Genomic DNA, 228,787 nt, shown 5'->3' with positions numbered 1-228,787 from the left:
GACCGCCGCCGCCGTCCTGTCGCTCTGCGCCGTCCTCGCCACCACCGCCGCCACGGCCCCCGGCGCCGCCCCCGCCCCCGCGGCGGCCCCCGCCAAGGCGGCCCCGGCCTGCCCCCAGTTCGACGACAAGACCAAGGCCGCCGCCGACCGCGGCGTCGACGTCGACCGCATCACCCCCGAGCCGGTCTGGCGCACCACCTGCGGCACCCTCTACCGCAGCGACAGCCGCGGCCCCCAGGTCGTCTTCGAAGAGGGCTTCCACGCCAGGGACGTCGAGAACGGCCAGTACGACGTCGAGAAGTACGTCCTGGTCAACCAGCCCTCGCCGTTCGTCTCGACGACCTACGACCACGACCTCTACAAGACCTGGTACAAGTCCGGCTACAACTACTACATCGACGCCCCCGGCGGCATCGACGTCAACAAGACCATCGGCGACACCCACAAGTGGGCCGACCAGGTCGAGGTCGCCTTCCCCGGCGGCATCCAGCGGAAGTACATCATCGGCGTCTGCCCCGTCGACCGGCAGACCAAGACCGAGATCATGAGCGACTGCGAGAGCAACCCGCACTACCAGCCCTGGCACTGACACCGGTCGCCCCGGCTCAGGGGCGCAGGAACAGCGCCTCCGACCCCACGGGCCGGTAACCCGCCGCCTGGAACGCCCGCAGACTGCGGGCGTTCCCCGCCGACACCTGCGCCCACACCGGCTCACCCCCGGCCAGCTGCCGCGCCGCCGTCACCAGCAGCCGCCCCAGCCCCCGGTGCCGGGCGCCCTCCGCCACCTCCACGGCGACCTCCAGCCGCCCGCCGACCCCGCGGCCCAGCACCAGCACCCCGCCGTCCGCCGCCCACACCCGCACCCCGTCGCGCCGCCGCCGGGCCGCGATCACCCGGGGATGCCCGGGATCGGCCACCTCCTCCAACGCCACCTCCGGACGCCCGGGCAGCGGCGCACCGGTCAGCAGCACGTCGATGGTGTCCGTCACCCGCCCGGTGCGCTCCCCGAAGGCCGTCAGAAACCGGGCGTTCATCGTCGCGGCCAGCGGATCGCACCCCAGCGACCCCAGCGTCTTGTGCACCCACCCCTCGTCCACCTCGTCGGTGAAGACGACCGAGTGCGCCGTGAAGGCGACGACCCCCGCGTCCCGCCCGCCGTGCTGCGGCACGACGCTCGTCCCGCCGTCCGCCGGCGGGAACACACCCCGCGCCGCCGCGTCCAGAATGTCCCGCAGGCTCTCCGCCACACCGCGCTCCTTGAGTCTCCAGCCACTGGAAGGCACAGACTCCCAGACATGACCGACGACGGCACCGGCCTCATGACCATCGGCGAACTGGCGCGCACCACCGGACTCCCGGTACGCACCATCCGCTACTGGTCCGACGAGGGCGCCCTGCCCCCGCACGCCCGCTCCGCGAGCGGCTACCGGCTCTACGACGCCGCGTCCGCCGCCCGGCTGGAGCTGATCCGCACCCTGCGCGAACTGGGCCTCGGGCTGGACGACGTACGCCGCGTGCTGGCCGGCGAGACGACGGTCGCGCAGGTCGCGGCGGCGCACGTGAGCGCCCTGGACGCACAGATCGGCGCACTGCGGGTGACCCGGGCGGTGCTGTCGACCGTGGCGCGACGCGGCTCGACCGCCGAGGAGATGACACTGATGAACAAGCTGGCACGCCTGTCCACCACCGAACGCCGCCGGATCATCGAGGACTTCATGGCCGAGGTCTTCGCCGGCATCGACCCCGGCGACCCCGACATCCGCACCCGCCTGCGCTTCGCCGCGGCCGACCTGCCCGACCACCCCACCTCGGAGCAGGTGGACGCCTGGGTGGAGCTGGCCGAACTGATCCAGGACCCGGAGTTCCGGGTCACGATGCGCCGGATGATCGAGTTCAACGCCGCGGACCGGGGAGCGGACGTGCCCACGAGCTCCTCGCTCTGGTTCGTGAGCCGCCTGGTCCGGCTCGCCGGTGAGGCGCTGCGCGACGGCGTGGCACCGGACTCGCCGCGGGCCGACGACATCGTGCGCGAGCTGATCGGCGACGCCGACCCGGCCGTCGTACTCGAACGCCTCACCGCGGTGACCAATGTCGGGCTCGCCCGCTACCGGGAGTTGTCGGCGATCGTGAACGGCCTCGAGCCGCCGTCGGACCACCAGGAGCGGTTCGGCTGGGTGGTCGCCGCGCTGGGCGCTCGGACGGCCGGATAATCTGACCTGCGTCAGATGGACCCAATGCACGGAACGAGGGGCGGACCGGTGGCCGACATCGAGGAAGCACGCAAGCAGTTCGAGCGGATCGACACGGACGGTGACGGCCTCATCACCGCGGCCGAGTTCAAGACCGCGCTCGCCCAGGGCGGCGACTGGAACGTCACCGAGTCGGTGGCCGAGGCGATCATCGCCGGCCGCGACCTCGACGGCGACAAGCAGCTGTCGTTCGACGAGTTCTGGGCCCACCTGAACAAGTGACGACACGGTGAGGGGCGCCCGTCGGTCACCCGGCGGGCGCCCCTTCGCCGTCCGGGCACGTTGCTGCGGGGGAGTGAAGGCCGGACGGCGGCGGAATAGCCCGCCCGGCTCGGAGGTTGCTGGTGCTCACGAGCAGGACACGACCTCCGAAGGGCCAGGCGAGTCAGCATCATGAAGATCGGCATCATCGGCGCGGGCAACATCGGCGGCAACCTCACCCGGCGGCTCACCGCCCTCGGACACGACGTCTCGGTCGCCAACTCGCGCGGTCCGCAGACGCTGACCGCGCTGGCCGAGGAGACCGGCGCCACCCCGGTACCGGTGGAGCAGGCGGCGCGGGGCGCCGAGATCGTGGTCGTCACCATCCCGCTGAAGCGGGTCCCGGACCTGCCGTCCGGCGTCCTGGACGGCGCGGCCGAGGGCGTCGCGGTCATCGACACCGGCAACTACTACCCGCAGCAGCGGGACGGCAGGATCGCGGGCATCGAGGACGAGGGCCTCACCGAGAGCCGCTGGACCGAAGGACACCTCGGCCACCCGGTGATCAAGGCTTTCAACGGCACCTACGCCCAGGACATCCTCGACCGCCCCCGTCCGGCCGGCGCACCCGACCGCATGGCGCTCCCGGTGGCCGGCGACGACGCGGCGGCCAAGGCGAAGGTCCGCGCCCTGATCGACGAGCTGGGCTTCGACACCGTCGACGCCGGCGGCATCGACGACTCCTGGCGCCAGCAGCCGGACACCCCGGTCTACGGCCTGCGTGAGGGCGTCGACGGCGTCACCAAGGCGCTGGCGGAGGCGTCCCCGGAGCGGCCCGCGGCCTTCCGGGGCTGACCCCGCCCTCAGGCGCTCCGGGCCCACTCCTTCAGCGCGGCCTTGCTGGCGAAGTCCGCCACGTTGGTGTCGACCGGGTCGTCGGTGTACTGGTGGAAGCGCCACTTCGCCTGGATGCGCGGCTTGCCCGCCGAGACGTAGTCGGCGATCCAGAGCCCGTCACCGGCGTACGAGGTGGTGTCGACGTTCAGCCAGAAATTCCGGTTCGCGTAGAGGACGACCCGGTTGTCCGGCCGCAGCGCCTTCACCTTCTTGATGAAGCTGTCCTTCTCGGCGTTGCTCGCACGGGTGCCCTCTCCTGTGGTCTCCCAGTCGACGGCGAGGATGTCGCCCTTGCGGTCCGGGGCCTTGGAGACGAAGTACTCGGCCTGGGCGGTGAGGTTGCCCGGCCACAGGAAGTGGTAGAAGCCGACGACCAGTCCGGCGTCGCGGGCCCGCTCGGTCTGGGCCGCGAGTTTCGGGTTGACGTACGAACGGCCTTCCGTCGCCTTGACGAAGACGAAGGACAGGCCGTCCGTGTCGTAGCTGGAGGACTGGTAGGCGCTGACATCGATGCCACGCAGCATGGGGCCTCCCTGAGAGGCTGTGGGGGGACGGGAGTTGGTTATTCCCCACGATGACACGGGCGATCCCCACGCGAAGCGGAAATGTCGACTTCCCTTCTTCCGGGCGCCATTGACGCGCGTAGCGCGGTGCCCCACGCTGGGCTCCGGTTCACGGACGACTCGACGGTCGGGAGGCCGGGATGTTCAGACGCGTGTCACGACTCCTTCTCTCATTTGTCATGCTCATGGCTGGTGCGGTGGTCGGTCTCGGTGCCACCGCCGGCACCGCGCACGCCGACTCCTGCTACAGCTGGAACCGCACCCTCTCCCAGGGCTCCTCCGGCAGCGACGTGACGCAGCTCCAGATCCGCGTCGCCGGCTGGGTCACCTCGGGCGAACGGCTCTCCTACGACGGCCAGTACGGCGCCCGCACCGCCGCCGCCGTCAAGAAGTTCCAGTCCGCCTACGGACTGGCCGCGGACGGCGTCGCGGGCCCCGCGACCTTCAGCAAGATCTACGCCCTCCAGGACGCGGACTGCACGCCGGTCCACTTCACCTACGCGGAGCTCAACAAGTGCAACTCCGACTGGTCGGGCGGCGCGGTCTCCGCCGCCACCGCCAAGTCGAACGCGCTGAAGACCATGTGGAAGCTGGAGGCGATGCGGCACGCCCTCGGCGACGTGCCGATCACCATCTCCAGCGGCTTCCGCTCCCGCGCCTGCAACAGCGCCGTCGGCGGCTCGTCCACCAGCCGCCACCTCTACGGCGACGCCGCCGACCTGACCGGCTCGCCCAGCTTCTGCCGGCTCGCCCAGCAGGCCAGGACCCACGGCTTCTCGGAGATCCTCGGCCCGGGCTACCCCGGCCACAACGACCACACCCACGTGGCCTTCGACCCGTCGCCGTACTGGTCGGCCCCCAACTGCGGCATCTGATCCACCGGCGACCCTCGAAACTTCCAGGTTCCGCTCCGTTCGCCTCCCGTTGACAATCGCTCGTGCCGCCGGCGCTCCGGCCGGCGGCACGCACCGGGCCACGGCGCCCTGCCGGGGTCCGGCAACGGGAGGAGTGCGATGAGTTCGAGGAGCAAGGCGGCGGCCGGCCTCGCCGCGGGGGCGGCGATGGCGGCCGTCGCGGTCCTGGGAGGCGCGGCACCCGCGCAGGCCTACAGCCCCGATCCGTCGGCGACGATCATCCACCGGGACACGGACGGCTGCCCGTGCAGCGGGGGCAGCCTCGGCGACCCGTTCGACGGCACCTACTTCAAGCACGACGCGGGCGGCAAGGCCGTGAAGATCGAGCTCTCCGACGACGGCTGGTTCATCGGCAAGGTGGAGTTCCACCCCTACGGCAACAAGATCTGGGTGTACGACACCAAGAACGACGGCGACGGCATCTACGTCCACGTGGCCGTCGACAACCACGACGGCCACGGGCTCACCGGCTGGAACCTCTACCACCCGCCGGGCACCGACAAGGTGGTGGACTACTCCGTCAACAGCCTCGGCAGCAACGTGCGGGAGGGCGCCGACATCCGCATCCGCGTCTTCGACGACTCCCGCACGACCGACCTGATCACCACCGCCTGGGGCGTGGCCTGACCGACGCGGGGCGGACCCGGAGGCCCGCCCCGCCCGGCCGCGCGGGTCACACGGCCCTCCGGGTCACTCGGTCAGCACTCGATGATGTTGACCGCCAGCCCGCCCCGGGCCGTCTCCTTGTACTTGACCGACATGTCGGCGCCGGTCTCCTTCATGGTCTTGATGACCTTGTCGAGGGAGACCTTGTGGGAGCCGTCGCCGCGCATCGCCATCCGGGCCGCCGTGACGGCCTTGACCGCGGCCATGCCGTTGCGCTCGATGCAGGGGATCTGGACGAGGCCGCCGACCGGGTCGCAGGTGAGGCCGAGGTTGTGCTCCATGCCGATCTCGGCGGCGTTCTCCACCTGCTCCGGGGAGCCGCCCAGGACCTCGGCGAGAGCGCCGGCCGCCATCGAGCAGGCGGAGCCGACCTCGCCCTGGCAGCCGACCTCGGCGCCGGAGATGGAGGCGTTCTCCTTGAAGAGCATGCCGATGGCGCCGGCGGCGAGGAGGAAGCGGACCACGCCGTCCTCGTCGGCGCCGGGGACGAAGTTCACGTAGTAGTGCAGGACCGCGGGGATGATGCCGGCCGCGCCGTTGGTCGGGGCGGTGACGACCCGGCCGCCGGCGGCGTTCTCCTCGTTCACGGCCATCGCGTAGAGCGTGATCCACTCCATGGCCAGGGCCTGCGGGTCGCCCTCGGAGCGCAGCTTGCGCGCGGTGTTGGCGGCGCGGCGGCGGACCTTCAGGCCGCCCGGCAGGATTCCCTCGCGGGTCATGCCGCGCTCGACGCAGGCCTGCATCACCCGCCAGATCTCCAGCAGGCCCTCGCGGATCTCGTCCTCGTCGCGCCAGGCACGCTCGTTCTCCAGCATCAGGGCGGAGATGGACAGGCCCGTCTCGCGGGTCAGGCGCAGCAGCTCGTCGCCGGTGCGGAAGGGGTACTTCAGGACGGTGTCGTCGAGGACTATGCGGTCGGCGCCGACCGCGTCCTCGTCGACGACGAAGCCGCCGCCGACCGAGTAGTACGTCTTGGTCAGCACCTCGGCGCCCTCGGCGTCGTACGCCCACAGCGTCATGCCGTTGGCGTGGTAGGGGAGGGCCTTGCGGCGGTGCAGGACCATGTCGTCGTCGTAGGAGAAGGCGATCTCGTGGTCGCCGAGGAGGCTGATGCGGCCGGAGGATTTGATCTTCTCGACGCGGTCGTCGGCCGTCTCCACGTCCACCGTGCGGGGCGAGTCGCCCTCCAGGCCGAGCAGCACCGCCTTGGGGGTGCCGTGGCCGTGGCCGGTGGCGCCGAGGGAGCCGTACAGCTCGGCGCGGACCGAGGCGACGGAGTCCAGCAGCTCCTCGTTGCGCAGGCGGCGGGCGAACATGCGGGCCGCGCGCATCGGGCCGACCGTGTGCGAGCTCGACGGGCCGATGCCGATCGAGAACAGGTCGAAGACCGAGATGGCCACGGGGACTCCTCAGAACGGGGGTGGTGCGGAGGGGGTGCCGAGGGGCGGGGCGCCCGGCCGCTTGTGGCGGATGCGGCGCCCCACCCCCCGGGAGCGGTGTCTACTTGTTCAGACCCGGGTACAGCGGGTGCTTGTCGGCCAGGGTCTTCACCCGGGCCTTGAGGGCCTCCGCGTCGTAGGACGGCTTCAGCGCCTCGGCGATCACGTCCGCGACCTCGGCGAAGTCCTCGGCGGTGAAGCCGCGGGTCGCCAGGGCCGGCGTACCGATGCGCAGACCGGAGGTCACCATCGGCGGACGCGGGTCGTTCGGGACGGCGTTGCGGTTGACCGTGATGCCGACCTCGTGGAGACGGTCCTCGGCCTGCTGCCCGTCCAGCTCGGAGTCGCGCAGGTCCACCAGGACCAGGTGGACGTCCGTGCCGCCGGTCAGGACGGAGACGCCCGCCGCCTTCGCGTCGTCCCGCACCAGGCGCTCGGCCAGGATGCGGGCACCCTCCAGCGTACGGCCCTGGCGCTCCTTGAAGTCCTCGCTCGCGGCGACCTTGAAGGCGACGGCCTTGGCGGCCACCACGTGCTCCAGCGGGCCACCCTGCTGACCGGGGAAGACGGCGGAGTTGATCTTCTTGGCCAGCTCGGCCGTGGAGAGGATCACACCGCCGCGCGGACCGCCCAGCGTCTTGTGGGTGGTCGTGGTGACGACGTGGGCGTGCGGGACCGGGTTCGGGTGCAGGCCCGCCGCGACCAGACCGGCGAAGTGCGCCATGTCGACCATCAGGTACGCGCCGACCTCGTCCGCGACCTTGCGGAACGCGGCGAAGTCCAGCTGCCGCGGGTAGGCGGACCAGCCCGCCACGATCAGCTTCGGCTTGGTCTCCTTGGCCAGGCGCTCCACCTCGGCCATGTCGACCTGGCCGTCGTCGCCGACGTGGTAGGGGACGACGTTGTAGAGCTTGCCGGAGAAGTTGATCTTCATGCCGTGGGTCAGGTGCCCGCCGTGGGCGAGGTTCAGACCCATGATCGTGTCGCCGGGCTTGAGCAGCGCGAACATCGCGGCCGCGTTGGCCTGGGCGCCCGAGTGCGGCTGCACGTTGGCGTGCTCGGCGCCGAAGAGCGCCTTGACCCGGTCGATGGCGATCTGCTCGACCACGTCGACGTGCTCGCAGCCGCCGTAGTAGCGGCGGCCGGGGTAGCCCTCGGCGTACTTGTTGGTGAGGACCGAGCCCTGGGCCTCCATGACCGCGACCGGGGCGAAGTTCTCGGAGGCGATCATCTCGAGGGTGGACTGCTGGCGGTCCAGCTCGGCGTCGACGGCGGCGGCGACGTCCGGGTCCAGCTCGTGCAGGGGTGTGTTCAGAAGCGACATGCGATCGTGACTCCTCAGGCGCCGGCGAAGGCGGTGTACTCGTCGGCGGAGAGCAGGTCGGCGGGCTCGTCCGTGACCTTCACCTTGAACAGCCAGCCGCCCTCGAAGGGGGCGCTGTTCACCAGCGACGGGTCGTTGACGACGTCCTCGTTGACCTCGGCGATCTCGCCGGAGACGGGGGAGTACAGGTCGGAGACCGACTTGGTCGACTCCAGTTCGCCGCAGGTCTCGCCCGCGGTCACCGTGTCGCCGACCTCGGGAAGCTGCACGAAGACGACGTCACCGAGCGCGTTGGCCGCGTGCTCCGTGATGCCGACCGTCGAGACGCCGTCCTCGGCGCCCGACAGCCACTCGTGCTCCTTGCTGTAGCGCAGCTGCTGGGGGTTGCTCATGGCCTGAATTCTCCTGTACGCGAGGAAGTGGCTGGTGAAGGGGGTGGTGGGGCGGTACGTCACACGGGCCGACGCCGCCGGGGACACAGGCGGCCGGTGCCGCCGGGGGCACCGGGGGCCGACACCGCCGGGGACACCGGGGGCCGGTGCCGCCCAGTGTCTACTTCTGGCGCTTGTAGAACGGCAGCGCCACGACCTCGTACGGTTCGTGACTGCCCCGGATGTCCACGCCGACGCCCTCGGTGCCGGGGGCCGCGTGCGCCGGGTCGACGTACGCCATGGCGATCGGCTTGCCCAGCGTCGGGGACGGAGCGCCCGAGGTGACCTCGCCGATCACCTCGCCGCCCGCGACGACCGGGTACCCGGCGCGCGGGACCCGGCGGCCCCCGGCGACCAGGCCGACCAGGACGCGGGGAGGCTCCGAAGCGGCGCGCTCGGCGGCCTCGGTCAGCGCGGCGCGCCCGACGAAGTCGCCCTCCTTCTCGAACTTCACCACCCGGCCCAGACCGGCGTCGAACGGCGTCAGCGCGGTCGACAGCTCGTTGCCGTACAGCGGCATGCCCGCCTCCAGGCGGAGCGTGTCCCGGCAGGACAGGCCGCACGGGACCAGTCCCGCGCCCTCGCCCGCCTTGGTGAGCGCCTGCCACAGCTCGACGGCGTGCTCCGGCTTCACGAACAGCTCGAAGCCGTCCTCGCCGGTGTAGCCGGTACGCGCGATCAGCGCCGGGACGCCGGCGACCGTGCCGGGCAGACCGGCGTAGTACTTCAGGCCGTCCAGGTCGGCGTCGGTGAGCGACGCGAGGATGCCCGGGGACTCCGGGCCCTGCACGGCGAGCAGCGCGTAGGCGTCGCGGTCGTCGCGCACCTCGGCGTCGAAGCCGCCCGCCCGCCCGGTCAGCGCGTCCAGCACGACCTGGGCGTTGGAGGCGTTGGCGACCACCATGTAGTGAGCAGACACGGCCGCGGTGTCGTCGAGCCGGTAGACGATCAGGTCGTCCAGGATGCCGCCGTCCTCGCGGCAGATCATGGTGTAGCGGGCCCGGCCCGGCTTCACGGTGCCGATGTTGCCGACCAGCGCGAAGTTCAGCAGCTCGGCCGCCTGCGGGCCGGTGACGGTGATCTCGCCCATGTGCGAGAGGTCGAAGAGACCGGCGCGGGTGCGCACCGCGACGTGCTCCTCGCGCTCGGAGCCGTAGCGCAGGGGCATGTCCCAGCCGGCGAAGTCGGTCATCGTCGCGCCCAGGGCGCGATGCGTGGCGTCGAGCGCGGTACGGCGCGGTTCGGTACTGCTCATCGGTCGGTCGTCTCCCATGACAGGACGTGGCGAGGTCGGTCCTCCCCATCTGTCATCGGAACCTGAGAGGTTCGCCACGGCCACCGGAGTACGGCGATCAGGGCTTGCACCTTGGGTGGGACCGCCGTCGGGGGCGGTCCGCTTTTCAGATGTGCCTCGCCCGCGCGGTAACGGGGCCTGAGAGATTCAAGGGAGGGACTTGCTCCTTCGGCGCCCCGGCGCGGCCGGGGACTCTCCCGCGCGGATTCAAACGGCCGGTATGCAGTTGGCGCCGCCATCATTGCACGCCGGGTCGATCCATGGCAGACCGTGATCTGTAACCGGCTTGTGGCAGTAAGCGAACGAAAACGCGAGACCTGCGCATTACCTTCTCTTTACACTCGACGGGGAGGTACTCGTGTACCGCCCCAGGGGAGGACGATCACGGTGAACAGGACCACGGCGTACGCCACGACCTCGGGACTCGCGCTGCCCAAGCAGCCCGCCGCCCCGGCCCCGGAGGCCTGCGCCCCACTGACCGCACCCGTCGTCCGCGACCTCAGGGACCGCGACGGCCACAGCCCGCACGCCCTGCTCTTCGGACCCCGGGACCTGGTGGTGATCACCGGCCTGCCCGGCAGCGGCAAGTCCACGCTGATGCGGCGCACCGTGCGCGGCGCGCGCCTCGACTCCCAGGACACCCGCGACCGCTGGGACCGCCGCATGCCGCGCCTCCTGCCGTACGCGCTCTACCGCCCCCTGGTCCGCCTCGCCCACTACGCCGGACTGCGCCGCGCGGTGCGCTCCGGCGAGGGCGTCGTCGTGCACGACTGCGGCACCCAGGCCTGGGTGCGCGGCTGGCTGGCCCGCGAGGCCCGCCGCCGGGGCGGCACCCTGCACCTGCTGCTCCTCGACGTCGCTCCCGACGAGGCCCTGGCCGGCCAGCGCGAGCGCGGCCGGGGCGTGTCGCGGTACGCGTTCCTGCGGCACCGCGCGGCCAACTCCCGCCTGCTGCGCGCGGTGACCGGGGGCACCCTGCCCGCCGGCTGCGCCTCGGCGGTGGTCCTCGACCGGGCGGCGGCCGACACCCTCCGCCGGATCGCCTTCACCGGGTGACGCACGGTAGGGCACCGGGGTCGAACGGGTTAGCCTTTCAGCCACGAAGCGGCGGCCACGAAACGGCCGTGAACAGCGGTACCAGGCAGGCGGTAGGTAGGCAGATGGACTTCCCGGCACAGGCGCACCCCCATCCGCACGGCGGGTGGCCCGGCAACGAGCTGGAGGAGGTGCTGTCCGCCTCCCTCGGCGTCCCGGCGGCCGGCGGCCGGATCGTGGAGGTCCTCGGCCGCAGCTTCCTGTGGATACCCCTGCCCAACGGCGGCGGCCCGCACAGCGGCCCCCTCGACCTGCCGTCGCTGGAGATCGAGGGCCAGGCCTACGTACCGGTGTTCAGCTCCGAGGAGCAGCTCCGCCAGGTCGCGGGCGCGCACATGGCGTACACCGTCGCCCCCGCCGCGGAGTTCGCCCGCGGTCTGCCCCCGCAGGTCGGCCTCGCGGTGAACCCGGAGGGCGTGGTCGGCATCCCGCTGCCGCCGCCCGCCGTGGCCGAACTGTGCCGGGCCGGACGCACCCCGCTGGACGGCCCCGCGTCCGGCGGCCGGGTCCGCCTCTTCGAGCCGGACTGGCAGGACGACCCGGTGGACTTCCTGGCCGCCGCCTCCGCCGAGTTCGCCGCCACCGGCGTGGTCCGCAGCGCGCGCCGCTGCCTGGCCGCCGTCGAGACCGCCGACCCGGTCCTGTACATCGGCGTCGAGCTGACCCACTGGGAGGGCGACGCCCAAGCCCTCCCCCTGGAAGCCCTCGGCCGCGCCCTGACCAAGGCCCCCCTGCACCACCCGGTCAACCTGGTCCTCCTGGAGGCGGCCCAGGACCCCGTCTGCGACTGGATGCGGGAGAAGGTCAGGCCCTTCTACGACCGGGACTTGTAAGCGCCGGGCAGGCTGAGCGCCCCTTCAGGGGCGCGGGGCTGCGACATCTGCGGCTCCGCCGCGCGGGCGCGACCAGCCACAGCGGCGCCGCAGACGCACGGCAACAGCACACCCCGAGCTCATAGCCCCCCGCACCCGGCGGAGCCTTAAGCTGGACCCAACACCGGGGGAACTTCTCGAAGGGGCGATACGCGTGAGCGTCAGCGGCACCACGACCGGACAGGTCGAGCACATGCTGCGCCAGGTGACGCCCGGGCGCTACGACGCCTACGAGGCCCTGCTGCGCGCCCTCGCCACCCCCACTTCCGGCCAGGTCTGGATGCTGCTGTGGCACGGACAGGCCGGCTCCCCGGACGCCCAGTACGGAAACATGGAGGTCGAGGGCTACGGCTACGCGCCCTGCGTGACCTCCGCCCAGGAGCTGTCCGCCAGCGGCTGGAACCGGTCGTACGAGGTGGTCGACGGCCTGGAGGTGGCCCGCGCGCTCTACCCGGACCACTACGGCCTGTGGCTCAACCCGCACGCCCCCGGCGGCGGCGTCGGCATTCCCTGGCTCGACCTGCGCCGCATCGCCTCCGGCCTGGACCGCCAGCCCGCCGGGCCCCTGCGCCTGTCCGAACCGGCCATCGAGATCCCCCAGTTCTACGCCCTGCTCGCGCAGAACGCCCACCGCACCCCGGCGGTCCGCGCGCTGCGCCGCGCCTGGGTGCAGCCGGCGCTGGGGGCGCCGTATCTCGCCATCGGCCTGGACGTGTACGACACCTCCCCGCCGGCCGTCGACGCGGTGCGCGCGATGATGCAGCAGTCCATCGGCGCGGTGCCCGACGGGCTGCCGGTGTCGACCGTGGCGATGACCGACACGCACGACCCGGTCGCCCTGTGGCTGCGCGCCGGCGCCCGCCCGTTCTACGACCGAGAGGCCCACGCGGCCGCCCCCGCCCAGGCGCCGGCGGGCGGGTACGGATACCCTCCGGCCGGTAGCCGGTACTGACGGCCGGGCCGCCCGACGGGGCCGACAGAGAGCATCTTCGCGCGTAGATGACGGCGCAAAGCGCCCCCATGTCCCGGATGTCCCAACTCGCCCCTGTCCGGCCCCCGTTACCCACTGTCCGGATAACGGAACACCTCAAACAGCATCACGGTTGCGCATCCATTCCCCGTCAGCTCTGGCTACAGATCGCCAAAGCGTTGAAGACTCCCGCAACAAGGGGTGGATGCTCGCCCCTGTGTACGACGGACTGATCACGCCGCTACAGCGGCAAGTGCGGGCCGGCTACCGCCGGTTGAGAGGGGTCCCTGCCAGATGACGGCACCATTGCACGAGCCGACCGCGGAAGCGGCCCCGAGTGCGGCAGAGGAAGCGGCGGTCGCCGGCGCCGAGGCCAAGTCGGTACAAGGGCGCTCCCTGGGCCGGATCGCCTGGGAGCGCCTGAAGAGGGACAGGCTGGCCCTCGCGGGCGGCATCGTGGTGCTGGTCCTCATCGTGATCGCCGTGCTGGCTCCGCTGATCACCTCGCTGTACGGGCAGGAGCCCAACGCGTACAACGAGGACATGATCGACCCGCTGTTCGGCACCCCCACGGGTTCCCTGGGCGGTGTCAGCGGCGACCACTGGCTCGGTGTGGAGCCGGTCAACGGCCGCGACATCTTCGCCCGCATCGTCCACGGCGCACGGATCTCCCTCCTGGTGGGCTTCCTGTCCGCCATGGTCGCCGTGATCCTCGGCACCGTCCTCGGTGTCCTCGCGGGTTTCTTCGGCGGCTGGGTCGACTCCCTCATCTGCCGGATCATGGACGGCCTGCTGGCCTTCCCGCAGCTGCTCTTCATCATCGCCCTGGTCTCGGTCATGCCGGACAACATGCTCGGACTGAGCGGCACGGGCGTGCGCCTGCTCATGATGATCGTGGTCATCGGCTTCTTCGGCTGGCCCTACATCGGCCGCGTGGTCCGCGGCCAGACCCTCTCGATGCGTGAACGGGAGTACGTCGAGGCGGCCAGGTCGCTGGGGGCCGGACGGTTCTACATCCTGTTCAAGGAGCTGCTGCCCAACCTGGTGGCGCCGATCATCGTCTACACGACGATGATGATCCCCACCAACATCCTCACCGAGGCGGCGCTCAGCTTCCTGGGCGTGGGCGTCAAGCCGCCCACGTCGTCCTGGGGGCAGATGCTCTCGAGCGCGATCGACTACTACAAGTCGGACCCCATGTACATGGTGGTCCCCGGTGTGGCGATCTTCATCACCGTTCTTGCCTTCAACCTCTTCGGTGACGGCGTGCGCGACGCGTTGGACCCGAAGGGCTCCCGCTGACCTGCCGTACCGCAAGGCGACCCGTGGCACCTGCACGGGGTCTCTCATCTAATCCGGAGGATCCGAGATCGTGACTACCCAACGCACCTCAGGGCGGCGCAAGCAGGCTTTGGCCGCTGCCGCAGTGGTCGCCGCGCTGCTGACCACGGCGGCGTGCGGCGGCGGCGGCGACGACGACGGCGGCAGCGGTTCGAAGAACGGCGCGGCCGGCTTCAACGCCGCCAACAACAAGGTCGCCCAGGCCTCCGAGGCCAAGAAGGGCGGGACGCTGAAGTTCGCCAGCACGCAGGACGCCGACTCGTGGGACACCACGCGTGGCTACTACGGCTTCATGTGGAACTTCTCCCGCTACTACAGCCGCCAGCTCGTCACGAACAAGACGGAGCCGGGCAAGACGGGCGCCGAGGTCACCCCCGACCTCGCGACCGACGTCGCCAAGGTCTCGGAAGACGGCAAGACCTACACGTACACCCTGCGTGACGGCATCACCTGGGAGGACGGCAAGCCGATCACCTCCAAGGACGTCAAGTACGGCATCGAGCGCGTCTGGGCGCAGGACGTGCTGTCCGGCGGTCCGACGTACCTCAAGGAGGTGCTCGACCCCAAGGACGAGTACAAGGGCCCGTACAAGGACAAGTCCGCGGACAAGCTGGGTCTGAAGGCGATCGAGACGCCGGACGACAAGACGATCGTCTTCCACCTGCCGCAGGCCAACTCGGACTTCGAGGAGATGCTCGCGCTGACCTCGGCGTCCCCGGTCCGCCAGGACAAGGACACCAAGTCCAAGTACGGCCTGCACCCGTTCTCCTCCGGCCCGTACAAGTTCGAGTCGTACAACCCGGGCAAGGACCTGACCCTGGTCCGCAACACCGAGTGGAAGCAGAGCTCGGACCCGGTCCGCAAGGCGTACCCGGACAAGATCACGATCAAGTTCTTCACCAACGCCAACGACCTGGACGCCCGCCTCATCGCCGGCGACTACGACATCGACCTGGCCCAGACCGGTCTGTCCCCGCAGGGTCGTACCACGGCGCTGAAGGAGCACAAGGAGAACCTGGACAACCCGGTCTCGGGTTACATCCGGTACGCCGCGTTCCCGCAGAACGTGGCGCCGTTCAACGACATCCACTGCCGCAAGGCCGTGCTCTACGGGGCCGACCACGTCTCCCTGCAGACCGCGCGCGGCGGCCCGGTCGCCGGCGGTGACATCGGCACCAACATGCTGCCGCCCGCCGTCCCGGGCTCCGAGGGCCAGAAGTACGACCCGTACGAGATGGCCGGTGCCAACAAGAACGGCAACGTCGAGAAGGCCAAGGAAGAGCTGAAGGCCTGCGGCAAGCCGAACGGCTTCAAGACCACCATCGCGGTCCGCAACAACAAGCCGGTCGAGGTCGCCACCGCCGAGTCCCTCCAGGCCTCGCTGAAGAAGGTCGGCATCAACGTCGAGATCGACCAGTACGACGGCTCGCAGTACGCCAGCGTCATCGGTAGCCCCACGAACGTGAAGAAGAAGGGCTACGGCATCATCATCATGGGCTGGGGCCCGGACTTCCCGTCCGTGCAGGGCTACGGTCTGCCGCTGTGGCACAGCGACTACATCCTCGACAGCGCGAACAACAACTTCGCGATGATCGACGACCCGAAGATCGACGGTCTCTTCGCCGACTACCTGACCGCGAAGGACGACGCGGGCAAGGAGAAGATCGCCACGGAGATCAACCACAAGGTGATGGAGGGCGGCTACTACCTGCCCTTCGTCTTCGAGAAGTTCATCAACTGGCGCTCCAGCAACATCGCGAACCTGTACACCACCGACGCCTACAGCGGTATGTACGACTTCGTGAACATCGGCCTGAAGAACCCCAAGAAGTAACCGGTACACCCGCCGTACGGCACGAAAGGCAGGTGAAGGCCGGCGCGGCGTGACCGCGGGCCGCCGGACAATCTCCGGCGGCCCGCGGGACGCAGCGGGCCGCAACCCGTGCTCGCTTACCTCATCAGGCGGCTGTTCGCCGCCGCAGTGATGCTCGTGGTCATCATCCTGGTGGTCTTCTGCATCTTCTTCCTCGTCCCCAAGTGGGCCGGGGTCGACATCGCCCTGAACTTCGTCGGCAAGCAGGCGGACCCCGCCGCCGTCGAGGGTGTGCGGGAGAAGCTGGGTCTGGGCGACCCGGTGCTCGTGCAGGCCTGGGAGTTCTTCAAGGGAATCTTCGCGGGCCGTACCTACGCGGCCGGCGGCGACGTGACCCACTGCACCGCGCCCTGCTTCGGTTACTCCTTCAAGACCGAGCAGTCCGTGTGGCCGGTGCTGACCGAGCGTTTCCCGGTGACCCTGGCTCTCGCGCTCGGCGCCGCCGTGCTGTGGCTGATCTTCGGCGTGGCCGCCGGTGTGCTCTCCGCCCTCAAGCGCGGCACGCTGTGGGACCGCGGCGCGATGGTCGTCGCCCTGGCGGGTGTCTCCCTCCCCATCTACTTCACCGGTCTGCTCAGCCTGGCGATCTTCTCCTACGGCCTCGGCTGGATCGACGGTGAGTTCGTACCGCTCGAGGACAGCCTCAGCGGCTGGTTCGGCGGCATGATCCTGCCGTGGATCACGCTGGCCTTCCTGTACGCCGCGATGTACGCCCGGATCACCCGCGCCACCATGCTGGAGATCCTCGGCGAGGACTACATCCGCACCGCGCGGGCCAAGGGCCTCAAGGAACAGGTCGTCATCAGCAAGCACGCGATGCGGTCGACCCTGACCCCCCTGCTCACCATGCTCGGCATGGACCTCGGCGCCCTGATGGGCGGCGCCATCCTGACCGAGACCACGTTCAGTCTCCCCGGCCTCGGCCAGAAGGTGCTGGACGCGATCAAGAACCACGACCTGCCCTTCATCCTGGGCGTCGTCCTGATCACTTCTCTCGCGGTGCTGATCGCCAACCTCGTGGTGGACATCCTGTACGCCGTGATCGACCCCCGAGTGAGGCTCGCATGACCGAACTGAGCAAGAGCGGGGCAGCGGTGGGCGAGCCCACCGGCACCTCGCCCGCGCCGACCGCCTTCCTGGAAGTACGCGACCTCAAGGTCCACTTCCCGACCGACGACGGTCTCGTCAAGTCCGTCGACGGGCTCTCCTTCCAGCTGGAGAAGGGCAAGACCCTCGGCATCGTGGGCGAGTCCGGCTCCGGCAAGTCGGTGACCTCGCTCGGCATCATGGGCCTGCACACCGCCGGCCAGTACGGCAAGCGCAAGGCGCGGATCTCCGGCGAGATCTGGCTGGACGGCACCGAGCTGCTGTCCGCCGACCCCGACCACGTGCGCAAGCTGCGCGGCCGGGAGATGGCGATGATCTTCCAGGACCCGCTGTCCGCGCTGCACCCGTACTACACGATCGGCCAGCAGATCGTGGAGGCGTACCGCATCCACCACAAGGTGGACAAGAAGACCGCCAAGCGCCGCGCGGTGGAGATGCTCGACCGCGTCGGCATCCCGCAGCCGGACAAGCGGGTGGACAGCTACCCGCACGAGTTCTCCGGCGGTATGCGCCAGCGCGCGATGATCGCGATGTCGCTGGTCAACAACCCCGAGCTGCTCATCGCGGACGAGCCGACCACCGCCCTGGACGTCACCGTCCAGGCGCAGATCCTCGACCTCATCCGGGACCTCCAGAAGGAGTTCGGCTCCGCGGTCATCGTCATCACCCACGACCTGGGCGTCGTCGCCGAGCTGGCCGACGACCTCCTGGTGATGTACGGCGGCCGGTGCGTGGAGCGCGGTCCGGCGGAGAAGGTGTTCTACGAGCCGCGGCACCCCTACACCTGGGGTCTGCTCGGCTCGATGCCGCGGCTCGACCGCGACCAGCAGGAACGCCTCATCCCGGTCAAGGGCTCGCCGCCCTCCCTCATCAACCTCCCGTCCGGCTGCGCCTTCAACCCGCGCTGCCCGTACGCCGACGTGCCCAAGGACGACGTCACCCGCACGGTCCGCCCCGAGCTGACCGAGGTCGGCAGCAAGCACTGGGCCGCCTGCCACATGTCGCAGGAGCAGCGGGAGCGTATCTGGACCGAAGAGATTGCGCCGAAGCTGTGAGCGACGAAGCCAAGGACGAAACCAAGGGCAAGGCCAAGGACGAAGCCGTGGCCATCCCCGCGCAGAGCGACGGCACCGAGGGCAAGTCCGCCGGGACCGCCACCCTCACCAAGGGTGCGGCCCCCGGCGAGACCCTGCTCAAGGTGACCGGGCTGCAGAAGCACTTCCCGATCAAGAAGGGCCTGCTGCAGCGCCAGGTCGGCGCGGTCCGCGCCGTCGACGGCATCGACTTCGAGGTCCGCTCCGGTGAGACGCTGGGCGTCGTGGGCGAGTCCGGCTGCGGCAAGTCGACCATGGGCCGGCTCATCACCCGGCTCCTGGAGCCGACCGCGGGCAAGGTCGAGTTCCAGGGCAAGGACATCACCCACCTCGGGGTCGGCGGCATGCGTCCGCTGCGCCGCGACGTGCAGATGATCTTCCAGGACCCGTACTCCTCGCTGAACCCGCGCCACACCATCGGCACGATCGTCAGCGCCCCCTTCAAGCTCCAGGGCGTCCAGCCCGAGGGCGGGGTCAAGAAGGAGGTCCAGCGGCTGCTGTCGGTGGTCGGTCTCAACCCCGAGCACTACAACCGCTACCCGCACGAGTTCTCCGGCGGCCAGCGCCAGCGCATCGGCATCGCCCGCGCGCTCGCGCTCAACCCGCGGCTGGTCGTGGCCGACGAGCCGGTCTCCGCGCTCGACGTGTCCATCCAGGCACAGGTCGTCAACCTGCTCGACGACCTCCAGGACGAGCTGGGCCTGACGTACGTGATCATCGCGCACGACCTGTCCGTCGTGCGGCACGTGTCGGACCGCATCGCGGTGATGTACCTCGGCAAGATCATGGAGCTGGCCGACCGCGACCTGCTCTACAAGTCGCCGATGCACCCGTACACCAAGGCGCTGATGTCGGCCGTCCCGATCCCGGACCCGGCACGGCGCGGTGCCAAGAGCGAGCGCATCCTGCTCAAGGGCGACGTACCCTCGCCGATCTCCCCGCCGAGCGGCTGCCGCTTCCACACCCGGTGCTGGAAGGCGACGCAGATCTGCACCACCACCGAGCCGCCGCTGAAGGAGCTGCGGCCGGGCCAGCAGGTCGCCTGCCACCACCCGGAGAACTTCGAGGACCAGGCCCCGCAGGACGTCGTCCTGCTCACCGCCGCCAAGGAGGCGGCGGAGCTGGTGTCGGAGGACGCCCTGGCGGAGTCGGCGGCGACCTCGGCGGCGGTGGCCGCGGAGGTCGAGGCCGAGTCCTCGGCGGACACCGCGTCGGACGGCGGCGACGAGCCCGCCGCCGAGGGTGCCGACGACGGCGAGAACGCCGGCGACGGCGCCGGGAGCGATTCCGGGAGCGCCGACGGGAGCGACTCCGGGAGCGCCGACGAGGAGCCTCCCGCCAAGGGGAAGTGACCTCACTCACCCGCACTGTCAACGAGCCCCTGCCTTCATTTGTAAGGCGGGGGCTCGCTGGCAGGTAAGAATGGAAGGGTGTACGAGCAACTCTTCAGCCCCACCGTCCAGCACACGCTCGACCTGGTCGGGATCTTCGTCTTCGCCATCTCCGGCGCGCTGCTGGCCGTACGCAAGAACTTCGACGTCTTCGGCATCGCCGTCCTCGCCGAGGTCACCGCGCTGGGCGGCGGGCTGTTCCGGGACCTGGTGATCGGCGCGGTGCCGCCCGCCGCCTTCACCGACCTCGGGTACTTCCTCACGCCGCTGCTCGCGACGCTGCTGGTCTTCTTCCTCCACCCCCACGTGGAGCGTCTCCAGACCGGCGTGAACATCTTCGACGCGGCGGGCCTCGGCCTGTTCTGCGTCGCCGGCACCACCAAGGCGTACGACTACGGCCTCGGCCTCACCGCCTCGGCCTGCCTGGGCCTGACCACGGCGGTCGGCGGCGGCGTCCTGCGCGACGTGCTCGCCAACGAGGTGCCGTCACTGCTGCGCTGGGACCGCGACCTGTACGCCGTCCCCGCCATCGTCGGTTCCACGATGGTCGCCCTGTGCATCCGCTACGAGGCGCTCACCCCCTTCACCAGCGGACTGGCGGTCGTCACGGCCTTCGTCCTGCGGCTGCTCGCCCTGCGCTACCACTGGCGGGCACCGCGCGCCTGGAACCGCCGGTCGACGGTGGTGGAGGGGGACTGAGACGGAGCGCTCAGGGGCGCGGCATGTCCTTGACGAAGACGAGGCCGTCGACCGTGTCCAGGTGGCCGGGGTCGAGCGGGGCGTAACCGAACCAGGCCGAGACGCGGGGTGCGGGCCGCGGGTCGCCCAGGGCGCCGGCCAGCAGCGCGGGGTCGAGGACGCGGGGGCCGTCCGGGAGGTCGTACAGCAGCCCCTCGACGGTGTCCGGCGGCGGGGTGTCCACCCCCTCGTGCCGGATCGTGCCGAGCGCCGTGGCCACGAAGGCGTACTCCCCGCCGAGCCGGGCGCCGACCAGGGCGCCCGCGCTCCACCACTCCAGCCGGCCCTGCCACATCCGCATCGAGCTCTTCTCGCGCTGGAGGTGGGAGTTGTGGGCGTGCACGAAGGCCGGCCCCCGCTCGGCGAGCGCGAGCAGGTTGGCGGCCATCATCCGGTCGCGCACGCCCAGCATCCGGGTCATGCGGGCCGGGGAGGCTTCGGCCATCCAGTAGTGGTAGGTCAGCAGTCCGGTGGCGGTCCGTCCGTACAGCCGCGCCCGCTCCCAGTCGTCCCGTGCGGCGGAGGCGAGCAGGTGCGGCGTCTGCTCGTCCAGCAGCGACACCAGGTCGGCGGCGACCGTCCGCAGCTCCCCGGCCTCGGCCGACCGCCCCACGGACCGCGCGGCGTCCGTCATCGCCCCGGGCTCGGTCCACCGGTCGTCGGCGCCGAGCAGCCGGTCCAGGGTGTCCGCGTCGCAGGGAAGGAGGGCCGGGTCCACCAGGGCCGAGAGGAAGCCGTGGAGCGCGGTGAGCGCCTGCCGCGGGCTCGCGGCCCCGGTGATCTCCAGGGGGCCGTCGAAACCGGCGAAGCGGATCCGCTCGTGTGCGGGCCGGCCCTCGTTGTACGCGCGCATCCAGCGCACCAGCTCCCGGTTGGGCGCGCTCGGGCCCCAGGGGTGGCTGAACCCGCGCTCCATGACCTCGTCGAGGGTGCCGGTGCCCCGGGTGACGTAGTCGTCCACGACCAGGCCCCTCAGGCAGTCGCTCTCGATCGTGATCGTCCGGTAGCCGTGCTGTTCGACGAGTTGCCGGAAGACGTCGTTGCGCACGTCGAGGAGAGCGTCCTCGCCGTGGGTGGGCTCGCCCAGGGCGAGCAGCCGGGGCGGGGCCGGCAGCAGCCGCATGAGGGCGGTCGCGTCGAGGGGATGGGCGATGTCCTGGATGCGTTCGGCCATGGCTTCAACGGTATCGTTGAACCCTCGGTTGAAACTCTGGCGTGAGAGAGTGGGACCTTTGGTCGTCAACCCTCAAAGCGGGGGTCGGCTCAGGCCGGTCGACCTGGCCCGCGCGCACGGTCTGTCGGCGCAGGCGGTCAGGAACTACGAGGCGGCCGGCATCCTCCCGGCCGCCGGGCGCACCGCTCACGGCTACCGCGTCTACACCACGCTGCACGCCCGCGCCCTGGACGCGTTCCTCGCCCTGGCGGCGGGTCACGGCCACGGGACGGCGGCCTCGGTGCTGCGGGGCGTGAACGAGGACGCCGTGGACGCGGCGCTCCGGCTGATCGACGAGAGCCACGCCCGGCTGCTCGACGACCGGCGGACGCTGGAGGCCGTGGAGGCGGCACTGCGCGACCTGGTGCCCGAGGCCGCCGGGGACGCTCCCGCGGCGGCCGGCGGGTTCATCGGCGCGCTCGCGGCGGAGCTGGGCATCCGGCCCGCGACCCTGCGCAAGTGGGAGCGCGCCGGACTGGTGCGCCCCCGGCGCGACCCGGTGACCGGGTACCGCCGCTACGACGAGGCGGACGTGCGGGACGTCCGCCTCGCCCACCAGCTCAGGCGGGGCGGGTATCCGCTGGAGCGGATCGCGTCCGTCCTCGACCGGGTGCGGTCGGCCGGGGGAGTGGAGCCGCTGGAGGCCGCCCTGTGCGAGTGGCGCGACCGCGTCTCCGCCCGCGGCCGGGCGATGGTGACCGGGGCGGCGGAACTGGAGGCGTATCTGCGCGCACGGGAACGGGAGAGGGGGCGGTAGGGGAAAGGGGAGCGGGGTCGGCGGCGGCGCGGGGCGGGCCGGGAACGAAGCAGAAAGCTACCGCTTAGTAGTTTCCTGTTGTACCGTGCAGTCATGCCAGAAGCAGCCTCCGCAGCGGCCGTACGGGCCACCATCGGCGACAGCGAGTTCGACCGGGACACCGCCGTCACCCGACGCGCCCCCGGCGTCTACGACATCGACCTGTCGGCCGGCTGGACGATCATCAACGCCGTCAACGGCGGCTACCTGCTGGCCGTCCTGGGCCGGGCCCTCGGCGACGCGCTCCCGCACCCCGACCCCTTCACCATCTCGGCGCACTACCTCACCGCCTCGCAGCCGGGCCCGGCGGTCGTGCGCACGGAGACCGTCCGCACGGGGCGCTCCCTCTCGACCGGCCAGGCCTCCCTGCTCCAGTACGACGACGAGGGCAACGAGGTCGAGCGCATCCGCGTCCTCGCCTCCTGCGGCGACCTCGACGCGCTGCCCGACGACGTCCGCACCTCGGCGAAGCCGCCCGCGATCCCGCCGGCCGACCAGTGCTTCGGCCCGCAGGACGGCCCCGCCCCCGTCGACGGCAGCTCGGCCATCGCCGACCGGCTGATGCTCAAGCTGGACCCCGCCACGCTGGGCTGGGCGCTGGGGCAGCCCTCCGGCCGGGGCGAGATGCGGGCCTGGTTCGGCCTCGCCGACGGCCGCGACGCCGACCCGCTCTCGCTGCTCCTCGCGGTGGACGCGCTGCCGCCGACCGCCTTCGAACTGGGGCTCAAGGGCTGGGTGCCGACGGTCGAGCTGACCGCGCACGTGCGCTGTCGCCCCGCGCCGGGCCCGCTGCGGGTCTCCATCACCACCCGCAACCTCGCCGGCGGCTTCCTGGAGGAGGACGCCGAGGTCTGGGACAGCGCCGACCGCCTGGTCGCCCAGTCCCGCCAGCTGGCCCGGGTCCGGCTCGGCTGACCCGGGGGCACTGCTGGTGCACCTCGGTCCGGTCAGGGCTCGGACCGGCCGGTGCTCAGTCCGGCCGGACTCGGTCCAGCCGGACTCAGTCCAGCCAGTGCGTGCGGCCGACGCTGATCAGCCGCAGTTGCCGCCGTGCCGTCTCGACGGCGCGGCGGCGCTCGTCGTCCGGGGCGTCCAGCGTCTCCAGGAAGAGGGACGCCGTGATCAGCATCTGGTCGACGTAGAGGCCCGCCAGCATGCGCAGGTCGGTCTCGCTCCAGCCCGCCGCCGACGCGTCCGTGGCCAGCTCGGCCCTCACCTCCTCGGCGAACCGCGCCAGTTGCTCCCGTATCGCCCGGCGCACCGGCTGTACCCCGCCGTGCCGCTCCCGCGCGATGAAGCGGACGTGGGCCGGGTGTGCGGCCACGTGACCGGCGATCAGCTCGACCGCGCGGTCGATGCGTTCGTCGTCGTCCTCGGCCGGTGACATCGTGGTCCGGATCATCGGGTGGAGGCTGCCCAGCGCCTCCTCGACCAGCGCCACCCCGAGATCCGCCGTGGAGTGGAAGTGCCGGTAGAAGGCGGTCGGGGCGACGCCCACGGCGCGCGTGACCTCACGCAGCCCCAGGCTGCTCAGGCTCTGCTCCTCCAGCAGGCCGAGCGCCGCGTCCAGGAGCGCCTGCCGGGTCTTCTGCTTCTGCGCCTGCCGAACGCCGGGGGTGTGACTCATGCCATGCAGTTAACAACTGTTCTCCGGAATTGAAAAGCCGTGCGGCGCGCTAGACTGAGGAGTCAGTGAACAACTGTAACCACAAATGTTCACCGAAGCGTCTACGCAAGGTTGGGGGATCCGCGCCATGCTGTTTCTCGTCGTCGCACTCCTGCTCCTCGGGGTGGTCATGGGCACCGTCGCCCACGCACCGCTCACCTTCTCGGTCGCGGCCGGACTGGTCATCGCCGTCTGGCTCGGCGTCTTCGCCCTCCGCGAGCGGCACGGCCGCCGGCGGAGCACCTCCGCCCACTGACCCGCCTCCACCGACGCACGGCAGGGAGAACGTCATGCAGCTCACCGCACCGGCCCGCCGCACCACCGACGCCAAGGGCACCACCCGTACCGCCCGCCGCACCGGCATCCACGACACCGACGGCATGGCCGTCGCCGCCTTCGTCCTCGGCCTGCTCGGCCTGCTCGTCCTCAACGTCTTCCTGGGCCCGATCGCCATCGCCCTCGCGAGCGTCGCCCTGTGGCGCGGCACCGCCCGCCGCGGCCGGGCCCTCCTCGGTCTCGGCCTGGGCGTCGCCGACCTGCTGGTCCTGGCGGTGTTCATGTCCGCGGACAACACGATGTCCTGGAGTCTCTGACCGAAAGAGGGCGTCAGGGGACCGACGAGGGCGGCCTCGGTCCAGGCCCGGCGGAGCCCGCCCGTAGAATCGGCCCCACCATGGCTTACCTCGACCACGCCGCGACCACCCCGATGCTCCCCGAGGCAGTCGAGGCACTCACCGCGCACCTGAGCGTCACCGGCAACGCCTCCTCCCTCCACGCGTCCGGCCGCCGCGCGCGGCGCACCGTCGAGGAGGCCCGCGAGACCCTCGCCGAGGCGCTCGGCGCCCGCCCCAGCGAGGTGGTCCTCACCTCCGGCGGCACCGAGGCCGACAACCTCGCCGTCAAGGGCCTGTACTGGGCCCGACGCGACGCCGACCCGGCCCGCACCCGGGTCCTGGCCAGCCCCGTCGAGCACCACGCCGTCCTCGACGCCGTCCACTGGCTCGGCGAGCACGAGGGCGCCACCGTCGAGTACCTCCCGGTCGACGCCCACGGGCGCGTCCTCCCCGAGGCGCTGCGCGAGGCCGTCGCCCGCGACCCCGGCGACGTCGCCCTCGCCACCGTGATGTGGGCCAACAACGAGATCGGCACCATCATGCCGGTGCGGGAACTCGCCGACGTGGCCGCCGAGTTCGACGTGCCGCTGCACGCCGACGCGGTCCAGGCCTTCGGCCAGCTCCCGGTGGACTTCGCCGACTCCGGGCTCGCCGCCATGACCGTCTCCGGCCACAAGATCGGCGGCCCCTACGGCATCGGCGCACTCCTGCTCGGCCGGGAGTACACCCCGGTGCCCGTCCTGCACGGCGGCGGCCAGGAACGCCACGTGCGCTCCGGCACCCTCGACGTCCCCGCCGTCGCCTCCTTCGCGGTCGCCGGGCGCCTCGCCGCCGAGCGGCGCGAGTGGTTCGCCCGCGAGATCGGCACCCTGCGCGACGACCTGGTCGACGCCGTCCGTACGGCCGTCCCGGACGCGATCCTCGGCGGCGACCCGGCACCCGAGGGGCGTCTTCCGGCCAACGCCCACTTCACCTTCCCGGGCTGCGAGGGCGACTCGCTCCTCCTCCTGCTCGACGCCCAGGGCATCGAGTGCTCCACCGGCTCCGCCTGCACCGCGGGCGTCGCCCAGCCCAGCCACGTCCTGCTGGCCACCGGGACCGACCCCGACCTGGCCCGCGGCACCCTGCGCTTCTCACTCGGCCACACCTCGACCGAGGCCGACGTGGAGGCGCTCGCCAAGGCGATCGGCCCCGCGGTGGAACGCGCCCGGGCGGCCGGGCTGTCGTAGGGACTGGGCCGGGGTGCCCGGGCGCCGTCCGCACGGGCCCGCGTCACGGACGGCCGCCACATCGAGGACGGGCACCCCGGGCAGGGCCCCGCCCCCGGCGTCTCCGGTCCCCGGTCTCCGGCTCCGGGCCCCGTCGGGTGTTCGCCCCCTCGGCCCCGGCACCCTTACTGGCTCTAACAAAAGCTGCTGATCATGAGTCAGTCGGCCTCTCTGCTCGTATGTCTGGGCATGGGAAACCGTCAGCCGCGGCCGTGGATCGTGTCGGACGAACTGTGGTCGCTGATCGAACCGTTGCTGCCGGAGCCGGGTCCGAAGAAGGTCGAGGGCAGACCGCGGGTGCCGGACCGCCAGGCCCTGTGCGGAGTCCTCTTCGTCCTGCACACCGGCATCCAGCGGGAGTACCTGCCCCAGGAACTCGGCTTCGGCTCGGGCATGACCTGCTGGCGGCGCCTGGCGGCCTGGAACGAGGCCGGCGTCTGGGACCAGCTGCACGTACTGCTGCTGGAGAAGCTTCGGTCGAACAACCAGCTGGACTGGGAACGGGCGGTGATCGACTCCTCGCACGTGCGGGCCACCCGGCGGGGCCCAAAAGCGGGCCCAGCCCGGTCGACCGTGCACGCCCGGGCAGCAAGCACCACCTCATCGTCGACGGACAGGGCATCCCACTCGCGGTGTCGCTGACCGGCGGAAACCGCAACGATGTCACCCAACTCGAGCCGCTTCTCGACGAGATTCCCGCCGTTGCGGGCCGGGTCGGCAGACCCCGTCGACGCCCCGACGCGCTGCTGGCCGACCGCGGCTACGACCACGACAAGTACCGTCGCCTGCTCTGGCAGCGAGGCATCCGCCCCATGATCGCGAAGAGAGGCCAACCACACGGCACCGGCCTGGGCGTGTTCCGCTACGTCGTCGAGCGCACGATCGCATGGCTCCACGGCTCCCGCCGCCTACGCATCCGCTGGGAACGACGCGACGACATTCACGAAGCATTCCTCGGCCTCGCCGTCTGCCTGATCACCCACCGCCACGCCCAACGTCTCTGTTGCAGCGGCTAACACAATGAGGTGGATCGCCCCTGGTTGCCGTGTCCGGGGCGGGAGTTGAGCGTTCGGTGCGGTGTGGGGACTTCGCCATGGATCGTGTCGGATGAGCTGTGGGATCGCCTGGAGCCGCTGCTGCCGCAGCGCGAGCGGCGCTTCCGGTACCCGGGCCGCAGGCCGTTGCCGGACCGGGAGGTGCTGTGCGGGATCCTGTACGTGTTGCACACCGGGATCCAGTGGGAGTACCTCCCGAAGGAGCTGGGCTTCGGCTCGGGCATGACCTGTTGGCGCCGCCTGCGGGACTGGAACGAGGCCGGCGTCTGGCAGCGGTTGCGCAATAGTGCGGTCTCCGGCGCCCAGCACCCCGGTGTCTCCGGCACCCCGGACTTAGCCCCCGGTCGGCATCACTCGTCGTCGGGGCGTGCGGGGGCCGCCCACCGGGTCGTCCGCGCGTACGGCTCGGGACTCCGCGGAGCCGCCGCGTGGTGCGTCGCCAGTGCCCGGTACCGGCCCGGCGGGACACCGGCCGCGGCGCGGAAGACCCGGTTGAAGTCGGAGGCGCGCGGAAAGCCCCAACGGGCCCCGATCGCATGGACCGGAACGTTCCCGAGGGCCGGGTTCGCGAGATCGCGCCGGCAGCGGGCGAGGCGCTGCTCCCGGACGAACCGCGTGGGCGTCGTGCCCTCGATCTGGAAGACACGGTGCAGGTAGCGCAGGGAGACCCCGTGCGCGGAGGCGATGGCGCACGGCGAGAGGCCGGGATCGGCCAGGTTCCGGTCGATGAACGCCACCATGTGCAGGAACAGCACGTGCTGCCGTGACTCCGGCGGCAACACCGGCGCACGGTCGGCGTGCCGGCCCAGCAGGACCGCTGTGAGATCGATGGCCGTCTGACCGAGCTGGACCAGATCGCGCGGCGAACACGATTCGAACTGCTCCTCGATGCCGGCCAGTAGCTGGAACAGCAGCCGGCCGACCCCCGTCCGCGCCTGCAGCGGTACCGCCACCAGGCTCCGCACCCGCTGGGGCGAGAGCCGCATGGACTGCTTCGGGAACTGGAGCACGTAGGAGCCCGACGTGCCCGGTGACAGCCCGGACCGTGCCGTGAACGGCACCGAGCTGTCGTACAGGACCATCTCCCCGGCCCCCAGCAGTGCCTGGTTGCGGGCCTGTTCGATGCCCTGCTCCCCGAGGATCGTGCAGCCGAGCTGGTAGTACTCCGGGTCCTGGCGCCTGATGTCCTTCGGCGTGCGCTCCGTGACCAGCGGGCCGTACGTCATGTGCAGCAGCTCCGCCACGCCCAGCGGCATTCCGGTCATCCGCGCGTGGAACTCCTGCGGCGCGGGGAAACGGAAGCGCTGGGGCACCAGGGCGTTCGACGCGGCCTCGGCCCACGCCGACGTCCGTTCCCTCACAGGTAAGCCGTCGACGTCGAAAACGGTCAACACGTCCCCCCGTCCTCCTCCGGATCGCCCCCGCCCCGACGGTCCAAAGTGTCCCGACCACGATCCGCGGGTGCCAGTGCGCTCTCGGACAACCGCTGTGCGCCCGCAGCGCATGACGCACAGGGACACCCGGGACAGGCTGGTCCCGCGTTCCGGCTCACCCGTCCTGACGGGCGGAGGCCGGACCTCCGTCCGTTCCACAGGGAGAGGGAAGACGAATGCGTGCACGCAAAAGGGTGACGGCCGTCGCCGGCCTGGCCGCCATGGCCGCGTCGGCGGGCCTGCTGCTGGGCGCGAGCCCGGCGTCGGCCGGCGACAACTGTGCGTCCGGCTACCACTGTGTGTTCTACCTGGGCATCGGCAACTCGGCCCGGCACTCCTACTACAACACCGACAGCGACTTCCGCAACGACACCTTCAACCAGCTCACCAGCCGGTCCGGCGGTGGCCAGACCGTGCACAACAACGTGGTCTCCGCCAGCAACTCCAGCACCGGCGGCTACGAGAGCCACTACTACGCCGGAGTCGGCACGGACTGGGGCGGCTTCATCTTCTGCGTGAACCCCGGCTCCCAGGTCGACTACCTCCCCGGCAGCCTGCAGAACCGGGCCAGCTCACTGCGCCTGCGGGGCACGACCAGCATCAACTGCTACTGAGTCCCGCCCGGCGGCCACCCACCGGGACGGTCCGCCACCCGTTCGTCCGGCCCGGTGCGCGCGAGGCGCGCGCACCGGGCCCGCGCGCCCCGCAGGACGGGCAGAAGCCGCACGGTCACGCACCCTGGAGGAAAGCCCCGTCATGCTCCCAAGAAGACCACGCCGGAAGGCCCGTGCCGTCCTGCTCGTCCTGGTGCCGCTCGTCCTGGTCGCGACGGCCGCCTGGGTGCTGACGGGCCGCTCCCCGGCCGCCGCGCCCCCGACCGCCGAACCGGCGGCGCACCGGCTCGACGTGCTGCGGTCCCGGCTGCCCTTCCACGGCCTGCTTCGTACACCGACCGACGCCACGCGGCGGGCCCACGAGGCGGAACAACGGCTGGTGGCCGCCTGCATGGCCGACCGCGGATTCACCTACACGCCCGCCCCCGCCGCGAGCGACGACTCCGGTGCGGACTCCGCGCCGTTCGGCTTCGAGCCCCACGACGCACCCGCCGACGGCGGACAGCCGGTGCCGCAGCCCTCCGAGCAGCCCCGCGGCGAGGACTTCACACGCGCCCTGTACGGCGATCCCGACCGCAGGATCTCGGCCCACAACGAGGTGATCCGGGTGACCAGGCCGGCGACGGGGTGTCTCGCCGAGGCACAGGAGCACCTGCTCGGCGAGGACGGACGGGTCCGGGACCTGACCCTGCGGCTCGTGCTCGACCAGGGGGAGCGGGACGCCGTGCGGGCCCTTCGGAAGGACGCGGCCCAACGGGCCGTCACCGCGCGCTGGCGCGCCTGCATGGCCGAGGCCGGAATCACCGCCGACGATCCCGCGCGGCTCGCCGCCGACCTGCCGACCGGAGCCGACGCCACGCATCCGTCGGCGCGGGCCGACCTGGCCTGCAAAGCAGGCACCGGTTACCTGGAGCGGGCCTACACCCGGCTGGCCGCGGCGCAGCGGCACTGGCTGGACACCCATCCGGGGCCGGTAGCCGAGTGGCGCACCCTGCACCGGAGGGAGGACGCGGCGGCCCGCCGGGTCCTGGCATCCACCGCCCCGACACCCTCCTGACCACGGCGGCGCCGGCCCGTCCGGCCCCGGTCTCCCATCGGTACGGCGTTGATCCCGACCCGGCCGACCGGTTCCGGCCCTCAGCCGGACGCTCTGTCGGCCGGGCGGCTCGTGGCCGCCCGCCGCACCAGCTTCAGATACCGGTCCCAGTCCCAGTGCGGCCCCGGGTCGGTGTGGTCGGTGCCCGGCACCTCCACGTGGCCGAGGATGTGCTTCCGGTCCACGGGTATGTCGTACCGCGCGCAGATTCCCGCCGTCAGCCGCGCGGAGGCGGCGTACATCGCGTCGGTGAAGTCCTGCGGGCGGTCCACGAAGCCCTCGTGCTCGATGCCGACACTGCGTTCGTTGTAGTCGCGGTTGCCCGCGTGGTACGCCACGTCCAGCTCGCGGATCATCTGGGTGACCCGCCCGTCCTGCCCGACGATGTAGTGCGCGGCCGCCTTGTGGCCCGGGTCCTGGAAGGCTCGCACGGCGCTGTCGAAGCTGCCCTGGGTGACATGGACGATCACCATGTCGATGCCGAAGTCGTCCGGCCGGTCCGCCCGCCGCCAGTTCGCGTCCGACGCCGCCACCCAGCGCGCGCCCGCGTAGTCGACCACGCCGTCCTCGCGGGGCCGCTCGACGCCCGGCATCCGCCACCACAGCCGGGACAGCTCGTCGCGGGCCAGCACACCGGTGCCCACGGCCGCCGCCGCACCGCCGACGATCAGCGCCCGCCGCCCGATGCGCCGGTCGCCGTCCCCGGACCCGCCGCTCGCGGACCCACCCGCGGATCCCTGGTTCGCCCCCATACGATCTTCAACGCATACTCGCGCGCCCCGGTTCCCGCTTCCCCCGTACTCTGGAGGAGTTATGACTGAGACCCCGCAGCGCACCCGTCCCCTCCGCGTCCTCGCCGCCATGTCGGGCGGAGTCGACTCCGCCGTCGCCGCCGCCCGCGCGGCCGAGGCGGGGCACGACGTGACCGGCGTCCACCTGGCGCTCTCCGCGAACCCGCAGTCCTTCCGCACGGGCGCCCGGGGCTGTTGCACCATCGAGGACTCGCGGGACGCCCGCCGCGCCGCCGACGTCATCGGCATCCCGTTCTACGTGTGGGACCTCGCCGACCGCTTCCGGGAGGACGTGGTCGAGGACTTCGTCGCCGAGTACGAGGCGGGGCGCACCCCCAACCCGTGCCTGCGCTGCAACGAGAAGATCAAGTTCGCGGCCCTCCTCGACAAGGCCCTCGCGCTCGGCTTCGACGCCGTCTGCACCGGCCACTACGCCCAGGTGATCCTCCGCCAGGACGGCGTCCGCGAGCTGCACCGCGCCTCCGACATGGCCAAGGACCAGAGCTACGTCCTCGGCGTCCTCGACGACCGCCAGCTCGCCCACGCCATGTTCCCGCTCGGCGACACGGTCACCACCAAGGACGAGATCCGCGCGGAGGCCGAGCGCCGGGGCCTCGCGGTGGCCAAGAAGCCCGACTCGCACGACATCTGCTTCATCGCCGACGGCGACACCCAGGGCTTCCTCGCGGGCCGGCTGGGCAAGGCCGAGGGCGACATCGTCGACGAGGCGGGCAACCGGCTCGGCACCCACGAGGGCGCCTACGGCTACACCATCGGCCAGCGCAAGGGCCTGCGGATCGGCACCCCGGCCCCCGACGGCAAGCCGCGCTACGTCCTGGACGTCTCCCCGGTGAACAACACCGTGACGGTCGGTCCGGCCGAGGCCCTCGACGTCGACGCCCTCACCGCCATCAAGCCCCGCTGGTGCGGCGCCGCCCCCACCGGCCCCGGCACCTACACCGCCCAGCTCCGCGCCCACGGCGGCGAGACCGAGGTCCGCGCCGAACTCGTCGACGGCACCCTGGAGGTGACCTTCACCGAGCCGGTACGGGGCGTCGCCCCCGGCCAGGCGATCGTGCTGTACGACGGCACGCGCGTGGTGGGCTCGGCGACGATCGCGTCGACGACGCGGGCCACGGCGGGCGCGGCCTGAGCCCTCCGGGCAGCGCGCCGGCGCTCGCACGGGAGCCGGCTCATCCGGCGAGGAACTCCGCCAGCACCGGCGCCAGTACGCCCGGCTCCACCATGTGGGTCTGCCGGTCCACGGTGCCGTACCTGCCGTCGGGAGCCGCCTCCGCGACCGCACGGGCCGCCTCGTGCCACCACGCGTCGCTCGCGCCGCCCGCGAGCACCAGCAGGGGGACGGTGATCCCGGCGATCTCGGAACGGGGCACCCGGCCGTCGCCCAGCACGGCGTCGTCGTACGCCAGGCTCGGCGCCACCGACTCCATCCCCGCCCACATGGGGGACTGCCGGGCACCCCGGATCATGTCCTCGCCCAGCCCGCTGTGGCGCAGGAACAGCTCCACGGCGTCCCCGCGCCTGCCCTGCCCCAGTGCCTCGGTCAGCCGCTCCGTGTACTCGGCAGCGGCCCGCGCGGCCGCGTCGTCCACGGCGTACGGCACCTCGTACACGGCGGCCCGGCGCAGCGGCAGACCGCTCGCCGCCGCCCGGAGCACCAGCGCACCGCCCGACGACATGCCGTACAGCGACGCCTCGCCGTCCACCGCCTCGACCAGCGCCGCCAGGTCGTCGATCTCGCGTTCCACCGCGTAGGGCGCCGTGTCGCCGCTCTCGCCGCGCCCCCGGCGGTCGTACACGACGACATCGAAACGGTCCGACAACTCGGCGGCCAGCGGCGCCGTCGTGGCACCGGTCGACATCGCGCCGCTGACGAGCACGACCACCGGGCCCCGCCCGGAGCGTTCGTAGGCGATGCGGGTGCCGTCACGCGAAACAGTCGTCATCTCCATGCCTGTGCAGACTGCCCTACGGCAGGTGTTTCATGGCTCAGGACACCTCGACTTCGTAGAAACAGAGGTGGTCCTTGATCTCCGCCACCTCCGGCTTCGGGTCCGGGTAGGCCCACACCAGGTCCGCCGCGTCCGGGCGCGACCAGTAGGACGCGTCGCCCTTGAAGGGGCAGTGGGTGGTCGTGCCGGACGGCGTCAGCAGGTCGAGGCGCACGTCCTGCGGCGGGATGTAGTACCGGTCGGGACAGCCCGTCTCGTGCAGGACGAGTGCCGCGTCGCTCTCCGCCAGCACCTGCCCGCCGTGCACCACGCGCACGTGCCGGTCGCTCGGCTCGACGGTGATGACGTGTCCCTTGAGTCCCCTGGTCACGGTCGTCCTCCTGGTGGCAGTGGTCTGCGTCACGTACTACAGCGTCCCCGTAGCTCGGGTTCTTCCCCTCCGGACCGGGCCGTACGGTGGAGGCCATGAACATCTGCGTCTTCCTCTCCGCCGCCGACCTCGACGAGCGCTACACGCGCCCCGCCAAGGAGTTCGCCGAACTGCTCGGCAAGGGCGGCCACACCCTGGTCTGGGGCGGCTCGGACGTCGGCCTGATGAAGGTCGTGGCCGACGGAGTGCAGGAGTCCGGAGGTCGGCTGCTCGGGGTCTCGGTGGACTTCCTGGCGGCCAAGGCGCGTGAGGGCGCCGACGAGATGGTGGTCGCGAAGGACCTCGCCGAGCGCAAGCGGCTGCTGCTGGAGCAGGCCGACGCCGTGGTCATCATGGTGGGCGGCACCGGCACCCTCGACGAGGCCACCGAGATCCTGGAGCTGAAGAAGCACGGGCACACCGACAAGCCGGTGGTCCTGCTCAACACCGCGGGCTTCTACGACGGCCTCAAGGAGCAGTTCCGCCGCATGGAGGACGAGGGCTTCCTGCCCCGCCCCCTCACCGAGCTGGTCTTCTTCGCCGAGGAGCCGGTGGGCGCGCTCGCCTACCTGGAGGAGAGCCAGGGCATCGAGTAGGACGCCGGTGGTGCGAGCATGGCGGGCATGGCTACACATGTGATCACCGGAGCGGGCTCCGGCATCGGCGCGGCCGTCGCCCGCCGCCTGCACGCACGCGGCGACGAGGTCGTGCTGCACGCGCGCGACGCGGGCCGCGCGAAGGAACTCGCCGCCGCCCTCCCCGGTGCGAAGACGCTGGTCGGCGATCTGTCCGACCCCGGCAAGCTGTCCTGGGCCCTCTCCCACCAGACGCTGCCCGACCGGGTGGACTCGCTGCTGCACATCGCCGGGGTCGTCGACCTCGGACCGGTCGGTGACCTCACCCCGAAGACCTGGACCAACCAGCTCAACGTCAACCTGGTCGCCCCCGCCGAGCTGACCCGCCTCCTGCTGCCCCAGCTTCGCGTCGCGCAGGGCCAGGTGATCTTCGTCAACTCGGGCTCCGGGCTCAACGCCCACGCCGGCTGGGCCGCGTACGGCGCCTCCAAGCACGGCCTGAAGGCGCTCGCCGACGCCCTGCGCCAGGAGGAGCACGCGAACGGCGTCCGCGTCACCTCGGTCTACCCCGGCCGCACCGCCAGCCCCATGCAGGCCAAGGTCCACCAGCAGGAGGGGAAGGAGTACGACCCGGCGAAGTGGATGGACCCCGAGTCCGTCGCCACGACCATCCTGATGGCCCTGGACCTCCCGAGGGACGCCGAGGTCAACGACCTGACGGTGCGCCCGGGGCGGTAAGGGTTCCTTCGAGACGCCGGCGCGGATGCTTCAGCCCGTCCGGCGTTCGAGGACGAGGCCGTTCAGGCCGAAGCGGGGGTCCGGGGGCGGCAGCCCCCGGGGACGGGGACGGGAAGGGGCGGCGGGGGCGAAAACAAGCCCCGCACCCCTGCGTACGCTTGCCCCGTGAACGACACCTTCGCCCCCGCCACCGGCATCGGCAGCCTCCCGGGCCACGACGCCCGCGAGGCCGCCAAGACCGCCACCGGCAGCTTCGAGGACTTCCCCTTCCTCGCCGAACTGCCCGCCCGCGGCCCCGGCGCCGACATGATCGGCCGCACCGCCGGGATGCTCGTCGAGCTCTACGCGCGCGTGGAGCCCAGCGGCTGGCGGCTCGGCGACCGGCCGGGCCGGGACACCAAACGCGCCCGCGCCTGGCTGGGCGAGGACCTCGACGCCCTGGAGGAGTTCACCCAGGGATACGAGGGCCCGCTGAAGGTCCAGGCCGTCGGCCCGTGGACCCTCGCCGCCGCCCTGGAACTGCGGGGCGGCGAGGCGGTCCTCTCCGACCCCGGCGCCTGCCGCGACCTGGCCGCCTCGCTCGCCGAGGGCCTGCGCCTGCACCTGGCGGAGATCCGGCGCCGCGTCCCCGGCGCCCGCCCGGTCCTCCAGCTCGACGAACCCTCCCTCACCGCCGTCCTGCGGGGGCAGATCCGCACCGCCAGCGGCTACCGCACCCACCGCGCCGTCGACCGCCAGGTGGTGGAGGCGACGCTGCGCGAGGTCGCCGGGGTGCACGACGGCGGCCCCGTCGTGGTCCACTCCTGCGCACCGGACGTGCCGTTCGCCCTGCTGCGCCGGGCGGGCGTCGCGGGCGTCTCCTTCGACTTCTCGCTCCTCACCGAGCGTGACGACGACGCGATCGGCGAGGCCGTCGAGGGTGGCACCCGGCTGTTCGCCGGTGTCGTGCCGGGCACGGACACCGCATTGTCAGACCCTGCCGGTAGCGTCATGGGTGTCAGAACGCTGTGGCGCAGGCTGGGGCTGCGTCCGGAGCTGCTCGCGGAGGCGGTCACCGTCACTCCGGCGTGCGGACTCGCGGGTGCCTCCCCGGAGTACGCCCGGCGCGCGCTCGCCCACTGCGTCCGGGCGGCGAGTTCCCTCGCGGACAACCCAGAGTAACGGGAGGACATACGGTGGCCGGCGACAAGCAGGGCGACGAGCAGGCGGAGACGACCAGCGTGCCCGCCGAGGCGCGGGAGCGGCACATGCGGCTCGCCGAGCAGATCGAGGAGCACCGCTTCCGGTACTACGTGAACGACGCGCCCGTCGTCAGCGACGCGGAGTTCGACCGGCTGCTGCGCACCCTGGAGGAGCTGGAGGAGCGGCACCCGGAGCTGCGCACCCCCGAGTCCCCGACCCAGAAGGTCGCCGGTGCCTACGCGACCGAGTTCACGGCCGTCCAGCACCCCACGCGGATGCTCTCCCTGGACAACACGTTCAACGACGACGAGCTGGCCGCCTGGTTCGACCGCATCGCGAAGGAGCTGGGCGAGCAGGAGTACCACTTCCTGTGCGAGCTGAAGGTCGACGGACTCGCCGTCAACCTCACCTACGAGGACGGGCGCCTGGTCCGCGCCGCCACCCGCGGCGACGGCCGCACCGGCGAGGACATCACCCCCAACGTCCGCACCATCGCCGAGATCCCCGAGCGCCTGGCGGGCGACAGGGTCCCCGACCGCGTGGAGATCCGCGGCGAGGTGTACTTCCCGATGGAGAAGTTCCAGGAACTCAACGCCCGGTTGAACGAGGCGGGGGACAAGCCCTTCGCCAACGCGCGCAACGCGGCGGCCGGTTCGCTGCGCCAGAAGGACCCGCGCGTCACCGCCTCCCGCCCGCTGCACATGGTCGTCCACGGCATCGGCACCCTGGAGGGCTACTCGGGTCTGACCCGCCTCTCCCAGGCGTACGACCTGCTGAAGACCTGGGGACTGCCGACGTCCCCGCACAACCGGGTGGTCGACGGCCTGGACGGCGTACGGGAGTTCATCGCGTACTACGGCGAGAACCGGCACTCCGTCGCGCACGAGATCGACGGCGTCGTCGTCAAGCTCGACGAGATCCGCCTCCAGGGCCGGCTCGGCTCCACCGCCCGCGCGCCCCGCTGGGCCATCGCCTACAAGTACGCGCCGGAGGAGGTCAACACCAAGCTGGTCGACATCAAGGTGGGCGTCGGCCGCACCGGCCGCGTCACGCCGTACGCGCAGGTCGAGCCGGTCACCGTGGCCGGCAGCGAGGTGGAGTTCGCCACGCTGCACAACCAGGAGGTCGTCAAGGCCAAGGGCGTGCTCATCGGCGACACCGTGGTGCTCCGCAAGGCCGGTGACGTGATCCCCGAGATCCTCGGGCCGGTCGCCGACCTGAGGGACGGCAGCGAGCGGGAGTTCGTGATGCCGGCCGAGTGCCCCGAGTGCGGGACGCCGCTGAAGGCCATGAAGGAGGGCGACATCGACCTCCGCTGCCCCAACGCCCGCGCCTGCCCGGCCCAGTTGCGCGAGCGGGTCGCCTACCTCGCCGGCCGGGAGTGCCTGGACATCGAGCACTTCGGCGGGGTCGTGGCGGCCGCGCTGACCGGGCCGCTGGAGCCGTCCGAGCCGCCGCTCGTGGACGAGGGCGACCTCTTCGACCTCACCGTCGAGAAGCTGCTGCCCATCAAGGCGTACGTCCTCGACCCGGACAGCGGGCTGCCCAAGCGCGACCCGGAGACCGGCGAGGAGAAGACCGCCATGGTCTTCGCCAACAAGGCGGGCGAGCCGAAGAAGAACACCCTCGCGCTGCTGAAGCACATCGAGGACGCCAAGGCCCGCCCGCTGGCCCGGTTCATCAACGGCCTCTCCATCAGGTACGTCGGACCGGTCGCCGCCCAGGCGCTGGCGCGGGAGTTCCGCTCCGTCGACCGCATCGAACAGGCCACCGAGGAGGAGCTGGCGAGCACGGACGGCGTGGGCGGCACCATCGCCACCGCCGTCAAGGAGTGGTTCGCCGTGGACTGGCACCGCGAGATCGTCCGCAAGTGGAAAGCGGCCGGGGTTCCGCTGGAGGACCACTCGACGGGGGAGGACGAGGGGCCGCGCCCGCTCGAGGGACTCACCGTCGTCGTCACCGGCACCCTGGAGAACTTCACCCGGGACGGCGCCAAGGAGGCACTCCAGAGCAGGGGCGCCAAGGTGACCGGTTCGGTGTCCAAAAAGACCTCGTTCGTCGTGGTCGGTGACAACCCCGGGTCGAAGTACGACAAGGCGATGCAGCTGAAAGTGCCGGTTCTGAACGAGGAGGGTTTCGCCGTTCTGCTCGAACAAGGAGCCGAAGCGGCGGAGGCTGTCGCGCTTTCGGCTGAGGAATAGCGGTTGAAGGCCACCCGATCGGCGCATATCAGATGCATACGGGTGGCCGGGTGGCATTCGGGCAACCGTCGACGACCAGTGCCCCTGAAAGCCTTCCGCGGCCTACTGTTGAGGTTGTGCGCCCGCCGTGGCCAGCCGCGGTCGGGGCACCCCCCTGCCCCGAGTGACAGGGGAAGGGGTCTCCCACGCGGAGCCGTTGAAGGTGGTCGAGGCGGGGGCCGCGTGGCGTGGGCACCGCCGGCTGTGAGAGGGACGGGAATGGAACCGACCGAGAGCGCCGCCGCGGGCTCACGGCTGCGCCTGCGTCGCATGGTGGGCGCGTGGCACGTGAGCCGGCGGCACGGGCAACGCGAGGGTGGCGTCCCGCGTCCCGTGGCGGGCACCCGCGTGCCGCAGGCCACCGGCCACACGACCGGGCACCTCCACGGCCCCGCCGACCCGGACGCCGAACGGCACCTGTCCTGGCCCGCGTTGCCCGCGGCGATCGTCACGACCGCCGCCTTCGTCCTGGGCGCCGGCTTCTACCGGGCCTTCAGCGACGGCCACGCCCTCTTCCCGTCCGGCACCGTCGGCTGGGCCCTGGCCGTGCTGGCCGGCATCGTGGTCGGCCACCTGGTCATGCTCGGCCGCTCCCGCTGGTGGGGCGGCACCGGCTCGGGCGCCGCCCTCACCCTCGCCGTCCTGCTGCTGTACGGCTGGATCCCGGCCGGCATGGTCAGCCTCACCGTCGTCGTCCTGGTCGGCATAGCCCGCCGGGGCCGCTGGCGGCAGGGCGTCCTGCACGGCGCGGTGGACATCCTCGGCATCGCCGCGGGTGCCCTGCTCCTCGGCGCCTGCGGCTCCGTACCGTCCGTCGAGCACCCCTGGGACCCCGACACCTGGGGCATGTACGCGGCGCCCAAGGTGGCGCTCGTCGCCGTCGCCTACCTCGCCGTCACCCGCGCCCTGCTGTGGTACCTCCAGACCCCGCGTCCCGGGCTTCCCACCGTCGCCCGCACCGCCCTGGTCAGACAGGGCCTGGTCGCCGTCGCCCTGCTCGGCATCGCCCCGCTGGTGTGCGTCGTCGCCGTCGCCAAGCCGATGCTGCTGCCGCTGTTCGCCATCCCGCTCATCGCCCTCGACTCCACGCTGTGGATCGCCCGCGCCCGCGCCGAGGAGCAGTTGCGCGACCCGCTCACCGGCCTGCCCAACCGGCAGTGGCTCCTGGAGCGCACCTGGAGCGCGCTGGACGACGCCGAGCGCATCGGCGCCCGTGCCGCCCTGATGCTGATCGACCTCGACCGTTTCCGGTCGGTCAACGACACGCTCGGCCACCTCGCCGGGGACCGGCTGCTCCTGCAGACCGCCGACCGGCTGCGGCAGGCCCTGCCGCGCGGGGCGGAGGCCGCGCGGCTCGGCGGTGACGAGTTCGCCGTCTTACTGCCCGTCGCCGACTCCACCACGTCGGCGACCCGGATCGCCCGCGGCCTGGTGTCCGCGCTCAGTTCGCCCATGGACCTGGACGGGCTCACGCTGGTCCTGGAGGCCAGCGCCGGGGTGGCCGTCTTCCCCGACCACGCGCTGGACGCCGAGGGACTGCTGCGCCGCGCGGACGTGGCGATGTACCAGGCGAAGCGGGACCGCACCGGGGTGGAGGTCTACGAGTCCAAGCGGGACTCCAACACCCCGGACCGGCTCGGCCTCCTCGGCGACCTGCGCCGGGCCCTGGACGCCCACGAGGTCGAGCTGCACTACCAGCCCAAGGTCCGCTTCGACGGTCAGGTGGCGGGCCTGGAGGCCCTGGTGCGCTGGGTGCACCCCGAGCGCGGCAAGGTGCCGCCGGACGAGTTCATAGCCATCGCCGAGTCCTCCGGGCTGATGCCCCACCTCACCGAGTACGTCCTGGAGACGGCGCTCGCTCAGGTCGCCCACTGGCGCGCGCAGGGCCTGTTCGTGCCGGTCGCGGTCAACGTCTCCCCGCGCGACGTCCACACCCCCGGGTTCGCGGGCTCGGTGGCCGCCCGGCTCGCCCGGCACGGCGTTCCCGCGGGAGCGCTCCAACTCGAGATCACCGAGCACGTGCTGCTCGAGGATCCGCAGCGCGCCGCCGACACCCTCAACGCGCTGACCGGGCACGGCGTCAAGATGTCCCTCGACGACTTCGGCACCGGCTACTCCTCCCTCGTCCACCTGCGCAGGCTCCCCGTCAGCGAGCTGAAGATCGACCGCTCCTTCGTGGCCCGGCTGGCCATCGACAACGAGGACGCCGAGATCGTGCGCTGCACCGTCGACCTCGCCCACTCCCTCGGCCTGCTCGTCGTCGCCGAGGGCGTGGAGGACGACGAGACCTGGGAGCGCCTGCGGGACCTCGGCTGCGACGCCGTCCAGGGCTGGCTGGTCGCGGCCGCGATGCCGCCGGAGGAAACCACGGCCTGGCTGCTGGCCCGGGGTTCGAGGGGCTGGGTGCGGGCCGCCGCCGCACTGCCCGCGGCGGCGTCCGACGAGTGACCTGAGCCCCGCCGCCCGTGGCGCGCGACCGCCGGCCCGCGGCGGCGCGCCGCGCTGCCGACCGGGTACCGCTTCCTGTTCCCGCCCGGTCCGGCCACCACCGGTTACGGCGCGCCCGGCGTGGTGGGGCCGGCGCTCACTTCGCCACCGCGGTCGTTGTCCCGAGCGGACCCGGGGGAAACCGTTTAACGGCCACGGTGCCCGGACCCATAGGATTGGGCCAAACCGACTGGGCCGAATCGACCGGAGCAAGCGCCTTGCCCCGGCCGAAGTGCCCCGACCACACACTCACCCAGAGGAACGCTGCATGCCTGGCATCACGCGCGAGGAGGTCGCCCACCTCGCCCGGCTGGCGCGTCTGGAGCTGAAGCCCGAAGAGCTCGAGCACTTCGCGGGACAGCTGGACGACATCATCGGCGCGGTCGCCCGCGTCAGCGAGGTCGCCGACCAAGACGTACCGCCGACCTCGCACCCGCTCCCGCTGACGAACGTCATGCGGCCGGACGAGGTCCGTCCGTCGCTCACGCCCGAGCAGGCGCTGTCCGGCGCCCCGGCCCAGGAGCAGCAGCGTTTCAAGGTGCCGCAGATCCTGGGGGAGGAATAAGCCATGAGCGACATCATCAAGCTCACCGCGGCCGAGATCGCCGCGAAGATCGCCTCCGGCGAGCTGACCGCCGTCCAGGTCACCGAGGCCCACCTGGCCCGCATCGAGGCCGTCGACGAGAAGGTGCACGCCTTCCTGCACGTCGACCGCGAGGGCGCGCTGGCCCAGGCCCGCGCCGTCGACGAGAAGCGCGAGCGCGGGGAGAAGCTCGGCCCGCTGGCCGGCGTCCCCCTCGCCCTCAAGGACATCTTCACCACCGAGGGCGTCCCCACCACCGTCGGCTCCAAGATCCTCGAGGGCTGGATCCCGCCGTACGACGCGACCGTCACCAAGCGCCTCAAGGCCGCCGACGTCGTCATCCTCGGCAAGACCAACATGGACGAGTTCGCCATGGGCTCCTCCACCGAGAACAGCGCCTACGGCCCGACCGGCAACCCCTGGGACCTCACCAAGATCCCCGGCGGCTCCGGCGGCGGTTCCTCCGCGGCCCTCGCGGCCTTCCAGGCCCCGCTCGCCATCGGCACCGACACCGGCGGCTCCATCCGCCAGCCCGCGTCCGTCACCGGCACGGTCGGCGTCAAGCCGACGTACGGCGGCGTGTCCCGCTACGGCATGGTGGCCTTCTCCTCCTCCCTCGACCAGGGCGGCCCCTGCGCCCGCACGGTCCTGGACGCGGCCCTGCTGCACGAGGCGATCGCCGGGCACGACCCGATGGACTCCACCTCCATCGACGCCCCGGTCCCCGCGGTCGTCGAGGCCGCCCGCAACGGCAGCGTCGACGGCATGCGCGTCGGCGTCGTCAAGCAGTTCCGCGGCGAGGGCTACCAGGCCGGTGTCGTCCAGCGCTTCGACGAGTCCGTCGAGCTGCTGAAGTCGCTGGGCGCCGAGATCGTCGAGCTGGACTGCCCGTCCTTCGACCTCGCGCTCTCCGCGTACTACCTGATCGCGCCCTCCGAGTGCTCCTCCAACCTCGCCCGCTTCGACGGCCTGCGCTACGGCGCGCGCGTCGGCGACGACGGCACGCACTCCGCCGAGGAGGTCACCTCCCTGACCCGCGAGGCCGGCTTCGGCCCCGAGGTCAAGCGCCGCATCATGCTCGGCACGTACGCCCTGTCGAGCGGGTACTACGACGCGTACTACGGCAGCGCCCAGAAGGTCCGCACCCTCATCAAGCAGGAGTTCGAGCGGGCCTTCGAGCAGGTCGACGTGATCGTCTCGCCGACGACCCCGACCACCGCCTTCGCGATCGGCGAGCGCGCCGACGACCCGATGGCGATGTACCTGGCCGACCTGTGCACCATCCCCACCAACCTGGCGGGCAACGCGGCCATGTCGCTGCCCTGCGGCCTCGCGCCCGAGGACAACCTGCCGGTGGGTCTGCAGATCATCGCCCCCGCCATGAAGGACGACCGGCTCTACAAGGTCGGCGCCGCCGTCGAGGCCGCCTTCGTGGAAAAGTGGGGCCACCCGCTGATCGAGGAGGCTCCGTCGCTGTGAGTGCACTGACCAAGGCCAAGGGCTTCAAGAAGTCCAAGTCCGGTCTGTACGTCTCGATGGCCACGTCGGCGTTCGGCGCCGTCGGGGTCTACAAGCAGATCAAGAAGGCCCGTGGCGAGAGCGACACGCTGCGACTGCTCGACGCCGTCGTCACCGGAGCCGCCGTCGTCACCAACCTCGCCATCCTGTACCGCGAGCTGAAGCGTCTCGGCGACGACGACGTCCTGCTGGGCTGAGAGGGAAGTTTCACCGTGACCACCACGACCGACCTGGTGTCGTACGAGGACGCACTCGCGTCGTACGACCCCGTCATGGGCCTCGAGGTCCATGTCGAACTCGGCACCCACACCAAGATGTTCTGCGGCTGTTCGACCGCGCTCGGTGCCGACCCCAACACCCAGACCTGCCCCGTCTGCCTCGGCATGCCCGGCGCGCTCCCGGCCGTCAACGCGACCGGCGTCGAGTCGGCGATCAAGATCGGTCTCGCGCTGAACTGCGAGATCGCCGAGTGGTGCCGCTTCGCCCGGAAGAACTACTTCTATCCGGACATGCCGAAGAACTTCCAGACCTCCCAGTACGACGAGCCGATCGCCTTCGACGGCTACCTCGACGTGCAGCTGGAGGACGGGGAGACCTTCCGCGTCCAGATCGAGCGCGCCCACATGGAGGAGGACACCGGCAAGTCGCTGCACGTCGGTGGCGCGACGGGCCGCATCCACGGCGCCTCGCACTCCCTGCTCGACTACAACCGCGCCGGCATCCCGCTCATCGAGATCGTCACCAAGCCGATCGAGGGAGCGGGCGAGCGTGCCCCCGAGGTGGCCCGCGCCTACGTGCGTGAGCTGCGCGAGCTCATCCGTGCCCTCGGCGTGTCCGAGGCCCGCATGGAGATGGGCCAGATGCGCTGCGACGTGAACCTGTCGCTGCGCCCGCACGGCCGGGAGAAGTTCGGCACGCGCAGCGAGACCAAGAACGTCAACTCGCTGCGCTCCGTCGAGCGCGCCGCCCGCTTCGAGATCCAGCGGCACGCCGCCGTGCTGAACGACGGCGGCACGATCATCCAGGAGACCCGCCACTTCCACGAGGACACGGGGTCCACCACCTCGGGCCGCGTGAAGGAGGAGGCCGAGGACTACCGGTACTTCCCGGAGCCCGACCTGGTGCCCGTCGCCCCGTCCCGCGAGTGGGTCGAGGAGCTGCGGTCGGGGCTGCCCGAGCTGCCGCTGGTGCGCCGCAGCAGGCTCCGCGAGGAGTGGGGCATCTCCGGCAACGACATGCAGTCCATCCTCAACGCCGGAGCGCTGGACCCGATCGTCGCCACGATCGACGCCGGTGCCGACGCGGCCTCCGCCCGCAAGTGGTGGATGGGCGAGCTGGCCCGCAGTGCCAACGAGTCGGGCAAGGCGCTCGACGAGCTGGCCATCACGCCGGTCCAGGTCGCCCGCGTCGCCGAGCTGGTGACCAAGGGCGAGCTGAACGACAAGCTGGCCCGCCAGGTCATCCTCGGCGTCCTCGCCGGTGAGGGCACGCCGGACGAGGTCGTCGACCAGCGCGGCCTGAAGGTCGTCTCCGACGAGGGCGCGCTGACCACCGCCGTCGACGAGGCCATCGCCGGCAACCCGGGCATCGCGGACAAGATCCGCGGCGGCAAGGTGGCCGCGGCCGGAGCCCTGGTCGGCGCGGTCATGAAGGCGACCCGGGGCCAGGCGGACGCGGCCCGCGTCAAGGAGCTGATCCTGGAGAAGCTGGGCGTCACCGAGGGCTGACACCCGGTACGACGCCATGAGCCCTGGGGGGACGCGCCGAGCACGGCGCGTCCCCCCAGGGCTGTTGTTGTGAATAAGGCCACTAAGTCCGCAAAGGATCACTTCTGGCTGCAAGAGTGATTCCGCATTGCTCATGCGTTCTTTGCGGGCGGTTCACTCCATGGATGCCCGTTCCCGGTGTTCCCGGCTTTCCGGGTGTTCCCGGTCAAAGATCGACAATCAGACACCCCTGGGAGCACGTTCGTGGCAGCCCTCGCACGCTGGTGTGTTCAACGTCGCCTCGTCACCGTTCTGCTCTGGCTGTTCGCCCTCGGCGGCGTCGCCACGGCCGCCACGGTCGCCGGCTCCGCGTACTCCAACGACTACGGCATCCCCGACACCGGCTCCGACCGCGCCTTCCGGCTGCTGGAGTCCCGCTTTCCCGACCTCGGCGGCGACAGCGACACGATCGTCTGGCACACCGCGTCCGGCACCGTCCGCGCCGCCGACGTCGAACAGGCCATGACCCGCACGCTGGACCGCATCGCGGAGCTGCCCGGGGTGGCCGCGGTGACCAACCCGTACCACGACGCCGACTCGCCCCTGATCAGCGAGAACGCCGACACCGCGTACGCCACCGTCACCTTCGGGGCCGCCTCCCAGGACATCGACCCGGGCCAGGCACGGGCCGTCGTCGACACCGCGGAGGCAGCCGAGACCGACGGACTCCGGATCGAACTGGGCGGCGGTGCCATAGCGCTCACCGAGTCCGGCGGCAGCCACCTCGCCGAGGCCGTCGGCGTGGCCGTGGCCGCGGCCGTCCTCTTCGTCGCCTTCGGCTCCGTCGCCGCGGCCCTGCTGCCCATCGCCACCGCGCTGGTCTCCGTCGGCACCGCCTACGCGGGCATCACCCTCCTCGGCCACGCCATGACCGTCGCCGACTTCGCGCCCATGCTGGGCACCCTCGTCGGACTCGGCGTCGGCATCGACTACGCCCTGTTCATCGTCACCAGACACCGGCGCGGGCTGAAGCGGGGCCTGTCCGTGGCGGACGCCGCCGCCGACGCCGTGGCGACCACCGGACGAGCCGTCGTGTTCGCGGGTGCCACCGTTTGCATCGCCCTGCTGGGCATGCTGATCCTCCGGCTGAGCTTCCTCAACGGCGTCGCCGTCGCCGCCTCGCTGACCGTGCTCCTCACCGTCGCCGCCTCCGTGACGCTGCTGCCCGCCCTGCTGTCGTACATCGGACCGCGCGCGCTCAGCCGGCGCGAGCGGCGCCGGCTCGCCGAGCACGGTCCCGAGCCCGAGGTGCCGACCGGGTTCGCCGCCCGCTGGTCGGCCTTCGTCGAGCGCCACCCGAAACTGCTCGGCGCGCTCGCCCTCGTCGTCATCACCGTCGTCGCCCTGCCCACCCTCGGCCTGCGCCTCGGCACCTCCGACCAGGGCAACGACCCCAAGGGCACCACCACCCGCCAGGCCTACGACCTCCTCGCCGACGGCTTCGGCCCCGGCGTCAACGGCCCGCTCACCCTGGTCACCGAGGTCCGCGGCGCCGAGGACCGCCTCGCCCTGGACAACCTGGACGCCACCCTGCGGACCACCGAGGGCGTCTCCTCGGTGACGCCGGTGATGTACAACTCCGGCGGCGACGCCGCGTACCTCACCGTCGTACCCGAGTCGGCGCCGCAGTCCGAGGACACCAGCGACCTGGTCGAGCGGCTGCGCTCCGAGGTGCTGCCGCGCGCCGAGGCCGGCACCGCGCTCGACGTGCACGTGGGCGGGGTGACGGCCGGCTACGACGACTTCGCCGACGTCATCGTCGGCAAGCTGCCCCTGTTCGTCGGCGTCGTCATCGGCCTGGGCTGTCTGCTGCTCCTGCTGGCCTTCCGGTCCGTCGGCATCCCGCTCAAGGCCGCCGCCATGAACGTCGCCGCCGTGGCCGCCGCCTTCGGCGTGGTCGTCGCGATCTTCCAGTGGGGCTGGGGGAGCGAACTGCTCAGCCTCGGCAGCGCGGGGCCGATCGAACCCTTCCTGCCCGTGATCATGGTCTCGGTGCTCTTCGGGCTCTCCATGGACTACCAGGTCTTCCTGGTCAGCCGGATGTACGAGGAGTGGCTGGAGACCGGCGACAACCGCCGGGCCGTCCGGGTCGGGCTCGCCGAGACCGGCCGCGTGATCAACTCCGCCGCCGTCATCATGATCTCGGTCTTCCTCGCCTTCGTCCTCAGCGGCGACCGGGTGATCGCCATGTTCGGCATCGCGCTGGCCGCAGCCGTCGCCCTGGACGCCTTCGTCCTGCGCACCCTCCTGGTGCCCGCCCTGATGCACCTGCTCGGCCGCGCCAACTGGTGGCTGCCGCGCCGCCTGGACGCCCTCCTGCCGCGCATCAGCATCGAGCCGCCCGAGTGCCGGGCCGCCCATGAGAGGCTGGCCGCGGTGACGGACGCCGACGTGGCGGACGTCCTCGCGGAGGAGGAACGGCAGCAGGATGTACGCGATACCACTGGGTGACGACGGAGCCGAACTGCGCCCCCTGGAGACCTGGCACGCCGAGGAGTTCCTCGCCCACCTCGACCGGGGGCGGGAGTTCATCACCGAGCACATCCCCTTCGGCGCCAAGGCCACCGACGTCGAGTCCGCGCGCGCGGTGCTCCAGGCATATGCCGACCGGCACGCCGCCGACAGCGGCTTCCTGCACGGGCTGTGGCTGGACGGCACGCTCGTCGGCGGCCTGCTCTACCGGGTCTTCGACGCCGCCACCGGCGTCTGCGAGATCGGCTGCTGGCTGGAGCCCGCCGGGACGGGCCGCGGCCTGGTCGCGCGCGGCGCACGCGTGCTGATCGACTGGGCCTTCGACGAGCGCGGCATGCACCGCGTGGAGTGGCACGCCTCGTCGGCGAACACCCCGAGTGTCAACGCCGCGCGTCGACTCGGCATGATGCGTGAGGGAGTGCTGCGCGAGAGCGCCCCCTACCGGGGCGTGCGCCAGGACATCGAGGTGTGGGCGGTGCTCGCGCCCGAGTGGCGTGCGGCACGTGAGGCACGCGCGCGTGCCGCGCAGAAGGATCATTAAGGGACCTCTCAGACAGCGTCCGTACGGTGCGAGGCATGGGAACGAAGACAGTGGACGAGACCGGCGTGAAGACCGACGAGCACAAGACGGACGAGGCGGCCGGGACGGCCGGGTCCACCGAGGCCGCCGAAGCCACTGAGGCGGCCGGGACCGCCGACGAGACCGGCACCGCCACCCCCGACACCCTCGACGGCACCGGCACGCCGGAGGACGTCGACGTCACGGGCAAGACCGACGGCGTCGACGGGGCCGAGGCCGGCGCCACCGGCGTCGGCCAGGGCGCGGGCGCCGTCGTCTCCGCCGGTCTCGGCATCGTCTCCCTGACCGGCAGCTGGGTCGGCACCGTGGCCTCCGCGCGCGAGTCGCTGATGGGCCAGTTGCAGACCTCCTCGTCGTCGAACGTCGGCACACTGATCGAGAAGGGCTACGGCAACGCCTGGCAGGCCACCGCGATGTGGGGCGGCGTCTTCGCCCTGGTCGCGCTGATCGTCGGCGTCGTCGTGCTGGCCCGCCCCGCGTTCGGTGCCCCCGGCCGCCCGCAGGCCCCGTGGATCAAGTCGGTCGCCTGGGCGGGCGTCGCCCTCGGCGTCATCGGCCTGCTCCTGGCCGTACTGAAGTACACGGACGTCCTGCTGGGACTGCCCTCCACGGGCTGACCAGGCATTTCCGCGCAACTCTGAGGGGTCTTAGGGCAACCGCACGCCAGTGGCGCGCGCCCTAAGACCCCTCACGCGCGTCTAAGGCCCCGGGGCGGCGCCGAAGATGCGGAACTTGCCCGATGTGGCCCACCCCCCTGGGAGACGAAGGTTGAGGCATCGCGAACGAGCGAAGCCGGAACCGGCTCTCACCGAGGGGACACACCATGTACGAGTACGAGATCCAGCAGTACCGCTCCGCCGAACTGATCCGCCGCGCCGACGAGGCCCGGCTGGCCCGCGAGGTGGTCCGGGCCCGCCGCGCCGCCCGCCGGGAGGCCCGGCACGGCGCCGCCGAGGCGGAGAGCCATACGCCGCGACGACAGCGCCGGCCCCGGTTCGCCCGGGTCGCGTGAACGGGGGAGCCGGGGAGGGAGGCCGCGCGGCCTCCCTCCCCGCCGTCGTTCCCGTCGCCGTCCACCTGCCGAAAACCGGTGCCCCGCTGTCGGACCCGCGTGCGATGCTCGGGTCCGTGGAGACCAGGTCCGTCAGTCCCGTGTTCGTCGGCCGCACCGGCGAACTGGACACGTTGAACGATGCGCTCGCCCGTGCCACGGGCAGCGACGCCAGCGGGGCGTCCGCCTCCGGGGCGTCCGCATCCGGGGGAGAGCCGCAGGCCCTGCTGCTCGGCGGCGAGGCGGGCGTCGGCAAGACCCGCCTCGTCGAGGAGTTCGCCGCCGCGGCGGACCGGCGGGGCGCCGTCGTCGCACTGGGCGGCTGCGTCGAGATCGGCGCCGACGGGCTGCCCTTCGCCCCCTTCTCCACCGCGCTGCGCGCCCTGCGCCGCCACCTGCCCGAGGAGCTGGCCGCCGCGGCCGCCGGGCAGGAGGAGGAGCTGGCCCGGCTGCTGCCCGAGCTGGCCGAGGGCGCCCCGGCCGGCCCGGGCAGCAGCCGGCACGACGAGGAGGGCATGGCGCGGCTCTTCGAGCTCACCGCCCGCCTGCTGGAGCGCGTCGCCGCCCGGCGCACCGTCGTCCTCGTCCTGGAGGACCTGCACTGGGCCGACGCCTCCACCCGCCACCTGATCGCCTACCTCTTCCGCACCCTGCGCACCGGCCGCCTCGTCGTCCTCGCCACCTACCGCTCCGACGACATCCACCGCCGCCACCCGCTGCGCCCCCTGCTCGCCGAGCTGGACCGGCTGCGCACCGTCCGCCGCCTCGAACTCGGCCGCTTCACCCGCGACGAGGTGGGCCGCCAGATCGCCGGGATCCTCGCCCACGAACCCGACCCGCTCCAGGTCGACGCCATCTTCGAACGCTCCGACGGCAACGCGTTCTTCGTCGAGGAACTCGCCGTGGCCGCCCACGAGGGCAGCCGCACCGGACTCACCGACTCCCTGCGCGACCTGCTCCTGGTCCGCGTCGAAGCCCTGCCCGAGAGCGCCCAGCGGGTCGCCCGGATCGTCGCCGAGGGCGGCTCCACCGTCGAGTACCGGCTGCTGGCCGCCGTCGCCCGGCTCGCCGAGGACGACCTCATCGAGGCGCTGCGCTCCGCGGTCAACGCCAACATCCTGCTCCCCGCGCCCGACGGCGACGGCTACCGCTTCCGGCACTCCCTGGTCCGCGAGGCCGTCGGCGACGACCTGCTCCCCGGCGAACGCTCCCGCCTCAACCGCCGCTACGCCGAAGCCCTGGACGCCGACCCCACGCTGGTGCCGGCCGCCGAGCGCGTGATGCGTCTGGCCAGCTACTGGTACCACGCCCACGCGCCCGCCCAGGCCCTGCCCGCCGTCCTGGACGCCTCCGTCGAGGCCCGCCGCCGGCACGCCTACTCCGAGCAACTGCGGCTCCTCGAGCGCGCGATGGAGCTGTGGGACGCCGCCCCCGACGAGGTACGCGCCACCCTGCGCCCCGTCGACTGCGCCGAGGTCTACCCTCCCTGCGGCCGCGACCCCGCCACCACCCCCCTGCGCTACCTGGACCTGATGGCCGAGGCGGCCGTCGCCGGGCGGCTGTGCGGGGAGCGCGAGCGCGCCATGAAGATCACCAAGCGGGCGCTGCGCCTGCTGGAGGACGAACAGGACTCGGGCACCGGGACGGGCGCGAACGGCCGGGACCCGCAGCGCGCCGCCTGGTTCTGGACCCAGCGCTCGCTCCTCGTCCAGGCGCAGGGCCGCGGCGACGGCTGGCGCGAACTGGGCATCGCCCAGGAACTGGTCCGCGGCCTGCCGCCCTCCCAGGTGCACGCCGAGGTGCTGGCCATGGCCGCCAACTGGTCGATGCTCCACTCACCCGGCCCCGACGCGATGACGGCCGCCGAACGGGCCGTCGAGTACGCGCGCATGGTGGGCGCCGACGAGATCGAGCTCAACGCCCGGCTCACCCTCGGCGGCCTGATGGTGGACGCGGGGCAGATCGACGCGGGACTCGCCGAGATGTTCCAGGTCAGGGACCTGGTGGTGACCCAGGACCGGTCCACCGTGGTCGCCCGCAGCCACGTCAACCTGCCCTCGTCCCTGGAGAGCGTCGGCCGTTCCCGGGACGCGCTCGGCATCCTGCGCGAGGGCGTCGACCTCACCCGGCGGATGGGCCTGCTGGAGTCCGAGGCCTGGGTCTGGGGCAACCTCGCCGAGTCGCTCATCTCCCTGGGCCGCTGGGACGAGGCCCTCGAAGCGGCGGACCGGGCCGGAGCACCGGGCCGCAGCCCCGCACCCCGCGGTGGCGCCGCGCTCAAACGCGCCGCCGTCGCCCTCGCCCGCGGCGAGCGGCCCGAGGCCGCCCGGCTGCTCGCCGGGGCCCGCGAGGCCTACGGCACCCACGACCCCATGCCCCAGTACCGGCTGCCGCTGGCCGCGCTCACGGTCGGCATCGCCGCGGCCGAGGGCCGCCTCGCGGACGCCCGCGCCGAACTCCTCCGCGCCCTGGACGACGGCTTCCCGCCCGGCACCCAGCGCTACGGCTGGCCCCTGCTGCTGTCCGCCGCCGCGGCGGAGGCCGACGCGCGCGCCCTGCCGGCCGCCGAGGAGGGCCGCGCCGCCGTCCTCGACCGCCTCGCCGGGGCCGCGAAGCACCTCACGACGGGCGCCCCGGTCTGGGACGCCCACGCCTGCTGGGTCCGCGCCGAACTCCACCGCGCGCGGGACCGCGACACCCCGCGGCTCTGGTCGGAGGCCGTCACCGCCTTCGAACGCCTGGAGCGCCCCTACGACCTCGCCCGCGTCCGGCACCGGCTGGCCGCCGCCCTCCTGGCGACCGGCGGTGAGGACGAGCGCGCCCGGGCCACGGAGCTGCTGCGGCTGGCCCGCACCGTCGCCGACCACCTCGGCGCCCGCCCGCTGTCCGACGAGGTCGCCCTGCTCGGCCGCCGAGCCCGCCTCACGCTGGGCCACGCCACCGAACCGGCCACCGCGTCCGGGCCCACGGATCCGGCCGGCGCCCTGGGCCTCACCGGCCGGGAGCGCGACGTGCTGCGGCTGGTCTCCGACGGCCGCACCAACCGCCAGATAGCCGAGGAACTCTTCATCTCGCCCAAGACGGCCAGCGTCCACGTGTCGAACATCCTGGCCAAGCTGGGCGTCTCCGGCCGCGGCGAGGCGGCGGCCGTGGCCCACCGGCTGGCGCTGTTCCCCGCCGAACGGCTCACCTCCGGTTCGACGGAGTGAGGCTTACGCTGTAAGGGACGCCGAGCGACGGAGGCACGATGTTCAACGCATTCGAGGAGCTGTTCTCCCCCGGCCGCAAGCACACCCAGGACGAGCAGAACCGCCTCGAACTGACCCGCGAGGACGTGGGCGACGGCGATCCCGGTCACGGCCCCATAGACCTCACCTCGGGCAAGGTCGTCGTCCACCGGCCGCGCTCCGGCGAGGACGCGGAGGACCCGTCCGCACCGGCGCCGTCCCCGTCGCCGGAAGGCGAGTAGCGGGCGCCTACCTCACCTCCAGCTCCAGGATCCGGTCGTCGTCGCCCTTCGCGTCGCCGCGCCCGTCCGTGTTGCTGGTGACCAGCCACAGCTTGTCGCCGCCCGCCGGTGCCACCGTGCGCAGCCGGCCGTACTCGCCCTCCAGGAAGGCCTGCGGTTCGGCCGCCGCCTCCGTGCCCTTCAGCGGGATCCGCCACAGCCGCTCACCGCGCAGCCCCGCCATCCACACGGAACCCTCGGCGTAGGCGATGCCGCTGGGCGAGGCCTCGTCGGTGCTCCACTGCGCGACCGGGTCGTGGAAGCCGGAGCCGCCGCCCTTGCCCTCCGCCTCGGGCCAGCCGTAGTTGTCACCCGGCTTGATCGCGTTCAGCTCGTCCCAGGTGTCCTGGCCGAACTCCGAGGCGAACAGCCGCTGCCTGTCGTCCCAGGCCAGCCCCTGCACGTTCCGGTGGCCGTACGAGTACACGGGGGAGTCGGGGAAGGGGTTGCCGGGCGCCGGTTCGCCGTCCGGGGTCATCCGCAGGATCTTGCCGCCGAGGGACTTCTTGTCCTGCGACAGGCCGGTGTCGCCGCTCTCGCCGGTGCCCGCGTAGAGCATCTTGTCGGGGCCGAAGGCGATCCGCCCGCCGTTGTGGATCACGCCCTTGGGGATGCCCCGGAAGACCGTGTCCGGCGCGCCCAGCTGCTGGCCCGACGGCTTCTTGTCGTCGTACAGCATGCGCACGACGCGGTTGTCCGAGGCGGAGGTGAAGTACGCGTAGACCATGTGGTCCGAGGCGTAGTCGGGGGAGAGCGCGATGCCGAGGAGGCCGCCCTCGCCGGACGGGGAGACCCCGGGTACCTCGCCCAGCTCCGTCTTCTCGCCCGTCTTCGCGTCGACGCGGGTGATCGTGGCCTCGTCGCGCGAGGAGACCAGCAGGTCACCGCCCGGCAGCGGGGCCAGACCCCAAGGGCTGTCCAGTCCCGTGGCGACCGTGCGGAGCACCTTCACCGAGCCCTTCGCGGGCGCCGCCTCCTCGGTGGGCGATCCGCTGGGCGATCCGGCGGGCGAGGACCGCGCCGCCGTACCGGTCGGGGAGGAGGGGCCGCCGTCCGCTCCGGACGGGTCCCCGCCGTCGGAGGAGCAGCCGGCCGTCAGCAGGAGAGCGGCGGCCAGCACGGCCGGCACGGCTCGACGTCGCACGATCGTGGTCCCTTCGACGCGGCGGGTTCTCCCTGTCATACACCGCAGGAGCTCCCCAGGTTCCCGAACGGCGAATCCCGAATCCGGCGCCGGCCGGCCCGCGCCGGATTCGGGATTCGCCGCACGCGTCACTCCCACGGACCCCGCGCCGGCGGCAGCACCCGCAGCTCCGCCAGATCCCGCTCGGTCAGCCGCAGCCCCACCGCACCCGCGTTCTGCGTCACCCAGCGCTCCTGCTTGGTGCCCGGCACCGGCACCACGTGCCGTCCCTGCGCCAGCACCCAGGCCAGCGCCACCTGCGCCGCGGTGACCTCGTCGCCGTGCCGGGCCGCGACCCGGCGCAGCGTGGCCACGATCGGCTGGTTGGCGGCCATCATCTCGGCGGTGAAACGGGGGTGCCGGGCCCGCAGGTCCTGCGGTTCGAAGCCCTGGCCCGGCGTCAGCGTGCCGGTCAGATAGCCGTTGCCCAGCGGCATCGCGGCCAGGAATCCGACGCCGCGCGAGACGCACCACGGCAGCAGCGTCCGCAGCGCCTCCGGCGACCACACCGACAGCTCGGCCTCGACCGCGCTCACCGGGAAGACCTGCTGGACCCGCTCCAGCTGGCGGACCGTCGCGTCGTGCAGCCGCGCCCCCGGCCGCCGGGCCGAGCGTGCCCCGACCGCGCAGAGCCCGAGCGCCCGCACCTTCCCGGCCCGCACCAGCTCCGCCATCGCGCCCCAGGTCTCCTCGACGGGTATCTCGGGGTCGGCGCGGTGCAGTTGGTAGAGGTCGATGACGTCCGTCTGGAGCCGGCGCAGGGACGCGTCGCAGGCACGTTTCACATAGCCGGGGCGGCCGTTGGCCACGATGTGCTGCTCACCCACCAGCAGACCGACCTTGGTCGACACGAAGGCCTCGGACCGCCGCTCCCGCAACACCCGCCCCAGCAGCAGCTCGTTGGTGAACGGGCCGTACATGTCGGCCGTGTCCAGCAGGGAGACGCCGAGGTCGAGGGCCCGGTGCACGGTCCTGAGCGACTCGTCGCCCCGTTGCCGGGAGGCGCTGTACGCCCAGTTCATCGGCATGCACCCGAGTCCGACGGCCCCCACCGCGAGTGCCGTCGCGCCGATCGTCCTGCGCTCCACCGGTCGTGACCCTCCCTCGTCAGGCCACCCAACCTAACCTCTGCCTCCTCGGCCCCTGACATAGCCTCCTGACCATGACTGCTGACGTGTGGCTGCCCATCCCCCCGGACGAGATCGAGGGCCTTCCCGAGGGCCCCGCCTACCGCCACTGGGACGGCGAGGACACCTATCCCGCCGACCCGGCCGACTGCGCGTACTACGTCGTCCCCTACATGAGGCCCAGCGGGGTCGGGGTGCGTCCGCTGCCCGAGATGCGCTCCGTCCAGGTCGTCCAGACCCTCTCCGCGGGCATCGACCACGTCGAGGCCGGACTGAAGCACCTGCCCGCGGGCGTACGGCTGTGCAACGCGCGCGGCGTGCACGAGGCCAGCACCGCGGAGCTGACCCTGGCCCTGATCCTGGCGTCGCTGCGCGGGATCCCGGACTTCGTGCGGGCGCAGGACCGCGGCGAGTGGCTCGGCGGAGGGTTCCGGCCCGCGCTCGCGGACCGGACGGTGCTCATCGTCGGGTACGGGTCGATCGGCGCCGCGATCGAGGACCGGCTCGTGCCGTTCGAGGTTGCGCCGGTCGTGCGCGTCGCGCGCTCCGCCCGTGCCTCGGAGCGCGGCCCCGTGCACCCGCTCACCGAACTCCCCGCCCTGCTCCCGCAGGCCGATGTCGTCGTCCTGTCCACACCGCTCACCGAAGCCACCCGGGGCCTGGTCGACGCCGAGTTCCTGGCGCGCATGAAGGACGGTGCCCTGCTCGTCAACGTGGCGCGCGGACCCGTCGTGGACACGAAGGCGTTGCTCGCCGAACTGGAGAGCGGACGCCTCACCGCGGCCCTCGACGTGACCGACCCCGAACCGCTGCCGCAGGGCCATCCGCTGTGGCATGCTCCCGGCATAGTCGTCAGCCCGCACGCAGGGGGTCCGACCTCAGCCTTCCTGCCGCGCGCCAAGCGGCTGCTGGTGGACCAGTTGAACCGTTTCGTGAACCGGGAGCCGCTGCGCAACGTGATCCTGACGACGGGCGCGTAACCCGTTCCGGGCACCCTCCGCAACCCCCCGGATGCGGTGGGTACGCGCATATCCGCTGGTCGTCACGGAGCGTAGAGAACCTATGTCCCTGAGTGACGATACTGGTGTATCGTCCGACAGGGGACGCGCCGCGCACCGTTCGGCGCCGGGGATGGACATCTCAGACCGTGAGGGGGGCGACGGGCGATGCACGGCCTATGGACCAACGATCCGACGCGGCGGGGCCGCCGTCGGCGACCCTGGCGCACGACCGCCACGACCGCGCGCGAACGGGGCCGGCACAGCCGCTCCGTCCGGCGCCGCCCCCACCCGCGCCGTCCGGGCGCGCACGCAAGGCAGGAGTGGCCGGCCCACCGGTGCCGGTGCGCACGGGACGCGGGAGCGGTGCGGACCGGGAGGCCGCGGTGAGTCCGCCCCCCGTGCCCACGCTGGACGGAGCGCTGCGCGGTGGCCAGGCTCCGCCCGGACCGCTGCTGCCCCGGTCGTCGGCCGCCGCCGGCCCGACGCCCCTCGTCCGCCAGCTCGTGCTGGCCCTGGTCTGCGCGGCCTACGCCGTCGGTGCCGCGCTCGGCTGGGGCTCGGCGTACGTCGCCAAGATCATGGGCGACTTCGGGCTGAGCGCCGCCGCGGCGACCGCCGCCGTCTCCTGCTTCCTCTACGCCCGCGAACGCCGCGTCCGCTTTCGACCGGCCTGGCTGCTCTTCGCCCTCTCCTCGGCGATGGCCTCCCTCGGCAACGCGGTCTGGGGGTGGTACGAGGTCGTACTCCGGGTGCCGGTGCCCAGCCCCAGCTACGCGGACCTGTTCTTCCTGTGCTTCGCCCCGCCGGCCATCGTGGGACTCCTCGTGCTGGCCAAGCGGCCGGTGACCAAGGCCGGCTGGATCTGCCTCGGCCTGGACGCCTGGCTGATCGGCGGTTCGCTGCTGACCCTGGCCTGGAGTCTGGCGCTCGCCCAGGCGGCGAAGGCCGAGGGCGGGTCCAGCGTGGCGCACTCCGCGCTCTCGGTGGCCTACCCGCTGCTCGACATCGCCCTGGTCAGCATGGTGCTCGCGCTGCACTTCAGGCGGTCGCCCGTGTGCAGGTCCGCCGTCAACACGGCCATCGGCGCGCTCGCCCTGACGGTGATGTGCGACGCCCTGTTCACCTCACCGCTGCTGCACAACAGCTACCGCTCCGGGCAGTTGCTCGACGCGGGCTGGTTCGCCGGCTCCCTGCTGCTCGCCTACGCCCCCTGGGCCGCCTCCCGGCACGGACGGCGGGCGCCGGACGAGCAGGGCTCCGGCGGGCACACCCGCGTGGTGCGCGAACACGTGCCCGGACAGCGCGGCACCGGCCACCAGCCCACGCCGCCCTCCGTACCGCCCGCCACGTCCCCTTCCCTGCCCGGACCGGGACAGGGCGGCGAGCGGGGCCGCTACCCGGCCGCCCGGCCCATCGCCGGGTCCCTGGCCGCGCTCACGCCGTACCTCGCGGCCGCCGTCTGCACCCTCGGCATCCTCTACAACGTGCTCAACGGCCGCAGCGTCGACCGCGTCGTGCTGCTGACCGGCGGCACCGTGGTGCTCGCGCTCGTCGTCCGGCAGGGCATCATGCTGCTCGACAACATCGTCCTCACCCAGGAACTGGCCCAGAAGGAGAACCACTTCCGCTCCCTGGTCCAGGGCTCGAGCGACGTCATCATGATCGCCGCGCCCAACGGCATCCTCCGCTACGTCTCCCCGGCCGCCGCCGGTGTCTACGGACGCCCGGCGGAGGAGCTGGTGGGCAGCGAACTGGCCGGGCTCATCCACCCCGAGGACCTCGGCTGCGTGGTGCACGAGGTACGCCGGTTCCTGGCCGCCAGCCCGGTCGAGGAACCCACCACGCGCATCGAGTGCCGCTTCCGTTCCGGTGAGGGGGGCTGGCTCAACGTCGAGTCGACCGTCAACCGGCACCACGGCGGCCTCATCTTCAACAGCCGGGACGTCACCGAAAGAGTGCGCCTCCAGGCGCAGCTCCAGCACAACGCCGAACACGACCCGCTCACCGACCTGCCCAACCGCGCCCTGTTCACCCGGCGCGTCCAGCAGGCCCTCTCCGGCCGCCGCGCCTCCGACCGGGGCGCCGCCCTGCGCGGCACGGCGGTGCTCTTCATCGACCTCGACGGCTTCAAGGGCGTCAACGACACCATCGGGCACCAGGCCGGGGACGAGCTGCTCGTCCAGGCCGCCCGCAGACTCCACGAGGCCGTCCGCAAGGGGGACACCGCCTCCAGACTGGGCGGCGACGAGTTCGCGGCCCTGATCGTCGGGGACGGCGCCCGGGACCGGGCCGCCCGCGAGGGCCACATCCGCGAGTTGGCCGACCGGCTCAGGCTGACCCTCTCCCAGCCCTACCTCATCGACGGCAACGAGGTCCGGGTCAACGCCTCCATCGGCGTCGCCTTCGCCGAACCGGGCCTCGGTGCCGGTGAGTTGCTGCGCAACGCCGACCTCGCCATGTACCGGGCCAAGGCGGGCGGCAAGGGACGCGTGGAACTGTACCGGCCGCAGATGCAGCAGGACGTCGTACGCAAGGCCGAGCTGGCCACGCGTCTGCGGGCCGCGTTGCACGACGGGGAGTTCGCGCTGCTGCACCAGCCGGTGGTCTCCCTGACGGACGGCCGGATCACGTCGGTCTGCGCCCAGGCGCGGTGGCGCTCCTCGCAGGGCGTGCTGTTCACCCCCGCCGAGTTCCTGCGGGTGTCCGAGGACGGCGACAGAACCGCCGAACTGGATCGCTGGGTACTCCGCGAGGCCGTCGAGCAGGCCGCCGAACGCGCGGCGGCCGGGCTCTCCGTGACCGTGGCCATACGCATCGGCGCCCGCCGCCTGCTGGACCGCTCCATGCCGCTGGGCTCCGTCGAGGCCCTGCTGACCCGGCACGGGCTGCCCCCGGGTTCTCTTGTGATCGAGCTGTCGGACATCGACCCACGGGTCGGCCTCGACGAGCTGGACCGCCGGCTGAACGCCCTGCGCAGGGTCGGCGTCCGGATCGCGCTGGACGGCTTCGGCAGCGGCTACGCGGCGATCACCGCGCTGCGGCGGCTGCCCGTGGACGTCCTCAAGCTGGACCGCGGTCTGATCGAGGGCGTCGTGGAGTCCGCGCGGCTGCACAAGATCACCAGTGGTCTGCTGCGCATCGCCACCGACCTCGGGCTGAAGTCCGTCGCCGACGGCGTCGACCTGCCCGAGCAGATCGTCGCCCTGCGCGCGATGGGCTGCACGCACGGACAGGGCATGGCGTTCTCCGGGGCGCTGGACGAGTACCGGCTGCGCAGAGCGCTCGGAACCGGCCACTACCCGGTGCCGCACGGCCCGGCCGAACCGGCCTTCGCGGGCGGCGGCGCCGGGGTGTTCACCAAGAGCGTCGGCGGTCCCGGCGCGGGCCAGGTGGCCGGAGGTGTGGCCTCCGGGCTGCCCGCCGTCCTCAGTGGTGGCACGGCGCTGCGCTCACATAATGAGACTCCCGTCCCACCCACTTGACAGTGAGTGCGCGCCGGAGGGAAGGTCAGTGCCATGCGCACCCGAATTCTCGTACTTGGAAAGCGCGTCGGCTGAAGCTGGTGACGTCCGGGCCGACCCGGACTCCCCGCGACCCACACCGACGCGCTCCCCTCGCTTGCCTTATGGCACGAGGGGTTTTTTGTTGCACAGGCACCTGCCGAGCAGCAGCACAGTTCGCCCAAACCTCGCAAAAACCCTCAGCATCGAGAAGAGAACGCCGATGACCGAGCAGGCCACCGGGGCTCACCCGCAGCCCCGGCCCCGATCCGGAGGACAGTCCGCCCCCGAGCACGTCACGGGTGCGCAGTCCCTCATTCGCTCTCTCGAGGAGGTCGGCGCCGACACCGTATTCGGCATCCCCGGTGGCACGATCCTTCCGGCCTACGACCCGCTGATGGACTCCACCAGGGTGCGCCACGTCCTGGTCCGCCACGAGCAGGGCGCCGGCCACGCGGCCACGGGCTACGCGCAGGCCACCGGCAAGGTCGGCGTCTGCATGGCGACCTCGGGCCCCGGGGCCACCAACCTGGTCACCCCGATCGCCGACGCCAACCTGGACTCCGTGCCGCTGGTCGCGATCACCGGGCAGGTGGTCTCCTCCGCGATCGGCACGGACGCCTTCCAGGAGGCGGACATCGTCGGCATCACCATGCCGATCACCAAGCACAGCTTCCTGGTCACCAAGGCGGAGGACATCCCCCGGGTGATCGCGCAGGCGTTCCACATCGCCTCGACCGGCCGCCCCGGTCCCGTCCTGGTCGACATCCCCAAGGACATCCTCCAGAAGAAGACCACCTTCTCCTGGCCGCCGGTCATGGACCTGCCCGGCTACCGCCCGGTCACCAAGCCGCACGCCAAGCAGATCCGCGAGGCGGCCAAGCTCATCACCGCCGCCAAGCGCCCCGTGCTCTACGTCGGCGGCGGCGTCCTCAAGGCGAAGGCCACCGCCGAGCTGAAGGTCCTCGCCGAACTCACCGGAGCGCCCGTCACCACCACCCTGATGGCGCTCGGCGCGTTCCCCGACAGCCACCCGCTGCACGTGGGAATGCCGGGCATGCACGGTGCGGTCACCGCCGTCACCGCGTTGCAGAAGGCCGACCTGATCGTCGCCCTCGGAGCCCGCTTCGACGACCGCGTCACCGGCAAGCTGGACAGCTTCGCCCCGCACGCCAAGATCGTCCACGCCGACATCGACCCGGCCGAGATCGGCAAGAACCGCGCCGCCGACGTGCCGATCGTCGGCGACGCCCGCGAGGTCATCGCCGACCTCGTGCAGGCCGTCCAGAAGGAGCACGACGAGGGCAACAAGGGCGACTACGGCTCCTGGTGGAAGGACCTGAGCCGCTGGCGCGACACCTACCCCCTGGGCTACGACCAGCCCGAGGACGGCTCGCTCTCCCCGCAGCAGGTCATCGAGCGCGTCGGACAGCTGGCGCCCGAGGGCACCATCTTCGCGGCCGGCGTCGGCCAGCACCAGATGTGGGCCGCGCACTTCGTGCAGTACGACCAGCCCGCCACCTGGCTGAACTCCGGCGGCGCGGGGACCATGGGCTACGCCGTCCCGGCCGCCATGGGCGCCCAGGCCGGCAGGCCCGACCGCACCGTCTGGGCGATCGACGGCGACGGCTGCTTCCAGATGACCAACCAGGAACTGACCACCTGCGCCCTGAACAACATCCCGATCAAGGTCGCCGTCATCAACAACGGCGCCCTCGGGATGGTCCGCCAGTGGCAGACCCTGTTCTACAACCAGCGGTACTCCAACACGGTGCTGCACTCCGGCCCGGACGACGTCAACCCTCAGGCCCGCGGCACCCGCGTCCCCGACTTCGTGAAGCTGTCGGAGGCCATGGGCTGCTACGCCATCCGCTGCGAGGACCCCGCCGACCTCGACAAGGTGATCGAGGAGGCCAACTCCGTCAACGACCGCCCCGTCGTCGTCGACTTCATCGTCCACGAGGACGCGATGGTGTGGCCGATGGTCGCCGCCGGCACCTCCAACGACGAGATCATGGCCGCCCGGGACGTCCGCCCCGACTTCGGCGACAACGAAGACGACTGAGCGAGAGAGACCGAAGAGACCATGTCCAAGCACACGCTCTCCGTCCTGGTGGAGAACACCCCCGGCGTCCTGGCGCGGATCACCGCCCTCTTCTCGCGCCGCGGCTTCAACATCGACTCGCTCGCCGTCGGCGTCACCGAGCACCCCGACATCTCCCGCATCACCATCGTGGTGAGCGTCGAGGACTTCCCGCTCGAGCAGGTCACCAAGCAGCTCAACAAGCTGGTCAACGTGCTCAAGATCGTCGAGCTGGAGCCCACCCAGGCCGTCCAGCGCGAACTCGTTCTGGTGAAGGTGCGCTCCGACAACGAGACGCGCTCCCAGATCGTCGAGATCGTCCAGCTGTTCCGCGCCAAGACCGTCGACGTCTCCCCGGAGGCCGTCACCATCGAGGCCACCGGGAGCAGCGACAAGCTGACCGCCATGCTCCGGATGCTGGAACCGTACGGCATCAAGGAGCTCGTCCAGTCCGGCACGATCGCCATCGGCCGCGGCGCCCGTTCGATCACGGACCGCTCGCTGCGCGCACTCGACCGGTCCGCGTAACAACGGAAACAGTCCGCACCACGACGGAAACGGGCGGCCGGGGACACCGTCGGCCGCCCGCATTCCGAGACCCCGAAACTTCGCCTCCCCCCACCGGCATACGGTGGGACGCAACACCTGCACACAAGGAGATAACCCAGTGGCCGAGCTGTTCTACGACGCCGACGCCGACCTGTCCATCATCCAGGGCCGCAAGGTCGCGGTCATCGGGTACGGCAGCCAGGGCCACGCCCACGCCCTGTCGCTGCGCGACTCCGGTGTCGACGTGCGCGTCGGTCTGCACGAGGGCTCCAAGTCCAAGGCCAAGGCCGAGGAGCAGGGCCTGCGCGTGGTGAGTCCGTCCGAGGCCGCCGCCGAGGCCGACGTCATCATGATCCTGGTCCCGGACCCGATCCAGGCCGAGGTCTACGAGAAGGACATCAAGGACAATCTGAAGGACGGCGACGCGCTGTTCTTCGGCCACGGCCTGAACATCCGCTACGGCTTCATCAAGCCCCCGGCCGGCGTGGACGTCTGCATGGTCGCCCCCAAGGGCCCGGGCCACCTGGTGCGCCGTCAGTACGAGGAGGGCCGCGGCGTTCCCTGCATCGCCGCCGTCGAGCAGGACGCCACGGGCAACGGCTTCGCGCTGGCCCTGTCGTACGCGAAGGGCATCGGCGGCACCCGCGCCGGCGTCATCAAGACGACCTTCACCGAGGAGACCGAGACCGACCTCTTCGGCGAGCAGGCCGTCCTGTGCGGTGGCACGGCCGCGCTGGTCAAGGCGGGCTTCGAGACCCTGACCGAGGCCGGCTACCAGCCGGAGATCGCCTACTTCGAGTGCCTGCACGAGCTGAAGCTGATCGTGGACCTCATGTACGAGGGCGGCCTGGAGAAGATGCGCTGGTCGATCTCCGAGACCGCCGAGTGGGGCGACTACGTCACCGGCCCGCGGATCATCACCGACGCCACCAAGGCCGAGATGAAGAAGGTCCTCGCCGAGATCCAGGACGGCACCTTCGCCAAGAACTGGATGGACGAGTACCACGGCGGTCTGAAGAAGTACAACGAGTACAAGAAGCAGGACTCCGAGCACCTCCTGGAGACCACCGGCAAGGAGCTGCGCAAGCTCATGAGCTGGGTCGACGAAGAGGCGTAGGTCTTTGCCCCGCGGGGGTGCCCGGTGCGCCGGGCACCCCCGCGGGATCCACTTCCGGGTGATGCTTCCGCAGAGGCGCAGGACACTGCCCGCCACGCCACTAGACTGCTGAACACATACGCGTCAGGCCCACAGCGTCGTGCGTCTTCCACGCGGCTAGCAACCCTCCGCATGCGGCCGTCGGGACGGCCGTCCGCATTGGACTTGTGAGGACTCACGTGAGCTCGAAACCCGTCGTACTCATCGCCGAAGAGCTGTCGCCCGCGACCGTGGACGCGCTCGGCCCCGACTTCGAGATCCGCCAGTGCAACGGCGCGGACCGGGCCGAACTGCTCCCCGCCATTGCCGACGTGGACGCGATCCTGGTCCGCTCCGCCACCAAGGTCGACGCCGAGGCCGTGGCCGCCGCCAAGAAGCTCAAGGTCGTCGCCCGCGCCGGAGTCGGTCTGGACAACGTGGACGTCTCCGCCGCCACCAAGGCCGGCGTGATGGTGGTCAACGCCCCGACCTCCAACATCGTCACCGCCGCCGAGCTGGCCTGCGGCCTGATCGTCGCCACCGCCCGCAACATCCCGCAGGCCAACGCCGCGCTCAAGAACGGCGAGTGGAAGCGCAGCAAGTACACCGGCGTCGAGCTGGCCGAGAAGACCCTCGGCGTCGTCGGCCTCGGCCGCATCGGCGCGCTGGTCGCGCAGCGCATGTCGGCCTTCGGCATGAAGGTCGTCGCCTACGACCCCTACGTGCAGCCCGCGCGGGCCGCGCAGATGGGCGTCAAGGTGCTGTCCCTGGACGAGCTGCTCGAGGTCTCCGACTTCATCACCGTCCACCTGCCCAAGACCCCCGAGACCCTCGGCCTGATCGGCGACGAGGCGCTGCGCAAGGTCAAGCCGAGCGTCCGCATCGTCAACGCCGCGCGCGGCGGCATCGTCGACGAGGAGGCGCTGTACTCGGCGCTCAAGGAGGGCCGCGTCGCCGGCGCCGGCCTCGACGTGTACGCCAAGGAGCCGTGCACCGACTCGCCGCTGTTCGAGTTCGACCAGGTGGTCTGCACCCCGCACCTCGGCGCCTCCACCGACGAGGCCCAGGAGAAGGCCGGCATCGCCGTCGCCAAGTCGGTCCGCCTCGCCCTCGCCGGCGAGCTGGTCCCCGACGCGGTCAACGTCCAGGGCGGCGTCATCGCCGAGGACGTCAAGCCGGGCCTGCCGCTCGCCGAGCGCCTCGGCCGCATCTTCACCGCGCTCGCCGGGGAGGTCGCCGTCCGCCTCGACGTCGAGGTCTACGGCGAGATCACCCAGCACGACGTGAAGGTGCTGGAGCTGTCCGCGCTCAAGGGCGTCTTCGAGGACGTCGTCGACGAGACGGTGTCGTACGTCAACGCCCCGCTGTTCGCCCAGGAGCGCGGCGTCGAGGTCCGCCTGACCACCAGCTCGGAGTCCCCCGAGCACCGCAACGTCGTCATCGTGCGCGGCACCCTCTCGGACGGCGAGGAGGTGTCGGTCTCCGGCACGCTGGCCGGACCGAAGCACCTCCAGAAGATCGTCGCCATCGGCGAGTACGACGTGGATCTCGCCCTCGCCGACCACATGGTCGTCCTGCGCTACGAGGACCGTCCCGGCGTCGTCGGCACCGTCGGCCGGATCATCGGCGAGGCGGGTCTCAACATCGCCGGCATGCAGGTCGCCCGCGCGACGGTGGGCGGCGAGGCGCTGGCCGTGCTGACCGTCGACGACACGGTGCCCGCCGGGGTGCTGGCGGAGGTCTCGGCGGAGATCGGGGCGACGTCCGCCCGGTCCGTCAACCTCGTCTGAGGCGGCCGTACCCGGGGGCTGCCGCCCCCGGGACCCCCGCTCACGGCCCTGAACGGGCCTCGTGCTCAAACGCCGGACGGGCTGAGTCGGTCAGCCTCTCCGGCGTTTGCCGTTTCCGCCTCCGGCCGCACCCGGATGTTCCGCAGCCCCAGCGCGGCCAGCGCCGCCGCCCCGAGCAGCAGCAGCGCCCCCGCGATCGCGGCGCCCCGCATTCCGTCGGTGAACGCCTCGCGTGCCGCCGTGGCCAGGGCGTCTCCCGCGCGCCCGGGAAGTCCGGCGGCGACGGACAGCGCGCCGCCCAGGGTCTCCTGCGCCGGTTCGGGCGCGTCCGAGGGAACACCGTGGCGGTAGAGCGCCGTACCGATGGAACCGAGGGTGGCCATGCCCAGGGCGCCGCCGAACTCGGTGCCGGTCTCCAGCAGTGAGGAGGCCGCGCCCGCCTTCTCGACCGGGGTCGAGCCGAGGGCCAGGTCGGTGAGCTGGGACATCACCACGACGATGCCGGCGGCGAGGACGCCGCACGCGGCCAGCACCAGCCACAGGGAGTCCGTACCGGCCAGGGCGAGGAGCCCGTAGCCGCCCGCCGCGACGACGAATCCGGCCGTCACGAGGTACGCGCGCTCGACACCGCGCTGGGCCAGTTGGGCGGCGACCGGTGCGGCGGCGCCGATGAGCACCGACGGCAGCAGGCTCCACAGCGCGGCCTCCAGCGCGCTCTTGCCCAGGACCGACTGGAGGTACTGGGTGGTGAAGTACGCCGAGCCCAGCATCCCGAAGGCCGACAGGGTGTTGAGGACCAGCGCCGGGGTGAAACCGTGCCCGCGGAAGAGGGCGGGCGAGATCATCGGCGAGGCCGAGGTGCGCTGGCGGTGCACGAACAGCGCCGCGAAGAGCAGACCCACGGTGATCGAGACGACGTAGCGGACGTTCCAGCCCTCGGAGGGCAGCTCCTTGAGGCCGTAGACCACGGGGAGGACCGCCGCCATCGACAGCGGGACGCTCAGCCAGTCGAAGCGGCCGGGGGACGGGCTCTTCGACTCGGGGAGCAGCACCGGGCCGAGGACCAGCAGCAGGGCCATCGCGGGCAGGTTGACCAGGAAGACCGAGCCCCACCAGAAGTGCTCGACGAGGATGCCGCTCATCACCGAGCCGAGCGCGATCCCGGCCGTCATCACCCCGGACCACAGTCCGATCGCCTTCGCCCGCTGGGCGGGGTCGGTGAACATCGTGCGGACCAGCGCCATCGTCGACGGCATCAGGGTGGCGCCGCCGATGCCGAGGACCGCGCGGGCCGCGATCAGCGTCTCTGCGGTGTGCGCGTAGGCGGCGAGCACGGAGGCGGCGCCGAAGGCCACCGCGCCGACGAGGAGGAGCCTGCGCCGGCCGATGCGGTCACCCAGCGCCCCCATCGTCATCAGCAGCCCGGCCAGGACGAAGCCGTAGATGTCGAAGATCCACAGCTGCTGGGTGCCGCTCGGGTCGAGGTCGGCGCTGATCTGGGGGATCGCGAAGTAGAGGACGGAGACGTCCATCGAGACCAGCAGCAGCGGAAGCATCAGTACGCCCAGCGCGGTCCACTCACGGCGGCCGGCCCGGGACGGGATCGTTGTCATGGCGGGGACTGTACGCACGTCATAAACGCTTGTCTAGAACGAGCGTTTAATACATGCGTATGGGCGACTGGGTAAGGTGTCGGCATGGGACACCGTGAGGATCTGCTCGAGGGCGCCAAGCGCTGCCTGCTGGACAAGGGGTTCGCGCGCACGACCGCGCGGGACATCGTCAAGGAGTCGGGCACCAACCTGGCGTCCATCGGCTACCACTACGGGTCGAAGGACGTCCTGCTCGCCCAGGCGTACATCGAGCTGATCGAGGCGATGGGGGGCGCCTTCGAGGGGGAGCGCCCCGCGCTGGACGACACGGAACCGGGCTCGGTCGAGCGGTTCCAGCAGGTGTGGTCCAACATCATCGGCACCATGCGGGAGCCCGGCTCCATCTGGCGCCTCAGCATGGAAGTGCTGGTCATGGGCGACCGGATGCCCGAGCTGCGCGACCACCTCGGCCGCGCCCAGCGCGAGGCCGGGCGCGGCATCATCCCCCTGCTCATGGGCGGCAGGGAGGAGGACATCACGGACGAGACGACGGACACCCTGGGCGCGTTCTACGTCACCCTGATGACCGGCCTCATCGCCCAGTGGACCTTCGACCCGAAGAGCGCACCCGACGCCGACACGCTGACCGAGGGCCTGCGCCGGGTGATCGGGGCCGCTACAGGCGACGCGCCTTGAGCGCCATGTGCAGCAGCAGCCGGTCCTCGCCGTCGTCCAGGTCCAGGCCCGTGAGTTGTTCGACGCGCGACAGCCGGTAGTACAGCGTCTGGCGGTGGACGCCCAGCTCGGCGGCGGTGCGGCCGGCCTGGCCCGCGCAGTCCAGGTACACCTCCGCGGTGCGGGCGAGTTCGCGGTGGGCGGGGGAGAGCAGGGCGCGTACGGCGGGATCGTCGGCGGAGCGCGGGGGCAGCGAGGTCAGCAGGCGGAACGCCCCGATCGACGTCCACTGCGCCACCGGCCCGAACCGTGTCTCCGCCCGCGCCGCCCGGGCCGCCGCCGACGCCTCCGACCAGGCCGCCCCCAGGTCGGCGAGGCCCGTGCGCGGCGCGGAGACACCGGCCGCGGCGCCACCCGCCGGGCCGCCCCGGCCCATGGCCGTCCCCGCCCGCTCCAGCAGCCGCCCCGCCGCCGACGTCGCCGGGGTCTGCACCTCCGCCGAGCGCAGCCGGACCAGCAGCGCGAGCGACACGGCCGAGACCCCCCACGGCACCGTGCACAGTGCCGTGGCCCCCGGCACCGTACGGACCGAGGGCGCGTCGTCGGGATCGGCCGAGGGCCAGGGCGCCACGCACACCACCGCGTGCGGGGTCTCGGCCCGGGCGCCCAGCGCGCTGCGCAGCTCCGCCACCGCCATGCCCCGCTGCCAGTCCCGCTCCGCCGTCAGCACCGCCCGCAGCTCCCGGCTCAGGTCCGCGCCGTGCTGCGCCTCGTCGGCGAGCAGCGCGCCGATCCGTGCCGTGACCTCCATGGCCGCCGCCAGCTGCCGCTCGGTCGGCCCCGGGTCGGTGTCCAGCAGCCAGACGTAGCCGAGGACCACACCCCGATGGCGTACCGGCAGACAGGTGCGCCCCCGGTACACGCCCGCCTCGGGCGTCGGCGGGATGCGGACCGGGCCGGTCGCGCGGGTGATGCCGAAGCTCTCGAACCAGGCCCGGACCGCCGCGGTGGAGCGCCGGGTGAGGATCGAGCGGGTGCGCACCGGGTCCAGGACGGAGGGGTCCAGGTCGCCCTCGCTGTCGTACGCGCCGAAGGCGATCAGCTCGAAGTCGCGGTTCTCCAGCGTGGCGGGCGCGCCCAGCAGCTCGGAGAGCTCGTCGACCAGCTCCTGGTAGTCACCACGGGTCCCACCGGAGCCTGTGGAACCTCTGGAATCGGACGTCACCCGGGCATTCTGCCGCATTTGCGCGCGGCCTTCATACATCTGTCTGAGATCCGCGGCACGGATGCGTGACAGCTGTCGATGGCCGACGATCGGGGTCATCCTTAGATTTCACGGTGGTTCTCCGTGCCGTTCCCCTTACGTCGGGCAGCGGCCCCTGTGTTGGTTGGTAAGTGGAGGTGCCCCGTGCTGGGTCCCGTGATTCTCGCCGCGTCGCGCAGCGACCGGATGCGTCGTCTCGTCTCGGCCGCGCCCGTGACCAAGCCGGTCGTCGACCGGTTCATCCCCGGCGAGACGGTCGACCAGATCGTGCCGATCGTCCGGGAGCTCACCGATCAGGGCCTGGAACTGACGATGGACGTCGTCGGCGAGGACATCACCACCCCCGCGCAGGCCGAGGCCGCCCGCGACGCGTACCTGGAGCTGATCGACCGGCTCAAGCCGCTCGAGCTCGGTACCCGCGCCGAGATGTCCGTCAAGCTCTCGATGTTCGGCCAGGCGCTGGACGGCGGCCACGAGCTGGCCCTGGGCAACGTCCGCCCGGTCGTCGAGGCCGCCGCCGAGATCGGCACCACGGTCACGCTCGACGCCGAGGACCACACGACCCTCGACTCGATGTTCGCCATCCACGAGGAGCTGCGGAAGGACTTCCCGCAGACCGGCTGCGTCATCCAGGCCTACCTCTTCCGCACCGAGGCCGACGCGCGCCGCCTCGCCGACAGCGGCTCTCGCGTACGGTTGGTGAAGGGCGCCTACAAGGAGCCCGCAGAGGTCGCGTACCAGCAGCGCCACGAGATCGACAAGGCGTACGTCCGCATCCTGCGCACGCTGATGGAGGGCGAGGGCTACCCGATGATCGGGTCGCACGACCCGCGCCTGATCTCCATCGGCCAGGAGCTGGCCCGCACGGCCGGACGCAAGCTCGACGAGTACGAGTTCCAGATGCTGTACGGCATCCGCGGCGACGAGCACCTGCGGCTGGCCGCCGAGGGCCACCGGATGCGCGTCTACACCGCCTACGGCACCGACTGGTACGGCTACTTCATGCGCCGTCTGGCGGAGAAGCCGGCCAACCTCCGGTTCTTCGCCCGCTCGATGGTCAGCAAGGGCTGAGCCCACCCGCTCGCAAGACCGCTCAGTTAAAGGAGTTACGGAACCCATGGACGCTGTGACCCAGGTCCCCACCCCCGTCAACGAGCCGGTGCACGGCTACGCGCCCGGTTCGCCCGAGCGTGCCCGTCTGGAGGCCAGGCTCAAGGAGCTGGCCGACAACCCGGTCGACCTTCCCTGCACCATCGGCGGCGAGAAGCGGATGGGCGGCGGTGAGCGCTTCGACGTCGTGCAGCCGCACAACCACAAGTCCCGCCTGGGCACCTACGCCAACGCCACGCAAGCGGACGCCCAGGACGCGATCGACGCCGCCCTGGCCGCCGCCCCCGCGTGGCGCGCGATGTCCTTCGACGACCGCGCGGCGATCATCCTGCGCGCCGCCGAGCTGCTGTCCGGCCCGTGGCGCGAGACCATCGCCGCCTCCACCATGCTCGGCCAGTCCAAGACCGCCCAGCAGGCCGAGATCGACAGCCCCTGCGAGCTGATCGACTTCTGGCGCTTCAACGTCCACTACGCCCGCAACATCCTGGCCGAGCAGCCCCCGGCCAACTCCCAGGGCGTGTGGAACCGCATGGACCACCGCCCGCTGGAGGGCTTCGTCTACGCGATCACGCCGTTCAACTTCAGCGCGATCGCGGCCAACCTGCCCACCGCCCCGGCCCTGATGGGCAACGTGGTGGTCTGGAAGCCGTCCCCGACGCAGACCCACGCCGCCGTGCTGCTCATGCAGCTCCTGGAGGAGGCCGGGCTGCCCAAGGGCGTCATCAACCTGGTCACCGGCGACGGCATCGCGGTCTCCGAGGTCGCCCTGGAGCACCGGGACCTCGCGGGCATCCACTTCACCGGCTCGACCAAGACCTTCCAGCACCTGTGGAAGACGGTCGGCAACAACATCGAGAAGTACCGCACCTACCCGCGCCTGGTCGGCGAGACCGGCGGCAAGGACTTCCTCGTCGCCCACCCGAGCGCGGACCGCGCGGTGCTCAAGACCGCGCTGACCCGCGGTGCCTTCGAGTACCAGGGCCAGAAGTGCAGCGCCACCTCCCGCGCGTACATCCCGGCGTCCATCTGGAACGACGGGTTCAAGGAGGAGTTCGCCGCCGAGGTCGACTACCTCACCATGGGTGACGTCACCGACCTGTCGAACTTCCTCGGCGCCGTCATCGACGAGCGGTCCTTCGCCAAGAACAAGGCCGCCATCGACCGCGCCAAGGAGGACGAGACCTGCACGATCGTCGCGGGCGGCTCCTACGACGACTCGGTCGGCTACTTCGTCCGTCCGACCGTCGTCGAGTGCACCGACCCGGAGAACGAGGTCTTCCGCACCGAGTACTTCGGCCCCTTCCTCGCCGTGCACGTGTACGACGACAGCGCCGACGGCGCGTACGACGCGATGCTGACCCAGATGGAGTCGGTCTCGGACTACGCGCTCACCGGCTCGGTCGTCTCCAACGACCGTGCGGCGGCGGCGTACACGATGGAGAAGCTGCGCTACGCGGCCGGCAACTTCTACATCAACGACAAGTCGACCGGTGCCGTCGTCGGCCAGCAGCCCTTCGGCGGCGGCCGCGCCTCCGGCACCAACGACAAGGCCGGCGCCCCGCAGAACCTGATGCGCTGGACGCTGACCCGCGCCATCAAGGAGACGCTGGTCGCGCCGACCGACTACTCGTACCCGCACATGGGCTGACACCCGCGCGCGAACCGCCCGGCGGGCCAGGTCGACGGACCTGGCCCGCCGGGCGTTTTGGCAGGTCGGGGCGGTGTGAGCGAAGGCACCGTCTCAGATAGTAGGAAGTCCGAGTAATTGTGCAGACAGACGCGGCGGGCTCCCTTAACTTTGTAGGAGCCGAACGTCCCGCTCGATCGAGCGAAGGGCGGCTGCGAGACCGTGCCCGAGCAGGCAACCCCTGCGGCACCGCGCTCCCCGCCCCTTCCGGCCTCATGCAATCCCCTTTCTCCGCACCTCCGTGTGCTGTGCCGAAGGAGTCGATTCCCATGGCCGAGACCACCGTCCGCCGCCGTGTCCGCCACCTCTCCCGTACCAGCGACTCCGACCGCAAGAACGCCGCGGCCGCCCTCCAGCGCGCCCTCGACCGCCGGGACAACGGCGGCGCCACCGGCCACTGAGCGGCGCGGACGACCGTGGCGTCCGCATGGCGGACGCCGCATGTCATCCCGTGGGACGAGCGATAGGGTGCCGTCATGTCTCGCAGCCTCAATCTCGCAGTGATTCCCGGTGACGGCATCGGCCAGGAGGTCGTGGCCGAGGGTCTCAAGGTCCTCTCCGCCGTCCTTCCGCAGGATGTGAAGCTGGAGACCAAGAAGTTCGACTTCGGCGCCCGGCGCTACCACGCCACCGGTGAGACCCTCACCGACGCCGACCTCGACGCCCTCAAGGGCCACGACGCCATCCTGCTCGGCGCGATCGGCGACCCCTCGGTACCGTCCGGCGTCCTGGAGCGCGGCTTCCTGCTCAAGCTCCGCTTCGCCTTCGACCACCACGTCAACCTGCGCCCGAGCAAGCTCCTGCCCGGCGTCGCCACCCCGCTCGCCGGCCAGCCCGAGATCGACTTCGTCGTCGTCCGTGAGGGCACCGAGGGTCCGTACACGGGCAACGGCGGCACCATCCGCAAGGGCACCGAGCACGAGGTCGCCACCGAGGTCTCCGTCAACACGGCCTACGGCGTCGAGCGCGTCGTCCGCGACGCCTTCGCCCGCGCCCAGGCCCGCCCCCGCAAGAAGCTCACGCTGGTCCACAAGAACAACGTGCTGACCTTCGCGGGCCACCTGTGGACCAACATCTTCAACAAGGTGGCGGAGGAGTTCCCCGAGGTCACCACCGACTACATCCACGTCGACGCCGCGACCATCTACCTGGTCACCGACCCGGCCCGCTTCGACGTGATCGTCACCGACAACCTGTTCGGCGACATCATCACCGACCTCGCCGCGGCCGTCTCCGGCGGCATCGGCGTCGCCGCCAGCGGGAACATCAATCCCTCCGGCGCCTTCCCCTCGATGTTCGAGCCGGTGCACGGCTCCGCGCCCGACATCGCCGGCCAGGGCAAGGCCGACCCGACCGCCACGGTCCTGTCCGTCGCCCTGCTGCTGCGCCACCGCGGGTACGAGGCCGAGGCGGCCCGCATCGAGGAGGCGGTCTCGGCCGACCTCGGCGAGCGCGGCGACCTGCCCGCCCGTTCCACCTCGGAGATCGGCGACGCGCTCGCCGTACGAGTAGCCGGCTGACGCCCGCCGCGCCACTCGATCGAATCCGTTTCGAAGCCGCCGGGTCCCAATACAAGGCACCCGGCGGCTTTCTCCTGCGTCCGCCAGGTGCGACCATCGAACCCTGGGCCGCATTCACCCCGTTTCATCCACCGTGGGTCGCGCGCGATAATCGAACGCGAAGCCGCGACTTGAGGGAATGCTCGGACGTCCTAGCACCGGCCACCGGCCGTACGGGCGTGACCGCGGCCCGTCACAACCCATACCGGTGAAGGACAGCCACCCATGACGACGCCCACGATCGAGCTCAAGCCCTCCGCCAACCCGCTCTCGGACTCCGAGCGCTCGGCGATTCTGGCCAACCCCGGGTTCGGCCGCCACTTCACCGACCACATGGTGACGATCAAGTGGACCGAGGGCCGCGGCTGGCACGACGGCCAGCTCGTGCCGTACGCCCCGCTCTCCCTCGACCCGGCCACCATGGTCCTGCACTACGCGCAGGAGATCTTCGAGGGCCTGAAGGCCTACCGCCGGCCCGACGGCTCCGTCGCCACCTTCCGCCCGGAGAAGAACGGCGCCCGCTTCCAGGCCTCCTCGCGCCGCCTGGGCATGCCCGAGCTTCCGGTCGACACCTTCATCGAGGCCTGCGACGCGCTGGTGAAGCAGGACGAGAAGTGGGTCCCGGCGCACGGCGGCGAGGAGTCCCTCTACCTGCGCCCCTTCATGATCGCCACCGAGGTCGGCCTGGGCGTCAAGCCGGCCAACGAGTACCTCTTCCTCGTCATCGCCTCCCCGGCCGGCGCCTACTTCCCCGGCGGCGTCAAGCCGGTCTCCATCTGGGTCTCCGAGGACCGCGTCCGCGCCGTCCCCGGCGGCATGGGCGACGCCAAGACCGGCGGCAACTACGCGGCGTCGCTGCTCGCGCAGGCGGAAGCGGCGACCAAGGGCTGCGACCAGGTCTGCTACCTCGACGCCATCGAGCGCAAGTGGGTCGAGGAACTGGGCGGCATGAACCTGTACTTCGTGTACGGAAACAAGATCATCACGCCCACCCTCACCGGCTCCATCCTGGAGGGCGTCACCCGCGACTCCCTGCTCACCGTCGCCCGTGACCTGGGCTACGAGGCGGAGGAGGGCCGCGTCTCCGTCGACCAGTGGCAGCGCGACTCGGAGAACGGCACCCTCACCGAGGTCTTCGCCTGCGGTACGGCGGCCGTGATCACCCCCGTCGGCACGGTCAAGCGGTCCGGCGCCGAGTGGCAGCAGAGCGGCGGCGAGACGGGCGAGGTGACGCAGCGGCTGCGGGACGCGCTGCTGGACATCCAGCGGGGGACCGTCGCGGACGTGCACGGGTGGATGCACACGCTCGTCTGAGGCACCCGGCGTGGGGGCGGGCCCGCTGGGGGCTGCCGCCCCCAGACCCCCGCTTCGGCCTGAACGGCCTCGTCCTCAAACTCCCCCAGAGGGGGCACCCCCAAGCGGGCTGAGTGTGTCGACCCCGGGCTCCTCCGACGAGCCGGCCCGGGGCTGCGGCAACGCCACGTACACCGCCCCGCCCACCAGCCCCGACAGCAGGAAGCTGCAGTCCACCCCGCCGGTGAGGGACAGCAGCGGGCCCTCGTACGACGGCAGGGACACGGCGAGGACGCCGACCACCGCGCCCACCGCCCAGGCGAACGTCGCGGGGACGTTCCAGCCGGAGCGGTACCAGTAGATCCCGCCCCGCGCCCGGCGGTTGAAGACCTGGAGGGCGTCCGCGTCGTACACCCCCCGGCAGCGGACCGAGCCGATCATCGTGATGACCGCCCACGGGGTGCCGATCGCGGTCAGCAGCAGCACGAAGGACGTCATCGCCGACTGCGCCTCCCAGGCGTAGTGCCCGGCGAACACGCAGGCCGTGGCGACGACGGCGACCGCGCAGGTGGCACGGGCGCGGGAGGCGCGCGGCAGGATCGCGTCCAGGTCCAGGCCCATCGAGTACAGCATCAGGCCCGCGTTGCCGACCGAGCCGGCCGAGGCGGCCAGCAGCAGCGGGAGCAGGTACCAGGTGGGGGCGGCGTCGACCAGCGGACCCGCGTAGTCCAGTGCGGCGCGGGCGGCGTACGCCGTGAAAGTGCCGAAGAGCTGCGGGACCAGCAGTCCCAGCGTCAGCCCCAGCCAGGTCGCGTGCAGCACCCGGCGGGAGGAGAAGCGGGCCGGGGAGATGTAGCGGGTGTAGTCGCCGAGCAGCGTGATGAAGGCGATCGGCCCGGACAGTCCCGCGGCGACGGCGGCCAGCAGCCACGTCGGCCAGAACCCGCCCAGCAGGTATCCGCCCGCCTCCGGCAGCGCGGCGGTGGTGAAGTCGGGTGCGTAGGCGATCACGCCGATGACCAGCAGAGCCGTCATGCCGTAGGCCAGCACCTTGGACATCGCGAGCAGCACCCGGTAGCCGTAGACGGCGCCCGCGACGGTCGCGGCGGCGAGCAGGCCGTAGACGACGGCGTAGGTCGCACCGCCCTGCGGCAGGTCGAAGAGCCGCCCCAGCACGCCCGCCATCACGTCCCCGCCGATCCACACGGTCAGCGCGGTGTAGCCGAGGGCGAGGAGCAGGCCGACCACCGAGCCGACCAGCCGTCCGCGCACCCCGAACTGGGCGCCGGAGGACGTGGACAGGTTGGTCCCGGTGCGCAGGGAGATCAGGGCCAGCGGGGCCGTGAAGACCGTGCCGACGACCGTCCCCGCCACCACCGAACCCACCGACGCCCACCAGCCGAGGCCGAAGGACGGCGGCAGCCAGCCGAAGACGATCACGCCCAGGCAGAGGTTGGACCCAGCAGGATCGAGACCAGGTCCCGGGGCCCGCTGGTGCGTTCCGCTTCGGGGATGGTGTCGACTCCGCGCTGTTCTATCGGCATGGCTGGTCTCCTTCGACGGCCGTCCGAGGCTGCTCCGAGGTTTAGAGCGACGTTCAATGTGACGGTTGCCGCGGCTGCTCGTCAACGGTTCCGTTGCATGTATTCCGCGTTTAGAGTGATGTTTACGTTTAGAGTGATGCTCTAATCTCGGGAAGGCAAGGAGGTGTCGCGTCGTGAGACTGACTCCCACGGAACGTGACCGGCTGCTGCTCTTCGGGGCGGCCGAGCTGGCCCGCGCCCGCCGGGCCCGCGGGCTCAGGCTGAACGTGCCGGAGGCGACCGCGCTGATCGCGGACACCGTGTGCGAGGCGGCCCGCGACGGCGCGCGGCTCGCCGAGGCCGTCGAGCGTGCCCGGTCCGTACTCGGACCGGACGACGTCCTGCCGGGCGTCGCGGACGTGGTCACCGAGGTGCACGTCGAGGCCGTCTTCGACGACGGCTCCCGCCTCGCGGTCGTCTCCGACCCGGTCGGGGGCGGCGGGCTCGGCGCCGAGGCCCCCGGCGCCCTGCTGCCGGGGCCCGGACACGCCGAACCCGAGGCCGCGCTGCGTCTCCCGGTCGTCAACACCGCGACCGTGCCGGTCTCCGTGACCTCCCACTTCCACTTCTTCGAGGCCAACCCGCGCCTGGACTTCGACCGCGAGCGGGCCTACGGCATGCGCCTGGCCGTCCCCGCCGGGTCCTCGGTCCGCTTCGGCCCCGGCGAACGCGTCGACGTCGGACTCGTGCCGATCGGCGGCGCGCGCGTGGCCATCGGCTTCGCCGGTCTCGTCGACGGCCCGCTGGACGCGCCGGGAGCCAGGGAAGAGGCCCTGCGCCGGGCCGCCGCCTGCGGATATCTGGGAGCAGACCGATGAGCACCGACATCGACCCGTACGCCTACGCCGCCACCCACGGCCCCCGCGCCGGGGACCGGCTGCGCCTCGGCGACTCGGGGCTGGTGATCCGCGTCGAGTCCGACGCGCAGCGCCACGGCGACGAGTTCCTCGCCGGCTTCGGCAAGACCGCCCGTGACGGACTGCACCTCAGGGCCGCCGCCGTCCGCGACACCTGCGACGTCGTGATCAGCAACGTGGTGGTGATCGACGCGGTGCAGGGCATCCGCAAGGTGTCCATCGGCATCCGCGAGGGGCGCATCCACGCCATCGGCCGGGCCGGGAACCCCGACACCCTCGACGGCGTCGACGTCGTGGTCGGCACCGGCACCTCGATCGTGTCCGGCGAGGGGCTCGTCGCCACCGCGGGAGCTGTGGACACCCACGTCCACCTGCTCTCCCCGCGCATCATGGAGGCGTCGCTCGCGTCCGGCGTGACGACGGTCATCGGGCAGGAGTTCGGCCCGGTCTGGGGCGTCGGGGTCAACTCGCCCTGGGCGCTGAAGCACGCGTTCGGCGCCTTCGACGCCTGGCCGGTCAACATCGGTTTCCTGGGCCGGGGTTCGTCCTCCCACGACGCGCCGCTGATCGAGGCGCTGGCCGAGGGCGGGGCGAGCGGCTTCAAGGTGCACGAGGACATGGGCGCCCACACCCGCGCCCTCGACACCGCGCTGCGTGTCGCCGAGGAGCACGACGTCCAGGTCGCCCTGCACAGCGACGGCCTCAACGAATGCCTCTCCGTGGAGGACACCCTCCGGGTCCTGGAGGGCCGCACCATCCACGCCTTCCACATCGAGGGCTGCGGCGGGGGACACGTCCCCAACGTGCTGAAGATGGCCGGTGTCCCCAACGTCATCGGCTCCTCCACCAACCCCACCCTGCCCTTCGGCCGGGACGCGGTCGCCGAGCACTACGGCATGATCGTCTCCGTCCACGACCTGAAGACCGACCTGCCGGGCGACGCCGCCATGGCCCGCGACCGCATCCGCGCCGGGACCATGGGCGCCGAGGACGTGCTGCACGACCTGGGCGCCATCGGCATCACCTCCTCCGACGCGCAGGGCATGGGCCGGGCCGGCGAGACCGTCCGCCGCACCTTCGCCATGGCCGGGAAGATGAAGGCCCAGTTCGGCGCCGACGGGGACGACGACAACGAGCGCGTCCTGCGCTACATCGCCAAGCTGACCGTCAACCCCGCCATCGCCCACGGCCTGTCCCACGAGGTCGGCTCGATCGAGGTGGGCAAGCTGGCCGACATCGTGCTCTGGCGACCGGACCACTTCGGCGCCAAGCCGCAGCTGGTCCTCAAGTCGGGCTTCCCGGCGTACGGCGTGGTCGGCGACCCGAACGCGGCCACCGACACCTGCGAACCCCTGGTCCTCGGGCCCCAGTTCGGCGCGCACGGTGCCACGCCCGCCGAGATATCGGTGGCGTTCGTCGCGCAGGCCGCACTCGACCAGGGCGGCGACACCCTGCCGACCCGCCGCCGCCGGGTCGCGGTGCGCGGCACCCGCGGCATCGGACCGGCCGACCTGCGGCTGAACTCCCGTACCGGCGCTGTCGACGTCGACCAGCGCACCGGCCTGGTCACCCTCGACGGCGACCCGCTGCGCTCCGGACCCGCCGAGTCGGTCTCCCTCAACCGCCTCTACTTCCTCTGACCACTCTCCGACCTGGGACACCTCCATGACCTTCCGCATGCCGCCCGAGTGGGCCCCGCACGAACGCACCTGGATGGCCTGGCCCGGCCCCAACCCGACGTTCACCGACCCCGCGGAACTGGCCGCGGCCCGTGCGGCCTGGGCGTCGGTGGCCCGCGCGGTGCGCCGCTTCGAGCCGGTGACGATGGTGCACGGACCCGGTCAGGGCGACACCGCGCGCGAGCTGCTGGGTCCGGACGTCGACCTGGTGGAGCGGGAGCTGGACGACGCCTGGATGCGGGACATCGGCCCGACCTTCGTGACGGACGGGCAGGGCGGGCTCGCCGCCGTGGACTGGGTGTTCAACGGCTGGGGCGGCCAGGAGTGGGCCCGCTGGGAGCACGACGCCAAGATCGCCCGCCACGTCGCGGACCTCGCCGGTGTCCCCGCCCTGAGCAGCCCGCTGGTCAACGAGGGCGGCGCGATCCACGTCGACGGCGAGGGCACCGTCCTGCTGACCGACACCGTCCAGCTCGGCCCCGGCCGCAACCCCGGCTGGACCCGTGCGCAGGTCGAGGCGGAGATCCACGCCAGGCTCGGCACCAGCAAGGCGATCTGGCTCCCGCACGGCCTGGCCGGCGACTACGGCAGGTACGGCACCCAGGGCCACGTCGACATCGTCGCCGCCTTCGCGCGGCCGGGGACCGTCGTCGTGCACAGCCAGCGCGACCCCCGGCACCCCGACCACGAGCGCTCACAGCTCTACCTGGACATCCTGCGCGGCCAAACCGACGCCAAGGGCCGCCGCCTGGAGGTCGTCGAGGTTCCCGCCCCGGCGGTGCTGAGGAACGAGGAGGGCGACTGGGTCGACTACTCGTACATCAACCACTACGTGTGCAACGGCGGCGTCGTCCTGTGCGCCTTCGGCGACCCCCACGACGAGATCGCGGCCGGCATCTTCCGCCGCCTCCACCCGGGCCGCACGGTGACCCTGGTGGACGCGCGTACGATCTTCGCGGGTGGCGGGGGCATCCACTGCATCACGCAGCAGCAGCCGAAGATCTAGAGGACCCGGGAGTGCACATGGCCGGTGGTGGGCGCAGGCAGGCCCCGCCCCGCGAGGACGTCCTCGCCGCCGCCATGGAGATGATCGCCGAGCGCGGCCTGGAGAAGCTCACCATGGCGGCGCTCGGCCGCGAGGTCGGCATGAGCAGCGGCCACCTCCTGTACTACTTCGGCTCCAAGGACGAACTGCTGCTGCGCACCCTGGAGTGGAGCGAGGGCCGCCTGGGCGCCGAGCGCGCCCGGCTGCTCACCCGGCCCGGCACCGCCCGCGAACGCCTCGGCGCCTACGTCGACCTGTACGTCCCCGACGGCCACCGCGACCCGCACTGGACGCTGTGGCTGGAGGTGTGGAACCGCTCGCAGAGCGCCCCCGAGGAGGCCCGCGACCGGCAGGCCGCCATCGAGGGCGCCTGGCACCGCGACCTGGTCGCGCTGCTCGCCGAGGGCATCTCCCGCGGTGAGTTCCGCCCCGTCGACCCCGACCGCTTCGCCTCCCGGCTGCGGGCCCTCCTGGACGGCTTCGCCATCCACGTGGCGATCGGCCTGCGGGGCACGGACCGGGAGCAGGTGCTCGACCACGCCCGGGAGTTCCTCGCCGACGGACTCCTCGCGCGGTCCTGATCCGGACGCCCGTCGCTCGCATTCTGAGACGGGCGGTGGACGGGGGGACGGAATGTGCCAGACTGCCCCCGTGCTCTCGTTCGCCATGATTATTGGCAGCAGGCGCGCCGGTCCGCAGTGACCACCACGTACGACCAGGTACGGGTGGACACCGTCGTCCTCGACCCGCGCGCAGACCTCTCGCACCCGCGAGAGGTTTTTCGCTTTCCTGGCCCCACCCGAGCCGGGAAGAGAGCGCGAGGGATCATAGACGGACGGTGGAACCGGTCATTCCGGTAGACCGAGATCCCCAACAGGAGCCTTCAGATCATGACCGCAACCAGCGAACTCGACGATTCGTTCCACGTCTTCGACACCACCCTGCGCGACGGCGCGCAGCGCGAGGGCATCAACCTCACGGTCGCGGACAAGCTGGCCATCGCACGGCACCTGGACGACTTCGGTGTGGGCTTCATCGAGGGCGGCTGGCCGGGCGCCAACCCGCGGGACACCGAGTTCTTCGCCCGCGCCCGGCAGGAGATCGACTTCAAGCACGCCCAGCTGGTCGCCTTCGGCTCCACCCGCCGCGCGGGCGCCACCGCCGCCGAGGACCACCAGGTCAGGGCGTTGCTGGAGTCGGGCGCCGAGGTGATCACCCTGGTCGCCAAGTCGCACGACCGGCACGTCGAACTGGCTCTGCGCACCACGCTGGACGAGAACCTGGCGATGGTCGCCGACACGGTCTCCCACCTCAAGGCGCAGGGCCGCCGGGTCTTCGTCGACTGCGAGCACTTCTTCGACGGCTACCGCGCCAACCCCGAGTACGCGAAGTCCGTCGTACGCACCGCCTCCGAGGCCGGTGCCGACGTCGTCGTCCTGTGCGACACCAACGGCGGCATGCTCCCCGCGCAGATCCAGGCCGTCGTCGCCACGGTGCTCGCCGACACCGGCGCCCGGCTCGGCATCCACGCCCAGGACGACACCGGCTGCGCCGTCGCCAACACCCTCGCCGCCGTCGACGCGGGCGCGACCCACGTCCAGTGCACGGCCAACGGCTACGGCGAGCGGGTCGGCAACGCCAACCTGTTCCCGGTCGTGGCCGCCCTGGAGCTGAAGTACGGCAAGAAGGTGCTGCCCGAGGGCCGGCTGCGCGAGACGACCCGCATCTCCCACGCCATCGCGGAGGTCGTCAACCTCACGCCCTCCACCCACCAGCCCTACGTGGGCGTCTCCGCCTTCGCCCACAAGGCCGGCCTGCACGCCTCCGCGATCAAGGTCGACCCGGACCTCTACCAGCACATCGATCCCGAGCTGGTCGGCAACACCATGCGGATGCTGGTCTCCGACATGGCCGGCCGCGCCTCCATCGAGCTGAAGGGCAAGGAGCTCGGCATCGACCTCGGCGGCGACCGCGAGCTGGTCGGCCGGGTCGTGGAGCGGGTCAAGGAGCGCGAGCTGGCGGGCTACACCTACGAGGCCGCCGACGCGAGCTTCGAGCTGCTGCTGCGCGCCGAGGTCGAGCGCAGGCCGCTGAAGTACTTCGAGGTCGAGTCCTGGCGCGCGATCACCGAGGACCGGCCCGACGGCAGCCACGCCAACGAGGCCACGGTCAAGCTCTGGGCCAAGGGCGAGCGCATCGTCGCCACCGCCGAGGGCAACGGCCCGGTCAACGCCCTGGACCGGTCCCTGCGCGTCGCCCTGGAGAAGATCTACCCCGAGCTGGCCAAGCTCGACCTGGTCGACTACAAGGTCCGCATCCTGGAGGGCGTGCACGGCACCCAGTCCACCACCAGGGTCCTCATCTCCACGTCCGACGGCACGGGGGAGTGGGCCACGGTGGGCGTCGCGGAGAACGTCATCGCCGCCTCGTGGCAGGCCCTGGAGGACGCGTACACGTACGGGCTGCTGCGGGCGGGGGTCGCGCCCGCAGAGTGAGGAACATCCGCTATGTCTGATTGAGGGGCATTCGGGTACGCCGAACGTATGAGTGGCGTCCGTGTGCAACTCCTCATACGCCTCCTGGTCGCGCCGGTCGTGGCCGCGCTGGTGGTGCTGTTGGCCGGTGCGTCCTCCGCGCCCGGCGCCCAGGCGCAGACCGACGTATCCGAGATCGGCGCGGCCCTGCGCGAGAGCCCCGTGTACGTGGACCCGGCCGCCTCCGACCTGCTGTCCACGTCGGACGCGGACGCGCTCGCCGACAAGATCGAGGACGCGGGCGAGCCCGTCTTCGTCGCGGTGCTCCCGGCCGGCTACCCGACCGGGAACCTCTTCCAGAACCTGCGCACCGAGACCGGCATCACCGGTCTGTACGGCGTCCGGCTCGGCGACCGCTTCGACGCCCGCGCCGACAGCAGCGTGCTGAGCCGCCAGGGCGTGCACAACCTGGTCACCGCCGTCCAGGGCGCGGGCGATCCCAAGGCCCAGCTGAACGACTTCGTCGACGACGCGCTGCGCAGCGTGCGGGGCTCCGCCCCCTCCTCCTGGGACTCCGGCGGCGGCTCCGCCCCCACGGGTGCCCTGATCACCGCGGGCGCGGTGGTGGTGATCGGCGGCGCGGGCGTCTACGCGCTGTCCCGGCGCAACCGCCACCGCCGCGAGGCGGAGCAGCGGGAGTCGCTGGAGCGGCTGCGGGTGGTGGTCGACGAGGACATCACGGCGTTCGGCGAGGAACTGGACCGGCTGGACTTCCACCCGGCCGAACCGGGCGCCGACGACGCCATGAGGGCGGACTACGAACGCGCGCTCGACGCCTACGAGCAGGCGAAGGCGTACATGGCGGACGCCCGCAAACCGGAGGACGTGCGGGCCGTCACCCAGGCGGTGGAGGACGGCCGCTTCTCGCTCGCGCAGCTCGCCGCCCGCCGCGAGGGCAGGCCGCTGCCCGAACGCCGTCCGCCCTGCTTCTTCGACCCGCGCCACGGCCCGTCCGTCGCCGAGGCCACCTGGACCCCGCCGGGCGGCTCGACCCGCCAGGTTCCGGTCTGTGCCGCCGACCAGGCCCGGCTGTCCGACGGACGCGACCCGATGATCCGCGAGGTGGACACCGAGTACGGCCGCCGCCCCTACTGGGACGCGGGCCCGGCCTACGGCCCCTGGGCGGGCGGCTACTTCGGCGGCGGCATCCTGCCCGGCCTGCTGGTCGGCACCATGCTGGGCGGCATGATGGCCGGCCCCGCCTACGGAGCCGGCTACGGCACCGGATACGGAGACTTCGGCGGCTACGAGGGCGGCGACGTCTCGGGCGGTGACTTCGATCCCGGCGACTTCGGGGGCGGCTTCGGCGGCGGCGACTTCGGCGGGGGCGGCGGCTTCGGGGGCGGAGGGGACTTCGGCGGCGGCTTCTGAGGCGCGCACGGCGGGTGTCAGCGCCCGGTTGCCGTCTGCCTGTCGGTCGCCTGCCTGTCCGCCGTCCACCTGTCAGCCGTCCGCCCGTCCGCCGGCCTCCCGGCCGCCGGACCGTCCGCGCCGGACCGCACGGGCCCCCGACTGCGCCGTGCGCCGCCCCCGCGCCGGACGACGACCACGGCCGCGAGGCCGATCGCCAGGCCGAGAGCGGTCTGGACGCCGAAGGGCTCACCGAACATGAGGGCACCCCACACGGCCGTGACCGGGGCCATGAGGAACATGAGGGTGTTGACCTCCGTGATGCCGGACCGTCGCAGGATCAGCCAGTACAGGCCGTAGCCGCCGAAGGTCGGCAGGACCACGAGCCAGGCGGTCGCCAGCCAGAACGGGGCTCCGGCCGGCGGTGCCGCCGTCCCGAGGGCCAGCGCCAGTCCGGAGAAGAGGACGGCGCTGGTCGCACAGTGGATCGTCAGGGCGACGCGGGGCGCGACCGGCACCCGTGTGCGGCCCTCCAGGAACGTCGCCGCCACCAGCGACAGCATGCCGAGGAACGGGACGAGGTACGCCCACCAGGCCACCTCCGCGCCCGCCGCCGCGGCGTCGGCGACCGTCACGGTGGCCACGCCCGACAGCCCGAGCCACAGTCCGAGCCACTGCCCGCGCGAGACGTACTGGCGCAGCAGGGGACCGGCGAGCGCGCCGGCGACGAGTGGCTGGACGCCGTCGATCAGGGCGGTGGTGCCGCTGGAGACACCGAGTTCGATGGCGTAGTAGACGCTGAGCAGGTAGCCGCTCTGCGACAGCGCGCCGATGGCGATCTGCCGGCCGGCGCTCCGGAGCGTCAGGCCCCGCCAGGCAGCTCGGGAAACCGCGGCCGCGACGGCCAGGGCCACGGCGAGCGGCAGGAAACGCCACATCAGGAGGGTGGGTACGGCCGCGGTCCCGGCACCGAGCTTGGCGCCGATGAAGCCTGAGCTCCAGCACAGGACGAAGGCGGCCGAGAGCAGGACGTTCACGTCGACCCCATCAGAGTAGACAGATCGGTTTACTCGTCATGGGTGCCCACTATACAGACCGGTATACTTGCCGTCATGGGTGCAGAGGTCATGGGTCCGGATGAGCAACCGCGCCGCGTACGGATGACGCCCGGCGCGCGACGGGTGCTGGAGGCCGCCGAGCGGCTGTTCTACGAGCACGGCATCCACGCCGTCGGGGTGGACACCATCGCCGCCGAGGCCGGGGTGACCAAGAAGACGCTGTACGACCGCTTCGGTTCGAAGGAGCAGATCGTCGTCGAGTACCTGGCCGGACGGGACGAGCGCTGGCGGGAGCTGCTCTCGGGGCGGCTGGAGGCGGCGGGGGAGGGGGCCGCCGCCCGGGTGGTGGCCGTCTTCGAGGCGTCGCGCGCGTGGTCGGCGCGGTACGGGGCCAAGGGGTGCAGCATGATCAACGCACACGCCGAGATCAGCGACCCGGACCATCCGGCGTACCCGGTCATCACCGGGCAGAAGCGGTGGATGCTCGACCTGTTCACCGGCCTGGCCCGCGACGTCGACGCGGCCGGTGCCGACCGGCTGGCGCGGACGCTCATGCTGCTGCACGAGGGGGCGCTGGTCTCCCACGGGGTCGGCGTCCTCCCCGACCCCTTCGGTGCCGCCCTCGACCGGGTGCGGGAGCTGCTGGACACGTGAAACGGGCGGCGCCCGGGCGAGGCACCGCGCTACGGTGAGCCCATGCCGCCCACCGCCGCGCTCCTCGTGATCGACATGCAGAACACCACGGTCGCCCTGGCTCACCGGGCCGCCGAGACGGTCGCCGCGATCGCCGGCCTGAGCGAGCGGGCCCGGGCGGCCGGGGTGCCCGTGGTGACCGTGCGGCAGCAGGACGCGGGCATGGTGCCCGGGACCGAGGGCTGGCGGGTCGTGCCCGAGCTGGCCCCGCGGGAAGGCGAACCGGTCGTCGACAAGACGACCCCGGACAGCTTCCTGGGTACCGGCCTCGACGAGACCCTGAGGGCGCTGGGCGCCACCGAGGTGATCGTGACCGGGTTCGCCACGGAGGTCTGCGTGGACACCACGGCACGGCAGGCGCTGAGCCGGGGCTACGACCTGGTCGTCGTCGCCGACGGGCACACCACGTCGGTGCGGACCGGGGCGGAGACCGACGGCCTCGTGCCGGCGGACCACTCGATCGCCCACTGCAACACGGTCTACCGGATCATGGGCTGGCCCGGCCGCCGTATCCGGGTCCGGGCCGCCGCCGACGTGGACTTCGCCGCCCCCTGAGGGGCACGGGGCGTCAGGCCTGCCGGATCGCCGAGATGTCGAAGTTCAGCTTGATCTTGTCGGACACCAGCACGCCGCCCGTCTCCAGGGCCGCGTTCCAGGTGAGGCCCCACTCCGAGCGCTTGATCTCCGCCTTGCCCTCGAAGCCGACGCGCTCGTTGCCGAACGGGTCCTTGGCGGCGCCGTTGAACTCCAGGTCGATGCTGATCGGCCTGGTCGTGCCGAGGATCGACAGGTCACCGGTGATGCGGTAGTCGTCGCCGCCCAGGGACTCCGCCTTGGTGGAGCGGAACGTCATCGTCGGGTGCTCGCCCGTGTTGAAGAAGTCCGAGCTCTTCAGGTGGCCGTCACGGTCGGGGGAGCCCGTGTCGATGCTGTCCATGGTGATGTCGAGGGACGCCGTGGAGCGGGACGGCTCGGCACCGTCCAGGTGCAGCGTGCCGGTGAAGTCCAGGAACTTGCCCTTGACGTTGGTGACCATGGCGTGGCGCGCCGTGAAGCCGATCGTCGTGTGGGCGGGGTCGACGGTGTAGTCGCCGGTCAGCGTGGAGAGGTCGGGCGTCGTGGTCATGGGATCCTCCAGGGAAGCCTTGATGTTGAATGTTCAACCAGTCCAACGAGTTCGACTCTAGACCTATTCCATGGCGTCATCAACCGCTTCGCCATACGTGTCGCGGCGCCGTTCCCCTCCCGGCGCCCCGCGTGGTAGACGGCATGAGCATGACCCCACAGCGCCCCACCGCTCCCACCCGCCGCGCGGTCCTGCTCGCCGCGGCCGCTGCCGCCGCCCTCACGGCCGTCCCCCGCCCCGCGTCGGCGGCGGCCGACCCCTACGACGCCCTCCGCCGGCGCTGGCTCGACATCGCCCTCGGCACCGGCTACGACCCCGCCGCCGAGCCGTACGCCTCCCGTCTCGCCGAGACCGGCCGGCGTGCCCGCGACCACCGCGCCACCATGGCCCCCACCCCCACCTCCCTGTGGCCCGGCCACCCCTTCGACCCGCCCGCCGGCATCACCTTCGCCTACGGCCGCCTGTGGACGATGACCGAGGCGTACGTCCAGGAGGGCACCGGCTCCACCGGCGACCCCGCCCTCCTCGCCGGCATCCTGCGCGGCCTCGACCACCTCACGGCCACCGTCTACCACCCCGGCACCACTCGCTACGGCAACTGGTGGGAATGGCAGATCGGCAGCCCCCGTCTCCTGATGGACATCACGGCCGCCCTCCACGACCACCTCGGCACCGACCGCGTCGCCGCCGCGTGTGCCGCCGTCGACCACTTCGTCCCCGACGCGATGCTCGGCGACTACTCCGGCACCTCCACCGGCGCCAACCGCGTCGACCTGTGCCGCTCCGTCGCCCTGCGCGGCATCCTGGGCCGGACCCCCGACAAGATCGCCCTGGCCCGCGACGCCCTCTCGCCGGTCTTCCCGTACGTCGCCGAGGGCGACGGGCTCTACGCCGACGGCTCCTTCGTCCAGCACACCTGGGTCGCCTACTCGGGGACGTACGGCCAGGTCATGCTGGACGGACTGGGCCGGCTGTTCACCCTGCTCGCCGGCTCCGAGTGGGCGGTGACGGACCCGGCCCGGCAGATCGTCCTCGACAGCGTCGAGCACGCCTACGCACCCCTGATCCACGACGGCCTGGTGATGGACATCGTCAACGGCCGGGCCATCAGCCGGGGTTACCTCAAGAGCGACGACCTGCACGTCATGCGCGGCGACCACTTCCACGGCCGGCAACTCGTCGCCGCCATGGCGGTCCTCGCGGGCGGCGCGAGCGACGCCGAGCGGGAGCGTTGGTACGCCCGGATCAAGGGCTGGATCGAACGGGACACCGTCACCCCGGTCCTCACGGCGCCGGAGTTCCCCGTCGCCGACCTGGCCCGGCTGCACGCGATCGCCGACGCCCCGGGCGAGACCGCCCCCGAACCCACCGGCCACCACCTCTTCGCCGCGATGGACCGCGCCGTCCACCGCCGCCCCGCCTTCACCGCGGGCCTCGCCATGGCCAGTGACCGCATCGCCCACTACGAGTGCGGCAACGGCGAGAACCCGCGCGGCTGGCACACCGGCGCGGGAATGCTCACCTGGTGGGGGAAGGGCACCAGGTCCGGTCGGTCCGGTCGGTCCGATCAGTACACAGACTGGTTCTGGCCCACCGTCGACTGGTACCGGCTGCCCGGCACCACCGTCTCCACCCGCCGCCTGCCCGACCGGGCGGGCGGCGAATGGGGCGAACCCAAACCCGACGCGCGGTGGGTCGGCGGCACGACCGACGGCGCGTACGCGGCCGTGGGGCAGCACCTCAAGGGGCTCGGCTCGACCCTCGAGGCCCGCAAGTCCTGGTTCTTCCTCGACGACGCCGTGGTCTGCCTGGGGGCCGGCATCACATGCGCCGACGGCGTCCCCGTCGAGACGGTCGTCGACAACCGCAACCTGGGCGAGGGCGGCACCCAGGCCCTCGTACGCGGCCGGGACTGGGCCCATCTGGAGGGCCACGGCGGCTGGATCGTGCCCGGGGGCAGCCTGCGGACCCTGCGCGAGGACCGCACCGGCGCCTGGTCCGACATCAACACCACCAGCACGACCGAGCGCCGCACCCGGCGCTGGCAGACCCTCTGGCTCGACCACGGCACGGACCCGGCCGACGCCGACTACGTCTACGCCGTCCTGCCGGGCGCCTCGCGGGACACCGTGGCCCGCCGGGCCGCCGACCGCCGCTGGCTGGAGATCCTCGCCAACGACGGCCGGCGCCAGGCACTGGCCGTCCCCTCCCTCGGCGTCACGGCCGCCAACTTCTGGCAGGCCGGCACGGCGGGCCCGCTCACCGCGACATCCGGGGCGAGTGTGCTGGTCCGCCGCAGGGGGCGCTCGGCTACGCTCTGCGTGAGCGAACCGCCGCGCACCGGACAGCCCCTGGAGATCGTCTGGGACCACCCGGTGAGCGCGGTGCCGCGGGCCGACGAGACGGTCGAGATCCTCGCGACGGGCCGCCGACTGCACCTCCGCGTCACTCCAGGGGTGGTATGTACCACCCATGAATGTGAGGTGACTCTCAGCTGACGGCTTTGTGTGACCCCTACAAGCCTGAGGCCCCCTGAGCAGTCGAAAGGGCTGCACGGGGTGGGGGTTCTGTTCAGTGCTACCAGGAAAACGGGCCGGAGACTGTACGGAGTCGACGGCTCGCATTCCTTGGTCTGCTTCGTAGAGTCGCTACATGACCGTTTTGGATGAGGCGCCGGGTGAGCCGACGGACGCGCGCGGGCGAGTGGCCGAGTTGCACGGGATTCGTGCGCAGGCGCTGGCCGGGCCGAGCGAGAAGGCGACGGCGGCGCAGCACGCCAAGGGCAAGCTGACGGCACGTGAGCGCATCGAGCTGCTTCTGGACCCCGACTCCTTCCGTGAGGTCGAGCAGTTGCGGCGGCACCGGGCGACCGGGTTCGGTCTGGAGGCGAAGAAGCCGTACACCGACGGTGTGATCACCGGCTGGGGCACCGTCGAGGGCCGTACGGTCTTCGTCTACGCGCACGACTTCCGGATCTTCGGCGGTGCGCTGGGCGAGGCGCACGCGACGAAGATCCACAAGATCATGGACATGGCCATCGCGGCCGGTGCCCCGCTGGTCTCGCTGAACGACGGCGCCGGCGCCCGCATCCAGGAGGGCGTCAGCGCGCTCGCCGGGTACGGCGGCATCTTCCAGCGCAACACGAGGGCGTCCGGGGTCATCCCGCAGATCAGCGTGATGCTCGGCCCGTGCGCGGGCGGCGCGGCCTACAGCCCCGCCCTGACCGACTTCGTCTTCATGGTCCGCGACACCTCGCAGATGTTCATCACCGGACCGGACGTCGTCAAGGCCGTCACCGGCGAGGAGATCACCCAGAACGGCCTGGGCGGCGCCGACGTCCACGCCGAGACCTCCGGCGTCAGCCACTTCGCCTACGACGACGAGGAGACCTGCCTCGCCGAGGTCCGTTACCTCCTCTCCCTCCTCCCGCAGAACAACCGGGAGAACCCGCCCCGCGCCGAGTCCTCGGACCCCGCGGACCGCCGTTCGGACATGCTGCTCGATCTCGTCCCGGCGGACGGCAACCGGCCGTACGACATGACCAAGGTCATCGAGGAGCTCGTCGACGACGGCGAGTACCTCGAGGTCCACGAGCGCTGGGCCCGCAACATCATCTGCGCCCTGGCCCGCCTCGACGGCCAGGTCGTCGGCATCGTCGCCAACCAGCCGCAGGCCCTGGCCGGCGTCCTGGACATCGAAGCGTCGGAGAAGGCCGCACGCTTCGTGCAGATGTGCGACGCCTTCAACATCCCGATCATCACCCTTCTGGACGTACCCGGCTTCCTGCCCGGCGTCGACCAGGAGCACGGCGGCATCATCCGCCACGGCGCCAAGCTCCTCTACGCGTACTGCAACGCGACCGTGCCCCGGATCTCGCTCATCCTGCGCAAGGCGTACGGGGGTGCTTACATCGTCATGGACAGCCAGTCCATCGGCGCCGACCTCACCTACGCCTGGCCGACCAACGAGATCGCGGTGATGGGCGCCGAGGGTGCCGCCAACGTCATCTTCCGCCGGCAGATCGCGGAGGCCGAGGACCCCGAGGCCATGCGGGCGCGCATGGTCAAGGAGTACAAGTCCGAGCTGATGCACCCGTACTACGCGGCCGAACGCGGCCTGGTCGACGACGTCATCGACCCCGCGGAGACCCGCGAGGTGCTGATCAAGTCCCTGGCGATGCTCCACTCCAAGCACGCCGACCTGCCCTCCCGCAAGCACGGCAACCCGCCGCAGTGACCCGAGGAGCCACGTCCATGTCCACTCCTGACATCCGCGTCGAGAAGGGCCACGCCGAGCCCGAGGAGGTCGCCGCCATCACGGCGCTCCTCCTCGCCCGTGCCGCCGCCCGCCCCGCCGAGATCGCCCCGGCCCACGGCGGCGGCCGAGCCCGCGCGGGCTGGCGCCGCCTGGAACGCGAGCCGGGCTTCAGGGCGCCGCACAGCTGGCGCTGACCCGAGAAACGAGCGAGGCCCCTCCGCCAGGAGGGGCCTCGCTCGTTTAGGGGCGCGGGGAACTGCGCGACCAGCCACGTACTGCCCGCACTCGGCAACGAAACCGCCCCCGGCAGCCCAGTGGCCGCAGGGGGCGTCGCGCAACCCGGCGCTGACGGGGTGCCGCCTGCGCCCACCCGTGCCACCCCAGCGGCACGACTGCCCGCAGGCTGGCGGGGGCGCGGCACGACTGCCCGCAGGCTCGGCGCGTCAGCGCAACCGCGCCATCAGTGCGTGCTCCACGAGAGTGATGAGTGCCGACTTCGCGTCGGCCCGATGCCGCGCGTCCGTCGTGATGATCGGCGTGTCCGGGCCGATCTGGAGGGCCTCGCGGACCTCGTCCGGCTGGTACGGCTGCTGACCGTCGAAGCCGTTGAGCGCGATCACGAACGGCAGACCGCTGTTCTCGAAGTAGTCGACCGCCGGGAAGCAGTCGGCCAGACGCCTCGTGTCGACCAGGACGATCGCGCCGATGGCGCCGCGCACCAGGTCGTCCCACATGAACCAGAACCGGTCCTGGCCCGGCGTGCCGAACAGGTACAGGATCAGATCCTGGTCGAGCGTGATGCGGCCGAAGTCCATGGCGACCGTCGTGGTCGTCTTGTCCCCCGTGTGGGTGAGGTCGTCGATGCCCGCCGAAGCGGATGTCATCACGGCCTCGGTGCGCAGCGGATTGATCTCCGAGACAGCGCCGACGAACGTGGTCTTGCCCACGCCGAAGCCGCCCGCCACCACGATCTTCGCGGAAGTGGTGGAGCGGGAAGGACCGCCGCTAGAGCTTGCGAAGTCCACTGAGCACCCTTTCGAGCAGTGTCACGTCTGGCTGGCCGCCGGCGCTCTCGTCGCCGCCGGGCTGATGGATGGCGACCAGTCCCGCCTCCGCCAAGTCGGCGACGAGGATCCTGGCCACGCCGAGAGGGATCGTCAGGAGGGCCGAGACCTCGGCCACCGACTTGATCTCCCGGCAGAGGTTGCAGATCCGCTGATGCTCGGGCAGCTGGCCCTGCATCTGGTGCGGCTGCGCGGTGGTGTGCACCAGCGCCTCGATGGCGAGCTGGTACCGGGGCCTGGTGCGGCCGCCCGTCATGGCGTACGGGCGCACCAGGGGGTTGTTCGACGCCCCGGCGGGCGCCGGCTCAGGGGTGCGGCGCTGCGGCTGCACGGGCTGGATGCGCGGAGCCTGCGGCTGGTCGTACGGCGAAGGGCCGGGGCCCTGCGGCGCGTACGGCTGCCGGTGGTTCGGCACGGAGGGGTAGCCGTACCCGTTCGCCGAGCCGTCGTTCTGGCCCTGACCAGGGCCGTACGACCAGTTGCCCGATGACGGACCGCCTGGGGGTGTTGCCACTTTTTCCTCCTCCGACTGTGCCTGGCACCCATCGCTGTGGAGCCGCGTCCCGAAACTTTACGGCCACGGGACGCCAAAACGCACCGTCTGTCCTTTAGTTGAGAAGGCTCCCTTGGAGCTCCGCCCGCAGATCGGGGGTCAGAACCGTGCCCGCACGGTCCACCAGAAGGGCCATCTCGTACCCAATGAGACCGATGTCCGCCTCGGGGTGTGCAAGAACGGCGAGGGACGAGCCGTCGGAGATGGACATGAGGAAGAGGAATCCCCGCTCCATCTCCACAACCGTCTGGTTCACGCTGCCGCCCTCGAAGATGCGCGAGGCGCCCGCGGTCAGCGAGGTCAGGCCGGAGGCGACGGCCGCGAGCTGATCGGCTCGGTCGCGGGGGAACCCTTCGGACATCGCCAGAAGGAGTCCGTCGGCGGAGACCACCACCGTGTGGGACACCCCCGGGGTGTTGTCCACGAAGTTGGTGATCAACCAGTTCAGGTTCTGCGCCGCCTGGCTCATCGGGCTCACACTAACGCTCCTGGTTGTAGGTGCTGTCAGGACCACGGTGTTCGTTCCTTGTGTCCTGGCCGTTCGTTTCACTGCCTGCGCTGCGGCCTCGCTCGACGCCGCGCCGCAGGTTGCTCAGCCTGCCCCGGACATCCTCCGGGGCGCGGGAGACCTGGGGGCCTCCCTGGGGGGTGGTCTCGGCCGCGCCCTCGACCAGGTTGGCCTTGGGCACCCGGCGCGGCAGCCCCGAGGAGGTCACCCCGCCCGCCTTGGGTTTGCGCAGCGCCGAAGCCTGCTGCCAGCGGTCGTCGTTGGCCGACCGCCAGGTGTCCTCGCCGCCCGCCCCCGGCGCGGCGGCCGGCGTCTCCCGGCCCACGTGCCCCGCATCGCCCGCGCCGCTCGCGGTGGATCCGCGGCGGGGAAGACCGGCGTCGGTGAGCTCGTGGGCGGCGGAGGGGGCCGGCCCCGGACGGTCGAAGCCTACGCGGTCCGCCTCGTTCACGTCAGCGGCCTGGGCGGATTGCGCCTGGGGGGCACTCGCGGGGTACTGGTCCGGATATCCGTTCTGGTATCCGTCCTGCTGCGGCCAGTCGTCCTGGTGGCGCCGCTGTTCGAAGGGGGAGTAGTTCCCGTTCTCCGGCAGGCCGCCGTTGGGCGCGTAGTACTGCTCGTCGTACGACGCCTGCTGCGGTTCCTGGTAGGCCTGCTGCTGGCCGGTGTACGCCGACTGCTGGTCGTACCCGCCGTTCGCCGGCTCCTGGTAGGTGCCGTTCGGCGACTCCTGGTACGTGCCGTCCGGCTGCTGCTGGTACCCGTCGAGAGGCTGGTCGTAGCCCGGCTGCTGCCCGGTGAACCGGTCCTGGAAGCCGGTGGCCCCGTCGTTCGCCTCGCCGGTCTCGTCCGCCGGACCCGGCAGTTCCGGGTGCGACTGCGACTCCAGCGCCGCGCGGCGCTCCTCGCGCATCAGCGAGCGGCCGACAGGGTCGAGCTCGCGGATGTCGTCGGGGACCTCGGCGTACCGGCTGTCGTCGAAGCCCAGCTCGGCGGCGGTACGCATGGGCTGGCCGACCTGGCCCACCTGGCCGAAGTTCTCGCCCTGGAAGTTCTGCTCCGGGATGATCTGCGACACGGTGAACTCGTCGCGCTGCTGCTGCTGCTGCTCGCCGCCGCCACCGTGGGTGATGGCGTCCGGGAGCATGACCAGCGAGGTGGTGCCCGCCTGCTCGCCGGAAGGGCGCAGCTGGACGCGGATGCCGTGCCGGTCGGACAGCCGGCCGACCACGAACAGGCCCATGCGCTGCGAGATCGCGGCGTCCACGGTCGGCGGGTTGGCCAGCTTGTGGTTGATGTCCGCGAAGTCCTCGGCGGTCAGGCCGATGCCCTTGTCGTGGATCTCGACCATCACACGGCCGTCGGGCAGCCGGGTCGCGGTGACGCGGACCTTGGTCTGCGGCGAGGAGAACGTGGTGGCGTTCTCGAGCAGCTCGGCGAGCAGGTGCACGAGGTCGGTCACGGCACGGCCGTGGATCTCGGCCTCCGGCACGCCGGACAGCTCGATGCGCTCGTACTGCTCCACCTCGGAGGAGGCGGCGCGCAGCACGTCGACCAGCGGCACCGGCTGGTCCCAGCGGCGGCCGGGCTCCTCGCCGGCGAGGACCAGGAGGTTCTCGCCGTTGCGGCGCATACGGGTGGCCAGGTGGTCCAGGCGGAAGAGGTTCTCCAGCTGGTCCGGGTCGGCCTCGTTGTTCTCCAGGTCGGTGATCAGGCTCAGCTGGCCCTCGATCAGCGACTGGTTGCGGCGCGACAGGTTGGTGAAGATCGCGTTGATGTTGCCCCGCAGCAGCGCCTGCTCGGCGGCGAGCCGGACCGCCTCGCGGTGCACCTGGTCGAAGGCGCGGGCGACCTCGCCGATCTCGTCGGTCGAGGTGATCGGGATCGGCTGGACCCGGGTGTCGACCCGGCCGGGGTCGGTGCGGGAGAGCTGGTCGACCAGCATCGGCAGGCGCTGCTCGGCGATGCCGAAGGCGGCGTTGCGCAGCTGGCGCATGGAGCGGCTCATGCCGCGGGCCACCATGCCGGCCAGGACGAACGCGGCGAGCAGCGCGATCACGACCGCGGCACCCGTGATGTAGGCGTCGCGCTCGGCGTCGTCGGCGATCGTGGACGCCTCGGACACCGCCTTGTCCGCGAGGTCGGACTCGATCTTCTGGTACGCGTCGAACTTGAGGGTGTTGACCGCCCACCAGTTTTCCGGCGTGATGCCCTGCTGGGCCAGGTCGGCCCGCGCGCTGGTGTCGGTGGACTCCAGCCCGGCCAGTTCCGAGATCATCGTCGTCGGGTTGGACGGCGGCGGTACGTAGTCCGGGTCCTTGGCCTTGGCCTCCTTGGCCATGGCCGCGCCGTCCTCCTTGAGCTTGGCCTCGGCGTCCTCGAGCTTCTGCGCGTCCGCCTCGGTGCCGCCGCCGATGTACTCCTCGATCGCGATGCGCTCGAGGTAGGCGTACGAGGAGAGCGCGACGCGCTGGCTGGCGAGGTGGCCGGGCTCCGGACCGGGCTTGACCAGCATGTGCATGCCGATGGAGCGCTCCAGGGAGAGCGCCGCCTTGGTCAGCGAGATCGCGTAGACGGTACGACCGTAGGAGGTGATGTTGCCGGTGCCCAGACCGAGTTCGTTGGCGAACTCCATCAGGGGGTGGGCGACACCGGTGTAGCCCTCCTCGGTCTCCACGCCCTTGAGCTTGGAGGTGTACGCGGCCGCACGCAGCGTCTGGAGCTTGGGCTCCTGCTCGCGGAACACCTTCAGCCGGCGCTCGAGCCCCGCCTTGGAGGGCATGTCCTGGGCCGCCGCGTCGAAGGCGTCGGCCGCTTCGTCGGTGGCCTCGCGGGCCTTGACGACGGTGGCGTCCTTCTCACCCTTTCCCTGGAGCAGCGGGGCGGCGGTGAGGTCGCGCTCGTTGTAGAGGGCGTTGGCGTAGCCGAGGGAGGCGCGCACCAGACGCGCGGTGCTCTCGGCGTCCTCCGCGTCCTGCCACGTGTCGATCGAGCTCTTCACCTGGAAGCCGCCCATGACGAGGCCGACCAGCACGGGTATGAGCAGGATCGCGTTCAGCCGGGTGGTCACCCGCCAGTTCCGCGGTGTGAAACGGCCACCGCTCGGCGCGGGCTCGGCCTTGGGTTCCGCAGCGGGGGCGGGGGCGGGCGCCGCTGTGCGCGGCGGCGGGGTGAAGTTGCCCCGGGCCGATGGCTCGGGACTGCTCTTGCTTCGCCTCACTCGACCAACAACCTCTCGGCGGTCGGCACCTGTGTCGTGCCGCTGTGTCTCAGAACCCGTCCGTCATCGAGTACGCGCTACTGCTGAGTACGTCTTTGACCATTGGGCAGTTCTGGCATTCCAGCACGGCGACCAGCGCTCTTCCAAACAGTGGAACGCGGGGGTTACACGTGATGTAAGCCCCACGTAAAACGGTCATAAAGAGCGAGGCCCGTCAAAAGACGGGGCGTTCGTGCGCGCAGCGAGACCACCTGACCGCGTCGCGTGTCGGTACCACCCGATTCCTCTGCCGAAACGTTATGAACAGCGGAGCCGACCGTGTCAAAGGACACAGCCGGCTCCGAACCGTCTACGACAAGTGCCGTAGACCCCTGCCGACTTGGCTGCGGCGATCGGCGGATCTACCGCAGGCGGGCCATCAGCGCGTGCTCGACCAGCGTGATCAGTGCCGACTTCGCGTCGGCGCGGTGCCGGGCGTCGGTCGTGATGATCGGGGTGTCCGGTCCGATCTGAAGCGCCTCGCGCACCTCGTCCGGGGAGTAGGGCTGCTGACCGTCGAAGCCGTTGAGCGCGACGACGAACGGCAGACCGCTGTTCTCGAAGTAGTCGACGGCCGGGAAGCAGTCGGCCAGCCGGCGGGTGTCGCACAGCACGACCGCGCCGATGGCGCCGCGCACCAGGTCGTCCCACATGAACCAGAACCGGTCCTGGCCCGGCGTGCCGAACAGGTAAAGGATCAGGTCCTGGTCCAGCGTGATGCGGCCGAAGTCCATGGCGACCGTCGTGGTCGTCTTGTCCCCGGCGTGCGTGAGGTCGTCGATCCCGGCGCTGGCCGAGGTCATCACGGCCTCGGTGCGCAGGGGGTTGATCTCGGAGACGGCGCCCACGAACGTGGTCTTGCCGACGCCGAAGCCGCCGGCCACCACGATCTTCGCGGAGGTGGTCGCCCGCCCTCCGTCAGAGCTTTCGAAGTCCACTGAGCACCCTTTCGAGCAGTGTCACGTCCGGCGCACCGCCGTTGTTCTCGTCTCCGCCAGGCTGGTGGATCGCGACCATCCCGGCCTCCGCGAGGTCCGCGACCAGGATCCGCGCCACACCGAGCGGCATCGCCAGCAGGGCCGACACCTCGGCCACCGATTTCACCTCGCGGCACAAGTGGCAGATGCGCTGGTGCTCGGGGAGCAGCCCCATGAGCGCTGCCGGGTCGGCCGTCGTACTGATCAGCGCCTCGATGGCGAGCTGGTAGCGCGGCCTGGTCCGGCCACCGGTCATCGCGTAGGGACGGACCAGCGGCTGGTCGCCCTCGTCCTCGTACGGCTCCGCGTACGGATCATGAGAGGCGGTGGGCGGGGTCATGAATCCTCCGGGCGGGACAGCAAGTCGGTCAGTCAAGCCGTCTGACGAGGCCGGTGGGGGGATTGTGGCGGCCGGACGGTGATTTGGTAACACGGGTGGTGCCGGGGCCGATCAGTGGAGCAGACTTCCTTGTAGTTCGGCGCGCAGGTCGGGTGTGAGGACCGCGCCCGCACGGTCGACCAGGAGCGCCATCTCGTAGCCGACGAGGCCGATGTCGCACTCCGGGTGCGCGAGGACGGCCAGGGACGAGCCGTCCGAGACGGACATGAGGAAGAGGAATCCCCGCTCCATCTCCACGACCGTCTGCGCCACATTGCCGCCCTCGAAGATCCGGGACGCCCCGGCGGTCAGCGAGGTCAGTCCCGAGGCGACGGCCGCGAGCTGGTCGGCGCGGTCGCGAGGGAAGCCCTCCGACATCGCCAGGAGAAGTCCGTCGGCGGACACGACGACGGTGTGGGACACCCCTGGGGTGTTGTCCACGAAATTCGTGATCAACCAGTTGAGGTTCTGTGCCGCCTGGCTCATCGGGCTCAACTAACGCTCCTGCTGGTGAGTGGGCCGCGGGTAGCTGCCGGTCTGGTTGGTACCGGCCTGACGGCCCTGTGCGATTCCCCGACGGAGATTGGTCAGCCGGCCGCGCACGTCGTCGGGCGCACGCGACACCGCAGGACCGCTCTGGTGCGACTGCTGCTGAGCCGTGCCCGGGACGAGGTTGGCCCGGGGGACCCGGCGCGGAAGGCCGGAGGTGGTGACTCCGCCCGCGGCCGGCTGCCGCACGCGCTCCGCCTGCCGGACGAGGTCGTCGTTCGGCGAGCTGCGCCAGGCCGAGGTGGCGGGCCGCTGGGGGGCCGCCGGGGTCTGGGGTTGGGCGGCCTGCGGCTCCGGGGACGCGGCCGGGGCGGCCTGCGGCGCCCTCGCCTCGCGGTCCCCGTGGAACCAGTTGGTCTCCAGCGTGTCGTACAGCGGCGTACGTCCGTCACCGGGACCGGAGGCCGGGGGCAGGGCCCAGCCGTCTCCGGGCCGCTGCGGGGGAGTCCCGTTGCCGTTCTGGCTCGTGGGCTCCGGCTGCGCCGGTCGCTGCGGGGCCGGCGGACGCGGGGCGCCGAAGTCGTTCCCGCGCTGCGTGCCGCCCACCTGGGGCCGCTCGAACTGCCCGGTGGCCGCCGGGTTCTGACGGCCCGGCAGGTCGTGCTGTCCGGTCGAGCCGTTGTCGTAGCCCTGGGCGCCGGCGAACGGCTCCGCCGGGGCCTGGTTGCCCGGGGCGGGCTGCCCGCCGAAGACGTCCGAGCGGACGAAGGCTCCGCCGCCCTGCTGCGGGGCGGCCGGCTCGGGCCGCGCGAACTGGTCGTTGTGCGGGGCGTCCTGGCCGTACTGACCCTGGCCGTACTGGCCCTGCCCGAACTGGTCCTGCCCGAACTGGTCCTGGTACGCGTCGCGACCGTCGTACTGGTTCCGGCCGGGCTGGGCGAACTGGCCCGTGTCCTGCGGCTCGTCCCGTCGCGGCGCCGGGGCGTCGAAGTCGGGGCGGGCGAACTCGGCCGTGGCGGCGGGCGACTGGGGCTCGCCGAAGGGGGGCACTGCCGGCATCTCCGCGGTCGCGCCGGGACCCTGCCGCTCGTCGAGGCGCGGCGTCCGGTCGGTACGGGAGCTGTCCGGCTCGTCGTGGCCGCGCGGGGCGTCCAGCGAGGCGCGCGGCACGGGCGGCTGCGCGTTCTCGTCGCTCCAGCTGGGCACGCGGGGCTGCGGGTTGCCGCCGGGCAGCTCGGCCCGCGGACCGCCGCGCGGCGGCAGCTGCGGACGGCGGCCCTGCTCGGCGTCGCCGTTGCCGCCGCGCTTGCCCCGCTGCGGGGGCGCGGTGGGAGTGCGGGTGCCGCCGAACATGTCCTGGCCCGGCGCGGCGTTGTTCGCCGGCGCGTTGCCCTGCGGCGCGTTCATGCCCGCGGCCTGGAGGCCCTGCGGAGCACCGGGCGCCTGACCGGCACCGGCGCCCGCACCGGCCGGGGCCGGGCGGTTCTGCTGGCCCGGACCCGCCGGGGACTGGGGCCCGCGCGGTCCACCCGGAGCACCCGGGCGGCCGCCCGCGTCGCGTCCGGGCAGTGCGGCCCGCGGTCCCTGACCGGCACCGAGCCGGCCGCCCGGCGCACCTGCGCCGAGGGCACCGCCACCGCCGCCGAAGGCACCGCCGCCCCCGAGGGCACCGCCGCCCTGGCCGCCACGGCGGGCCGCGGCGACACCGGCGGACGCCTGCGCGGCGACCGGACCGCCGTTGCCCGCGCCGGGCTGGCCGGGCTTGGGCTGCGGCTTGCGGCCGCCCTGGGCGACGTCGACGGGCAGCATGACCAGCGCGGTCGTACCGCCGGAGTCGGACGGACGCAGCTGGATCCGGATGCCGTGGCGCTGCGAGAGGCGGCCGACCACGAACAGACCCATGCGGCGGGAGACGGAGACGTCCACGGTGGGCGGCGAGGCGAGCCGCTCGTTGATCGCGGCCAGGTCCTCCGGCGAGAGTCCGATGCCGGTGTCGTGGATCTCGATCAGCACGCGGCCGTCGGGCAGCGCGTGACCGGTGACCTTGACCTTGGTCTGCGGCGAGGAGAACGAGGTCGCGTTCTCCAGCAGCTCGGCGAGCAGGTGCACGAGGTCGTTGACCACGCGGCCGGCGACCTCGGTGGTCGGCACGGAGGCCAGCTCGATGCGCTCGTACTGCTCCACCTCGGAGGCGGCGGCACGGAGCACGTCGACCAGCGGGACCGGGCGGGTCCACCGGCGGCCGGGCTCCTCACCGGCGAGGACGAGGAGGTTCTCACCGTTACGGCGCATGCGCGTGGCGAGGTGGTCGAGCTTGAACAGCGAGGACAGCTGGTCCGGGTCGGCCTCGCGGGACTCCAGTTCGGAGATGAGCGAGAGCTGGCGCTGGATGAGGCCCTGGGAGCGGCGCGAGAGGTTGGTGAACATCGCGTTGACGTTGCCCCGCAGCAGGGCCTGCTCGGCGGCGAGGCGGACCGCCTCGCGGTGCACGTCGTCGAAGGCCGCGGCCACGCGGCCGATCTCGTCCCGGGAGTGCACGCCGACCGACTCCACCGAGGTGTCGACGTCCTGCGGGTCGGTCTCGGAGAGCTGCTTGACCAGCTCGGGCAGCCGGTCCTGGGCGACCTTGGTCGCGGTGTCCTCCAGGCGGCGCAGCGACCGGATCATGGAGCGGGCCACCACGAAGGCGCCGACCAGCGAGACGCCGAGCACGAGCAGGATGAGGACACCGGAGATGATGGCCTCTTGCTCGGACTCGTTGCGCAGCTCACGGGCCTGCTGCTCCATGTCCTCCAGCAGCTTCAGCTCGATGTTCTTCATCTGCTGGATCTTGGTGGAGCTGTCGTCCAGCCAGTCCTGGTAGGACCGGGACTTCAGGCTCTCCAGGCCGTGTTCCTTGCCGAGGGCGCGGCCCGCGTACTGGTCGGACGCCTCGATGACCGGGTTGCCCTCGGTGATCGGCTTGAGGAGGTCCTCGGCGCCGTCGCCGTAGATGCTGGTGAAGCTGCGGATCTCGGAGGTCTGACTCTGGAGCGCGGACTGGGCGTAGAGCCGGTCGTTCTCGGCGAGCTTGCCCTTGGCCGTGTTGTTCGCGGGAAGTGCCGCGGCGAGGACGGCGCGCTGGATGGACGCGTACTCCTTGGCCGAGGAGAACGCCGACAGGGCGCGCGTGCGCTGGATCATGTCGGGGTTGCTGGTCGCCTCCGCCATGTCCTGCGAGAGGTCGAGCAGGTGGGTGATCAGGCGGTGGTAGGACTCGACCGTCTGGGTCGAGTTGTCCTTCGCCGTGTACGCCGTGCTGCGGATCTTGGTCAGGTCGTTCAGGTCGCTGGCGATGCCGACGAGGCTGTCGCGGACGCCGACCAGCTTGCCGTCCTTGCTCGCCGCGTCGATCTGCTCCGACTTGTCGAGGAAGTTCTTCAGCGCCCGGTCGGTCTGCTCGCGGTCGCCCTTGACGGCGATCGCGCTCGACTTCGAGCCGTGGGCCAGGGGACCGGCGGACTGGTCCCGCTCCTCCTGGAGCGCGGCGGCCAGCTCGGTGGCCTGCTTGGTCATCTCGGTCAGCAGCTTCATGTTCTCGAGCTGCTGGATGTCGTCCATCGACTGGTTGATGCGCAACGCGCCCAGCGAGGTCGCCGCGACCACCGGAAGCGCCAGCAGCGAGACCAGGCGGGTGGAGATCCGCCAGTTGCGCAGGGCTATTCGCGGGCCGGGGCCGGTCGAGCCCTTGGCCGGCTTCGCGGGCGGCTGCTTGCCGGGCGCGGCGGAGTCCCCGGCCTGACCGGCGCGCTCCCCGTTGTCGCCGGACTGGGTCTGGCCCGGGTTCTGGGCGTGCTGGGGCGAGGAGCTGACGGCCTTGGGGCCAGTCCCGCCCTGCGGCTCCGGCTCCGCCGAAGCGCTGCCATCCCTCTTGAAACGTCCCTGCACTAGCGTCGCAACCTCTGGACCAGGCGTCCCTCCGCGTGAACGGACGGACACGGTGTCGGCGTCATCGGGGCGCCCTGAATACGCCCCTGTGTTGGTCGTGAGTGACCGGCGCTGGTTCCCCCTTCTCGCCGCCGCTCGGCGCTGGTGTGCGCCCCCTGTGCGCCGGCTCGATCCCGCAGCGGTCCGTGGAATTCCAGCACAGTGCAGGATCTCCAACAAGGCCCGTGGGGCAGGCCGTGAGATACGTGACAGCACGTGAGGGTCGAGTCACCGGACGTAGAAGATGATCACCCGCAAACCGGACGTATGTGCGCGAGTCGTCGAGGTGGGGAGGGTGTCCCAGTCGCCATGATCAGCAGCGGAATGAGGGCTTCAGGCGTGCAATGTCGCTTTAGTCGCAGTGACCTCGGCGTCGCAATTGACCGGTTTGACCCTTGATAAGTGAGGAAACTCACACCCGGATCCCGGACTCCCCCGCGGTTGGTGGGGAATCGCATGTTTAGCCTGACGCTTTACAGAGAAGGCAAAACCGACAACCCGCGCCCTCGCAGGGGCTATCCACGCCTCTCGGGCGCCCGAACACGACAGGGCCGCGTACAACCGTGAAGACGACGACGATGTTCCACAAGATCGCCAACCCGCGACGCACGACGCTGGCGCACCTCAAGGACGCCGACGACCTGCAGACGCCGGAGCAGCCGGAGCACGCCGTCGAGCTCCCCGCCCAGACCGCCAACCCCCGTCGCACCATCCTCATGGTGGCCCCGGTCGCGGCGACGCTCGCAGAGTAGTACGACGCCGAGCCGCACCCTGTTCAGGGACCGTCCCGGCACCTGAGGGCCTGCCCGGCGGACCATGCCGGAGACGCAGGGTGTGGCACGCCCTCCCCCACTGCCTAAAGGGCGTGGGAGGTGTCCCCAGCGGCGTTGTCGTCGGTTGCCAGGGCTCCGCCCTGTCGCCCTCCTCCGCCTTGCAGATGCACGCACCACACCCCGCTCACCTGCGCTGGTGAGGCACCGCGTCTTTCCTCCGGCCTGATCCGCCGGGCAGGCCCGCCGCGTTAGCCTGGAGCGTCAGACTCCAGCCAGCTCAGTCAAGGGGCCAAGCAACCCGTGCGCATCGCCAGGTTCTCCATCGACGGGAACGTCGCCTTCGGCGCGGTCGAGGGCGACCAGCCGGACCAGCTCGTCCTCGACATCATCAAGGGCATCCCGTTCGCGGACTACGAGCTCTCCGGCACCAAGGTGCCCCTGAGCAAGGTGCGGCTCCTGCCGCCGGTACTCCCCAACAAGGTCGTCGCCTTCGGCCGCAACTACGCCGAGCACGCCCGTGAACTCGGCAACGAGGTGCCCGACGCCCCGTTCGCCTTCTTCAAGCCGTCCACCTCCGTGATCGGCCCCGGCGACGCCATCCAGTACCCCTCGTTCACCGAGGAACTGCACCACGAGGCCGAACTGGCCGTCGTCATCGGCCGCATGTGCCGCGAGGTCCCGCGCGACCGCGTCCAGGACGTGATCTTCGGCTACACCTGCGCCAACGACGTCACCGCCCGCGACGTCCAGCGCCGCGAGAAGCAGTGGGCCAGGGCCAAGGGCTTCGACTCCTCCTGCCCGCTCGGCCCCTGGGTGGAGACGGGCCTCGACCTCGCGGCCGCGAGCGACCTGACCGTCCAGCTCACGGTCAACGGCGGCCAGCGCCAGCTCGGCCGCACCAGCGAGATGATCCACTCCATCGAGGATCTGATCGTCAACATCTCCGAGGCGATGACGCTGCTCCCCGGTGACGTGATCCTCACGGGCACCCCGGCCGGCGTCGGCCCCCTCAACGTCGGCGACGAGGTCGCCGTCACCATCGAAGGCATCGGCACTCTCACCAACAAGGTTGTCAAGCGTGGCTAGCGCATCCGGCTCCCCCGTACGCGTCCGTTTCTGTCCGTCCCCCACCGGCAACCCCCACGTGGGCCTGGTCCGCACCGCCCTGTTCAACTGGGCCTTCGCGCGCCACCACCAGGGCACGCTGGTCTTCCGCATCGAGGACACCGACGCGGCCCGCGACTCCGAGGAGTCGTACAACCAGCTCCTGGACTCGATGCGCTGGCTGGGCTTCGACTGGGACGAGGGCCCCGAGGTCGGCGGCCCGCACGCGCCGTACCGCCAGTCGCAGCGCATGGACCTCTACAAGGACGTCGCCCACAAGCTCCTGGACGCCGGCCACGCCTACCGCTGCTACTGCTCCCAGGAGGAGCTGGACACCCGCCGCGAGGCCGCCCGCGCCGCCGGCAAGCCCTCCGGCTACGACGGCCACTGCCGCGACCTGAGCGCCGCCCAGGTCGAGGAGTACGTGGCGCAGGGCCGCGAGCCCATCGTCCGCTTCCGGATGCCCGACGAGACGCTCACGTTCACGGACCTGGTCCGCGGCGAGATCACCTACCTCCCGGAGAACGTCCCGGACTACGGCATCGTCCGCGCCAACGGCGCCCCGCTCTACACGCTGGTCAACCCGGTCGACGACGCCCTGATGGAGATCACCCACGTCCTGCGCGGCGAGGACCTGCTCTCCTCCACCCCGCGCCAGATCGCCCTGTACAAGGCGCTGATCGAGCTGGGCGTCGCCAAGGAGATCCCCGCCTTCGGCCACCTGCCCTACGTCATGGGCGAGGGCAACAAGAAGCTCTCCAAGCGCGACCCGCAGTCGAGCCTCAACCTCTACCGCGAGCGCGGCTTCCTCCCCGAGGGCCTGCTCAACTACCTCTCCCTGCTCGGCTGGTCGCTCTCCGCCGACCAGGACATCTTCACCATCGAGGAGATGGTCGCGGCCTTCGACGTCTCCGACGTCCAGCCCAACCCGGCGCGCTTCGACCTCAAGAAGTGCGAGGCGATCAACGCCGACCACATCCGCCTGCTGGAGACCAAGGACTTCACCGAGCGCTGCCGCCCCTGGCTGAAGGCCCCCGTCGCCCCCTGGGCGCCGGAGGACTTCGACGAGGCCAAGTGGCAGGCGATCGCGCCGCACGCGCAGACCCGTCTGAAGGTGCTCTCCGAGATCACCGACAACGTCGACTTCCTGTTCCTGCCGGAGCCGGTCTCCGACGAGGCGAGCTGGACCAAGGCGATGAAGGAGGGCTCGGACGCCCTCCTGACCACGGCCCGCGAGAAGCTCGACGCCGCCGACTGGACGTCCCCGGAGGCCCTCAAGGAGGCCGTCCTGGCCGCCGGCGAGGCCCACGGCCTCAAGCTCGGCAAGGCGCAGGCCCCCGTCCGCGTCGCCGTCACCGGCCGCACCGTCGGCCTGCCCCTCTTCGAGTCCCTGGAGGTCCTGGGCAAGGAGAAGGCACTGGCCAGGATCGACGCGGCGCTGGCGCGGCTCACCGCGTAACCGGCAGCACGTGTGAGGGGCGGCGTCCGCAGGGGGCGCCGCCCTTCTCCGTTGCCCCGCCCGGGTCCCTCCGACCGGCGCCGTCGCCTCGGCACCCGCAGACTGACGGCATGCGCCGCGAGGACATCGACCCACGCTTCTTCGGAGACCGGCTCGCCTACAACCGGGCCGTACTCGTCGAACAGCCCCGGCGCTGGCTCGTGGTCGCCGGTCACGAGGCCCGCGACGACGAGGGCGGCATCGCCGCCGTGGGCGACGTCCGCGGCCAGCTCCGGCTGACCTTCCGGCGCCTGGCCGAGACCCTGGACAAGGCCGGGTTCGCCCTCAGGGACCTCGTCCAGATCCGGATCTTCACCGTCGACATCGAGGCGGTCACGGCCCACTACGACGCCGTACTGGACGAACTGGCCGCCGCCGACTGCCGCCCCGCCAGCCTGCTGGCCGAGGTCCGGGCCCTGTCCGACCCGCGGATGCTGGTCGAGATCGAGGGGCTGGCCGCGCAGTAGGCGGAGCCACGGCCGCCCCGTGCGCCTACTCTGGGTGCCATGCCGATCAAAGCCGTGGTCTGGGACGTCGACGACACGCTCTTCGACTACACCACCGCCGACCGTGAGGGCATGCACGCCCACCTGGTCGCCGAGGGGCTCCTCGCCGGGTACGGATCGGCCGAGGAGGCCCTCGTGCGCTGGCGGGAGATCACCGACCAGCAGTGGGCGCGCTTCTCCGCGGGCGAGGTGGACTTCGTCACACAGCGGCGCGACCGCACCCGGGTCTTCCTGGGCCGGCCCGAGCTGACGGACGCCGAGGCCGACGTCTGGTTCCAGCGCTACGTCACGCACTACGAGGCCGCCTGGTCCCTCTTCCCGGACGTGATGCCCGTCCTGGACGCCCTCGCCGACAGCCACCGGCACGCCGTGCTCTCCAACTCCAGCCTCACCGTCCAGGACCGCAAGCTGCGCGTCCTCGGCGTGCACGACCGCTTCGAGGCCATCCTGTGCGCCGCCGAGCTGGGCGTCTCCAAACCGCAGGCCGGTGCCTTCCTCGCGGCCTGCGACGCCCTCGGCCTCGCCCCCGCCGAGGTCGCCTACGTCGGCGACCACCCGGAGATCGACGGACGCGGCGCCGCCGACGCCGGGCTGCTCTCCGTGTGGATCGACCGGGGCGGCGTCTACGCGACCGTCGACCCGCCGGCCGGACCGCGCCGTATCGCCTCGCTCTCCGAACTTCCCGCGCTCCTCGGCGCCGATACCCGTTTTGGAGCCCCGTCCACCTTCAGGTAATGTTCTTCCTGCGCCGCCGGAGAGCGGGCCGAAGGGCCGGAAACCGGAAGCGCAACGCTAGAACGAGAACCCTCCGGGGCTTGCGTTCCAGTGGCCTATGGTGTAATTGGCAGCACGACTGATTCTGGTTCAGTTAGTCTAGGTTCGAGTCCTGGTAGGCCAGCTCGCAGAGCTTATCTGCGCCGCGGAGCACATCCGCAAGGCCCCCGTTGTGTAGCGGCCTAGCACGCCGCCCTCTCAAGGCGGTAGCGCCGGTTCGAATCCGGTCGGGGGTACAGATCCTTCCCGCGAGGACAGCTCGGGTCGCTCCCACTGTTGTCGATGCAGGATCGCTAGGGCCCCCGTTGTGTAGCGGCCTAGCACGCCGCCCTCTCAAGGCGGTAGCGCCGGTTCGAATCCGGTCGGGGGTACGAACTGGTCTAAACCACATTGGTCTATGGTGTAATTGGCAGCACGACTGATTCTGGTTCAGTTAGTCTAGGTTCGAGTCCTGGTAGACCAGCTCGGATCTGCGGCGATGCAGTATGAAACGCCCGCAAGATCCACGCCCCCGTTGTGTAGCGGCCTAGCACGCCGCCCTCTCAAGGCGGTAGCGCCGGTTCGAATCCGGTCGGGGGTACTCGAAGTCCGAAGGGGGCTTCCGCTACGGCGGGAGCCCCCTTCGGCGCTCACTCGATGCCGTACCGCCGCGCCGACTCCTCCTCCTGCGCCAGCCGGTGCAGGGCCCGCAGTACCGGCTGGAAGAGCACCACCGCCGCGACCGCCATCTCGACCTGCTCCGCCTCCGAGGCGTGGGTCTCCATGAAGTCCAGGTCCCGCCGGGCGACCTGCATCATCAACTCGCCGTAGGGTGCCATCAGTTCCGCGTCCCACGGATAGTCGAGGCGGCGCAGCGCGGCCACCGCCACCACCAGGGAGCGGTGCACGGGGGAGAGCGGGGCCAACTCCCGGGAGGTCTCCCAGCCCAGCAGTTCGAGCAGCCGGTCCACCTCGGTCCGCGCGGCGGACACCGCCGGATCCGCCTCGTCCGGCTCGGCGTCCTGCGGCAGCGACCACAGGGCCGCCCCCAGCCGGATGGTGCGGCCCAGCGACTCGTCGTCGACGTGACCCAGTACCTCCCGGGCCGTCGCCACCGGCACCTTGCCCACCTGGATCAGCGCCCGCACCAGCCGCAGCCGCCGCAGATGACCGTCGTCGTACTCGGCGGTGGTCGCGTTGATCTGCCGGCCCGGGGGCAACAGCCCTTCCCGCAGGTAGTACTTGATCGTCGCGGTGGACACCCCGCTGCGCTTGCTCAGGTCGGCCAGTCGCATCCCTTGCGCCCTTCCTCGGATAGCGTCACTATCTAAGCAGCATCACTTGGACAGTGCAGCTCGCCAACAGGGGGAGGCGTCATGCCGGGCAGGAACGCGACCGCGACCCGCACCACCGCCGCCGCCGAGGGGGACGTGACCGTCCTGCTCATCGGCATGCGGATCAACCACTTCTGGGCCGTGCACCACTGGCTGCCGGTCTTCCTCGCCATGCCGCGCATGCTCCGCGAGCTGGCGAAGGACCCGGAGCGCGGGCTCCTGAACCACGTCCTGCTGACGGCCTCGCCGCGGACGTACTACGTCGTCCAGTACTGGGAGTCCAAGGAGAAGCTCTACAAGTACGCCCACGCGCCCGAGACGTTCCACCACCGGGCCTGGGCGATCATCAACCGCAAGGAGCGCAAGGGGCAGGTGCGCGGGCACGTGGGCCTGTGGCACGAGGCGTACGTCGTGCCCGAGGGGTCGTACGAGTCGATCTACGCCGACATGCCCGCGTTCGGGCTCGCGGCGGCGCACGGACAGGTGCCGCTCGAGCGGCGCGGCAAGCGCGCACGGGACCGCTTCGCGTACCGGTCGGAGAAGACCGCCGAGAAAGCCGCCGGGAAGACCGCCGGCAAACGGGCGGAGAAGCGGGTCGTCGCCCCGGAGAAGGCCGCGGACGGGGTCTGAGAACGGCGCCGGGCCCGCCGCGGCGTTGAGGCGGGCCCGTGACCGGTCGGAAGCGTCCGGGGGATGGTCAGCCGTTGCGGCGCAGTGCCTCGGAGAGGCGGCCGGCGGCGTCGATGATGGCCTGCGCGTGCATGCGGCCGGGGTGACGGCTGAGGCGCTCGATGGGGCCGGAGACGGACACGGCGGCCACCACGCGGTTGGAGGGGCCGCGCACCGGCGCGGAGACGGACGCGACGCCGGGCTCGCGCTCGCCGATGGACTGGGCCCAGCCGCGGCGCCGCACGCCGGACAGCGCCGTCGCCGTGAAGCGGGCGCCCTGGAGGCCGCGGTGGAGGCGCTCGGGCTCCTCCCAGGCCATGAGGATCTGCGCCGAGGAGCCGGCCTTCATGGTGAGCGTGGAGCCGACCGGGACCGTGTCCCTGAGGCCCGACAGACGCTCGGCCGCGGCCACGCAGATGCGCATGTCGCCCTGGCGGCGGTAGAGCTGGGCGCTCTCGCCCGTGACGTCGCGCAGGTGGGTGAGGACCGGGCCCGCCGTGGCGAGCAGGCGGTCCTCGCCGGCCGCCGCGGCCAGTTCGGCCAGGCGCGGGCCGAGGATGAAACGGCCCTGCATGTCGCGCGCCACCATACGGTGGTGTTCCAGCGCCACGGCCAGGCGGTGGGCCGTGGGTCGTGCCAGTCCGGTCGCACCGACCAACCCCGCGAGGGTGGCCGGGCCGGACTCCAGAGCGCTCAGGACGAGGGCCGCCTTGTCCAGAACGCCGACGCCGCTACTGTTGTCCATGACACGATACTCCCGTCTCACTCTGTGAAACGCAAGTTCAATTTTCCATGGAACGCGCCACCCTGGACGGCAGGAAGTCACAACGGCCCGTGACGAAAGGGCCTGGTGGCGGTTGCCCGGAAACACAGGGGTGCGGGCACCGCTTCCCCAAGATCTCTAGTTGGGTCGGCGCTCCGTCGCCGACCGAAGGGAAAGCGATGGGTAGGACACTCGCGGAGAAGGTCTGGGACGACCACGTCGTCCGGCGCGCCGAGGGCGAGCCCGACCTCCTCTTCATCGATCTGCACCTGCTGCACGAGGTGACCAGCCCGCAGGCCTTCGACGGCCTCCGCAAGAGCGGCCGCCCGGTGCGGCGGCTCGACCTGACCATCGCCACCGAGGACCACAACACCCCGACGCTCGACATCGACAAGCCCATCGCGGACCCGGTCTCCCGGGCCCAGCTGGAGACGCTGCGCAAGAACTGCGCGGAGTTCGGCGTCCGGCTGCACCCGCTGGGCGACGTGGAGCAGGGCGTCGTGCACGTCGTCGGCCCGCAGCTGGGCCTGACCCAGCCCGGCACCACCGTGGTCTGCGGCGACTCGCACACCTCGACGCACGGCGCCTTCGGCGCGCTGGCGTTCGGCATCGGCACCTCCCAGGTCGAGCACGTGCTGGCCACCCAGACGCTGCCGATGGCCCGCCCGAAGACCATGGCGATCACCGTCAACGGCGAGCTGCCCGACGGCGTCACGGCCAAGGACCTGATCCTGGCGATCATCGCGAAGATCGGCACCGGCGGCGGCCAGGGCTACATCCTGGAGTACCGCGGCGAGGCCATCGAGAAGCTCTCGATGGAGGCCCGCATGACCATCTGCAACATGTCCATCGAGGCCGGCGCCCGCGCGGGCATGATCGCCCCCGACGAGACCACCTTCAACTACCTCCAGGGCCGCCCGCACGCCCCCGAGGGCGCCGACTGGGACGCCGCGGTCGCGTACTGGAAGACGCTGCGCACGGACGACGACGCCGAGTTCGACGCCGAGGTGGTCGTCGAGGCGGCCGAGCTGGCGCCGTTCGTCACCTGGGGCACCAACCCCGGCCAGGGCGCACCGCTTTCCGCGGCCGTCCCCGACCCGGCTTCGTACGAGGACGCCTCGGAGCGCTTCGCCGCCGAAAAGGCCCTGGAGTACATGGGCTTGGAGGCCGGTCAGCCGCTGCGCTCCATCACGGTGGACACCGTCTTCGTGGGCTCCTGCACCAACGGCCGCATCGAGGACCTGCGCGCCGCCGCGGAGATCGTCCGGGACCGCAAAGTCGCCGACGGCGTACGCATGCTGGTCGTCCCGGGCTCCGCGCGGGTCGGTCTCCAGGCCGTCTCCGAGGGCCTGGACGTGGTCTTCAAGGAGGCCGGCGCCGAATGGCGGCACGCGGGGTGCTCGATGTGCCTGGGCATGAACCCGGACCAGCTCGCCCCCGGTGAGCGCTCCGCCTCCACGTCCAACCGCAACTTCGAGGGGCGCCAGGGCAAGGGCGGTCGCACCCACCTGGTGTCGCCGCAGGTGGCGGCCGCGACGGCGGTCCTGGGCCACCTCGCCTCCCCGGCCGACCTGTCCGCCGCCGACGTCCCCACGCCCGCTGGAGTCTGAGAGTCATGGAAGCGTTCACCAAGCACACCGGCCGGGCCGTCCCGCTGCGCCGCAGCAACGTCGACACCGACCAGATCATCCCCGCCCACTGGCTCAAGAAGGTGACCCGGGACGGGTTCGAGGACGGGCTCTTCGAGGCCTGGCGCAAGGACCCCGAGTTCGTGCTCAACCGGCCCGAGCGCGAGGGCGCCACCGTCCTGGTCGCGGGCCCCGACTTCGGCACCGGCTCCTCCCGCGAGCACGCCGTCTGGGCCCTCCAGAACTACGGCTTCAAGACCGTGATCTCCTCCCGCTTCGCCGACATCTTCCGGGGCAACTCGCTGAAGAACGGCCTGCTCACCGTCGTCCTCGACCAGAAGATCGTGGACGCGCTGTGGGAGCTGGTGGAGAAGGACCCGCAGGCCGAGATCACCGTCGACCTGGAGGCCCGCGAGGTCCGCGCCGAGGGCGTCACCGCCTCCTTCGAGCTGGACGAGAACTCCCGCTGGCGGCTGCTGAACGGGCTGGACGACATCTCGATCACGCTCCGCAACGAGGAGGACATCGCCGCGTACGAGGCGAAGCGCCCGTCGTTCAAGCCGCAGACCGTCCAGGTCTGATCCCCCGGAGCTCCCACGGACCCGCCACGGTCCTCCCCGGCGCTCCGCAAGGTCGAGTTTCGGCCACCCAACACCCCCGCCGTACCCCCGATCAGCCCGATCGGGGGTACGGCTGTTTTCGGCTCCGCCCGGGGCCGCCTGTCCTCGGCGTGACGCACAACGTCCCACGTTAGAGGCGTTGTTGCCGGGGTACTCGCGACGTCGAGGACCGGTTTCCGCCAGTGCCAGGAAGGCCGTTCGAGGCGGCAGTTGCCCCCTGCGCAGGCGACAACTCGCCCCAGATGGCACAATCTGTGCATGGAACACGACGGCCAACTCGAGCTCTATACGGCGGTCGCGGTCCGGCTCAAGGAAGCGCACACAAGAGTGCGCGCACTGCAAGTCCCGGAGGGCGTACGGATGGCGCTGACCCGGAAGCTGCTGGTCATTACGGCCGCGGCCAAACACGATCTCACCGGTGCGGCAGGGCGCCTGGACCGGTTCATCGCCGACCTCGACGCGGGTCGATTCCCCGAAGAGGAAGGCTGAACCGGCCGCACAGCCCGAGTCCGTTGCGGCACAAGGGTGATTAGCCCGTTTCGTGTTTGATTTGCGGTATATATCTGCCTAACGTGCGAAAAAGCTTGAACACTTTCGTTCTGGCGAGGTCTCCGAAGGGGAAGACGTGAACAAGGCGCAGCTCGTAGAAGCGATTGCCGACAAGCTGGGAGGCCGGCAGCAGGCCGCCGACGCCGTCGACGCGGTCCTGGACGCCCTCGTCCGTGCCGTCGTCGCGGGTGACCGGGTCTCGGTCACCGGCTTCGGCTCCTTCGAGAAGGTCGACCGCCCCGCCCGCTACGCCCGCAACCCCCAGACGGGCGAGCGGGTTCGGGTCAAGAAGACCTCCGTGCCGCGCTTCCGCGCGGGCCAGGGCTTCAAGGACCTGGTGAGCGGCTCGAAGAAGCTCCCGAAGAACGACATCGCGGTCAAGAAGGCCCCCAAGGGCAGCCTGTCCGGCCCGCCGCCCACCATCTCCAAGGCCGCGGGCAAGAAGGCCGCCGCCAAGAAGGCCACGGGTGCGGCGAAGAAGACCACGGGTGCCGCCAAGAAGACGTCCGCGGCGGCGAAGAAGACGACCGCGAAGAAGACCACCGGGGCCGCGAAGACGACGGCGAAGAAGACCACCGCCAAGAAGTCCGCCGCCAAGAGCACCACGGCGGCCGCGAAGAAGTCCGCCGCCAAGAAGGCCCCCGCGAAGAAGGCGACCGCCAAGAAGGCCCCGGCCAAGAAGTCGACGGCCCGCAAGACCACCGCCAAGAAGGCCACCGCCCGCAAGAAGTAGCAGGCGGTAACGAGCAGCAGCAGGCGAACGGGCACAGGGCACTCACGCGCCGGGCCGGACTCCCTCTCGGAGTCCGGCCCGCGGCGTGTCAGGGGTGGGGCGTGTCAGGGGTGGGGCGACGGCCCGGCGGATCAGAACGTCTGCAACGTCACCAGGGTGATCCGGGGTCCCGTGCCCTCGGTCCCGCCTTCGGCCTCCGTCTCGATCCGCACCCGCTGTCCGGGGCGCAGCAGCCTGAGGCCCCCCGCGTCGAACGCCGCCGCGTCGAAGGGCACGGGCGTGCCGTCGTCGAGCAGCACCTGCCCGCTGCGGCTCTCGGGGTCGTACGTGTACGCGGTCGCCTGCATGCGCGCAGCCTACTGCCCGGCGATCAGCAACCGCGCCGCCACCGCGGCCGTTCGGGGCCCCACGCCGAGCGCCAGCGCGGAGCGGAGATCACCGCCGGTGTCGACGTCCTGCCGTACGGAATCCACGCCGCCGGGGCACAGTTCCACCGCGCCGGACGCCCGGTGGCGGGCCCGGGAATCCGTACCGAATGCGGGGGCCAATTCCCGGCCCGGGGCCACGGCCAGCAAGGTGGTGCCGATTCCGGCCGCGTCCGGGAGAAAAGAGCGCGGGAATTGCGCGGCCGCCGCCAGCACCCGCGCCAATTCCGCCGGCCGCAGCGCGGGAAGGTCGGCGTTGAGCGCGGCCACCGGGATTTCCGGCCGGCCCGCCCGTACCACGGCCGCCCCGTGCGCCAGCGCGGCGTTCAGGCCGCCGCCGGGTTCGTCCGCGACGACGCCCGCGCCGAGCGCCGCCAGCTCCCGTCCGGCCCGCGCGTCGTCCGTGACGACTGCCACATCGCCGACCGCCGGGCAGGCCAGCGCGGCTGCCACGGTGTCCTGTGCGAACGCCAGCGCGAGCCCCGGCCGCACCCCGTCGCCGGCGGTGTCCGACAGCCTGCTCTTGGCCCGGGCGAGGGTCTTCACGGGTACGACCAAGGTCCACTGCACGAGCGTTCCGTCCTTCTCTCGTCGCCGTCATTGTCACCTGCGAGACCTGGCGGTTCACTCTTCGGGGCGTACGGTGTTCTCGACAGACGGGCGGCCCGGGGCGACACTTGTCCGGCCCCAGGCCCTGGAGGAAAGGTGTCAGCGTGCCCCGCCGCAGAATCGGCTTCTGGTACCGCTTGGCCGCGGTGATCTGCAAACCGCCGCTGGTGGTTCTGATCAAGCGGGACTGGCGGGGAATGGAGAACATTCCGGCCGAGGGTGGATTTATCACCGCCGTGAACCACAATTCGCACGTCGACCCCTTCGCGTACGCGCACTACCAGTACAACACCGGACGGGTCCCGCGATTCCTGGCGAAGAGCGGTCTTTTCAAGAAGGGCTTCGTCGGCGCCGCGATGCGCGGGACCGGGCAGATCCCCGTCTACCGCGAGAGCACGGACGCGCTGAGCGCCTTCCGCGCCGCGATCGACGCCGTGCAGCGCGGCGAGTGCGTGGCGTTCTACCCCGAGGGCACTCTCACCCGCGACCCGGACGGCTGGCCCATGACCGCCAAGACCGGTGCCGCGCGCGTCGCCCTCCAGACCAAGTGCCCGGTGATCCCGGTCGCCCAGTGGGGCTGCAACGAACTGCTGCCGCCGTACACGAAGAAGCCGAACCTCCTGCCGCGCAAGACCCATCAGGTGCTCGCCGGCCCGCCGGTCGACCTGTCGCGGTTCTACGACCAGGAGATGACCACGGAGGTGCTGAAGGAGGCCACCGAGGTCATCATGGCCGCCGTCACCCGCCAGCTGGAGGAGATCCGCGGCGAGAAGGCACCCGAAACCCCCTACGACCCGCGCCGCGAGCGGATCGAACAGCGACGCCGGACGCGGCAGGCGAAGTCGCAGCCGACGCCGCCGAGGACGCAAGGACCGCAGGCAGAAGGGCAGAGCACGTGAGCAAGCCGGTCAAGGCGGCCGTCTTCGGCACCGGATCCTGGGGCACCGCCTTCGGCACGGTCCTCGCCGACGCGGGCTGCGACGTCACTCTGTGGGGACGCCGCGCCGCACTCGCCGACGCCGTCAACTCCACCCGCACCAACCCGGACTACCTGCCCGGCGTGGAGCTCCCCGAGAACCTGCGGGCCACCACCGACGCCGCCGAGGCCGCGCGGGACGCCGACTTCACCGTCCTCGCCGTCCCCTCCCAGACGCTGCGCGCCGGACTCGCCGACTGGACGCCCCTGCTGGCGCCCGGCACCGTCCTGGTCTCGCTCATGAAGGGCGTCGAACTCGGCTCCGCGATGCGGATGAGCGAGGTCATCGGGGACGTCGCCGAGGTCGGCCCCGAGCGCATCGCCGTGGTCACCGGCCCCAACCTGGCCCGCGAGATCGCCGCCCGCATGCCGGCCGCCGCCGTGGTCGCCTGCCCCGACGAGTCCGTCGCTCAGCGCCTCCAGACCGCCTGCCACACGCCGTACTTCCGCCCTTACACCAACACCGACGTCGTCGGCTGCGAACTGGGCGGCGCCGTGAAGAACGTGATCGGGCTCGCCGTCGGCATCGCGGACGGCATGGGCCTGGGCGACAACGCCAAGGGCTCCCTCATCACCCGGGGCCTCGCCGAGACCACCCGCCTCGGAGTCGCCCTCGGTGCCGACCCGCTGACCTTCTCCGGACTGGCCGGACTCGGCGACCTGGTGGCGACCTGCTCCTCCCCGCTGTCCCGCAACCACACCTTCGGCACCAACCTCGGCAAGGGCATGACCCTGGAGGAGACCATCGCGGTCACCAAGCAGACCGCCGAGGGCGTCAAGTCCTGCGAGTCGGTGCTGGACCTGGCCCGCCGGCACGGCGTCGACATGCCGATCACCGAGACGGTCGTCGCCATCGTGCACGAGGGCAAGTCCCCGATGGTCGCCGTGAAGGAACTGATGTCGCGCAGCGCGAAGCCCGAACGACGCTGAGCGACACCGCCCGGCGCCCGGTGGAAACCGGGCGCCACGCGGCCCCGCAGACGCTGACTCACGGCACCGCGGGCGGGTACTCTCGACGCGATATGAGCACCGAGAACCTCCCCCAGAACCCTGAGCAGAGCCCTCAGCAGCCGCCCCGCAAGCCGCGGGTGGCCGTCGTGTTCGGCGGGCGCAGCTCCGAACACGGGATCTCCGTGGTCACCGCCGGCGCCGTCCTCGCGGCCATCGACCGGACGCGCTACGACGTTCTGCCGATCGGCATCACCCGCGACGGCCGCTGGGCCCTCACCGCCGACGAACCGGAACGCATGGCGATCACCGAACGCCGTACGCCCGACGTCGAGGAACTGGCCGAGTCGACCGAGGGCGGCGTGCTGCTGCCCGTCGACCCCGCCAACCGCGAGGTCGTCTACAGCGAACCGGGCTCGGTGCCCAAGGCGCTCGGCGAGGTCGACGTCGTCTTCCCCGTGCTGCACGGCCCCTACGGCGAGGACGGCACCCTCCAGGGCCTGCTGGAGCTGTCCGGCGTGCCGTACGTCGGCGCGGGCGTCCTCGCCTCCGCCGTCGGCCAGGACAAGGAGTACATGAAGGCGGTCTTCACCTCCTACGGGCTGAAGGTCGGCCCGTACGCGGTGATCCGGCCCCGCGAGTGGGAGCAGGACCGCTCCGGCGCCCGCAAGAAGATCGTCGACTTCGCCGGCGAGCACGGCTGGCCGCTGTTCGTGAAGCCCGCCCGCGCGGGCTCCTCCATCGGCATCACCAAGGTCGACGACCTCTCCGGCCTCGACGAGGCGATCGAGGAGGCCCGGCGCCACGACCCGAAGATCCTGGTCGAGGCGGCGCTTCGGGGCCGGGAGATCGAGTGCGGGGTGCTGGAGTTCGAGGACGGCCCCCGGGCCTCCGTCCCGGCCGAGATCCCGCCGCCCTCGGAGCACGCGTACTACGACTTCGAGGCCAAGTACATCGACTCCACGCCCGGCATCGTGCCGGCCCCGCTGACGGCCGAGGAGACCGCCGAGGTCCGGCGCCTGGCCGTGGCGGCCTTCGACGCGGCCTCCTGCGAGGGGCTGGTGCGGGCGGACTTCTTCCTCACCGAGGACGACGAGTTCGTCATCAACGAGATCAACACCATGCCCGGCTTCACGCCGATCTCCATGTACCCGCAGATGTGGCAGGCGAGCGGCGTGAGCTACCCGGAGCTGGTGGACCGGCTGGTCCAGGCGGCGCTGCGGCGGTCCACGGGACTGCGCTGACGCGTTTCGCGCCGTGACCACGCAGAAGGCGACTCCCTCGGGGGTCGCCTTCTCGCAGTATGATCAGCGGGTTTCCTGTCCGGTCCGGGAACCGTCGTCTGCTTGCCGTCGTCTGCTGAGGAACAGCACGGGGCGGCGATCAACAGGACGGGACCGAGCGGCGGTGAGGGGGCAGGGGCTAGAGATGGACGACCGGACAGGTCAGAGTGCGGGTGATGCCGTCCACCTGCTGGACCTTGGCGACCACCATGCGACCCAGTTCGTCGACGGTGTCGGACTGGGCGCGGACGATGACGTCGTAGGGTCCTGTCACGTCCTCGGCCTGGATCACACCAGGGAGTTTGCTGATCGTCTCGGCGACGGTCGACGCCTTGCCGACCTCCGTCTGGATCAGGATGTACGCCTGTACCACGGAACCTCCAGAGCGGCCACGAGGATCATGTGGGGAAAAGGAACGCCACGGTATCGCGTAGCCGCTCTCCGAGGGGAGACCCTCGGGCCGCGGGCCTCGCGCGTCGGGGTGCCGGTAGGACACGAGTTGACGATCACGCCGACCGTGGCGACGGTCATTCCGACCGTAACGAGGACAGAGATGACGCGCGACCGGGCACGGACACGGGCACGGACAGGGACTGGGACAGAAGGGGAGCCAAGGCGATGAAGGGCACTGTTGGTGAGCTGGGGGAGTTCGGGCTCATCAGGGAGCTCACCTCCCGTCTCACCACCACCCCCGCGGTCCGGGTCGGACCCGGCGACGACGCCGCGGTGGTCGCCGCGCCCGACCGCAGGGTGGTGGCCAGCACCGACATCCTCGTCGAGGGGCGGCACTTCCGCCGGGACTGGTCCACCGCGTACGACGTGGGCCGCAAGGCGGCCGCGCAGAACCTGGCCGACATCGCCGCCATGGGGGCCGTGCCGACCGCGCTGCTGCTCGGCCTGGTCGTGCCCGCCGAACTGCCGGTGACCTGGCCGACCGAGCTGATGGACGGGCTGCGCGACGAGTGCCAGGTCGCGGGCGCCTCCGTAGTCGGCGGCGACGTGGTGGGCGGCGACACCATCACCGTCTCCATCACCGCCCTCGGCGACCTGCGCAATCAGGAGCCCGTCACCCGGGCCGGCGCCCAGCCCGGCGACCTCGTCGCGGTGACCGGCTGGCTGGGCTGGTCCGCCGCCGGGTTCGCCGTCCTCTCCCGCGGCTTCCGCTCGCCGCGCGCCTTCGTCGAGGCCCACCGCCGCCCCGAGCCGCCGTACCACGCCGGTCCGGCCGCCGCGGGGCTCGGCGCCACCGCCATGTGCGACGTGAGCGACGGCCTGATCGCCGACCTGGGGCACATCGCGGAGGCCAGCAAGGTCCGCATCGACATCCGCTCCGGGCAGATCGACATCCCGTCCCAGATGAACGACATCGGGCAGGCCGTCGGCGTCGACCCCATGCAGTGGGTGCTCACCGGCGGCGAGGACCACGCCATCGTGGCGACCTTCCCGCCGGACGTGAAGCTGCCCGCACGCTGGAAGGTCATCGGCGAGGTCCTCAACCCCTCCGCACTGCCCCAGGTGACGGTCGACGGCGCCCCCTGGACCACCAAGGGCGGCTGGGACCACTTCGCCGGGGACGTGGAGTCGTGAGGCCGCCGCTGGTCCTCACCGTGGCCGGCTCCGACTCCGGCGGCGGCGCCGGGATCCAGGCCGACCTCAAGACGATGCTCGCCCTCGGCACCCACGGCATGAGCGTCCTCACCGCGGTCACCGCCCAGAACTCCCGCGGCGTCCAGGGCGCCTGGGAGCTGCCCGTGGACGCGGTGCGGGCCCAGTACCGCAGCGTCGTGGACGACATCGGCGTCCAGGCGGTCAAGACCGGGATGCTCTCCTCCGCCGAACTGGTGGAGACCGTCGCCGACTTGCTCGCCGGCACCGACGCCCCCGCCGTCGTGGACCCGGTCGGCGTCTCCAAGCACGGGGACGCGCTGCTCGCGGCCTCCGCACTGGAATCGGTGCGCACCAGGCTCCTCCCGGTCGCCACCGTCGCCACCCCCAACCTCGACGAGGTCGCCCACCTCACCGGCGTACGCGTCGAGTCCGACACCGACCTGCGCCGGGCGGCGGCCGCCGTGCTGGAGTACGGCCCGCGCTGGGCCCTGATCAAGGGCGGCCACCTGGCCGGTGACGCCGTCGACCTGCTCACCGACGGCTCCGAGGAACACTGGCTGCGCGCCCCCCGCCTCGACAACCGCCACACGCACGGCACGGGCTGCACCCTCGCCTCCGCGGTGGCCTGCGGACTGGCGAAGGGGCAGTCGGTGCCGGAGGCGGTGAGGGCGGCCAAGGACTACGTCACCGGTGCGATCGCGGCAGGCTTCGCGCTGGGCGACGGCATCGGCCCGGTGGACCACGGCTGGGCGCTCGGAGCGGACACTCCCTGAGCTCGATGCCCGTGGCCGTGCTCGATGCCCGTGGCTGCCGGGGCACGGCAAAAAGCCGGTCCACACGAGGTGGACCGGCTCCCTACAGCGGACCAGGCAGTGGCCGCGCGCTCAGCTGAGACGCGTCAGCGCGAGACCTTGCCGGCCTTGATGCACGAGGTGCAAGCGTTCACGCGCTTCGGCGTCCCGCCCACCACGGTACGCACACGCTGGATGTTCGGGTTCCAGCGACGGGACGTACGGCGGTGCGAGTGCGAGATGTTGTTGCCGAAGCCCGGCCCCTTGCCACAGACGTCGCAGTTGGCAGCCACGGGTCACTCCAAAGACTTCAGATGCACTTACGGTTGATCCCGGCATGCCGGGATCAAGCTCTCGGACTCGCGAACGGGCCGGGATCTGAGTGGCGGTGCCAGGGGGATGGCCCGATCGGGATCGGGCAACCGGAGCAGCATACAACGGCTGCTCCCGTACAACGAAACTACCACGGCAGCTCAGAGGGCCGTCCCGGCCCTCTTCCGGTGGGCCGGCGGCCCAAGGTCTACGCTGCCAGCCACGTCCGCACTCCAGGGAGGCGCAGGTGGCGCAGGTGCCGCAGAGGTTCTTCGACGCTCTGGCGGTGCGCACCTGGTGCGGTCTGTCGCTGCGCGCGCTGGGGCGGGCGCGCGAGGAGATCGACGCGATCAACGTCTATCCCGTCGCCGACGGGGACACCGGGACCAACCTCTACCTGACCGTCGAGTCGGCCTGCGCCGCGGTGGAGGCCGTCTTCGCGGCCCACGAGGTGGAGGGGGCGGTCCGGGACGCGGGCGAGGGTGCCCGGGACGTGGGCGAGGACGTCCTGAGCGCGGACGAGGGTGCACTGAAGGCGGACGGCGGGCCCTCGCTGGCCGACGCCGTGGGTGCCATGGCACACGGCGCGCTGATCGGCGCGCGGGGCAACTCCGGCACGATCCTCGCCCAACTGCTGCGCGGCATGGCCCAGGTGCTCGCCGTGCGGGGTGACTCCGGCCACACCGAGGGTGCCGGACTGCGGCTGGCCCTGCGGCACGCCGCCGCGTCCGCCCGGCAGGCCGTGGCCCACCCGGTCGAGGGCACCGTCCTGACCGTGGCCTCGGCCGCCGCCGACGCGGCCGAAGAAGCCGGGGGCGGCTGCGCCGAGGTGGCCCGCGCCGCCTACGAGGGTGCCCGCGCGGCGCTCGTCGCCACTCCGGGCCAGCTGCCCGTCCTGGAGCGCGCCGGAGTGGTCGACGCGGGCGGCCACGGCCTGGTGACGGTCCTCGCGGCCCTGGTGGAGACGTTCACGGGCCGGGCGCCGGGGCCGGTCGCCGTGCCGCACGCGCGCGTGGAGCACGGCGGCGAGGGCCCCGCGGCGGGGGAGTGCGCCACGGAGGGCGACGAGAGCGGTCCCGCCTTCGAGGTGATCTACCTCCTGGAGGCCGAGGACGCGGCCGTGGCCCGGCTGCGGCAGCGGCTCGACGCCCTCGGGGACTCGCTCGTCGTGGTCGGCGGCGACGGCCTGTGGAACGTCCACGTGCACGTCGACGACGCGGGCGCCGCCGTCGAGGCGGGCGTCGAGGCCGGACGGCCGTACCGGATCCGCATCACCCACTTCGGGCACGGCGACGCGCACACCACCGGGACCGAGCGCCCGCCCCGGGAACGGACCCAGCGCGCCGTGGTGGCCGTCGTGCCGGGGGAGGGGCTGGCCGAGCTGTGCACGGAGGCCGGCGCGACCACCGTGCTCGCGCGCCCCGGGGAGCCGCCCGCGAGCGGCGAGCTGGTCCAGGCGGTCCGGCGGGCGCACGCGCGCGAGGTGGTCCTGCTGCCCAACGACGCCGAGCTGCGCCACACCGCCGCCGCGGCGGCCGAGCAGGCCCGTACCGAGGGCATCCGCGTCGCCCTCATCCCGACCCGTTCCGCGGTCCAGGGCATCGCCGCGCTCGCCGTGCACGAGCCCGAGCGGCGCTTCGACGAGGACGTGGTGGCGATGACCTCGGCGGCCGGCGCCACCCGCCACGCCGAGGTCACCGTCGCCGAACGCCAGTCCTGGACCACGGCGGGCATCTGCCAGGCCGGGGACGTGCTCGGCCTCATCGACGGAGACGTGGCCGTGATCGGCGCCGACGTCTCGGAGGTCGCCGCCACCGTCCTGGACCGCATGCTGTCGGCCGGCGGCGAGCTGGTCACCCTCGTCCTCGGCGACGAGGCCCCGCAGGCCGTCGCCGACCGGCTGGAGGCCCGCGTCCGCGACGCCTACCTCGCCGTCGACACGGTGGTCTACCGGGGCGGCCGGCAGGGCGCGCTGCTGCTGGTCGGCGTGGAGTAGGGCCGGCCCCGGGCGGAGCGGGACGGGCCGGTACGGCGCTCCCCTCGGCCGTTGTCAGTGGCGTGGTGTGCAATGGATCTCGTGCCCGCACTGCGAGAACCCCTGAAGAAGGTGCTCGGCCCCGCCACCGCGAAGGTGATGGCCGAGCACCTCGGCCTGCACACCGTCGGCGACCTCCTCCACCACTATCCCCGCAGATACGAGGAGCGCGGCCAGCTCACCCACCTCGCCGACCTGCCCATGGACGAGCACGTCACCGTGGTCGCCCAGGTCGCCGACGCCCGGCTGCACACCTTCGCCTCGTCGAAGGCCCCGCGCGGCAAGGGGCAGCGCCTCGAGGTGACCATCACGGACGGCAGCGGCCGACTCCAACTGGTCTTCTTCGGCCACGGAGTCCACAAGCCCCACAAGGAACTCCTGCCGGGCACCCGCGCGATGTTCGCGGGCAAGGTCTCCGTTTTCAACCGCCGACTGCAACTGGCCCATCCGGCGTACGAATTGCTGCGCGGCGACGTGGAGGGCGAGGAGACCGTCGAGTCCTGGGCGGGTGCCCTCATCCCCCTCTACCCGGCCACCGCCAAGCTGGAGTCCTGGAAGCTCGCCAAGGCGATCCAGACGGTGCTGCCCAGCGCCCAGGAGGCCGTCGACCCGCTCCCCGCCACGCTGCGCGAGGGCCGGGGCCTGGTCTCCCTGCCCGAGGCCCTCCTCAAGATCCACCGCCCGCACACCAAGGCCGACATCGAGGACGCCCGCGCCCGCCTGAAGTGGGACGAGGCCTTCGTCCTCCAGATCGCCCTCGCCCGCCGCCGCCACGCCGAGACCCAGCTCCCCGCCGTCCCCAGGAAGCCCAGCCCCGACGGCCTGCTCACCGCCTTCGACGACCGGCTCCCCTTCACCCTCACCGACGGCCAGCAGAAGGTCTCCCGGGAGATCTTCGACGACCTCGCCACCGACCACCCCATGCACCGGCTGCTCCAGGGCGAGGTGGGCAGCGGCAAGACCCTGGTCGCCCTGCGCGCCATGCTCGCCGTCGTCGACTCCGGCGGGCAGGCCGTGATGCTGGCGCCCACCGAGGTGCTCGCCCAGCAGCACCACCGGTCGGTCGTCGAGATGATGGGCGAGCTGGCCGAGGGAGGGATGCTGGGCGGCGCCGAGCACGCCACCAAGGTGGTGCTGCTCACCGGCTCCATGGGCGCCGCCGCCCGCCGCCACGCCCTGCTCGACCTGGCCACCGGTGAGGCGGGCATCGTCATCGGCACACACGCGCTGATCGAGGACAAGGTCCAGTTCCACGACCTCGGCCTGGTCGTCGTCGACGAGCAGCACCGCTTCGGCGTGGAGCAGCGCGACGCCCTGCGCGGCAAGGGCAAGCAGCCCCCGCACCTGCTCGTCATGACCGCCACGCCCATCCCGCGCACCGTCGCCATGACCGTCTTCGGCGACCTGGAGACCTCCGTCCTCGACCAGCTGCCGGCCGGCCGGTCCCCGATCGCCAGCCACGTCGTCCCGGCCGCGGACAAACCCCACTTCCTCGCCCGCGCCTGGGAACGGGTCCGCGAGGAGGTGTCGAACGGCCACCAGGCGTACGTCGTCTGCCCCCGCATCGGCGACGAGGACGACGACCCCAGGAAGGGCGCCAAGCAGTCCAAGCAGCCCCCGGAGGGCGACGCCGACAAGCGCCCCCCGCTCGCCGTCCTCGACGTCGCCGAGGGCCTCGCCAAGGGCCCGCTCCAGGGGCTCAAGGTGGAGGTCCTGCACGGCAGGATGCAGCCCGACGACAAGGACGCGGTCATGCGCCGCTTCGCCGCCGGGGAGGCCGACGTCCTGGTCGCCACCACCGTCATCGAGGTCGGCGTCAACGTGCCCAACGCCACCGCGATGGTGATCATGGACGCCGACCGCTTCGGCGTCTCCCAGCTCCACCAGCTGCGCGGTCGTGTCGGCCGTGGTTCCGCCCCCGGCCTGTGCCTGCTGGTCAGCGAGATGCCCGAGGCGAGCGCGGCCCGGCAGCGGCTGAACGCGGTCGCGAGCACCCGCGACGGCTTCGAGCTCTCCCGCATCGACCTCGAACAGCGCCGCGAGGGCGACGTCCTCGGCCAGGCCCAGTCCGGCGCCCGCACCTCCCTGCGCGTCCTCGCCGTCATCGAGGACGAGGAGATCATCGCCGAGGCGAGACAGGAGGCGGCCGCCGTCGTCGCCGCCGACCCGGAGCTGACCGGCCTGCCCGGGCTGCGCACGGCCCTGGAGGCACTGCTGGACGACGAGCGGGAGCAGTACCTGGAGAAGGGCTGAGAGACTGGCAACGGACACCGTCCGCCCACCCGAGCACACCGACAAGGACCCAGACATGACCCGCGTGATCGCCGGCAAGGCCGGCGGGCGCCGCCTGGCCGTCCCGCCGGGGACCGGCACCCGCCCCACCTCCGACCGTGCGCGCGAGGGCCTGTTCTCCACCTGGCAGTCCCTGCTCGGCGGCCCGCTGGACGGCGAGCGGGTGCTCGACCTGTACGCGGGTTCCGGCGCCGTCGGCCTGGAGGCGCTCTCCCGCGGCGCCGGGCACGTCCTGCTCGTGGAGGCCGACTCCCGCGCCGCCCGCACGGTCCGGGAGAACGTCAAGAGCATCGGCCTGCCCGGCGCCGACGTCAGGGCGGGCAAAGCGGAACAGATCATCCGTACCCCGGCCCCGGCGGAGCCGTACGACGTGGTCTTCCTGGACCCGCCCTACGCCGTCTCCGACGACGATCTTCGGGAGATCCTGCTCACACTCCGCACGGAGGGGTGGCTCGCGACGGAAGCGCTCGTCACCGTGGAGCGCAGCACCAGAGGCGGCGAATTCCGCTGGCCGGACGGTTTCGAAGCGATCCGGGCCCGTCGCTACGGCGAGGGAACGTTTTGGTACGGTCGCGCCGCCTCTACGTGCGAAGACGCACGATGACCGGACCGGAGAGCGAGGGAACTCAAGTGCGCCGTGCCGTCTGTCCCGGGTCATTCGACCCGATCCACAACGGACACCTCGACATCATCGCCCGTGCCTCCAGCCTCTACGACGAGGTCTACGTCGCGGTGATGATCAACCGGTCCAAGAAGAGCCTGTTCGAGATCGAGGAACGGATCGACCTCATCCGCCGGGTCACCGCCGAGTACGGCAACGTCCGTGTGGAGTCCTTCCACGGCCTGCTCGTCGACTTCTGCAAGCAGCGCGAGATCCCGGCCATCGTCAAGGGCCTGCGCGCCGTCAGCGACTTCGACTACGAGCTGCAGATGGCCCAGATGAACAACGGCCTCTCCGGGGTGGAGACCCTCTTCGTCCCCACCAACCCCACCTACAGCTTCATGTCGTCCTCCCTGGTCAAGGAGGTCGCGACCTGGGGCGGGGACATCTCCCACCTGGTGCCGCCGCTGGTCCTCGAAGCCCTCACGGAGCGCCTGAGCAACCGCTGACCGCACCGCCGCACAGCCCACGGAGACTGACAACCCGTCACCCGGTGTCCCCGGGACACCCCGGGGTCGTACAGTCGTCCCGTCCGTCTCCAACACAGCTGTAGAGAGTGGCGAGCACACGGTGGACGTGCAGAACAAGCTCGACGAGATCACCGCGATGGTCTCCGGCGCCCGCGCCATGCCCATGTCGGCCTCGTGCGTGGTCAACCGCGCCGAACTGCTCTCGATGCTGGAAGAGCTGCGCGCGGAGCTGCCCGGTTCCCTCGCCCAGGCCCAGGAGCTGATCGGCGACCGTGAGCAGATGGTCGCCCAGGCCCGCCAGGAGGCCGACCGGATCATCGAGGGCGCGCACGCCGAACGCGGCTCCCTGATCGCCGGCACCGAGGTCGCCCGCCGCTCCCAGGCCGAAGCCGACCGGATCCTCGCCGAGGCCCGCCAGGAGGCCGAGGAGGTCCGTGCCGAGGCCGACGACTACGTCGACTCCAAGCTCGCCAACTTCGAGGTCGTCCTCACCAAGACCCTCGGCTCCGTCGGCCGGGGCCGCGAGAAGCTCCTCGGCACCGGACCCGGACTCGACGAGAACGGCTACGAGGACGAGGACGCCCCCGAGCGCAGCCACGACCCCGAGACCCTGCGCCGCGACGCCGACACCTACGTCGACACCAAGCTCGGCGCCTTCGAGGCCGTGCTGGCCAAGACGCTGGACGCGGTCGGCCGGGGCCGCCAGAAGCTGCACGGCCGCATCGCCACCGACGACCTCGGCGCCCTCGCCGACGACCTGACCACCGTCCAGCACTCCAGCGACGCCGACTACCTCGCCGACCTCGCGGGCCTCTCCGACGCCCCCGCTCCGGCCGCCGCCGGGCAGTCCCCGCAGCCCCGGTACGGCGAGCAGCAGCCCGCGGCGGCCCAGGTGCCCGCGCAGTCCGTGCCGGAGATGCCGGAGATGCCGGCCCAGGAACCGGCGTACGGCTACGCGCCGCAGCAGCAGCCCGACCCGTACGCGGCGTACCAGCAGACCTACGACGGCGGGCAGGACCCGTACGGCTACCAGCAGCAGGGCGCCGACCCGTACGCCTACCAGTACGACGGCGGGCAGCAGGCGTACGACGCACAGCAGGGCTACGCCCAGCCCCAGCAGCCCCAGCACGCCCCGCAGGGCCAGGCCCATCCGCAGGCGCTCGACGAGACCAGCCTCTTCGACACCAGCATGATCAGCGCCGAGCAGTTGAGGGCGTACGAACAGGGCCGCGGCCTCTAGGGACGAGGGGGCCTCGCCGCCCGGATTGGGACGAGAGCGAATGGTCCAGTATCCTGGCTCTTCGGTCGCGCGTACGTCCGCGATCGCCGCTGCCCGGGAACACCGAAGGGCGGCACCCCCCACCCACGACCGAAAGCAGGAATGGTTCTGAACGCGCGCCTCGACCACCGCGACCCCCTCGTGTTCGACACGCACGAGCTGGGACGGCGGCCCGGTGCGCTCCAGCGCCTGACCCGCACGGTCGACGCTCCCAGGGACTTCGGTCTCCAGGGAGTCATCGGAGTGCCGGAAGGCGCCCCGGTGGAGCTCGATCTCCGGCTCGAGTCGGTCATGGAAGGGGTGCTCGTCACAGGCACCGCCCGTGCCAGGGCCCGGGGGGAGTGCGTAAGGTGTCTGGAGTCGCTCGAGCAGCAGCTCGAAGCGGACTTCCAGGAGCTGTTCTCGTACCCTGACGCCGACGACCGTGGCCGCCCCGTGGCGGAACCGGGCGACGACGCCGAGGACGACGAGGACAGGTTCTTCGTCGAGGACGGACTGATCGGCCTCGAACCCGTGCTGCGCGACGCGGTGGTGCTCGCACTGCCGATGCAGCCGGTGTGCCAGGAAGACTGCCAGGGTCTGTGCTCCGAGTGCGGAGTGCGCCTGTCGGACGACCCGGACCACCACCACGACGCCGTCGACATTCGTTGGGCGGCATTGCAGGGACTCGCCGGTTCACTCGGAGACGGCGAGAAGGACGAGATGAGCGGCGACGGGTCGGATTCCGCGGACGCCGCCGAGAAGCAGGAGAAGTAGCCGTGGCTGTTCCGAAGCGGAAGATGTCGCGCAGCAACACGCGCCACCGCCGGTCGCAGTGGAAGGCTGCGGTCCCCACCCTGGTTGCGTGCGAGCGCTGCCACGAGCCCAAGCTGCAGCACATCGCGTGCCCGGCTTGCGGCACTTACAACAAGCGCCAGGTCCTCGAGGTCTGAGCGGCTGGTGAGAGGCACTGTGTCAGTCCCCAAGAAGGCGGAAGACGCCAAGGCGGACCCACCCGCCAAGAAGAAGGCGGACACCCAGGCCTCGTCCCACACGCTTCTGGAAGGGCGGCTCGGCTATCAGCTCGAGTCCGCCCTTCTGGTGCGTGCACTGACCCACCGTTCCTACGCGTACGAGAACGGCGGTCTGCCGACGAACGAGCGGCTGGAGTTCCTCGGGGACTCCGTGCTCGGCCTCGTCGTCACGGACACGCTGTACCGCACCCACCCCGACCTGCCCGAAGGCCAGCTGGCCAAGTTGCGGGCCGCGGTGGTCAACTCGCGTGCGCTGGCGGAGGTGGGCCGAGGGCTCGAACTCGGCTCCTTCATCCGGCTCGGCCGCGGTGAAGAGGGCACGGGCGGCCGGGACAAGGCGTCCATCCTCGCCGACACCCTCGAAGCGGTGATCGGCGCGGTCTATCTCGACCAGGGCCTCGACGCGGCCTCCGAACTGGTGCACCGCCTGTTCGACCCGCTGATCGAGAAGTCCTCGAACCTCGGTGCCGGCCTGGACTGGAAGACCAGTCTCCAGGAACTCACCGCGACCGAAGGGCTCGGCGTCCCCGAGTACCTGGTCACGGAGACCGGCCCGGACCACGAGAAGACCTTCACTGCTGCCGCCCGCGTCGGAGGCGTCTCGTACGGCACCGGCACCGGCCGCAGCAAGAAGGAGGCGGAGCAGCAGGCCGCGGAATCCGCGTGGCGGTCCATCCGGGCCGCGGCGGACGAGCGCGCCAAGGCGACGGCCGACGCCGTCGACGCGGACCCCGACGAGGCGTCCGCCTCCGCCTGACCCACCGTCGCACGGTCCGAACGCCCGCCCCACCTTCGGGGCGGGCGTTCGGCTCGTCGCCCGTCCATCAGTCCGGTCCACCCGAGGGGAAGCCATGCCCGAGTTGCCCGAGGTAGAGGTCGTACGGCGCGGCCTGGAGCGCTGGGTCGCCCACCGGACCGTCGCCGACGCCGAGGTACTGCACCCGCGTGCGGTACGCCGGCACATCGCGGGCCCCGGCGACTTCGCCCACCGCCTGGGGGGCCACCGCATCGGCACCCCCAGCCGCCGCGGCAAGTACCTGTGGCTGCCGCTGGAGGACACCGACCAGGCGGTCCTCGCCCACCTCGGCATGAGCGGCCAGCTCCTGGTCCAGCCGCACGAGACACCCGCCGAGAAGCACCTGCGCATCCGCGTCCGCTTCGCCGACGCCCTCGGTACCGAACTCCGCTTCGTCGACCAGCGCACCTTCGGCGGCCTCTCCCTGCACGAGACCACCCCCGACGGACTGCCCGACGTCATCGCGCACATCGCCCGCGACCCGCTGGACCCCCTCTTCGACGACGAGGCGTTCCACCTCGCCCTGCGCCGCAAGCGCACCACGATCAAACGGGCCCTGCTCGACCAGTCCCTGATCAGCGGCGTCGGCAACATCTACGCCGACGAGGCCCTGTGGCGCGCCCGCCTCCACTACGAACGCCCCACGGCGACCCTCACCCGCCCCCGCACCACCGAGCTGCTCGGCCACGTCCGGGACGTGACGAACGCCGCCCTCGCCGTGGGCGGCACCAGCTTCGACAGCCTCTACGTCAACGTCAACGGCGAGTCCGGCTACTTCGACCGGTCGCTCGACGCCTACGGCCGCGAGGGCCTGCCCTGCCGCCGCTGCGCCACACCGATGCGCCGCCGGCCGTGGATGAACCGCTCCAGCTACTTCTGCCCGAAGTGCCAGCGGCCGCCGCGGCTCACCCCGTAGGCGTCCGCCGCTCGTCGTACCGCTCGCGGGACGCCAGCACCTCGTCCATCCGCCCCTCGACGCACTCGATGAGCGCGAGCAGCCGCGCGGCCACCTCGCGCCCCAGCCCCGTCAGCTCGTAGTCCACGCGGGGAGGATTGGTCGGCTGGGCCTCGCGGTGCACCAGCCCGTCGCGCTCCAGCGCGTGCAGGGTCTGGGCCAGCATCTTCTCGCTGACGCCGTCCACCCGGCGCCGCAGCTCGTTGAACCGGAACGACCCCTCGTACAGCGCGCCGAGCGTCAGCGCGCCCCAGCGCCCCGTGACGTGCTCCAGGGTGCCGCGCGAGGGACAGGCCCTGGAGAACACGTCGAACGGCAGGTCCTGCTCCTCCGTGCGCTCCCGCGTGGTCGACATGTCTCCAGCGTACGTGAGCACAGCGCTGCGCCACAGGTTGCGCGGGGTGGTGGACAGCAGGCGGTGCGACCTCGGGCGCACTCCGCGGTCACCAGTGTGTCGATAGTCTCAACGCCTTCTGACCAGCGAGGCCGTCCCGGTGCCGGCCCTGGGGGCTGGTCGCCGGAGGGGTGACGTGATCAAGCAGGTGTGCAAGGGCGTCGTGACCGTGGCGGCCGTCGTGGCACTGTCGGCATGCGGAGGCGCCGACCCGGACGGGGTTGAGCCGCCGGAGTCGCCGTCGCCCTCCGCGACGTCGGCGGCGAGCCCGAGTGGCGTGGCCGCCACGCCCGGGGGCAGTGGCGGCAAGGCCGACGCCCTGCTCAGCGGCACCTGGGGCGCAAGTTCCGGCTGGGTCGTACTCCGCGTCCGTGGCCGGGCGGTCGAGATGGTGGGCGCTCACCACTGCCAGGGCAAGGTCGCCGAGGAGGACGGACTGCACGTCATCCGGCTCACGTGCGACGACGGCAACACCGACCGCTCCGTGGGGCGCGTCTACGGACTGTCCGCGGACGGCATGACCGTCGAGTGGGAAGGACTCGGGGCCGACAGCTTCGAACGGGCCGAGTGACACCTGCCGTCGGCTCAGTAGCCGAAGTCCTGCGTCCACCACGGGCCGCCCGAGCCGAAGTGGACTCCGACCCCCAGGGTCGTGAAGTCGCAGTTCAGGATGTTGGCCCGGTGGCCGGGGCTGGCCATCCAGGCGTCCATCACGGCCTGGGCGCCGGCCTGGCCGCGGGCTATGTTCTCGCCGCCGAGACCGCTTATGCCCGCTGCCGCGGCCCGGTCCCAGGGGGTGGCGCCGCTGGGGTCGGTGTGGTCGAAGAAGCCCTGGGTGGCCATGGCCTCGCTGAAGTCCTCGGCCAGTTCGCGCAGGGCGCTGTTCGCGGCCACCGGGCGGCAGCCCACCTTGGCCCGTTCGTCGTTGACCAGCTTGAGCACCTGCGCCTGCGCGACGGCCTGCTCCGACACGGCGGCGGGTGTGCTGGGCTCGGCGGGCTGCTTGGTGGCCGGGCGGGAGGGTGCGGGCCGCTTCGGCTCGGCGCTCGGCGTCGTCTTGGGCTTCTTCGTCTTCGACGGTGTCCCGGCCGGGGCCGCGGGCTTGGAGGACGGTGCCGAGGTGGAGGTGGACGGCGAGGCGGACGGGGAGTTCTTGGCGGACTCCTTCTCCGACGGAGACGAGGACGGGGACGGGGACGAGGAGGACCGGGACGGCGAGGCCGAGCGGTCGGTGCCGCGGCTCATGGCGGCGTCGTCGCCACGGCCGGTGCCGGCGCTGCCCGAGGTGCCGCCCTGCTGGGACGGGCTGTTCGTCGGGGCCTCCTGGGCCCGCACCGGGTCACCGGTGCTGCTGTCGCCGCCGATCCGGTAGTTGTCCAGGCCGGGCACCGCGCCCGTGGCCACCGCCACCGTGCCGATGGCGACCGCGGCGGACACCCCGAGCAGACCGGTGCGGACACCGGCGGCCGACTCCTTGCGCCGGCGACGGCGCCCCCCACCGGGCTGCGGACCGTCGTCGGGCGCGTAGCCGCCGGCGGGGAAGGCGACGGTACGGCCGGCCTGCGGGCCCGCGCCGTCCGGGTCGTCCGCGAACAGGTAGGCGTCGCTCCTGGCGCGGACCTCGGCGTACGCCTCGGGGTTCAGGTAGGGGGCGATCCCCATCGTGGGAGCCTCGCCCGCGTCCGGCGCCAGCGGGTCACGGGCCCGGCCCGTCGTCGTGCCGTCCGCCTCATGGCCCCCCGCGGAGCGGCCCGCGGCGGCGCGGCCGGCGGCGGAGCGTCGGTGGCGTCCCATGTCCTGGCCTTCCTCGTCCTCGTCCGCGCGTGGGGCGTGCCCTCGCGGTCGACTGTGCTCACGATCAACACGGAACTCACACGATCGAGTGAGTTTCATGTGGGATTCATTGGGTGGGGACGGTACCGCATGGCGCCAGGGGGTGAAGTGTCCCGCGAGACATTGACTGGTTAGGTTGCAGTCATGAGCGAGGATGTACGGCTGGTCGCGTGGGTGCGCGGACAGGTTCAGGGTGTGGGTTTCCGCTGGTTCACGCGGGCCAGGGCGCTGGAACTCGGCGGGATGAGTGGTTTTGCTCTCAATCTGGGCGACGGCCGCGTCCAGGTCGTCGCGGAGGGTCCGCGCGAGCGCTGCGAGGGACTGCTCGACTGGCTGCGCGGTGACGACACGCCCGGACGCGTGGACGGAGTGACGGAGATCTGGGACACACCCCGCGGGGGCTACGACGGCTTCGCCATCCGGTGACGTCCCGCCGCGTGAACCTCCGCGAGTGCCGGGAGCGACCCTCGCCGGAGGGGTGGCCGGGGTGAAAACGGGCAGGTGATTGCCAAGGACAGCCGCTCGTGGGAGGCTCCGCACGCAGAATGATCGCCATGCCCCGAGGGGCCCGCAGGAGTCGCAGCGTCGCCGTTTCCCGGCCGCATGCCCCCGGGCGCCCGCGGATACGGGGCGTGATCGTGTTGACCGTCAAACTTTTTGGTGAGACGCTGAAAGCCCCGCGCACCTTAGCTGTTTGGCATGGTTGAACGGCAGCAAAAACTCCAAAGTGCCAAGCACCGCGGGTGCGATTCCCTCACGACCCACACCGCTTCGGTCGGTCACTCATTGTGGAGGACCATCCATCATGGCAAAGGCGCTTCTCGGTTACGTCGGCGGCTCCGACCCTCGACTCCTCGCCGAGATGCGACGGCTCCAGCAGCGCGTCCAGGACCTGGAATCCGAGCTCGGACGAATCCAGGCGGAGAACGACGCGCTGGCGGCTGCCGCTTCTCACGACAGGATCATGGAGAGCATGGAGAGCGTTGACGCACACCAGGCGGAGCCTGCGCTCACCTGATCACTGCATCGCTCCACCACGGCACGGCAGTGGTCGGGCCCGCCCGTACCACCGCTCAGGTGTCAGAGTCTGCAAGGGACGCTTCGGCGTCCCTTCTTTCTTTTCCCGCCCCTCGTCTCGTCCCGCGCCCCGTCCCGGCCGGTCCCTGCCCCGCGCAACCTTTCACCCTCTTCAACGTCTGATGTGCCCTGCACGTTCACCGGTGAAACCGCGGCGGTTCACCGGTTCATGGAGTGAGACACACCCGAAAGGTAGAGTCCGACGGCGTGCACCTGAAGGCCCTGACCCTCCGCGGATTCAAGTCGTTCGCCTCGGCGACCACGCTCCGGTTCGAGCCGGGCATCACCTGCGTCGTCGGCCCGAACGGCTCGGGCAAGTCCAATGTCGTCGACGCGCTCAGCTGGGTCATGGGCGAACAGGGCGCCAAGTCGCTGCGCGGCGGCAAGATGGAGGACGTCATCTTCGCCGGCACCACCGGCCGCCCGCCGCTCGGCCGGGCCGAGGTGTCGCTGACCATCGACAACTCCGACGGGGCCCTGCCCATCGAGTACGCCGAGGTCACCATCACGCGGATCATGTTCCGCAACGGCGGCAGCGAGTACCAGATCAACGGCGACACCTGCCGCCTCCTCGACATCCAGGAACTGCTCTCCGACTCCGGCATCGGCCGCGAGATGCACGTCATCGTCGGCCAGGGCCAGCTCGACTCCGTCCTGCACGCCGACCCGATGGGCCGCCGCGCCTTCATCGAGGAGGCCGCCGGCGTCCTCAAGCACCGCAGGCGCAAGGAGAAGGCGCTCCGGAAACTGGACGCGATGCAGGCCAACCTCGCGCGTGTGCAGGACCTCACCGACGAACTGCGGCGCCAGCTCAAGCCCCTGGGGCGCCAGGCCGCCGTCGCCCGCAGGGCCGCCGTCATCCAGGCCGACCTCCGGGACGCCCGGCTCCGGCTCCTCGCCGACGACCTCGTACGGATGCGCGAGGCGCTCCAGGCCGAGATCGCCGACGAGGCCGCCCTCAAGGAACGCAAGGAGGCCGCCGAGCGGGAGCTGGGCAAGGCACTGCGCCGCGAGGCGGACCTCGAGGACGAGGTGCGCCGGCTCACCCCGCGCCTCCAGCGCGCCCAGCAGACCTGGTACGAGCTGTCCCAGCTCGCCGAACGCGTGCGCGGCACGATCTCGCTGGCCGACGCGCGCGTGAAGAGCGCGACCTCGGCACCGCCCGAGGAGCGCCGGGGCCGCGACCCCGAGGAACTGGAACGCGAGGCCGCCCGCGTCCGCGAGCAGGAGGCCGAACTCGAGGCGGCCCTGGAGGCGGCCGAGCACGCCCTGGAGGATACGGTCGCCCACCGCGCGGACCTCGAACGCGAACTGGCCCTGGAGGAGCGCCGCCTCAAGGACGCCGCCCGCGCCATCGCCGACCGCCGCGAGGGACTCGCCCGGCTCAACGGGCAGGTCGGCGCCGCCCGGTCCCGCGCCGCCTCCGCCCAGGCCGAGATCGAGCGGCTGGCCGAAGCTCGCGACGCATCGAGGGAGCGGGCCGCAGCCGCCCAGGAGGAGTACGAGACCCTCCAGGCCGAGGTCGACGGACTCGACGCCGACGATCAGGAACTCGCCGAGCGGCACGACGCCGCCAAGCGTCAGCTGACCGAGGCGGAGGCCGCACTGGGCGCCGCCCGCGAGGCCGCCACCGCCGCGGAACGCGAGCGCGCCGCCACCCGTGCCCGGCACGACGCCCTCGCCCTCGGACTGCGCCGCAAGGACGGCACCGGCGCGCTGCTGGCCGCCAAGGACCGGCTCACCGGCCTGCTCGGCCCGGCCGCCGGACTCCTCACCGTGACGCCCGGCCACGAGGCGGCCCTCGCCACCGCCTTCGGCGCCGCCGCCGACGCCCTCGCCGTGACCTCTCCGGCGGCCGCCGCCGACGCCATCCGCCTGCTGCGCAAGCAGGACGCCGGCCGCGCCGCCCTGCTGCTCGCCGGCGCCCCCGACGACGTGCCGCACGAGCCGCGCGGCGACGGACCGCCGTACGCCGCCGACCTGGTCCAGGGCCCCGCCGACCTGATGCCCGCCGTACGGCGGCTGCTGCGGGGGACCGTCGTCGTCGCCACCCTGGAGGACGCCGAGGACCTGGTCTACGCCCGCCCCGGGCTGACCGCCGTCACCGCCGAGGGGGACCTGCTGGGCGCCCACTTCGCGCAGGGCGGGTCCGCGGGGGCGCCGAGCCTGCTGGAGGTGCAGGCGTCCGTGGACCAGGCCGCCGCCGAGCTGGCGGAGCTGGGCACGCGGTGCGAGGAGCTGGCGGGGGAGCAGGAAGCAGCCGTCGGGCGACGGGGGGAGTGCGCCGCGCTCGTCGAGGAGCTGGGGGAGCGGCGCCGGACGGCCGACCGGGAGAAGTCGTCCGTCGCCCAGCAACTGGGCCGGCTCGCGGGACAGGCGCGGGGCGCCGCCGGGGAGGCGGAACGGTCCGCCGCCGCGGCCGAGCGGGCTCAGGAGGCGCTCGACAAGGCGCTCATGGAGGTCGAGGAACTGGCCGAGCGGCTGGCCGTGGCCGAGGAGAGTGCCTTCGGGGAAAGAGGGGAGGAGGAGCCCGACACCGCCGCCCGCGACCGGCTCGCCGCCGACGGCGCCAACGCACGCCAGACCGAGATGGAGGCCCGCCTCCAGGTCCGCACCCACGAGGAGCGGGTCAAGGGACTCGCCGGACGCGCCGACTCCCTGGACCGCGCCGCCCGCGCCGAACGCGAGGCACGCGCGCGTGCCGAGCAGCGGCGGGCCAGGCTGCGGCATGAGGCGGCCGTCGCCGAGGCGGTCGCGGCCGGCGCCCGGCAGCTGCTCGCGCACGTCGAGGTCTCGCTGACCCGCGCCGACGAGGAGCGCACCGTCGCCGAGGCGGCCAAGGCCCGGCGCGAGCAGGAACTGACCGCCGCGCGGACCGCCGGACGCGGCCTCAAGGCGGAGCTGGACAAGTTGACGGATTCAGTTCACCGGGGCGAGGTACTCGGCGCCGAGAAGCGGCTGCGCATCGAGCAGCTGGAGACCAAGGCGCTGGAGGAACTCGGTGTGGAACCGGCGGGGCTCGCGGCCGAGTACGGCCCCCATCAAGAGGTGCCGCCCTCGCCCCCCGCCGACGGCGAAGAGCTCCCCGCCGACCCGGAGCACCCGCGCAACCGTCCCCGGCCCTTCGTCCGCGCCGAGCAGGAGAGGCGGCTGAAGGCCGCCGAGCGCGCCTACCAGCAGCTCGGGAAGGTCAACCCGCTGGCGCTGGAGGAGTTCGCGGCGCTCGAGGAACGGCACCAGTTCCTCAGCGAGCAGCTGGCGGACCTGAAGAAGACCCGCGCCGACCTGCTCCAGGTCGTCAAGGAGGTCGACGAGCGCGTCGAGCAGGTCTTCACCGAGGCCTTCCGGGACACGGCCCGGGAGTTCGAGGGCGTCTTCAGCAGGCTGTTCCCGGGTGGTGAGGGGCGGCTGATCCTCACCGACCCCGACAACATGCTCACCACGGGCGTGGACGTCGAGGCCCGGCCCCCCGGCAAGAAGGTCAAGCGGCTGTCGCTGCTCTCCGGTGGGGAGCGCTCGCTGACCGCGGTGGCCATGCTGGTGTCGATCTTCAAGGCCCGGCCGAGCCCGTTCTACGTGATGGACGAGGTCGAGGCGGCGCTCGACGACACCAACCTGCAACGGCTGATCCGGATCATGCAGGAGCTCCAGGAGGCCTCGCAGCTGATCGTCATCACGCACCAGAAGCGCACGATGGAGGTCGCCGACGCGCTCTACGGCGTGTCCATGCAGGGCGACGGTGTGTCGAAGGTCATCAGCCAGCGGCTGCGCTAGCGCTCCGAGCGTTCAGTTCCACGGTCCTGACCACAGTTAACTTCAACTCTTGAACGAGTGACCGCGCTCGACATCCCCAAACTCACAGCTCTCGCCCTATTGACTTCGAAACTTGAAGACATAGTCTCTGCAACGTTGCTTTTACCTTCAGGTTCCTTCAGTGGCACCTAGAAGGGCGAACCGCCCCGGCAGCGTTGCCGGTAGTCCGAGGAGTACACGTGGCCAGCACATCGCAGGCGCCCAATCCAGGAGCCAGGACGGCTCACCCCGATCATCTCGGGCACGTCATCTTCATCGCGGCGGCGGCCGCGATGGGCGGTTTCCTGTTCGGCTACGACAGTTCCGTGATCAACGGCGCCGTCGAGGCCATCCGGGACCGCTACGACGTCGGCTCCGCGGTGCTGGCCCAGGTCATCGCCGTCGCACTCATCGGCTGCGCCATCGGCGCCGCGACCGCCGGCCGCATCGCCGACCGCATCGGCCGCATCCGCTGCATGCAGATCGCGGCGGTCCTCTTCACCGTCAGCGCCATCGGCTCCGCCCTGCCTTTCGCGCTGTGGGACCTCGCCATGTGGCGGATCATCGGCGGCTTCGCCATCGGCATGGCCTCGGTGATCGGCCCCGCCTACATCGCCGAGGTGTCCCCGCCCGCCTACCGTGGCCGGCTCGGCTCCTTCCAGCAGGCCGCTATCGTCATCGGCATCGCCGTGTCGCAGCTGGTCAACTGGGGTCTGCTGAACGCCGCGGGCGGTGACCAGCGCGGTGAGCTGATGGGCCTGGAGGCCTGGCAGGTCATGCTGGGCGTCATGGTGATCCCGGCCGTTCTGTACGGCCTGCTGTCCCTCGCCATCCCCGAGTCCCCCCGCTTCCTGATCTCCGTCGGCAAGCACGAACGAGCCAAGGAGATCCTCAAGGAGGTCGAGGGCAAGGACACCGACTTCGACGCCCGCGTCGCCGAGATCGAGCACGCGATGCACCGCGAGGAGAAGTCCTCCTTCAAGGACCTGCTCGGCGGCAGCTTCTTCTTCAAGCCGATCGTCTGGGTCGGCATCGGCCTGTCGGTCTTCCAGCAGTTCGTCGGCATCAACGTCGCGTTCTACTACTCCTCGACGCTGTGGCAGTCGGTCGGCGTCGACCCGACGCAGTCGTTCTTCTACTCGTTCACGACGTCGATCATCAACATCGTCGGCACCGTGATCGCGATGATCTTCGTGGACCGCGTCGGCCGCAAGCCGCTCGCCCTGATCGGCTCGGTCGGCATGGTGATCGGCCTCGCGCTGGAAGCGTGGGCGTTCTCCTTCGACCTGGTCGACGGCAAGCTCCCGGCCACCCAGGGCTGGGTCGCCCTGATCGCCGCCCACGTCTTCGTCCTCTTCTTCGCCCTGTCGTGGGGCGTGGTCGTCTGGGTCTTCCTCGGCGAGATGTTCCCCAACCGTATCCGCGCCGCCGCCCTGGGCGTGGCCGCCTCCGCCCAGTGGATCGCCAACTGGGCCATCACCGCGAGCTTCCCGTCCCTGGCCGACTGGAACCTCTCCGGCACCTACGTGATCTACACGATCTTCGCCGCCCTCTCCATCCCCTTCGTGCTCAAGTTCGTGAAGGAGACGAAGGGCAAGGCCCTGGAAGAGATGGGCTGACCCGTCCCGCCCCGAACCCGGGGAGAAGGGCCAAGTCCCCGCTGCCCCTCTCCCCGTACCGTCCGCCGCCCCGCCCGGTCGTTCTCCGGGCGGGGCGGCGGTGTGCCGGGACCGTTCACCAGATGAGCACGTGTGCGCCGATGCGCCGGGCGCGCAGGGCCGCCGCCTCGATGTTGTCCAGGCGGTCGTCGATCCCGCTCGGGTGCACCCCCGCCGCGGCGGCGATCTGGTCCAGATGGGCCCGCAGGAGCAGGATCTCGTCGAGGAGCAGCGGCAGGTCCTCCGTCGTGACCTCCATCCAGTCGCCGTCGACCAGCGGCAGGAAGCGTGCGCCCAGCGAACGCACCGCCTGCGACCCCCACACCTTCTGGCGCCAACTCTCGAACCCGGCCGAGTCGTTGACCCCCTCCGGAATGTCGAGCACGTCGAACTCCCCGTTCGGACCCCGGACGACCACGTCCACGCAGAGACTCATGCGCGCAGACAAGCACCGTGCGGCCGGGCGGGCAACGGGGTTTCGCCGCGCCGGGAGGGGGCGGGGACGAAAACGACGCCCCCGCTCCCGAGCACACGGGAGAGGGGGCGTCGTCCGGTGTCCGGCGTACGTCAGACGGTCACGGTCTCGGCCTCGGGCCGCTCGGCCCGCTCCGCGCGCGCTCCCGGGACGACCAGCGCCGGCTTCGGCAGCACCGCGTAGAGCAGGGCGGAGATCACGACCGTGGCCACCCAGCCCAGCCCGTACTCGCCGACGAAGTTGTTCGTGGCGAGAGGGCCCGTGAACCAGTCGGACGTGGTGAACATCAGACCGGCGGCCAGGCCCACCGCCCAGGCGACGACGGCGGCGGGGGCGAAGCCGCCGCGGTACCAGTAGGCGCTGGTGCGGCCGGTGTCGGCCAGGGCCTCGCCGTCGTACTCCCGGCCGCGCAGCATGTCCGCGCCGAACACGCCGACCCAGGCGGAGAAGGCGACCGCGAGCAGCGACAGGAAGGCGATGAAGGACCCCATGAAGCTGGTCGCCACCAGCATCAGCACGCCGCCGAAGACCAGCGAGATCACGGCGTTCACCGAGACCGCCCAGTGCCGGGGGACCTTGAAGCCCAGGGTCTGCGCGGTGAAGCCGGCCGAGTACATCGACATCGAGTTGATCAGCAGCATGCCGATCAGCGCGATCAGCAGGTACGGCACCGCGATCCAGGTGGGCAGGATCTCGCCGAGGAAGGAGACCGGGTCGGCCGCCGAGGCCAGGTCCGGTGTGGAGACGGCCATGATCATGCCCATCAGGACCATGGGCAGGACGACGATGCCGGCGCCGCCGACCGTGACGCCCACGATCCCCTTGGAGGAGGCCGTACGCGGCAGGTACCGGGTGAAGTCCGGGGCGGACGGGATCCAGCTGACGCCGCCGGCCGCGATCAGGCCCACGCCCGTGATCATCGCGGCCACCGAACCGGCGGACCGGTCGAACACCGCGGACCAGTCGGTGTCGACGACCAGATAGCCGAGGACCAGCACCGAGAAGGCGCCGAAGAGGTACGTCGCGTACTTGTTGCACTTCTGCACGGCGTTGATGCCGAGCCCCGAGATCGCGAACGTCGCCACGACGAAGGCGAGCAGCGTCACCATGTCCAGCACGCTGTTCGCGCGGATGCCGAACACGATGTCCAGCACGGTGAGCACGGCATAGGCACCGGTCACCGCGTTGATCGTCTCCCAGCCCCAGCGGGCGACCCAGATGAGCGAGCCGGGCAGCAGATTGCCCCGCTGCCCGAACACGGCCCGCGACAGCGCCATGCCGGGCGCCCCGCCCCGCTTGCCGGCGATGCCGATCAGACCCACCAGCCCGTACGACACGACGGGCGCCGCGGCCGCGACGACCAGGGCCTGCCAGAAGTTGAGGTGGTACGCCACGACGAGGCTCGCGCCCATCGTGAGCAGCAGCACGCTGATGTTGGCGCCGACCCAGGTCGGGAACAGCTCGCGGGTCCGGGCGGTGCGCTCGTGGTCGGGCACCTGCTCGATGCCACGGGTTTCCAGGGCGCCTTCGTGCTCGGCGGTCTTGCTCATGTGGGGGGTCCGTGCCTCGATCGTGGGGAAGAGGGGCCGGTCGGGACTCTACGCGCGTTGACGCGTCCTCCTCCGTCGTACTTTGCTCCGACTCGTTCCTTCCAGGGCCCTTTGTCCTTCGGACGAAACCACAAGGAGCCGGCAGGCGAAACCACAACGAGCCGAGAGACGAAACCACAAGGAGCCGACAGCGATGCCCCGTGCCGGGGGTCACGCATACTGGACGCGTTATGGAAATCGTCATCCTTGCTGTAGTCATCGCCGTGGTCGTGATCGGCGCGCTCGGCGGGCTGGTCGTGGGCTCCCGCCGCAAGAAGCAGCTGCCTCCGCCACCCCCGGCCACGCCCGACATCACCGCCCCTCCGGCCGAGCCGCACGTCGGCGACGAGGCCGAGACGCCGCGCGACGAAACGCGCCGGACGATAGAGGAGGTCGACCTCCCGGACGGCGGCACCGCCACCGTCGAGGAGCCGCCCGTCGTCGAAGAGCTCGAGATCCCGCAGATCGAGGTTCCCGAGCCCACCGCCGGCCGACTGGTCCGGCTCCGTGCCCGCCTCTCCCGCTCGCAGAACGCCCTCGGCAAGGGCCTGCTGACCCTGCTGTCCCGGGAGCACCTCGACGACGACACCTGGGAGGAGATCGAGGACACGCTGCTCACCGCCGACGTCGGCGTGCAGCCCACCCAGGAGCTGGTCGAGCGGCTGCGCGAGCGGGTGAAGGTGCTCGGCACCCGCACCCCCGGGGAGCTGCGCGGCCTGCTCCGCGAGGAGCTGGTCAACCTCGTCGGCCCCGACATGGACCGCGAGCTCAAGACCGAGCCCGCCACCGGCAAGCCCGGCATCGTGATGGTCGTCGGGGTCAACGGCACCGGCAAGACCACCACCACCGGCAAGCTCGCCCGCGTCCTGGTGGCCGACGGCCGCAGCGTCGTCCTCGGTGCCGCCGACACCTTCCGTGCCGCCGCCGCCGACCAGTTGCAGACCTGGGGCGAGCGGGTCGGCGCCCACACCGTGCGCGGGCCGGAGGCCGGTGACCCGGCGTCCGTGGCCTTCGACGCGGTCAAGGAGGGCAAGGAGATCGGCTCGGACGTCGTGCTCATCGACACCGCCGGCCGCCTGCACACCAAGACCGGCCTCATGGACGAGCTGGGCAAGGTCAAGCGCGTCGTGGAGAAGCACGCGCCGCTGGACGAGGTGCTGCTCGTGCTGGACGCCACCACCGGTCAGAACGGTCTGATCCAGGCCCGGGTCTTCGCCGAGGTGGTGGACATCACCGGCATCGTGCTCACCAAGCTGGACGGCACGGCCAAGGGCGGCATCGTGGTCGCCGTGCAGCGCGAGCTGGGCGTGCCGGTCAAGCTGATCGGTCTGGGTGAGGGCGCGGACGACCTGGCGCCGTTCGAGCCCGAGGCCTTCGTGGACGCCCTCATCGGCGAGTGACGCATCCCGCGGCGCCCCGCGCACGCACGCACGCGAGAAGCGCCCGCCTCCCGGACCGGGAGACGGGCGCTTCGCCGTGGGGAGGATCAGCCGTTGCGACCTGAGAGTCCGCCGCGGGCGTCCCGGGAGCCGTTCCAGGATGGGTAGGCGGGCAAGGCGGAACGGGCAGGGCAGGGCAGGAACGGGTGGACGGGCAGGGGCGCGTCCTGCCGGTGTGCCGTCCGCCGGCGACGGTGGCTACGCCCGGGACCGGTGGGCCACGTAGGCGAGTGTCCCCAGGAGCAGCCGGGCCGCCGGCGGCCTCGTGGCCGAGTCGAGGGCCGGGGGTCGCAGCCAGCGCACCGGACCCCGGCCGCCGCGGTCGGAGGGCGGGGCCGTGATGTACGTACCCCGGCCGAGGCCGCGCAGGTCGAGGGCGGACGGGTCGTCCCAGCCCGTGCGGTACAGCAGCCGGGGCAGCTCGGCGGCGGCGCCCGGCGCGACGAAGAACTGGGCGCGGCCCTGCGGAGTCGCCGCGACCGGACCGAGCGGCAGGCCCATGCGCTCGAGCCGGGCCAGCGCCCGCAGGCCGGCGGGCTCGGCCACCTCGATCACGTCGAAGGTCCGCCCCACCGCCAGCATCACCGCGGCGCCCGGAAACCGCCCCCACGCCTCGCTCGCCTCGGCCAGCCGCGCCCCGGCCGGAACCTCCGGCGCGAAGTCCAGGGGGTGCGCGCCCGGCGCCGGACAGTCGGGCAGGCCGCACGAGCAGGCGCCCGCGGCGGTCCGGGCACCCGGGACCACGTCCCAGCCCCACAACCCGGTGAACTCGGCCACGACGGTGCACTCCGAGGCGCGGCCGCGGCGGCGCGCTCCGGACCTGATCTCGCGCATGCCCCGACTGCTGCCGATGCCGATCGTGAAGCCCATGCCCCCTCCAACGGGTCCGACGCAGCGGCGGTTACGCAGCGGACGTGAAACGTGACTCTCTGCTTCCAACTCCCCAGTCCGGAGCGGTTCAGGCAGCGTCCGGAGGCACTCCGGGTGGTGCGTCCGGACGCGCGCGCCCCGGTGTGCACCGTTGCACCTGCTTCTGGTTGGCCTATGTCAAGTGAATCGCGTCCCGGCCACCGTGAGTTCATTCGAAGGGGTGGCGAATGGTGGCGATTCCGCAATCGCCATGGCTGAACGAGTGATCGCGGGACTACTTTGTGTGCATGGAGCCTTGGGGCACATGCACTTGTGGGTATGCCGGAGGCAACCCGGTCCTCCGTTCGAAGGGTGTCAACCACCGGACGGGGGGCCTCAACCACCGGCATTCTGATAGGGCTTGGCGCACTCGGCGACAGGTGGCATCAGGGATGGGGGCGTTCCAGTGAGTGGCAACGGCGGAAGCGGTACGAGCGCGGGAAGCGCGTCGCACGCTGACAAGCGCCCGAACGAGCTGCTCACCTCCTGGTTCGCCCGCAGCGGGTGGTCCAAGGGCGAGCTGGCCCGCCAGGTCAACCGCCGGGCCCGCCAGCTGGGCGCCAACCACATCTCCACCGACACCTCCCGCGTGCGCCGCTGGCTCGACGGGGAGAACCCGCGCGAGCCGATCCCGCGGATCCTGTCCGAGCTGTTCTCCGAGCGCTTCGGCGTCGTCGTCTCCGTCGAGGACCTGGGCCTGCGTTCCACCCGCCCCACGCCCTCCGCGACCGGCGTCGACCTCCCCTGGACGGGCCCGCAGACCGTGGCCCTGCTCAGCGAGTTCTCGCGCAGCGACCTCATGCTGGCGCGGCGCGGCTTCCTCGGGAGCTCGCTGGCCCTCTCCGCGGGCCCGTCCCTCATCGAACCCATGCAGCGCTGGCTCGTCCCCACGCCCTCCGCCGGCCCGTCGGCGGCACAGGGGTCCGCGGCGCCCGCCTCCCGCGCGCGCGGCCGCCTGTCCGGGCCGGAGCTCGACCTGCTGGAGTCCACCGCCGTGATGTTCCGCCGCTGGGACGCCCAGTGCGGCGGCGGTCTGCGCCGCAAGGCCGTGGTCGGCCAGCTGCACGAGGTCACCGACCTGCTCCAGGAACCCCAGACGGAGACCACCCGGGCCAAGCTCTTCAAGGTCGCCGCCGAGCTGGCCGAGCTGGCCGGCTGGATGTCGTACGACGTGGGGCTCCAGCCCACCGCCCAGAAGTACTTCGTGCTCGCCCTGCACGCCGCCAAGGAGGCGGGGGACCGGCCGCTGGGCTCGTACGTCCTGTCCAGCATGAGCCGCCAGATGATCCACCTCGGCCGGCCCGACGACGCCCTGGAGCTGATCCACCTCGCGCAGTACGGCAGCCGGGACTGCGCCAGCCCCCGCACCCAGTCGATGCTGTACGCGATGGAGGCCCGCGCCTACGCCAACATGGGCCAGCCCGGCCGCACCAAGCGCGCGGTGCGCATGGCGGAGGACATCTTCGCCGAGGCCGACGAGTGGGACGAGCCGGACCCCGACTGGATCCGCTTCTTCTCCGAGGCCGAGCTGTACGGGGAGAACAGCCACTCCTTCCGCGACCTCGCCTACGTGGCGGGCCGCAGCCCCGCCTACGCCTCCCTCGCCGACCCCCTGATGCGCAAGGCCGTGGAGCTGTTCGCCAAGGACGAGGAGCACCAGCGTTCCTACGCGCTCAACCTGATCGGCATGGCCACCGTTCACCTGCTGCGCCGCGAACCCGAAGAGAGCACCGTCCTGGCCATGGAGGCCATGGGCATCGGCAAGAAGGTCCGCTCCGAACGCGTCAACACCCGCATCCGCAAGACCGTCGACACGGCCGTACGCGATTTCGGCGACCTCGGTGAGGTCGTCGACCTCACCGAACGGCTCGCCGTCGAGCTGCCGGAGACCGCCGAAGCGGTCTGAACCCACCAGCCCCGGCCGCGGCCGGCCCTCCCGAACTGCCCGACTCGGCTCCCCCATGCCAGGTCATTCGGAGGCCGCCGCGGCCGGTTTGCGTTCCGGACCGGACGGCTCGGTCCCGACGACGGCCACCCCGGCCGTTCACCCACGCGTAACACGCACCGCGCCTTCGTCACGGCGGCGAAACAACGAGGGGCTTCCACCGAAACCGCGCTGCGTCAATCTCATGGCGCATAACCGGCCCACCCCTCACCGCCCGCCCGCCAGGCTTCGCCCGCACGGGGCCGTACCAACGACGAGGAGACGCCGATGGCTCCAGCCATCACGCTCGCCGCAGAGACGGAGCTCTCTGCCGCCAACACGGGCTTCATGCTCATCTGCTCCGCCCTGGTGATGCTCATGACCCCGGCGCTGGCCTTCTTCTACGGAGGCATGGTCCGCGTCAAGAGCACCCTGAACATGCTGATGATGAGCTTCATCAGCCTCGGCATCGTCACCGTCCTGTGGGTGCTCTACGGCTTCTCCATGGCGTTCGGCACCGACTCCGGCAGCGTCGTCGGCTGGAACTCCGACTGGGTGGGCCTGAGCGACATCGGCCTGACCGAGCTGTGGGACGGCTACACCGTCCCCGTCTTCGTGTTCCTGGTCTTCCAGCTGATGTTCGCCGTCCTCACCCCAGCCCTGATCAGCGGCGCCCTCGCGGACCGCGTGAAGTTCACGGCCTGGGCGCTGTTCATCGCCCTGTGGGCCACGATCGTCTACTTCCCCGTCGCCCACTGGGTGTGGGGCGCCGGCGGCTGGGCCTTCGAACTGGGTGTGATCGACTTCGCGGGCGGTACGGCCGTGCACATCAACGCCGGTGCCGCCGCGCTCGGCGTGATCCTCGTCATCGGCAAGCGGGTCGGCTTCAAGAAGGACCCGATGCGCCCGCACAGCCTGCCGCTGGTGATGCTCGGCGCCGGACTGCTCTGGTTCGGCTGGTTCGGCTTCAACGCCGGCTCCTGGCTCGGCAACGACGACGGCGTCGGCGCGCTGATGTTCGTCAACACCCAGGTCGCCACCGGCGCGGCGATTCTCGGCTGGCTCGCCTACGAGAAGATCCGGCACGGCGCCTTCACCACCCTGGGCGCGGCCTCCGGCGCCGTCTCCGGCCTGGTCGCCATCACCCCGGCCGGCGGCGCCGTCTCCCCGCTGGGCGCGATCGCCGTCGGGCTCATCGCCGGCGTCGTGTGCGCCATGGCCGTCGGCCTCAAGTACAGGTTCGGTTACGACGACTCCCTCGACGTGGTCGGCGTCCACCTCGTCGGCGGCATCCTCGGCTCGCTGCTCGTCGGCCTCTTCGCCAGCGGCAAGGGCCAGTCCGACGTCGAGGGCCTCTTCTACGGCGGCGGCCTCGACCAGTTCTGGAAGCAGTGCGCGGGCGTCTTCGGCGTCCTCGCCTACTCCCTGGTCGTCTCCGCGGTCCTCGCCCTCCTGCTGGACAAGACGATCGGCATGCGGGTGTCGGAGGACGTCGAGGTGGCCGGCATCGACCAGGCCGAGCACGCCGAGACCGCATACGACTTCAGCGGCGCCGGTGGCGGTGCCGCCCGGACGACCGCCACGCCGGCCGCCTCCACGGCCGGGTCGGCCCCGAGCAGGAAGGTGGACGCATGAAGCTCATCACCGCCGTCGTCAAGCCGCACCGGCTGGACGAGATCAAGGAGGCCCTCCAGGCCTTCGGGGTCCACGGCCTCACCGTCACCGAGGCCAGCGGCTACGGCCGCCAGCGCGGACACACCGAGGTCTACCGGGGTGCCGAGTACACCGTCGACCTGGTGCCCAAGATCCGTATCGAGGTCCTGGCCGAGGACGACGACGCCGAGCAGCTGATCGACGTCGTGGTCAAGGCGGCCCGCACCGGCAAGATCGGCGACGGCAAGGTCTGGGCGGTCCCGGTCGACACGGCCGTACGGGTCAGGACCGGCGAGCGCGGACCCGACGCGCTCTGACACGACGGACGGACGAACGGGAGTCGCCGGGTGACCAGTACGGACGTGACGGAAGAAGCAGAAGGCCCGGGATCCGGCGGCTACGCGGCGGCCCGGCTGCGCCTCCTCACCGAGGGGGCGCGGTCCGGGCCGCCGCGCCGCAGGGCGCTGGCCGGGCTGACCGACGACTGGCTGGCGGGCCTCTTCGGCGCGGGCACGGGGGGTCACGCGGGTGTGGCGCTCGTCGCGGTCGGCGGTTACGGGCGCGGCGAGCTGTCCCCCCGCAGCGACCTGGACCTGCTCCTCCTGCACGACGGCCGGGACGACCAGGCCGTCGCCGCCCTCGCCGACCGCCTCTGGTACCCGGTCTGGGACCTCGGCCTCGACCTCGACCACTCCGTCCGCACCCCGCAACAGGCCCGGAAGACGGCCGCCGAGGACGTGAAGGTCCAGCTCGGCCTCCTGGACGCCCGCCACCTCGCCGGAGACCTCGGGCTGACCGCCTCCCTGCGCACCGCCGTCCTCGCCGACTGGCGCAACCAGGCCCCCAGACGCCTCCCCGAACTCCGCGACCTGTGCGCCGAGCGCGCCGAACGCCAGGGGGAGCTGCGGTTTTTGCTGGAACCCGACCTCAAGGAGGCCCGGGGCGGCCTGCGCGACGCCACCGCGCTGCGTGCCGTCGCCGCCTCCTGGCTGGCCGACGCCCCGCGCGAAGGGCTCGCCGACGCCAGGCGCCGGCTGCTCGACGTACGCGACGCCCTCCATCTGGCGACGGGCCGCGCCACCGACCGGCTGGCGTTGCAGGAGCAGGACGAGGTGGCGGCCGGCCTGGGCCTGCTGGACGCCGACGCACTGCTGCGGCAGGTGTACGAGGCGGCCCGCGTCATCTCCTACGCGGGCGACGTCACCTGGCGCGAAGTGGGGCGCGTCCTGCGCGCGCGCTCCGTACGCCCGCGGCTGCGCGCCATGATGAGCGGGCGGAACGGCGGAAAACCGGCCGCCGAGCGTTCCCCGCTCGCCGAGGGCGTGGTGGAGCAGGACGGCGAGGTGGTGCTCGCCCGCACCGCGCGCCCCGAACGCGATCCCGTACTGCCGCTGCGCGCCGCGGCCGCCGCCGCACAGGCCGGACTCCCGCTCTCCCTGCACGCCGTACGGCGCCTGGCGGCCACCGCGCGCCCCCTGCCCACGCCGTGGCCCGCCGAGGCGCGCGAGCAACTGGTGACCCTGCTCGGCTCGGGCCGGCCCACGGTGCAGGTCTGGGAGGCACTGGAGGCCGAGGGCCTGGTCACCCGGCTGCTGCCCGACTGGGAGCGGGTCCGCTGCCGCCCGCAGCGCAACGCCGTGCACCTGTGGACCGTCGACCGGCACCTGATCGAGACCGCCGTCCGCGCCGCCGGGTTCGCCCGCCGGGTGCACCGCCCCGACCTGCTGCTGGTCGCCGCGCTGCTGCACGACATCGGCAAGGGCTGGCCCGGCGACCACTCCGTGGCCGGGGAGACCATCGCCCGGGACGTCGCCGCCCGCATCGGCTTCGACGGCGCGGACGCGGCCGTCCTCGCCACCCTCGTACGCCATCACCTCCTCCTCGTGGAGACCGCCACCCGGCGCGACCTGGACGACCCGGCCACCGTGCGCGCCGTCGCGGAGGCCGTGGGTACGGAGCGCACGCTGGAGCTGCTGCACGCCCTGACCGAGGCGGACGCGCTGGCCACCGGGCCGGCCGCCTGGTCGTCCTGGCGCGGATCCCTCGTCGCCGACCTGGTGAAACGGGTCGCCGCGGTGCTGGCCGGGGAGCCACCGGCCGAGGCCGAGGCCGCCGCGCCCACCGCCGAGCAGGAACGGCTCGCGGTCGAGGCCTTCCGCACGGGCGGTCCGGTCCTGGCGCTGCGGGCGCGGACCGAGCCGCCGGCCGGTTCCGCGGAGCCCGGTGCGGCCAAGGACGCCGGTCCCGATCCGCTCGGCGTCGAGCTGCTGATCGCCGTTCCCGACCAGGCCGGGGTGCTCCCCGCCGTGGCCGGGGTGCTGGCCCTGCACCGGCTGACCGTCCGCACCGCCGAACTGCGGTCCCTTCCGCTGCCGGACGGCGTCGACGGTTCCGTCCTGCTCCTCGACTGGCGGGTCGCCGCCCAGTACGGCTCCCTGCCCCAGGCCGCCCGGCTCCGTGCCGACCTGGTCAGGGCCCTGGACGGCACCCTGGACACCGCCGGACGCCTCGCCGAACGGGACGCCGCCCACCCCCGGCGCCGGGGCGTGGAGCCGCCCCCGCCCCGCGTGACCGTCGCCCCGGCCGCGTCCCGGCTGGCCACGGTGATCGAGGTCCGGGCGCAGGACGCACCGGGGCTGCTGTTCCGGCTCGGACGGGCCCTGGAGGCGGCGGGGGTGCGGGTGCGGAGCGCGCACGTGTCGACGCTGGGGGCGAACGCGGTGGACGCGTTCTATGTGACGCGGGGCGACGGGGTGCCGTTGCCGGGGGAGGAGGCGGCGTCGGTGGCGCGGGAGCTGGAGGAGTCGCTGCGGGCGTGACCGTACGGTGCGGCCCTCGCGCACGCGGGGCTTCCGGTCCCTGTCCGGTCCCTGTCCGTTCCCTGCCCGCTCTCCACAGCGGGCAGGGACGATTTGCTTGCCGGGACGGATACCCTGGAGGGCGACCCACACCAACGCCGACGCGAGGACCTACGCCGCCGTGTTCGATACTCTCTCCGACCGCCTGTCAGCCACCTTCAAATCCCTCCGGGGCAAAGGACGGCTGACCGAGGCGGACATCGACGCCACGGCCCGCGAGATCCGCATCGCGCTGCTCGAGGCCGACGTGGCGCTCCCCGTCGTGCGCGCCTTCATCAAGAAGGTCAAGGAGCGCTCCCTGGGCGCCGAGGTCTCCAAGGCACTCAACCCGGCCCAGCAGGTCCTCAAGATCGTCAACGAGGAACTGGTCGGCATCCTCGGCGGCGAGACCCGCCGCCTGCGCTTCGCCAAGCAGCCGCCGACCGTGATCATGCTCGCCGGTCTCCAGGGTGCCGGCAAGACCACGCTCGCGGGCAAGCTGGGCCGCTGGCTCAAGGAGCAGGGCCACTCGCCGCTCCTGGTCGCCTGTGACCTCCAGCGCCCCAACGCCGTCAACCAGCTGAGCGTCGTCGCCGAGCGCGCCGGCGTCGCGGTCTACGCCCCCGAGCCGGGCAACGGCGTGGGCGACCCGGTCAAGGTCGCCAAGGACTCCATCGAGTTCGCCAAGACGAAGGTCCACGACCTGGTCATCGTCGACACCGCCGGCCGCCTGGGCATCGACCAGGAGCTGATGCAGCAGGCCGCGGACATCCGCGACGCGGTCAGCCCCGACGAGATCCTCTTCGTCGTCGACGCGATGATCGGTCAGGACGCGGTCAACACCGCGGAGGCCTTCCGCGACGGCGTCGGCTTCGACGGCGTGGTGCTCTCCAAGCTCGACGGCGACGCCCGCGGTGGCGCGGCCCTGTCGATCGCCTCGGTGACCGGCAAGCCGATCATGTTCGCCTCGAACGGCGAGAAGCTCGAGGACTTCGACGCCTTCCACCCGGACCGGATGGCCTCCCGCATCCTCGACATGGGTGACCTGCTCACCCTGATCGAGCAGGCGGAGAAGACGTTCAGCCAGGAAGAGGCCGAGAAGATGGCCTCCAAGCTGGCGTCCAAGAAGGGCCAGGACTTCACCCTGGACGACTTCCTGGCCCAGATGGAGCAGGTCAGGAAGATGGGCAGCATCAGCAAGCTGCTCGGCATGCTGCCCGGCATGGGCCAGATGAAGGACCAGATCAACAACCTCGACGAGCGCGACGTCGACCGCACCGCCGCCATCATCAAGTCGATGACCCCGGCCGAGCGCCAGGAGCCGACGCTCATCAACGGCTCGCGCCGCGCCCGTATCGCCAAGGGTTCCGGCGTCGAGGTCAGCGCCGTCAAGTCACTCGTGGAGCGCTTCTTCGAGGCCCGCAAGATGATGTCCCGCATGGCCCAGGGCGGCGGCATGCCGGGGATGCCGGGGATGCCCGGCATGGGCGGTGGGCCCGGCCGGCAGAAGAAGCAGCAGAAGAAGGCCAAGGGCAAGCAGCGCTCCGGCAACCCGATGAAGCGCAAGCAGCAGGAGCAGGAGGAGGCCGCCCGCCGTGCCGCCGCCGCGCAGGGCGGGGGCGCCCTGGGGCTGCCGCAGCAGGGCGGTCAGGACTTCGAGCTGCCGGACGAGTTCAAGAAGTTCATGGGCTGACCGGGCTGACGCCCGTCCCGTTCCCCCGGACGGTGGATCAGAGCAGAGGTCCCTGATCCACTGGTCCCTGATCCATCAAGGGGAAGCCGCGGGAGCCGTGTCCCGTCGCCGGTCGTGCGTATCCGGTCGGAAGCGCTCGTCAACGCACCCGGGCGATCAGGTAGCGGAACACGTTGGGCATCCACACGGTTCCGTCCGGCCGCTGGTGGGGATGCAGGGCCTCCGTCAGTTCCTTGTCGACCTGTTCCCGGTCGGTCGCCGCGACCGCCGCGTCGAAGAGCCCGGTCGACAGCAGTCCGCGCACCGCGCTGCCCGGGTCGGCGTAGCCGAACGGGCAGGCCACCCGTCCCGAGCCGTCCGGCCTCAGCCCGGCCCGCTGGGCGACCTCCTCCAGGTCGTCGCGCAGTGCGGGGCGCCAGCCGGCGCCGCGCAGCGGGTCGGAGAGTTTGCCGGCCACCCGCAGCACCGACGTCGTGGCGCAGCGCTCGGGCGGGCCCCAGCCGGCCAGTACGACGGCCGCTCCCCGCGCGGCGAGTGGCGTCGCCCGGGCGAGCAGTTCACCGAGCCGTTCCGAGTCGCCCGCGAGGCAACCGGTGGGCTCGAAGGCGGTCACCAGGTTGAACGCCGGTGCCGTCGGGTCCGCCGCGGCCTCGGGCGAGCCCTCGACGAGCCTCGGCGTACCGGTACGCGCGCGTGTGCCGCCCGTTTCGGGGTGCCGCTGTCCCTCGGCCGTGCCCGGTTCCCCGGGCGCCCCGGGAAGCAGGCGCCGGCGGGCGAGGGCCAGGAGTTCCGGGGAGCGGGAGTCGACCCCGGTCACCGCGGCGCCGCGCGAGGCGGCCATCAGCAGCGCGAGACCGGATCCGCAGCCCAGGCCCAGCATCCGGGTGTCGCCGCCCACGTCCAGTCGCTCGAAGACGGCCTCGTAGAGCGGTACGAGCATCCGCTCCTGTATCTCGGACCAGTCACGCGCGCGTGCACGCAGGTCCACGTGAGGTGTCGCCCCCGCGTGAGACGAGTGCTGCCGCACGAGCGTAGGTGTCATAGGAAAGCGCCCCAATCGCCGAGTGTTGCCGCCGTGCCCGATTCCATGGCCCCCGTGCAGTGCGCTCGCACTCCCCCCGTATGCCAGGAAACTCCGGGCTCGCCGTGGCGTCCAGTGGTAGAGGGACCCGGTTTGCCCGATCCCCGGCAGCCTGGCGAGATTTCACTTCCCGGCAACATGGGCCTGGCCGCGTGGTACCCCGGGTAGCCCCGTCCCGTGTCCTCGGCCGGTTGGCCGGATCCCGCCGGTGGGCGATGACCGTGGGTGGCCGCGACACGGATGGGACGGTTCCGGCCAAGGTCGACCGGTGCGGCGGCCACCGCACGGTGTCCCGGCGCGTCGGGGGGCGGGGCGGTGCCGCACGCCGGAGGCGCACGCGGTAACGTCGCGTCCGTCGACGCGCTCACCCGGACGGCGCCCCTCCGCCGTGACAGCGACCGAAACGCCACTTGCGCCCGCGCGGGTCGCACGCACTCCGGCGCGTGGACGTCGGCTACGCGCCGGCGCGTACGTCTGACTACGCACCAGCTTGGTACGAGCTGTGCGGCTTCTCCGCAGATCAGCGCACCCGCCCTCGTCGGGACGCATCAGCGGCAACTGACTGGTACGTGCAAATTATTTGGGATGCCCCGGAATAGGAACACAGCGGCACCCCGGCTCGTTGTCATTACGTGAGCACGACACCACCTGTTCTCGCCGCAGAGCTGGCGCAGGCGTGGGCCGACATTCAGCGGCACCACACCGAGCTGCCCGATCTTGCCGCGCCCGAGTCCCTGATCGGAGAGTCGTCGTCCGCCTGCGGGCACGAGCTCTCCTTCGAGCGACTGCTTCACGAGGCAGTCCACGGCATCGCCGCCGCGCGCGGAGTACGCGACACCTCCCGCGCGGGGCGCTACCACAACCGCCGATTCCTCGCGATCGCCGAGGAGCTGGGCCTGGACCACCCCGAGGAGCCACATCCCAGCAGTGGCTTCTCGCTGGTCACGCTCACCCCCGAGGCGAAGCGCCGCTACCGCCCGACGATCGAACGCCTCCAGCGCGCGCTGAAGGCCCACACCGCCGCCACCGCGACGGACACGGCCCGCAGCTTCCGCGGTCCGGCCGCCCGGCACGGCTCCTCCGGGGGAGGGGTGCGCGTGAAGGCGGTCTGCGACTGCGGACGCAATGTGCGCGTCGTCCCGTCGGTGCTGGCCCAGGCGCCGATCATGTGCGGCGGCTGCGGCAAGCCGTTCCGCATCCCGGAGGTGGTCGGCGCGGGAGTGAGCTGACGGCCCGGCTGCTCGTGGCAGCCGGGCCGGGCCGGGGTCCGTCGTCCGGAGCCGAGTGGTCCGCCCGCGAGGGCGGACCCGGTGCCCTCGGTCCGACGGGCCTGCGCGCGTGTGGCACAATGGCTAGCTGTACTCGACAGTCGCACAGGACCCCTCTCTCCTCCGGCTGACGCGTCCATCGGGCACTCGGGTACCGCAACCCCACGCGGCTCTCTCGCCGTGCCCACCCACGTCAAAACCAGGAGAACCCACTCCCGTGGCAGTCAAGATCAAGCTGAAGCGTCTGGGCAAGATCCGTTCGCCTCACTACCGCATCGTCGTCGCCGACTCCCGTACCCGCCGTGACGGCCGGGCCATCGAGGAGATCGGCAAGTACCACCCGACGTACAACCCGTCGGTGATGGAGGTCGACGCCGAGCGTGTCGCGTACTGGCTCGGTGTCGGCGCGCAGCCGACCGAGCCCGTGCTCGCCATCCTGAAGAAGACCGGCGACTGGCAGAAGTTCAAGGGCGAGCCCGCCCCGGCTCCGCTGCTCCAGCCGGCCGAGAAGGCGGCCCGCCCGTCCTTCGAGGCGATCGGTGGCGAGGACGAGGGCAAGGGTGAGGCGATCACCCAGAAGAAGAAGGCCGACAAGAAGGACGAGGCCGCCGCCGAGTCCTCCGCGTCCGAGGCCTGAGCATGCTCGAGGAGGCTCTCGAGCACCTCGTGAAGGGCATCGTCGACAACCCCGACGATGTGCAGGTCGCCTCGCGCAACCTGCGCCGCGGACGGGTGCTCGAGGTTCGGGTCCACCCCGACGACCTCGGCAAGGTGATCGGCCGCAACGGCCGCACCGCACGCGCCCTGCGCACCGTCGTGGGCGCCATCGGCGGCCGCGGTGTCCGTGTCGACCTCGTCGACGTGGACCACGTCCGCTGACGCGCATCGCAGCACCGGCTCGGGCCGGGGAAGGCCACAGGGCCGTCCCCGGCCCGCAGTCGTATGAGCCCGGAGGCCGTGCGGCCTTCGACCGGCTCGTCCGCAGTTCCGACAGGAGATCAAGCACAGTGCAGCTGGTAGTCGCGCGCATCGGCCGCGCCCACGGGATCAAGGGCGAGGTGACCGTCGAGGTCCGCACGGACGAGCCGGAGCTGAGGCTCGGGCCCGGGGCCGTGCTGGCCACCGACCCCGCCTCCGCCGGACCGCTCACCATCGAGACCGGCCGGGTGCACAGCGGTCGCCTCCTGCTGCGCTTCGCCGGCGTCCACGACCGCACCGGAGCCGAGGCGCTGCGCAACACCCTCCTGATCGCCGACGTGGACCCGGACGAGCGGCCCGAGGACGAGGACGAGTACTACGACCATCAGCTGATCGACCTCGACGTGGTGACCGAGGACGGCACCGAGGTCGGCCGGATCACCGAGATCTCCCACCTGCCCACGCAGGACCTCTTCGTGGTGGAGCGCCCCGACGGCACCGAGGTCTACGTGCCGTTCGTCTCCGAGATCGTCACCGGGATCGACCTCGACGAGCAGCGCGCGGTCATCGCCCCGCCGCCCGGCCTGATCGACGACCGGGCCGAGATCGCCTCCGCACGGGACGCCGACGCCGGGGACGAGGCGTAATGCGGCTCGACGTCGTCACGATCTTCCCCGAGTACCTCGAACCGCTGAACGTCTCCCTCGTCGGCAAGGCGCGCGCGCGTGGACAGCTCGGCGTCCACGTGCACGACCTCCGCGAGTGGACCTACGACCGCCACAACACGGTCGACGACACCCCCTACGGCGGCGGCCCCGGCATGGTCATGAAGACCGAGCCGTGGGGCGACGCGCTGGACTCCGTGCTGGCCGACGGCTACGAGACGGGGTCGGCCGAGCCCGCTCTCATCGTGCCCACGCCCAGTGGCCGCCCCTTCACCCAGGAACTCGCCGTCCACCTCTCCGAGCGGCCCTGGCTGATCTTCACCCCGGCCCGCTACGAGGGCATCGACCGCCGCGTCGTCGACGAGTACGCGACCCGGATGCCCGTGTACGAGGTGTCCATCGGCGACTACGTCCTGGCCGGCGGCGAGGCCGCCGTACTCGTCGTCACCGAGGCCGTGGCCCGGCTGCTGCCCGGCGTGCTGGGCAACGCCGAGTCCCACCGGGACGACTCCTTCGCCCCCGGCGCCATGGCCAGCCTGCTGGAGGGCCCGGTCCACACCAAGCCGCCGCAGTGGCGCGGGCGCGGCATCCCGGACGTGCTGCTCAGCGGTCACCACGGGAAGATCGCCCGCTGGCGCCGCGACGAGGCCCTGCGCCGCACCACGGCCAACCGGCCCGACCTGATCGAAGGGTGCGAGCCCGCCGCCTTCGACAAGAAGGACCGCGAGATGCTCTCCATCCTGGGCTGGCAGCCCGACCCGGACGGGGAACCGTACGGCCGATTTTGGCGCAGGACGCCTGGCGTGGAAGAATAGGCGGCTGTTGTGCGTCCGTCCGGAGCGCGCCCCTGCCACAGGGGGAAACGACGCCCGTCCCGACCCGCACGACCCTGATTCCGAAACACCTAGTTTCCGCCGATGACCTGTGGCATCGGCGAGGAAAGCAGTCGAAATGTCTCACCTGCTCGACTCCGTCGACGCCGCGTCGCTGCGCAGCGACGTCCCGGCCTTCCGCCCCGGCGACACCGTCAACGTCCACGTGCGCGTCATCGAGGGCAACCGCTCCCGTGTGCAGCAGTTCAAGGGCGTCGTCATCCGCCGTCAGGGCGCCGGCGTGCGCGAGACCTTCACGGTCCGCAAGGTCTCCTTCTCCGTCGGCGTCGAGCGCACCTTCCCGGTGCACACCCCGATCGTGGAGAAGATCGAGCTCGTCACCAAGGGTGACGTCCGCCGCGCCAAGCTGTACTACCTGCGCGAGCTGCGCGGCAAGGCCGCGAAGATCAAGGAGAAGCGCGAGAGCTGAGCGCCCCTCCGAGGTCCGTGCCGGGGCCGGATAGCATCTGGCCCCGATGGACACCGAAGCACAGCACACGGAGCGCGACCGTTCCTCCCGCCCGTCCGAATCCGAGCAGCCCTCGGATTCGGACGGTCCGGAGGAACGGTCGCGTTCCGCGTTCACGGGGCGGATCACCGACTGGGTGCCGGGCGGCCGGATCACCGTGACCCTGCTGGTCCTCCTGCTGTTCCTGCTGCTGCTCAGCACCTTCGTGCTGCGGCCGTTCCAGATCCCGAGCGGATCGATGGAGCGCGGATTGAGGATCGGTGACCGCGTTCTCGTAAACAAGTTGGCGTACCGTTTCGACGGTCGGCCGCAGCGGGGCGACATCGTCGTCTTCGACGGCACCGGGCTCTTCGGGGACGGTGACTACATCAAACGCGTTGTCGGTGTGGGCGGGGACCACGTGGTGTGCTGCGACGAGGAGGGGAGGGTCCGGGTGAACGGCCAGTCGGTCGACGAGTCGGCGTTCCTGTACCCCGGCGACCGCCCGTCCACGGTCCCCTTCGACGTCGTCGTCCCCGACGGCACCCTCTTCGTCCTCGGCGACCACCGTGCCGACTCCAGCGACTCCCGCGACCACCTGGGCTCCCCGGGCGGCGGGATGGTGCCGCTGGACGAGGTGATCGGTCGCGCCGACTGGATCGTCTGGCCCTTCGGCCACGCCACCCACCTGGACCGCCCCGACGCCTACGCGCGCGTGCCGGACGCCGAGAGCGGGACCGGGGCGGCGAAGAGCGGGGCAGCCGAGCCGACGGTGAGCGGGGCCGAGCCGACACCTGCGGGGGCCGAGCCGACGCCGGCCGGCGCCGGGGCGGCGCGGTCCGGGACCGGGGCCGGGGCCGGGCGGGCCGGGGACGCCGATGGGTAGCCGGGGGAAGCCGCGGGGGGCGCCCAGCAGCCCCACGGAGAACCTGCTGCCCACCGGCTCGAGGCGCACCGCCGCGCCCTCCGGCGGCCGCTCGCGCGCCGAGCGCCGCAAGCTCCAGCGCAAGGTGAAACGGCGGCGCAGACGCGGCGCCGTCAAGGAGATCCCCCTCCTCATCGGCGTCGCGGTCCTCATAGCGCTGGTGCTGAAGACCTTCCTCGTCCAGGCCTTCGTGATCCCGTCGGGCTCCATGGAGCAGACCATCCGGATCGGCGACCGGGTCCTGGTGGACAAGCTGACCCCCTGGTTCGGTTCCGAGCCGCAGCGCGGGGACGTGGTCGTCTTCCGGGACCCCGGCGGCTGGCTCCGGGGCGAACAGACCACCAAGAAGGACGATCCCGTCGTCGTCAAACAGGTCAAGGAAGGCCTCGCCTTCATCGGACTGCTGCCGTCCGACGACGAGAAGGACCTCATCAAGCGGGTCGTCGGCGTGGGCGGCGACCACGTCAAGTGCTGCGACAAGCAGGGCCGCGTCACCGTCAACGGCGTTCCCCTGAACGAGGACTACCTGTACCCCGGGGACGTGCCGTCCCGCACGCCCTTCGACGTCACCGTCCCCGAGGGACGGCTGTGGGTGATGGGCGACCACCGGTCCAATTCGGCCGACTCCCGCGCCCACCAGAACACCGACTTCGGCACCGTCTCCGAGGACGAGGTGGTGGGGCGGGCCATGGTGATCGCGTGGCCGTTCGGTCACTGGACCACCCTGGACGAACCCGGGACGTACGCGTCCGTGTCCGACTCGGCCTCCGGTTCGACCGCCGCTCCCGGGCTGTCGCATAGGGTTGCCCCCTACGATCCGAACGCGATGATTGAACTCCCGACCCCTGCGGAACTCCCGCTCGTTATGGGAGTGGTGGGCCTGCGTCGCATCCGGGGCAGGCGGTGGCAGAGAGTGAGGAGTTGGCGTGGGGGATGTGGCGGTTGGCGCACGGTCCGGACACGACGGCGAGGAGAACCGCGGACGCCCCGAGGAGACGGCCGACCCGGCGGCGGTCGGCGCCCCGGACTCCGGGTACGGCTCCGGAACCGAGGACAGCAGGGTGACGAACGGACAGAGCGGCCAGAACGGGCACAACGGCGGGACGGAGGACGAGGGGGTCGGCGGAACACCGCCCGCGGCACCTCCGGCGGCCAAGAAGCAGCGCTCCTTCTGGAAGGAGCTGCCGATCCTGATCGGCATCGCGCTGGTGCTGGCCCTGCTGATCAAGACGTTCCTGGTGCAGGCGTTCTCGATCCCGTCGTCCTCGATGGAGAACACCCTTCAGATCGGTGACCGGGTCCTCGTCGACAAGCTGACCCCCTGGTTCGGCTCCGAGCCCGAGCGCGGCGAGGTGGTCGTCTTCCACGACCCGGCCGACTGGCTGGCGGGCGAGCCGACGCCCGACCCGAACGCGCTGCAGACCGTCCTCAGCTGGATCGGCCTGATGCCGTCCGCCGACGAGAAGGACCTGATCAAGCGCGTCATCGGTGTCGGCGGCGACACGGTCGAGTGCAACAAGACCGGCCCGCTGAAGGTCAACGGCAAGGCACTGAACGAGCCGTACGTCTACCCGGGCAACACCCCGTGCTCGGACGACGACCAGGGCGGCCGGTTCAAGGTCACCGTGCCCGAGGGCAAAATCTGGGTCATGGGCGACCACCGGCAGAACTCCCGGGACTCGCGCTACAACCAGGCGGACAAGAACGGCGGCATGGTCCCGGTGGACGAGGTCGTGGGCCGCGCCATCGTGGTCGCCTGGCCGATGGACCGCTGGGGCACCCTGCCTGTCCCGGACACCTTCGACCAGGACGGCCTCCAGTCCCGGGCCCAGTCCCCGGCCGCCGCCGCGCTCTCGGTCGCACCCCAGGGCCTGGCCGTGGCCGGCGTGGTCCCGTTCGTCTGGTGGCGCCGTCGCCGCACCGCCCCGGCCGAGACGCGCTGAGCCCGCCGGATCCGCCGCGGTTCCAAGAGCCCCCTTCCGGTCCCTTCCGTTCTAGTGGTCGTTGCAACACCCCAGCTTGAAGGGGTGCTCGATGGGCTTCGAGATCCGGAAGGACAAGCAGACCAGGGGGGCGAAGCTCCGGCGTGAGCGGGAGGAATACTTCCGGCTCGTGGACCTGGGCTACAGCAACAAAGAGGCGAGCAAGCTCGTCGGCATCAACATCCGGACCGGCCGCGAGTGGAGGAACGGCCGGCCCGAAGGACGCAAAAAGCGCCCGAGGCCACCTGCGCACATCGTGCGGGTGGCCTCGGGCGCTCCTTCGCGTTTTCTGACGGAAACCGAACGAATCCACATAGCCGACCGGGTACGGGAGAAGGCCACCGTCCGCGCCATCGCGGCGGAGCTGGGCCGCAGCCCGTCCACGATCAGCCGCGAGATCCGGCGCAACCGCAGCGTCCTGCCAGACGGCCGCTGGTACTACCGGCCCCACGCGGCCCAGCGGCGGGCCGACGCCCGCCGGCCACGTCCCAAGCCGGGCAGGATCGGCCAGAACCCGGAGCTGCGAGACTTCATCCAGGACCATCTCACCAAGCGCTGGAGCCCGGAGCAGATCTGCCACGCTCTGCGCAGACGCTTCCCTGACCGGCCGGAGATGCACGTGGTCCACGAGACGATCTACCAGGCCCTCTACGTCCAGGGCCGCGGAGAACTTCGGCGAGAACTGACCCGGGCCCTGCGTTCTGGGCGGGTCCGCCGCAGGCCGCACCGCCAGGCCGCCAAGCGCCAGCCGCGGTTCACCGGCAACATGCTGATGATCAGCGACCGGCCGGCCGAGGCCGCCGACCGTGCCGTCCCCGGGCACTGGGAGGGGGACCTCATCGTCGGCGCCCGGCACAAGTCCGCGATCGGCACCCTGGTCGAACGCGCCACCCGGTACGTCATGCTGGTCCACCTGCCGGACGGCCACCAAGCCGAGCACTTTCACAAGGCCCTGGCCGAGACCGTCGCCCAACTTCCGCCCCACCTGCGGCGGTCGCTGACGTGGGACCAGGGCAACGAGATGGCCAGCCACCACGTCTTCTCCACGGCAACCGACATGCCGGTCTACTTCTGCAACCCCGGCAGTCCCTGGCAGCGCGGCTCGAACGAAAACACCAACGGCCTGCTCCGGCAGTACTTCCCCAAGGGCACCAACCTCGCCCAGCACAGCCGCGAGGACCTCGACACGGTCGCGGCCGAGCTCAACGCCAGACCGCGAAAGACGCTCGGCTGGGAAACCCCAGCCGAGCGCCTCGCTAAGCTCCTGGCGACAACCAGTTGATCACTGTGTTGCGACGATCCCTGGAATCTGCCTCCCCGGGAGGGGGCTGCCCCGTTGGCGTACCGCCGGGTAAGGTGCGGCTCCATGGGTGGCGAGAGCACGACACGTACGGCCCCGCGCGGCGGCGGAGCGAACAAGGGCGCGGTGGGCGGCCGGACCGGGCAGCGGCTGTCCGGCATCGCGGTGGCGCTGGGCCTGGTGCTGTTCCTCGGCGGTTTCGCCTGGGGTGCGGTGGTCTACCGCCCCTACACCGTGCCGACCAGCTCGATGACGCCGACGATCGACGCCGGTGACCGGGTCCTGGCACAGCGCATCGACGGCGCCGACGTCCGCCGCGGTGACGTCGTCGTGTTCAAGGACGCGACCTGGGCCAACGCCCCCATGGTCAAGCGGGTCGTCGCCGTCGGCGGGGACACCGTCTCCTGCTGCCAGAAGGGCAAGCTGAAGGTCAACGGCAAGGTGATCGACGAGCCGTACCTGCCCGCCGGCACCCCGGCCGAGATCAGCGACTTCCAGACGGTGACCGTCCCGGAGGGCCGCCTGTTCCTGCTCGGCGACGAGCGCGACAACTCCGTCGACTCCACCGCCCACCTCACCGACGCGGCCGGCGGCACCGTGTCGCGCGGCTCCGTGGACGCCCGCGTGGACGCCGTGGCCTGGCCGATGAACGGCATGCTGGAGCGGCCGACCGGCTTCGAGACGCTGGGCGACCTGTCCTCGCCGGGGCCGCTGCGAACCGTCGTCGTCCTGGTGATCGCCGGGGCCGTGCTGATCCTGGGCGGCGCGGCCTACGGTCCGCTCGCCCAGCGCGCGGGGGCCTCCCGGGCCCGCAAGGGAGCGGAGCCGGCCGGTGGGCGCTGAGGTGACGCCGGCGGGGCAGGACACCTACGAGGGCGGCCTGCGCCGGGTCGCCCGGGTCGTGCTGCTCGACCCGGAGGACCGCATCCTGCTGCTGCACGGGCACGAACCGGACGACCCGGCCGACGACTGGTGGTTCACCCCCGGCGGAGGTGTGGAGGGCGACGAGACCCGTGAGGAGGCCGCCCGGCGCGAACTCCTGGAGGAGACCGGCATCACCGACGTCGAACTCGGCCCGGTGCTGTGGCGGCGCAGGTGCTCCTTCCCCTTCGCGGGCCGCCGCTGGGACCAGGACGAGTGGTACTACCTGGCCCGCACCGCCCGGACCGCCACCGAGGCGGTCGGCCCCGGCCTGACCGAACTGGAGCGGCGCAGCGTCGCCGGAGCGCGCTGGTGGACGTGTGAGGAACTGACCCGGGCACGTGAGACGGTGTATCCGACCAGACTCGCCGGGCTGCTGCGCACGCTGCTCGACGAAGGTCCCCCGGCCGGTCCGGTGACCCTGGACACCGAAATCGTCTAGGGGCGCGCGGGACTGGCGCACAATGGGGTGACCGCACGGCTGAAGGGGAACATGCCATGAGCGCCGAGGACCTCGAGAAGTACGAGACCGAGATGGAGCTCAAGCTCTACCGGGAGTACCGCGACGTCGTCGGTCTGTTCAAATACGTGATCGAGACCGAGCGGCGTTTCTACCTCACCAATGACTACGAGATGCAGGTGCACTCGGTCCAGGGCGAGGTGTTCTTCGAGGTCTCCATGGCTGATGCCTGGGTGTGGGACATGTACCGGCCGGCCCGGTTCGTCAAGCAGGTGAGGGTGTTGACGTTCAAGGACGTGAACATCGAGGAGCTGAACAAGAGCGACCTGGAGCTCCCGGGCGGGTGACGGAGTTGTCCACAACCGGTGAGTAGCTCACCGTGAGTGATGGCCTCAGGGCTTTTGCGTGATCGTTGGTGCCGGAGGTGGTGCCGACATGAACGCACGAGGTGCGCTGGGCAAGTACGGCGAGACGCTCGCCGCCCGCCGGCTGGCCGGAGCCGGAATGACCGTCCTGGAGCGGAACTGGCGCTGCGGCAGGACCGGCGAGATCGACATCGTGGCCCGCGACGGCGACGTCCTGGTCGTCTGCGAGGTCAAGACGCGCAGGGGCGGCTCCTTCGAGCACCCGATGGCCGCCGTGACCCCGGACAAGGCGGAGCGGCTGCGGCGGCTCGCCGAGCGCTGGATCCAGACCCACGGAGGAGCCCCGCCCGGCGGCGTCCGCATCGACCTGGTCGGCGTGCTCCTCCCGCAGCGCGGCGCCCCCGTGGTCGAGCACGCCCGGGGGGTGGCGTGATGGCGTTCGCGCGTACGTGCTCGGTGGCGCTCGTCGGCGTCGAGGGCGTGGTGGTCGAGGTCCAGGCCGACCTGGAACCGGGCGTGGCGGCGTTCACGCTGGTGGGGCTGCCGGACAAAAGCCTCACCGAGAGCCGGGACCGGGTACGGGCGGCCGTGGTGAACTCGGGTGCCGCGTGGCCCCAGAAGAAGCTGACGGTGGGCCTCAGCCCGGCCTCGGTGCCCAAGAGCGGCAGCGGCTTCGACCTCGCCGTCGCCGCGAGCGTCCTGGGCGCCGCGGAACGGATCGACCCGCGGGTGCTCGCCGACATCGTGATGATCGGCGAGCTGGGCCTGGACGGCCGGGTGCGGCCGGTGCGCGGCATTCTGCCTGCGGTACTCGCCGCGGCCGAGGCCGGCTACGAACAGGTGGTCGTACCGGAGTGCGCCGCCGCCGAGGCGTCCCTGGTGCCGGGAGTGTCCGTGCTCGGGGTGCGCAGCCTGCGCCAGCTGATCGCCGTCCTCGCCGACGAACCCGTGCCGGAGGAGGAACAGGACCTTCAGGGCCGCCCCGACCCGCTCATGGCCGGCCTGCGGATGCCCGGCACCGGCGCGGCCACCGGAATGCACAGCATCGGAGCGGCCCAGCACGACCACGGTCACGAGCACAGCCACGACCTCGCCGACGTCGTCGGACAGGAGTCGGCGCGCACGGCAGTGGAGGTCGCCGCGGCCGGTCGCCACCACCTGTTCCTGGAGGGCCCGCCCGGCGCGGGCAAGACCATGCTCGCCGAACGACTGCCCGCCATCCTGCCCCGGCTCTGCCGTGCGGAGTCCCTCGAGGTCACCGCCGTGCACTCGGTGGCGGGGCTGCTGCCGCCGGGCAAGCCACTGATCGACGTGGCCCCCTACTGCGCTCCCCACCACTCCGCCACGATGCAGGCGCTCGTCGGCGGCGGCCCCGGCATCGCGCGGCCGGGAGCGGTGTCGCTGGCCCATCGGGGCGTCCTGTTTCTGGACGAAACACCGGAATTCAGCAGTCACGCGCTGGACGCTCTGCGCCAGCCGCTGGAGGCCGGGCACGTCGTCATCGCGCGCAGCGCGGGCGTGGTGCGCTTCCCGGCGCGGTTCCTGATGGTGCTCGCCGCCAATCCCTGCCCCTGCGGGCGGTTCTCGCGGACCGACGAGCTGTGCGAGTGCTCGCCGGCGGCGATCCGCCGCTACCAGGCCAGGCTGTCCGGGCCGCTGCTCGACCGGGTCGACCTGCGGGTCGAGGTGGACCGGGTCACACGCAGCCAGCTGGCGGGGGACGGACCCCGGGGCGACTCCACCGCGGCCGTCGCCGACCGGGTGCGCGCGGCCCGGGAGCGGGCTGCCGGGCGCCTCGCGGGCACGCCGTGGCGGTCGAACAGCGAGGTGCCCGGCCGTGAGCTGCGCAGCCGCTGGCGTGCCGCGCCCGGGGCGCTGGAGGAGGCGGAGCGCAGCCTGGAACGCGGCGTGCTCACCGCCCGCGGACTCGATCGGGTCCTGCGCGTCGCCTGGACCGTCGCCGACCTCGTCGGCCACGACCGCCCCGAAGCGGGGGACGTCGCCCTGGCACTGCAGTTGCGCACCGGGGTGCCGAGGGGCGTTCCGATGGCTTTGGGAGCACTGACGTGAGCCGGGGAGCCGGGCCGCCGGGGGACGGCGCCATGAACGCCGACGCGGCGCAGCCGGGGAAGGACGCCCTCTTCCGCGACGACGCCCTGTCCTTCGGCGGCTGTGATCAGGCCGAGGGTGATTCCTTGGGCGGCGGTGATCCGGGCGAGGGCGACTCCCTGGGCGGCGGTGTTCCGGGCGAGGGCGACGCGGTGACGCGCGCTGTGCTCCGGGAAAGCGGTCGGGAGAGGAGGGCCGACCCGGTGGAGGGGGACGGGACCGAGATCGGCGGCGCGGGGGGCGACGACCTGTCGGCCGGGCCGACCCCTGCGGCCGGGATGCCCGGCCCGGCGGTGAGGTCCGGCGCGGCGGGGGCGGACGCCGTGGCCGTGGGAGGTGCCGCCGTCGGGTTCCCCGCCGTCGGCGGGCAGGCAGAGGCAAGCGCGGACGCGGATGCGGGAGCCGGTGGAGGGGGTGGGGTCGCGGGCGTCCGCACCGACGTCCGCGGCGGCAGGAGCACGGCGCCGGGAAACACGGCGGCCGAGGGCGAGTTGCTCGGCCGGGTCTTCCTCACCCGGGTTCTCGAACCCGGCGACGAGACGGGCGGCCGGTGGGTGCGGGAGCGCGGCGTCCTGGAAGTGGCGCGGCGCCTGCGCGAGCGCGGACGCGCCCTGCCGGGGGTGAGCGAGAAGCGGTGGGCGGGCCTGTGTGCCCGGGCGGGCCTGGCCGACCCGCGTCGTGACCTGGCCGTCGCCCGGTCCGCGGGCGCGCGGTTCGTGGTCCCCGGGACCGCCGAGTGGCCGGGGCAACTCGACGACCTCGGTGATGCCCGGCCGCTCGGGCTGTGGGTGCGGGGCGCACCCAGTCTGCGCATGTGGGCGCTGAGGTCGGTCGCCGTCGTCGGCGCCCGTGCCTGCACCGAGTACGGCGCCCACATGGCCGCCATCCTCGCCGCCGGCCTGGCCGAGCGGGGCTGGGTGGTGGTGTCCGGCGGTGCCTACGGCGTCGACGGCGCCGCACACCGGGGTGCCCTGGGCGCCGGCGGTGCCACGGCGGCGGTGCTCGCCTGCGGGGTCGACCGCCCCTACCCGCCCGGGCACACCGCGCTGATCACCAGGATCGCCGAGCAGGGCCTGGTCGTCGGAGAGCTGCCGCCGGGCGATCACCCGACGCCGAGCAGATTCGTCCTGCGCAACCGGGTCATCGCCGCGCTCACCCGGGGCACCGTGGTGGTCGAGGCCGCCTACCGCAGCGGTTCGCTGGTCACCGCCCGTGCGGCCCGGCGTCTGGGCCGGCACGTGATGGGCGTGCCCGGACCGGCGACCAGCGCGCTCTCCGCGGGGGTGCACGAACTGCTGCGCGGTGACGCGGTGCTCGTCGGCGACGCCGCCGAAGTGGTCGAACTGGTCGGCGACATGGGGGAGCTGCCTCCGGAGCGGCGCGGGCCGGTTCTCCCCACCGACCTGCTGGAGCCCCGGACCCGCCAGGTGCTGGCAGGGCTCCCCGGTCGGGGGACGGCGACGGCGGCGGAGGTGGCACGCCGTGCCCAGACCACCGGCGACGACGCGACCGCGAGACTGTACGAGCTTCGAGCGCTTGGTTACGTCGAACGACACGGCGACGGCTGGAAGTTGACACGCCAGGCGATGATCTCGATTCGCGGTGGTCGCAGCCCGCGCTGACGCACCGTGTTCGGCCGTCCGGGGGAAGCCCGACGCCCGTGGGGATTCCGGCAGTTGGGGTATTCGAATGATCACCCTGAGCGATCATCGTCCCCCCTGTAGAGCGTTCGGCGGAACGTATCTGCGTAGGGTCCCCGCCCACTCCTTCGCACACCGCGACGGCCCAGTCACGCTACGCTCACGATGACCCCCACGCAGACGGCCGACGACAGGCGACAACCAGAAAGCAGACCGGCGGCCTCAGGCACACGACATCACGGCAGAAACGGCACTAGGCGACGAATGCCCCAGCACACCTCCGGGTCCGACCGGGCGGCGATCCCCCCAGCCGCCCGCGACGGTGGCAGCGTGCGACCGTCCGCCCCCTCGACACTCGACGAGCTGTGGCGGTCGTACAAGGCGACCGGCGACGAGCGGCTGCGGGAACAGCTGATCCTGCACTACTCGCCCCTCGTGAAGTACGTGGCCGGCCGGGTCAGCGTGGGACTGCCGTCCAATGTCGAGCAGGCCGACTTCGTCTCCTCCGGAGTATTCGGGCTGATCGACGCCATCGAGAAGTTCGACGTCGACCGCGAGATCAAGTTCGAGACGTACGCGATCACCCGGATCCGGGGCGCGATGATCGACGAACTGCGGGCGCTGGACTGGATCCCGCGGTCGGTGCGGCAGAAGGCGCGCAACGTGGAGCGCGCGTACGCGACGCTGGAGGCACGGCTGCGCCGCACCCCGTCGGAGAGCGAGGTCGCCGTGGAGATGGGGATCGCCGTGGAGGACCTCCACGCGGTCTTCAGCCAGCTGTCGCTGGCCAACGTGGTGGCCCTGGAGGAGCTGCTGCACGCGGGCGGCGAGGGCGGCGACCGGCTGAGTCTGATGGACACGCTGGAGGACACCGCCGCCGACAACCCGGTGGAGGTCGCCGAGGACCGGGAGCTGCGCCGGCTGCTGGCCCGGGCGATCAACACCCTGCCGGAGCGGGAGAAGACCGTCGTCACCCTGTACTACTACGAGGGCCTCACGCTCGCCGAGATCGGGAACGTGCTCGGCGTGACCGAGAGCAGAGTCAGCCAGATTCACACCAAGTCGGTGTTGCAGCTCCGCGCCAAGCTGGCCGGTTTCGGCCGATGACCTGGGGTTTCGGTACGCGGCGCGCCGGGAGCGGCGCAGCGGCCGGTGGCCGTCCGGCCGGGGAGTGACTCCCGTCCGGGGTGCCGCGTCCGTAAAGTGGTGACGTGCCAAGGATTCGAGCGGCCTCTGTGGCCGAGCACCGGTCGATGCAGCGTGCCTCCCTGCTGGACGCGGCACGCTCCCTGCTGTCCGACGGCGGAACGGAGGCGCTGACCTTCCCCGCCCTCGCCGAACGGACGGGTCTCGCCCGGTCGTCCGTGTACGAGTACTTCCGGTCGCGGGCGGCCGTGGTCGAGGAGCTGTGTGCCGTCGACTTCCCCGTCTGGGCGGCGGAGGTCGAGGCGGCGATGGAGCGCGAGACGGCTCCCGGGGCCAAGATCGAGGCGTATGTGCGCACCCAGCTCGACCTGGTTGGGGACCGGCGGCACCGGGCCGTCGTGGCCATCTCCGCGAGCGAGCTGGACGCCGGTGCGCGGGAGAAGATCCGCGCCGCGCACGGCGGGCTGGTCGCGATGATCGTCGAGGCGCTCGGCGAGCTGGGGCACGACCAGCCGAGGCTGGCGGCGATGCTCCTCCAGGGCGTCGTGGACGCGGCCGTACGGCGCATCGAGCTGGGCGCTGCGGAGGAGCCCGCGGCGATCACGGAGGCGGCGGTCTCCATGGTGCTGCGGGGCGTTCGGGGCTGATCCCCGCCCGGCCGGGCACCGGCACCCCCAGGACCGGCAGCAGCCTCGACGGACCCGCGTCCAGCAGCCACGGCGGGAGCAGGGACAGCGGGTTCAGATAGACGTCGCCGCGCAGCAGGCCCCAGTGCAGGCAGCCCGTGCAGTGCGAGCCCGCCGGCTGCACCGTGCCGAGCACCTCGCCGGCCGCGACCTCGTCGCCCTCCTCCACCGCCGCCTCGACGGGCGCGTACGTCGTCCGCAGGGGCGGGTCTCCCGTACCGGCCAGCTCCACCGAGACCACGCCCCGGCCCGCGACCGGCCCCGCGAACGACACCCGCCCCGCGGCCACCGCCCGTACCGGCGCCCCGCCCGCCGCGGTGAGGTCCACCCCGCGGTGGCCAGGCCCGTACGGGGTCGCCGGAGGCTCCCAGCCCCGCAGGACCGCGGGCCGGTCCCCGACCGGCCAGTGACGGGCCAGAGCAGGTACCACCGGGTCCGGCACCACCGGGTCCGGTGCCCTCCGCGAGGCGTCCGGCACCCCGGCCGCCGGCACCGCCCGGCCCGCCGCCGCGACCGTCACCGCGGCCGCCCCCGACTCCGGCCGCGGCGGCTCCACGGCCAGAACGGCCAGGACACCCGAAACGGCCAGGACGCCCAGGACGCCCAGGACGGCCGGGGGCAGTACCAGCCGGGTCCACGCACTCACCCATCGCCTCGTTCGCATGCGGACACCGTCCCGCGCCCGCGCCGATCACCGCCCGGCCCTGTGGACCGCGCCCCGGTTGTGGACAGCCGCGTCACCCGGTACCCCGCGGGTCCCGTACACTTCTGGTGGCGATCCGGGTCACCGGGTCGACTTCGCACGCCCCGACACGAGGCCCGCACAGGTCCGTGTCAGCGCCCCTCGGTCCCTCAGGGCAGGCGCATCCGGGCGTCAGGCGCGGGAGCCGTCCGGCTCGCGCGGCACAACCGAGAAAATCAAGGAGATACGGCCATGGCCGTCGTCACGATGCGGGAGCTGCTGGAAAGCGGCGTCCACTTCGGTCACCAGACCCGCCGTTGGAACCCGAAGATGAAGCGCTTCATCTTCACGGAGCGCAACGGCATCTACATCATCGACCTGCTCCAGTCGCTGTCGTACATCGACCGCGCCTACGAGTTCGTCAAGGAGACCGTCGCCCACGGCGGCACGGTCATGTTCGTCGGCACGAAGAAGCAGGCGCAGGAGGCCATCGCCGAGCAGGCCACCCGCGTCGGCATGCCCTACGTCAACCAGCGCTGGCTGGGCGGCATGCTCACCAACTTCTCGACCGTCTACAAGCGCCTTCAGCGCCTGAAGGAGCTCGAGCAGATCGACTTCGAGGACGTGGCCGCCTCCGGCCTCACCAAGAAGGAGCTGCTGGTCCTCTCCCGCGAGAAGGCCAAGCTGGAGAAGACCCTCGGCGGTATCCGCGAGATGTCCAAGGTGCCCAGCGCCGTCTGGATCGTGGACACCAAGAAGGAGCACATCGCGGTCGGCGAGGCCCGGAAGCTCAACATCCCGGTCGTCGCCATCCTCGACACCAACTGCGACCCCGACGAGGTCGACTACAAGATCCCGGGCAACGACGACGCGATCCGCTCCGTCACCCTGCTCACCCGCGTGATCGCCGACGCCGTCGCCGAGGGCCTCATCGCCCGTTCCGGTGCCGCCGGTGGCGCCAAGGGCGACAAGGCCGCCGGTGAGCCGCTCGCCGCGTGGGAGCGCGACCTGCTCGAGGGCGAGAAGGCCGAGAAGAAGGACGACGCCGAGGCCGCCGAGAAGCCCGCCGAGGCTCCTGCCGCCGAGGCCGCCCCGGCTGCCGAGGCCACCGAGGCCCCCGCCACCGAGGCCCCTGCCGCCGAGGCTGCCGCCGAGGCTGCCGCCACCGAGGCCCCTGCCGCCGAGGCTGCCGCCACCGAGGCTCCGGCCGCGGACGCCGAGCAGGCCTGACCCCTCACCACCTTCGGGTTCCGGACGGCGGGGGCCCGCGAAGCCCCCGCCGTCCGGCCCGTAGATCTTCAGACTTCGAGAGAGATTCCGGAATCATGGCGAACTACACCGCCGCCGACGTCAAGAAGCTCCGCGAGCTCACCGGCGCCGGCATGATGGACTGCAAGAAGGCGCTGGACGAGGCCGAGGGCAACGTCGAGAAGGCCGTCGAGGCGCTCCGCATCAAGGGCCAGAAGGGCGTCGCCAAGCGCGAGGGCCGCTCTGCCGAGAACGGCGCCGTCGTCTCGATCATCGCCGACGACAACACCTCGGGTGTCATCGTCGAGCTGAAGTGCGAGACGGACTTCGTCGCCAAGGGCGAGAAGTTCCAGAACGTCGCCACGGCCATCGCCGAGCACGTCGCCAAGGCCGCCCCGGCCGACCTCGAGGCTCTGCTCGCCTCCGAGATCGAGGCCGGCAAGACCGTCCAGGCGTACGTGGACGAGGCCAACGCCAACCTCGGCGAGAAGATCGTCCTGGACCGCTTCGCGCAGTTCTCCGGCGGCTTCGTGACCGCGTACATGCACCGCACGATGCCCGACCTGCCGCCGCAGATCGGTGTCCTCGTCGAGCTGGACAAGCCCAACGCCGAGATCGCCAAGGGCGTCGCCCAGCACATCGCCGCCTTCGCGCCGAAGTACCTCTCCAAGGAGGACGTCCCGGCCGAGGTCGTCGAGACCGAGCGCCGCGTCGCCGAGGAGACCACCCGCGCCGAGGGCAAGCCCGAGGCCGCCCTGCCGAAGATCGTCGAGGGTCGCCTCAACGGCTTCTTCAAGGACGCCACCCTGCTCGGTCAGCCCTACGCCCTGGACAACAAGAAGTCCGTCCAGAAGGTGCTGGAAGAGGCCGGTGTCAGCCTGAAGCGCTTCTCGCGCATCAAGGTCGGCATCTGAGTCCGTACCGCGACGGACGCGCGACCCCGGTAGGGTCGACGCAAGTCGTCGGCGCCGTACGCGCTTGCCGTGGCGCACGCGCGCGCGGCGGCGGACGACAGCAGATCTGACGAGGAGGCCATTGCCGCGTATGGGATGCGAAACACGCCCCCACCGGCAGTGGCCTTCTTCGTGTGTGTGACCACGTAAAAGAGGCGAGAGCTCCATGACCACCAATGCCGAGAAGAGCGACGACGGCAAAGTACGCGGCCGCTTCATGCTGAAGCTGTCAGGAGAGGCCTTCTCCGGCGGCGGGGGCCTGGGCGTCGACCCCGACGTGGTGCACGCCATCGCCCGCGAGATCGCGGCCGTCGTCCGGGACGGCGCCCAGATCGCGATCGTCATCGGCGGCGGCAACTTCTTCCGCGGCGCCGAGTTGCAGGTGCGCGGCATGGACCGCGCCCGCTCCGACTACATGGGCATGCTCGGCACCGTGATGAACTGCCTGGCCCTCCAGGACTTCCTGGAGAAGGAGGGCGTCGACTGCCGCGTGCAGACCGCCATCACCATGGGCCAGGTCGCCGAGCCCTACATCCCGCTGCGCGCCGTGCGCCACCTGGAGAAGGGGCGCGTGGTCATCTTCGGTGCCGGAATGGGCATGCCCTACTTCTCCACCGACACCACCGCCGCGCAGCGCGCCCTCGAGATCGACGCCGAGGCCCTGCTCATGGGCAAGAACGGCGTGGACGGGGTCTACGACTCCGACCCGAAGACCAACCCGGACGCCGTGAAGTTCGACGCGCTCGGCTACGGCGAGGTCATCACCCGGGACCTGAAGGTCGCCGACGCCACGGCCGTCACGCTCTGCCGCGACAACAGCCTCCCGATCGTGGTCTTCGAGCTGCTGAAGGAGGGCAATATCGCCCGCGCCGTCAAGGGTGAGAAGATCGGCACGCTTGTGGGTGACCAGGACAGCCGGGACTGACCGGAGAACACCCCCGTCCGCGGACGCCACCTGTCCGGGGGACGGACGGGGCGGGACCGGGCCGGGGGATGGACAATGTCCCGCCGGTCGGGAACCGTGCAGGAAGAACGCGACGCAGCCGGCCGCCGCCCCGCAAGGGCAACCGCAGCCGGGCCTACTCAAGACACGCAGGAGCAAGTGGTGATCGAAGAGACCCTCCTCGAGGCCGAGGAGAAGATGGAGAAGGCCGTCGTGGTCGCCAAGGAGGACTTCGCCGCGATCCGCACCGGCCGTGCGCACCCGGCGATGTTCAACAAGATCGTGGCCGACTACTACGGCGCGCTGACGCCGATCAACCAGCTGGCCTCGTTCTCCGTGCCCGAGCCGCGCATGGCTGTGGTGACCCCCTTCGACAAGAGCGCCCTGCGCAACATCGAACAGGCGATCCGCGACTCCGACCTGGGCGTCAACCCGAGCAACGACGGCAACATCATCCGGGTGGTGTTCCCCGAGCTCACCGAGGAGCGCCGCCGCGAGTACATCAAGGTCGCCAAGGCCAAGGGCGAGGACGCCAAGGTCTCGATCCGCTCCGTGCGCCGCAAGGCCAAGGACGGCATCGACAAGCTCATCAAGGACGGCGAGGTCGGCGAGGACGAGGGCCGCCGTGCGGAGAAGGAGCTCGACGACACCACCGCCAAGTACGTCGCACAGGTGGACGAGCTCCTGAAGCACAAGGAAGCTGAGCTGCTCGAGGTCTGATGAACGACTCTTCCTGGGGAGCGCCGCCACAAGCCGGGTACTGGGGGCCGTCCGACCAGGGACCCGTCCGGGGCGCCGCCCCGGCGGGTCCCGCGTACGATGCGCACTACGCGCAGCAGACTCGCCCCATGCCCATCGTGCCCGACGTACCCGAACACGGCGGAGACCAGGACGACGACCAGGGGACCGCTCGGCCGGGCGGTCCCCTGTTCCGGGACGAGCCGTTCCACGACCAGCCCGGTCGCGACGAGCCGTACCGCGACCAGAATCCGTCGGCGCAGCCGTATGCGGCGGTGCCGCAGAATCCGGAGCCCATGCCCGACGCCCCGCAGCCGGCGCAGCCCCAGCCGCCGCAGAAGAAGAGCGCGGGGCGCGACCTGGGGGCCGCGATAGGGGTCGGTGTCGGCCTCGGTGTGGTGATCATCGCGTCGCTGTTCGTCGTCAAGGCCGTCTTCGTCGGTGTGGTCGTGATCGCCGTCGTGGTGGGCCTGTGGGAACTGACCAAGCGTCTGGAGGAGCGCAAGGGCATCAAGGCGCCCCTCGTGCCGCTCGCCATCGGCGGTGCGGCGATGGTGGTCGCCGGTTACGCGCGGGGCGCCGAGGGGGCGTGGATCGCCATGGCCCTCACGGCCCTCGCGGTCCTCGTCTGGCGGATGACGGAGCCGCCCGAGGGCTACCTCAAGGACGTCACCGCGGGCCTGTTCGCAGCCTTCTACGTGCCGTTCCTGGCCACGTTCGTCACCATGATGCTGGCGGCGGACGACGGCGCCTGGCGCGTTCTGGTCTTCCTGATACTGACGGTCGTCAGCGACACCGGGGCCTACGCCGTCGGCTGGCGCTTCGGCAGGAAGAAGCTCGCCCCGCGCATCAGCCCCGGCAAGACCCGTGAGGGTCTGCTGGGAGCGGTGGCGTTCGCGATGGCGGCGGGCGCGCTGTGCGTGCAGTTCCTGATCGAGGACGGTACCTGGTGGCAGGGCCTGCTGCTCGGCCTCGCGGTCGCGGTCAGCGCCACCCTGGGCGACCTCGGCGAGTCCATGATCAAGCGCGACCTCGGCATCAAGGACATGGGCACGCTCCTGCCGGGTCACGGCGGCATCATGGACCGCCTGGACAGTCTGCTGCCGACGGCACCGGTGGTGTGGTTGCTGCTGGTGATCTTCGTAGGGTCGGGTTGACAGCCATCCGGTAGCATGGGAAGGGCCTGCGGCATCTGCTGCGGGCCTTTCCGTGTATCCCCGCCGATGCGGGGGTGTTCCAGTGAGGTCTCCTGGCTTCGGCATGGCCCTGCCGTTGTCCCCGCGGACGCGGGGGGTTGCCACAGGCCCGCCGTCATGAGGAGTTGTCCGACCGTGGCCCGTCCAGCCCCCGGTGAGCTCACCTTCGCCGCACCCCGCGGAGCGAAGCGGCCGCCGCGGCACCTTGCCGACCTCACGCCCGCCGAGCGCAAGGAGGCTGTCGCCGCGATCGGCGAGAAGCCGTTCCGCGCGAAGCAGCTCTCGCAGCACTACTTCGCGCGGTACGCGCACGACCCCGAGCAGTGGACCGACATCCCCGCAGGCTCGCGCCAGGGGTTGCGGGAGGCACTGCTGCCCGAGCTGATGACGGTCGTACGGCACCTGTCGACCGACCAGGGGACCACGCGCAAGACGCTGTGGAAGCTGTTCGACGGGACGCTGGTCGAGTCCGTCCTCATGCGCTACCCGGACCGGGTGACCATGTGCATCAGCTCCCAGGCGGGCTGCGGGATGAACTGCCCGTTCTGCGCCACCGGCCAGGCCGGTCTCGACCGCAACCTGTCGACCGCCGAGATCGTGCACCAGATCGTGGACGGGATGCGGGCGCTCAGGGATGGCGAGGTCCCCGGAGGCCCCGCCCGGCTCAGCAACATCGTGTTCATGGGCATGGGCGAGCCCCTCGCCAACTACAACCGGGTCGTGGGCGCCATCCGCCGGCTCACCGACCCCGAGCCGGACGGACTGGGGCTCTCCCAGCGCGGGATCACCGTCTCCACGGTCGGTCTCGTCCCCGCGATCCACCGCTTCACCGGCGAGGGCTTCAAGTGCCGCCTCGCCATCTCCCTTCACGCCCCCGACGACGAGCTGCGCGACACCCTCGTCCCCGTCAACACGCGGTGGCAGGTGCGCGAGGTGCTGGACGCCGGGTTCGAGTACGCGGCGAAGTCCGGGCGCCGGCTGTCCATCGAGTACGCCCTGATCCGCGACATCAACGACCAGGCCTGGCGCGGTGACCGTCTCGGGCGGCTGCTCAAGGGCAGGCCCGTGCACGTGAACCTGATCCCGCTCAACCCCACGCCCGGCTCCAAGTGGACCGCGTCCCGGCCCGAGGACGAGAAGGCGTTCGTGGAGGCGATCGCGGCGCACGGTGTGCCGGTGACGATCCGGGACACCCGCGGGCAGGAGATCGACGGGGCGTGTGGTCAGCTCGCCGCGAGCGAGCGGTAACCTGACCGGCGGAAGTACGTCAGCACAGTCACATCTTCATATTCCGACAGGGGAGCGCCACAGCGCTGAGAGTGCGGCACCGGCCGCAGACCCTCCGAACCTGGCCCAGGTCATTCTGGGTAGGGAGATCGGTCACCACTCGAGCTGTTGCGCCCTGCCCGGGACCCTCGCCAGGGGTTCCGGGCGGGGCCGCGTCTTCTCCTGGTCACCCAGGAGGAATTCAGTGAGCATCACCAAGAAGGTCAGTGTCCTGGCCGTCGGTCTCGGCATGGTCGGCACCCTGGCCGCCTGCGGATCGTCGTCCGACGACGCCGGGAGCGGCTCCGGCGGCGCCAAGACCGTCACCCTGGTCAGCCACGACTCGTGGGCCGCGTCCAAGGACGTGATCGCCGCCTTCGAGAAGGAGTCCGGCTACAAGGTCAAGGTCCTGGAGGACGGCGACGCCGGGCAGGCCGTCAACAAGGCCGTCCTCACCAAGGACAACCCGCAGGGCGACGTCTTCTTCGGCGTCGACAACACCCTGCTGTCCCGCGCCCTCGACAACGGCCTGTTCCAGCCGTACAAGGCGAAGGGCTCCGACCAGGTCCGGCCCGAGTACCGGACCGACGGAGACAAGCACCGGGTCACGCCCGTCGATACGGGCGACATCTGCGTCAACTACGACAAGGCCTACTTCAGCGAGCACGAGCTGACCCCGCCCAAGTCCTTCGACGACCTCGTCAAGCCCGAGTACAAGGACCTGCTCGTCACCGAGAACGCGGGCAGCTCCTCACCGGGGCTCGGGTTCCTGCTCGGCACCGCCGCCCAGTACGGCGACGGGGGCTGGGAGGGCTACTGGAAGAAGCTCAAGGCGAACGGCGTCAAGGTCGTCGACAGCTGGGAGCAGGCCTACAACGAGGAGTTCTCCGGCTCGTCCGGCGGCAAGAAGGCGGGGGGCGACCGTCCGCTCGTCGTCTCCTACGCCTCCTCCCCGCCGGCCGAGGTCATCTACGCCGACCCGCAGCCGGACACCGCCCCCACGGGCGTCGCCGACGGCACCTGCTTCCGGCAGGTCGAGTACGCGGGCCTGCTCAGCAACGCCAAGAACCCCGCGGGCGGCAAGGCGCTCCTCGACTTCCTGCTGAGCAAGAGGTTCCAGGAGGACATGCCGCTGAACATGTTCGTCTACCCGGTGCGGGAGGGCGCGCGGATCCCCGAGGCGTTCACGAAGTTCGGGCCGCAGGCGAAGGACCCGCAGACCCTGGACCCGGCGAAGATCGCCGACAACCGCGACCAGTGGGTCAAGTCGTGGACCTCGCTCGTACTGAAGTGAGCCTGGAGGGCGAGCAGACGGTGAAATCGGCGGTGAAGCCGACGGGCACCGCGCGCGGGAGCGCGGTGCGGCTCGGCCTCATGGCCGGGCCCGTCGCGTTCTTCGCGGTGTTCTTCGCCTACCCCGTCGCCGCCATCGTCGCGCGCGGCCTGAAGGTGGACGGAGTCTGGCAGCTCGGCCGGATCGGGGACGTGCTGGCGCAGTCCGACGTGCGGCACGTCCTGTGGTTCACCACCTGGCAGGCGCTGGCGTCCACCGCGCTCACCCTGCTGATCGCCCTGCCCGGCGCCTACGTCTTCGCCCGCTTCGACTTCCCCGGCAAGCAGGTCCTGCGGGCCGTGGTGACCGTGCCGTTCGTGCTGCCGACGGTCGTCGTCGGCACGGCGTTCCTGGCCCTGGTCGGGCGCGGCGGGCTGCTGGACGAACTGTGGGGCCTGCGCCTGGACACCACGGTGTGGGCGATCCTGCTCGCGCACGTCTTCTTCAACTACGCCGTCGTCGTCCGCACCGTCGGCGGCCTCTGGGCGCAGCTCGATCCGCGCCAGGAGGAGGCCGCGCGGATGCTGGGCGCCTCGCGCCTGCGGGCCTGGCGGCAGGTGACGCTGCCCGCGCTGGCGCCCGCCGTGGCCGCCGCCGCGCTGATGGTCTTCCTGTTCACCTTCACCTCCTTCGGCGTCGTCCAGATCCTCGGCGGGCCCACCTTCTCCACCCTCGAGGTGGAGATCTACCGCCAGACCTCGCAGGTCTTCGACCTGTCCACGGCCGCCGTGCTGACGCTGATCCAGTTCGCGGCCGTCGCCGCCGTCCTCGCCGTGCACGCCTGGACGGTACGCCGGCGCGAGAGCGCCCTGCGGCTCGTGGACGCGGCCACGACCGCGCGCCGGCCGCGCGGAGCCGGGCAGTGGACGCTGCTCGCCGGTGTCCTGAGCGTCATCGCCGTCCTGCTGGTGCTGCCGCTGGCGGTACTGGTCCAGCGGTCGCTGGGCGCGTCCGGCTTCGGCTACTACCGGGCACTGACCCGCGAGGACGGCGGCGCCTTCCTCGTCCCGCCGATCGAGGCGATCGGCAACTCCCTCCAGTACGCCGCCACCGCCACCGCCATCGCCGTGGTCGTCGGCGCGCTGGCCGCGACCGCCCTCACCCGGCGCGACGCGGGCCGCTTCGTGCGCGGATTCGACGCGCTGCTGATGCTGCCGCTCGGAGTGTCGGCCGTGACGGTCGGCTTCGGCTTCCTGATCGCGCTGGACGAACCCCCGCTGGACCTCAGGTCGTCCTGGATCCTGGTGCCGCTCGCGCAGGCGCTGGTGGGCGTCCCGTTCGTCGTACGGACCATGCTGCCGGTGCTGCGGGCGGTGGACGGGCGGCTGCGGGAGGCGGCGGCGGTGCTGGGCGCGTCGCCGTGGCGGGTGTGGCGCGAGGTGGACCTGCCGATGGTGCGGCGGGCGCTGCTGGTGGCGGCCGGGTTCGCCTTCGCGGTGTCGCTCGGGGAGTTCGGGGCCACCGTGTTCATCGCGCGGCCCGACAACCCGACGCTGCCGGTGGCCGTGGCGCGGCTCCTCGGCCGGCCCGGGGACATGAACTACGGCCAGGCGATGGCCCTTTCGACCATTCTGATGCTGGTGTGCGCGGTGGCCCTGGTGGTGCTGGAGCGGCTGCGGACCGACCGGAGCGGGGAGTTCTAGACATGCCGCCCAGCCTGTTGAGCCTGGAAGGCGCGACCGTCCGCTTCGGCGGACGGCCCGTGCTCGACGACGTCGACCTGGGGGTCGCCGAGCACGAGGTGGTGTGCGTGCTCGGGCCCAGCGGCAGCGGCAAGTCGACGCTGCTGCGGGCGGTCGCCGGGCTCCAGCCGCTGGACGCCGGCCGGGTGACGCTCGACGGGCGGGACCAGACCGGGGTGCCCGCGCACCGGCGCGAGGTCGGGCTGATGTTCCAGGACCACCAGTTGTTCCCGCAGCGGGACGTGGCCGGCAACATCGCCTTCGGGCCGCGGATGCGCGGCGCGTCCCGGACGGAGCAGCAGGCCCGGGTGGCGGAGTTGCTGGAGCTGGTCGGGCTGCCCGGTGCTGCCCGACGGTCCGTCGCCGCGCTCTCCGGCGGTGAGCAGCAGCGGGTGGCCCTGGCCCGCGCCCTCGCGCCCCGGCCCCGGCTGCTGATGCTGGACGAGCCGCTCGGCCAGCTCGACCGCTCGCTGCGGGAGCGCCTCGTGGTGGAACTGCGGGAGCTGTTCGGCCGGCTGGGCACCACGGTGCTGGCCGTGACGCACGACCAGGGCGAGGCGTTCGCGCTCGCCGACCGGGTCGTGGTGATGCGGGACGGGCGGATCGCCCAGTCGGGAACGCCGTTGGAGGTGTGGCAGCGTCCGGCGGACGCCTTCGTGGCCCGTTTCCTCGGCTTCGAGAACGTGGCCGAGGCGTCCGTCGCCGGGCAGGCCGCCGACACCCCCTGGGGCAAGGTGCCGGTCCCCGAGGACGCCCCGCAGGGCACGCGCACGGTGCTCGTGCGGCCGGCCGGAGTCCGTGTCGTCCCCGCCGACGAGGGCCTGCGCTGCACGGTCACCGCCCGTACCTTCCGCGGTACGCACGTCGCCGTGCACCTCCAGCCGGAGGACGCGCCCCGCCTGGAGGCGGCCTGCGCGCTGCGGGAGGCGCCGGAGGTCGGGGACGCGGTCGGCGTGGAGTTCGACGTGGCCGAAACGGTGGTGCTCGGGTGATCGTTCCGTTCGTAGGGTGAGCGCATGACACTCCTCGCGCACGAGCGGTACTGCGACGAAATCGTCCACCAGGTGGGCCGGCTCGGGGCCGTGGTCACGTCCGGTGCGGATCTGTCCGCCACCGTGCCGACCTGCCCCGACTGGACCCTGGAGGAGCTGGTACGGCACGTGGGCCGGGCCCTGCGCTGGACCGGCCTGATCGTCGGCACCCGCGCCGAGGAGGAAGTCCCGACGGACCGGGTGCCGGGCAGCGAGGGGCCCGCGGCGACCGGGGACGCGGCGGCGCTGGGGGCGTGGCTGGCGGAGTCCGGCGAGGTGGTCGTCGGTGCGCTGCGGGAGGCCGGACCGGACGCGCGCGCGTGGTCGTGGGCCGGCGTCGACACGGCGGGATTCTGGGCGCGGCGGATGACCCACGAGCTCGTCGTCCACGGAGCGGACGCGGTACTGGCGGCCGGTCTGCCCCTTCAGCCCGTCGCGCCCGACGTGGCGGCCGACGCGGTCGACGAGTGGCTGGACATCGTGCGGTTCGTGCAGCGGGTGCTCCCGGGCATGGCGGCGAAGGAGCTGCGCTCCCCGGGCAGCAGCATCCACCTGCACGCCACCGACGCCCCGGCCGAGCTGAACGCCGAGTGGCTGGTCGAGCTGCCCGACGAGGGCATCACCTGGCGCCGCGGCCACGAGAAGGCGACCGTGGCGCTGCGCGGCCCGCTCACGGCCGTACTGCTGTCCTTCTACGGCCGGCTGCCGCTGGACGCCCCGGGACTCGAGGTGCTCGGTGACCGCAAGCTGCTCGAACTCTGGCTGGAAAAGGCGACGTTCGGCTGACACGACGGTGGCCCGCCCCTGGACGGGACGGGCCACCGCTGTGTGAACCGGTGCGTGGGCGTCAGCGGTTGCTGTTGGCTCCGCGACGGCGCAGGCCGAAGAAGACGGCGCCGCCACCGACGACGACCAGGGCCGCCGCGACACCGGCGATCATGCCGGTGTTGGAGTTGGCACCGGTCTCGGCGAGGTTGGACTCACCGGCCGCCGGGGACGGGGCGTTGTCGCCCGGCGCGGCCGCCGGCGCGCTGCTCTCCGGCTGCGACGGCGCGGGGGCCGACGTGGACGGCTCGGGCACCGGGGACTCCGTCTCGTCGGACGGGGTCGAGGAGCTCTCCGACGGGGTCGGAGTCGGGGACGGGGTGTCCTCGGTCTTGCAGGGGGTCGACGGGGTCTTGACGTCCGGCTTGATGTCCTCGTCGACGTACCGGTCGGCCTTGACGTGGACGCGGTACTCCGTGTTCGGCTGCCAGTCCACGGGGAAGGAGACGGTGGTGCCTTCCTTGGAGCCCTTGACCGTCTGCTGGCCGACCTGCTTGTCGCCGTCCTTGAGGTAGACGGTGATGGTGGCGGGAATGCCGGCGGGGTCCACGTCGGTGACGGTGATGACACCGTTGTCGCCGTCGCACTGGGCTTCGGCGGAGAACTCGCTGATGTTGCAGGCGAGGGCGGATCCGGAGGCGCTGAGCGCCAGGGCCGCGGAGGCGGCGACGACGCCGAGGGCGCGGACGCCACGGCGGGATGCCGTACGGCTGATTATGGACAGGACTGCCACGTTTGTCCTTTACGGGAGCGCGGATGCGGGGGGTGGTGGGCGTGCCGACACTCGATGACGCGGCATCAGCACACCCATGAGCCCCACTGGTCTATAAGCGGGGCGTAAGAAGTGTCAACGCATATGCCGGACAGGGGCGTTGACTTTGCCGTCTTATTAACCGCCGACACGTTTCAGCGCCTCGGGAGCCTCATCGATCCGGCCAACCAGTGCGATTCGAGACTCCATCGCCCGGCCCTTCGCGAGGGACCGCAGCAGCGGCCACGCCGGGAGGGTCCCGGTCCAGTGCTCCCGGTCCACGAGCACCATGGGAGTGGGCTCGCCGCGCGACTCGTAGTAGTTCGGCGTGGCGCTGTCGAAGATCTCCTGCAAGGTGCCGGCCGCACCCGGCAGGAACACCACACCCGCCGTGGAGCGGGCCAGCAGGCCGTCCTCGCGGGTGGCGTTGGCGAAGTACTTGGCGATGTGCGCGGCGAAGGCGTTGGGTGGTTCGTGGCCGTAGAACCAGGTCGGGATGCCGATCGAGGCGCCGCCGTCCGGCCAGCGCTCCCGCACCTCGAACGCGGACCGCGCCCAGTCGCCGATCGACGGCGCGAACGACGGGACCTTGGCGAGCAGCGTCAGGGCGTCGTCCAGCATCGCGTCGTCGAACGGGGCGGCGTACGCGCCGAGGTTGGCCGCCTCCATCGCGCCCGGGCCGCCGCCCGTGGCCACCATGAGCCCGGTGCGGGCCAGTTCGCGGCCCAGGCGGGCGGCGCCCGCGTACTCCGCGGTGCCGCGGGCCATGGCGTGGCCGCCCATGACACCCACCACCCGGGCGCCGGCGACGAGTTCGTCCAGGGCGTCCGAGACGGCGTCGTCGTGGACGGCGCGCAGCATCGAGGCGAACACGTCGCCGTCGGCCTTCGTCTGCTGGAACCATGCGTACGCGAGGGCGTCCGGTGTCGCCTCGTAGCCCTCGGCGAGGTGGGCGTACAACTCGTCGGGGGAGTAGACGTGTCCCCGGTACGGGTCGAAGGGGAGGCCCGGTATGGGCGGGAAGACCAGGGCGCCGACGGAGCGCACCCGGGCGGCCGCCGCCGGGGACATCGGGCAGCCGAGGAAGACGGCGCCCGTGGCGTCGGCGGCGAGCAGGGCGTCCGTACGGTCCGTCAGGTCGACGGCCTGGACGCGGTGGTGGGCGAGAGAGCCGGGCGCCGAGACGACGCGGTCGAACTCGACGAGGCTCTCGATCTCCCGGTCGTGGGAGGCGTGGTGGGACTGGAACTGCGACAGTGACGGTGACCCGTGCGGTGACCGGGCCTTGCGCTGGGCGGGTGTCTGATCGGATGTCGGATCCACCCGCCCATGCTAGGCACGCGCCCGGATCAGCCCTCGACCGCCGCCGGGTCCATCCACACGACCTCGAAGGTGTGGCCGTCGACGTCGTCGAAGGCCCGGCCGTACATGAAGCCGTGGTCCTGGGTCTCGCCGGAGACCGAGCCGCCTGCCGCGACCGCCTTGTCCACCAGCTCGTCGACCTTCTCGCGGCTCTCGGCGCTCAGCGCGATCAGCACCTCGCTGGACTTCGTCGAGTCCGCGATCTCCTTCTTCGTGAACTCGCGGTACTTCTGCGGCGTGTGCACCATCACGACGATGGTGTCGCTCACCGGGAACGAGGCGGTGCTGTCGTCGCTGAACTGCGCGTTGAGCTCCCACCCGAGTCCGGTGAAGAACTTCTTGGAGGCGTCGAGGTCGTTGGTGGCCAGGTTCAGGAAGATCATCTGCTGGTACATGGGGGCCTCTCCCGTTGATGTGCCGCCGCTGTGGTGCGGTTCGTGTGCCGTGCCGTGCCGTTCGAAGAGGTAGACGGGAGGCGGCCCCGGAAATCATCGCCGGTCCGGGGACTTTCTCGAAAAGATTTCTGCGGCTTGACCGTGGCTCGGCTGGGGCTCAGTGGTCCAGCGGCAGTGCCGCCAGCACCGCGACGACCAGGGTCAGCGGACCGAACAGGGCGAGCAGGGCGGCGGCGCGTACGGCGGCGGCGCCGCGCAGGGTCGCCCGGGGTGCGCCGAGGCGCAGCAGGGCGTCCGTGGTGTCGGCGCGGGCGTGCTTGGCGGCGACGGCGGCGGTGAGGAGGGTGGCGACGGTGCAGCCGGCCACGAGGAGGGCGCCCAGGGTGGCCAGCGGGCCGAAGGCCGGGCCGTCGCCGTCGTACACCGTGGCCGCCACGTAGGCCGCGGCGGCCACGGCGGCCACGACACCGAGGGGGCGGCCGATGCGGTGGGACTCCTCCATGAGGACGCGGCCGGCCAGGAGGCGCAGGGCGCCGGGGCGGGCGGCCTGGAGCAGGCGGCCGCACAGATGGGTGAGGCCCGGGCCGGCCAGGGCGAGGCCCAGGGCGGTGAGGGCCCAGCCGATCAGGACGCCGGCGGAGGGGGCGGTGCCGGGGGTGGGGGCGGGGGAGGCGTTGCCGGTGTAGGTCTCGACGGTGAGGCCTGCGGCGAGTACGGCGATGCCCCAGGGGAGGGTGGTGGTGTTCTGGGGGCGGGGGGTCGGTTCTGGGGCGGGCTCGGGCTGTGCGTCCGGCGTCTGGGTGACGTCCGTCGGGTGGGAGGGGACGGCGTCCAGCGTCTGTGTGGTGCCGTCCGTCGGGGTCGGCGGGTGGGGGTCACTTGCCTGCGTTCGCAGGGCGCCGCCTGCGCCCACCCGTGCCGCCCCAGCGGCACGACTGCCCGCAGCCATGTCGGCACGACTGTCCGCAGTCATGTCGGCGCGACTGTCCGCAGTCACGGCGCCGGTGGTGGTTCGGGAGCCGAAGCGGCCGTAGGCGCCGAAGGTTTCTCGGGTCTTGCCCCAGCCGTACGCGCCGAAGCGGCCGTAGCCGCGCGGTGCCGTGGTGGTGGGCCGGGGGTCGCGGGGGCGCAGCGCCTGGGCCACCGCGGCCGACGCGAGGGCCGGTACGAGGACCAGCAGGGTCAGCACGGCCGGGGCGGGCAGGGACTGGCCGACGGCCAGGGCGTCGGCCGACACGCGGCCCGAGGGCGGGCCGCCCGTCAGGTCGCCGCGCAGGTGGAGGTAGAGGAACAGGGCCGCCACCGAACCGAGCGCGGCGGCCAGGGCCGTCGTCGTCGCCGAGACGGCCATCAGCCGGCCCGGGCCCAGGCCGATCGCCGACAGCCCCGAGCGGGGCCGGGTCCCGGGATCGGTACGGGCCACGGTGACCGCGAGGTGCACCGCGGCGGCCAGCGGCGCCGCGCACCAGGCGAGGCGGAGCGCGCCGGCGCCGGGTGTGTCCGGGTGGCTCAGGGCGTAGCCGAGGGCGGACAGCAGCAGGAAGCCCGTGCCCGCCGAAGCCACCGCGACCAGCAGGCGGCGCAGGTGGACGGCGAGGTGGGCAGTGCGGGTCAGGCGGAGAGCGAGCACGCCGCCCGGCCTTCCGTTCCGGGAGTCCCGGTGGCACCCGTGGCCACCGCGGTCTCGGCGAGCGGGGGGAGGTGCACGGTCCGTACCCGGCGTCCGTCGAGGAGGGCCACCGCACGGTCCGCCAGGGCGGCGGTCTGCGCGTCGTGGGTGGCGAGCAGGACGGTGATGCCGTGCGAGCGGGCCGCCGTGGTGAGCGTCCGCAGCACCTGGGCGCGGTCGGCGCGGTGCAGGGGCGCCGTCGGCTCGTCGGCGAAGAGGACCGCCGGGGCGACGGCGAGGGCGCGGGCGATGCAGACGCGCTGCCGCTCGGCCTGCTGGAGTTCGTGCGGGCGCCTGCGCGCCCTGCCGCCGACGTCGAGGCGGTCCAGCCAGTCCAGGGCGGCGGCCTTGGCCCGGCGCCGGCCGGTGCCGCGCAGCATGAGGGGCAGCGCGGCGTTCTCCCACGCGTTCAGCTCCGGGACGAGCGCCGGGGCCGGGTCGATCCAGCCGAAGCGGTCGCGGCGCAGGCGTTCCCGGCTCAGCGGACCCATGGTGTGCACCGGCACGCTGTTGAACCACACCTCGCCGTCCTGTGGCTTGACCAGGCCGGACAGGCACCGCAGCAGCGTGGTCTTGCCGCTGCCGCGCGGTCCGCTCACGGCGAGGATCTCGCCCTCGCGCACACCGAGCGACACGCCCTGCAACGCGGGGGAGCCGTCGTGGTGCTGGAAGTGCAGGGCGCGGGCCCAGAGCACATCGTTGTCCGGCGGGGCCTCCATGGGCGTACACCTCGGTTCTGATCCGTATTTCCCCGGTCGTGTCGTCCCCCTTCCGGGGGAACGAAGACGGGGCCGATCGGTCACTGGGCACGCTAGGCAGTCCCCACGCGGGGGCCGGACAGCACGAGGCCCCGGGCCGCCGTGTCTCACTCGAACGGGCGGCGCCGGGGCCGGTGGTGATCGTCCCAAGGGATGATCAGAAGATGATCAGAGCTTCGTCCACGCCTCCGTCAGCGTGGCACGCAGGATCTGCTCGATCTCGTCGAAGGTCTCCTGGTTGGAGATCAGCGGCGGGGCGAGCTGGATGACCGGGTCGCCGCGGTCGTCGGCACGGCAGTACAGGCCGTTCTCGAAGAGCTTCTTGGAGAGGAAGCCGTACAGGACCCGCTCGGTCTCCTCCTCGTTGAAGGACTCCTTGGTGGTCTTGTCCTTGACCAGCTCGATGCCGTAGAAGAAGCCGTTGCCGCGGACGTCGCCGACGATCGGCAGGTCGTGCAGCTTCTCCAGGGTGGCGCGGAAGGCGCCCTCGTTGTCGAGCACGTGCTGGTTGAGGCCCTCGCGCGCGAAGAGGTCGAGGTTGGCGATGCCGACCGCGGCGGAGACCGGGTGGCCGCCGAAGGTGTAGCCGTGCAGGAAGGTGTTGTCGCCCTTGTAGAACGGCTCGGCGAGGCGGTCGGAGATGACGCAGGCGCCGATCGGGGAGTAGCCCGAGGTCATGCCCTTGGCGCAGGTGATCATGTCCGGGACGTAGCCGAACTTGTCGCAGGCGAAGGTCGTGCCGAGGCGTCCGAAGGCGCAGATGACCTCGTCCGAGACGAGCAGCACGTCGTACTGGTCGCAGATCTCGCGCACCCGCTGGAAGTAGCCGGGCGGGGGCGGGAAGCAGCCGCCCGCGTTCTGCACCGGCTCCAGGAAGACCGCGGCGACCGTCTCCGGGCCCTCGAAGAGGATCTGCTGCTCGATCTGGTCGGCGGCCCAGCGGCCGTACGCCTCGGGGTCGTCGCCGTGGATCGGGGCGCGGTAGATGTTGGTGTTCGGCACCTTGTGCGCGCCGGGGACCAGCGGCTCGAAGGGGGCCTTGAGCGCGGGCAGGCCGGTGATGGACAGGGCGCCCTGCGGGGTGCCGTGGTAGGCCACCGCGCGGGAGATCACCTTGTACTTGGTGGGCTTGCCGGTCAGCTTGAAGTACTGCTTGGCGAGCTTCCAGGCGGTCTCCACCGCCTCGCCGCCGCCGGTGGTGAAGAAGACCTTGTTGAGGTCGCCGGGGGCCTCGTTCGCCAGGCGCTCGGCCAGCTCGACGGCCTTGGGGTGGGCGTAGGACCACACCGGGAAGAAGGCCAGCTCCTGCGCCTGCTTCGCGGCCGCCTCGGCCAGCTCCGTGCGGCCGTGTCCGGCCTGGACCACGAACAGGCCGGCGAGACCGTCGAGGTAGCGCTTGCCCTTGTCGTCGTAGATGTGGGTGCCCTCACCGCGGACGATGGTGGGGACGGGAGCGTTCTCGTACGACGACATGCGGGTGAAGTGCATCCACAGGTGGTCGTACGCGGTCTTGCTGAGGTCCTTGGGGCTGTCGGTGCTCACGATTATCGGGTTCCCCACATATAGGTCTGCTTCTTGAGCTTCAGGTAGACGAAGCTCTCGGTGGAGCGCACGCCGGGCACGGCCCGGATGCGTCGGTTGATGACCTCCAGGAGGTGGTCGTCGTCCTCGCAGACGACCTCCACCATCAGGTCGAAGGAGCCCGCGGTCATCACCACGTACTCGCACTCGGACATGGCCGACAGCGCCTCGGCCACCGACTCCACGTCGCCCTCGACGTTGACACCGACCATCGCCTGGCGCCGGAAGCCCACGGTGAGCGGGTCCGTGACGGCGACGATCTGCATGACGCCCTGGTCGAGCAGCTTCTGGACGCGCTGGCGCACGGCCGCCTCCGACAGGCCCACGGCCTTGCCGATGGCGGCGTAAGGTCGGCGGCCGTCCTCCTGGAGCTGCTCGATGATGGCGAGGGAGACGGCGTCCAACTGGGGACCGCCGTTCCTGGACTCGCGGGAGTCCTTCTGGTCTGCGCTTCGACTGGCCACGGCTTCACTGTGCACGACGTATCGACAGTTTCGCAAGGCCGGATCGATGAAATTCGTTGTTTCGATCGCCTCAGACTGCGGATATCGCAACCCTGAGGGGAGCGGGGGTGTTGAAAACGTCAGGACTGCGTCTAGGGTGGGTGTCTCAGTCAATGGACACCCGAACTTGGAGGGCCGGCAGTGAGCACCGAGCTGCGTCGTCTGCGCAATTACATCGACGGTGAGTTCCGGGACGCCGCCGACGGACGGACCACGGAGGTGGTCAACCCCGCCACGGGCGAGGCCTACGCGACCGCTCCCCTGTCCGGGCAGGCGGACGTGGACGCGGCGATGGCGGCCGCCGCGGCGGCCTTCCCGGCCTGGCGGGACCTGGTCCCGGCCGAGCGGCAGAAGGCCCTGCTGAAGATCGCGGACGCGTTCGAGGAGCGGGCCGAGGAGCTGATCGCGGCCGAGGTGGAGAACACGGGCAAGCCGATCGGGCTGACCCGCTCCGAGGAGATCCCGCCGATGGTCGACCAGATCCGCTTCTTCGCGGGTGCGGCGCGGATGCTGGAGGGCCGCGGCGCCGGCGAGTACATGGAGGGCCTGACCTCCTTCGTGCGCCGCGAGCCCATCGGGGTCTGCGCGCAGGTCGCGCCGTGGAACTACCCGATGATGATGGCCGTGTGGAAGTTCGCCCCGGCGCTCGCCGCGGGCAACACGGTCGTCCTCAAGCCCTCGGACACCACCCCCGCCTCCACGGCCCTGATGGCCGACATCATCGGCTCGATCGTGCCCAAGGGCGTCTTCAACGTCGTCTGCGGCGACCGCGACACCGGCCGCCTGATGGTCGAGCACCCGACCCCGGCGATGGCCTCCATCACCGGTTCGGTGCGGGCCGGCATGTCGGTCGCCGAGTCGGCGTCGAAGGACCTCAAGCGGGTCCACCTGGAGCTGGGCGGCAAGGCCCCGGTCGTGGTCTTCGAGGACACCGACATCCCCAAGGCCGTCGAGGGCATCTCGGAGGCGGGCTACTTCAACGCCGGGCAGGACTGCACCGCCGCCACCCGCGTGCTGGTCCACGAGTCGGTCCACGACGAGTTCGTGAGCGCCCTCGCGAAGGCCGCGTCCGAGATCAAGACCGGGCAGCCCGACGACGAGGACGTGCTCTACGGGCCGCTCAACAACCCGAACCAGCTCAAGCAGGTCTCCGGGTTCATCGAGCGGCTGCCCGCGCACGCCAAGGTCGAGGCCGGCGGCCACCGGGTCGGCGACAAGGGCTACTTCTACGCCCCGACCGTCGTCTCCGGTCTCAAGCAGGACGACGAGATCATCCAGCAGGAGGTCTTCGGCCCGGTCATCACCGTCCAGGCCTTCCGCGACGAGGACCAGGCCGTCGAGTGGGCCAACGGCGTGGAGTACGCGCTGGCCTCCTCGGTGTGGACCAAGGACCACGGCCGCGCCATGCGGATGTCCAAGCGGCTGGACTTCGGCTGCGTGTGGATCAACACCCACATCCCGCTGGTCGCCGAGATGCCGCACGGCGGCTTCAAGAAGTCCGGCTACGGCAAGGACCTGTCGGGGTACGGCTTCGACGACTACACGCGGATCAAGCACGTGATGACGTCGCTGGACATGTGACCCCACCCATGTGACCCCACGCGGTGTGCGCGGCCCCGGACAGACCTTCCCCGGTCTCCGTCCGGGGCCGCGGCGCGTGTGCACCGGGGGGAACTCCCCGCGCTCGACAGGGTGTCGGGCCTGGCCGGGCCCGCTCGACGCAGCGTCGATTGTCCCGGTGGGCGGGGGCGGGGATGCTCGTGCCATGCCCCTGCTCCCGAAGACGCCTCCGCTCTCCCGTCGTACCCTGCTGCGCGGCCTGGGCGGCTCCGCCGCGCTCGGTGCCCTGGCCGGCTGCGGTGTCCCCGCGGCGTACGTGGCCCCGGGCGACCGCGCCGCGACCGACCGGTCCGCCACCGAGCGGCGGCTGACCTGGGCCAACTGGCCGCTGTACATCGACACCGACGACAAGCGCCCGAACCGGCGGCCCACGCTGGAGGCGTTCGAGAAGGAGACGGGCATCTCCGTCGACTACATCGAGGAGATCAACGACAACGACGAGTTCTTCGGCAAGATCAGCCCGTCCCTGATGAACCACCAGCCCACCGACCGCGACCTGATCGTCATCAGCGACTGGATGTGCGGGCGGTTCGTGCGGCTGGGCTGGGTGCAGGAGATGGACCGCTCCCGCCAGCCGAACGTCACCAAGTACCTGGACCCGCTGCTGCGTTCGCCCGCCTTCGACCCCGGCCGGAAGTTCACCGTGCCCTGGCAGTCCGGCATCACCGGCATCGCGTACAACCGGCGCCGGCTCGGCCGGGAGATCCGGCACGTCTCCGACCTGTGGGCGGCCGACCTCAAGGGTCGCGTGACGCTTCTGTCGGGGATGGACGAGGCGTTCGCGCTGCTGATGCAGGGCAACGGCGTGGACATCACCGACTGGGAGACGGACGACTTCCACCTGATCTGCGACCAGGTGGAGAAGCAGGTCGCCAAGGGGCAGATCCGCCGCTTCACCGGCAACGACTACATCAAGGACCTCTCCAGCGGCGACGTGCTCGCCTGCCAGGCCTACTCCGGTGACGTGATCCAGCTCCAGGCGGACGACCCGGACATCGAGTTCGTCGTCCCGGAGGAGGGCGCCGAACTGTGGGCCGAGTCCCTCATGATCCCCAACCTGGCCCGCCACAAGGCCAACGCCGAGCGGCTGATCGACCACTATTACCGGCCCGAGGTCGCCGCCGAACTGGCCGCCTGGGTCAACTACGTCTGCCCGGTCCCCGCCGCCCAGGACGTCCTGGCCTCCTCCGGCGACGAGGAGACCGCTGCCCTGGCCGAGGACCCGCTGATCTTCCCGGACGCGGCGATGCGGAGGCGGCTCGCCATCGCGCGGGACATCTCGGCGGGGGAGCGGGCGGAATTCGCGAAGCGGTGGAACGGGATCGTCGGTGTGTAGCACACTGATCATGTGATGAATTCATCGGGTGATGAACGAGCGGTCGGCGGAGCGGCCGAAGGCGCTGTCGGGGGCGCGGTCACGCTGGGGCTCCTGGCCGCCTGGGCCCTGCACGACCTCGAGGAGCTGGCGACCGTGCCCGGCTGGTGGCGGCACAACCTCCCCGCGCTCCGCGAGCGGTACCCGGGCGTGCCGGAGGCCGTGTGGCGGCGGGCCGGTTCGGTCGACGGGCGGGAGTTCGCGGTGGCGGTCGGCGCGATGGCCGCGGTCGTGGCCTCCGCGTCCGTCGCCGGACGGCTGACCGGGGGCCGCTCGGCCACGTACCAGACCGCGCTCAACGCGTTCGGCCTGCACGGCCTGGTCCACCTGGCGCAGGCGGGGCTGGTGCGCGGCTACACCCCCGGGGCGGCGACCTCGCCGCTGATCGTGGTCCCGTTCACCCTCTGGGCCCGCCACAGGCTGCGCCGCGCCGGTGTGCTGCGCGCCACCCGCCCGCGTGACCTCGCCGTGGGGCTCGGTTTCGCGGGAGCGGCGACGGTCGGCGCGCACGCGGTGGCGCGGCGGCTGACGGGGGCTACCGCAGCGCGGCCGCGGTGATCGCGTCGGCGACCGGATTGCGCCCCGTGCCCTTCGCGTCCGTGGAGTTGACCGAGTAGACCAGAGTGCGCCTCAGATCACGGGTGCCGCCGATGAACGTGCTGTAGCCGTAGCGCGACCCGGACTTGCTCCAGAAGACCTGGCCGTCGACCCTCTGGTACTCCAGGCCGGCGCTGAGGGTCGCGCCCGTGACGCCCACCGGAGTCGTGAACATCTCCTCCAGTTCGGGCCGCGGCACGATCTCTCCCCGGAACAGCTTGGTGAGCAGCTTCTCCAGGTCGGCGGTGGTGGAGATCATGTCGCCCGCCGCCCAGCGGTCCGCCTGGTTCCACTCGGTCACGTCGACCAGTTTCGTCGTGCCGTCCGGGCGCTTCACCGCCTGGTAGCCCCGGTTGTGCGGGCCCCGGATGCGGGGATCGGTGCCCGGGAAGTACGTGTGGTGCATGCCGGCCGGGCGCAGGACGAGGCGCGTGGCCTCGGAGGCGTACGAGCGTCCCGTGACCTTCTCGATCAGCAGGCCGAGGATCGTGTAATTGATGTTGAGGTACTGCTGTCGCGTTCCCGGGACGAAGCCCTCCGGCCCCTCGGCGATCGCCGACGCCGCGACCTGCTGCGGGGTGAGGGTCTCGTACCGGTGCGGGTACACGTCCGTGAAGTCGTCGCCGAAGCTGTCTCCCGGCTTGATGCCACTGGTGTGGTTCAGCAGGTGGCGCACGCTGATCGGCTGCCTGAACTCCGGCGTGAACAGGTCGGGAAGGCAGCCCTGGACCGGCGCGTCCAGGTCGATCTCGTCCTGCGCGGCGAGGCGCAGGACGGTGGCCGCGGTGACCACCTTCGTGACTGAACCGGCTCGGAAGCGGCCATCGGGGTGTGCCGGCCGGCCACTGGCCAGGTCGCGCACCCCCGCGCTGCCGTGCCAGTCGCCGCCCGGGGTGACGACCCGCACGAGGGCGGCGGTGGCGTACCGGTTCGGCAGTCCCGCGATGGCGGCACGCAACGCTTCCTCGGCCGGCCCCCGCTGATCGGCGAAGCGGGAGGCCGGGGCGGGCGGCGCGGCGAAGGCGGGGGCCGCCAGCGGGCCGGCGGCCAGGGCGAGGACGACCGAGGCGGCGAGAACTGCATGGCTACGGGCACGCATCGACTGCTCCAGGTGAAGGCGGTTGCGGCGGAAGGACGGTGATCATCCTTGTGCGCCGCGCCCCGTGGCGGATCGTCGCCGAGTAGGGTGCCCGCCCCTGGCCGGACTCGGGGGAACGTCCCCACCGAGACCGGGAGTTGTGGGGGTGGACCCTTACGGGACGGATGCGGTTCCGTGGGCGTCGCGCAACGCGCACAGCACGTCGATGCGGTTGGTGGTGAGTGAGTCGACGCCCAGGGCGCGCAGCCGGCGCATGGTGCGTCCGGTGTCCGGGGTCCAGGCGGACAGCAGGAGGCCGTCGGCGTGGACCCGCTCGGCCAGGGCCCGGTTCACCAGCCCGAACCGGTAGTTGAGCCACCGCGGCCGGACCGCCGCGAGCAGCGCGGGCCGGGGCGGGGCGGCCGTCGTCCAGGTCAGGGCGATCTCGGCGGCGGGGTCGGCGGCCCGCACCGCGAGCATGGCGGCGGCGCCCGCCGTGTAGTACACCCGGTCCTGGGCCCCGCACTCGCGGACCACGTCCACGACGCGCCGTACCGCCCGCTCGCCCGGCCCGCCCGGCAGGTCCAGCATCAGCCGGCTGTCCCCGGTCGCGGCCAGCGCCTCGGCCAGCGTCGGCACCCCGCCCGCCGTCAGCCCGCGCACCTCCTCGGCCGACAGGGAGCGCAGCGGCCGGTCCAGCTGCCACAGGCGCTTCAGCGTCTCGTCGTGCAGCAGCACCGGCACGCCGTCCCGGGTGAGGCGTACGTCGGTCTCCACCGCGTCCGCGCCCCGGTCCAGGGCGGACCGCAGCGAGGCGACGGTGTTCTCGCGATGCCGGTAGGGATCGCCGCGGTGGGCGACGGCGGTCAGGGCGCGCGGGGTGTCCATGGTGGGAGCAACTCTCGGTGGGCGCGGTTCTCAGGAGGCGAGCCAGGCGGCGGTGTACGTGTCGATCTCGTCGGCGATGCGGGCCTTGCCCGGCGCGTCGAGGAAGGAGGCCTCGACCCCGTTCTTCGCGAGGTCGGCGAGGCCGCGCTCGTCGAGGCCGAGGAGCCGGGCGGCGACGGCGTACTCGTTGTTGAGGTCGGTGCCGAACATCGGCGGGTCGTCGGAGTTGACCGTCACCAGGACGCCGGCGCGCACGAACTCCTTGATCGGGTGCTCGTCCAGGGTGCGCACCGCGCGGGTGGCGATGTTCGAGGTCGGGCACACCTCCAGCGGAATGCGCCGCTCGGCGAGGTGGGCGAGGAGCTTCGGGTCCCGGGCGGAACTGGTGCCGTGCCCGATGCGCTCGGCGTTCAGGTGGGTGAGGGCGTCCCACACCGTCTGCGGGCCGGTGGTCTCGCCCGCGTGCGGCACCGAGTGCAGGCCAGCGGCGATCGCCCGGTCGAAGTACGGCTTGAACTGCGGGCGGGCCACCCCGATCTCGGGTCCGCCGAGCCCGAAGGAGACCAGGCCCTCGGGGCGCAGCCGGTCGTCGGTGGCGAGCCGGGCCGTCTCCTCGGCGGACTCCAGGCCGGCCTCGCCCGGGATGTCGAAGCACCAGCGCAGTACGGTGCCGAACTCCGCCTCCGCCGCCTTGCGGGCGTCCTCGATCGCGGCCATGAAGGCGCCCTCGTCGATGCCGCGCCGGGTGGAGGAGAACGGCGTGATGGTCAGCTCGGCGTACCGCACCTGCTGCCGGGCCATGTCCCGGGCCACCTCGAAGGTGAGCAGCCGGACGTCCTCCGGGGTGCGGATGAGGTCGACCACGGACAGGTACACGTCGATGAAGTGCGCGAAGTCGGTGAAGGTGAAGTAGTCGGCCAGGGCCTCGGGGTCGGTGGGGACCTTCGAGTCGGCGTGCCGCGCGGCCAGTTCGGAGACGATGCGCGGGGAGGCGGAGCCGACGTGGTGGACGTGCAGTTCGGCCTTCGGCAGTCCGGCGATGAAGGCGTGCAGGTCGCGCGGCACGTCGGGGTCGACGAGGTGCTCGGTCATGGGTTCCTCCCCGGGGCGGCGTCCCGGGCCGCGCGGCGGCGGTGGGACGCGGGTGATCGGCTGATCGGTCGTTCGGGGATCATCGTAGGCCGGTCGCACGCCCGGCGGCCCGGGACCGTAGCATGGCGGGCACGAACGACCTGGGGGGACGAGGCATGACCGACGAGATACGACCCGACGGGGACTCCGGCGGTGGCCGCGACCCCTGGGCGCCCCCGGAGAACCGGCCCTCCCTCGAGAAGGGCGCCGTGCCCGGGCCGGCGCAGGAGCCGCCCCGGCCGCCCGCCTCCGACGCACCGCCTCCCTGGCAGCCGCCGCCGGGCGTGCACGACCAGGCCACGGTCACGTCGATGCCGGGCGCCGGTTACGCCACCCCCGACTCCGCCGTGCCGCCCCCGCCGGTCGCGCCCGACGGCGCCGGCGCCCCGGTCGGCTACGGCTACCCCGGGTACGGCCAGGGCTACGGCTGGCCCGGAATGCCGATGGCCCCGCAGAACGGCATGGGCACCGCTTCGATGGTGCTGGGCATCCTGGCCTGCGCCCTGTTCTGCATGTACGGCGTGGTCTCCCTGGTGCTCGGCGTCCTCGCCATCGTCTTCGGGGTCAAGGGCCGCCGGAAGGCGGAGCTCGGCCTGGCCAGCAACCACGGGCAGGCGCAGGCCGGATTCGTCATGGGCATCATCGGCGTCGTCCTCGGCATCGCCGTGATCGTGCTGATCGCCGTCGGGATCACCGCCGCGATCAACGACGACTCGTACGACGACGACCCCTACTACGGCTCCTCGCGCCCCGCGCCGGTCTCCGTGACCGCGGAAAGCTGATCTCCTCCCCGCGGCATTGCCTCTACGATGTCAAGCGCCAACGAGGGGAGAGCAGTTCATGTCGTACTCCAACCCCGGACCCGGGGGATACGGGCCGCCGCAGCAGCCCGGTCAGCCGCCCGCCGGGGGCTACGCCTACCCGCAGTCCGCGCCCGGGTACGGCTACCCGAACCAGGGCGCGTCCTACCCGGCCGCCCCGCCCGTGGGCTACCCGCAGGGCCCCGGCTACGGCATGCCGATGCAGCCGAGCAACGGCATGGGGACCACCGGACTGGTCCTCGGCATCATCGGCGTGGTGTGCAGCCTGACCTTCTTCCTCTGGTTCTTCGGGGTGATCCTCGGCATCCTCGGGATCATCTTCGGCGCGATCGGCCGGGGGAAGGCCACCCGGGGCGAGGCCACCAACAAGGGGGCCGCGACCGCAGGTCTCGTGCTCGGCATCACCGCCACCGTGGTCCTGCCGCTGCTCGGCTTCCTCGCCTTCGCGAGCCTGATGAGCGTCGCCTGATCGTCGCCCGGACCCGAGCCCAAGCCCGGACCCGAGCCCAAGCCCGGACCCGAGCCCAAGCCCGGACCCGAGCCCAAGCCCGGACCCGAGCCCAAGCCCGGACCCGAGCCTGAGCCCGGACCCGAGCCTGAGCCCGGACCGGCCCCGGTGCCCTTCACGACGTGACGGGCACCGGGGCGGGTCCGGTCCTGTTCCCGCTCCGTTACCCGCCGGGCGTCTCTCTCAGCCGCTCCCGGGCCGCCATCAGCGCGAAGCCCAGCAGATTCGGCCCCCGCCAGCGCTCCGGATCGGTCGCCGCCGCGTCGTCCGCGGCCAGACCGATGCCCCACACCCGGTCCACCGGGCTCGCCTCCACCAGCACCCGGTCGCCGGTGTGCAGCAGGAACGCCCGTAGCGCCGGGTCGGACGCGAACTTGTGGACGCTGCCCTCCACCACGATCCGGAAGCGCTCCCGCTCCCACACCGCCTCGTCGAAACCGCGTACGAGACGGCCCGCCTTCTTCGCCCCGGCGGGATGAGCGGCCGCCAGCACCCGCCGCTCGGCATCCGCGTCCCCGAAGAGCCGGGCCTTGCCCGCCATCATCCAGTGCTCGGCCGTCGTGTACTCCACCCCGGCCACCGTGAACGGCGACGGCCACCACTGGCTCAGACAGCTCGGCCCGAGCCTCCCGTCCGGGAGCGGCCGGTGCCCCCAGAAGCACAGGTACTTGATCCGCTCGCCCGCGCGGACCCGGGTGAGCAGGTCATCCCGCCCGTCGACGCCTGCCGTGGCCGCCCCCGTGCTCCTGGCCGCCTCCGGTATCCGCTCCGCCCCCGTGATCTTCTCCATGCACGCGAGTGTGGCACGCGCCACTGACACTCCGTCCGTCCTTTTCCGTGGCGACTCGACACCTGGTCGACAGATTCCGTCGCGTAACCAAATGGCAACAACGGAATCACTTGTTGGAGGCCTAGTGCTCTGTCAGGATCGGCACTCACATCGAGCCTGAGCCACGCCGGCCCCCGCCACGGGGAGACCGAGGAGAGCCGACATGCACAACCCGGGCAACGCCACCCCGGACCGATTCCCGGCCCAGGACCGCTTCGCGGACGGGGCCCAGTACATCGCGGGCCGTCTCACGAAGGGCACCTCCGGACGGACGCACACCGTCGTCGACCCGGCCACCGGCGAGGACGTCCTGACCTACGCACTGGCCGGCCCCGACGACGTCGACGCGGCCGTCGCCGCCGCCCGGGAGGCGTTCCCCGGCTGGGCCGGTGCCACCCCCGGCGAGCGCTCCGACGCCCTGCACCGGTTCGCCGCCCTCCTCGCCGAGCGCGCCGAGGACTTCGCCCGCGCGGAGTCCCTGCAGTGCGGCAAGCCGCTGAAACTGACCCGTGAGTTCGACGTGCCGGGCACGGTCGACAACGCGGCCTTCTTCGCCGGAGCCGCCCGGCAGCTCCAGGGGCAGTCGGCCGGGGAGTACTCCGGCGACCACACCTCGTACGTCCGCCGCGAGCCCATCGGTGTCGTCGGGTCGATCGCGCCCTGGAACTACCCGCTCCAGATGGCCGCCTGGAAGATCCTCCCGGCGATCGCCGCGGGCAACACCATCGTGCTCAAGCCCGCCGAGATCACCCCGCTCACCTCCCTGATGTTCGCCCAGGCGGCGACCGAGGCCGGCATCCCCGACGGCGTGATCAACATCGTCAGCGGCACCGGACGGGAGGCGGGCGAGCACCTCGTCGCCCACCCCGACGTCGCCATGACCTCCTTCACCGGGTCCACCGCCGTCGGCAAGCGCGTCGCCGAGGTCGCCACCTCCACCGTCAAGCGCCTCCACCTGGAGCTGGGCGGCAAGGCCCCCTTCCTCGTCTTCGACGACGCCGACCTCGACGCCGCCGTCCACGGCGCGGTCGCGGGCGCGCTCATCAACACCGGCCAGGACTGCACGGCCGCCACGCGCGCGTACGTGCAGCGGCCCCTCTACGAGGCGTTCGTCGAGAAGACCGCCGCCCTCATGGACACCGTCCGCGTCGGCGACCCCTTCGCCCCCGGCACCGACCTCGGCCCGCTGGTCAGCCACGTACAGCGGGACCGCGTCGCGGGGTTCGTCGACCGGGCCCGCTCCTACGCGCGCGTGGTGTGCGGCGGCGAGGCACCCGAGGGTGACCTCAAGGACGGCGCCTACTACCGGCCCACCCTCATCGCGGACGCCGCCCAGGACAGCGAGGTCGTCCAGTCGGAGATCTTCGGCCCCGTCCTGGTCGTGCTGCCCTTCGACACCGACGACGAGGGCATCCGGCTGGCCAACGACACGCCGTACGGTCTCGCCGCCTCCGCCTGGAGCCGGGACGTGTACCGCGCGAACCGCGCCACCCGCGAGATCAAGGCGGGCTGCGTGTGGATCAACGACCACATCCCGATCATCAGCGAGATGCCGCACGGCGGGTACAAGGCGTCCGGCTTCGGCAAGGACATGTCCGCCTACTCCTTCGAGGAGTACACGCAGGTCAAGCACGTCATGTTCGACAACACCGCGGTGGCGGCCAAGGACTGGCACCGCACCGTCTTCGGGGACCGGTAGTCACGACGAGAGGCCGCCGACCACGGCCGACCCACCCGAAAGGGCAACCACGCGCATGGAGCAGTACGAGCCAGACCGCCTGTCCCCGGCCCAAGCGGCCGCCGTGCGGCGCTCCCTCAGGAGCGGCAGGGCCGCCCTCACCCGCCGGTCGCTGCTGCGCGCCTCCACGGGCGGCGCGCTCGCCGTCGGCGGCCTCGGCCTGCTGAGCGGCTGCGGCATCCCGGCGGCCGGCAAGACCGAGGGCGGCGTCTCCGCCGAGGACCACTCCCAGGAGGAGAAGCAGGTCCGCTTCTCCAACTGGACCGAGTACATGGACGTCGACGAGAGCGGCCGCCGGCACCCCACGCTGGAGGCGTTCACCAAGCGCACCGGCGTCAAGGTCACGTACACCGAGGACATCAACGACAACAGCGAGTTCTTCGGCAAGATCCAGCCGCAGCTCGCCGCGGGCCAGGAGACCGGCCGCGACATCATCGTCCTCACCGACTGGCTGGCCGCCCGCCTGATCCGCCTCGGCTGGGTCCAGAAACTGGACCCGGCCAACCTTCCGCACGCCTTCACCAACCTGTCGCCCCAGTTCCGCAACCCCGACTGGGACCCGGGCCGCGCCTACTCCTACCCCTGGCAGGGCATCTCGACCGTCATCGCCTACAACAAGAAGGCACTGGACGGCATCGAGGTCAAAACGGTCTCCGACCTGCTCGACAACCCGAAGCTCAAGGGCCGCGTCGGCTTCCTCACCGAGATGCGCGACACCATGGGCATGACGCTGCTGGACATGGGCAAGGATCCGGCCCGCTTCTCCGACGACGACTACGACGCGGGGATCGCCCGGCTCCAGAAGGGCGTCGACCGCGGTCAGATACGCCGCTTCACCGGCAACGACTACACGTCCGACCTCAGCAAGGGCGACTTCGCGGCCTGTCTGGCCTGGGCCGGTGACGTCGTCCAGCTCAAGGCCGACAACCCCGACATCGACTTCGTCATCCCGGACAGCGGCTACGTCACGTCCAGCGACAACATGCTGATCCCCAACAAGGCACGGCACAAGACCAACGCCGAACGGCTCATCGACTACTACTACGAGCCGGGCCCGGCGGCGGAACTCGCCGCCTACATCAACTTCGTCTGCCCCGTCGACGGCGTCAAGGACGACCTGGCCAAGATCGACGAGGACGCGGCGAACAACCCGTTGATCATTCCCGACCAGGCCATGCAGGCCAAGTCGCACTCCTTCCGCTCCCTGAGTTCGAAGGAAGAGACCGCATACGAAGAGAAGTTCGCGAAGCTCACCGGGGCGTGACGACGATGACGACCAACACGACGAAGAACCAGACGGCCGCGAAGGACGGCGGCGGCGACGTCCGCCTCGCCGGCATCAGCAAGACCTACGGCTCCTTCACCGCCGTGCACCCGCTCGACCTGACCGTGCCCCAGGGCTCCTTCTTCGCCCTGCTCGGCGCCTCCGGCTGCGGCAAGACCACCACCCTGCGCATGATCGCCGGGCTGGAGGAGCCGAGCGGCGGCACCGTCCACCTCGGCGACCAGGACGTGACCGCGCTGCCGCCCTACAAACGGCCGGTCAACACCGTCTTCCAGTCCTACGCCCTCTTCCCGCACCTGGACATCTACGAGAACGTCGCCTTCGGCCTGCGCCGGCGTGGCATCAAGAGCGTGAAGAAGCAGGTCGGCGAGATGCTCGACCTGGTCCAGCTCGGTGAACAGGCGCGCAAGAAGCCGCACCAGCTCTCCGGCGGCCAGCAGCAGCGCGTAGCCGTCGCCCGCGCCCTGATCAACCACCCCAAGGTGCTGCTCCTCGACGAACCCCTCGGCGCCCTCGACCTCAAGCTGCGCCGCCAGATGCAACTGGAGCTCAAGCGCATCCAGACCGAGGTCGGCATCACCTTCGTGCACGTCACCCACGACCAGGAGGAGGCCATGACGATGGCCGACCAGGTCGCCGTGATGAACGCGGGCCGCGTCGAGCAACTGGGCGCCCCCGCCGACCTGTACGAGAACCCGCGGACCACCTTCGTCGCCAACTTCCTCGGCACCTCCAACCTCATCGAGGCCGAGGTCGACACCCGCAGCGGCGACGACGTCGTCGTGAAGGCCGCGGGTGACAAGCTCGTCCTGCCCGGCGCCCGGTGTTCCGCGCCGGCGAAGGCGGGCGGCAAGGTCCTGGTCGGGGTTCGCCCCGAGAAGATCAGCCTCACCCACGCGGACGACGCGGGTTCCATCCCCGAGGGCCGCAACCGCATCACGGGCAGGATCGCCAACACCAGTTTCATCGGCGTCTCCACCCAGTACGTCGTGGACTGCGCGGCCTGCCCCGAGTTCGAGGTCTACGCCCAGAACATCGACCGCGACCCCCGCCTCGCACCCGGCGCCGAGGTCGTCCTGCACTGGAACCCGGCGCACACGTTCGGTCTGGACGCGGCTCAGGACATCGACGCGGGTGTCACCGAGGGCGAGGCCGCCTGATGTCCACCCTCACCGAGGCGCCACCGCCACTCTCCCCGCCCGCGCCCGAGAAGAAGCCCCCGCGCAAGCGCGGCCGCTGGACGCCGTACTGGCTGCTGCTGCCCGGCATCCTGTGGCTGGTCGTGTTCTTCGCGGCGCCGATGATCTACCAGGCCTCCACGTCCGTGCAGACGGGCTCGCTGGAGGAGGGCTACAAGGTCACCTGGCACTTCGTGACCTACTGGGACGCGCTGTCCGAGTACTGGCCGCAGTTCCTGCGCTCGGTCGCCTACGCGGCCTCCGCGACGGTGCTGTGCCTGCTGCTCGGCTATCCGCTCGCGTACCTCATCGCCTTCCGCGCGGGACGCTGGCGGAACCTGATCATGATCCTGGTGATCGCGCCGTTCTTCACCAGCTTCCTGATCCGCACCCTGGCCTGGAAGACCATCCTCGCCGACGGCGGCCCGGTGGTCGGCGTCCTGAACACGCTGCACGTCCTGGACGTGACCAGCTGGCTCGGCTGGACCGCCGGCGACCGCGTGCTGGCGACCCCGCTGGCGGTGGTCTGCGGTCTGACGTACAACTTCCTGCCCTTCATGATCCTGCCGCTCTACACGTCCCTGGAGCGCATCGACGGGCGGCTGCACGAGGCGGCGGGCGACCTGTACGCCAGGCCCTCCACCGTCTTCCGCAAGGTCACCTTCCCGCTGTCGATGCCCGGCGTCGTCTCCGGCACCCTGCTGACCTTCATCCCGGCCACCGGCGACTACGTCAACGCCTCACTGCTGGGCTCGGCGGACACCGGAATGATCGGCAACGTGATCCAGTCCCAGTTCCTCAGGGTGCTGGACTATCCGACGGCGGCCGCGCTCTCGTTCATCCTCATGGCCGCGATCCTGGCCATGGTCACCTTCTACATCCGCAGGTCGGGGACGGAGGATCTGGTTTAAATGGCCTTCGTCAACTGGTTCAAGCGCCGTATGGTCGTGATCGCCGGGCTGCTGACGCTGGCGTATCTGCTGCTGCCCAACGTCGTCGTCACGGTGTTCTCGTTCAACAAGCCGAACGGGCGCTTCAATTACGAATGGCAGCAGTTCTCCACGGACGCCTGGAAGGACCCGTGCGGGGTCGCCGGGCTGTGCGGTTCCCTCTCGCTCAGCCTGCAGATCGCCCTCTGGGCGACGCTGGGCGCCACCGCGCTCGGCACCGCGATCGCCTTCGCGCTGGTCCGCTACCGCTTCCGCGCCCGGGGCGCGATCAACTCGCTGATCTTCCTGCCGATGGCGATGCCCGAGGTCGTGATGGCCGCCTCGCTGCTCACCCTCTTCCTCAACATGGGTGCTCAGCTGGGCTTCTGGACGATTCTGATCGCCCACATCATGTTCTGCCTCAGCTTCGTCGTGACGGCCGTCAAGGCGCGCGTGATGTCGATGGACCCGAGGCTGGAGCAGGCGGCCCAGGACCTGTACGCCGGCCCCTTCCAGACCTTCCTCCGGGTCACGCTGCCGATCGCCGCCCCCGGTATCGCGGCCGGCGCGCTGCTCGCCTTCGCGCTGTCCTTCGACGATTTCATCATCACCAATTTCAACGCCGGTTCGACCGTCACCTTCCCCATGTTCGTGTGGGGATCGGCCCAGCGCGGAACGCCCGTTCAGATCAACGTCATCGGTACGGCCATGTTCGTCGTCGCCGTACTGTTCGTCCTGGCCTCCATGGTCGTCGGCAACCGCCGAAATCGCCGCAAGGCATAAAGCACATAAAGCACCTCGGTTTGTCTTCGTAGGGAGTTGAAATCATGGCCCCTGGTGCCATGAGCCGCAGCAACGACTGGACGAAATCCCTTTCCGACGCCCAGCCGGTCCCGTACTGGCTGGACGACCCCGGCCGCCCGCGCCCCGAGGCCGCCCTCACCGGCGCCGAGACCTGCGACCTGCTGGTCGTCGGCGGCGGCTACAGCGGACTGTGGACCGCGCTGATCGCCAAGGAGCGCGACCCGGAGCGGGACGTGGTGCTCCTTGAGGGCCGCGAGGTGGGCTGGGCCGCCTCCGGCCGCAACGGCGGTTTCTGCGCCGCCTCCCTCACCCACGGACTGTCCAACGGCCTCACCCGCTGGCCGGACGAGATCCACCAGCTGGAGGAGCTGGGCGCCCGCAACCTCGACGCCATCGAGGAGGCGGTCGCCCGCCACGGCCTCGACTGCGACTTCGAACGCACCGGCGAGATCGACGTCGCCACCGAGCCCTACCAGGCCCGGGAACTGGCGGACTGGTACGAGGAGATCCGCGCCAAGGGCCTCGCCGAGGGCATCGAGTACCTGGACGCCGAGGCCGTACGGGAGCAGGTCGACTCACCGACCTTCCGGGCCGGCCTGTGGGACCGGCGGGGCGTCGCGATGGTCAACCCCGCCAAGCTGGTCTGGGGCCTCAAGCGCGCCTGCCTCGCACTCGGCGTACGCGTCTACGAGCGCACCCCCGCGCTCACCCTCAGACCGCACGGCGCCGGCATGGCCGTACGCACCCCCTACGGCGGGGTCCGTGCCCGCACGGTCGCGCTCGGCACCAACGTGTTCCCGAACCTGGTCCGCCGGGTGCGCTCGTACACCGTCCCGGTCTACGACTACGCCCTGATGACCGAGCCGCTCGGTGCGGAACAACTGGCCTCGATCGGGTGGAAGAACCGGCAGGGACTCGGCGACAGCGCCAACCAGTTCCACTACTTCCGCCTGTCGTCCGACAACCGCGTCCTGTGGGGCGGGTACGACGCCGTCTACCCCTACGGCGGCCGGGTGCGCGCCGAGTACGACGACCGCCCCGAGACCTACGCCAAGCTCGCCGGGCACTTCTTCACCTGCTTCCCGCAGCTGGAGGGCGTCCGCTTCACCCACGCCTGGGGCGGCGCCATCGACACCTGCTCCCGCTTCTCGGCGTTCTTCGGCACCGCGCACCAGGGCAAGGTGGCGTACGCGGCCGGGTACACCGGCCTCGGTGTGGGCGCGACCCGGTTCGGCGCCGAGGTGATGCTCGACCTGCTGGCGGGGGAGCGCACCGAGCGGACCGCACTGGAGATGGTGCGCAGGAAGCCGATGCCGTTCCCGCCCGAGCCCTTCGCCTGGACCGGCATCGCGCTCACCAAGTGGTCGCTGGCCCGCGCGGACGACCGGGACGGCCGGCGCAACCTGTGGCTGCGCACGATGGACCGCCTGGGACTCGGCTTCGACAGCTGAGCCGCGCCGATGAGCGAGGGGTGTGACCCGGTTCACCCCAACGAGCTGCGGCAACCCGCGTAATGCGGCCGGGAGACCTCCCTCTCCCTCGTGACGACGCACCCCGCGTCGACGAGTGAAAGGGAGGTTTCACATGCCTGGTGCGAAGACGGCGGTCGCGTGGCTGGCATCCGTCGCACCGGATCCCGGGTCCTGCCGCCGGGACTGGGAGCGCGACCCCTCGGGCGTCGCGCTGCTGCCCGCCGGCAAGGCCTGGGACGTGCTCATCCTGCCGAGCAGGCTCGGCTATCCCACCCTGGACGTGCTCTCCCGCGTCCTGGACCAGCCAGGGCCGGTGCTCGCCGACTTCGGTGACGCGCGCACGGGCTTCTTCGTCCCGGCCGGCACGGCCGCCCGCTGGGTCGGCACCGGCATCAGGACCGCCGGGCTCGGCACCTGGATCGTGGTGCCGTACCCCGGCCGGCTGTCCTCCGGGGGCACCCGCTGGCTGATCCCGCCGGACGGGACCGGCACCCTCACCGACCCCTCGCTCCTGGAGCTGGCGATGCACGAGGCGGCGGCGGCCCTCGCGGTGGAGGAGAGCGGGGGCGGCGGGGGGTGAGATGCGCGAGGGGTTGACAACGTAATTGGTCTGGACCAAATTGGGCGCGCTCCACCCTCCCCATCTCCCCCATGTCCGGAGGCACTTGTGGAACGCGCACGTGCGGAACACGCCAGACCCCTCGCCCGTCGCCCCCTCGTCACCCTGCTCACGGCCGCGGCCCTCGCCGCGTCCGGCCTGACCGCGCTCACGTCGGCCGCCCGTGCGGCCGACGCGGACCTCGCCCGCAACGGCGGCTTCGAGTCCGCGCTCGACGGCTGGACCTGCACCGCGGGCACGACCGTGACCTCACCCGTGCACAGCGGCACGGCGGCCCTGAAAGCCACCCCGGCGGGCGCCGACAACGCCCGCTGCTCGCAGACGGTGTCCGTCAAACCGGACTCCCAGTACACGCTCTCCGGATACGTCCGGGGCACCTACGTCTACCTCGGCGCGAGCGGCACCGGCACCACCGACGTCTCCACCTGGGCCCAGTCCGCCCCCGACTGGCAGCAGCTGACGACCACCTTCCGCACCGGCCCCTCGACCAGCAAGGTCACGATCTACACCCACGGCTGGTACGGCACCGGCGCCTACCACGCCGACGACATCTCCCTCACCGGCCCCGGCGGCGAGACGGGCCAGCCCCCGGCGGCACCCGGCGGCCTGAGGACCGGCTCGGTGACCTCCTCCAGCGTCGCCCTGTCCTGGTCACCGGTGCCGGGCGCGACGGGCTACGCCGTCTACCGCGACGGCGCCAGGGCCGGCACGGTCACCGGCACCTCCACCACGGTCTCCGGCCTGACCCCGTCGACGGCGTACTCCTTCCAGGTCACCGCGGTCAACGACGCGGGCGAGTCGGCGCGCTCCGCCACGGTCACCGCGACCACCGCCCAGCGCCCGGACGACGGCGGCGGCTCCTCCGACCTCCCGGCCCACGCCCTGGTCGGCTACCTCCACGCCAGCTTCGCCAACGGCTCCGGCTACACCCGCATGGCCGACGTGCCCGACAGCTGGGACGTCATCGACCTGGCCTTCGGCGAGCCCACCTCGGTCACCTCCGGGGACATCCGCTTCGAGCGCTGCCCGGTCGCCGAGTGCCCGAACGTGGAGAGCGACGCCGAGTTCAAGGCCGCGATCAAGGCCAAGCAGGCGGCCGGCAAGAAGGTGCTGATCTCCATCGGCGGCCAGAACGGCCAGGTACAGCTCACCACCACCGCCGCCCGCGACACGTTCGTCTCCTCCGTCTCCGCGATCATCGACGAGTACGGCCTGGACGGCCTCGACATCGACTTCGAGGGCCACTCGCTCTCCCTGAACGCCGACGACACGGACTTCAAGAACCCGAAGACCCCCGTCATCGTCAACCTCATCTCGGCCGTGAAGACCCTCAAGGCCAAGTACGGCGACGGCTTCGTGCTGACCATGGCGCCCGAGACCTTCTTCGTCCAGCTCGGCTACCAGTACTACGGAACCGGCAAGTGGGGCGGCCAGGACCCGCGGGCCGGGGCCTACCTGCCCGTGATCCACGCCCTGCGCGACGACCTGACCCTGCTGCACGTCCAGGACTACAACTCCGGCTCGATCATGGGCCTCGACAACCAGTACCACTCCATGGGCGGCGCCGACTTCCACATCGCCATGACCGACATGCTGCTCACCGGCTTCCCGGTCGCGGGCGACGCGAACAACGTCTTCCCGCCGCTGCGCCCGGACCAGGTCGCGATCGGCATGCCGGCCTCCACCCAGGCGGGCAACGGCCACGTCTCCTCGGCCGAGGCCAACAAGGCGCTCAACTGCCTGACCAAGAAGACCGACTGCGGCTCGTACGCCACCCACGGCACCTGGCCGGACCTGCGCGGCCTGATGACGTGGTCGATCAACTGGGACCGCTACGCGAACTGGGAGTTCCAGAAGAACTTCGACGCGTACTTCGGCTGACGCCCGGCGGGGTCCGGCCGCCGGGCGTGGTCCGGTGGACCACCAGCCGGACCCCGGCCAGCAGCACCGCCCCCAGGCACCAACTGGCCACCACGTCCAGCGGCCAGTGGTAGCCCCTGCGCACCAGCCCGTAGGAGGTGCCGAGCACCAGCACGGCGCACAGCACGACCAGCCCCCGGCGCACGGACGGCGCGCGCAGCCGCCCGAACAGCAGCAGCGTCGCCGCGCCGTACGCGACGAGGGCCGTGGCGGTGTGGCCGGAGGGGTAGTAGCCGACCGCCGGCGGCACCGCCGGGGTGCCGGGGCGGTCGGTCCACTCCTTCACCGGCGCGACCAGCGCGGGCACCAGCATCATCGCCACCGCCCCCGCGAGGGGCGGCAGCCACCAGCGGTCCGCACCCTCGGCCCGCCCGCGCCACGCCGTGTACGCCAGCGCCACGACGAGAACGGGCACCGCCACCGGCACGTTGCCCAGGTCGGACAGCAGCTCGGAGAACCGGTCGGGGTGGACGAGCGCCCTGCTCAGCCGCTCGTCCACCCCGACCAGCGGGCCGTCGGCGAGGACCTGCCAGGTGATCAGCGCGAAGAGGAGCAGGGCGAGCCCGACGAGGGCGGGCAGTGCGCGAGGAGGGGCGGAGTCCGGCATGACGCCCAGCTTCGCAGGCCCGGCCTCACGTAGGCTCACCGCCCGTGACGAGCATACGAACGGCACAGGACAGCCGGTGGGGCGAGACCTTCGACCGGCTGAAGGCGATGACCAGAGAGGGCCGGTACGAAGAGGTCGAGGCCGAGGCACGGGCCCTGGCCGCGCTCCCGAGGCGACCCTGGCGCAGGCGTCCGCCGCACTGGGAGGCGAGGGTGCTGGCCACCGGAGCGGCCGTCATGCACGGCCGGGTGGCCGAGGCGCTGGACGAACTGGACACGCTGATCGCGGAACTGGAGCCGGTCGGCCTCAACTCGCGGATGCTGCGGCTGATCGCCCGCAGCAGCCGCGTGGCCGCCCTGTCCGGCCTGCGGCGGTACGCGGAGGCGGAGACCGAGGCGAACGGCGTCCTGCGCGAGCTGAACCAGATCGCCCACCGCGCCCCGGTCTCGGCACTGGAGATCAACACCCTCGGACACCTGTCCGCCGTGCTGTGCGGGCTGGACCGCCACGAGGAGGCGGAGGCCGTCGCACGCGGCAACCTGACCCGGGCGAACGGATCCGCCGTCGCCGTCCAGCACACCACGCTGGCACGCGCCCTGAACGGACAGGGCCGCCACGAGGAGGCGCTGACCGAGGTGCGCCGCGACGACGTGCCGCAGCCGCCCCGCTACGCCGCCGGCTACCTGGACCTGGTCACCGCCGAGGCGCTGAACGGCCTGGGACGCCGCGAAGAGGCGGCGACCAGCGCACGGCGTGCGCTGACCGACTGCGAACGGGAGCTGCACCCGGACCACCCGCGCACCCCTGAGGCCCGCGCCCTGCTGGCCCGCGTCACGGGGGAGAAGGAGGACCCGGGGGAGTGAACACCGAAGGGCCGGCACAAGGGGGGGAGTGTGCCGGCCCTTCGGTGAACCACCGTCCCGAGTGCCGAGGCGGCCGTCCTGACCGGAACGCCGCGCGCCCCGGGGGGTTTGGGGCGGGCGACCGTCCGATCGGTGAGGAAGCCGGAACCCGTGGGCTCCGGTTGTGTGCGCGAGGCACGAACCAGGTCGAAGCCGGGGAAGCCCCGTCCTGATGACCCGCCCACAGTCCCCTGTGGGCGGGTGTATCTCTCATCTGCGTAGAACCTACGGCAGGGGGTGCGCTCACGACAGGGCCATCGGCGTCCTGCCATCCACCTCGCACACGTTCTTCACACGCTCTGCCGGTCGTTGCGCCAGGCGTGCGAAACGCAGCTCAGATGCGCGTTCGGACGCTCGCGCACGTGCTCGCTCAGAGGCCGGCGAAGGCCTGCTCGATGATGTCGAGGCCCTCGTTCAGCAGGTCGTCCCCGATCACCAGCGGGGGCAGGAAGCGCAGCACGTTGCCGTAGGTGCCACAGGTCAGGACCAGCAGGCCCTCGGCGTGGCAGGCCTTGGCCAGCGCGGCGGTCGCCGCCGGGTTCGGCTCCTTGGTGCCGCGGTCCTTGACCAGCTCGATGGCGATCATCGCGCCGCGGCCCCGGACGTCGCCGACGACGTCGAACTTCTCGGCCATGGCGGACAGGCGGGACTTCATGACCGCCTCGATGTGCTTCGCCCGGGCGTTGAGGTCCAGCTCCTTCATCGTCTCGATGGCCCCGAGCGCGCCCGCACACGCCACCGGGTTGCCGCCGTAGGTGCCGCCGAGGCCGCCGGAGTGCGCGGCGTCCATGATCTCGGCGCGGCCGGTGACGGCGGACAGCGGCAGACCGCCCGCGATGCCCTTCGCCGTCGTGATCAGGTCCGGGACGATGCCCTCGTCCTCGCAGGCGAACCACTGGCCGGTGCGGCAGAAGCCGGACTGGATCTCGTCCGCGACGAAGACGATGCCGTTGTCCGAGGCGAACTCGCGGATCGCCGGCAGGAAGCCCTTGGCCGGCTCGATGAAGCCGCCCTCGCCGAGCACCGGCTCGATGATGATCGCGGCCACGTTCTCCGCGCCGACCTGCTTGGTGATCTGGTCGATCGCCTGGGCGGCGGCCTCCGGACCGGCGTTCTCGGCGCCCGTCGGCCAGCGGTAGCCGTAGGCGACCGGCACGCGGTACACCTCGGGCGCGAACGGGCCGAAGCCGTGCTTGTACGGCATGTTCTTCGCCGTCAGCGCCATCGTCAGGTTGGTCCGGCCGTGGTACCCGTGGTCGAAGACCACCACGGCCTGCCGCCTGGTGTACGCACGGGCGATCTTGACGGCGTTCTCGACGGCCTCGGCACCGCTGTTGAACAGCGCCGACTTCTTGGCGTGGTCGCCCGGCGTCAGCTCGGCCAGCGCCTCGGCGACGGCGACGTAGCCCTCGTACGGCGTGACCATGAAACAGGTGTGGGTGAAGTCGGCGAGCTGCGCGGACGCCTTGCGCACCACGGCCTCGGCGGAGGCGCCGACGGAGGTCACCGCGATGCCGGAACCGAAGTCGATCAGGCGGTTGCCGTCGACGTCCTCGATGACACCGCCGCCGGCGCGGGCGACGAAGACGGGCAGCGTGGAGCCCACACCCTGCGCCACCACGGCCGTACGGCGGGCCTGAAGCTCCTGCGACTTCGGGCCGGGGATGGCGGTGACGACGCGGCGCTCCTGCGGAAGTGCGGTCATGGGGGCTCCTGGGGATCTTGCGGACGAACACGTGCCTTCTTTTCTCGCAGGCTAGGACCGGCCGTGTGGGGTGGGCATGCTCCATGTGGGCGTTGTCCGTACGGCCGGTTGTCCGACATGGACAGGTGGCAGGAACGGCGACATATGGACACGTCCACGCGGGCCCGGCCGCGTAAGCGGTGAACTCCCCTTGGGAGGGCGTTAGATTGGCTCGCTGATGGTGGACGGAGCGGCAGGTCAGGGGGCAAGGGCGATGGACGGCGACGGGACGCGGGACGCACGGGGCACGCACGCGAATCCGGTGCCGCGCCCGGCGGGGCCGCCCGAGACGCCACCGGGGCCGCCCGGGGCGTTCGCCGGGCAGCCTCGGGTACCCGCGGAGGCACCCGCGGTGCCGCCACGACCGGCGAGGGCGCCCGACGCGCCCCCCGTGCCCGAGCAGGCCCCCCGGCCCGTGTCCGCCGTCGCCGCCTGGCTGGACGAGGAGAGGCCGCCCGCCCGCGTAGGGATCTGGCGGTTCGGCTACCGGCCGCCCAGGAAGACTTCGCAACGGATCGCTCCGGTGACGGTCGTCGGCATGCTGGTCCCCCTCCTCCTCGGGATGCTGGCGTGGTCGTTGTGGCAGCAGGGGGTCACCAGCTACCCCGTGGCCCCCCTCCGCCTGCTCACGCCCGACGACTGGTGGTGGGGCGGCACGGTCGCGGACGCCAAGGAGCAGGTCGAGGGGTGGACGATCTCGCCGGGGGAGCACGCCCGGGTGGTCTACGGGGGTCTCATCTTCGCCGCGCTCGTTGCAGTGGTGGCCGTACTCGGCAGTTGGCGCGCCATCGTCAGGCACTACGTGACTCTCAGGCCTCAGCCCACCCGCGCCCTGTTCGCCGCCCTTCTCGCCCTCATCGCCCTCAGTTTCGTCTTCCCCAGCGCCTTCCCTGTCGTCGGGTGGTCCGCCGTCCCGGTCGTCGACCCGCTGCTCTCCCTCACCGTGCTGGTCTCCGACGGTTACGGCCTGATGGCGTCCCGCCTGTACACCGACACGCTGTACGCGGTCGTCACCCTGCTCGTGGTGTGGCCGTTCGCCCGCCTCGGCGGCTGGCTGCCGTACGCGCGGACACTGCTCGCCGCCCGCCGGGCCGCCCCCGCCCCCGGCGTCCCGGCCGCACGCCCCCGCTCCCAGTGGCCCGCCCTGCGCGACCTCGGCCAGCACGAGGCCGCCGACCTGCTCACCGGCGAGGTCGCCCGCGGCGGTGTGAACGACGTCGACTGCGCCCGCGTCGAGAACGCCTTCTCCGCCGCTCGGCGCGGCGCCACGCTGGACACGTTCCGTGACACCGTGCTGCGCCTGGGCGGCGCGGCCTGGACCCACCCGTCCGGTGCCCGGGACCTGCTGCGCCGGACCGCCCGCCACGACCTGCTGGCCGGACAGGTGCGGATCGGCCGCTGGACGGACGCCCAGCAGACCCCGCTGCCGTACCGGGACGCCGGGGCGGCACTCGGCCCGGAGGTGCTCGGCACCTCGCTGCTGGCGGTCGGGCCCCCCGGGTCCGGCAAGACCCGCGCCCTCGTCGAGCCGGTGACCGAGGCACTCGCGCTGCAGGCGCTCACCGGGACGTGCGCCGTCGTGGCCGTGTCCGCCCCCGGGACCCCGGTGTGCGAGGACGACGCCTTCGACGTGATCGTCCGGATCGGCGACCCCGCCTCGGTGCACGACCTGGACCCCTACGCCGAGTCCGACGACCCGGACGACGCGGCCGCGATCCTCGCCGAAGCCCTGGTGGGCGACCTCGACACGGTCGGAGCGCAGGGCGCCGTCACCGCGCTGGCGCAGCTCCTCGGCCCGTTCCGGGCGGTCCACGGACGGTTCCCGTCCCTGCCGGAGCTGCACGCGCTGCTGGCGGGCGAGGAGACGGCGCTGACCCGGCTGGCGGAGGCGCTCGCGGCGAGCGGGAACGACGTCATGCGCCGCGAGCTCGACGCGCGTGTCCGGCAGACCGGCGCGCCGGGCGACGCGGGCCGCGCCCTGGCCGACCGGCTGGCCCTGCTGAACCGGCCGGCGTTCGCCGACTTCTTCGGCGGCCGCGGAACGGCCCGCCCGTTCTCCCTGCGCGCGGTCGCCCACCACCCGCTGCGGGTCCGGATCGACGTCCCCGAGCGAGGACACGACGAGGCCTCCCGGGTGATCACCCGGCTGGTCCTCGCGCAGTTCCACGCCGTCGTCAGGCAGGGCCGGCGCGAGCACTTCGCCTGCCTGGTCCTGGACGACGCGACGGGCGCGGTCACCCCGGAGTCGGTGCGCCGCATCCAGCGACTGCGCTCGCAGAACGCGGGCGTGCTGCTCGCCCTGCGGACCGTCGGCGACGTCCCGGAGGCGCTGCACGGTCCGCTGTACGGTGCCGTGGGCTGCCGCATGGCCTTCTGTGGCGTCTCCACCTGGGACGGCGGCCGGTTCGCGCAGGCCTGGGGAACCGAGTGGGTGGAGACGACGGAGGTCGCCAAGCACACGGTCTTCGCCGACCAGCCGATGACCCGTTTCTTCCACGCTGTGCGCAAGCTGGTGACGGGCAAGGCGGTGACCACGGACGCGGTGACCGTCCGGCAGGTCGAGCGGGAACGCTGGTCGGCCTCCGAGCTGGCGCACGCCGTGCCGGCCGGGCACGCCGTGCTGTCGCTGACCAGCGTCGAGGGGGAGTACGCGCCGCCGCTGCTGGTGGATCTGCGCGGGTGAGGTGCATGGCCCCGGGTGGGCGCCCGGGGACCGTACAGTGAGGCAGAATCGACACAGGCCGTTCATACGCGGCGGCCAAAGGATCACAGAGGCTCCACACCCGACCTCGCGACCAGACCCGCCCCCGCGACCAGCCTCGCGCCCCTGACGCAGACCCGAAGGCCAAGGCACCCATGCCCCCGACGCTCGCCTCGCTCGTCCACCACTCGGCGCTCAAGCTGACCGTGCGCGCCGGCGAGGACCGCCTCGACGTGCCGGTGCGCTGGGCCCACGTCAGCGAACTCGCCGACCCCGTGCCCTACATGGAGGGCGGGGAGCTGCTGCTGATCACCGCCCTCAAGCTCGACGCCGCGGACCCCGAGGTGATGCGCCGGTACGTGAAGCGGCTGGCCGGCGCGGGCGTGGTGGGCCTCGGGTTCGCCGTCGGGGTCAACTACGACGACATCCCCCCGGCTCTGGTGGAAGCGGCCCGGGAGGAAGGACTCCCGCTCCTGGAGGTGCCGCGCCGCACCCCCTTCCTCGCCATCAGCAAGGCCGTCTCCGCCGCCATCGCCGCCGACCAGTACCGCGCGGTCACCGCCGGGTTCGCCGCCCAGCGCGAGCTGACCCGGCGGACCCTGGCCGACGGCCCGGAGGGCCTGCTGGCCGCGCTCGCCGCCCAGGTCGACGGCTGGGCGGCGCTGTACGACGCCTCGGGCGCCGTCGTCGCCACCGCGCCGGAGTGGGCGGGCCGCAGGGCGGCGCGGCTCACCGCGGACGTGCAGCGGCTGCGCGAGCGCCCCGCGCCGGCCTCGTCGGTGGTCGGCGGGACCGGGAACTCCGAGCACCCCGAGAACGCCGACCGCGTCGAACTGCACTCCCTGGGCACCTCCCGCCGCCCCCGCTCCGCGCTCGCCGTCGGCACGGCCGCCGCCCTCGGCACAGCCGAGCGGTACGCCGTCCACTCCGCCATCGCCCTGCTGACCCTCACCACGGAACGCTCCCGCTCCCTGCACGAGGCGGGGCTCCGCATCGACGCGGCCGTACTGCGCATGCTGCTGGCCGGCGAGCCCGACCACGCGCGCACGGTCGCCGGGAGCCTGTACGGCGGTTTGCTGGACGCGCCGTTCCGGATCGTCGTCGCCGAGTCGGCCGCGGCGAGGTCGAGGGCCTCCGGCACCGCCCAGGCCGCCGGTGACACGGGCGGCGACACCGGCGGCGACCCCCTGGGCACCCTCACGGAGATCGTGGAGTCCGCGGCGGCCCGCTCCGGCGAGGCGGTGCTGGCCGTGCCCGAGGGCGAACGCCTGGTGGTGCTGGCCACCGACGGGGGCGCGGCCGTCGCCGCCTGCGTCGAGTACGCGTCGGCACTCGAGGCCGCCCGCCCGGCGTCCGAGTCCCTCTCGGGCGGCGACGACGAGAGCCTGGTCGTCGGCCTCTCGGCACCGTCCGGGCCGATCGCCGCGTCCGCCGCCTACAAGCAGGCCGAACAGGCCCTGTCGGTGGCCCGCCGACGCGGCCGGGTCTGCGTGGAGCACGAACACCTCGCGGCCGGCTCCGTCCTGCCGCTCCTCGCCGACGACGCGGTCCGCGCCTTCGCCGACGGCCTCCTGCGGGCGCTGCGCGACCACGACGCCACCGGCCGGGGCGACCTGGTGGCCTCCCTGCGCGCCTGGCTCTCCCGCCACGGCCAGTGGGACGCGGCCGCCGCCGACCTCGGCGTGCACCGCCACACCCTGCGCTACCGCATGCGCCGCGTGGAGGAGATCCTCGGCCGCTCCCTGGACGACCCGGACGTCCGCATGGAGCTCTGGCTGGCCCTGAAGGCAACGGCCTCGGACTGACGCCCCCACCTGGCCACCACGTCGAACACCCCGCACCCACCACTACACCCCGGACAAACGGCAACCACCCCGCCCCGCCCTACCGTGGACCCCGCACGGCGCACACACCACCACCCCCAACGCGGAAGGGCCGGGACCCGACATGACTTCCACCCACGCCTTCTGGCTCGCCGGCCGCCAGGCCACCGGCGAGTCCGACTTCGACGTCACGTCCCCCTGGGACGGCACCACCGTCGGCACGGTGAGCCTCCCCACCGACGCCCAGGTCGAGGAGGCCGTGGCCGCCGCGTACGCCGTACGGGACGAGTTCGCCGCGGCCCCCGCCCACACCCGCGCCGCCGCCCTCGACCACGTCAGCCGCCGCCTGGCCGAGCGCACCGAGGAGATCGCCCGCCTGATCTCCGCCGAGAACGGCAAGCCCGTCAAGTGGGCCCGCGGCGAGGTCGGCCGCGCCGTCTCCGTCTTCCGCTTCGCCGCCGAGGAGGCCCGCCGCTTCAACGGCGGGGAGGCCCAGCGCCTCGACACCGACGCCGGCGGCCAGGGCCGCCTCGCCCTCACCCGCCGCTTCCCGAAGGGCGTCGTCCTCGGCATCGCGCCGTTCAACTTCCCGCTCAACCTCTGCGCCCACAAGATCGCCCCCGCGATCGCCGCCGGCGCCCCCCTCATCCTCAAGCCTGCCCCCGCCACCCCCCTCTCCGGCCTGATCCTCGGCGAACTCCTCGCCGAGACCGACCTGCCCGCGGGCTCCTGGAGCATCCTCCCCGTCCCCAACGACCGCATGCCCGCCCTCGTCCAGGACGAGCGCCTCCCGGTCATCTCCTTCACCGGCTCGGAGACCGTCGGCTACGCGATCATGGACTCGGTCCCCCGCAAGCACTGCACCCTCGAACTGGGCGGCAACGGCGCGGCCGTCGTCCTCGCCGACTGGGCGAGCGACGAGGACCTGGACCGCGCCGCGGCGCGCATCGCGACCTTCTCCAACTACCAGGGCGGCCAGTCCTGCATCTCCGTGCAGCGCGTGATCGCCGACGCCGCCGTCTACGACCGCCTGCTGCCCCGCATCGTCGCCGCCGTCGAGGCCCAGGTCACGGGTGACCCGAACGACGACGCCACGGACGTCGGCCCGCTGGTCAGCGAGGCCGCCGCGGAGCGCGTGGAGTCCTGGGTCGAGGAGGCCGTCACCGCGGGCGCGAAGCTCCTCACCGGCGGCAAGCGCGACGGTGCCTCCTACGCCCCGACCGTCCTCACCGACCTGCCCGCCGACACCACCCTCGCCCACGAGGAGGTCTTCGGCCCCGTGCTGAGCGTGCAGAAGGTGACCGGCGAGGCCGAGGCGTTCGCCGCCGTCAACGACTCCAAGTACGGCCTCCAGGCAGGCGTGTTCACCCACGACCTCCAGGCCGCCTTCCGCGCCCACCGCGCCCTCGAGGTCGGCGGCGTCGTCATCGGCGACGTCCCCTCCTACCGCGCCGACCAGATGCCGTACGGCGGCGCCAAGCAGTCCGGCGTGGGCCGCGAGGGCGTGCGGTACGCGATGGACGACTACACCTACGAGCGGGTGCTGGTCCTCACCGGTCTCGCGCTCTGACACCCGGTCTCACCCCGCGGCGGGCTGCCCCACGGTGCGGCAGCCCGCCGTCCGCCCCGCCAGCAGGTCCCGCAGCGTCGCGTACGAGTGGTCCCACGACCACGCGGTCCGCACCCAGCGGCGGCCGTTGTCGCCCATGGCGCGGGCGAGCCGGGGATCACGCAGGAGCCTGATCAGCCGGTCCGCCGTCGCCGCGACCGAACGGCCGTCGACGACGTACCCCGTCTCGCCCTCGCGCACCGTGTCCGGGGCGCCGCCCGAGTCGCCCGCGACGACCGGCAGTCCGGACGCGGCGGCCTCGAGGTACACGATGCCCAGGCCCTCCACCTCCAGACCGGCCCTGCGGGTGCGGCAGGGCATCGCGAAGACGTCGGCCGCGGCGTAGAAGGACGGCAGCGCGTGGTGGGGATGGCCGCCGGCGAAGAAGACCGCGTCCGGAACGCCCTCCCGCAGGGCCAGTTGCCGTAGCTCGGAGCCGTGGGGACCGTCGCCGACCAGGAGCAGTACGGCGTCCGGGACCGCCCTGCGTACCCAGGGCAGCGCCCTGATCAGAGCGTCCTGGCCCTTGCGCGGGACCAGTCTGGCCGCGCACAGGATCACGGGGCGGTGGCCCAGACCCCACCTCGTCCTGACCGGGGCGCCGTCGACGGCCGGGTGGAAGGCCCCGGTGTCCACCCCGGGGACCAGGCGGGCGGTCCGGGCGCCCGGGGCGAGGGCCGCCTCGATCGGGCCCCGGGTGCTGTCGCCCAGCCAGGTCAGCGTGTCCACCTCGGTGCCGACGCGCCGCAACAGGCCCCGGGCGCCCGGGGTGCGGGCCCATCCCACCTCGTGGCCGTGGGTGGTGGCGACGGCGGTGCGGATCCCCGCCGTGCGGCGCAGCCGTCCCGCCATCAGCGCGAGGGGCGCCGCCGCGCCGAACCACACCCGGTCGCAGCCGAACCGGCGCGCCACCGCCGCGGCGTGGGCGGTCGCGCGGGGCGTCGGCAGGAGGGTGCGGGCCGCGTGCCGGACCACCGGGTACGGGACGGGCTCCCCGGGCTGGGCCGCGGGGGTGGGAGAGCCGGTGAGGACGACCACCCCGTCGGGCGGGAAGCGGTCGGCCAGTTCCCGGACGAAGGTCTCGATCCCGCCCTGCCGGGGCGGGAAGTCGTTGGTGACGATCAGCGTGCGGGCGGCGCTCGTCATACGGGGATCCTCTCGGGGGAACGGTCGGTGGCCTCGGGGCCGCGGTGCGGCGGACGGTGCGCCAGTGCGGCCAGGACCAGCGGGTAGACCAGGTAGCCGAAGCGCGTCGCCGGCATCAGGGCCGTCGCCAGGCCCAGGCCGAGCGCGAGCCGTTCGGCCGCCGCCCGCGGTGTCCGCGGAGGGCGCACCACGAGCGAGACACCGATCAGCAGTGCGCCGGCCGTGAGGAGCGCGAGAGCGATCACCGTGCCGCCGGGGACGTGTGCCGCGAGCAGGTGACCGGGCAGCGGACTGCCGGCGGGCGAGGCGGTGGCCGTGAGCCCGAAGGGGAAGGCGACGACGTTGCGGAAGAAGCCGGCGGGATCGGTGAGCGCGAAGGGCAGGACCACCGCCGCCCCCGTGCCCAGGCCCACGCCCGCGCACCGCGACGCGGAACGGCCGCCCTGCCGTACGGCGATCAGGGCCAGGGCCACCGGCAGCGCGGGCCAGGCGGTCCACTTGAGGGCGGCGGCGGCCCCGAGCGCGAGACCGGCCCCACCCGGACGCCCCCGCCCGGCCAGTGCGAGGCCGAGGCACATCAGGCCGGCCGCCGGCAGGTCGACGCCGCCCACCGCGAGGGGCAGCGCGACCAGGGGGCAGGCGAGCAGCGGTCCGACGCGGCCCGGCCGGGCCGCGGCGAGGGATGCGACGAACGTGCCGCCCAGCCACCAGCGGGGATCTCCCGGCAGGACGCCGAAGAGCGCCATCCCCGGCAGATAGGGATTGAAGTCGGCCACGGCCGAGGGGGCCGTGACGTACGGGCTTCCGCCGGCGACCAGCAGCCGCCCCGACCGCTCGACCACGGAGACCTCCGACTGCCCGAGCCCCGCCGCCACCAGGACGACGAGCGGGACCACGACGGCCCCCGCGACCGCGACCGCGCGAGCCGCCCGGCGCGGAGCGGACCCCGAGGACAGGAACGCCGCGAGCGCGTACCCCGCCCCGGCCGACCATCCCCACATCCGGTGCGGCACCGGGCCCGAGACCAGCGCGAAGACCGTCGCCGCCACCGCGCACCCGCCCCACGCATACCGTTCGACGTGCCGCCCGGCGTACCCGGCGACCCGTTCCCCAAAGGTCTTCCTCATGTCCGTCGACGCTAGGAAGCCGCAGGTCCGAGGGCGTCAACCGAGGCTCCGCAGCCGGAACTCAACCCGTGGTACGACATCCGGTCCCGGACTCCACCCGAGCGGTGACGCGCGCCCTTGCCCCGGCCGGGATCATGGAGGAATGAGGACCTCGCCCCAACAGCGGCTGCGCGACCGGATCGCGGCGCCCGCCTACCCCTGGATCACCGGCGGTGCCGTGACGGTGGGCGCGGTCGTGGAGCTGATCGCCGTTCCGGGCGGCGTCACGACCACGGTCGGGGTGCTGGTGTCCGCGGCCTCGCTGATGTGGCGGCGCTCCTTCCCGCCCGTCGCGATGCTCACCGTCGCGGCGGGGCTGATCGCCTTCGCCGGGGACGTCAACCTGTATGTATCGATCATGGTGAGCGGGCTGACCGGCTGCTACTCGCTGGGCCGCAACCGGGTGCTGCACCCGGCCCTCACCGTCGCGGGCGGCGCGCTCGGCGCGGTGTGCGTCAACCTGGTGCACATCAACACCTGGTCGCGGATGGACCTGCCGGTGCCCGCGCTGTGGGAGAAGGGATCGCTCAGCCTGTTCGCCGAGTCGTTCCTGCTGACCGTGGTCGTCTTCGGGGCGGTGATGATGGGTGACGCGGTCCGCTCCCGGGAGGAGACGCGCACCGAACGGAGCCTGGCGCAAGCCAAGTTGATCACCATGGAGCGGCAGCAGGCAGCCGAGGCGGAACGCGCCGCGATCGCCCGCGAACTGCACGACATCGTCTCCCACTCGGTGTCGATGATCGCCGTACAGGCCGAGAGCGCCACGTACACCACGCCCGGACTCACGCCGGAGGCCCGTGAGGGATTCCAGCAGATCGCCGGCACCGCCCGCTCCTCGATGGCCGAACTGCGCCGCCTGCTCGGCGTCCTGCGCACGCCCCAGGGCGACACCGGCCCCGCCATCCTCAACGCACCGCAGCCCACGCTCGATCATCTCGCCGAACTGGTCGAGCAGCACCGGGCGGTGGGAGGCACGGCCGAGTTGCGGATCACCGGCGAGCGGGTGTCGCTGCCCGCCGCGTGGGAACTGTCCGCCTACCGGATCGCGCAGGAGGCGCTGACCAACGCGCGCAAGCACGCCCCCGGCGCCCTTGCCGTGGTCGAGGTCGACTACGGCGCCGACCGGCTGCTCACCCTGCGCGTCCGCGACGACGGTCCGGGCACCGGGTCCGGCTCGCGTTCCGCCGGCGGCACAGGGCACGGCCTGACCGGAATGCGGGAGCGGGCCGCCCTGGTCGGCGGCCGGCTCAGCGCGGGGGCGGTTCCGGACGGCGGCTTCCTGGTGGAGGCGGAGCTGCCGTGGGGGAGCGGGCGAACCGTGGGGGACGAGCAAGGGAGCCGCGCGTGATCAGGGCACTGGTCGCCGACGACCAGGCGGTCGTCCGCACCGGGTTCGTCAACCTCCTCGGCACGCAGGAGGACATCGAGGTCGTCGCCGAGGCGGAGGACGGGGTGCGGGCGGTGCTGGCGGCCCGTGAGACCCGTCCCGACCTCGCGCTCCTCGACATCCGGATGCCGCACAAGAACGGCATCGAGGCGGCCCGTGAGATCCTGGCCGCGTCCGGGGGCGCGACCAAGGTCCTGATGCTGACCACCTTCGGGCTCGACGAGTACGTGTACGACGCGCTCGCGGCCGGAGCGGGCGGCTTCCTGCTCAAGGACGCCACCTTCCCCGAACTGCTGCACGCGGTACGTGTGGTGGCGAGCGGCAACGCCCTGCTGTCGCCCGAGATCACCAAGCGGCTGATCGCCGAGTTCGTGCACGCGCGCGGCTCACGGCTGCCCGTCCCCGCGGCCGGTGACCTCACGGCCCGGGAGACGGAGGTGCTGACCCTGATCGCGCGGGGCCTGTCCAACACGGAGATCGCGGAGCGGCTCACCATCACCGACCACACCGTGAAGACCCACATCAACCGGCTCTTCGCCAAGCTGGAACTGCGTGACCGGGCCCAGGCGGTGATCGTCGCCTACGAACTGGGCCTGGTCAGAGCGGGTCGCGAGTCGGGGGTCCGGTACCGGTAGCTCTTGGCCACCGGTACCGGACCCCGTCCCCGTGCCGGACCTCCCCGGACCCTCAACCGGAGAAGCCGACGTGCGCGAGCCGCAGTGTGCCGCGCAGCCTGATGCGGAGGTCGTGGACGCCCTCGGCGGTGAGGGAGCCGGCCAGCTCCACGTAGTCGTACGGCCCCGCGGTCGGCGCGGCCGGGGACGGTGCCGCCGTCCACGGGCCCCCGTCCAGGGCCGCCTCGACCGTGCCGCCGCCCGCGACCGCCACGGTCACCCGCGTCACGCCGGTGCCGAAGTCGCAGGCGCGGTAGAGCAGTTCGGCTGTTCCTCCGGCCGCCGGCGTCACCGCGTCGCCCGTCACCTTCGTCCGGTCGACGATCTCCGCGCCGCTCTGCTCGTCGAAGTCGGCCGCCTCCAGACCGCGTTCACGGACCGGGCGCGGTGCGGCGGGCTCGCCGTCGACGGCGACGGTCGCGGACAGGCGCACGTCCTCGCTGGAGGCGCCCACCAGCAGGTCGTACGGGCCCGGCTCCACCCGCCACCGGCCGTGCGCCACGTCCCAGAACGCCAGGGCGGACAGCGGGACCTCGAAGGACACCCGGGTCGACGCGCCCGGGGCCAAGGCGAACCGGCGGTGGGCCAGCAGTTCGCGGCGCGGGCGCGGCACCGACGGCTCGGCCGCGCGGACGTAGAGCTGGGCCACCTCGTCGGCGGTCACCTCACCCGTGTTGGTGACCGTGAAGGACACCGACACTGTCCCGTCCTCGATCTCCGCCGTCAGGTCCGCGTACCCGAAGGACGCGTAGGACAGGCCGTGCCCGAAGGGGAACAGCGGCGTCCCCTCGAAGTACAGGTAGGTCTGGCGGCCGCCGATCACGTCGTAGTCGAGCAGACCGGGCAGGTCGGCGTCGGCCGCGTACCAGGTCTGCGGGAGCCGGCCCGCCGGGGAGACGTCCCCGGCGAGGACCCGGGCCAGCGCGGTGCCGGCCGCCTGGCCGCCGTGCGCCGTCCACAGCACCGCCGGGAGCGTCCCGGCGTCGACCGCGTACGGGTAGGCGGACACCAGCGCGAGCACCGTCGCCGGGTTGGCGGCGCGGGCCGCGCGCAGCAGCCGCTCCTGGTGGCCGGGGAGGCGCAGCGTCGTACGGTCCTCGGTCTCGCGGCCGTTGATGTGCGGGTCGTTGCCCGCGACCACCACGACCACGTCCGCCCCGGCCGCCGCCCGCGCCACCGCGTCCTCGCCGCGCTCGGCGACCGTCAGCTCGAAGACCTCGGCATCCGCGTCGTCGGCGGCAACCTTCACCCCGTCGGCGGCGACCTGGACGGGACGCCCCGTTCCCGTGTGCCTCAGGAGGTGACCGTTCTCGTGCGGTTCCAGCCGGAAGGTCTCCTGCACGACCCAGCCGCCGGGCTGGTCGGCGGAGGCGCGGACGAAGCCGTCCTCGGCGACGGACAGGTAGCGTCCGTCGGGCGCGCGCAGGGTGAGCACGCCCTCGCCCCAGTCGGCGAGTGCCAGTTCGGTGCCGGTGGCGTCGGTGGTCAGGGGCGGCAGGTCGGTGCGGCCGGCGAGCAGGGCCGGGTCGAGGGCGCCCTCCGTGCCACGCGCCTCGGCGGGGGCGTCGTCCGACGGCGGGACGTGCAGGAACCTGCCGTCGGCCGTGCGCAGCACGACCCGGTCCACGCCCTCCGCGAAGCTCACGCGGTCGGCGCCGAACCGCTCGTACAGGCCCTCGAGCGGGGTCGAGCGGCGGATGAGCGTGCCGCTGTACCAGTCGAGCTTGCACTCGTCCGCGAGCAGTCCGACGACGGCGACGCGGGCGTCGGGTGCCAGGGGCAGGACGACGTCGTTCTTGAGCAGCACCACCGCCTGCTCGGCCGCCTCTTGGGCGAGCGCCCGGTGTTCCGGCGAGTCGAGGTCCCCCTCGGTGTCCCCCGTCACGGCGTACGGGTCGTGCTCGGCGTCGAACTCGCCGAGCCGGAAACGGACCGACAACTGCCGCCGCACGGCCGCGTCCACGTCCGCCTCCGTCAGCAGGCCCTGCTCCAGCGCGCCCCGGACCCGCGCGACGATCGTCGAGGAGTCCGTGCCGTGGTCGGTGAAGCTGTCCACCCCGGCCCGCAGCGCGGCGGCGGTCGCCTCCTCGTGGGTGTCGAAGTAGTGCTCCGAGTCGACCAGGTTGGAGGGTGCGCCCGCGTCCGAGCAGACCAGGAGGTCCTCCTCCGTCCAGGTGCGCAGGTGCCGGCCGAGGTGGGGGGAGAGGTGGTTGGGGCGGCCGTTGACCAGGTTGTAGGCCGGCATCACCCCGGCCACCGCGCCCGCCTCGACCGTTTCGCGGAAGGCCCGCAGGTCGTACTCGTTCAGGACGCGCGGCCGGACGGAGGACGAGGAGGTGTCCCGGGCGGTCTCGTTGTTGTGCGCGAGCCAGTGCTTGAGGACGGGTGCGGTGCGCCAGTACGCCGGGTGGTCGCCGCGCAGTCCCCGGGTGTAGGCGGTGGCGATGGCGGACGTCAGCTTCGGGTCCTCCGAGTAGCCCTCCTCGTTGCGGCCCCACAGGGGCTGGCGCAGCAGGTTCACGGTGGGGGACCAGACGTTGAGGCCGACGCGTCCGTCCCGTGCGCGCATCACCCGGGCCTCCTTGGACACCGCCTCGCCGATCCGGCGCACCAGGTCCTCGTTCCAGGTGGCGCCCAGCCCCACGGCCTGCGGGAACACGGTCGCCGGCCCCATCCAGGCGACGCCGTGCAGCGCCTCCTGGCCGGTGCGGAAGGCGGCGATGCCGAGACGTTCGACCGCGGGCGCGAACTGGTGCAGGAAGGCGGTCTTCTCGTCGAGCGTGAGCCGCGACATCAGATCGTCGACGCGCTTCGCGAACGGCAGGTGCGGATCACGGAACGGCGGCGTGGATGCGGTCACGTGGAGGTCCCCTTGCGATGGAGCGGGTAGGACGTCGAAGCGCTTCGATGCTCTGTGCAGCCCCGGGTGGGTGTCAAGACACCGCGACGGATCGCGGCCGAGCCCGCGCGGCCTTGCAACGTGGAGAAGAGGAGTTCGGCCAAGTCCCGTGCGAGCAGTGCCGGTCAGGAATCTTGGGACGGCTCTTGTGCCCCCCGAGGGGTTAACTTAACCTCGCTGCAACATCGAAGCGCTTCGACGCGAACTGTTCCCAGTTCTCTCAAGACACCGAGCCCGACGGCCACCGTCGGGTGTCCCGGTGCGCCACGAAGGCACGAAGGGTTGACGCACATGACGCCGAACGCCGCCTCCGGTCCCAGCCGGAGAAGTTTCCTCGCCTCCACCGCGATCGCCACCGCAGCGGTGGCGGGAGGAGTGCCGCTGCTCTCCGCCTGCGGCGGATCCGACGGAGGCTCGCGCGACGGCACCACGTCGAAGAAGGACGCCAAGAAGATCCTCCCGGCGTACGTGGCGAGCAACGTGGTCACCCCCGACATCCCCAGCAAGAACGGTTCCGCGGTCGGCTTCACCGGCAAGCTCGACCTGGCGGGCCTGAAGACCTCGGTGCCGAAGAAGTTCGGCAAGGGCGGCGAGGTCACCGTCATGTCGCCGTTCTGGGGGTCCCCGCCCAAGGAGGACAACGCCTACTACACGTCGATGAACGACCTCATCGGCGTCGACGTGGTCTGGCAGAACCAGGACGGAAACACCTACGACCAGAAACTCGGCGCCGTCCTCGCCTCCAGCGAGGTGCCCGACGTGGTGGTCGTGCCCGGCTGGAACATGACCGGCAAGATCCCGAGCGCCATCATCGGCAAGTTCGCCGACCTGGGCCCCTACCTCTCCGGCGACGCGGTCAAGGAGTACCCGAACCTCGCCGCGATCCCCACTGACGCCTGGCAGCGGTCCCTCTTCGGCGGCAAGCTGCGCGGCCTGCCCATGCCGTCCTCGTACGTCACCGGCATCGTCCCGTTCTACCGCCAGGACGTCTTCGAGAAGGAGGGCTACGAAGTCCCCCGCTCGTGCGACGAGTTCATGGCGCTGGCCAAGGACGCCACCAACGCCAAGGCCAAGCGCTGGGCCTGCCTGGACATGAAGTGGACCGCCTTCAACGCCTTCGGTGTGCTCTCCGGCAACGAGAAGTCGCTCGGCTGGAACGAGGCCGACGGCAAGCTGATCTACCGCATCGAGACCGAGGAGTACCTCGAGGCCCTGGAGTGGACGCGCAAGCTGTTCGCCGCGGGCGTCGTCCACCCCGACGCCAAGCTCGGCAAGTCCAACGCCGCCGACCCCGGCCCCAAGTTCGCCGCCGGTGAGTTCCTGATCTACAACCAGGACATGTCGCAGTGGTGGAGCCGCACCGCCGAACAGGCCACGCAGAACCCGGAGTTCCGGATCTGGGGCATGGATCTCTTCGGTCACGACGGCGGCGCCCCGACCCTGTGGGCGCAGAACCCGGCGAGCATCTTCGCCTTCGTCAACAAGAAGGCGTCCGAGGCCGTGATCCGTGACGTGCTGGCCGTCGCCAACGTCACCGCCGCGCCGTACGGGACCAAGGAGTACATGGCCACCAACTACGGCGTGGAAGGCACCCACTACACCGTCAAGGACGGCGTGCCCACCAAGACGGACCAGGGCAACATCGACGTGATGAACGCCTACGTGATGGTGGCGAGCCCCGCCGCGACCATCGCCCACCCCGACTTCCCCGAGGTGGCCAAGGGGCAGGTCGAGTGGCAGCAGCGCATGGGCGCCGTCACCAGGAAGCCCTCGTTCTACGGCATGCAGATCACCGAGCCGGCCCGCTACACCAACCTCTCCAACGACTTCGAGCAGCTTGAGGACGACATCGTCCGCGGCCGCAAGAAGATCGCCGACATGCAGCAGGCCGTCTCCGACTGGAAGAGCAAGGGCGGGGACAAGCTCCGCGACTGGTACCGGAAGATCCTCGACGAGAACGGTTCCGCGGCCGGCTGACCAGGTACGAGGCAAGGAGATCCGCCGTGTCGCACAGCACGGTGCCTCGGACCGACACCGAGGCCGAAGAAGTCAAGAAGAAGCCCCCGAAGGCGCACGGCGGCGACACGGGGGCCCCGGACAGACCGGCCACCGGGAAGCTGAGCCTGCGGCTGAGGTTCCGGCGCGACCGCGTCCTGCTGCTGATGACGCTGCCGGCCGTCCTGCTGCTCCTGGTCTTCAACTACGTGCCGATCCTCGGCAACGTCGTCGCCTTCCAGGAGTACGACCCCTACCTCAGCGACAACGGCGTCGTCTCCATCCTGCACAGCCCGTGGGTGGGCCTGGAGAACTTCCAGCGGATCTTCGAGGACTCCGCCTTCTGGAACGCGGTCCGGAACACCCTCGTCCTCTTCGTCCTCCAGCTCCTGCTGTACTTCCCCATCCCGATCCTGCTCGCGCTGCTCATCAACAGCGTGGTCAGGCCCCGGGTCCGGGCGATCTCGCAGGCCATCCTCTACCTGCCGCACTTCTTCTCGTGGGTGCTGGTCGTCGCCGTCTTCCAGCAGCTCCTCGGCGGTGCCGGGCTCCTCTCCCAGCTGCTGCGGCAGCACGGGTACGACGGGCTCGACATCATGACCGACCCGGACACCTTCAAGTTCCTGATCACCGCGCAGAGCGTGTGGAAGGACGCGGGCTGGGGGATCATCGTCTTCCTCGCCGCCCTCGCCTCGGTCAGCCCCGACCTGTACGAGGCGGCCGCGATGGACGGCGCGAACCGCTGGCGCCGCATGTGGCACGTCACCCTGCCCGCACTGCGCCCGGTCGTCGCCCTGCTCCTGGTGCTCCGCGTCGGCGACGCCCTGACCGTCGGATTCGAACAGATCCTCCTGCAACGCGGCGCCGTGGGACCGGGCGCCGCGGAGGTCCTGGACACCTTCGTGTGGTGGAACGGCGTACGCAACCAGGACTTCGGCTACGCGGCCGCCGCCGGCCTCGTCAAGGGCGTCATCAGTCTCGGCCTGGTCCTCGCGGCCAACAAGGTGGCCCACCTCATGGGCGAGCAGGGGGTGTACAAGAAGTGACCGCCGTACCCGAAGCGACCTCCGTCCGAGAGGCGACGCCCCCCGCGGGCGACCGGCCGGCGCGCCCACCCCGCCGGTGGGCGGCCCCGCCCCGCCCCGTGTGGGAGGAGAAGCCCAGCCGCGCCGGACTCGCCGGCAAGGGGCTCGTCCTGCTCCTGGCCTGCCTGGGCATCCTGTTCCCGCTGTGGATCGTGATCGTCACCAGCCTGTCCACCCGCAAGAGCATCGACGAGGCCGGCGGCCTGGTGATGTTCCCCAAGGACATCACCTTCGTCGCCTACCAGGAACTGCTCAGCGGCGGCCAGGTCACCCGCGCCGCGCTCGTCAGCATCGGCATCACGCTCGTCGGCACCCTGTTCTCCATGGCGGTGTCCGTGCTGTGCGCCTACGGGCTCTCCCGCAGCGGCTCCCTCGCCCACCGCTGGATCCTCATGGTGCTGCTCGCCACCATGTTCTTCAGCGCCGGCCTCATCCCCACCTACCTGCTGGTGCAGTCCCTGGGCCTCACCGACAGCTACCTCGCGCTGATCCTGCCGAGCGCAATCAGCGTCTTCAACATCCTGGTGCTGCGCGGCTTCTTCATGGGCATCTCCCAGGAACTCATCGACAGCGCCCGCATCGACGGCGCCGGCGACCTGCGCATCCTGTGGCAGATCGTGCTGCCGCTGTCCCGCGCGGTGGTCGCGGTGATCACGCTGTTCTACGCCGTGGGCTACTGGAGCGCCTGGTTCAACGCCTCCCTCTACCTGAACGACCAGGACATGCTGCCGCTCCAGAACGTCATGATCCAGCTGGTGCAGAAGCAGGAGGCGCCGGTCGGCCTCGGCCAGGCCATCAAGACCGGTGAACTCTCCGGCCTCGCCGTGCAGATGGCCGTCATGGTCATGGCCCTGCTGCCGGTCGCCGTGCTGTCGCCCTTCGTCCAGCGCCACTTCAAGAAGGGCATGCTCACCGGGGCGGTGAAGGGCTGATGCCGCACCTGTCCGACACCACCCTGGGCCGCATCCTCTACGGCGGCGACTACAACCCCGAGCAGTGGCCCGAGGAGACCTGGCCCGAGGACGTCCGCCTGATGAGGGCCGCCGGCGTCAACTGCGTCACCCTCGGCGTCTTCTCCTGGTCGAAACTCGAACCGCGCCCCGGCGTCCACGACTTCGCCTGGCTCGACCGGCTCATGGACCTGATGCACGCCGCCGGCATCGGCGTCGTCCTCGCCACCCCCACCGCCTCACCCCCGCCCTGGCTGGGGCACCTGCACCCCGACACGCTGCCCCGCGACGAGGACGGCCGCACCGAGTGGTGGGGCGGCCGGCAGCACTTCTCGCACTCCAGCACCGTCTACCGCCGCCACGCCGCCGCCATCACCGAGGCCCTGGCCGCGCGTTACGGGCACCACCCCGCCCTCACCATGTGGCACATCAACAACGAGTACTGCACCTACGACCACGGCGACGAGGCCGCCGCCCGCTTCCGCCGCTGGCTCCAGGACCGCTACGGCACCCTCGACGCCCTCAACACCGCCTGGGGCACCGCCTTCTGGAGCCAGGGCTACGGCGACTGGGCGGAGATCCTGCCGGCCCGCCGCACCCACTACCTCAAGAACCCGGCACAGGTCCTCGACTTCCGGCGCTTCACCTCCGACATGCTCCTGGAGTGCTACACCGCCGAGCGCGACATCGTCCGGCGCCACACCCCGCACCTCCCGGTCACCACCAACTTCATGCCGCTGTGGGCGGGACAGGACGCCTGGCGCTGGGCCGAGGAGGAGGACGTCGTCTCCGTCGACCTCTACCCCGACCCGCACGACCCGTCCGGCGCCCAGCACGGCGCCCTCGTCCAGGACATGACCCGCTCCCAGGCACGCGGCCCGTGGATGCTCATGGAACAGGCGGCCGGACCCGTCAACTGGCGCGGAGTGAACCACCCCAAGCCGCGCGGTCTCCACCGCCTGTGGTCGCTCCAGGCCGTGGCCCGCGGCGCCGACGCCGTCTGCCACTTCCAGTGGCGCCAGTCCCGGCAGGGCGCCGAGAAGTTCCACTCCGGGATGGTCTCCCACGCGGGCGAGCAGGGGCGCACGTACCAGGAGGTGAAGCGGCTCGGCGCCGACCTGGCCCGGATAGCCCCGCACGTCACCGGCGCCGCGGTCACCGCCGACGTCGCCGTCCTGCACGACTGGCACTCCTGGTGGGCCGGCGACCAGGAGGCCCGGCCCTCCCGCGAGGTCGACTACCCGGACGTCCTCGGCGCCTGGCACCGCGCCCTCTGGCGGGCCGGAATCACCACCGACTTCGCCCACCCCGGCCACGACCTGACCCGCTACCGGCTCGTGGTCGTCCCGCAGCTCTACCTCCTCACCGACGCCGCCGTCGACAACCTCCTCGCGTACGTGCGCGGCGGCGGCACCCTCGTCTGCGGCTTCCTGACCGGCGTCGCCGACCAGGACGACCGGGTACGGCCCGGCGCCATGGACGCCCGGCTGCGCGGCCTGTTCGGCATCCGCACCCTGCACGAGTGGTGGCCGCTGGAGCCGGGCGGCAGCGCCGAGTGCGAGGGCGGCCTGCGCGGCACCCTGTGGTCCGAGGAACTGGAGCCCGACGGCACCGCCGACGAGACCGTGCCGTACAAGGGCGGCGAACTCGACGGGCTGCCGGCCGTACTGCGCAAGGGCCGCGCCTGGTACGTCTCCACGCTCCCCGAGCCGGACGCGCTGCGCGCCCTGCTGACCCGGGTCGCCGCCGGCGCGGACGTCCGCCCGGTGCTCGACGGACTCCCGGACGGCGTCGAGGCGGTCCGGCGAGGCGGCCTGCTGTTCCTCCTCAACCACGGCCGCGCACCGGTCACCGTCGGCCTCCCCGGCACCCACCACGACCTGCTGACGGAGACGACGGCGACCGACCGGATCACCCTCGGCCGCTACGGCGTGGCGGTGCTGAAGCCATGAACGCCACGCCCGTCCACGGCACCTGGGAGCCCGCGCCCGCCGCCCGCTGGGAGGACGCCTTCCTCAGCGGCAACGGCCACCACGGCGTCCTCGTGCACGGCGACCCGCACGCCGACCGGGTGATCGTCACCCACCACACCCTCGTCCGCCCGGACGGAGACGCCGCCCACCGCCGCCCACCCGACCTCGCCGCCGAACTCCCCGCCCTCCAGGGCCGCCTGCTGGCCGGAGACCCGACGGCCGCCGAGGACTTCACCGACGGCCGCCCGCTGCAATGGGTACGCCCCTTCCACCCGGCCTTCCAGCTCCGCCTGAACCGGCCGTCCCCCGACGACGACGGCACCGCCCCCTACCACCGCGCCGTCGACTTCACCACCGGCGAGACGACCGCCACCCGCGCCGGCTGGACCAGCCGCGTCTTCGTCTCCCGCGCCGACGACGTGATCGTCCAGCACGTCACCGCCCCGCACCTCACCCTCGACCTGTCCCTCGACCCCCGCCTCCCCGGCGCCCCCGCCGGACTCGGCATCGGCCACGGCGCCGTCCTCACCCCCGAGGGCGCCCTGCTCACCCTGCGCGCCCGCTACCCCGGCAGCGACCTCGCGTACACCGGCGTCACCCTCGTCGCCGTCACCGGCGGCACCACGAGGCTCACGCCGCCCGGCGTCCTGATCGAGGGCGCCACCGAGGTGCTGCTGCTGACCCGGGTGCACCGCCACACCGGCGAGCTGGACACGGTCGCCGAGAGCCGCGCCCTGCGCGACCTGCTGCGCGAAGCCCGGTACGCGGCCCCGCACCCGGCCTCCTACGACGTCCTCCTCGCCCGGCACCTGACCCACCACCGCACCGCCTACGACCGGGTCACCCTCGACCTCGCCGCCGACCCCGCCGAACGCGCCCTGCCGGGCTCCGACCTGCTCACCAGGCCGCACAGCGCAGCCCTGCTCGAACGGCTCTTCGCCGCCGGCCGCTACCACCTGCTGTCGGCGAGCGGCCTGCTCCCGCCCCGCCTCACCGGCCTGTGGACCGGCGACTGGAACACCGCCTGGTCCGGGGCCTTCACCACCAACGCCAACCTCAACCTCCAGACCGCCTCCGCCGCGGCCGCCGCCCTGCCCGAGGTCACCGAGGCCCACGCCGCGCTGGTCCACCGGCAACTGCCCGACTGGCGGGACAACGCCCGCGCGATCTTCGGCACCCGGGGCGCGGTCGCGCCCTCGCACACCGACGGCGAGTGCGGCCACACGTACCACTTCAGCCGCGAGTACCCCCTGCACCTGTGGACCGCAGGCGCCGACTGGCTGCTCAAGCCGCTCGTCGACCACGACGAGACCTACGGCACGCGCGACCCCCGCACCACCCTCGCACTCTCCGAAGTCGCCGCCTTCTACGAGGACTTCCTCACCCGCAGCGACGACGACGGACACCTGGTCGTCGTCCCCTCCTACTCGCCCGAGAACCGCCCCGCGAACGCGAGCTGGGGCACCCTCAACGCGGCCATGGACCTCTCCGCCGCCCGGCACGCCCTGCTGACCGCCGCCGACCGCCACCCCGAGCAAGCCGACCGCCTGCGCGCCCTCGCCGGCCGCCTCCCCGCCCACCGGGTCAACGCCGACGGCGCCCTCGCGGAATGGGCCTGGCCCGGCCTGGCGGACACGTACGACCACCGCCACCTCAGCCACCTCTACGGTGTCTGGCCGCTGGACGAGATCAACCCGTACGACACTCCCGAGACGGCCGCGGCCGCCCACCGCGCCCTCGAACTGCGCGGCGCCGAGAACGACTCCGCCCACGGCCACCTCCACCACGCCCTCGTCGCGGCCAGGCTGCGTGACGGCGACCGGGTCGCCCACGCGCTCGGCCGGGTCCTGGACGGCGACTACTTCCACGCCTCGCTGATGAGCGCGCACTACCCCTACCGCGACGTCTACAACGCGGACGCCGCCCACGCCCTGCCCGCCGTGCTCATCGAGATGCTCGTGCAG

202 protein-coding genes, 5 tRNA genes, 4 pseudogenes and 2 riboswitches (2 of these 213 cut by a window edge) are annotated in these 228,787 nt (G+C 71.9%); of the genes and pseudogenes, 155 read left to right on the top strand and 56 right to left on the bottom strand.

Annotated features, from left to right (window positions below; genetic code table 11):
- Window positions 1–589: the 3' portion of an ADP-ribosyltransferase gene (locus OHA99_RS10905; protein ID WP_405695532.1), read on the top strand. 26 nt of this gene lie to the left of the window's left edge; only the last 589 of its 615 coding nucleotides appear in the window; its start codon lies beyond the left edge, outside the window; it ends in the stop codon at window positions 587–589.
- Between the two features lie 16 nt (window positions 590–605).
- Here OHA99_RS10905 and OHA99_RS10900 read toward each other — a convergent pair whose 3' ends face one another.
- Complete coding sequence (locus OHA99_RS10900; protein WP_405695530.1) at window positions 606–1,247, bottom strand: GNAT family N-acetyltransferase; 642 nt, start codon at window positions 1,245–1,247, stop codon at window positions 606–608.
- Window positions 1,248–1,295: 48 nt separating this feature from the next.
- Here OHA99_RS10900 and OHA99_RS10895 point away from each other — a divergent pair, with 48 nt between their 5' ends.
- From OHA99_RS10895 to OHA99_RS10885, 3 genes and pseudogenes are all read left to right on the top strand, one after another.
- Window positions 1,296–2,210 carry a MerR family transcriptional regulator gene (locus tag OHA99_RS10895; protein WP_405695528.1) on the top strand — a complete coding sequence of 305 codons (915 nt, stop codon included), beginning with the start codon at window positions 1,296–1,298 and terminating at the stop codon, window positions 2,208–2,210.
- A gap of 48 nt (window positions 2,211–2,258) precedes the next feature.
- On the top strand, window positions 2,259–2,471 hold the full coding sequence (locus OHA99_RS10890) for an EF-hand domain-containing protein (RefSeq protein ID WP_003973534.1): 213 nt from the start codon (window positions 2,259–2,261) through the stop codon (window positions 2,469–2,471).
- 153 nt (window positions 2,472–2,624) lie between these two features.
- Window positions 2,625–3,305, top strand: a pseudogene (locus tag OHA99_RS10885) (NADPH-dependent F420 reductase); the annotation flags it as partial.
- A gap of 8 nt (window positions 3,306–3,313) precedes the next feature.
- On the opposite strand, the gene OHA99_RS10880 reads toward OHA99_RS10885, so the two are convergent.
- The gene (locus OHA99_RS10880) at window positions 3,314–3,871 is read right to left on the bottom strand and encodes a glycoside hydrolase family 25 protein (RefSeq protein ID WP_007444786.1); all 558 of its coding nucleotides are present in this window, start codon (window positions 3,869–3,871) and stop codon (window positions 3,314–3,316) included.
- A gap of 179 nt (window positions 3,872–4,050) precedes the next feature.
- On the opposite strand from OHA99_RS10880, the gene OHA99_RS10875 reads away from it, so the two are divergent.
- Together OHA99_RS10875 and OHA99_RS10870 are read left to right on the top strand one after the other, a co-directional pair.
- Complete coding sequence (locus OHA99_RS10875; protein ID WP_054102043.1) at window positions 4,051–4,785, top strand: D-Ala-D-Ala carboxypeptidase family metallohydrolase; 735 nt, start codon at window positions 4,051–4,053, stop codon at window positions 4,783–4,785.
- Between the two features lie 138 nt (window positions 4,786–4,923).
- Complete coding sequence (locus OHA99_RS10870) at window positions 4,924–5,451, top strand: hypothetical protein (RefSeq protein WP_007444805.1); 528 nt, start codon at window positions 4,924–4,926, stop codon at window positions 5,449–5,451.
- Window positions 5,452–5,522: 71 nt separating this feature from the next.
- Here the strand turns inward: OHA99_RS10870 and OHA99_RS10865 are convergent, their stop codons facing one another.
- The 4 genes from OHA99_RS10865 to gcvT all read right to left on the bottom strand — a co-directional run bounded on the left by OHA99_RS10865 (window position 5,523) and on the right by gcvT (window position 9,939).
- Complete coding sequence (locus OHA99_RS10865; RefSeq protein WP_164383159.1) at window positions 5,523–6,890, bottom strand: L-serine ammonia-lyase; 1,368 nt, start codon at window positions 6,888–6,890, stop codon at window positions 5,523–5,525.
- A 100-nt stretch (window positions 6,891–6,990) separates the two neighbouring features.
- On the bottom strand, window positions 6,991–8,253 hold the full coding sequence (gene glyA / locus OHA99_RS10860; protein ID WP_003973528.1) for a serine hydroxymethyltransferase: 1,263 nt from the start codon (window positions 8,251–8,253) through the stop codon (window positions 6,991–6,993).
- Between the two features lie 14 nt (window positions 8,254–8,267).
- Window positions 8,268–8,645 (bottom strand): glycine cleavage system protein GcvH, encoded by a 378-nt coding sequence (gene gcvH, locus OHA99_RS10855; RefSeq protein ID WP_115744317.1) that lies wholly within the window; start codon window positions 8,643–8,645, stop codon window positions 8,268–8,270.
- A gap of 160 nt (window positions 8,646–8,805) precedes the next feature.
- A complete protein-coding gene (gene gcvT, locus OHA99_RS10850) occupies window positions 8,806–9,939 on the bottom strand; it encodes a glycine cleavage system aminomethyltransferase GcvT (RefSeq protein WP_405695524.1) in 1,134 nt (377 codons plus the stop codon).
- A gap of 155 nt (window positions 9,940–10,094) precedes the next feature.
- A riboswitch (glycine riboswitch) is annotated at window positions 10,095–10,188 on the bottom strand.
- Between the two features lie 177 nt (window positions 10,189–10,365).
- Between gcvT and OHA99_RS10845 the strand changes: the two genes are divergently transcribed.
- From OHA99_RS10845 to OHA99_RS10805, 9 genes are all read left to right on the top strand, one after another.
- Window positions 10,366–11,034 carry an AAA family ATPase gene (locus tag OHA99_RS10845; protein ID WP_153177840.1) on the top strand — a complete coding sequence of 223 codons (669 nt, stop codon included), beginning with the start codon at window positions 10,366–10,368 and terminating at the stop codon, window positions 11,032–11,034.
- Window positions 11,035–11,138: 104 nt separating this feature from the next.
- Entirely contained in the window at window positions 11,139–11,906 is a 768-nt protein-coding gene (locus OHA99_RS10840) for an enhanced serine sensitivity protein SseB (protein WP_153177839.1), read from the top strand.
- Window positions 11,907–12,099: 193 nt separating this feature from the next.
- On the top strand, window positions 12,100–12,897 hold the full coding sequence (locus tag OHA99_RS10835) for an enhanced serine sensitivity protein SseB C-terminal domain-containing protein (protein WP_087789474.1): 798 nt from the start codon (window positions 12,100–12,102) through the stop codon (window positions 12,895–12,897).
- 312 nt (window positions 12,898–13,209) lie between these two features.
- The gene (locus tag OHA99_RS10830; RefSeq protein WP_153177838.1) at window positions 13,210–14,217 is read left to right on the top strand and encodes an ABC transporter permease; all 1,008 of its coding nucleotides are present in this window, start codon (window positions 13,210–13,212) and stop codon (window positions 14,215–14,217) included.
- Between the two features lie 70 nt (window positions 14,218–14,287).
- Entirely contained in the window at window positions 14,288–16,090 is a 1,803-nt protein-coding gene (locus OHA99_RS10825) for an ABC transporter substrate-binding protein (RefSeq protein WP_153177837.1), read from the top strand.
- Between the two features lie 108 nt (window positions 16,091–16,198).
- Complete coding sequence (locus OHA99_RS10820; RefSeq protein WP_153177836.1) at window positions 16,199–17,197, top strand: ABC transporter permease; 999 nt, start codon at window positions 16,199–16,201, stop codon at window positions 17,195–17,197.
- Window positions 17,194–18,291: an ABC transporter ATP-binding protein gene (locus tag OHA99_RS10815; protein WP_007444819.1), complete on the top strand. Its 1,098-nt coding sequence runs from the start codon at window positions 17,194–17,196 to the stop codon at window positions 18,289–18,291. The genes OHA99_RS10820 and OHA99_RS10815 overlap by 4 nt, the downstream gene beginning before the upstream one ends.
- Before the next feature lie 47 nt (window positions 18,292–18,338).
- The gene (locus OHA99_RS10810) at window positions 18,339–19,682 is read left to right on the top strand and encodes a dipeptide ABC transporter ATP-binding protein (protein ID WP_366473822.1); all 1,344 of its coding nucleotides are present in this window, start codon (window positions 18,339–18,341) and stop codon (window positions 19,680–19,682) included.
- A 78-nt stretch (window positions 19,683–19,760) separates the two neighbouring features.
- Complete coding sequence (locus OHA99_RS10805; RefSeq protein WP_087789472.1) at window positions 19,761–20,420, top strand: trimeric intracellular cation channel family protein; 660 nt, start codon at window positions 19,761–19,763, stop codon at window positions 20,418–20,420.
- Window positions 20,421–20,430: 10 nt separating this feature from the next.
- Here OHA99_RS10805 and OHA99_RS10800 read toward each other — a convergent pair whose 3' ends face one another.
- Window positions 20,431–21,633 carry an erythromycin esterase family protein gene (locus tag OHA99_RS10800; RefSeq protein WP_366473797.1) on the bottom strand — a complete coding sequence of 401 codons (1,203 nt, stop codon included), beginning with the start codon at window positions 21,631–21,633 and terminating at the stop codon, window positions 20,431–20,433.
- Between the two features lie 58 nt (window positions 21,634–21,691).
- On the opposite strand from OHA99_RS10800, the gene OHA99_RS10795 reads away from it, so the two are divergent.
- Both OHA99_RS10795 and OHA99_RS10790 read left to right on the top strand, forming a co-directional pair.
- Window positions 21,692–22,429, top strand: a complete 738-nt coding sequence (locus OHA99_RS10795) for a TioE family transcriptional regulator (protein WP_165687216.1) — start codon at window positions 21,692–21,694, stop codon at window positions 22,427–22,429.
- Window positions 22,430–22,522: 93 nt separating this feature from the next.
- A complete protein-coding gene (locus OHA99_RS10790; protein WP_381502421.1) occupies window positions 22,523–23,383 on the top strand; it encodes a thioesterase family protein in 861 nt (286 codons plus the stop codon).
- Between the two features lie 85 nt (window positions 23,384–23,468).
- On the opposite strand, the gene OHA99_RS10785 is transcribed toward OHA99_RS10790, so the two are convergent.
- Window positions 23,469–24,095, bottom strand: a complete 627-nt coding sequence (locus tag OHA99_RS10785; RefSeq protein WP_153177832.1) for a TetR family transcriptional regulator — start codon at window positions 24,093–24,095, stop codon at window positions 23,469–23,471.
- A 127-nt stretch (window positions 24,096–24,222) separates the two neighbouring features.
- Here OHA99_RS10785 and OHA99_RS10780 point away from each other — a divergent pair, with 127 nt between their 5' ends.
- From OHA99_RS10780 to OHA99_RS10760, 5 genes and pseudogenes are all read left to right on the top strand, one after another.
- Complete coding sequence (locus OHA99_RS10780; RefSeq protein ID WP_007444824.1) at window positions 24,223–24,390, top strand: hypothetical protein; 168 nt, start codon at window positions 24,223–24,225, stop codon at window positions 24,388–24,390.
- A 34-nt stretch (window positions 24,391–24,424) separates the two neighbouring features.
- Window positions 24,425–24,727 (top strand): DUF4190 domain-containing protein, encoded by a 303-nt coding sequence (locus OHA99_RS10775; protein ID WP_153177831.1) that lies wholly within the window; start codon window positions 24,425–24,427, stop codon window positions 24,725–24,727.
- An 80-nt stretch (window positions 24,728–24,807) separates the two neighbouring features.
- Complete coding sequence (locus OHA99_RS10770) at window positions 24,808–25,977, top strand: cysteine desulfurase family protein (protein ID WP_366473799.1); 1,170 nt, start codon at window positions 24,808–24,810, stop codon at window positions 25,975–25,977.
- A 228-nt stretch (window positions 25,978–26,205) separates the two neighbouring features.
- Window positions 26,206–27,032, top strand: a protein-coding gene (locus OHA99_RS10765; RefSeq protein ID WP_266570432.1) for an IS5 family transposase whose coding sequence is annotated in 2 segments (ribosomal slippage) — window positions 26,206–26,557 and window positions 26,557–27,032 — 828 coding nt in all. Because the reading frame shifts where the segments join, the coding sequence is not laid out codon by codon here.
- Between the two features lie 24 nt (window positions 27,033–27,056).
- A pseudogene (locus OHA99_RS10760) lies at window positions 27,057–27,351 on the top strand (transposase); the annotation flags it as partial.
- Window positions 27,352–27,421: 70 nt separating this feature from the next.
- Here OHA99_RS10760 and OHA99_RS10755 read toward each other — a convergent pair.
- A complete protein-coding gene (locus tag OHA99_RS10755; protein ID WP_228126102.1) occupies window positions 27,422–28,465 on the bottom strand; it encodes a helix-turn-helix domain-containing protein in 1,044 nt (347 codons plus the stop codon).
- Window positions 28,466–28,680: 215 nt separating this feature from the next.
- Between OHA99_RS10755 and OHA99_RS10750 the strand changes: the two genes are divergently transcribed.
- Entirely contained in the window at window positions 28,681–29,118 is a 438-nt protein-coding gene (locus OHA99_RS10750; RefSeq protein ID WP_405695515.1) for a hypothetical protein, read from the top strand.
- A gap of 142 nt (window positions 29,119–29,260) precedes the next feature.
- Window positions 29,261–30,175: a hypothetical protein gene (locus tag OHA99_RS10745; RefSeq protein WP_153177827.1), complete on the top strand. Its 915-nt coding sequence runs from the start codon at window positions 29,261–29,263 to the stop codon at window positions 30,173–30,175.
- A gap of 80 nt (window positions 30,176–30,255) precedes the next feature.
- Here the strand turns inward: OHA99_RS10745 and OHA99_RS10740 are convergent, their stop codons facing one another.
- On the bottom strand, window positions 30,256–30,966 hold the full coding sequence (locus tag OHA99_RS10740) for an N-acetylmuramoyl-L-alanine amidase (RefSeq protein WP_153177826.1): 711 nt from the start codon (window positions 30,964–30,966) through the stop codon (window positions 30,256–30,258).
- A gap of 61 nt (window positions 30,967–31,027) precedes the next feature.
- Between OHA99_RS10740 and mnmA the strand changes: the two genes are divergently transcribed.
- Entirely contained in the window at window positions 31,028–32,158 is a 1,131-nt protein-coding gene (mnmA, locus tag OHA99_RS10735; protein WP_405695513.1) for a tRNA 2-thiouridine(34) synthase MnmA, read from the top strand.
- A gap of 40 nt (window positions 32,159–32,198) precedes the next feature.
- On the opposite strand, the gene OHA99_RS10730 is transcribed toward mnmA, so the two are convergent.
- Together OHA99_RS10730 and OHA99_RS10725 are read right to left on the bottom strand one after the other, a co-directional pair.
- On the bottom strand, window positions 32,199–32,978 hold the full coding sequence (locus OHA99_RS10730; protein WP_194279913.1) for an alpha/beta fold hydrolase: 780 nt from the start codon (window positions 32,976–32,978) through the stop codon (window positions 32,199–32,201).
- Between the two features lie 37 nt (window positions 32,979–33,015).
- Window positions 33,016–33,348 carry a DUF427 domain-containing protein gene (locus tag OHA99_RS10725; RefSeq protein WP_153177824.1) on the bottom strand — a complete coding sequence of 111 codons (333 nt, stop codon included), beginning with the start codon at window positions 33,346–33,348 and terminating at the stop codon, window positions 33,016–33,018.
- Between the two features lie 95 nt (window positions 33,349–33,443).
- Between OHA99_RS10725 and OHA99_RS10720 the strand changes: the two genes are divergently transcribed.
- From OHA99_RS10720 to OHA99_RS10650, 15 genes are all read left to right on the top strand, one after another.
- Window positions 33,444–33,983, top strand: a complete 540-nt coding sequence (locus OHA99_RS10720) for a TIGR00730 family Rossman fold protein (RefSeq protein ID WP_153177823.1) — start codon at window positions 33,444–33,446, stop codon at window positions 33,981–33,983.
- 27 nt (window positions 33,984–34,010) lie between these two features.
- Window positions 34,011–34,700: an SDR family oxidoreductase gene (locus OHA99_RS10715; protein ID WP_164244715.1), complete on the top strand. Its 690-nt coding sequence runs from the start codon at window positions 34,011–34,013 to the stop codon at window positions 34,698–34,700.
- Window positions 34,701–34,865: 165 nt separating this feature from the next.
- Entirely contained in the window at window positions 34,866–35,861 is a 996-nt protein-coding gene (locus OHA99_RS10710; protein WP_153177821.1) for a methionine synthase, read from the top strand.
- 14 nt (window positions 35,862–35,875) lie between these two features.
- Entirely contained in the window at window positions 35,876–38,083 is a 2,208-nt protein-coding gene (ligA, locus tag OHA99_RS10705) for an NAD-dependent DNA ligase LigA (protein WP_405695509.1), read from the top strand.
- Between the two features lie 258 nt (window positions 38,084–38,341).
- Entirely contained in the window at window positions 38,342–40,570 is a 2,229-nt protein-coding gene (gene rmdB, locus OHA99_RS10700; RefSeq protein WP_153177819.1) for a cyclic Di-GMP phosphodiesterase RmdB, read from the top strand.
- A 307-nt stretch (window positions 40,571–40,877) separates the two neighbouring features.
- On the top strand, window positions 40,878–41,174 hold the full coding sequence (gene gatC, locus OHA99_RS10695; RefSeq protein ID WP_003973500.1) for an Asp-tRNA(Asn)/Glu-tRNA(Gln) amidotransferase subunit GatC: 297 nt from the start codon (window positions 40,878–40,880) through the stop codon (window positions 41,172–41,174).
- Between the two features lie 3 nt (window positions 41,175–41,177).
- A complete protein-coding gene (gatA, locus tag OHA99_RS10690) occupies window positions 41,178–42,671 on the top strand; it encodes an Asp-tRNA(Asn)/Glu-tRNA(Gln) amidotransferase subunit GatA (protein ID WP_366473806.1) in 1,494 nt (497 codons plus the stop codon).
- Window positions 42,668–42,907, top strand: coding sequence for a hypothetical protein (locus OHA99_RS10685; protein ID WP_007444751.1), 240 nt, complete (start codon window positions 42,668–42,670; stop codon window positions 42,905–42,907). The genes gatA and OHA99_RS10685 overlap by 4 nt, the downstream gene beginning before the upstream one ends.
- A gap of 15 nt (window positions 42,908–42,922) precedes the next feature.
- Window positions 42,923–44,437 carry an Asp-tRNA(Asn)/Glu-tRNA(Gln) amidotransferase subunit GatB gene (gene gatB / locus OHA99_RS10680; RefSeq protein ID WP_153177817.1) on the top strand — a complete coding sequence of 505 codons (1,515 nt, stop codon included), beginning with the start codon at window positions 42,923–42,925 and terminating at the stop codon, window positions 44,435–44,437.
- A gap of 243 nt (window positions 44,438–44,680) precedes the next feature.
- Window positions 44,681–46,927, top strand: a complete 2,247-nt coding sequence (locus tag OHA99_RS10675) for an MMPL family transporter (RefSeq protein WP_405695505.1) — start codon at window positions 44,681–44,683, stop codon at window positions 46,925–46,927.
- Complete coding sequence (locus OHA99_RS10670; protein WP_153177815.1) at window positions 46,905–47,489, top strand: GNAT family N-acetyltransferase; 585 nt, start codon at window positions 46,905–46,907, stop codon at window positions 47,487–47,489. Before OHA99_RS10675 ends, OHA99_RS10670 begins: the two co-directional genes overlap by 23 nt.
- A 35-nt stretch (window positions 47,490–47,524) precedes the next feature.
- Window positions 47,525–48,145, top strand: coding sequence for a hypothetical protein (locus OHA99_RS10665; RefSeq protein WP_153177814.1), 621 nt, complete (start codon window positions 47,525–47,527; stop codon window positions 48,143–48,145).
- A gap of 206 nt (window positions 48,146–48,351) precedes the next feature.
- Complete coding sequence (locus OHA99_RS10660) at window positions 48,352–48,540, top strand: hypothetical protein (RefSeq protein WP_153177813.1); 189 nt, start codon at window positions 48,352–48,354, stop codon at window positions 48,538–48,540.
- Between the two features lie 104 nt (window positions 48,541–48,644).
- On the top strand, window positions 48,645–51,788 hold the full coding sequence (locus OHA99_RS10655; protein ID WP_366473808.1) for an AAA family ATPase: 3,144 nt from the start codon (window positions 48,645–48,647) through the stop codon (window positions 51,786–51,788).
- Window positions 51,789–51,826: 38 nt separating this feature from the next.
- Window positions 51,827–52,048, top strand: a complete 222-nt coding sequence (locus tag OHA99_RS10650) for a DUF6191 domain-containing protein (RefSeq protein WP_153177811.1) — start codon at window positions 51,827–51,829, stop codon at window positions 52,046–52,048.
- Window positions 52,049–52,055: 7 nt separating this feature from the next.
- Here the strand turns inward: OHA99_RS10650 and OHA99_RS10645 are convergent, their stop codons facing one another.
- Window positions 52,056–53,270 (bottom strand): PQQ-dependent sugar dehydrogenase, encoded by a 1,215-nt coding sequence (locus OHA99_RS10645; protein ID WP_366473810.1) that lies wholly within the window; start codon window positions 53,268–53,270, stop codon window positions 52,056–52,058.
- Window positions 53,271–53,359: 89 nt separating this feature from the next.
- Window positions 53,360–54,358, bottom strand: a complete 999-nt coding sequence (locus tag OHA99_RS10640) for an aldo/keto reductase (RefSeq protein WP_405695501.1) — start codon at window positions 54,356–54,358, stop codon at window positions 53,360–53,362.
- A 74-nt stretch (window positions 54,359–54,432) separates the two neighbouring features.
- Between OHA99_RS10640 and OHA99_RS10635 the strand changes: the two genes are divergently transcribed.
- From OHA99_RS10635 to serA, 6 genes are all read left to right on the top strand, one after another.
- Entirely contained in the window at window positions 54,433–55,377 is a 945-nt protein-coding gene (locus tag OHA99_RS10635; RefSeq protein WP_153177808.1) for a 2-hydroxyacid dehydrogenase, read from the top strand.
- A gap of 404 nt (window positions 55,378–55,781) precedes the next feature.
- On the top strand, window positions 55,782–58,880 hold the full coding sequence (locus tag OHA99_RS10630; protein ID WP_194279911.1) for a bifunctional diguanylate cyclase/phosphodiesterase: 3,099 nt from the start codon (window positions 55,782–55,784) through the stop codon (window positions 58,878–58,880).
- A 241-nt stretch (window positions 58,881–59,121) separates the two neighbouring features.
- Window positions 59,122–60,963 (top strand): acetolactate synthase large subunit, encoded by a 1,842-nt coding sequence (locus tag OHA99_RS10625; protein ID WP_153177806.1) that lies wholly within the window; start codon window positions 59,122–59,124, stop codon window positions 60,961–60,963.
- Between the two features lie 21 nt (window positions 60,964–60,984).
- Window positions 60,985–61,509, top strand: a complete 525-nt coding sequence (gene ilvN, locus OHA99_RS10620) for an acetolactate synthase small subunit (RefSeq protein ID WP_003973483.1) — start codon at window positions 60,985–60,987, stop codon at window positions 61,507–61,509.
- Window positions 61,510–61,648: 139 nt separating this feature from the next.
- Entirely contained in the window at window positions 61,649–62,647 is a 999-nt protein-coding gene (ilvC, locus tag OHA99_RS10615) for a ketol-acid reductoisomerase (protein ID WP_007444763.1), read from the top strand.
- Window positions 62,648–62,865: 218 nt separating this feature from the next.
- Entirely contained in the window at window positions 62,866–64,455 is a 1,590-nt protein-coding gene (gene serA, locus OHA99_RS10610) for a phosphoglycerate dehydrogenase (RefSeq protein WP_007444764.1), read from the top strand.
- A 65-nt stretch (window positions 64,456–64,520) separates the two neighbouring features.
- On the opposite strand, the gene OHA99_RS10605 is transcribed toward serA, so the two are convergent.
- Window positions 64,521–66,068, bottom strand: a complete 1,548-nt coding sequence (locus OHA99_RS10605) for an MFS transporter (protein ID WP_366473814.1) — start codon at window positions 66,066–66,068, stop codon at window positions 64,521–64,523.
- An 84-nt stretch (window positions 66,069–66,152) separates the two neighbouring features.
- On the opposite strand from OHA99_RS10605, the gene OHA99_RS10600 reads away from it, so the two are divergent.
- Window positions 66,153–66,743, top strand: coding sequence for a TetR/AcrR family transcriptional regulator (locus OHA99_RS10600; protein WP_282881680.1), 591 nt, complete (start codon window positions 66,153–66,155; stop codon window positions 66,741–66,743).
- Here OHA99_RS10600 and OHA99_RS10595 read toward each other — a convergent pair.
- Entirely contained in the window at window positions 66,724–67,965 is a 1,242-nt protein-coding gene (locus OHA99_RS10595; protein WP_405695497.1) for a PucR family transcriptional regulator, read from the bottom strand. The genes OHA99_RS10600 and OHA99_RS10595 overlap by 20 nt on opposite strands.
- A gap of 165 nt (window positions 67,966–68,130) precedes the next feature.
- On the opposite strand from OHA99_RS10595, the gene OHA99_RS10590 reads away from it, so the two are divergent.
- The 5 genes from OHA99_RS10590 to OHA99_RS10570 all read left to right on the top strand — a co-directional run bounded on the left by OHA99_RS10590 (window position 68,131) and on the right by OHA99_RS10570 (window position 73,656).
- Window positions 68,131–69,057 carry a proline dehydrogenase family protein gene (locus OHA99_RS10590; protein WP_087789452.1) on the top strand — a complete coding sequence of 309 codons (927 nt, stop codon included), beginning with the start codon at window positions 68,131–68,133 and terminating at the stop codon, window positions 69,055–69,057.
- A gap of 46 nt (window positions 69,058–69,103) precedes the next feature.
- Complete coding sequence (gene pruA / locus OHA99_RS10585; RefSeq protein WP_366473816.1) at window positions 69,104–70,744, top strand: L-glutamate gamma-semialdehyde dehydrogenase; 1,641 nt, start codon at window positions 69,104–69,106, stop codon at window positions 70,742–70,744.
- Between the two features lie 308 nt (window positions 70,745–71,052).
- The gene (locus OHA99_RS10580) at window positions 71,053–71,184 is read left to right on the top strand and encodes a hypothetical protein (RefSeq protein ID WP_007444772.1); all 132 of its coding nucleotides are present in this window, start codon (window positions 71,053–71,055) and stop codon (window positions 71,182–71,184) included.
- A 75-nt stretch (window positions 71,185–71,259) separates the two neighbouring features.
- On the top strand, window positions 71,260–72,303 hold the full coding sequence (locus OHA99_RS10575) for a 3-isopropylmalate dehydrogenase (protein WP_405695494.1): 1,044 nt from the start codon (window positions 71,260–71,262) through the stop codon (window positions 72,301–72,303).
- A 264-nt stretch (window positions 72,304–72,567) separates the two neighbouring features.
- Window positions 72,568–73,656 (top strand): branched-chain amino acid aminotransferase, encoded by a 1,089-nt coding sequence (locus OHA99_RS10570; RefSeq protein ID WP_153177800.1) that lies wholly within the window; start codon window positions 72,568–72,570, stop codon window positions 73,654–73,656.
- A 75-nt stretch (window positions 73,657–73,731) separates the two neighbouring features.
- On the opposite strand, the pseudogene OHA99_RS10565 reads toward OHA99_RS10570, so the two are convergent.
- Window positions 73,732–75,179, bottom strand: a pseudogene (locus OHA99_RS10565) (cytosine permease).
- Between the two features lie 173 nt (window positions 75,180–75,352).
- Between OHA99_RS10565 and ureA the strand changes: the two are divergent.
- The 6 genes from ureA (at window position 75,353) to OHA99_RS10535 (ending at window position 82,704) form a co-directional block, all read left to right on the top strand.
- Entirely contained in the window at window positions 75,353–76,036 is a 684-nt protein-coding gene (gene ureA / locus OHA99_RS10560; protein ID WP_153177798.1) for an urease subunit gamma, read from the top strand.
- A complete protein-coding gene (locus tag OHA99_RS10555) occupies window positions 76,033–77,715 on the top strand; it encodes an urease subunit alpha (RefSeq protein WP_366473818.1) in 1,683 nt (560 codons plus the stop codon). The genes ureA and OHA99_RS10555 overlap by 4 nt, the downstream gene beginning before the upstream one ends.
- A gap of 25 nt (window positions 77,716–77,740) precedes the next feature.
- Window positions 77,741–78,760: an agmatine/peptidylarginine deiminase gene (locus OHA99_RS10550; protein ID WP_165684740.1), complete on the top strand. Its 1,020-nt coding sequence runs from the start codon at window positions 77,741–77,743 to the stop codon at window positions 78,758–78,760.
- 17 nt (window positions 78,761–78,777) lie between these two features.
- Window positions 78,778–79,380, top strand: a complete 603-nt coding sequence (locus OHA99_RS10545; protein WP_164383126.1) for a TetR/AcrR family transcriptional regulator — start codon at window positions 78,778–78,780, stop codon at window positions 79,378–79,380.
- A 309-nt stretch (window positions 79,381–79,689) separates the two neighbouring features.
- Window positions 79,690–81,294: a citramalate synthase gene (gene cimA / locus OHA99_RS10540; RefSeq protein ID WP_054102011.1), complete on the top strand. Its 1,605-nt coding sequence runs from the start codon at window positions 79,690–79,692 to the stop codon at window positions 81,292–81,294.
- A 48-nt stretch (window positions 81,295–81,342) separates the two neighbouring features.
- A complete protein-coding gene (locus tag OHA99_RS10535; protein WP_405695490.1) occupies window positions 81,343–82,704 on the top strand; it encodes a hypothetical protein in 1,362 nt (453 codons plus the stop codon).
- 17 nt (window positions 82,705–82,721) lie between these two features.
- Here OHA99_RS10535 and OHA99_RS10530 read toward each other — a convergent pair whose 3' ends face one another.
- Window positions 82,722–83,720, bottom strand: coding sequence for a DMT family transporter (locus tag OHA99_RS10530; RefSeq protein WP_405695488.1), 999 nt, complete (start codon window positions 83,718–83,720; stop codon window positions 82,722–82,724).
- Window positions 83,721–83,795: 75 nt separating this feature from the next.
- Here OHA99_RS10530 and OHA99_RS10525 point away from each other — a divergent pair, with 75 nt between their 5' ends.
- Window positions 83,796–84,395, top strand: a complete 600-nt coding sequence (locus OHA99_RS10525) for a TetR/AcrR family transcriptional regulator (protein WP_405695486.1) — start codon at window positions 83,796–83,798, stop codon at window positions 84,393–84,395.
- 42 nt (window positions 84,396–84,437) lie between these two features.
- Window positions 84,438–84,989: a cysteine hydrolase family protein gene (locus OHA99_RS10520; RefSeq protein ID WP_153177791.1), complete on the top strand. Its 552-nt coding sequence runs from the start codon at window positions 84,438–84,440 to the stop codon at window positions 84,987–84,989.
- Between the two features lie 13 nt (window positions 84,990–85,002).
- Here OHA99_RS10520 and OHA99_RS10515 read toward each other — a convergent pair whose 3' ends face one another.
- A complete protein-coding gene (locus OHA99_RS10515) occupies window positions 85,003–85,560 on the bottom strand; it encodes a YceI family protein (RefSeq protein ID WP_007387724.1) in 558 nt (185 codons plus the stop codon).
- A 149-nt stretch (window positions 85,561–85,709) separates the two neighbouring features.
- On the opposite strand from OHA99_RS10515, the gene OHA99_RS10510 reads away from it, so the two are divergent.
- The 3 genes from OHA99_RS10510 to OHA99_RS10500 all read left to right on the top strand — a co-directional run bounded on the left by OHA99_RS10510 (window position 85,710) and on the right by OHA99_RS10500 (window position 90,011).
- Complete coding sequence (locus OHA99_RS10510) at window positions 85,710–88,058, top strand: polysaccharide lyase 8 family protein (RefSeq protein ID WP_405698934.1); 2,349 nt, start codon at window positions 85,710–85,712, stop codon at window positions 88,056–88,058.
- Between the two features lie 154 nt (window positions 88,059–88,212).
- Complete coding sequence (locus tag OHA99_RS10505) at window positions 88,213–89,796, top strand: acyl-CoA carboxylase subunit beta (protein WP_405695484.1); 1,584 nt, start codon at window positions 88,213–88,215, stop codon at window positions 89,794–89,796.
- A 17-nt stretch (window positions 89,797–89,813) separates the two neighbouring features.
- Window positions 89,814–90,011, top strand: coding sequence for an acyl-CoA carboxylase epsilon subunit (locus tag OHA99_RS10500; RefSeq protein WP_007387733.1), 198 nt, complete (start codon window positions 89,814–89,816; stop codon window positions 90,009–90,011).
- Between the two features lie 249 nt (window positions 90,012–90,260).
- Here OHA99_RS10500 and OHA99_RS10495 read toward each other — a convergent pair whose 3' ends face one another.
- From OHA99_RS10495 to OHA99_RS10460, 8 genes are all read right to left on the bottom strand, one after another.
- Window positions 90,261–90,842 (bottom strand): ATP/GTP-binding protein, encoded by a 582-nt coding sequence (locus OHA99_RS10495; RefSeq protein ID WP_030216560.1) that lies wholly within the window; start codon window positions 90,840–90,842, stop codon window positions 90,261–90,263.
- Window positions 90,823–91,395 (bottom strand): DUF742 domain-containing protein, encoded by a 573-nt coding sequence (locus OHA99_RS10490; RefSeq protein WP_153177789.1) that lies wholly within the window; start codon window positions 91,393–91,395, stop codon window positions 90,823–90,825. Before OHA99_RS10490 ends, OHA99_RS10495 begins: the two co-directional genes overlap by 20 nt.
- A gap of 94 nt (window positions 91,396–91,489) precedes the next feature.
- Window positions 91,490–91,903, bottom strand: a complete 414-nt coding sequence (locus OHA99_RS10485; protein ID WP_030948713.1) for a roadblock/LC7 domain-containing protein — start codon at window positions 91,901–91,903, stop codon at window positions 91,490–91,492.
- A gap of 10 nt (window positions 91,904–91,913) precedes the next feature.
- Window positions 91,914–95,162 carry a nitrate- and nitrite sensing domain-containing protein gene (locus tag OHA99_RS10480; RefSeq protein WP_405695481.1) on the bottom strand — a complete coding sequence of 1,083 codons (3,249 nt, stop codon included), beginning with the start codon at window positions 95,160–95,162 and terminating at the stop codon, window positions 91,914–91,916.
- Window positions 95,163–95,563: 401 nt separating this feature from the next.
- On the bottom strand, window positions 95,564–96,139 hold the full coding sequence (locus tag OHA99_RS10475; protein ID WP_003973455.1) for an ATP/GTP-binding protein: 576 nt from the start codon (window positions 96,137–96,139) through the stop codon (window positions 95,564–95,566).
- Window positions 96,120–96,518, bottom strand: coding sequence for a DUF742 domain-containing protein (locus OHA99_RS10470; protein ID WP_153177787.1), 399 nt, complete (start codon window positions 96,516–96,518; stop codon window positions 96,120–96,122). Before OHA99_RS10470 ends, OHA99_RS10475 begins: the two co-directional genes overlap by 20 nt.
- A 111-nt stretch (window positions 96,519–96,629) precedes the next feature.
- Window positions 96,630–97,043: a roadblock/LC7 domain-containing protein gene (locus tag OHA99_RS10465; protein ID WP_003973453.1), complete on the bottom strand. Its 414-nt coding sequence runs from the start codon at window positions 97,041–97,043 to the stop codon at window positions 96,630–96,632.
- Between the two features lie 9 nt (window positions 97,044–97,052).
- The gene (locus OHA99_RS10460; protein ID WP_405695478.1) at window positions 97,053–100,973 is read right to left on the bottom strand and encodes a nitrate- and nitrite sensing domain-containing protein; all 3,921 of its coding nucleotides are present in this window, start codon (window positions 100,971–100,973) and stop codon (window positions 97,053–97,055) included.
- A gap of 602 nt (window positions 100,974–101,575) precedes the next feature.
- On the opposite strand from OHA99_RS10460, the gene OHA99_RS10455 reads away from it, so the two are divergent.
- From OHA99_RS10455 to OHA99_RS10410, 10 genes are all read left to right on the top strand, one after another.
- Entirely contained in the window at window positions 101,576–101,764 is a 189-nt protein-coding gene (locus tag OHA99_RS10455; protein ID WP_194279908.1) for a hypothetical protein, read from the top strand.
- A gap of 321 nt (window positions 101,765–102,085) precedes the next feature.
- Window positions 102,086–102,871: a fumarylacetoacetate hydrolase family protein gene (locus OHA99_RS10450; protein ID WP_153177785.1), complete on the top strand. Its 786-nt coding sequence runs from the start codon at window positions 102,086–102,088 to the stop codon at window positions 102,869–102,871.
- Complete coding sequence (gene gltX / locus OHA99_RS10445; protein WP_405695474.1) at window positions 102,864–104,348, top strand: glutamate--tRNA ligase; 1,485 nt, start codon at window positions 102,864–102,866, stop codon at window positions 104,346–104,348. The genes OHA99_RS10450 and gltX overlap by 8 nt, the downstream gene beginning before the upstream one ends.
- A 110-nt stretch (window positions 104,349–104,458) precedes the next feature.
- A complete protein-coding gene (locus tag OHA99_RS10440; protein WP_164383118.1) occupies window positions 104,459–104,854 on the top strand; it encodes a RidA family protein in 396 nt (131 codons plus the stop codon).
- A 39-nt stretch (window positions 104,855–104,893) separates the two neighbouring features.
- The gene (locus tag OHA99_RS10435; RefSeq protein WP_405695472.1) at window positions 104,894–105,628 is read left to right on the top strand and encodes an HAD family hydrolase; all 735 of its coding nucleotides are present in this window, start codon (window positions 104,894–104,896) and stop codon (window positions 105,626–105,628) included.
- Between the two features lie 91 nt (window positions 105,629–105,719).
- A tRNA-Gln gene (locus tag OHA99_RS10430) sits at window positions 105,720–105,791 on the top strand.
- Between the two features lie 39 nt (window positions 105,792–105,830).
- A tRNA-Glu gene (locus tag OHA99_RS10425) sits at window positions 105,831–105,903 on the top strand.
- A gap of 62 nt (window positions 105,904–105,965) precedes the next feature.
- Window positions 105,966–106,038: transfer RNA gene (locus OHA99_RS10420), tRNA-Glu, on the top strand.
- Between the two features lie 20 nt (window positions 106,039–106,058).
- A tRNA-Gln gene (locus OHA99_RS10415) sits at window positions 106,059–106,130 on the top strand.
- A gap of 44 nt (window positions 106,131–106,174) precedes the next feature.
- Window positions 106,175–106,247 (top strand) — tRNA-Glu (locus OHA99_RS10410).
- 49 nt (window positions 106,248–106,296) lie between these two features.
- Here the strand turns inward: OHA99_RS10410 and OHA99_RS10405 are convergent.
- Window positions 106,297–106,941, bottom strand: coding sequence for a MerR family transcriptional regulator (locus tag OHA99_RS10405; protein ID WP_405695470.1), 645 nt, complete (start codon window positions 106,939–106,941; stop codon window positions 106,297–106,299).
- A gap of 81 nt (window positions 106,942–107,022) precedes the next feature.
- On the opposite strand from OHA99_RS10405, the gene OHA99_RS10400 reads away from it, so the two are divergent.
- Window positions 107,023–107,610, top strand: coding sequence for a DUF4188 domain-containing protein (locus OHA99_RS10400; RefSeq protein WP_381499513.1), 588 nt, complete (start codon window positions 107,023–107,025; stop codon window positions 107,608–107,610).
- A gap of 67 nt (window positions 107,611–107,677) precedes the next feature.
- Here the strand turns inward: OHA99_RS10400 and ndgR are convergent, their stop codons facing one another.
- Window positions 107,678–108,394 carry an IclR family transcriptional regulator NdgR gene (gene ndgR / locus OHA99_RS10395; protein WP_003973443.1) on the bottom strand — a complete coding sequence of 239 codons (717 nt, stop codon included), beginning with the start codon at window positions 108,392–108,394 and terminating at the stop codon, window positions 107,678–107,680.
- Between the two features lie 197 nt (window positions 108,395–108,591).
- On the opposite strand from ndgR, the gene leuC reads away from it, so the two are divergent.
- The 4 genes from leuC (at window position 108,592) to OHA99_RS10375 (ending at window position 111,942) form a co-directional block, all read left to right on the top strand.
- On the top strand, window positions 108,592–110,022 hold the full coding sequence (gene leuC, locus OHA99_RS10390; RefSeq protein WP_153177779.1) for a 3-isopropylmalate dehydratase large subunit: 1,431 nt from the start codon (window positions 108,592–108,594) through the stop codon (window positions 110,020–110,022).
- A gap of 5 nt (window positions 110,023–110,027) precedes the next feature.
- The gene (gene leuD / locus OHA99_RS10385) at window positions 110,028–110,621 is read left to right on the top strand and encodes a 3-isopropylmalate dehydratase small subunit (protein WP_153177778.1); all 594 of its coding nucleotides are present in this window, start codon (window positions 110,028–110,030) and stop codon (window positions 110,619–110,621) included.
- A gap of 297 nt (window positions 110,622–110,918) precedes the next feature.
- Complete coding sequence (locus tag OHA99_RS10380) at window positions 110,919–111,149, top strand: hypothetical protein (RefSeq protein ID WP_007444881.1); 231 nt, start codon at window positions 110,919–110,921, stop codon at window positions 111,147–111,149.
- A gap of 136 nt (window positions 111,150–111,285) precedes the next feature.
- Window positions 111,286–111,942 (top strand): HU family DNA-binding protein, encoded by a 657-nt coding sequence (locus OHA99_RS10375; protein ID WP_054100823.1) that lies wholly within the window; start codon window positions 111,286–111,288, stop codon window positions 111,940–111,942.
- A 131-nt stretch (window positions 111,943–112,073) separates the two neighbouring features.
- On the opposite strand, the gene OHA99_RS10370 is transcribed toward OHA99_RS10375, so the two are convergent.
- Together OHA99_RS10370 and cofC are read right to left on the bottom strand one after the other, a co-directional pair.
- Window positions 112,074–112,289 carry a hypothetical protein gene (locus OHA99_RS10370; protein ID WP_153177777.1) on the bottom strand — a complete coding sequence of 72 codons (216 nt, stop codon included), beginning with the start codon at window positions 112,287–112,289 and terminating at the stop codon, window positions 112,074–112,076.
- Window positions 112,290–112,298: 9 nt separating this feature from the next.
- Window positions 112,299–112,937: a 2-phospho-L-lactate guanylyltransferase gene (cofC, locus tag OHA99_RS10365; RefSeq protein ID WP_153177776.1), complete on the bottom strand. Its 639-nt coding sequence runs from the start codon at window positions 112,935–112,937 to the stop codon at window positions 112,299–112,301.
- A gap of 143 nt (window positions 112,938–113,080) precedes the next feature.
- Between cofC and OHA99_RS10360 the strand changes: the two genes are divergently transcribed.
- The 3 genes from OHA99_RS10360 (at window position 113,081) to OHA99_RS10350 (ending at window position 116,144) form a co-directional block, all read left to right on the top strand.
- Entirely contained in the window at window positions 113,081–113,875 is a 795-nt protein-coding gene (locus OHA99_RS10360; RefSeq protein ID WP_153177775.1) for a 1-acyl-sn-glycerol-3-phosphate acyltransferase, read from the top strand.
- Window positions 113,872–114,882: an NAD(P)H-dependent glycerol-3-phosphate dehydrogenase gene (locus OHA99_RS10355; RefSeq protein WP_153177774.1), complete on the top strand. Its 1,011-nt coding sequence runs from the start codon at window positions 113,872–113,874 to the stop codon at window positions 114,880–114,882. Before OHA99_RS10360 ends, OHA99_RS10355 begins: the two co-directional genes overlap by 4 nt.
- 92 nt (window positions 114,883–114,974) lie before the next feature.
- Entirely contained in the window at window positions 114,975–116,144 is a 1,170-nt protein-coding gene (locus tag OHA99_RS10350) for a D-alanine--D-alanine ligase family protein (protein ID WP_153177773.1), read from the top strand.
- Window positions 116,145–116,322: 178 nt separating this feature from the next.
- Here the strand turns inward: OHA99_RS10350 and OHA99_RS10345 are convergent, their stop codons facing one another.
- Window positions 116,323–116,556 (bottom strand): Lrp/AsnC family transcriptional regulator, encoded by a 234-nt coding sequence (locus OHA99_RS10345; RefSeq protein WP_003973433.1) that lies wholly within the window; start codon window positions 116,554–116,556, stop codon window positions 116,323–116,325.
- Window positions 116,557–116,801: 245 nt separating this feature from the next.
- Between OHA99_RS10345 and OHA99_RS10340 the strand changes: the two genes are divergently transcribed.
- A complete protein-coding gene (locus OHA99_RS10340) occupies window positions 116,802–117,770 on the top strand; it encodes a thiamine-phosphate kinase (protein ID WP_153177772.1) in 969 nt (322 codons plus the stop codon).
- Complete coding sequence (gene thiD, locus OHA99_RS10335) at window positions 117,767–118,564, top strand: bifunctional hydroxymethylpyrimidine kinase/phosphomethylpyrimidine kinase (protein WP_153177771.1); 798 nt, start codon at window positions 117,767–117,769, stop codon at window positions 118,562–118,564. Before OHA99_RS10340 ends, thiD begins: the two co-directional genes overlap by 4 nt.
- 125 nt (window positions 118,565–118,689) lie before the next feature.
- On the opposite strand, the gene rpmB is transcribed toward thiD, so the two are convergent.
- On the bottom strand, window positions 118,690–118,875 hold the full coding sequence (gene rpmB / locus OHA99_RS10330; protein ID WP_003993230.1) for a 50S ribosomal protein L28: 186 nt from the start codon (window positions 118,873–118,875) through the stop codon (window positions 118,690–118,692).
- Window positions 118,876–119,141: 266 nt separating this feature from the next.
- On the opposite strand from rpmB, the gene OHA99_RS10325 reads away from it, so the two are divergent.
- From OHA99_RS10325 to mutM, 9 genes are all read left to right on the top strand, one after another.
- Entirely contained in the window at window positions 119,142–120,890 is a 1,749-nt protein-coding gene (locus OHA99_RS10325; RefSeq protein ID WP_153177770.1) for a DAK2 domain-containing protein, read from the top strand.
- Window positions 120,891–120,962: 72 nt separating this feature from the next.
- A complete protein-coding gene (gene recG / locus OHA99_RS10320; protein ID WP_153177769.1) occupies window positions 120,963–123,182 on the top strand; it encodes an ATP-dependent DNA helicase RecG in 2,220 nt (739 codons plus the stop codon).
- 55 nt (window positions 123,183–123,237) lie between these two features.
- Complete coding sequence (gene rsmD / locus OHA99_RS10315) at window positions 123,238–123,825, top strand: 16S rRNA (guanine(966)-N(2))-methyltransferase RsmD (protein ID WP_153177768.1); 588 nt, start codon at window positions 123,238–123,240, stop codon at window positions 123,823–123,825.
- A gap of 26 nt (window positions 123,826–123,851) precedes the next feature.
- Entirely contained in the window at window positions 123,852–124,331 is a 480-nt protein-coding gene (coaD, locus tag OHA99_RS10310) for a pantetheine-phosphate adenylyltransferase (protein ID WP_042825260.1), read from the top strand.
- Window positions 124,332–124,452: 121 nt separating this feature from the next.
- Window positions 124,453–125,592 carry a cell division initiation protein gene (locus OHA99_RS10305; RefSeq protein WP_153177767.1) on the top strand — a complete coding sequence of 380 codons (1,140 nt, stop codon included), beginning with the start codon at window positions 124,453–124,455 and terminating at the stop codon, window positions 125,590–125,592.
- Window positions 125,593–125,733: 141 nt separating this feature from the next.
- Entirely contained in the window at window positions 125,734–126,387 is a 654-nt protein-coding gene (locus OHA99_RS10300; protein ID WP_153177766.1) for a DUF177 domain-containing protein, read from the top strand.
- Between the two features lie 2 nt (window positions 126,388–126,389).
- Complete coding sequence (gene rpmF / locus OHA99_RS10295; RefSeq protein ID WP_006139588.1) at window positions 126,390–126,563, top strand: 50S ribosomal protein L32; 174 nt, start codon at window positions 126,390–126,392, stop codon at window positions 126,561–126,563.
- Window positions 126,564–126,570: 7 nt separating this feature from the next.
- Complete coding sequence (rnc, locus tag OHA99_RS10290) at window positions 126,571–127,401, top strand: ribonuclease III (RefSeq protein ID WP_003973423.1); 831 nt, start codon at window positions 126,571–126,573, stop codon at window positions 127,399–127,401.
- A gap of 94 nt (window positions 127,402–127,495) precedes the next feature.
- A complete protein-coding gene (mutM, locus tag OHA99_RS10285) occupies window positions 127,496–128,356 on the top strand; it encodes a bifunctional DNA-formamidopyrimidine glycosylase/DNA-(apurinic or apyrimidinic site) lyase (RefSeq protein WP_405695463.1) in 861 nt (286 codons plus the stop codon).
- Here mutM and OHA99_RS10280 read toward each other — a convergent pair.
- Window positions 128,346–128,750 (bottom strand): helix-turn-helix domain-containing protein, encoded by a 405-nt coding sequence (locus OHA99_RS10280; protein WP_194279907.1) that lies wholly within the window; start codon window positions 128,748–128,750, stop codon window positions 128,346–128,348. The two genes, mutM and OHA99_RS10280, sit on opposite strands and share 11 nt — an antisense overlap.
- Before the next feature lie 175 nt (window positions 128,751–128,925).
- Here OHA99_RS10280 and OHA99_RS10275 point away from each other — a divergent pair, with 175 nt between their 5' ends.
- Window positions 128,926–129,360, top strand: a complete 435-nt coding sequence (locus tag OHA99_RS10275; protein WP_228126101.1) for a hypothetical protein — start codon at window positions 128,926–128,928, stop codon at window positions 129,358–129,360.
- Window positions 129,361–129,374: 14 nt separating this feature from the next.
- On the opposite strand, the gene OHA99_RS10270 is transcribed toward OHA99_RS10275, so the two are convergent.
- The gene (locus OHA99_RS10270) at window positions 129,375–130,583 is read right to left on the bottom strand and encodes a CAP domain-containing protein (protein ID WP_405695460.1); all 1,209 of its coding nucleotides are present in this window, start codon (window positions 130,581–130,583) and stop codon (window positions 129,375–129,377) included.
- 183 nt (window positions 130,584–130,766) lie between these two features.
- Here OHA99_RS10270 and OHA99_RS10265 point away from each other — a divergent pair, with 183 nt between their 5' ends.
- The 4 genes from OHA99_RS10265 (at window position 130,767) to OHA99_RS10250 (ending at window position 137,110) form a co-directional block, all read left to right on the top strand.
- Entirely contained in the window at window positions 130,767–131,048 is a 282-nt protein-coding gene (locus tag OHA99_RS10265; RefSeq protein ID WP_007444898.1) for an acylphosphatase, read from the top strand.
- Window positions 131,049–131,427: 379 nt separating this feature from the next.
- Complete coding sequence (locus OHA99_RS10260; RefSeq protein WP_003973418.1) at window positions 131,428–131,640, top strand: hypothetical protein; 213 nt, start codon at window positions 131,428–131,430, stop codon at window positions 131,638–131,640.
- Window positions 131,641–131,906: 266 nt separating this feature from the next.
- Complete coding sequence (smc, locus tag OHA99_RS10255; RefSeq protein ID WP_405695458.1) at window positions 131,907–135,473, top strand: chromosome segregation protein SMC; 3,567 nt, start codon at window positions 131,907–131,909, stop codon at window positions 135,471–135,473.
- Between the two features lie 218 nt (window positions 135,474–135,691).
- Window positions 135,692–137,110 (top strand): sugar porter family MFS transporter, encoded by a 1,419-nt coding sequence (locus OHA99_RS10250; RefSeq protein WP_153177760.1) that lies wholly within the window; start codon window positions 135,692–135,694, stop codon window positions 137,108–137,110.
- 115 nt (window positions 137,111–137,225) lie between these two features.
- Here OHA99_RS10250 and OHA99_RS10245 read toward each other — a convergent pair whose 3' ends face one another.
- Both OHA99_RS10245 and OHA99_RS10240 read right to left on the bottom strand, forming a co-directional pair.
- The gene (locus tag OHA99_RS10245) at window positions 137,226–137,585 is read right to left on the bottom strand and encodes a hypothetical protein (protein WP_153177759.1); all 360 of its coding nucleotides are present in this window, start codon (window positions 137,583–137,585) and stop codon (window positions 137,226–137,228) included.
- Between the two features lie 131 nt (window positions 137,586–137,716).
- On the bottom strand, window positions 137,717–139,174 hold the full coding sequence (locus OHA99_RS10240) for a cytosine permease (RefSeq protein WP_405695455.1): 1,458 nt from the start codon (window positions 139,172–139,174) through the stop codon (window positions 137,717–137,719).
- 230 nt (window positions 139,175–139,404) lie between these two features.
- On the opposite strand from OHA99_RS10240, the gene ftsY reads away from it, so the two are divergent.
- On the top strand, window positions 139,405–140,613 hold the full coding sequence (gene ftsY / locus OHA99_RS10235; RefSeq protein ID WP_164383097.1) for a signal recognition particle-docking protein FtsY: 1,209 nt from the start codon (window positions 139,405–139,407) through the stop codon (window positions 140,611–140,613).
- Between the two features lie 237 nt (window positions 140,614–140,850).
- Here the strand turns inward: ftsY and OHA99_RS10230 are convergent, their stop codons facing one another.
- A complete protein-coding gene (locus tag OHA99_RS10230) occupies window positions 140,851–141,522 on the bottom strand; it encodes a bifunctional DNA primase/polymerase (protein ID WP_054100832.1) in 672 nt (223 codons plus the stop codon).
- Window positions 141,523–141,967: 445 nt separating this feature from the next.
- On the opposite strand from OHA99_RS10230, the gene OHA99_RS10225 reads away from it, so the two are divergent.
- The 5 genes from OHA99_RS10225 (at window position 141,968) to ffh (ending at window position 149,668) form a co-directional block, all read left to right on the top strand.
- Window positions 141,968–143,467 carry a hypothetical protein gene (locus OHA99_RS10225; protein WP_366473907.1) on the top strand — a complete coding sequence of 500 codons (1,500 nt, stop codon included), beginning with the start codon at window positions 141,968–141,970 and terminating at the stop codon, window positions 143,465–143,467.
- Window positions 143,468–143,773: 306 nt separating this feature from the next.
- The gene (locus tag OHA99_RS10220) at window positions 143,774–145,120 is read left to right on the top strand and encodes an ammonium transporter (RefSeq protein ID WP_381499501.1); all 1,347 of its coding nucleotides are present in this window, start codon (window positions 143,774–143,776) and stop codon (window positions 145,118–145,120) included.
- The gene (locus OHA99_RS10215) at window positions 145,117–145,455 is read left to right on the top strand and encodes a P-II family nitrogen regulator (protein ID WP_030402312.1); all 339 of its coding nucleotides are present in this window, start codon (window positions 145,117–145,119) and stop codon (window positions 145,453–145,455) included. Before OHA99_RS10220 ends, OHA99_RS10215 begins: the two co-directional genes overlap by 4 nt.
- Before the next feature lie 30 nt (window positions 145,456–145,485).
- A complete protein-coding gene (locus OHA99_RS10210) occupies window positions 145,486–147,957 on the top strand; it encodes a [protein-PII] uridylyltransferase (RefSeq protein ID WP_366473909.1) in 2,472 nt (823 codons plus the stop codon).
- 160 nt (window positions 147,958–148,117) lie between these two features.
- Entirely contained in the window at window positions 148,118–149,668 is a 1,551-nt protein-coding gene (gene ffh / locus OHA99_RS10205; protein ID WP_153177754.1) for a signal recognition particle protein, read from the top strand.
- 139 nt (window positions 149,669–149,807) lie between these two features.
- On the opposite strand, the gene OHA99_RS10200 is transcribed toward ffh, so the two are convergent.
- Complete coding sequence (locus tag OHA99_RS10200) at window positions 149,808–150,710, bottom strand: SAM-dependent methyltransferase (RefSeq protein ID WP_165684720.1); 903 nt, start codon at window positions 150,708–150,710, stop codon at window positions 149,808–149,810.
- Between the two features lie 671 nt (window positions 150,711–151,381).
- Here OHA99_RS10200 and OHA99_RS10195 point away from each other — a divergent pair.
- From OHA99_RS10195 to OHA99_RS10110, 18 genes and pseudogenes are all read left to right on the top strand, one after another.
- Window positions 151,382–151,978 carry a hypothetical protein gene (locus OHA99_RS10195; protein WP_030188620.1) on the top strand — a complete coding sequence of 199 codons (597 nt, stop codon included), beginning with the start codon at window positions 151,382–151,384 and terminating at the stop codon, window positions 151,976–151,978.
- A gap of 256 nt (window positions 151,979–152,234) precedes the next feature.
- Window positions 152,235–152,654 (top strand): 30S ribosomal protein S16, encoded by a 420-nt coding sequence (rpsP, locus tag OHA99_RS10190; protein WP_007444852.1) that lies wholly within the window; start codon window positions 152,235–152,237, stop codon window positions 152,652–152,654.
- A 2-nt stretch (window positions 152,655–152,656) separates the two neighbouring features.
- Window positions 152,657–152,896, top strand: a complete 240-nt coding sequence (locus OHA99_RS10185; protein ID WP_003973401.1) for an RNA-binding protein — start codon at window positions 152,657–152,659, stop codon at window positions 152,894–152,896.
- A gap of 128 nt (window positions 152,897–153,024) precedes the next feature.
- Complete coding sequence (rimM, locus tag OHA99_RS10180) at window positions 153,025–153,582, top strand: ribosome maturation factor RimM (protein WP_153177752.1); 558 nt, start codon at window positions 153,025–153,027, stop codon at window positions 153,580–153,582.
- Window positions 153,582–154,415, top strand: coding sequence for a tRNA (guanosine(37)-N1)-methyltransferase TrmD (gene trmD / locus OHA99_RS10175; RefSeq protein WP_153177751.1), 834 nt, complete (start codon window positions 153,582–153,584; stop codon window positions 154,413–154,415). Before rimM ends, trmD begins: the two co-directional genes overlap by 1 nt.
- A 136-nt stretch (window positions 154,416–154,551) precedes the next feature.
- Window positions 154,552–154,902: a 50S ribosomal protein L19 gene (gene rplS / locus OHA99_RS10170; RefSeq protein ID WP_007444857.1), complete on the top strand. Its 351-nt coding sequence runs from the start codon at window positions 154,552–154,554 to the stop codon at window positions 154,900–154,902.
- Between the two features lie 46 nt (window positions 154,903–154,948).
- The gene (lepB, locus tag OHA99_RS10165) at window positions 154,949–155,806 is read left to right on the top strand and encodes a signal peptidase I (protein ID WP_405695448.1); all 858 of its coding nucleotides are present in this window, start codon (window positions 154,949–154,951) and stop codon (window positions 155,804–155,806) included.
- Window positions 155,799–156,881 (top strand): annotated as a pseudogene (lepB, locus tag OHA99_RS10160) (signal peptidase I); the annotation flags it as partial. The gene lepB (OHA99_RS10165) and the pseudogene lepB (OHA99_RS10160), both read left to right, overlap by 8 nt.
- Window positions 156,772–157,788, top strand: a complete 1,017-nt coding sequence (gene lepB, locus OHA99_RS10155; protein WP_228126099.1) for a signal peptidase I — start codon at window positions 156,772–156,774, stop codon at window positions 157,786–157,788. The pseudogene lepB (OHA99_RS10160) and the gene lepB (OHA99_RS10155), both read left to right, overlap by 110 nt.
- 91 nt (window positions 157,789–157,879) lie before the next feature.
- Complete coding sequence (locus OHA99_RS10150; protein ID WP_405694274.1) at window positions 157,880–159,109, top strand: IS30 family transposase; 1,230 nt, start codon at window positions 157,880–157,882, stop codon at window positions 159,107–159,109.
- An 84-nt stretch (window positions 159,110–159,193) separates the two neighbouring features.
- Window positions 159,194–159,970, top strand: a complete 777-nt coding sequence (lepB, locus tag OHA99_RS10145) for a signal peptidase I (protein ID WP_381586924.1) — start codon at window positions 159,194–159,196, stop codon at window positions 159,968–159,970.
- On the top strand, window positions 159,960–160,490 hold the full coding sequence (locus tag OHA99_RS10140) for an NUDIX hydrolase (protein ID WP_167468312.1): 531 nt from the start codon (window positions 159,960–159,962) through the stop codon (window positions 160,488–160,490). The genes lepB (OHA99_RS10145) and OHA99_RS10140 overlap by 11 nt, the downstream gene beginning before the upstream one ends.
- 56 nt (window positions 160,491–160,546) lie before the next feature.
- On the top strand, window positions 160,547–160,855 hold the full coding sequence (locus OHA99_RS10135; RefSeq protein WP_003965949.1) for a DUF2469 domain-containing protein: 309 nt from the start codon (window positions 160,547–160,549) through the stop codon (window positions 160,853–160,855).
- Between the two features lie 88 nt (window positions 160,856–160,943).
- Window positions 160,944–161,306, top strand: a complete 363-nt coding sequence (locus tag OHA99_RS10130) for a YraN family protein (protein WP_164383086.1) — start codon at window positions 160,944–160,946, stop codon at window positions 161,304–161,306.
- Window positions 161,306–162,943, top strand: a complete 1,638-nt coding sequence (locus OHA99_RS10125; RefSeq protein ID WP_153177747.1) for a YifB family Mg chelatase-like AAA ATPase — start codon at window positions 161,306–161,308, stop codon at window positions 162,941–162,943. The genes OHA99_RS10130 and OHA99_RS10125 overlap by 1 nt, the downstream gene beginning before the upstream one ends.
- Window positions 162,944–163,311: 368 nt before the next feature.
- Complete coding sequence (gene dprA / locus OHA99_RS10120) at window positions 163,312–164,604, top strand: DNA-processing protein DprA (protein WP_405698933.1); 1,293 nt, start codon at window positions 163,312–163,314, stop codon at window positions 164,602–164,604.
- Between the two features lie 282 nt (window positions 164,605–164,886).
- On the top strand, window positions 164,887–165,729 hold the full coding sequence (whiG, locus tag OHA99_RS10115; RefSeq protein ID WP_007444904.1) for an RNA polymerase sigma factor WhiG: 843 nt from the start codon (window positions 164,887–164,889) through the stop codon (window positions 165,727–165,729).
- A gap of 128 nt (window positions 165,730–165,857) precedes the next feature.
- Window positions 165,858–166,415 (top strand): TetR/AcrR family transcriptional regulator, encoded by a 558-nt coding sequence (locus tag OHA99_RS10110; protein WP_153181729.1) that lies wholly within the window; start codon window positions 165,858–165,860, stop codon window positions 166,413–166,415.
- Here the strand turns inward: OHA99_RS10110 and OHA99_RS10105 are convergent.
- Window positions 166,369–167,118: a murein hydrolase activator EnvC family protein gene (locus tag OHA99_RS10105; protein ID WP_381499487.1), complete on the bottom strand. Its 750-nt coding sequence runs from the start codon at window positions 167,116–167,118 to the stop codon at window positions 166,369–166,371. The two genes, OHA99_RS10110 and OHA99_RS10105, sit on opposite strands and share 47 nt — an antisense overlap.
- Before the next feature lie 270 nt (window positions 167,119–167,388).
- On the opposite strand from OHA99_RS10105, the gene rpsB reads away from it, so the two are divergent.
- The 10 genes from rpsB (at window position 167,389) to OHA99_RS10055 (ending at window position 178,312) form a co-directional block, all read left to right on the top strand.
- Window positions 167,389–168,366: a 30S ribosomal protein S2 gene (rpsB, locus tag OHA99_RS10100; RefSeq protein WP_405695444.1), complete on the top strand. Its 978-nt coding sequence runs from the start codon at window positions 167,389–167,391 to the stop codon at window positions 168,364–168,366.
- A 95-nt stretch (window positions 168,367–168,461) separates the two neighbouring features.
- Complete coding sequence (gene tsf / locus OHA99_RS10095; RefSeq protein ID WP_153177744.1) at window positions 168,462–169,298, top strand: translation elongation factor Ts; 837 nt, start codon at window positions 168,462–168,464, stop codon at window positions 169,296–169,298.
- 205 nt (window positions 169,299–169,503) lie between these two features.
- Window positions 169,504–170,262, top strand: a complete 759-nt coding sequence (gene pyrH, locus OHA99_RS10090; protein ID WP_153177743.1) for a UMP kinase — start codon at window positions 169,504–169,506, stop codon at window positions 170,260–170,262.
- A 180-nt stretch (window positions 170,263–170,442) separates the two neighbouring features.
- The gene (gene frr / locus OHA99_RS10085; protein WP_153177742.1) at window positions 170,443–171,000 is read left to right on the top strand and encodes a ribosome recycling factor; all 558 of its coding nucleotides are present in this window, start codon (window positions 170,443–170,445) and stop codon (window positions 170,998–171,000) included.
- Window positions 171,000–172,175 carry a phosphatidate cytidylyltransferase gene (locus OHA99_RS10080; RefSeq protein ID WP_153177741.1) on the top strand — a complete coding sequence of 392 codons (1,176 nt, stop codon included), beginning with the start codon at window positions 171,000–171,002 and terminating at the stop codon, window positions 172,173–172,175. The genes frr and OHA99_RS10080 overlap by 1 nt, the downstream gene beginning before the upstream one ends.
- 174 nt (window positions 172,176–172,349) lie before the next feature.
- Window positions 172,350–173,462 carry a 23S rRNA (adenine(2503)-C(2))-methyltransferase RlmN gene (rlmN, locus tag OHA99_RS10075; protein ID WP_228126098.1) on the top strand — a complete coding sequence of 371 codons (1,113 nt, stop codon included), beginning with the start codon at window positions 172,350–172,352 and terminating at the stop codon, window positions 173,460–173,462.
- 38 nt (window positions 173,463–173,500) lie between these two features.
- A riboswitch (TPP riboswitch) is annotated at window positions 173,501–173,606 on the top strand.
- 79 nt (window positions 173,607–173,685) lie between these two features.
- Entirely contained in the window at window positions 173,686–174,774 is a 1,089-nt protein-coding gene (locus tag OHA99_RS10070; RefSeq protein ID WP_405695439.1) for a thiamine ABC transporter substrate binding subunit, read from the top strand.
- Entirely contained in the window at window positions 174,750–176,456 is a 1,707-nt protein-coding gene (locus OHA99_RS10065) for an ABC transporter permease (RefSeq protein ID WP_405695437.1), read from the top strand. The genes OHA99_RS10070 and OHA99_RS10065 overlap by 25 nt, the downstream gene beginning before the upstream one ends.
- 2 nt (window positions 176,457–176,458) lie before the next feature.
- Complete coding sequence (locus OHA99_RS10060) at window positions 176,459–177,487, top strand: ABC transporter ATP-binding protein (RefSeq protein WP_405695434.1); 1,029 nt, start codon at window positions 176,459–176,461, stop codon at window positions 177,485–177,487.
- Window positions 177,488–177,511: 24 nt separating this feature from the next.
- Complete coding sequence (locus OHA99_RS10055) at window positions 177,512–178,312, top strand: maleylpyruvate isomerase family mycothiol-dependent enzyme (RefSeq protein ID WP_153177737.1); 801 nt, start codon at window positions 177,512–177,514, stop codon at window positions 178,310–178,312.
- A 61-nt stretch (window positions 178,313–178,373) separates the two neighbouring features.
- On the opposite strand, the gene OHA99_RS10050 is transcribed toward OHA99_RS10055, so the two are convergent.
- The 7 genes from OHA99_RS10050 to OHA99_RS10020 form a co-directional block, all read right to left on the bottom strand.
- On the bottom strand, window positions 178,374–179,084 hold the full coding sequence (locus OHA99_RS10050; protein ID WP_405695431.1) for an LAETG motif-containing sortase-dependent surface protein: 711 nt from the start codon (window positions 179,082–179,084) through the stop codon (window positions 178,374–178,376).
- A 156-nt stretch (window positions 179,085–179,240) separates the two neighbouring features.
- Window positions 179,241–180,425, bottom strand: a complete 1,185-nt coding sequence (locus OHA99_RS10045; protein ID WP_405695429.1) for an LOG family protein — start codon at window positions 180,423–180,425, stop codon at window positions 179,241–179,243.
- A 26-nt stretch (window positions 180,426–180,451) separates the two neighbouring features.
- On the bottom strand, window positions 180,452–180,859 hold the full coding sequence (locus OHA99_RS10040) for a VOC family protein (RefSeq protein ID WP_007444934.1): 408 nt from the start codon (window positions 180,857–180,859) through the stop codon (window positions 180,452–180,454).
- 157 nt (window positions 180,860–181,016) lie between these two features.
- Window positions 181,017–182,489 (bottom strand): hypothetical protein, encoded by a 1,473-nt coding sequence (locus OHA99_RS10035; RefSeq protein ID WP_405695427.1) that lies wholly within the window; start codon window positions 182,487–182,489, stop codon window positions 181,017–181,019.
- Entirely contained in the window at window positions 182,471–183,247 is a 777-nt protein-coding gene (locus tag OHA99_RS10030; RefSeq protein WP_153177733.1) for an ABC transporter ATP-binding protein, read from the bottom strand. Before OHA99_RS10030 ends, OHA99_RS10035 begins: the two co-directional genes overlap by 19 nt.
- A 207-nt stretch (window positions 183,248–183,454) precedes the next feature.
- On the bottom strand, window positions 183,455–184,828 hold the full coding sequence (locus tag OHA99_RS10025) for an aspartate aminotransferase family protein (protein ID WP_153177732.1): 1,374 nt from the start codon (window positions 184,826–184,828) through the stop codon (window positions 183,455–183,457).
- Between the two features lie 2 nt (window positions 184,829–184,830).
- Window positions 184,831–185,346 (bottom strand): Lrp/AsnC family transcriptional regulator, encoded by a 516-nt coding sequence (locus tag OHA99_RS10020; RefSeq protein WP_007444925.1) that lies wholly within the window; start codon window positions 185,344–185,346, stop codon window positions 184,831–184,833.
- A 165-nt stretch (window positions 185,347–185,511) separates the two neighbouring features.
- Here OHA99_RS10020 and OHA99_RS10015 point away from each other — a divergent pair, with 165 nt between their 5' ends.
- From OHA99_RS10015 to OHA99_RS10005, 3 genes are all read left to right on the top strand, one after another.
- Complete coding sequence (locus tag OHA99_RS10015; protein ID WP_153177731.1) at window positions 185,512–186,951, top strand: gamma-aminobutyraldehyde dehydrogenase; 1,440 nt, start codon at window positions 185,512–185,514, stop codon at window positions 186,949–186,951.
- Window positions 186,952–187,135: 184 nt separating this feature from the next.
- Window positions 187,136–188,326, top strand: a complete 1,191-nt coding sequence (locus OHA99_RS10010) for an extracellular solute-binding protein (protein ID WP_405695424.1) — start codon at window positions 187,136–187,138, stop codon at window positions 188,324–188,326.
- A gap of 12 nt (window positions 188,327–188,338) precedes the next feature.
- Window positions 188,339–188,923: an HXXEE domain-containing protein gene (locus tag OHA99_RS10005; protein ID WP_381607787.1), complete on the top strand. Its 585-nt coding sequence runs from the start codon at window positions 188,339–188,341 to the stop codon at window positions 188,921–188,923.
- Here OHA99_RS10005 and OHA99_RS10000 read toward each other — a convergent pair.
- From OHA99_RS10000 to OHA99_RS09990, 3 genes are all read right to left on the bottom strand, one after another.
- Window positions 188,901–190,061, bottom strand: coding sequence for a serine hydrolase domain-containing protein (locus tag OHA99_RS10000; protein WP_405695422.1), 1,161 nt, complete (start codon window positions 190,059–190,061; stop codon window positions 188,901–188,903). The two genes, OHA99_RS10005 and OHA99_RS10000, sit on opposite strands and share 23 nt — an antisense overlap.
- A 153-nt stretch (window positions 190,062–190,214) precedes the next feature.
- Window positions 190,215–190,928, bottom strand: coding sequence for a glycerophosphodiester phosphodiesterase (locus tag OHA99_RS09995; RefSeq protein ID WP_165684707.1), 714 nt, complete (start codon window positions 190,926–190,928; stop codon window positions 190,215–190,217).
- Between the two features lie 30 nt (window positions 190,929–190,958).
- A complete protein-coding gene (locus OHA99_RS09990) occupies window positions 190,959–192,119 on the bottom strand; it encodes an adenosine deaminase (RefSeq protein WP_153177727.1) in 1,161 nt (386 codons plus the stop codon).
- 56 nt (window positions 192,120–192,175) lie between these two features.
- Between OHA99_RS09990 and OHA99_RS09985 the strand changes: the two genes are divergently transcribed.
- Both OHA99_RS09985 and OHA99_RS09980 read left to right on the top strand, forming a co-directional pair.
- Window positions 192,176–192,841, top strand: coding sequence for a DUF4190 domain-containing protein (locus tag OHA99_RS09985; protein WP_153177726.1), 666 nt, complete (start codon window positions 192,176–192,178; stop codon window positions 192,839–192,841).
- Between the two features lie 58 nt (window positions 192,842–192,899).
- Window positions 192,900–193,349 carry a DUF4190 domain-containing protein gene (locus tag OHA99_RS09980; RefSeq protein ID WP_007444965.1) on the top strand — a complete coding sequence of 150 codons (450 nt, stop codon included), beginning with the start codon at window positions 192,900–192,902 and terminating at the stop codon, window positions 193,347–193,349.
- 202 nt (window positions 193,350–193,551) lie between these two features.
- Here the strand turns inward: OHA99_RS09980 and OHA99_RS09975 are convergent, their stop codons facing one another.
- Window positions 193,552–194,208 carry an NADAR family protein gene (locus OHA99_RS09975; protein ID WP_194279904.1) on the bottom strand — a complete coding sequence of 219 codons (657 nt, stop codon included), beginning with the start codon at window positions 194,206–194,208 and terminating at the stop codon, window positions 193,552–193,554.
- Between the two features lie 172 nt (window positions 194,209–194,380).
- Between OHA99_RS09975 and OHA99_RS09970 the strand changes: the two genes are divergently transcribed.
- The 8 genes from OHA99_RS09970 (at window position 194,381) to OHA99_RS09935 (ending at window position 204,123) form a co-directional block, all read left to right on the top strand.
- Entirely contained in the window at window positions 194,381–195,916 is a 1,536-nt protein-coding gene (locus tag OHA99_RS09970; RefSeq protein ID WP_405695419.1) for a gamma-aminobutyraldehyde dehydrogenase, read from the top strand.
- Window positions 195,917–195,971: 55 nt separating this feature from the next.
- Window positions 195,972–197,219, top strand: a complete 1,248-nt coding sequence (locus OHA99_RS09965; RefSeq protein ID WP_405695418.1) for a PotD/PotF family extracellular solute-binding protein — start codon at window positions 195,972–195,974, stop codon at window positions 197,217–197,219.
- 5 nt (window positions 197,220–197,224) lie between these two features.
- On the top strand, window positions 197,225–198,400 hold the full coding sequence (locus OHA99_RS09960) for an ABC transporter ATP-binding protein (RefSeq protein WP_153181726.1): 1,176 nt from the start codon (window positions 197,225–197,227) through the stop codon (window positions 198,398–198,400).
- Window positions 198,400–199,329, top strand: coding sequence for an ABC transporter permease (locus tag OHA99_RS09955; RefSeq protein WP_153177722.1), 930 nt, complete (start codon window positions 198,400–198,402; stop codon window positions 199,327–199,329). Before OHA99_RS09960 ends, OHA99_RS09955 begins: the two co-directional genes overlap by 1 nt.
- On the top strand, window positions 199,330–200,130 hold the full coding sequence (locus tag OHA99_RS09950; protein WP_054100852.1) for an ABC transporter permease: 801 nt from the start codon (window positions 199,330–199,332) through the stop codon (window positions 200,128–200,130).
- Between the two features lie 44 nt (window positions 200,131–200,174).
- Window positions 200,175–201,602, top strand: a complete 1,428-nt coding sequence (locus tag OHA99_RS09945; RefSeq protein WP_405695416.1) for an NAD(P)/FAD-dependent oxidoreductase — start codon at window positions 200,175–200,177, stop codon at window positions 201,600–201,602.
- Window positions 201,603–201,735: 133 nt separating this feature from the next.
- Window positions 201,736–202,203 carry a hypothetical protein gene (locus OHA99_RS09940; RefSeq protein WP_054100854.1) on the top strand — a complete coding sequence of 156 codons (468 nt, stop codon included), beginning with the start codon at window positions 201,736–201,738 and terminating at the stop codon, window positions 202,201–202,203.
- An 87-nt stretch (window positions 202,204–202,290) separates the two neighbouring features.
- Window positions 202,291–204,123, top strand: a complete 1,833-nt coding sequence (locus OHA99_RS09935) for a chitinase (protein WP_381501677.1) — start codon at window positions 202,291–202,293, stop codon at window positions 204,121–204,123.
- On the opposite strand, the gene OHA99_RS09930 is transcribed toward OHA99_RS09935, so the two are convergent.
- A complete protein-coding gene (locus OHA99_RS09930) occupies window positions 204,062–204,769 on the bottom strand; it encodes a phosphatase PAP2 family protein (RefSeq protein ID WP_194279903.1) in 708 nt (235 codons plus the stop codon). The genes OHA99_RS09935 and OHA99_RS09930 overlap by 62 nt on opposite strands.
- 44 nt (window positions 204,770–204,813) lie before the next feature.
- Here OHA99_RS09930 and OHA99_RS09925 point away from each other — a divergent pair, with 44 nt between their 5' ends.
- Window positions 204,814–205,632, top strand: a complete 819-nt coding sequence (locus OHA99_RS09925) for a tetratricopeptide repeat protein (protein ID WP_405695414.1) — start codon at window positions 204,814–204,816, stop codon at window positions 205,630–205,632.
- A gap of 409 nt (window positions 205,633–206,041) precedes the next feature.
- Here OHA99_RS09925 and gabT read toward each other — a convergent pair whose 3' ends face one another.
- Window positions 206,042–207,376 carry a 4-aminobutyrate--2-oxoglutarate transaminase gene (gene gabT / locus OHA99_RS09920; protein ID WP_405695413.1) on the bottom strand — a complete coding sequence of 445 codons (1,335 nt, stop codon included), beginning with the start codon at window positions 207,374–207,376 and terminating at the stop codon, window positions 206,042–206,044.
- Between the two features lie 253 nt (window positions 207,377–207,629).
- Between gabT and OHA99_RS09915 the strand changes: the two genes are divergently transcribed.
- From OHA99_RS09915 to OHA99_RS09905, 3 genes are all read left to right on the top strand, one after another.
- The gene (locus tag OHA99_RS09915) at window positions 207,630–210,098 is read left to right on the top strand and encodes an ATP/GTP-binding protein (protein WP_405695411.1); all 2,469 of its coding nucleotides are present in this window, start codon (window positions 207,630–207,632) and stop codon (window positions 210,096–210,098) included.
- 173 nt (window positions 210,099–210,271) lie between these two features.
- On the top strand, window positions 210,272–211,921 hold the full coding sequence (locus OHA99_RS09910; protein ID WP_405695409.1) for a PucR family transcriptional regulator: 1,650 nt from the start codon (window positions 210,272–210,274) through the stop codon (window positions 211,919–211,921).
- Between the two features lie 142 nt (window positions 211,922–212,063).
- Entirely contained in the window at window positions 212,064–213,509 is a 1,446-nt protein-coding gene (locus tag OHA99_RS09905) for an aldehyde dehydrogenase family protein (protein ID WP_381500664.1), read from the top strand.
- A gap of 9 nt (window positions 213,510–213,518) precedes the next feature.
- Here the strand turns inward: OHA99_RS09905 and OHA99_RS09900 are convergent, their stop codons facing one another.
- Together OHA99_RS09900 and OHA99_RS09895 are read right to left on the bottom strand one after the other, a co-directional pair.
- Window positions 213,519–214,694 carry a glycosyltransferase family 4 protein gene (locus OHA99_RS09900; protein ID WP_405695406.1) on the bottom strand — a complete coding sequence of 392 codons (1,176 nt, stop codon included), beginning with the start codon at window positions 214,692–214,694 and terminating at the stop codon, window positions 213,519–213,521.
- Window positions 214,691–215,821 (bottom strand): glycosyltransferase 87 family protein, encoded by a 1,131-nt coding sequence (locus OHA99_RS09895; RefSeq protein ID WP_405695404.1) that lies wholly within the window; start codon window positions 215,819–215,821, stop codon window positions 214,691–214,693. The genes OHA99_RS09900 and OHA99_RS09895 overlap by 4 nt, the downstream gene beginning before the upstream one ends.
- Before the next feature lie 142 nt (window positions 215,822–215,963).
- Between OHA99_RS09895 and OHA99_RS09890 the strand changes: the two genes are divergently transcribed.
- The gene (locus OHA99_RS09890) at window positions 215,964–217,208 is read left to right on the top strand and encodes a sensor histidine kinase (RefSeq protein WP_405695402.1); all 1,245 of its coding nucleotides are present in this window, start codon (window positions 215,964–215,966) and stop codon (window positions 217,206–217,208) included.
- The gene (locus tag OHA99_RS09885) at window positions 217,205–217,882 is read left to right on the top strand and encodes a response regulator transcription factor (RefSeq protein ID WP_164383054.1); all 678 of its coding nucleotides are present in this window, start codon (window positions 217,205–217,207) and stop codon (window positions 217,880–217,882) included. Before OHA99_RS09890 ends, OHA99_RS09885 begins: the two co-directional genes overlap by 4 nt.
- Window positions 217,883–217,934: 52 nt before the next feature.
- On the opposite strand, the gene OHA99_RS09880 is transcribed toward OHA99_RS09885, so the two are convergent.
- The gene (locus OHA99_RS09880; RefSeq protein ID WP_405695400.1) at window positions 217,935–220,781 is read right to left on the bottom strand and encodes a glycoside hydrolase family 3 C-terminal domain-containing protein; all 2,847 of its coding nucleotides are present in this window, start codon (window positions 220,779–220,781) and stop codon (window positions 217,935–217,937) included.
- 330 nt (window positions 220,782–221,111) lie between these two features.
- On the opposite strand from OHA99_RS09880, the gene OHA99_RS09875 reads away from it, so the two are divergent.
- The 5 genes in view from OHA99_RS09875 to OHA99_RS09855 are tightly spaced (at most 26 nt apart) and all read left to right on the top strand, a layout consistent with a single transcriptional unit that may run on beyond the window.
- Window positions 221,112–222,797 carry an extracellular solute-binding protein gene (locus OHA99_RS09875; protein ID WP_405695398.1) on the top strand — a complete coding sequence of 562 codons (1,686 nt, stop codon included), beginning with the start codon at window positions 221,112–221,114 and terminating at the stop codon, window positions 222,795–222,797.
- Window positions 222,798–222,823: 26 nt separating this feature from the next.
- A complete protein-coding gene (locus OHA99_RS09870) occupies window positions 222,824–223,861 on the top strand; it encodes a sugar ABC transporter permease (RefSeq protein ID WP_153177707.1) in 1,038 nt (345 codons plus the stop codon).
- Window positions 223,858–224,832 (top strand): carbohydrate ABC transporter permease, encoded by a 975-nt coding sequence (locus OHA99_RS09865; protein ID WP_366473834.1) that lies wholly within the window; start codon window positions 223,858–223,860, stop codon window positions 224,830–224,832. The genes OHA99_RS09870 and OHA99_RS09865 overlap by 4 nt, the downstream gene beginning before the upstream one ends.
- Window positions 224,832–226,802 (top strand): beta-galactosidase, encoded by a 1,971-nt coding sequence (locus OHA99_RS09860; RefSeq protein WP_405695395.1) that lies wholly within the window; start codon window positions 224,832–224,834, stop codon window positions 226,800–226,802. The genes OHA99_RS09865 and OHA99_RS09860 overlap by 1 nt, the downstream gene beginning before the upstream one ends.
- On the top strand, window positions 226,799–228,787 hold the 5' portion of the coding sequence (locus OHA99_RS09855; RefSeq protein ID WP_405695391.1) for a glycosyl hydrolase family 95 catalytic domain-containing protein. Its footprint extends 246 nt past the window's final position; only the first 1,989 of its 2,235 coding nucleotides appear in the window; it begins with the start codon at window positions 226,799–226,801; its stop codon lies beyond the right edge, outside the window. The genes OHA99_RS09860 and OHA99_RS09855 overlap by 4 nt, the downstream gene beginning before the upstream one ends.

Source organism: Streptomyces coelicoflavus, assembly GCF_045041415.1.
Lineage (GTDB): Bacteria > Actinomycetota > Actinomycetes > Streptomycetales > Streptomycetaceae > Streptomyces > Streptomyces coelicoflavus.
This window is presented reverse-complemented; position numbering and strand designations above follow the sequence as displayed.

Excerpts from the sequence above, each read along its gene's own strand:
- OHA99_RS10280 (WP_194279907.1), bottom strand. The coding sequence starts at position 128,750 with ATGTCGACCACGCGGGAGCGCACGGAGGAGCAGGACCTGCCGTTCGAC.
- OHA99_RS10220 (WP_381499501.1), top strand. The coding sequence starts at position 143,774 with ATGGCTCCAGCCATCACGCTCGCCGCAGAGACGGAGCTCTCTGCCGCC.
- OHA99_RS10230 (WP_054100832.1), bottom strand. The coding sequence starts at position 141,522 with ATGGGCTTCACGATCGGCATCGGCAGCAGTCGGGGCATGCGCGAGATC.
- OHA99_RS10130 (WP_164383086.1), top strand. The coding sequence starts at position 160,944 with ATGAACGCACGAGGTGCGCTGGGCAAGTACGGCGAGACGCTCGCCGCC.
- OHA99_RS10720 (WP_153177823.1), top strand. The coding sequence starts at position 33,444 with ATGAACATCTGCGTCTTCCTCTCCGCCGCCGACCTCGACGAGCGCTAC.
- mutM (WP_405695463.1), top strand. The coding sequence starts at position 127,496 with ATGCCCGAGTTGCCCGAGGTAGAGGTCGTACGGCGCGGCCTGGAGCGC.
- OHA99_RS10405 (WP_405695470.1), bottom strand. The coding sequence starts at position 106,941 with ATGCGACTGGCCGACCTGAGCAAGCGCAGCGGGGTGTCCACCGCGACG.
- leuC (WP_153177779.1), top strand. The coding sequence starts at position 108,592 with ATGGGTAGGACACTCGCGGAGAAGGTCTGGGACGACCACGTCGTCCGG.
- OHA99_RS10380 (WP_007444881.1), top strand. The coding sequence starts at position 110,919 with ATGGAACACGACGGCCAACTCGAGCTCTATACGGCGGTCGCGGTCCGG.
- OHA99_RS10150 (WP_405694274.1), top strand. The coding sequence starts at position 157,880 with ATGGGCTTCGAGATCCGGAAGGACAAGCAGACCAGGGGGGCGAAGCTC.
- OHA99_RS10435 (WP_405695472.1), top strand. The coding sequence starts at position 104,894 with ATGCCGATCAAAGCCGTGGTCTGGGACGTCGACGACACGCTCTTCGAC.
- OHA99_RS10655 (WP_366473808.1), top strand. The coding sequence starts at position 48,645 with ATGCTCGGGTCCGTGGAGACCAGGTCCGTCAGTCCCGTGTTCGTCGGC.
- OHA99_RS10485 (WP_030948713.1), bottom strand. The coding sequence starts at position 91,903 with ATGAGCCAGGCGGCGCAGAACCTGAACTGGTTGATCACCAACTTCGTG.
- whiG (WP_007444904.1), top strand. The coding sequence starts at position 164,887 with ATGCCCCAGCACACCTCCGGGTCCGACCGGGCGGCGATCCCCCCAGCC.
- OHA99_RS10880 (WP_007444786.1), bottom strand. The coding sequence starts at position 3,871 with ATGCTGCGTGGCATCGATGTCAGCGCCTACCAGTCCTCCAGCTACGAC.
- OHA99_RS09940 (WP_054100854.1), top strand. The coding sequence starts at position 201,736 with ATGCCTGGTGCGAAGACGGCGGTCGCGTGGCTGGCATCCGTCGCACCG.
- rmdB (WP_153177819.1), top strand. The coding sequence starts at position 38,342 with ATGGAACCGACCGAGAGCGCCGCCGCGGGCTCACGGCTGCGCCTGCGT.
- OHA99_RS09995 (WP_165684707.1), bottom strand. The coding sequence starts at position 190,928 with ATGGACACCCCGCGCGCCCTGACCGCCGTCGCCCACCGCGGCGATCCC.
- OHA99_RS10080 (WP_153177741.1), top strand. The coding sequence starts at position 171,000 with ATGAACGACTCTTCCTGGGGAGCGCCGCCACAAGCCGGGTACTGGGGG.
- OHA99_RS10535 (WP_405695490.1), top strand. The coding sequence starts at position 81,343 with ATGAGTGGCGTCCGTGTGCAACTCCTCATACGCCTCCTGGTCGCGCCG.
- OHA99_RS10800 (WP_366473797.1), bottom strand. The coding sequence starts at position 21,633 with ATGGCCGAACGCATCCAGGACATCGCCCATCCCCTCGACGCGACCGCC.
- OHA99_RS10830 (WP_153177838.1), top strand. The coding sequence starts at position 13,210 with ATGACGGCACCATTGCACGAGCCGACCGCGGAAGCGGCCCCGAGTGCG.
- OHA99_RS10240 (WP_405695455.1), bottom strand. The coding sequence starts at position 139,174 with ATGAGCAAGACCGCCGAGCACGAAGGCGCCCTGGAAACCCGTGGCATC.
- gcvT (WP_405695524.1), bottom strand. The coding sequence starts at position 9,939 with ATGAGCAGTACCGAACCGCGCCGTACCGCGCTCGACGCCACGCATCGC.
- glyA (WP_003973528.1), bottom strand. The coding sequence starts at position 8,253 with ATGTCGCTTCTGAACACACCCCTGCACGAGCTGGACCCGGACGTCGCC.
- OHA99_RS10300 (WP_153177766.1), top strand. The coding sequence starts at position 125,734 with ATGGTTCTGAACGCGCGCCTCGACCACCGCGACCCCCTCGTGTTCGAC.
- OHA99_RS10265 (WP_007444898.1), top strand. The coding sequence starts at position 130,767 with ATGAGCGAGGATGTACGGCTGGTCGCGTGGGTGCGCGGACAGGTTCAG.
- OHA99_RS10665 (WP_153177814.1), top strand. The coding sequence starts at position 47,525 with ATGGGAACGAAGACAGTGGACGAGACCGGCGTGAAGACCGACGAGCAC.
- OHA99_RS09905 (WP_381500664.1), top strand. The coding sequence starts at position 212,064 with ATGACTTCCACCCACGCCTTCTGGCTCGCCGGCCGCCAGGCCACCGGC.
- OHA99_RS09895 (WP_405695404.1), bottom strand. The coding sequence starts at position 215,821 with ATGAGGAAGACCTTTGGGGAACGGGTCGCCGGGTACGCCGGGCGGCAC.
- OHA99_RS10595 (WP_405695497.1), bottom strand. The coding sequence starts at position 67,965 with ATGCGGCAGAATGCCCGGGTGACGTCCGATTCCAGAGGTTCCACAGGC.
- OHA99_RS09930 (WP_194279903.1), bottom strand. The coding sequence starts at position 204,769 with ATGCCGGACTCCGCCCCTCCTCGCGCACTGCCCGCCCTCGTCGGGCTC.
- OHA99_RS10370 (WP_153177777.1), bottom strand. The coding sequence starts at position 112,289 with ATGCAGGCGACCGCGTACACGTACGACCCCGAGAGCCGCAGCGGGCAG.
- OHA99_RS10730 (WP_194279913.1), bottom strand. The coding sequence starts at position 32,978 with ATGGAGATGACGACTGTTTCGCGTGACGGCACCCGCATCGCCTACGAA.
- OHA99_RS10135 (WP_003965949.1), top strand. The coding sequence starts at position 160,547 with ATGAGCGCCGAGGACCTCGAGAAGTACGAGACCGAGATGGAGCTCAAG.
- ftsY (WP_164383097.1), top strand. The coding sequence starts at position 139,405 with ATGGAAATCGTCATCCTTGCTGTAGTCATCGCCGTGGTCGTGATCGGC.
- gabT (WP_405695413.1), bottom strand. The coding sequence starts at position 207,376 with ATGACCGCACTTCCGCAGGAGCGCCGCGTCGTCACCGCCATCCCCGGC.
- OHA99_RS10870 (WP_007444805.1), top strand. The coding sequence starts at position 4,924 with ATGAGTTCGAGGAGCAAGGCGGCGGCCGGCCTCGCCGCGGGGGCGGCG.
- OHA99_RS09900 (WP_405695406.1), bottom strand. The coding sequence starts at position 214,694 with ATGACGAGCGCCGCCCGCACGCTGATCGTCACCAACGACTTCCCGCCC.
- OHA99_RS09965 (WP_405695418.1), top strand. The coding sequence starts at position 195,972 with ATGGAGCAGTACGAGCCAGACCGCCTGTCCCCGGCCCAAGCGGCCGCC.
- OHA99_RS10525 (WP_405695486.1), top strand. The coding sequence starts at position 83,796 with ATGGGTGCAGAGGTCATGGGTCCGGATGAGCAACCGCGCCGCGTACGG.
- lepB (WP_381586924.1), top strand. The coding sequence starts at position 159,194 with ATGGGTGGCGAGAGCACGACACGTACGGCCCCGCGCGGCGGCGGAGCG.
- OHA99_RS09960 (WP_153181726.1), top strand. The coding sequence starts at position 197,225 with ATGACGACCAACACGACGAAGAACCAGACGGCCGCGAAGGACGGCGGC.
- cimA (WP_054102011.1), top strand. The coding sequence starts at position 79,690 with ATGACCGCAACCAGCGAACTCGACGATTCGTTCCACGTCTTCGACACC.
- OHA99_RS10780 (WP_007444824.1), top strand. The coding sequence starts at position 24,223 with ATGCTGTTTCTCGTCGTCGCACTCCTGCTCCTCGGGGTGGTCATGGGC.
- gcvH (WP_115744317.1), bottom strand. The coding sequence starts at position 8,645 with ATGAGCAACCCCCAGCAGCTGCGCTACAGCAAGGAGCACGAGTGGCTG.
- rsmD (WP_153177768.1), top strand. The coding sequence starts at position 123,238 with ATGACCCGCGTGATCGCCGGCAAGGCCGGCGGGCGCCGCCTGGCCGTC.
- lepB (WP_405695448.1), top strand. The coding sequence starts at position 154,949 with ATGGACACCGAAGCACAGCACACGGAGCGCGACCGTTCCTCCCGCCCG.
- OHA99_RS10875 (WP_054102043.1), top strand. The coding sequence starts at position 4,051 with ATGTTCAGACGCGTGTCACGACTCCTTCTCTCATTTGTCATGCTCATG.
- OHA99_RS10580 (WP_007444772.1), top strand. The coding sequence starts at position 71,053 with ATGGCCGAGACCACCGTCCGCCGCCGTGTCCGCCACCTCTCCCGTACC.
- OHA99_RS10550 (WP_165684740.1), top strand. The coding sequence starts at position 77,741 with ATGACCTTCCGCATGCCGCCCGAGTGGGCCCCGCACGAACGCACCTGG.
- OHA99_RS09950 (WP_054100852.1), top strand. The coding sequence starts at position 199,330 with ATGGCCTTCGTCAACTGGTTCAAGCGCCGTATGGTCGTGATCGCCGGG.
- gatC (WP_003973500.1), top strand. The coding sequence starts at position 40,878 with ATGCCTGGCATCACGCGCGAGGAGGTCGCCCACCTCGCCCGGCTGGCG.
- mnmA (WP_405695513.1), top strand. The coding sequence starts at position 31,028 with ATGACTGAGACCCCGCAGCGCACCCGTCCCCTCCGCGTCCTCGCCGCC.
- OHA99_RS10520 (WP_153177791.1), top strand. The coding sequence starts at position 84,438 with ATGCCGCCCACCGCCGCGCTCCTCGTGATCGACATGCAGAACACCACG.
- OHA99_RS10645 (WP_366473810.1), bottom strand. The coding sequence starts at position 53,270 with ATGACAGGGAGAACCCGCCGCGTCGAAGGGACCACGATCGTGCGACGT.
- ilvN (WP_003973483.1), top strand. The coding sequence starts at position 60,985 with ATGTCCAAGCACACGCTCTCCGTCCTGGTGGAGAACACCCCCGGCGTC.
- OHA99_RS10215 (WP_030402312.1), top strand. The coding sequence starts at position 145,117 with ATGAAGCTCATCACCGCCGTCGTCAAGCCGCACCGGCTGGACGAGATC.
- OHA99_RS10060 (WP_405695434.1), top strand. The coding sequence starts at position 176,459 with ATGCCGCCCAGCCTGTTGAGCCTGGAAGGCGCGACCGTCCGCTTCGGC.
- OHA99_RS10740 (WP_153177826.1), bottom strand. The coding sequence starts at position 30,966 with ATGGGGGCGAACCAGGGATCCGCGGGTGGGTCCGCGAGCGGCGGGTCC.
- tsf (WP_153177744.1), top strand. The coding sequence starts at position 168,462 with ATGGCGAACTACACCGCCGCCGACGTCAAGAAGCTCCGCGAGCTCACC.
- recG (WP_153177769.1), top strand. The coding sequence starts at position 120,963 with ATGGATCTCGTGCCCGCACTGCGAGAACCCCTGAAGAAGGTGCTCGGC.
- OHA99_RS09945 (WP_405695416.1), top strand. The coding sequence starts at position 200,175 with ATGGCCCCTGGTGCCATGAGCCGCAGCAACGACTGGACGAAATCCCTT.
- OHA99_RS10510 (WP_405698934.1), top strand. The coding sequence starts at position 85,710 with ATGACCCCACAGCGCCCCACCGCTCCCACCCGCCGCGCGGTCCTGCTC.
- leuD (WP_153177778.1), top strand. The coding sequence starts at position 110,028 with ATGGAAGCGTTCACCAAGCACACCGGCCGGGCCGTCCCGCTGCGCCGC.
- trmD (WP_153177751.1), top strand. The coding sequence starts at position 153,582 with ATGCGGCTCGACGTCGTCACGATCTTCCCCGAGTACCTCGAACCGCTG.
- OHA99_RS10125 (WP_153177747.1), top strand. The coding sequence starts at position 161,306 with ATGGCGTTCGCGCGTACGTGCTCGGTGGCGCTCGTCGGCGTCGAGGGC.
- OHA99_RS10440 (WP_164383118.1), top strand. The coding sequence starts at position 104,459 with ATGCGCCGCGAGGACATCGACCCACGCTTCTTCGGAGACCGGCTCGCC.
- OHA99_RS10010 (WP_405695424.1), top strand. The coding sequence starts at position 187,136 with ATGCCCCTGCTCCCGAAGACGCCTCCGCTCTCCCGTCGTACCCTGCTG.
- OHA99_RS10605 (WP_366473814.1), bottom strand. The coding sequence starts at position 66,068 with ATGACAACGATCCCGTCCCGGGCCGGCCGCCGTGAGTGGACCGCGCTG.
- OHA99_RS10470 (WP_153177787.1), bottom strand. The coding sequence starts at position 96,518 with ATGACCCCGCCCACCGCCTCTCATGATCCGTACGCGGAGCCGTACGAG.
- OHA99_RS10260 (WP_003973418.1), top strand. The coding sequence starts at position 131,428 with ATGGCAAAGGCGCTTCTCGGTTACGTCGGCGGCTCCGACCCTCGACTC.
- OHA99_RS10350 (WP_153177773.1), top strand. The coding sequence starts at position 114,975 with ATGAGCACCGAGAACCTCCCCCAGAACCCTGAGCAGAGCCCTCAGCAG.
- OHA99_RS10570 (WP_153177800.1), top strand. The coding sequence starts at position 72,568 with ATGACGACGCCCACGATCGAGCTCAAGCCCTCCGCCAACCCGCTCTCG.
- OHA99_RS09860 (WP_405695395.1), top strand. The coding sequence starts at position 224,832 with ATGCCGCACCTGTCCGACACCACCCTGGGCCGCATCCTCTACGGCGGC.
- OHA99_RS10895 (WP_405695528.1), top strand. The coding sequence starts at position 1,296 with ATGACCGACGACGGCACCGGCCTCATGACCATCGGCGAACTGGCGCGC.
- OHA99_RS10770 (WP_366473799.1), top strand. The coding sequence starts at position 24,808 with ATGGCTTACCTCGACCACGCCGCGACCACCCCGATGCTCCCCGAGGCA.
- OHA99_RS10600 (WP_282881680.1), top strand. The coding sequence starts at position 66,153 with ATGGGACACCGTGAGGATCTGCTCGAGGGCGCCAAGCGCTGCCTGCTG.
- OHA99_RS10500 (WP_007387733.1), top strand. The coding sequence starts at position 89,814 with ATGTCCACTCCTGACATCCGCGTCGAGAAGGGCCACGCCGAGCCCGAG.
- OHA99_RS10575 (WP_405695494.1), top strand. The coding sequence starts at position 71,260 with ATGTCTCGCAGCCTCAATCTCGCAGTGATTCCCGGTGACGGCATCGGC.
- pruA (WP_366473816.1), top strand. The coding sequence starts at position 69,104 with ATGGACGCTGTGACCCAGGTCCCCACCCCCGTCAACGAGCCGGTGCAC.
- OHA99_RS10750 (WP_405695515.1), top strand. The coding sequence starts at position 28,681 with ATGCGTGCACGCAAAAGGGTGACGGCCGTCGCCGGCCTGGCCGCCATG.
- OHA99_RS09890 (WP_405695402.1), top strand. The coding sequence starts at position 215,964 with ATGAGGACCTCGCCCCAACAGCGGCTGCGCGACCGGATCGCGGCGCCC.
- OHA99_RS10270 (WP_405695460.1), bottom strand. The coding sequence starts at position 130,583 with ATGGGACGCCACCGACGCTCCGCCGCCGGCCGCGCCGCCGCGGGCCGC.
- OHA99_RS09955 (WP_153177722.1), top strand. The coding sequence starts at position 198,400 with ATGTCCACCCTCACCGAGGCGCCACCGCCACTCTCCCCGCCCGCGCCC.
- OHA99_RS09875 (WP_405695398.1), top strand. The coding sequence starts at position 221,112 with ATGACGCCGAACGCCGCCTCCGGTCCCAGCCGGAGAAGTTTCCTCGCC.
- OHA99_RS10625 (WP_153177806.1), top strand. The coding sequence starts at position 59,122 with ATGACCGAGCAGGCCACCGGGGCTCACCCGCAGCCCCGGCCCCGATCC.
- OHA99_RS10245 (WP_153177759.1), bottom strand. The coding sequence starts at position 137,585 with ATGAGTCTCTGCGTGGACGTGGTCGTCCGGGGTCCGAACGGGGAGTTC.
- OHA99_RS10745 (WP_153177827.1), top strand. The coding sequence starts at position 29,261 with ATGCTCCCAAGAAGACCACGCCGGAAGGCCCGTGCCGTCCTGCTCGTC.
- OHA99_RS10815 (WP_007444819.1), top strand. The coding sequence starts at position 17,194 with ATGACCGAACTGAGCAAGAGCGGGGCAGCGGTGGGCGAGCCCACCGGC.
- OHA99_RS10670 (WP_153177815.1), top strand. The coding sequence starts at position 46,905 with ATGTACGCGATACCACTGGGTGACGACGGAGCCGAACTGCGCCCCCTG.
- OHA99_RS09970 (WP_405695419.1), top strand. The coding sequence starts at position 194,381 with ATGCACAACCCGGGCAACGCCACCCCGGACCGATTCCCGGCCCAGGAC.
- OHA99_RS10185 (WP_003973401.1), top strand. The coding sequence starts at position 152,657 with ATGCTCGAGGAGGCTCTCGAGCACCTCGTGAAGGGCATCGTCGACAAC.
- OHA99_RS10000 (WP_405695422.1), bottom strand. The coding sequence starts at position 190,061 with ATGCGTGCCCGTAGCCATGCAGTTCTCGCCGCCTCGGTCGTCCTCGCC.
- OHA99_RS10660 (WP_153177813.1), top strand. The coding sequence starts at position 48,352 with ATGTACGAGTACGAGATCCAGCAGTACCGCTCCGCCGAACTGATCCGC.
- OHA99_RS10040 (WP_007444934.1), bottom strand. The coding sequence starts at position 180,859 with ATGTACCAGCAGATGATCTTCCTGAACCTGGCCACCAACGACCTCGAC.
- OHA99_RS10545 (WP_164383126.1), top strand. The coding sequence starts at position 78,778 with ATGGCCGGTGGTGGGCGCAGGCAGGCCCCGCCCCGCGAGGACGTCCTC.
- OHA99_RS09910 (WP_405695409.1), top strand. The coding sequence starts at position 210,272 with ATGCCCCCGACGCTCGCCTCGCTCGTCCACCACTCGGCGCTCAAGCTG.
- OHA99_RS10055 (WP_153177737.1), top strand. The coding sequence starts at position 177,512 with ATGACACTCCTCGCGCACGAGCGGTACTGCGACGAAATCGTCCACCAG.
- OHA99_RS10840 (WP_153177839.1), top strand. The coding sequence starts at position 11,139 with ATGGACTTCCCGGCACAGGCGCACCCCCATCCGCACGGCGGGTGGCCC.
- OHA99_RS10555 (WP_366473818.1), top strand. The coding sequence starts at position 76,033 with ATGAGCACCGACATCGACCCGTACGCCTACGCCGCCACCCACGGCCCC.
- OHA99_RS10340 (WP_153177772.1), top strand. The coding sequence starts at position 116,802 with ATGAAGGGCACTGTTGGTGAGCTGGGGGAGTTCGGGCTCATCAGGGAG.
- OHA99_RS09915 (WP_405695411.1), top strand. The coding sequence starts at position 207,630 with ATGGACGGCGACGGGACGCGGGACGCACGGGGCACGCACGCGAATCCG.
- OHA99_RS10790 (WP_381502421.1), top strand. The coding sequence starts at position 22,523 with ATGCCAGAAGCAGCCTCCGCAGCGGCCGTACGGGCCACCATCGGCGAC.
- ndgR (WP_003973443.1), bottom strand. The coding sequence starts at position 108,394 with ATGGACAACAGTAGCGGCGTCGGCGTTCTGGACAAGGCGGCCCTCGTC.
- OHA99_RS10785 (WP_153177832.1), bottom strand. The coding sequence starts at position 24,095 with ATGAGTCACACCCCCGGCGTTCGGCAGGCGCAGAAGCAGAAGACCCGG.
- OHA99_RS10505 (WP_405695484.1), top strand. The coding sequence starts at position 88,213 with ATGACCGTTTTGGATGAGGCGCCGGGTGAGCCGACGGACGCGCGCGGG.
- rplS (WP_007444857.1), top strand. The coding sequence starts at position 154,552 with ATGTCTCACCTGCTCGACTCCGTCGACGCCGCGTCGCTGCGCAGCGAC.
- OHA99_RS10515 (WP_007387724.1), bottom strand. The coding sequence starts at position 85,560 with ATGACCACGACGCCCGACCTCTCCACGCTGACCGGCGACTACACCGTC.
- OHA99_RS10465 (WP_003973453.1), bottom strand. The coding sequence starts at position 97,043 with ATGAGCCAGGCGGCACAGAACCTCAACTGGTTGATCACGAATTTCGTG.
- OHA99_RS10635 (WP_153177808.1), top strand. The coding sequence starts at position 54,433 with ATGACTGCTGACGTGTGGCTGCCCATCCCCCCGGACGAGATCGAGGGC.
- OHA99_RS10650 (WP_153177811.1), top strand. The coding sequence starts at position 51,827 with ATGTTCAACGCATTCGAGGAGCTGTTCTCCCCCGGCCGCAAGCACACC.
- OHA99_RS10105 (WP_381499487.1), bottom strand. The coding sequence starts at position 167,118 with ATGCGAACGAGGCGATGGGTGAGTGCGTGGACCCGGCTGGTACTGCCC.
- OHA99_RS10030 (WP_153177733.1), bottom strand. The coding sequence starts at position 183,247 with ATGGAGGCCCCGCCGGACAACGATGTGCTCTGGGCCCGCGCCCTGCAC.
- gatA (WP_366473806.1), top strand. The coding sequence starts at position 41,178 with ATGAGCGACATCATCAAGCTCACCGCGGCCGAGATCGCCGCGAAGATC.
- pyrH (WP_153177743.1), top strand. The coding sequence starts at position 169,504 with ATGACCACCAATGCCGAGAAGAGCGACGACGGCAAAGTACGCGGCCGC.
- rpsB (WP_405695444.1), top strand. The coding sequence starts at position 167,389 with ATGGCCGTCGTCACGATGCGGGAGCTGCTGGAAAGCGGCGTCCACTTC.
- OHA99_RS10775 (WP_153177831.1), top strand. The coding sequence starts at position 24,425 with ATGCAGCTCACCGCACCGGCCCGCCGCACCACCGACGCCAAGGGCACC.
- OHA99_RS10400 (WP_381499513.1), top strand. The coding sequence starts at position 107,023 with ATGCCGGGCAGGAACGCGACCGCGACCCGCACCACCGCCGCCGCCGAG.
- OHA99_RS09985 (WP_153177726.1), top strand. The coding sequence starts at position 192,176 with ATGACCGACGAGATACGACCCGACGGGGACTCCGGCGGTGGCCGCGAC.
- OHA99_RS09980 (WP_007444965.1), top strand. The coding sequence starts at position 192,900 with ATGTCGTACTCCAACCCCGGACCCGGGGGATACGGGCCGCCGCAGCAG.
- OHA99_RS10715 (WP_164244715.1), top strand. The coding sequence starts at position 34,011 with ATGGCTACACATGTGATCACCGGAGCGGGCTCCGGCATCGGCGCGGCC.
- OHA99_RS10200 (WP_165684720.1), bottom strand. The coding sequence starts at position 150,710 with ATGACACCTACGCTCGTGCGGCAGCACTCGTCTCACGCGGGGGCGACA.